The organism is Martinezella multihospitum, from assembly GCF_900094585.1.
Taxonomy (GTDB): Bacteria; Pseudomonadota; Alphaproteobacteria; order Rhizobiales; family Rhizobiaceae; genus Rhizobium; species Rhizobium multihospitium.
This window is the reverse complement of sequence record NZ_FMAG01000001.1, coordinates 804546-1035231: the sequence shown is the minus strand read 5'-3', so window position 1 is coordinate 1035231 and position 230686 is coordinate 804546. Positions and strand designations below refer to the sequence as shown.

Here is a 230686-nt window from a genome sequence, read left to right as displayed (position 1 = left end):
GCCGTTACCATTACCGCCGCCATTGCCGTTACCCCCTTTGGCCTCCACTATTTGCTGTGCAAATATCGCGGAAGCACCGTGAATTTTGATGGTGTAAGGGAGCGCTGTGCTGACCATGGTCAACAACAGGCATGGCAAAGCAGCAATGAGCTTTCGACGCAACGACACCTACGGCCTCCTGAGGCTCCGATTGGCTTCGGCGACGAGTGGTCGTCGCTCCGTGGCCCGAAAGCGCCTCCATCTATCGCCGACTGGCAAGGATCCCTGATCCATATCAAATCGCCGCAACACCGCCAGGGGTCAAGTCTTATCAAACGGGGAGACCTCTACTTGGACTTCAGCAATCATAGCCAAGACCTTTCGTCGAGATGTCGTCAGACTAACGTCCAAGAGGGAGCTGGACCGAAGCCCGATTGCATGATTGCGTTATTGAAAACGACTTCGTCTGGTCGATATGACTGCGGACACGCCGACGCCTTGCCAATGCAAATGCCATGGTTGGGAACCCAATAGTGCCTCCGCAAAAATTGGCACTCAATATATCGATGCCCGCGCAATCGATCCAAAAGAGGGGTACTGCGATGACCCAACACTGGAGGATATTTCTAGCCCGTTCCGCGCCGCCGGGCGCGATATTGGACTTCTCGGCAGCCGAATTCGCTCTCGAGGTCGCGATTAATTTGCGATATTGCCTGAACCTTGTCCGACCAACGCCGGAATGTATCGATTTGGCCGATCTCGTTTTGCAGCGAGCAAGAAACTACGGCGAAGCCAGAATGGGGCATAAGCCACAGTTATTCGCTGAGGCCGAAGATGCCCTTGCCAAGGCAACAAGGCTGCTCGAGATCGAACTCGAATATTGTGCAAAACAGGACATGAAAGGCAGTTGCGAACAAGCCGCCTGAAATCTTCGCCATAGTATCCGCGACGACAAAAGCGAAAAACCTTGGCCATCAGTTGAGTTTCGGGCCGCCCGCGAACTTGGCCGCCGGTATGATTTCCCAATGGCATGTCAAGAGGAAGTGCCAGCCCGTCGCAAGCCGGGCGATCGTCTTCTATGCTACCAGGCATCACCGTACGATATGCGGCTTCTACTGACTATTGCTTGTCAAAGAGAGGCGATGATGCTGCTCGCGCAGAGGCCCTCTTGCGGCGGCGCATACCTCAGGGGTATGCGCTCGAAAAGAAAGCTTAGTTGCCGCGGGCGCCGCTGACGGCGTAGGGGATGTGCGAGCGGGCAATGCCGAGATCACGAAGAACATGATCGTCAAGGGCGGAAAGCTCGCGTATGGCTCTGCGCTGTTCGCTAAAGCGCTTAATCTTCTCAAATACTCTCATTTTTACGGTCTCCTTTGCTGATGCGCAGGAGATAGGCAATTATCCGCCTAAATAAAATGCACATGCCTGCACGATAGCCATGCCGCTTTTGCAAGGCTCATGGCCGTAAGATTGGCGGGATGAACACGTGCCGGTTCTTGCCGTCATATTCGAGGGTGCGATCGACCCTGGATTCATTACCGCTGACGGATTGCTTGCTTCCGCGACCGTTACGGCCTCGATGAAGCGCGCCTAGCTGCTGAACCGTCCGTCTCTATCCTAAGGCCTATGCATCCTGCCATTTGGAAAACGTTGCAGCCTGCCCGCGCAAATTGCCGTCTCGGTCCAAGAGTTGCCAGACGATGCCGGCCTCGATCCAGAAACGCCGTCCGGATTTCGCAATCCTCAGACCGCGATAGTCGGAGATGAAACCGTTGCGCGTCACCGCGTCCAGCAGCTGCTGACGTTCTGCCCGGTTGGGAAGCTCGGCCGAAAGCCGCGAGGGCAGCGTTATGAACTCGTCCCATGGATATTCGAAGCAATTCTGCGCGGCCTTGTTGGCGTAGACGAAACGCGGATCGTCATCCGTATTGTGAGCGAGGACCACAAACGGCGCGTCGCGATAGAGCCAATCCGGCCCCGTGCCCTCACCGATCAAGGAAGAGCCGACAATGCGTTGAAAACTGCCGGTCAGAAGTTCGAAAAAGGCTTCGTCAACCGATAAATCGACAGCGTTGCTTTCAGGCCTATCAGTCATCTCTTCCCTTCCTACCATTCTGGGCATCGACGGGAGCGATACCTATCAAATTGCGCAGGAGATCAAAAGCAGGGCAAGCGGGAAGACGCGAGTATCCATCATCAACCACACCGCGAAGCCACGGTCTCCAGGTTAAGTGCGAACAAGTTAACGACGGCCTGCCCAAGGACGAGATTGCCTCGGCGGGGCACCGGCAGCCCTAAATACCAACCAAATTACGGCCGCTCACCGACCGACAGCCGACGTTCGATATCGTCGATGACCGGTATCAGATCGGCAACCGTGTCGATGATATAATGTGCGCCCTGCGCCTTCAGCACGCCGGCTGCACGCTCGCGGACCTTGGCGAGCGCATCCGGCGCCATCGCCGCGATCTCCTGCAAAGTGAGCCCCGCCTCATTGCCGCTGAGCGCAACACCGACCGTCCAGCAGCCGGCCGCAACGCCTTCGTCGATCCCGACGCCGGTATCGTCGACCTTGACCACCGCATGCGCCGGCCAGACATCGAGATCGAGGAAGCATTTGTACATGTTCATCGGCGTCGGCCGGCCATGCGGCAAGTCGCCGGCGCAGACGAGATTGTCGACCTCGTAGCCCTGCGCTTTCGCAAGCGGCAGGACACGCTCCATGATCGAGCGGGTGTAACCAGTCGTGGAGCCGATCTTCATTCCGCGCTGGCGGAGCGTTCCGACGACTTCGATTGTGCCGGGCACCAGATCGGCGAACTGGTGCACCACCTCCTCATTCATCGGCACGAAGACTTCGTAGACCGCGTCGACATCGGCTGAAGTCGGGGCCTTGCCGTGACGGGCAGTCCAAAGTTCGCGGATGCGAGGCTGCTTCAGCATGGCGTCGATATGGTCCCATTTCGGTCGACCCATCGGCTCGCGCGCTTCCGCGATAGTGACCTCGATGCCGAAACGGCTGAAGGCTTCGACGAAGACGCCCATGGGGGCGAAGGATCCGAAATCGATGACCGTCCCGGCCCAATCGAATACAACGGCTTTCAATTGGCTCACTGGTTTCACTCCCAAGACCGAGATGTTGAAGAATAGAGATCGCCGATCACCTGTTCGCCGAGAGCGAAGCCGGTCGAGGCGCCGGTTCCGCCCGTCACCATGACGAGGCGGATATGGTCGGCGGGCCGCTCGACCAGCACTGTCCGCTCCTTGGATGAGGCATAGGTACCGATCCAGCGGTTGACGACGGTACGGCCTGGAAGATCGAAGACGCGATCGAACTCATCAAGGATCAATTGATCGAAGCGTTCGCTGGCGAATGGCTGCTGTGCATTGCCGTAGACGTGGCTGTCGCCGACGACGAGAGAACCATCGGCGGACTGGACGGCGATCAGATGGATGCCGGCGGCGCGGCTTTCGGCCTCTTCAATATCAAGCCGCTTTCCAAGCGTCTGCCCTTCCGGCAAGTCTGCGAAACCTTCGTAACGCGCCAGGCTCATATCCGACATGACGGCGGCACCGAACCGGCTCGGCTGAGCAGGTGTCACCCGCAGCATCTGCAACGTGCAGATCGTCAGGGGATGCCTGGCGATGACATCCGGGAAGAGCGTCGAGAAGTCGTCGCCGGGGCAGACAACGACCGCGTCCGCTTCGATCGTGCCGTGGCTGGTCTCGATCCGCGTTCCCTCTATGGCGCGAACGGCCGTGTTCCAGCGAAAATCGACCTTGTGCCGGGCCTCAAGCCAGGCTGCGAGCTTCGGCAGCGCCTCGGAGGATTCGACCCGCAACTCGTGCGGGCTGTAAAGAATGGTCTCAACGCCATCCAGACGCAGGCTCGGCACGAGGTCGCCAGCCTCGGCCTTCGTCATCAAACGGCACTTCTCGCCCATCGGCGTTTTTAGAAAGGCGTCGACAACGGCTGCGGCTTCGGGACGCCGTGCCGGCATGACCAGCCCGCGATGGATGACTGCGATGCCGGCCTCGTCGACAATCTCGGACCAGATGTCTCGAGCGCGCATGGCGCGCTCCCAATGAGCGCCCGCCTTCTGCCCGCTGATAGTGACGAAACCGAAATTGCGAATGGAAGCGCCGACGGCCTTGGCATTGCGCTCGATGACGACGACCTTCTTGCCCTGGCGCACCGCCGCCAATGCCACGCCGATGCCGACGATACCCGCACCGACAACCGCAAGATCATACCCATTCGCCATCTCATTACCCTTTCCTCGGCCGGCCTTGAGCCTTGGCCGTCAGTCCATAGGGTAAACACTAGCAAAACGATATGACAGAATTATAAATTCTCATAAATTATATGATTTACCTATAATTTTGAAATCAAGTTGGAGGCAGCCCGCCGTCAACTTCGCGCGCATGCTCCTTGGCAACATCGAAAAAGGCCTGGATCGCCGCGTGATCGCGGCATTCGGGCAGGGTGACGAGGTAATGGCCGATCGCCAGCTCCGGCTCGACCAGCGGCACCACCTCGATATGGTCATCGGGCGGAACCTCGCCTTCGATGGAGATCGCCAACCCTATGCCGGCAGCCGCAGCGGCGTAGGCAACGTCGAGTGTTGCAACTTCGAGCACCGGCTTCAGGCGTACACCCTGTTTGTTCGCCGCATCCTCCAGCAGCGTGCGGGTGCCGGACGACTTGTTCCAGAGCACCATATCGCGGCCATCGAGATCGCCGAGCGTCAGCCGGCCTTTGGCGAGCATCGGATCACCCTTGCGGCCATAGATCGCCACGCGGGATTCATGCAGCTTGAGCGATGAAAAGCGACTGTCGGGTGCGACCTGCGAGATGGCGGCGACATCGAGCTCGCCGCGCAGCACAGCCTCTGCAAGATCGAGAGAAGGCCCGCCTCGTGTCGTCAGGCGCAAGGAAGGGTATTCTCGAACAAACGCGGTCAGGACCGGCATGATGAGGCGGTGCGCGCTAAAGCCGATGGAAATCGTGCCCGCGTTCAGCGACGTCGTATCGGTGATCGCGCGATCGACTTCGCTCAGGCACTTCAGCGTCACCCTGATCTTGGCGATCAGATCGACCGCCGACGGCGCGACGCTGACATTGTGGCCATCGCGGATGAAGACGCGGGTGCGGCACAATTCCTCGAACGACTGGATCTGCGTCGAAACCGAGGGCTGGCTGATGCCCAGATCCTCCGCTGCACGGGAAAACTTCCCCGTGCGCGCCAATGCTTCGACGGCCTTCATTTGCGCAAGCGTGACAGACGGCATTCTACAAAGCCCCACCTTCAGAAATCGCACAGCTGTCCGTTTCAATAGGTTGCGGATCCCGACGAGGCAACTGGCTTTCGGTTGGATGCTTCATGCGAAATGACTTCAGCGCAGCACCGACCTGTTGGAAAGTCGAGACAGACCCCACAGCACGATTAACGTGGCTGCCCCGAGGATCATCGTCAATGTTGCCGCATCGAAGATGGCGCCGCGGTCGGACAGCGCAAAAATATTGACCGGCAAGGTGACCCACCCCGGCGGATAGACCATGACGGTCGCACCAAGCTCCCCCATCGACAGCGCGAAGCTGAGGCTGAAAGCGGCGACGAGATAGGGCATCAACAGCGGCAGCGTGACGCGGCGCAACCGATAGAACGGGCGGGCACCAAGGCTTTCGGCGATCTGCTCGCATTCGACGGGCAGACGCGCAAGTCCGGCGGAGACGTTACCGTAGGTGAAGGCGGAGATCAGCACGAAATGCGCTATCAGCACGATCATCCGCGTCCCGTTCAAGAGCAATGGCGGTTGGCTGAAGGCGACGAGCAGCCCCAGGCCGATGGAGACAGAAGGGACTGCGCTCGGAACGAAGAAGATCAGATCGAGGATACGCTTGCGGACAGGCTTCAGCTTGCGCAGGGCCAGGGCGGCCCAGGTGCCGCTGATAAGTGCAGCGACACTGGCGATCGCGCCGGTCATGATGCTGACCTTCAAACTATCAAAGGAGTCCGTGCGGAAGGCATTGGCATAATGAACCAATGTCAGCTTGCTCGGCAGGATGTCGTTCCACTGGCCACTGATGCTGGCGAGCGCGATGACCGCGATCGGCAGGCCGTAGATGATCGCAAACAGCGGCACGACAAAGCCCCAGACGAGGAGGCGGCCGGACTTAGACCATATCAGCACGGTTGCCTCCGAAATGAGCGATGACGGCGCGATAGATGCTGTAAAGAGTAAGCGACAGCACGACGTTGACCACAGCAATGACGCAGGCCGTCGTGTAGTCGAACTCCTGGATCGCCTTGGCATAAATCAGCACCGGCAGCGTGATGACGCCCTTGGCGCCGATGAAGAGCACGATGCCGAATTCGTTGACCGTCAGAAGCAGGCAGAGGCTGCCGCCGGCGATCAGGGCGGGCATGGCAGCCCGCAGGATGACCTGCCGCACGATGCGCCAGGGCCTGGCGCCAAGACTGCTGGCGACCTCGATCTGGGCCTGGTCGATCTGCGAGAAGGTGGCCAGCAGCGGCCGCATGACGAAGGGCGTATAGACGGTCGTTTCCGCCAGGATGACGCCCCATTGCGAATAGAGAAAATCGACCGGCGGCAGATCCACCTGCATCAGCCGCATCAGGCCCTCATTGAGGAGACCGGCCGAGCCGTAGATGAAGGTGAAAGCGAGCGTGACCAGGAAGGTCGGCAGCGCGATGAAAGTGTCGATCAACCGCCCGCAGAACTTCGCGCCAGGAAAGGGCACGAAGGCGATGACGAGCGAGAAGATGAAGCCGAACACGAGGCATCCGGCTGTCGAGCCAAGCGCGATGACGATGGTATGCTGCAGCCCGTCATGGAATTCTCTGGACGATAGCACCTCGGCAAATGCGGCGAGTGACAGGGTACCGGGATTGCCAAGCGATTGCCTGACAATGAGACCGAGCGGGTAAAAGAACAGGATCGCCAGGACGAGCAGCGGCGGCACGCTCCAGAGGCGGTCCCAGATCGGCTTTCGCTCGATCGTGGCGGCAGCGGCAACGTCAGCCATGGGCGCCGTCCTCCGGCACCAGAGTGACGTCGGCGGGATTGAAGTGAAGCGTCAGCATCGCGCCAGGCACGGGCGGTGCGCTCATCGGCGCCGAAGACATGCGCACTTCCTGCCCGGCAATGTCGATGGTGACATTGTGGCTGTCGCCTTGCCATTGGACGCTGCGCACGATGCCGGTCAACCGGTTGCCCTCGCCCTGTGGTGCGTCGAGGCGGAAATCATGCGGCCTAGCACAGAGCAGGCAATCGCTGCCTGCCGTCAGACGATGATGGTTGCGCGCCACCAGCACCTGATCGCCGAACCGCACTTGCGCCCGTTGATCGTCGAGCGGTTGGACGCCCTTGACTTCAAGGAGGTTGGCGCGGCCGAGAAACTCCGCGGAGAAGCGGTTCGGCGGGTAGCGGAACAGCGACTGGGCATCGCCGAAGGCCCTGAGCTTTCCGTCGCGCATGATGCCGATATGGTTAGCAAGCGTCAGCGCTTCCGATTGGTCGTGGGTGACATAGAGCACGGTAAGCGATGGCAGCTCGCGATGCAGTCTTGCGAGCTCATCGACCATCGAGCGGCGGATCTGCGCATCGAGCGCCGATAGCGGCTCGTCGAGCAGCAGAACCTGTGGCCGGATGGCGATGGCACGGGCGATTGCGACGCGCTGCTGCTGGCCGCCGGAAAGCTGACGCGGATAGCGCTTGGCATAGGCCGCCATACCGACCATCGCCAAGGCTTCCGGTACGCGCACGCGGATAATTTCTTCCGGCGTGCGGCGAGCCCTGAGCCCAAAGGCGACATTCTCTTCCACCCGCATATGCGGGAAGAGCGCGTAATTCTGCACCACCATGCCGATATCGCGGTCATAGGGTGCAAGGTTGGTGACGTCGCGGTCGCCGATCATGATGCGGCCCTTCGACGGACGCACGAAGCCAGCCACGGCGCGCAGCGCCGTCGTCTTTCCCGATCCGGACGGACCAATCAGGGCAACGATCTCGCCCGGATTGACGGTCAGGTTCAACGAGTCGAGAACGGTCAGACCATTATAGGCAACGGACACATTCTCGAAGGCGATCCGCTTGGCCGACGCGGCCGACGTTTCCGTCGACCGGCCGCTCTCGGATGGCTTTGTGTTCGCCATCGCCATCAGTTGCTCGCGATCGCCTTGCCGTAGGCGTCGACGTCCTGCTTCAGGTCGGCGAGCACCTTGTTCCAGTCCGGCGTCCAGATTTCGATGCCGTCCATGATGGCGTGCAGTTTATTGAAGTTTTCATCGGTCGGATGCACGTCGGTACGAACAGGCAGGCCCTGGGCGACGGCGCTGACATCCTTCTGGGCGTCTTCGCTGAGCAGGAAGTCGATGAGCTTCTTGCCGTTTTCCGAGTGCGGCGCGCTGGAAACGAGAGCGATGTAGTAGGGCAGCGAGAAGGCGGTCTTCTTGCCGTCCGGGCCTGCGGGGAAGAAGATCTTGATGTTCGGATTGTCGGCCTGCTGCGCGAGGTTCATCTGCAGGTCGCCATTGGCGACGTAGAGCTCGCCCTTGTTGACGAGCGCCGTCAGCTTGCCGGTCGAAGCCGACGGGCCGAGATTGTTGACCTGCAGCTTCTTCAGGTAGTCAAGGCCGGCATCCTTGCCGCCGAAGGCGTGGAATGCCTGCAGCATCAGGGCGGTGCCGTCACCGGCCTGTCCGGGCGTGGAATACTGGATCTTCTGCTTGAACTTGGCATCGAGCAGGTCCTGGTAGGTCGCCGGCGGCGTCTTCAAGACCGAGCTGTTGTAAATGAAGTTCGGATAGTTGTTGATCATGGCGACATAGAAGCCCTTCGGGTCCTTGTCGCGTGCTTCGATCTTGTCGGCACCCTTGGGCGCGTAGGCTTCGAGCAGGCCTTCGCTTGCAGCCTTCTGCACGAAGGGTGGCAGGGTGACGAGAACGTCGGCCTGGGTGTTGGACTTTTCCTTCGACAGCCGGTCGACGACGCCGCTCGAACCCGCCTCGACATACTGAACCTTGATGCCGGTTGCCTTGGTGAAGGCGTCGAACTCGTTGCCGTACCAGCTCGGCGTGCCGTCATGGAGACCGTCGGCGCTATAGATGGTGACGACGTCATCGGCTGCCATGGCCGGCAGGGCGACGGAGGCCAGCAGGCCCGCGGCTACAAAAATGGATTTCGTTTTCATGATCTTTCCTTTGCTCAATGACCTGACCCCAGCCAGCATTGGAGGCGGGCTAACGTTGGACGGCGCAAGGAAATTCATAGCTAAAAACTATTTCATTTATGTGACAATAGTTATTACCTATAATTTTGATAAGGGAACAGAACTATATTGATCGACACGATCGGCATCGGCCTTCGGATGATCTTTGGATGTGAGCCGGCCGATACCCGCTGCGCGGCAGTAGAAGAAAAGCCGGGAATTGTCGTAGGCGGCAGCAACGGCCTAGCCGTTGACGGACCTTCGACAGAAGTCGGTAACGGCTGCGACAAGCTTCTGCCGGTCAACCTCAGCTCCATCGGCTAGACAGTCATCGACTGCGCTATGCATGGAATTGAACAGCATGACGGCGGTGAGCCGGGCGTCGACGAAGGCGAACGCACCGGCGGTATGACCTTCGACAAGGAAGGACATGAGGCGACTGACAAGAGGATTGGCACGCTTCATGTCCCGCTTCGTCGGCTGAAACTGATGAAATACCAGATCGTGAAGCGCGACCTCGTCGAGATAGCCGAGAACGCAGGCCTCCATCAAAACGTCGAGCCGCCGCACCCAACTGTCAGAGACGGACGCGTTGGCGACGGCATCGATCCTTTCGCAGAAGAGCTCGACGAAACGTGTCTGCAGGGCTTTAAGGACATCGTCCTTCGTCTGAAAATAAAGGTAGAAAGTACCCTTGGCGACGTCTGCAGCATCGACGATCTCCGCAACACTGGTCGCAGCAAACCCCTTCTCCAGAAACAGTCGCTGCGCGGCATTCATCAATTCCTCACGGCGAATTTCCGGCGGCTTGGTGCGCGGACGCGGACGATCTGTAACGGTCACGGGTTCTCCTCGCTGTTCATAGGCTGTCGATGATGATACCCGCTGGAGAGAGCGTAGATGCGCACAACCACCTCACCGCAAGCGAGCCCTTTTCGAAGACTTCTAACGGCATATCGAGCGGAAGACGAGCAAGACTTCGCCGAGCGTCATCGACCGTCGATGCGGGGGCGACGACTGCGACCCCAAGAAGAGACCGGCAAAGCATCTCGCGAACAAGATCCAGCCGCTGTGCCAGCATGGGCAGCACAGCTGCATCTCCTTGAAACGCTAATCCGCAAGCCGCGACCAGGAGGAGAGCAAAAGGCTGTTCGCGTCTCAGCCAGCACTCGATCATATCGAGGCCCGCGCGCACGCCGTCCGCGTCAAGCGGCGTTTCCGCGACCAGTATCGCGAGCGGCCAATGCGTCTCATCACCCTCGGGCAACATCGACATATGCTCGCTCATGACAGCCCGCGCAAAGCGGCCAAACCTAGCAGCGCCCCTCCGACGTCCAGCGGTCTTCCTTGCGTCGCCGAAAGGGAAGCAAGCCACATCGCGGCTTCATTGACATCATCGAACATCTGCGCGGGAACTCCGAACAGCTTTTCGGCATTCATGCGGCTCATCTCCTCAAGAGCCTCCGACGGTACGACGGTCGCCATGCCAATGACGAACTGCCTGATACGCACGCCATTGGCCTGAAGCCAAACCTTTGCATCCTTTGCGCCACCCTCAGGCCGCTTCAGCGCCTCGGCATCAGTGAAGACACGCAATGTCGAAAAGGATTCGCCGCGATCGAGCCAGGCGTTCCAGTCCGAAAAGAAGGCGAGCTGCTCGTCGAGCGACATCGTGCCACGAGCGGCGGAAAGTACGAGCGGCCAATGGCTGAGATCGTGACGGATCATGGCTGGATACTCCCCGATGCGACAAGTCGGAAGCAGGTGTCGCTCTGCGTTGAGCCTCGCACATTCTCAATACGGACGACCATTCGCATGCTCCTAAAACCTGACAGTGATAGCCCACATATATGACTGACCGTCGGTCATTTGTAAAGGAAGTGCGTTCGTTGAGCCTGATATTATGGCTTGCCCCCTGCCCGGCCTTAAAGCCGGCATGATCGCGCGCCCATGTGGATTCGTCAGACGTGGTGAAGGTTTCGATTGCTCGGCCGGATCACTCATCTATTTGGATGCGGATTTCACAGCGACATGCCAGCGTCGGCATGGTCTCGAAGGAAGCAGCGAGCGCGTAGCGGAACGCTATATGGCGCGTATGGACACATGGCGAGGGGCCTTGGGCGCGTATCTTCCGCGTGTATCCAAAGATGCGTCAACACAACCCTCATATGATTGGCAGCGGCTATGTTTTCGACAATTTTAAGAGCCCAATCATGCCCTCGAAAAATTGGCTTCTGAATAGCTGAGAGTGCGGTCGGAGCGCCAGGATGGTCTTCAAACTTTGAAAGACATCCCAGAGGCGCTGCTCATGGCCCAAGCACCGCTTTCACTTCGGCTTCAATGGTGAGACTATGTTGACAGGATCACGCCAATCTCATTGCTTGTCTGAGATAGCTCAGGCAAATGACATCGATGAATTGCGCCAGTTCTTATTCAAGTTCTGCTCTTTATACGGTCTGGCAAACGCAGCCTTTCATGTGACGCAAATCGCTGCCCTGTCTCAGCAAAACCCGCTTCTCCTGCTGACCTACCCGCCGGAATGGGTAGAGACATACATCGCGCACGATTACTTCTCGATCGACCCCGTTGTTCAAGCTGGGCGCAACGGATTTCTGCCCTTCGACTGGTCGACCCTCGATCTGAAGTCGCCGCAAAGCATTTCCTTTTTCCGCGAAGCCGAAGCTTTTGATGTCGGACGCTACGGTTTGACGCTGGTCGTTCGTGGGCCTCACGGCGAGCGATCGCTTTTTACAGTTACCTCAAATCTGAAGAGCGGCGACTGGGAGCAATTGCGAAACAGCATAATAGGCGATCTGCAGGTGATCGCCTATTATCTGCATGAGCAGTCATTGATCGTGTCCGGCCTGCGAGAGCAGAGCATCGGACGCAGGCTTTCGAAGCGGGAGACCGAGTGCCTCGAACTGCTGGCGCACGGCCTGCTTCCGAAGCAGATCACATCCATTCTTGGAATTTCCGAAAGCGCCGTGCGCCTGTATCTCAGCTCCGGCCGCCGCAAACTTCATGTCAGCACCACAAATCAGGCCATTGCGAAAGCAATCTCGCTCGAGCTCATCAAAAGCTGAACTGAATATTGCCCGGTGACGAAGATGCGAATTGCAAGGTGGGGGTCCTGTCATCCTTGCCGCGCATGGTCCTCAGCCGCTGCTCAAGCCGCTGATCGGACTCCTCGTTCACCTCCCAGAGGCCGACATAGAGGTTGCCGATCTCCGGCCGCGAGCGGGCTAGCGGCGTCGGCGACCATCCGATCTTCCGGTAAACCCCGATCATCGATGCATCATAGACGCCCATGATGTGCTCGATGCCCGATTTCAAGCTCAGGCGGCAAAGACCGGAAAGCAGCTCGACGGCGGCTGTCTGCGACGACGGATGCCCGGCCTGGAGCGGAGGATGCACGCAAAACCGGGTGCACTCCCAGATCGAAGGGCTGCAGATATCGAGATCCTCGTTGAAAAAATGCTGGAACTCGCTCGAAAGCATCGTCTCGCTCGTTGTCGGCAACAGCCGCAGCGAGCCTGTAAGCTCGTCATCCTCTTCCTTCACGGCCAAGTAGATGGGATCGTGTTCGTCGTCGAAGCGGTCGATCTCCAAACCACCCTCAACATTGACATCCCACCCCATTCGATCACGGAAGACGAGCGCGCGGGCGCGGAACATCTGTGTGAAATACGAGGACGCCGTATTGCGGTCTCGTCGTGTCAGTATCTGTAGCATCGGCCTCTCCAAATTTTGCCTTAACAAAACACCTTGGAGCCAGGCTTCAATATATCGATTCCGCCAGATTGCACGGCCGCGAGCACCCCTTAGAATCGAAGGGCACTGAGCAAGGCAGAGATTCAACCGCTCCCGCGGCCTCCCTTGTCGGCATGCAGGAGTTTGCGGACATTCGGTGCGCTAACGCCTTTCACGCGACTGGAAGCTGCCATCTTCCGCCGCCCGACGCAGGGCATCACATGGCGGTTCTGCAAGACCCGAGATGGAAAGCCGATCCAGCACGGCAACGATTTCGGCAAGGCCGCGGGTTTGCGCATAATGCATCGGGCCACCGCGCCAGCGTGGGAAGCCATAACCATGGATCTTGACGAGATCGATATCGGCGGCGCGGGTCGCAATGCCCTCGTCGAGGATCAGCGCCGCCTCGTTCACCATCGGCAGGACGATGGCGTCGGCTATCGCCGCCTCGCCCCAGATCTTTTGCGACCATCCCGAGGCTTCTTCCGCAATGATGGCGGTCACGATATCTGACGGCTTTGCTGTGCGCTCGCCGGGCTGATAATCGTACCAGCCGCCACCTGTTTTCTGACCGAGACGCCCCATGGCGCAGAGCCGGTCGGCGACGGGAGCAAAGGGCGTTTCGCCGCGTGCGTGCGCGGCCTTGCGCTGGAAGGCTGCAATATCGAGCCCACCAAGATCCTGCGCCTCGAAAGGCCCCATCGGCAAGCCGAAGGCGCGCATGGCGGCATCAACCGCCTCTGGCATGCCGCCGGAAAGCAGCAACCGTTCCGCCTGCATCCGCGTCACCTTCAGGATGCGGTTGCCGATGAATCCGTCGCAAATGCCGGTACGGACCGGAATTTTCCCGAGCAGGCGAGCAAGTGCAAAGCCAGTCGCCAGGATTTCCGTGGCCGTCTTCCTAGTCGGCACAATCTCCAGAAGCTTCATGACATGGGCGGGACTGAAGAAATGCAGCCCCAGGAAGCGCTCCGGCTGCGTAAGTCCTTCGCCGATCTCTTCCGGATCTAGATAGGACGTGTTGGTGGCAAGCACCGTATCGGCTCGACAAACCTCAGCCAATCGGCCGAAGACAGCTCGCTTCACAGCGAGATCCTCGAAAACCACCTCGATGACGAGATCGGTGTCGGCGAGTTGATCATAATCGTTCGTACCGACGACACCCGCCATTCGCTCGGTCGCGACGGCGGGCGACATGCGGCCCCGTTTTACGGAACCCTCGAATATCTGCCTGATATTGGCAAGGCCCCGCTCGACCGCGGCTTGATCGCGTTCGATCAGAACGACCGGCAGGCCGGCATCCCTGAGGGCGGCCGCTATGCCCGCTCCCATTGTGCCGCCTCCAACGACGGCGGCGGAGCGAATGTTCCGTGGCATCACGCCGGCAATATCCGATGGGCGGTATGCGGCCCGCTCGGCGAAGAAGACATGACGCAAGGCCGCCGCTTGTGTAGAACCGCGAAGCTCCAGAAACATCTCTCGCTCGAAGGCCGTCGCTGTCGCAAAATCTGCCTCGCTTGCCTCGCGGATACAAGCAAGTGCACGAAGCGGGGCAATTTCCCGCTTCGCTTTGGCCATAACGGCCTTCCCCGCGCGCTCCCAGAAGCCATTTTCAACTGGCGGAACGGTGCGCTCCGATATCCGCTGCGGTCTCGGCTTGTCGGCAATCTCGCGAGCAAACGCGATAGCAGCCAATAACAGTTCACCCTCGACAACAGCGTCGACGAGACCGAGTGCCAGCGCCTTTCGCGCATCGACTGGATCGCCGCTTGTCACCAGATCGACGGCGGCGGCCGCACCGATCAACCTTGGCAGGCGAACCGTGCCGCCGGCACCCGGAATGATACCGAGTTTCACCTCCGGCAGGCCGAGGTTTGCGGAGGCGACGGCAACGCGATAGGCGCAGCCGAGCGCCACTTCGAGGCCGCTGCCAAGCGCACTGCCATGGATCGCCGCCACCCAGGGCTTTCTCGACCCCTCGATCGCCGCGACGATATCGGGAAGATGCGGTGGAGCCGGCAGCTTGCCGAATTCGCTGACGTCAGCCCCGGCAATGAAGGTGCGACCGGCGCAGATGAGAACGGCGGCGCTTGTGGTCGCATCCGCATCGATTGCCGAAACCGCCTCCATCAGCGCCTGGCGCAATCCTTGCGACAACGCATTGACAGGCGGATTATCGATGGTGACGACGGCGATTGCGCCTTCATGCGTGATGGTGACGGTCATGATCTTCCTCCCAGTCATCGCTTTTATAATTGACTGACCGGTCGGTTTATGCAAGAGTTTTGTGGTCGCCATCGGAAGGGCGACGGGGAGGAATCATGTCCGAATCCGACACCATTCTGTCGGCGCTTGCCGATGGCGTCTTAAGCCTCACGCTCAATCGACCCGACAAACTCAATTCCTTCAACGAGGAAATGCACCTTGCGCTGCGTGCCGGCTTCGAGCGTGCGCATCAGGACGCAGACGTGCGCGCGGTCCTCCTGACGGGAGCGGGGCGTGGCTTCTCGGCCGGCCAGGATCTCGGCGACCGCGATCCGCGCAAGGGCACGCCCGATCTCGGCCATACGATCGAGACTTTCTACAATCCCCTGCTGCGCCTCATTCGCAGCCTGGAAAAGCCAGTGATCTGCGCGGTCAATGGCGTGGCCGCCGGCGCTGGCGCCAATATCGCCTTTGCCTGCGATATTACGCTTGCCGCCCGCTCCGCCCGCTTCATCCAGGCCTTCGCGAAAATCGGCCTCGTGCCGGATTCCGGCGGCACCTGGAACCTGCCGCGGCTTATCGGCGAAGCCCGCGCCAAGGCGCTGGCGCTGACCGCCGAACCGCTGGATGCCGAAACGGCAGCCGGCTGGGGCCTGATCTGGCGCGTAGTGGACGACGACAAGCTGATGGAAGAGGCAGCGGAGCTTGCCGCCCGGCTCGCGGCCGGTCCGACCAAGGGCCTCGGCCTGACGAAGCGCGCCATTCAGGCGGCAGCGACAAACTCGCTCGACGAGCAGCTCGATCTCGAGCGCGACCTTCAGCGCGAGGCCGGCCGCAGCGCCGATTATGCCGAGGGTGTCACGGCCTTCCTCGAAAAGCGCAAGCCGGAGTTCAAGGGCCGATGAGCACAGTTCAAAGCCTTTCCCCGCAGGCGCTTGCGGAAGCCTGTGCGAGAGCCATGTGGGACGAAGACAATGCCAGCCGCCATCTCGGCATGGAGTTGCTTGCCGTAGCACCGGGGGAGGCTACGCTCTCGATGGTAATCACCGAGGCAATGACGAACGGTCACGGCACCTGCCATGGCGGCTACATCTTCACGCTTGCCGACTCGGCGTTCGCATTCGCCTGCAACAGCTACAACCAGCGCACCGTCGCCCAGCACTGTTCGGTGACCTACATCGCGCCGATTTTCAAGGGCGACCGGCTGAAGGCGACGGCGCGGGAGGTGTCGCGCCGAGGGCGTGGCGGCATCTACGATATCGCAATCACCAATCAGGAAGGCGAGCAGATCGCGGAATTCCGCGGCCACTCGCGAACGGTCAAGGGTACGCTGTTGTCGGAATAAGGTTCACACCGGCAGCGCCCAAGGCATTCCCAGGAAAAGCGAGCGGCTTTTCGTCGAGAATGCGCGAGGAAACAAGAGGATAGAGTTTTCTGCCTTTCGAGGAGAAGCGGAAACGCTCTGGCATTTCTGGAGGAGACATTCATGGAAAACCTTTTCCCGCGCGCCGGCGAACTCGACGCAATCGAGACGGCATCGCGCGACGAGATTTCCGCATTGCAGCTCAAACGCATGAAATGGTCGCTGACCCATGCTTACGAGAATTCTCCCTTTTACCGGCAGCGCTTCGACGAAGCTGGCGTGCATCCCTCCGATCTTAAGAGGTTATCAGACCTCGCCAAATTTCCCTTCACGACGAAAAAGGACCTTCGCGACACCTATCCTTTCGGCATGTTCGCCGTGCCGCGCGAGAAGCTAGCCCGCATCCATGCCTCCTCCGGCACGACCGGCAAGCCGACCGTCGTCGGCTATACGGCCAAGGACATCGATACCTGGGCGACGCTCGTCGCCCGCTGTATCCGCGCATCCGGTGGACGGGCCGGCGATCTAGTGCACATTGCTTACGGCTACGGCCTGTTCACCGGCGGCCTCGGCGCCCATTATGGCGCCGAAAAACTCGGCTGCACGGTCGTGCCGATCTCCGGCGGCATGACGGAACGGCAGGTGACGCTGATCCAGGATTTCAAGCCGCGCATCATCATGGTGACACCCTCCTACATGCTGTCGATCCTCGATGAATTCCGCCGCCAGGGCCTCGACCCCTGTGAAAGCTCGCTCGCCGTCGGCATCTTTGGCGCCGAACCATGGACCAACGCCATGCGCGAGGAAATCGAGCAGGCCTTCGACATGCATGCCGTCGACATTTACGGCCTCTCGGAGGTCATGGGGCCGGGCGTCGCCAATGAATGCGTCGAGAGCAAGGATGGCCTGCATATCTGGGAAGACCATTTCTATCCGGAAATCATCGATCCGGTCAGCGGCGAGGTGCTGCCTGACGGCGAGATCGGCGAACTGGTCTTCACCACGCTCACCAAGGAGGGCCTGCCGATCATCCGCTACCGAACCCGCGACCTGACGCGGCTGCTGCCCGGCACGGCTCGCTCCATGCGCCGTATGGAAAAGGTCACGGGTCGTTCGGACGACATGATGATCCTGCGCGGCGTCAACGTCTTCCCGACGCAGATCGAGGAGCAGATCCTGAAATGTCGCGGGCTTGCGCCGCACTTCCAGATCGAGCTGACGCGCTCCGGCCGCATGGACAACATGACCGTTCATGTCGAATGCACCCTGGAAGCGGCCGACGAAACTGCGCGCGACGTTTCCGCAAAGGAACTCACCCACCACATCAAGAGCGTGGTCGGTGTCTCGACGAAGATCACCGTGCATCCGCCGGGCAGCGTCGCGCGTTCCGAGGGCAAGGCAAAGCGCGTCGTCGACAACCGCCCGAAAGAATGATTGGTGTCGTACAGGATAGCTTGGCAAGGATTTGATCGTGTATAGGAAGGATCGGCCGCCAGGCACAGTTAATATCGATCGGAAATGAGCAGAGCAGGACCACATGGCACGCACGCGCGCAGTTGATTTCGAGGAAAAACAGCGTGGCATCTTGGCAAGCGCCGCGGCGGTCTTTGCCGAGGTCGGCATGGAGAAAGCCTCCATGTCGATGATCGCCTCACACAGCAATGTCTCGAAGGCCCTGCTCTATCATTACTATCCCGGCAGAGATGCACTGATCTTCGATATCGTGCAGACGCATCTGACTGAGCTGGAAAGTGCGATCGAAGCAGCCGATCGCACCGATGTAACGCCACAGGAACGGCTGCGCCTGCTCGTGAAAGCCGTGTTGAAAAACTATGAGGGCGCAGACAACGAACATCAGGTTCAGCTCAACGGCACGCATGCTCTCTCGCAGGAGCAGCTTTCGGAGATCAGGACGATCGAGCGGCGCATCGTCAAGCGCTTCTCCAGTGTGATCCAAGACCTCAACCCGGATCTCAACAAGAACAGGCCATTGCTGATGCCCGTCACCATGTCGCTCTTCGGCATGATGAACTGGGTCTACATGTGGTTCCGTCCCAATGGCCCGATCACCCGCGACGAATATGCCGACATCGCCACCACCCTCATCCTTGAAGGGGTCAAGGCCGTCCGCTGATATCGCGCCTCAGTCGCCGAGCTTCATCCGTTCGAGGATAAGCGGGTCATATTCCGGCGCGCGGATGCGCCGGCGATCCGGTTCGGGCGCAGCCAGCGGCTCGACGGCCACCAGCTTTTCCTTCGCCTCCAGCGCCAGACGCTGATAGATGGCGGTGCCCTGGCGCTTCCATGCGATCTCGTCCGCCGTGAGTTCGCGCACGACACGCGCCGGCGAGCCGACGGCCAGGCTGTTTGCCGGGATTTCGGCACCGGCCTTGACGAAAGCCATGGCGGCGACGATGGCATTCTCGCCGATAACGGCCTCGTCCATGATGACGGCATTCATGCCGACCATGGCATTGGCGCCGATCTTGCAGCCATGCAGCACCGCGCCGTGGCCGATATGCCCCGCCTCGCCGATGGTGACCTCAAGATTCGGGAAGCTATGTACGACGCAGGTCTCCTGCACGTTCGAGCCGCGCTCGAGCACGATGCGCCCGAAATCGCCGCGCAGCACGGCGCCCGGCCCGACATAGCAGGCGGGACCGATGATGACGTCGCCGATGACGGTTGCAGCCGGATGCACGAAGGCTGCGGGATCGATGACCGGGATCACGCCGTCATAGGAATAGATCTGCGCCATTCAGCCGGCTCCCAATCCTTCGACGTCGCGGCCGGTCTCCGCCACCGCTTCGAGCCGCTGCGCGAATTCGCGGCGCAAGGTGCGGCGAAGCTGGGCGGCCTTGTGGCGGCGGATATCGACCAGCGTTGCCGGTACCAGTTCCGGCACGCGGACCGGACGGCCCGCTTCATCGACGGCCACCATGGTGAAATAGCAGGAATTGGTGTGGCGGCGCTCGCCGGAACGGATATTTTCCGCCTCGACCCGGATGCCGACTTCCATTGACGTGCGACCCGTATCGTTGATCGAGGCGCGGAAGGTGACGAGTTCGCCGACATTGATCGGCTCCTTGAACAACACCTGATCGACCGAGAGCGTCACCGCATATTGCTTGGAATAGCGCGATGCACAGGAGAAGGCGACGCGATCGAGCAGGTTCAGAAGGGCGCCGCCATGCACCTTGCCGCTGAAATTCGCCATGTCAGGCGTCATCAGAACGGTCATTTCCAGGCGATGCGGGTCTTGCTCGATTGTCGTCATGCGCTCACTCTCTCGTTTTCGCCACCATCGTCAGAACGTCATATTGCGCGACGACGGCATCCAGCTGGTTCGTTACCTTGCAATCCCAGCGCACCTCGCCATGCTCGGCATTGGCACGGGGATTGATTTCCTTGCAGGTCAACTGCACCTGGAGCGTATCACCCGGATTGACCGGTGTCAGGAAGCGCAAGTTGTCGACACCATAATTTGCCAGCACCGGGCCGGGAGCGGGATCGACGAAAAGGCCAGCGGCGAAGGAGACGATCAGATAGCCATGCGCCACGCGGCCTTCGAAGAACGGATTTGCCTTGGCGGCCTCCTCATCCATATGGGCGTAAAAAGTGTCGCCAGTGAAGTTGGCAAAGTGCTCGATATCGTCGAGCGTGACCGTGCGCGTGGCGGTGATGAGCTGGTCGCCGATCTTCAACTCGGCCAGCGATTTGCGGAAAGGATGTTCGCTGCCGCTGTGGGCATCCGCACCATTCATCCAGCGTCCCGTCACAGCGGAGAGCAGACGTGGAGTGCCCTGAACTGCTGTGCGCTGCATATAATGCTTCACGCCACGGATACCGCCCAGTTCCTCGCCGCCGCCGGCGCGGCCGGGACCACCGTGGACGAGGCCCGGCAAGGGTGAACCATGGCCCGTGGAGCTCTTGGCGCTCAAGCGGTTGCCGATCATCACGCGGCCATGGAACGGTGCCAGACCTAGAACCACCTCCTCGGCGAAATGCGGGTCATTGGTGAAAACGGAGGCAACGAGGCTGCCCTTGCCGCGCCGCGCCAGATCGACCGCCTCTTCCGCGGTGTCATAGGGCATGACAGTGCTGACGGGGCCGAAGGCCTCGACATCGTGGATGGCACGCGCCGCGCCCGGCTTGTCGCAATAAAGCAGAACGGGATTGAGAAAGGCGCCTGCGCTGGCATCGCCGGACAGGATGCGCGGGTTGTCGGGATCGCCGCCGACGATCTCCGCTTCGGTGGCAAGATCCCGAATGCGGGCGCGCACTTCCTCGCGTTGGTCGAGGCTTGCAAGCGGTCCCATGCGAACAGTCTCATCGGCCGGATTACCGATGGCCGTCTTGCCGAGACGATCGTTCAGGGCCGATATCAGCGCCTCGCTATAGGCACGGGGCGCAATGACACGGCGGATGGCCGTGCATTTTTGACCGGCCTTCACGGTCATCTCGCGGGCGACTTCCTTGACGAAGAGATCGAACTCCTCCGTGCCGGGGCCGGCATCAAGGCCAAGAACGGCCGCATTGAGGCTATCTGCCTCCATGGTGAAGCGAACGGAGTTTTCGATGATAGCCTTATGCGTCTTGAGACGCTGGCCGGTCGCTGCGGAACCGGTGAAGGTAACGACATCCTGGCCTTCGACATGATCAAGGAGATCGCCGACCGAACCGCAGACAAGCTGCAGCGCACCTTCCGGCAGCAGGCCGGTCTCGATGATGCGGCGAACCATGAGTTCGGTGAGGTAAGCGGTCTGGCTCGCCGGCTTGACAATGGCGGGAACGCCGGCAAGCAAGGTCGGCGCCATCTTTTCCAGCATGCCCCAGCAGGGGAAGTTGAAGGCGTTGATGTGAACGGCAACACCCTGCAGCGGGCTTAGAATATGCTGCGCGGAAAAGCTCTGATCCTTGGAGAGCTGCTCCACGTCGCCATCGAGCAGCACGCGCGCATTCGGCAGCTCGCGCCGGCCCTTGGAAGCGTAGGACAGCAGCGTTCCGATGCCACCTTCGATATCGACCCAGCTATCGGCCCGCGTGGCGCCCGTTGCCGTCGAGAGCGCATAGAACTCTTCCTTCCTCTCGAGCAGAGCCTGTCCGAGCGCCTTCAGCATTGCGGCGCGCTCATGGAAGGACATGCGTCTGAGCGCCGGACCGCCCTTGTCGCGACCATGCGCCAGTGTCTGCTTGAAATCGATGCCGGAGGAATCGATTGACGCAACGGGCACACCGGTCGACGCATCAAGCAGCGGCACGCCTTCCTTGGCGCCGGCGACCCAGGTACCTCCGACATAGCTTTCAAGCCGGCGCGGCTGGTTTGCCATGATGTTCATCCGTGTTTCCTTCCTTCATTTTTCCAGCAACCCCGAACGAAAGCCGCCATGCGGCTTTCCCGGGATCGCTCACGTCAATCCGAGCGCAGAAAGCTGCGCATCGACATCGGCTCGCCATTCGGCGAGCAGGGTTTCGTTAGGGGTATGGCGCAGACCGAAGCGCGACAATGTCTCGAAGCGGGCCGAGCCGGCATGGCCAAAGCTTTCGGCAACGCGGGGATACCAATAGGCAACCGAAGCGCGCGCCTTCGCTCGTCCCTCGTCATCGGCGACGATGCGGGCAAGACCGGCAGCGCCGAGCTCCGCGTGCCGTGTCTCGCGCGGCAGGATGGCTCGAAAGACTTCGGCAAGCGGCTGGTAGGAAACGCGCGCGAGTTCTTTCAGCTGCACGACGCTTGCGGCACCCATCAAAACGTTCATGACGACCGCATCGACCCAGCCTTCAAGCGGGTAATGGAAGACGGAAAGCCGCATGTCGCCGCCCTGCCTGATCGCGCCGATATCGGCATTGCGGGAAAGGCGCGCCGCCCAGGGATGGTGGACGGCGTAACGGCCACCATCGACGCCGAAAGTCTCCATGACCGTCAGGACCAGTCCGGCATGATCGGTCTTTTCCAGCACGATGCGCGCCGCGGAAATGCGCTCCTGAATACCGGGCGCATCGTTGATAACATCGGCAAAGCCGGCGGAACCGGCAAGTTCGCTATCGACGAAGCTCGCCATCAGGCGCAGCAATTCGCCGCGATAGCGCGGAGGCACATTGTCGGGCGAGGACAGCACGCCGCCCTCCTGCAGATAGTGCTCGATCGGCATCGTCTCGGACATGTCGTTCCTCCCTTCGATGCGGACGCGCTTATTGGTCGTAGCTGACGACGATGCGGTCGGTGAGCGGGTAGCACTGACAGGTCAGCACATAGCCCTGGCGTACCTCGTAATCCTCGAGCGCGTGGTTGACCTCCATCTCGACCTCGCCTTCGAGAACCTTGGCGCGGCAGGTGGAGCAAACACCGGCTTTGCAGGCGTAGGGCACATCCATCGCGTTTTCGAGCGCGGCATCGAGCAGGCATTGGCCATGCTTTGGAAACTTGAAGACGCGCGTCGCGCCGTCGAGCGTCACGGTTGCCTCGCAGTTCGTTCCATGATCGGCCGCGGCGGCGCTCTCCACTTTACGGCGTGCACGGCCGGGCTGCGAGGAGGCGAACAGCTCGAACTTGATCTGGTCGTCCCGCATGCCGTGCTCGCGCAGCGCCGCAGCGATTGCGAGCATCATCGGCTCGGGGCCGCAGATGAAGGCTGTCGCGACCGACGTCAGATCGATCCAGTGCTTGAAGAGCGCCTTGCATTTCTCAGTGTCGATCCGGCCGGTGAACAAATCGATTTCCTGCGCCTCGCTTTCAAGGACGTGCAGGACCGAAAGGCGACCGAGATAGAGGTTCTTCAGATCCTCCAGTTCCTCGCGGAACATGATCGAGCTGATCTGCCTGTTGGCATAGACCAGCGTGAAAACCGAGCGGGGCTCGCGCGCCAACACCGTCTTGATGATCGAGAGAACCGGCGTGATACCGCTGCCACCGGCAAAGCCGAGATAGTGCCTTGCGACGTCAGGCTCGATCGCAGTGAAGAATGCCCCCATCGGCGGCATGGCTTCCAGCGTGTCGCCCGCTTTCAGGTTTTCATTGATCCAGGTCGAGAAACAGCCGCCATCGACGCGCTTGATGCCGACCTTCAAGACGCCTTCGTCCTTGCCGGCACAGATCGAATAGGAGCGGCGCAGCTCCTCGTCGTCAAACTTGCGGCGGAAGGTGAGATACTGACCCTGCGTGAAGTCGAAGACGGCCCGATCCTCTTCGGATGGCGCAAGCGTGACGACGACTGCATCGCGCGTCTCGCGGCGTACATCGGTAACAGTCAGGGGATGGAAACGTGCCATGGATGCGGGCCTCGTCCTGTTGGGATCAAATACACTTGAAGTAATCGAAGGGTTCCAGACAGTCGGTGCAGCGATAGCTTGCCTTACAGGGCGTCGAGCCGAACTGGCTGATCTTTTCCGTAGCTGCCGATCCGCAGCGCGGACAGGCAATCATGAGGTTCGAGCGGCCGGCAAGCCGGTCGATACGCTTCATCAGGGCGCCGTCGGCAGCTGTGCCATCGATCGGCGGGGCGATGCCATAGGCACGCAGCTTCTCGCGGCCCTCGGCGCTGATCCAATCCGTCGTCCAGGCCGGCGACAGCCGGCGCTCGAGGCGCACCCGGTCGAGACCTTTTTCCGCCAATGCCCGCTCGATATCGAGGTTGATCACCGTCGTGGCGGGACAGCCCGAATAGGTCGGCGTCACCGTCACCACAAGCGTATCCTCCTGCCAGCCGACATCGCGGATGATGCCGAGATCGGTCAGCGAAATCACCGGTATCTCGGGGTCAGGCACTTCCGACAGCCAGTGCCAGACCTCTTCGACGGAAGGATGCAGCGCGGTCGCCATACCGGCCTCCTACCAGGTCGCGCCCGGATAGGCGCGCTGCAGGAACTGCAGCTCAGTGAGGATATAGCCGAGATGCTCGGTGTGAACGCCACGCCGGCCGCCCTTGTGCATATAGCCGTCGGCGGGACGCTTCAGCGTCGCTTCGGCAAGCGCATCGGAGACGATCTCGTCCCAGCCGGCTTTGAGGCTTTGCGGCTCTGGGATCACGCCAGCCTGCGCCAGCGCTGCATCGGCAGCATCGCCAATGAACATTTCGCCAGTGAAGGGCCAGAGTTCGTCCAGGGCTTCCTGCATGCGACGATGGCTTTCGGCCGTGCCGTCGCCAAGGCGGATAATCAGGTCGCGGCTGCGATCAAGGTGATAGGAGACTTCCTTGAAGGCCTTTTCGGCAATCTCGGCGATGCGCGGCTCAGTCGAGCCTTTCAGCGCTTTCAGCAACAGATAGTGCCAGGCGTCGAAGAGAAATTGCCGCATCAGCGTCCTGCCGAAATCGCCGTTCGGGCGTTCGACCATCAGGATATTGCGGAACTCGAATCCGTCTCGCAGATAGGCGAGATCATCGGCCGAGCGGCCCTTGCCTTCCACCTCGCCAACCAGAGCGAGCCAGAGTTGCGTCTGGCCGATGAGGTCGAGCGCCGTGTTGGCGAGCGCGATATCCTCCTCCAGCGCCGGCCCGCGGCCGCACCATTCGGAAACGCGGTGGCCGAGGATCAGCGTATTGTCGCCGATGCGCAGGAGAAACTCGACGAGAGCGGCCTGATCGGCCACCGGCTCAAGGGTAGCGGTCGCCATCACATATGCCCCACTTCATCCGGAATGTCGAAGAAGGTCGGGTGACGATAGACCTTGGAATTGGATGGATCGAAGAGCGGGCCTTTTTCCGATGGCGCGCTGGCGGTGATCTCGGACGAGCGCACCACCCAGATGCTGACGCCTTCGTTGCGGCGGGTATAGACATCGCGCGCATTGTTGATCGCCATCTCGGCATCGGGCGCATGCAGGCTGCCGACATGGCGATGATTGAGGCCATGCTGACCACGGATGAAGACTTCCCAAAGCGGCCATTCGCTGGACATGTTTCTCACTCCCTGAATTTTCTAGCCGCCTTATTCGGCGGCGACCCTTGTGGCGGCGCGGCGCTCGGCCACCTTCTCGGCATGCGCCGTCAGGCCGTCGCGGAACCAGGCGCCATCGTCCCATGCCTGCTTGCGGGCATTCAGCCGCTCGGCATTGCAGGGGCCGTTGCCGGCGATCACGTTGAAGAATTCTTCCCAGTCCGGCTCGCCGAAATCGTAGCCGCCCTTTTCCTCGTTCCACTTCAGGTCGGGATCGGGAACAGTCAGGCCGAGATATTCAGCCTGCGGTACGGTCTGGTCGACGAATTTTTGCCGCAGCTCGTCATTGGAATTCTGCTTGATCTTCCAGGCCATCGACTGCGCCGAATGTACCGACGCGTCGTCCGAAGGGCCGAACATCATCAAGGACGGCCACCACCAGCGGTTCAGCGCATCCTGCACCATGGCCTTCTGAGCCGGCGTACCCTGCCTCGCCATCTTCATCAGGACATCGAAGCCCTGGCGCTGATGGAAGCTCTCTTCCTTACAGATCCGGATCATGGCCCGCGAATAAGGGCCGTAGGAACAGCGCTGCAGCGGAACTTGGTTCATGATGGCAGCGCCATCGACCAGCCAGCCGATCGCACCGATATCGGCCCAGGTCAGCGTTGGGTAATTGAAGATCGAGGAATATTTGGCCTTGCCGGAATGCAGCTGTTCATACATCTCGTCGCGGCTGATGCCGAGCGTTTCGGCGGCGCAGTAGAGATAAAGGCCGTGGCCGGCTTCGTCCTGCACCTTGGCAAGCAGGATCGCCTTGCGCTCCAGCGTCGGAGCCCGGCTGATCCAGTTGCCTTCCGGAAGCTGGCCGACGATCTCGGAATGGGCATGTTGGCTGATCTGGCGGATCAGCGTCTTGCGATAGCCTTCCGGCATCCATTCCTTCGGCTCGATCTTCTGACCGGCATCGACGCGCTCCTGAAAGGCGCGCTCCTGGGGATCCATCTCGTCGAGGGAACGGATGCGAGTGCCGTCGGTTTTCACCATCTGTGCATACATTGATCTTTCCTCCGTCTTTGCGCGTCAGACGCGCTCGAGAATGATCGCAGGCCTGTGGATTGTCTCGAAGCGCATCAGCAAGGCCGCCGCTTCACGGCATCACCATTATAGGCCTGTTTCTCGCTCTCCTCCACGAAACAGCGATCCGGCGGCGAAAGCATTAACCGACCGATCGGTCACTGTATTAGCATGCGATATGTCACAATACAAATGAATTTTTTGAGATTTCTGTGACATTTGAGGATACACAGAAACGCTTCGCGTCCGGCATCTCGCTATATCATTGAGCGGATTGCGTTTTCAGCGGGACTTGAGGTGTTCGAGTCGGTTTCGGCTTGCCGGAGTCGCCTCCTGAAGCCTGCCGGCCTCGTTGACGAAATGGCGGCCGACATAATCATCGGCCCTTTTCGACAACAGCAGATAGAGGTCGGCAAACAGGCGACGCGCCTCCTCGCCCGGCCAATTATCCGGAAGGGCAGATTTGGGAAGATGCGGCTCGCGCAGCATGATGAGGCGATATTGATGGACGAGCAGCAGCCGTGCAATCAGGCAATCGAAGGCCGACAGCGCGGCACAATCTCCAACCTTTTGGGAAAATGCGCCGAAGCGGGCGGTGAATTCGCCATAGGCCTCCGCGAAACGCGGCAGGTTCCATGCCTCTTCGGCGAATTCCCGCAAGGCACCATTCTCGGTCGCCAATTGCGCATCGAAGACGACGACACGCCCCGGCAAGGGCGGTGCGGGATGCGTTCCCACCGCCAGGCGCGGGTTCAGCCTGGCAAAACCCTCCCGCTCGAGGCCCTGCATGATCTCTTCCGGCGCAGGTCCGTTGATGAGGACGAATTGCCAGCGGATAGCGGGCTGCGGCCCGTAGAACAGGCTGGCGGCCTCGACGAATTCGGCCTGAGCAGCGTCGGTCAGCCGATAGAAGCTGCGGCGCCCTTCGCGCTCGCCCGCGAGCTGTCCTGCCGCGACCAGCCGCGACACCGCAGTGCGCACCAGCGTCTCTGTGATCCCGACGCTTTTACATGTCTCGATAAGGTTGCCAATCCAGACGATGCCGCCGCGCGGCTCGATGACGTCGCCGTAGATCGTCACGATAAAACTCGCGGCCTTGATGGGCAGATCGACAAGCAGCGCTGTGACCGCCTCGTTCAAATCATCTCCGAGTTTGACGTTATCAGCCGACAATCGAACCCTGCTCCGCATCTGCAATCGTAAGGCTGTATTAGCGTGAGATGCCGTCCGTATTCAAGCGAACGCCCGCAAAGGGCACGGATGGCTCCCTATCGCGACGCATTCGTCGGCAACGCCGTGGTGTATTTGACGCATTTCAGCGAGAAATGCGACGACGAGCTCAGCACGGCTTCGTGGGTCAGGATACCGCGCATCAAAAGCCCTTCATACTCCCTGACATCCGCAACGACGGCACGGATCAGATAATCCCATTCCCCCGACATGGAGTAGCATTCGAGCACCTCGCGATAACTGGCGATGAACTGTTCGAAATCGCGGCGCGTCGCTGGATCATGGGTCTTCATCTTGACCTGGCAAAAGACATTCAGCCCCTTGCCGATCTTGTCGGGATCGACGAGACGAACCGTCCGGCCCAGCACGCCGGCGCTCTCCAGCGCCTTGATCCTTCGCCAGCAGGACGCCGGCGATGCGCCAACCTTTTCAGCGAGCGCCGCCTGGCTGATATCGCCCTCTTCCTGCAGCACGCGCAGAATCGCTCTGTCGACGTGATCAAGATCGAAATCTTCCATTCAAAAACTCGCGGTTTATGAAACATTGCTTTCAAATACTACGGCAAAGCCTGCAAAATTGAAAGGAATAGAGCTGACGCTTGAATTAAAATAGTTGGGCCATCTGCAGGAGGATCACATGGCCCAGCTAGCCTTTAAAAGCCACGAGCGGAACTCGCCCGACGATCGCATCAACTGGCGCCAGGTTGCCTATCTCGTCCATCTCTCCCGGGCTCTCGACGAGATGGAGGAGAAGCGTCTCGTTCCGGAAAAGAAGGTTCTCTATCAGTTTTCGGCACGCGGCCACGACATGGCGCAGATCCTGCTTGGAATGCAGCTGACGGGCCTGCACGACGCCACCTGCGGCTATTATCGCTCGCGGCCGCTTCTGCTCTCGCTCGGCGTCAACCCCGCCGATGCGCTCGGCTCGGCCATGGGCCGCGCTGGCGGCTATTCAGACGGACGCGACATCGGCGTCGTCTTCAACTATCCGAACCGTTCCGGCGCCTCGGCCTTGCCCATGTGCGGCGGCGTCGGCGCGCAATATACACCGACAGCCGGCTGGGCCCAGGCGATGAAATATTATGCCACCACGCTTGGCCGCGCTGAATATGCGAGGGATATCGGCGTCGTGCTTGGCGGCGACGGCTCCGTTGCCTCGAATGGCTTCTGGGCGGCTCTAACAGCGGCAACGACGCAAGCGCTGCCGATGCTGTTTTATATCGAGGACAATGGTTTTGGCATTTCGGTGCCTTCGACGGTGCAGACGCCCGGTGGAAATATCGCCGCCAATCTCGCAAGCTGGAAAAACCTCGCAATCTTCGATGGCGACGGCTGCGACCCGGCCGAGGCGGCGCAGCTCGTGCAGGATGCGGTCTCCTTCGTTCGCGACGAACGTAAGCCCGCTCTCTTGCGGCTGACGGTACCGCGCCTCGAGGGCCACAGTTTTCAGGACACGCAGACCTACAAGAGCGAGGAAACCGTGAGGCGCGAATGGGAGCGCGACCCGCTGCCGCGCCTCAAAGGTTTCCTCGTCCCCGCCGTCATGACGACACAGGAATGGGATGCCTGCGAAGGCGAAGCGCACGAGACGGCGGAAAGCGCCCTTGCCGCCGCCGAAGACAGACCGGTCGCCGACCCCTCCTCCGTGACCCGCCATGTATTCTTCGATGGCGACATGCAGACGATGGGTGGGCAGTACCCCACAGGTTATGCGCCACCGGCAACGACGAGCGAACCGGAGATGTCCGGACCGCGCATCAACATGGTCACCGCCATCCGCCGGACACTCGAACACGAGATGTCGATCAACGAGCGCGTCGTGATCTTTGGCGAGGACGTCGGTCCGAAAGGCGGCGTCCACGCCGTCACCCTCGGCATGCAGGAGAAATTCGGCAATGACCGGGTTTTCGACACCTCATTGTCCGAAGAGGGCATCATCGGCCGCGCGGTCGGCATGGCGCTCGCCGGGCTGGTCCCTGTTCCAGAAATCCAGTTCCGGAAATATGCGGAGCCGGCGACCGAACAGCTGAACGACTGCGGCACCATTCGCTGGCGCACCAACAATCGCTTTGCCGCGCCCGTCGTGGTGCGCATGCCCGGCGGATTCTTCAAATGCGGCGATCCCTGGCACAGCCAGACGAATGAAGTGGCCTTCGTCCACCAGCCGGGTTGGAAAGTCGCCGTTCCCTCGAATGCGGAAGATGCGGTCGGCCTGCTGCGCACCTCGATCCGCGGCAACGATCCTGTCATCTTCTTCGAGCATAGGGCGATGCTCGATCACGCTTGGGCACGCCGCCCCTATCCCGGCGACGATTTCGCCCTGCCCTTCGGCAAGGCGAAGCTGACGCGGACGGGCAACGACATCACCATCGTCACCTGGGGCGCCATGGTGCAGCGCTGCGAGGAGGCGGTCGAAGGCCTGTCCGCCGATATCATCGACCTCCGTACGCTGATGCCCTGGGACCAGCAGGTGGTGCTTATATCCGTCGCCAAGACGCACCGCTGCCTCATCGTCCACGAGGATCTCGAAACCGCAGGCTTCGGCGCGGAAATTGCCGCTGTCATCGCCGACAGGGCCTTCACGGACCTCGATGCGCCCGTCTCGCGCCTCACCATGCCGGATATTCCAAGCCCGCATAATCCCGTGCTTCTCGACTGGGCCGTACCGTCCACCGAACGGATCACCAAGCGCATTGCCGAAATCCTGGAGTTCTGAGGATGACTGACATCATCGAGATTACCGCTCCGATCGAACAGGAAGGCACGAAGGCGGTCGTCCGCAACTGGCTGAAGCGGATCGGCGATTATGTGAAGGAAGGCGATGCGCTTGTCGAACTGGAAACCGACAAGGTCACCCAGGAAATACCGGCACCGTGCGACGGTATCCTGAGCGAAATCGCGATGGAAGACGGCGATGACGCCGCGCCCGGGGCGATCCTCGGGCGCATGAGTGTCGAGAGTGCGAACGGCGTTGCGGCGCAAGCAGCTGCGGTCCCATTGCAGATACAGCCGGCCCAACCTGCCACAGCCTCCGCCACTGCTTATTATTCTCCGGCTGTTCGCAAGGCCGCCGAGGAATACGGGATCGATCCCGCCAGCCTGAAGGGGAGTGGCAGGGACGGGCGGGTCACCCGCGCCGATATGGATCATGCAGCGGAAACCGACACGTCGCATCCATCTGCGCCGATATCGCAGCAGGCCGAGACCGGACAAACCTTGCCGACAGCCGCGACTGACGGCAAATCGCGGATCGTTCCCCATTCGGCCATGCGGCTTTCGATCGCGAAGCATATGGCCCAATCCCTGGCGACGGCGCCGCAGGTCACGGCAATCTTCGAAGCGGATTTCACGGCAATCATGCGCCATCGCGAAAACCACAAGGAGCGGATGAAGGCCCAAGGCGTGAACCTCTCCTACACCGCTTATTTCGTGGCGGCATCCGTTGCGGCCATGAAGCTCGTACCCGAGGTGAACAGTCAGTGGCACGATGACGGCCTGGAGATCTTTGCTGATGTCAACATCGGCGTCGGCATCGCCTTGGGCGACAAGGGCCTGGTCGCGCCGATCATCCGGCAGGCGCAGGACCTTTCGCTTGAGGTGATTGCAGCGCGCCTCCAGGATCTGACGAACAGGGCTCGTTCCAACGCACTGAAGGGCGAGGAGCTGAAGGGCGGGACCTTCACCATCTCCAACCATGGCGTCTCCGGGTCGCTGGTGGCATCCCCCATCATCATCAATCAGCCGCAATCCGCCATCCTCGGCATCGGCAAGCTGGAAAAGCGTGTCGTGGTGCGGGAGGTCGATGGGGTCGATACGATCCAGATCCGCCCGATGGCCTATGTGTCCCTGACGATTGACCATCGCTCCCTGGACGGGCATCAAACAAATGCCTGGCTGACCGAATTCGTGCGGGTTCTGCAGAACTGGCCGCAATGAACGCGAGGGAGGAACAAATGAACAAGACAGCGTTTTTCGATAGCCTGACGGAACAGAAGCCAGATCCGCTGCTTGAACTGATTGCCAAGTTCGCGGCCGATCCGCGATCCGCAAAGATCGACCTCGGCGTTGGCGTCTATCGCGATGAGACCGGGCGCACCCCTGTTATGAGAGCCGTCAAGGCGGCCGAGCACCATCTTTGGGAAACCCAAGAGTCCAAATCCTATATCGGCCCCGAGGGCGATCACGCCTTTCTGCGGGCGCTGGCCCGCGAGGTCTTCGGTGAACGCCATGGCGGCAAGCCGGTCGCGGGAATTCAGACCCCCGGCGGCACCGGCGCTCTGCGTCTGGCGGCGGAGCTGCTTGCGCTCGACAACAGGCGGAAGATCTGGATCGGCACGCCAACGTGGGTCAACCACCAGGCGATCTTTGCCGCGGTTGATCTTCAGGTCGGGACCTATCGTTTCTTCGATATCAGCAAGCAGACCGTTCTCATTGATGAGATGCTGATGACCTTGCGGAATGCAGCGCCCGGTGATGCTGTGCTGCTGCAAACAAGCTGCCATAATCCGACAGGCGCGGGATTGTCATCACAGAACTGGCGAGACATCGCCGACATCATCGCTGCCAAGGGATTGCTGCCGCTCTTCGACAATGCCTATCAGGGCCTCGGCCACGGCCGGGTCGAAGACGCAGCCGGCATGATTGATGTCATCGGAGCGGTCGGCGAGGCGATGGTTGCCGTCTCCTGCTCCAAATCCTTCTCGCTCTATCGGGAGCGCACCGGCGCGGTCTATCTCTTCGGAGATCAGCAGGCGCCGTTGAACAAGGGCATCGGCAATCTGGCGAACTATGCTCGCACCAGCTATTCCATGCCGCCAGCGCATGGGGCTGCTATCGTTGCCGCGATCCTGCAGGACCAGTCGCGGCGCCAGGCCTGGGTCGATGAACTCAGCGAAATGCGCAACCGCATAGCCGAAATCCGCCGGGCCGCCGCCGAAGCCTTTGCTCAATTCCGTCCTGATCTCGCTAATATCGCTTCGCAGGAAGGCATGTTCTCCCTTCTGCCGGTCTCTCCGGAAAATGTCCGGCAGCTTCGGGCCGAACACGGCATCTACATGCCGGATTCCGGCAGGATCAACGTGGCCGGAATGCGGGTTGCGGATGTCGCATCCGTCACGGAGCGCATCGGTCCCTATCTTGCCTGAATATGCGCCCAAATAGCCTGGCGTTTCACGTAGGGACTTGATCGGGACGCGCTAATCGGCTCGCCGGCCGAAGTTTTTGCTGTGCGCCCAATTCGGCAAAACCACCCTCATCCACAGCCGCTTGAACGCTCGCTCGATCCGCAGGCGGATCGAGTGCCCGCGATTTTGCGCCTATTGACCTTTTCATACATAAATATATTCTGCGTATATGCATATAGATGGCCGCTGTTTTGGTGGCCTTCACGACAATGGCCGGATCAAGATCCGGTTCGAGCATGAAGGCAGCCCTGCCCGCGATGGTCTCGCTGTGAGGGCATTCTGCCTTTGGGAGGAGCAACTATGACTAACGACAATCCGGCGCTGCAAAGCGCCGTGCGCAAGGCGACGATTCGCCTCCTGCCTTTTCTGGGCCTGATGCTGATCCTGAATTTTCTAGATCGCTCCAATGTCGGCTTCGCCAAGGTTGCCTATCAGGCCGATACCGGCATTTCGGATGCGGCCTATGCTTTTGGCGCCGGCATTCTCTATCTCGGCTACGCCACCTTCGAAGTGCCGAGCAATCTCATCATGCAGCGCGTCGGCGCCCGTCTGTGGCTGAGCCGGATCATGATCACCTGGGGTATCGTTTCCGCGTGCATGGTCTTCGCCCATACCCCGACAAGCTATTATATCGTCCGCTTCCTGCTCGGCGTCTGCGAAGCCGGCTTCTATCCGGGCGTTCTCCTCTATCTGACCTATTGGTTCCCGGCCAAACAGCGTGCCCGCGCCACAGGCCTCTTCTATCTCGGCATTCCCCTGTCGCTCGTGATCGGCGCACCACTGTCCGGCTGGCTGCTGACCCATCACGATGTCCTCGGCCTTACCAACTGGCAATGGATGTTCGCGGTCGAGGGCTTGGCGGCGACCGTCGTCGGCATCATGGCTCTCTTCTTCCTGACAAGCCGCCCGAACGAGGCAAAATGGCTGACAGCGGAAGAGAAAAGCGCGCTCAACGCCGTCATCGAGGCAGAAGAGCGCAGCAAGCTTTCCGAAGTGAAGCATTCCGTCTTCAGCGTGCTGAAAGACTGGCGCGTGCTTGCCTTCATCGGCATCTATCTCTTCATCCAGATCGGCGTCGGCCCGATCACCTTCTATCTGCCGGCGCGGCTGGCGCAGGCGCTCGGCGGCGGCGTCAATACCTGGGTCGGCGTGCTCCTCGGCCTGCCCTGGCTCTGCGCGCTCTTCGCCACCCGCTTCTTCACCGTCTATGCCGACAAGCATGACAACCACCGCATCGTCTGCATCGCCATGCTGACGGCCGGCACCATCGCGCTCGGAATGATCGGCCTGACCATGAACCCCTGGGTGATGGTGATTGCAGCCTGCATCGCAGTTCCGGGGCTTGCCTCTTCGCAGCCGGTTTTCTGGAGCCTGCCAACCCGCTATCTTGGTGGCGTCGGCGCGGCAAGCGGCATCGCCTTCATCGTCTCACTCGGCAACCTCGGCAGCTTCGCCTCACCACAGATCAAGGCCTATGTCGATGCCGCCACAGGCAACGGTGATATCGGCTTCTATATCCTGGCCGGCTGCTGCTTCCTGTCGGTGGTGTTGCTCATTGCACTGGGCTCGCACCGCCACTGGATCGTCGATGCTGAACCGACCGCCGGCGGCGGCCGCACGCATTGAACAGACAAAAACATTCGGTCCCCACCCGCCTCGACGCAGGTGGGGATCAACGCAATAAGGCAAATCCGCGATAAGATTTCCCCGAAATTGCTCTAACCGGCGATGATCTCTTCAAGCGCCAGCGCTGCACCCAGCAACCGCTCGTCATGGTTCTTCGGCGCCGACAGCAGGAAGCCGACTGGCATGCCTGCTTCACCCGTGCCGCAAGGCAGCGAGACCCCGCACCAATCGAGGAAATTGCCGATTGCCGTATTGCGCAGCGTCCTGCCATTGACCTTCGCGAACAATTCGTCATCGGCCTCCAGCGGCGCGAGCGCCGGAGCAACATGGGCAACCGTCGGATAGGCGATGAACTCGTCCGGCCCAAGCGCGCCGGCAACATCCCTGACCAATTGCTCGCGCACCTTGAGCGTTTCCAGATAGCCGACCAGCGTCGTCTTCTCTCCAAGCCGCGTCCGCGCGACAACACGCCGATCCATGGAATCAGCTTCCGGTCCCGCCAACCGACGATGATGCAGTACGAAGGCCTCGGCAGTAACCAACGGCCCATACTCAGCCATCAGCTCAAAGAGCCTTTCGAAAGCCGGAAATGCAGCTCGCCGGATCTTGACGCCAGCAGCACTTAACCGGGTGAGGGTGGCCTCGAAAGCTGCAAGAACACCATCCTGCGCGTTATCCATGACGATATTCGTCGGCACCACGATGGAGAGCCCGGCGGGTTCAGCACGCTGCACCTCAGGGACAAAGCGCCCACGCATCGCAGCATCGACCCAGATCGCATCTTGGACGCTGCGGCACAAAGGCCCAAGCGAGTCGAGACTGACCGACAGCGGAAAGACACCGCCCATGCTGTAGCGGCCATGGCTTGCCTTATAGCCGACAAGGCCATTGAAAGCAGAGGGTATGCGCACGGAGCCGCCCGTATCCGTGCCGATCGAGACCGGCACAAGGCCTGCCGCAACCGCGACGGCAGACCCCGAGGACGAACCGCCCGGAATGCGCGCGACATCCGTTGCCAGCGGGTTGAGCGGCGTGCCATAATGCGGATTGAGGCCGAGGCCGGAAAAGGCGAATTCGCTCATATTGACCCGACCGACGGCGATCATGCCGGCAGCCTTCAACGCCTTGACGACATCGGCGTCATCCTGCGCAGGCTCGGCATTCGCAAGCACAATCGACCCGGCCGTCGTCGGCAGGCCGGCAATGGCGAAGAGGTCCTTCCAGGCGACGGGAATGCCGTCCAGCAGCCCGCGTGAACGCCCCTCACGCAACCGCTTGGACGAAGCAACCGCCTCCTCCTTCGCCCGCAGTTCCAACAGCCGCGTGAAGATCGCCTGATCCTTGTAAGTCCGGATCGCATCAAGGCTCTCCTCGGCCAGCGCGATCGGATCGAGACTGCCGGACTGGATGAGGACCGAGAGCTGCGCGATCGATTTGCCGAGATGTGTCTGTGTCATAGGCCCTGCTCTCCTCTTCAGCCGACCAGCTGCATCCAGCGGCGCACGAGATAATTGTGCTCATCCATTGTCGTATTCCAGACGGCAATGCAATTGGCGCGCTGCCAATATGATCCGCCGCTACGCACCGATCCTTTCCTGATCCGCATCTGCCCATCCGGGCCGGGCAGATCCTCGGTTGCGGCGGCACCTTCGTACCAGTAATCCCATTCGGCCTGTGTCATGAACTGGCGCGAGCGCTGCGGCGTCGAAATGTAATAGCCCTGCCTCGCAACGACAGCACCGGGCCAGCCCGATATCCACCAGTTCAGATAGTCATAGGCGACATCGAGCAGGCGGCCGCTCAAGTGCTTCGAAAGGCATAGGCCACCATGCCAGGCGCGATAACCTTCCGCCGGCACGGCCTGCTCGACGGGGGAGCCCCTGGAATTCAGAATGCCGATGCCGGGCGACCACATGCTCTGGACGCTGGTTTCGCCTGCCATCATCAGTTGCGCCGCATCTTCGGCGGTCTTCCAGAAATCCCGGAAAAAGCCGGCCTTCTTGCGCTCCTCAAGGAGATCGATCAGCTGGTCGATCTCCTGAATGGACATGTTGCCGATATCGTTGAAGGACATGAGACCGGCGGCCTGTGCCGCGAGCGCCGCATCGAAAATGCCGATGGCGGGCTCGTCCACCAACGCCACTCTTCCCGCCCAGCGCTCGTCGAAAAGCGCACCCCAGGAATGCATGCCGACGCCATTCGGGGCCAGATCCGTCCGATAGGCGAAACTGTCGAAATTATGCGTCGTCGGCAGCATCGAGATGAAGCGCGACGGCGTATCGCCCAAGGCGAGGTTCGGCTGCACGAAGAGCTTCTTCGCCGGCACGTCGCCAAGCCCCATTCGCGGGTTGGGGCCGATATGGCCGGTCTTTGTGAGATCGTTGACCTCATCCCAGAGCACGATGCGCTGGGTGTCAACAGGCTGGATCGCACGCCAGTGCCAGACGATATCGAGATTATGGAAGCACTGGTCGTAGATATCGTAGGTTTCCGGCTCACGGGCCGCTTTATACTGCGTCGTCAGGAAGTCGTTGTTGTCGAAGGTGACATCGATACCGAGATCGTCCTGCGCGCGCAGGCGCAGTTCCTCCAGCAGCGAGATTGCCGTGCCGAGAATGCGCAGGCGCGGCCGGCCCTTCAGATGCAAGGCGGGAGCGGACATGCTTTTGGCGACGGATTCATGCTTGTTCATGGAGATACCGGTTGTCTCATCGCGCAGCAGCGATCGGGTAAGACGCTGCAGGCACATGCGCCAGTGTGAAGGCTTCGAAGGACCGTTTCAATAGCGCGCCGTCGAGCCCATCCAGAATGAAGACCAGCCGCGAGCTGCGATCTTCCGAAGGCCAGCTATCCATATGCACTGGCGTGTGTACGAGATGCTGGACGCCATGGACGGCTACCGGCCGCTCTTCGCCGCTGAGATTGAGGATGCCTTTCACGCGCAGCACGCGCTCCCCATGCCGGTTGAGCAGCATGGTCAGCCAGAGCCCGAAAGCCGTCCAGTCGACAGGCCTGTCGATGCTGAGCGAAATCGACGAAATGGCTGCCTTATGCGGTGCACCATCCGATGAGACGAGCTGCACCGGCTCCTCGCAATAGAAGCCGCTCTGCGATAGGCCGCTGCTCGGTGACGCAGCGCTCTGAATGGCGACCAGCGAGGAGAGATCAAGATCCGGGTCAGCGGCCATCAGGATCGGGGCATCGGGATTGAGTGCACGAAGGCGAACCTGAAGATCCCCTCCATCAAAGTCCCCCTGAAGATCGGTCTTGGTGACGATCAACCGGTCCGCGACCGCTGCCTGCCTGTTGGATTCGATATAGGTGTCGAGCTGGCAAAGCCCGTTCACGGCATCGACGGTCGTGATCACGTTGCCGGCGCAGAAGTGATGGCGAAGGACCGGATCGGCCTTGATGGTCGAGAGCACAGGGAAAGGATCGGCAAGCCCGGTGCTTTCGATGATGACCCGCCGGAATGGCGGCAGCAGCCCGCGCTCGCGGCGGGAGTAGAGTTCCTTGAGTGCTGCGGCAAGTTCGCCGCGCACCGTGCAGCAAACGCAGCCGGAGCGCAGCAACACCATCTCGCCATCGACGCTTTCAACGAGATCGTGATCCAGCCCGATCTCGCCGAATTCGTTGATGAGCACGGCGGTATCGGCAAAGGCCGTATCGGCCAGGATGCGCTTGAGCAGCGTCGTCTTGCCGGAGCCGAGAAAGCCCGTCAGCAGGTTGATCGGCAGAAAGCCGCTTTCCTCAATCGCCATGCCGCGCCTCCATTTTCGCGATGAAGGTGATATCGAAGGGATCACAGGGCCGGCCGACGAGCCTTTCGGCCGCCGGCCAAAGATGACCGAGATCCTCGATGATCTCGCTCCTGCCCGTTTTCGTCGACAGCACGAAGGATGCGCCCTGCCAGTCGGAAAGGACAAGGCCGAAACCCGAGAGCATCTCGTTGGCGGCACGCACGCGCTCGGCCCGCTCACGCCGCCGATCAAAGCTGGCGTGATTGCGCGTGAACACGCCTGGACGTGCCGCGGCATCCGTCCAGTGCTCGTTGCCGCCGAGCACGCCGCACAGTGAACACATGACGATCCACCTCCTTCAGAATTGATGCTCTCGGTCTTTCAGCCTAGCCGGCTATTTCTTGCGCGGAAAGCGGGCGGCGAAATCGTCGGCAATCTCATTCATCGTCACGAACTTGACGCCGGGATGCTTGATCATATGTGCGTAGAGCCGCTCGAGCATCATCAGCACCTGCGGCCGGCCGGCGACATCGGGATGGATGGTGATCGGGAAGACCGCATAATCCATCTCGCGATAGACCCAATCGAACTGATCGCGCCACATCTGCTCGATATCATGCGGATTGACGAAGCCGTGGCTGTTCGGGGCTTTCTTGATGAACATCATCGGCGGGAGGTCATCGAGATACCACGAGGCCGGGATTTCGATCAGATCGGTTTCCTGGCCGCGCTTCAACGGCACCATCCAATCTGACGGCTTGCGGGAATAGTCGATCTTCGTCCAGCTGTCGCCGACACGCACATAATAGGGCGTGAAGTCCTTGTGCATCAGCGAGTGGTCGTACTTGATGCCGCGCTCCAGGAGCAGCTCGTTCGTCACATTGGAGAATTCCCACCACGGCGCGACATAGCCGGTCGGGCGTTTGCCGGAAAGCTTGGTCACGAGCTCGATGCACTTATCGAGAATCTCGGTTTCCTGCTCGCGCGTCATGGCGATCGGGTTTTCATGGCTATAGCCATGGATGCCGATTTCATGGCCGGCGTCGGCCACGGCCTGCATCTGCTCCGGGAAGGTCTCGATCGAGTGGCCGGGAATGAACCATGTCGTCTTGATGCCGAAGCGCTCGAACAACTTCACCAGGCGCGGACTGCCGACTTCGCCGGCAAAGAGGCCGCGCGAGATATCGTCAGGCGAGTCCTCCCCGCCGTAAGAGCCGAGCCAGCCGGCGACGGCATCGACGTCGACACCAAAACTGCACAGGATTTCTTTTGCCATGGGATGACCTCCTTTAATTGCGTTTTCTATGATCAGTGAGTTGGGATGACGGTCGCGTCGGCCGGATCCCAGGTAAGCATGACTTCGGCGCCCACGGGAAAGGCGCCGGGCCGGTATTTGTCGACATGCGCTTCCAGCGCCAGACCGCGGCCGTCGGGCAGGCTGATGCCGATCTGCGAGATATGGCCGACGACGTCGAAACGCTCGACGCGAGCGCCGACCACGTTACCGCCGAAAGCTCCGGCAAGGCTTTCACGTGCCGAGGTTTCCGCCGTGTGAACCTCGATCGCCTCCGAGGGAATGACGATGTTGACCTTGCTGGAAAGACCGCCATTGGCGCAGCCCGATAGCAAACCGAACGCGGTCGAGACGAGCGTGCTGTCGGCTTGTGCACCGGCGACTTCGCCTTCGAAGATGGTATTGCGGCCGATGAACTGCGCCACGAATGGGGTGTTCGGGCGTGTGTAGAGTTGATGCGGCGGGCTGATCTGCTCCACCCTGCCCTGGTTCATCACGACGATACGGTCGGACAGTGCCAGCGCTTCGGACTGGGCGTGGGTGACGAAGACGAAGGTGACGCCGAGCCGCTTCTGCAACAGCTTCAATTCGTTCTGGATCGCCTTGCGCAGATTGGCGTCGAGCGCGCCCAACGGCTCGTCGAGAAGCAACACATCCGGCTCGACTACGAGGCCGCGGGCAAGCGCGATGCGCTGGCGCTGGCCGCCGGAGAGCTTGTCCGGCTTGCGCTCGGCAATATCCTCCAGACCAAGAGTCGCGAGGATACGATCGACCCGTGCATCCCGCTCGGCCTTTGCCATGCCCTTGACCTCAAGACCGTAACCGACGTTCCGCCGGACGGTCATATGCGGGAAAAGCGCATAGTTCTGGAAGATCATCGATGTCGGCCGCTTCTGCGGCCTGACATCGTTCATGCGCGCACCCTTGATCATCATGTCGCCGGAGGAGATGCTTTCGAAGCCGGCGATCATGCGAAGCGTCGTTGTCTTGCCGCAGCCCGACGGGCCGAGAAAGGCGATGAACTCACCCTTCTTGATCGAAAGATTGAAGTCGATGACGGCGGGCGTGCCATTGTCATAGACCTTGCCGACATTGATGAGTTCCAAATCATACGTCACGAGAGTTCTCCGGGCGTGGAGGAGGAGGCGGATATCGCCTCCCCGCATTGCCGAGCATGGGTGGCTGACGCCGCATCACGCATTGAGGAATTCATCCCACTTCTGGACGAGATGGTCGTATTCGTCCGGCCACTGGTGCCAGTAGGCGACGTTCTTGGCGCGCTCCGCCAGCGAGCCGCCATCGCGCAGATCGCCTTCCTTGATGCCACGCTCGGAGGCGCCGACCCACGGCTTGCCCTCGTACCAGAAGGCATATTTATCCGGCGCCATGACCTTCTGGATATTGGTCGATGGCGAGTAATAGCCCTGTTCGGAAACGGTGATGCCGGGCTCGCCCGAAAGCCAATAGTCGGCATAGGCGATGACGGCTTCCTTGTTGGAGGTGCCAGCGATCATCGAAGGCCCGATCGCCCAGCCGCGATAGCCTTCCTTCGGCACGGCGTATTTGCAGGCCTTGCCCTGCGCCTTGACGGCCATCACGGCCGGCTGCCAGGCATCGCAGACGACCATCTCGCCTGATGCCATCAGGTTGACCAGCTCGCCGAAATCGCCCCATAGAGCGCGGAACTGCCCATCCTTCTTTTTCGACACGAGGAATTTTGCCGCCTCGTCGATTTCGGCCGTCGTCGGGTTGGCCGGGTTCTTGACGTTCGAAAGTCCCAGCGAGTTCATCGCCATGATCGCCTGGCCGAAAGCGATCAACGGATCGGTATTGAGACCAGACTTGCCCTTGAACTTCGGATCGAAGATGGCCGCCCAAGTATTGGCTTCCTCAGCCGACAGGACATCGGGATTATAGCCGATGGAATCGTAGTTATAGACGGCAGGCACCATGTTCAGTGTCGTCTTGGCCTCATCGGCCCAGATCTGCCCGACGATCTGCTGCTTCGGATCCCACTTGTCGGAAGGCTTGGTGAAGGTGTCGCGGATGTTGGCCCAGTTCTTCAGGGAGGCGGCCGGGATCGGCTCGACATTGTTGGTCATGACGATCGAGGGCAGCCGCTCGGCGATGATCTCCCAGCAATCATAATCCTTGGAACCGGAGAGGATTTTGGTCTGCGCATCCGGAAAGGTCGCTGCAGTTCCCGAGGTCTGTCCAACGCCGCTTGCCTTGCGGAAGTCGTCTAGGATGCGCTCCTGAACGGTGACCGAAAGGCCGATGGTGCGCAGCTGCTCCTTGGCGAGACCGGCGGCTTGCGCGTAAGCCGCACGCGAGGAGAGGAACGGCGTGCCGCCACCAATCGCGAGCGCCATGACGCCGGCGGAATGCTTCAACAGAGAGCGTCTGTTCATTTCCATTTTGGACATTTTTGTTCTCCAGTGCTGATTGCTGTTCCCTTGGCCCTTGGTGGGCCTGTTTCATTGCCTTATCGCTTCGCCCAGCGGTTGCCGGGACGATGGCGATCAGTACCGCCCCACAAGGAGGCCGCCATCCACGACCAGAACCTGGCCGGTCATGTATCTCGCGCCCTTCGACGCGAGGAATGAGATCACGTCGGCGATGTCTTCCGGCTCGCCGAGTCGGCCCATCGGAATGAACTCGGCTGCCTTCTCCGCGCCTGCGGGGCCGAGCGAATTCTCTTCCGAAAGAAGCTGCGCGGTGCGGATATAGCCCGGCGCAATGCCATTAACCCTGATGCCGTCCTTCGCCAGTTCGACGGCAAGCCCGCGCACCAGTCCGACGACCCCGGATTTCGCTGCCGAATAATGGACATGCTCATCCCACCCGTAGGCGACGCCCATGATCGAGGAGAGCGCGACGATGCTTCCGGATTTGCGGGCACGCATGCCCGGTACGGCGGCACGCACCAGCTTGAAGATGCCCTTCAGGTCGACATCCATGGTCAGATCCCATTTGTCGTCGGTAAGTTCGCCGAGCGGCGTTCGATGAGCTATGCCGGCGTTGGCGACGATGACGTCGATCTTGCCGAAACGCGCCTCGATACTGGCGACGAGCTTGTTCGCGGCATCCGTCGAGCGGACGTCGTAGAGATGGAATTCGGCCGAACCGCCGGCGGTAAGGATGTCGCGGACGGTCTGCTCGCCTTCCTTTTCGAGGATGTCAGTGACGACAACATGGTCGCCGAGCGCGGCAAATGCTTTCGCGGTCGCCTGACCGATGCCGATACCCGCGCCCGTGACGATGACCACTCGCTTCTCTAAACTGTCCATCTGCTTTTCTCCTTCAGAGCATCACGTCGCCGGAATTAGGACCGAGCGTCTGGCCGACGAAAAGGCTCGCTGCCGGTGACGCCAGAAACGCCACGGTCGCGGCGACCTCCTCGGGCTCGCCGAAGCGGCCGAGCGGCAATTCACGTTTCTTGCGTTCGCGCCATTCTTCGGAAAGACCCAGCACCAGCGGCGTATTGATCGGCCCTGGCGCCACGGCATTGACCCGCACCCCGCGGTTCGAAACTTCGCGGGCCAGCGCCTTGGTCATGCCGATGATCGCCGCCTTGGCGCCGGAGTAATGGACGAGCTCAATGCCGCCGATCTGCCCGAGCTGGGAGGCGACATTGACGATCACGCCCTCGCCACGCGCCAGCATCGACGGGATGACGGCCTTGGTCATGAGAAAGGTGCCACGCACATGCACCGCAAACATCCGGTCGAAATCCGCAAGTTCAAGATCTTCGAAAGCTGCCTGATGCGCGATGCCGGCATTGTTGACGAGAAGGGCGACGTCGCCGTGCGAGGTCTTGGCGGCGGCATAAATAGCCGCCACGTCCTCGGGCCGCGCGACGTCGCCGGCGATCGCGGTCGCCGCACCGCCCGCCTTGATGATATCGGAAGCAACTAACTGAGCGCGCTCCCCGGAGAGATCGTTGACCAGAACCGCATAGCCGTCTGCGGCAAGGCGTAGCGCAATGGCGCGGCCGATGCCGGAGCCGGAGCCGGTGACAATGGCGGAAAGCTTACTCACCATCATGCGTCCTCCTGAATGCGGACGCGCTTGGCACGGCGGACCGACAGACCCATCAGGATGGCGTAGGTGCCGAGGAGTGCGAAGGAGAAGAGCGTCGTCAGCACGCCGAAGGCGAAGACGTTCGGATGCACCTCGACCGAGAAAGTGCCGTAGATGGCGAGCGGCAAGGTCAGTTCGCGGCCGGAGGCAAACAGCGTGCGCGAAAACTCGTCATAGGAGAGCGTGAAGGCAAACAACATGGCCGAAAGCACGCCCGGGAAGATCAGAGGGAACGTGACCTTGCGGAAGGTGCGCGCCGGCGTGACGCCGAGCGACCACGATGCCTCCTCCATGCTCGGATCGAAGCGGTTGAAGATCGCAAGCATGACGAGGAAGGCGAAGGGGAAGGTGTAGACGACGTGCAGCACGAAGGCCGTGCTCCACCAGTGCCGGTCGATGCCGAAGGCATTGGCTACGAGCGCCATGCCGAGGCCGACCAGCACGCCCGGCACCATCATGCCGAGAACGATCAGATAGAAGGCGAGGCCCGAGCCGCGAAACTTGCGGCGAAAGGCCTGGGCGGACATGACGCCGAGCACGGTCGAAACGACCATCGTCATCAACGCCAGAAAAAGCGAGCGGATCAGCGCCTGATCGATCGGCAGCGGCGCGATGCGCGAGGGCGGCGTCAAGCCGAAGAGATGCCGATACCAATAGGTCGACCATTCGATGATCGGGAATTGCGGACCGCCCTCCGGTCCGGTCTGGAACGACAGGATCGCCAGGACGACGAGCGGTCCGTAGAGGAAGATCAGGAAAAGGGTCGTATAGACGCCCAGGCCGAGCTTGATGCCGCCAGCATTCATGATTAGAGCTCCTTTCTAAGGTCGACGACCTTAAGCAAGGCTGCGACGACAGCACCCATGACGATGGTCAGGATGACGCCGGCGACGGCGGCAAAGGCCCATTTCAGCGAACCGACCTGGGTGACGATGATATTGCCGAGCAGATTGACCTTGCGGCCGGACAGGGCAGCGGACGTTGCGAATTCGCCGAGAACCATGACGGAGACGAAGATCGCGCCGACCACCACACCCGGCATGGAAAGCGGCAGGATGATCGTGCGGAAGATGCGCCAGAAACCCGCACCAAGATCCTGGGCAGCCTCGATCACCGAGGCGTCGATGCGGCCCATCATGAAGGCGATCGGCCCGACCATGAAGACGCAGTAGATCTGCGTCATGCCGATGATCACCGACAACTCCGAGAAGAGAAGCACTTCTATGGGGTGCTGCACAATGCCGAGCTTCATCAGGATCATGTTGATGGCGCCCTCGGTGCCGAGCATCGGCCGCCAGGCGAGAACGCGGATCAGGAACGAGGTCCAGAAGGGGATGACGCAGAGAACGAGCAGCACGGTCTGCAGCGTCTTGTTCTTGATGAGGAGCCCGACAAAGAGCGCAGCGGGATAACCGACGACGAGCGTCGAGATCAGCACGAGCAGCCAGATGCGGATCGTCGTCCAGAGCGCCCCGAGATAGGTGGAGCTTGTCAGGAAGGTGATCCAGCTCTGCAAGGTCAGTGTCGGTTCGATCTTGAAGGTCGTCTGCGTCCAGAAGGACACATAGACCATCATCAGGATCGGCAGGACGAGGAAGGCGACCATCCAGATCATGCCCGGCGCCAGGAGCCAGAGCGTCTTGTTCGATTTCCGGCGCACGGTTGCGCCTTCCTGCACGGCTTCCTCTGTTGTCGCGACCATGGTCATATCTCGCTCTCCTTGGAGGGTCCGGTGGAAGGGTTCGAAGGGCTCACATCAACCGAAAACAAGGGCATCCTCCTTCTTCCAGACGAGCGCATAACGATCCTTTTCGACAAAGGCCGGCGGGCTGGCGTGACTGAGATGGGATTCGACTTCGAAAACGTGGCCGCCATCGAGCGCGAAGAAGGAATTGACCGCCGCGCCGGAATATTCGCTGGCGATGAAATCCGCCTCGATGCGCACTTCGTCATCTAAGAGCGCCGCATCGCGAGGGCGGATCGAAACACGATCGTAGCGGATCGCATAGGCCGGCTGCGGCGCCTTCCTCGGTGATCCGTTCAGCGGAAAGCGACCAGCCGGCCCGACGAAAGCATCCTCGACGACATCACCGGCAAAGAGGTTGTAGCAATTAAGAAAGCGGGCGACCGAGGCCGTTGCGGGACTATTGTAGACGACATCCGAAGCGGCGGCCTGGGCAATGCGGCCACGATCAAGCACAAGCACCAGATCTCCCATCGCCAGGGCCTCGCTCTCACTGCCGGTGACATGCAGGAAGGTGACGCCGCAGCGCTCGCGGATGATCTTCAGCTCGCTGCGCATACGGCCACGCAGATTGGCGTCGAGCGCGCCAAGCGGTTCGTCCAGCAGCACCATCTTCGGCTCGGTCACCAATGTGCGTGCCAAGGCGACGCGCTGGCGCTGGCCGCCGGAAATCTGCGTGACGGCGCGATCGTCAAATCCCTTGAGGCCGACCAGCGACAGCATGTCCTGAACCCTCCTTGCCAGGATGCGCGCATCCGTTACGGGGTCGACCTTGCGATTGCGCAGGCCGAAGGCGACGTTTTCGGCGACGGAAAGATGCGGAAACAGAGCGAAGTTCTGAAAAACGAAGCCGATGCCGCGATCATGTGGCTCCACGCCATCGAGCCGTTTGCCGTGGAAGAAGATCGAACCGGCATCCGGCTCCTCGAAGCCGGCAATGACGCGCAAAAGCGTCGTCTTGCCGGAACCGCTAGGGCCAAGCAGCGAGATATAGGCATTGTCGGGCAGAGAGAAGTCTATCCTGTCGAGCGCGGCGGCCGCGCCATAGGACTTGGTGACTTGGCTGAGCTGAAGAACGGTCGACACCGAATTCCTACCAGTTTCAAGGCAAGGACCATCCTTCGGGCAAGGCTCCGCCAGCGTCGAGATCGCAGCGATCCGGACATTCAGACGTCAGCCTGCATTCGCGCATGATCACATGCGCGTCAAAGAGATGTTCCTTGGCGTTTCAAAGAGTTCCACCTGCGACGCTTCTCACGAGCGCCTTGATGATGGGAGCATTACATAAATGATTTTTGTATTCAATAGACTTTTTCTGAAAAATCCGAGCCCAATGTCACAAATGATTGAGGAGCAACTGACGAGAAAGACGACGACCTGCCGGATACTTCCGATCGCGCCCAAAATTGGCGGCAAAGCGGCCGCTGCAACTGTCATGGCGTGACGTTGCACCCAAGGTCATTCAGAAAAACAACACGCCTTACGGCGCTACAGATCGGCACCTACCGAAGTGCAGCTTGCCAAATTTGCGCGCTAAAAACATATTTTGTATTCAATAGTCATTTATTTTTGCGCTATGTTAGGACTACAAAACGCGTAAGAGTGAGGCATCGGAACGACGTGAGTCCATTGCATCAGATGACCGAAAACCATGCGCGCCCGAATGCGCAGAAGCGCTATGAGATCGCCGAGGATGTTCTGCGCGGTAATATCGAAGACAATACCCTGCCGCAGGGCGTGGTACTGCTCGAAGGGCCGATCGCCGATATCCTGCAGATCTCGCGCGCGCCCGTGCAAAGAGCGCTGCAGGCACTGGAGAGCGAAGGGCTGGTGCATCGCTTCAACGGGCGCGGCTATCTCGTCGGCCCAGCCGGCCAGGGCATCGAGCCTAGGCGCACCGATATCAAGACCCTCGGTCTCACCATCCCGCGCCACGCGGACGAGGCCCTGCAAAGCCGCGCCTCCTGGGAGCGCATCTACAATACCGTCGAGGCCGATGTCGCCGGCTGCGTCGTCTTCGGCCAATATCGCATCATCGAGATCGAGCTTGCCGACCATTTCAACGTCAGCCGCACCGTGGTGCGCGATGTACTCACGCGCCTGCGCGAGCGTGGTCTCGTGCGCAAGAACCAATCTTCCCACTGGATCGCCGGCCCGCTGACCGCACAGATGATCAAGGATCATTACGGCCTGCGCGGCATGCTCGAACCGCAGGCGCTGGTCGCCGGAGCCAGCCGTGTCGACCGGGAGCGATTGGGCGACCTGTTCGAGCGCCTCTCCGATCTCGAGCGGCGCGAACCGGCCGATCATCTTGCGGCGCTGGAAACCATCCATGCCGACTTTATCGACATCTGCATTCTCGCAACGCCGAATGAGCGGCTGAAGGAATCCATCCGCAACAACCTGCTGCCAGTCACGGCGACGGAGCGATTGTTGCGGCGGCTCGGCCTGCCCGGCGATCCCGCCATCATCACGGAACTGCGCCTTGTTACGGAACTGCTGCTGCGGGGCGCGGTGAAGGCGGCGGCGGCGATGATGGAGAACCATCTCGAAGCCTCCGTCGACCGCACGATCGCGCAGATGAAGATCGTCGCGATCATCCCCGGACCCGGCGTGACGGCCGCCTATCTGACCCGCGTTCTCGAGTGAGGCACAGGCAATCCTTGACCTGTGCTGGAAACGGGGGATCGAAGAGGCGATCATCCATTTAACTCCCTATGCGAGAGCGGCACGAAGGCGCGCAAGCAACGCCTGACGGTCCGCACGCGCCGCCAGTGCCTGATCCATGGTGACCTCCACGAACTGCGTCGGCGTATGCGGCTGCAGCTGCGCGATCAGATCCATGTCGGCCGAGATCACCGTTCCCAGCATGAAATAACCGCCGCCGGAGACAGCATCGCGATGCAGGATGATCGGCTCCGTTCCGCCCGGCACCTGGATCGAACCATAGGGATAGCAGCTGTCGACGATGTTGGAGGGATCCGAGCCTGCGCCAAAGGGCTGCTTGCGCTCGACGAATTCGAGCTTGCGGCCGCCGCGGAAGCGATAGCCCATGCGATCGGCCTCCGGTGCCACCTTCCACTGGTCGGCAAAGAAGTTGCTCTTCGTCTCCTCGGTCAGCCGATCCCAGTAGAGCCCCGGCAGAACCCGGAGTTCCGCCGGCATGCCAGGCTTGCGGCGCAGTTCTTCGGCAACGGATCGACCCGCACTCGCCATGGCGCCTGAGCCGACGGGAAGCTCATCGCCGGCGGCGATGGCCTTGCCGTTCAGGCCGCCAAGCGCGCCGATCACATAGGTCGACCGGCTGCCCAACGCTTCGGGAACATCGATGCCGCCGGACACCGCAATGCTGATCCGCGCACCGGACTTCAGAAAATCGAAGCTTACCGTCTGTCCCGCTTTCACCTTGAGCGCCGTCCATCCCGGCTGAAGCTCGCCATCGATCCTGACGGGCATGTCGGCGCCGGTAACGGCAATCAGCGCATCGTCGAGGAATTCGAGCTTCGGCCCCATGAAGACTGCTTCCAGCCCGGCAGCCCCCTCGTCATTGCCGACCAGAAGATTTGCCGCCCGCATCGCATAACGATCCATGGCGCCGCCGAGGGGAATACCGAGATGGAAATAGCCGGGCCGTCCGAGATCCTGAATGGTGGTGGAAAGGCCGTGATGAAGAACCTTAATGGCCATGCAGCGCACCCTCCAGCTTGGCGTTGTAGCCGCCGATATCGGCCTGGTACTGGCGAAGATCGAAGCTGACCTCGCGGATCGGCGGCGCGAAGCGGCCCTTGTCGACATCCTCGACCGCCTGATCGTAACCATCGCGATCGATCGGCCGGAATTTCACGATGTCGCCCGGACGGAAGAACACCATGAAATCGCGGAGATAACTGGTGGATTGCGTAGGGTCGAAGATCGGCATCGGCGTGATGCCGAACATCTGGTAGCCGCCCGCGCCGCGCACCGAATAGATGCAGCCGAAGCAGCCGCCATGTCCCACAGTCAGCCGCGGCGTATCGGTGCGTGGGCGCAGATATTTCGGCACCTCGATCTGCCGCTGCCGCTCGACCATCTGATACATGAAAGGCAGGCCGGCAACGAAGCCGACCATGGAGACGAACCAGGGCGAGCCGGCATGAACCGAGATGAAATCCTCGACCGCGCCATAGCCGTTGATCCTGGCGGCGTAGTCGAGATCGGTGCCGGTCGGCTCCTGATGCCGCTCGCGGAAGCGCATCAGCGTCTCATGCGTCCAGGGATCATTGTAGAAGACCGGGATCTCGACGATACGGGTTGTGATGACCGGCTCCGCCTTCTCGGCCGCGCCCTCGATTGCCTTGACCTCCCGCAAGAGATCGTCCGGCTTGATTACGTCGGGATCGAACTTGATCTGGAAGGAAGCGTTGGCAGGGCAGATTTCGGTGACGCCCTTGATCGCGCTCTCGCGCACTCCCTTAGCCATCGACAGGCTCTTGAAGAAGGCCTCAAGGGACATCTCATCGCTGCATTCGACGAAGAGATGCTCGTCACCTCCGAACGTAAAGCGAGCAGGCATCAGGCAACCTCCGTCGATACGCCGTCAACCGCGGCAAAATCGGTCTCCAGCCAGGATTCGAGAAAACGCGTATGGAATGCACCCTTGCGCACCGACGGATCGCGGGCGAGCGCAAGGTGCAAGGGGATCGTCGTCGGCAAGCCTTCGATCGTCAGATTGGAAAGAGCGCTGGCCAGTCTGTCGAGGCAGGCATTGCGGTCTTCGGCCCAGACGATGAGCTTGCCGAGGAGAGAGTCGTAGAAGGGCGGTACGGTATAGCCGGCATAGAGCATCGTATCGAAGCGGATGCCCTCGCCTTCCGGAATGGAAAGCCGCGTCACGGTGCCCGGCGCCGGCAGAAAGCCCTTGGCCGGGTCTTCGGCATTGATCCTGCACTCGATGGCGTGACCACGCGTCCGGATATCGGACTGCGACAACGACAAAGGAGCGCCGCCGGCAACCTTGAACATCTCCTGCACCAGATCGATGCCGGTGATCATTTCGGTCACCGGATGTTCGACCTGGATGCGGGTATTCACCTCGATGAAGTAGAATTGCCTGCTATCCTCGTCGTAGAGATATTCGACGGTGCCCGCGCCGCGATAGCCGACTTCGGCGGCAAGCGCCACGGCGCTGGCGCAGAGGCGCTGCCTGATATCATCGGGAAGCAGAAAGGCCTGCGCTTCCTCCCACACCTTCTGGCGGCGCCGCTGCAGCGAGCATTCGCGCTCGAAGCAATGGACGAAATTTCGCCCGTCGCCAAAGATCTGCACCTCAATGTGCCGGGCGCGGGTGATGACCTTCTCCATGTAAAGGCCGCCATCACCGAAAGCCGCGGCCGCCTCCGCCGATGCCAACGGAAACTGCTCTCGAAGCTCGGCCAGCGACTGCACGATGCGGATGCCACGCCCACCGCCGCCGGCTGCAGCCTTGATCATCATGGGAAAACCGACGTGTTCGGCAATCGCTTCGGCGGCGTCGATATCCGCCACACGACCGTCGCTTCCGGGTACTGTCGGAACGCCGGCCCGTTTCGCTATCTCGCGAGCTGCCACCTTGTCACCGAGCAGCCGGATGGCCTCGCCGCTTGGCCCGATGAAGATCATGCCCGCCGCCGCGACGGCATCGGCGAAATCTCCATTTTCCGAAAGGAACCCATAGCCCGGATGGACGGCATCCACACCGGCTGTCCGCGCGGCCGCGATGATGGCTTCGATGTTGAGGTAGGATTTTTTCGGCGCCGGCGAGCCAATATTGATCGCCTCGTCGGCGAGCTTCACCGCAAGCATGTCGGCATCTGCGGCGCTATGGACCTGCACCGTGCGAATGCCGAGCGCCTTGGCAGCCTTGATGATCCTAACGGCGATTTCGCCGCGATTGGCAATGAGGACCGAGCGGATCGTCATGGGTCCACCTCCGCGATGACTTGCCCGGCCATGACGGGCTCTTCGTTGTCGACGAGGAAGGTTATGTTCTTGCCATCAAGCCCGGCAGGGATCTGCTGGAAGGTTTTCATGACCTCGATAAGTCCGATCGTATCGCTGGCAGCAACGGCATCGCCATCAGCCTTGAAGGGCGGAACGTCCGGAGACGAAGCCCGGTAGAAGGTTCCCGGAAGGGGTGATCTGATCTCAAGCTTGCTCATGGGACCTCCGCGCGGCGTCGCTGTTCAAAATCTGTGAAACGGGTGCAATCCTGATACCCTCGGCAATGAGGGCCTCGCGCATGTGGCGCACGATGTCGAGCGCACCCAAAGTATCGGAATGAAAACAAATGGAATCGAAGGCGATCGGAATATCCGCACCGTTGACGGTGCGAACGACGCCTTCGGTACAGGCCCTGACAACCTTGCGGGCAATTGCCTTGGGATCGGGGCGACCGGCGTCCCTGGTAAAGACGATCCAGCCCGTATCGCCATAGTCGCGATCGGCATAGAACTCGCGCACTATAGGCTGGCCCGCTTCCTCAGCGGCAAGGCAGGTGGCCGAACCATCCATGCAGAAGACGAACATGTTCGGCGCGACCGTGCGCATATATTGTATGAAGATCTGCGAGAGATCGGCGTTCGCCGCCAGTTCCATATAGAGAGCGCCATGCGGCTTCACATGCTGCACAGGCACGCCATAGCGCCTGGCGAACTCACGCAGCGCGCCAACCTGGTAGATCAGATCGTTGACGATTTCGCGGCTGGTGCCGTTGATCTTCCGCCGCCCGAAACCCTGGAGGTCGTTGTAACCGGGATGTGCGCCGACGCCGACGCCGTGGGCGGCGGCCATCCGCACGGTCTCATCCATGAGATTGGGATCGCCGGCGTGAAAACCGGTGGCAATGTTGGCCGAGCTGATAAGGGAGATAAGCTCCTCGTCATGTGCGTCGCCGATCCGCCATCGGCCGAAGGCCTCCCCCATGTCGCAATTGATGTCGACAGCTTCCTTCAAATGCATTCCCTCGCGCCTGCGCCCCAAATGGGGATCGATACAAGAACGCTAGAAGGAAAGGATGCACTTGAAAAATACAATTTTCTAAGAACTATTATCTGATAAATTGATATCGACGCTCAAAATAGCGCCATATAATACCGTTAAATATCAATATAATACCGAAAATGCGCAACGATAAATCGAAAATCTGCTCGTTTTAGATCCATCAAATCTGATTCGGTGCAGCGATTTTCAGATAAAAAGATGGGAATGGTGTCATGAGCCTGAGTTTGCGGCAGCTTCGTTATTTCGTTGCCACAGCAGAATATGGACAGATCTCGCACGCGGCCGTCAACCTGTCGATCTCGCAATCTGCCGTCACCGCAGCGATCAAGGATCTCGAACTCACGGTCGGCGTGTCGCTGTTCAACCGCACGCCACAGGGCATGGACCTGACCACGGCCGGCCGGCAATTCCTGTCCCATGCCTATGAGATTCTGGCAAAGGTCGACGAGGCGACCCATCTCAATCTCGTCAGCAGCGATATAGAGGGAGAGCTGGTCGTCGCGGCAACCTATACCGTCATCGGCTATTTCCTGCCGCTTCACATCGAGCGTATCCGCCGTCTCTATCCGAAACTGAAAATCCAGCTCTACGAAGTCAATCGCGAGTCGATCGAGGAAGGCCTGCTGACCAATCGCTACGACATTTCGGTTTTGCTGACCTCCAACATCCTCAATCCGATGCTGACGACGGAAACGCTCCTGAGCTCCGTCAGGCGCCTCTGGCTGCCAGCCGGCCACGACCTGCAACGTCGCGACGGGATAGGTCTGCGTGAAATCGCCGAGGAGCCCTACATCATGCTGACAGTCGACGAGGCGGCTCACTCCTCGTTGCGATACTGGAGCCGAAGCCCCTATCAACCGAAGGTGCTCCTGAGGACCAGTTCGATCGAAGCCGTCAGATCAATGGTGGCGAACGGCCTCGGCGTCGCCATTTTGTCGGATATGGTGCATCGCCCCTGGTCGCTGGAGGGAAGGCGGATCGAGACCGTGAACATTCAAGACCCGGTTCCACCCATGGATGTGGGGCTCGCCTGGCGAACCAATGTCGAGTTCAGCCAGCCAATGCTTGCCTTCAGGCGTTATTTCCAGCAGGCCTACAGCCTGCCGGGCACGAATTCCTGATACCGCGCGTCGTTCCGAGCAGCCGTTACTGCACCAGCACAGGCTGTGTGCATCTTGCGTCGGTAACGCTCACGTCGGCTTGACCGATACCAAGCCCGAGAAGGCCGAGAAGGCCGTACAGAACCTGATCGAGCGGCGCGGTCACGACCGACAGCGTATCGGCAACGGCTGAAAGCACCCCCGACGGCGTACCAATGGTCAAGATGAGCAATTGGATGGTGATGGTCGCGTTTTTCAGGAGCGACGAGACCGTAGACGTCAGGACGGTGCTGGTTGAAACCGTCTTGATCGTACCTGCCGAGATCTCCGAAGGCTGAAAGTTCAATCGTGTCGGGCTCATATTGGCGATATCGACCTGCGCACTCGCAATCACTTTGAGAAGAAGGGAATCGATGATCGCAGCCGGCGTTACCCGCGGCTCGGAGCCGAAGTTTACGAAAGCAGACGTATTGACGTCGCCAAGATCTACCTCGGCAACACCTGGCACGGCGTCTATCCCGACGACCGCGTTCGGCATGGAGCCGCCGACACAGGTGATCGAGGCAAGCTTGGCTTCCGCGGGGGCAAGCTCGATATAGAGCGGAACCCTGAGCTTCAGCCCGGCGATCAGGGACAGGCCGGTGACAGCGACCTCGAGCGCGGCACGGACTTGCGGTGTGCGAACGATTGTGCCCGGAGCGCCCACGGCAAGGGCCGGCGTCTGCTGGGACATTTCTCCGATCGCCAGCGTCAGCTTCGCGGTCGCGACGCCCGGCAGAGCTGCCCCGAGATCGAGCGCGATCTGCTTTTGCTGGTTGGCAGCCATTGCGGTTGCCGAGATCAGATCCAGCACATTCATGGTGGCCGTCAGATTGGGCGAAGTGCCGACGATATTGCTCCCCAATGGACCGAGATTCACGATATCCTGCAGCTTGACGGTCAGTTTCGTCGTGCCGAGCGTCTTGCCGAGATTGTTAATGAGGGTGACGACTCCGGCCGAAAGATTGGTCGACTTGCCAAGAGCGCCGAGAAGCTTGTCATAGGTGACATCTGTCGCCAGAAGCTGGTTATAACTCACGCCGGTAAGCTTCAGATCCGTCGCCAGGAGATTGAGAAAGCTCAGAAGATTGACATTCGCGCTGACGAGCGACTGATAATCGGCGACTTTCAGAGAGATTTGCGTTCCCAGCAACGTGCCAAGAAGCTGGTTCAGAATACCACCATTGAGGCTCGCAAGCCGCGATCCCACCGAGAAGGCAGCCAGACGCTCGCTGGATGCGGTGCCTGTCGCGCTCAGGGTCGGCGCCGTGGCAAAGGCGGAAGCGAAAGGCATCACTGCCTTTTGGGTCAATGTCACCTTGACGGAATCATACGGCGAGGTTCCCGTCGAGGAGAAGCGGTTTGCAAGCGGGATCGACGTATCTGCCGTGTAGGTGCCGAGGACCAGATTGGCCACGGTCTCGTATTGACCGGAGTTGGCCGTAGCGGCGTTGACGAGCCCGTTGCTCGTCATATAGCTGCTGCCGGAGGCAACTGCTGCGGTCGTGCCATTGCTCTGGAGATTGTTCAGAAGCGCGGTCTGCGCATTTGCGATATCGGAGGCAGCCGATATCGCTCCGATGTCGCTCAACTGCTGCAGGCGCCGTTGCTGCAGCGTCATCATGCCGTAATCGATGCCGAGGCCAAGGCAATACAGGATGAGGGGCGAGACGAGCGCAGTCGTGACGGCGACGTTCCCTCGCCTGTCCCGCAGAGAGGCGAGACGACCGAGAAGCCGCTGCATCAGAGACCTCCGAGGCGAATGGTCGAATAGCGGCGGATGGTTTGATCCGGCATCGCAAAGGTATAGAGGTTCCAGATCGGAAGATCCGACGCGTCATAGCTGGCGCTGACCGTGAATTGATTGGCATTGGTCGGGTCGGTGGCGACGCTTATCGTCAACTTGCTCTTGTCGATGAAAGCGTCGTTGATCGTCGAATTGGTGACGAAGCTTTGGACCAGCTGGCTTCGCTCGTCCGCCGACAACCCGGCGATTGCCGTGCGGGCAGCATCGGCCGTCAATTGCTGCAGCGAATGAGCGGCGGTAAGATAGATGGCAAAGGCAACCAGCGTGAGAAGCAGAAGGAAAAAAAGCGGCGCGATGAGAGCGAATTCGACTGCTGCGGCGCCCTCTTTCTCCCTGTTGAAATGAGAAACACGATACATGGTCCTGTCTCCTTCAATCGACCTTCATCTGCGCGATGACGGTCGAGGAGACCTTAGGCTTCGGACGTTAATTTTATATTTCTAAATAAGATATTTTCTAATATTATTTAGATCTTAAAGATATCGAATACTTAACGAAATCATTATTTCACTAGGAAATATCTGTCTTGGCAAAATCCCGAGCATGAAAAGCTTGCCAAACAGAATATTGGCGCCATGACCTTCTATTTGCAGTCGATGAAAATCTTTCCTTTCCAGCCGCTGCTTCTCGCCCGCGCCGCACATTCGACAGCGCCAGCCTGTTCGATGTCCAGATCAACAGCAGACATCTACTTTTTCTTCGGCACCAGATCCCAGCCGCCCTGGATGTTTCTCACGAAACGGCGATTTCCTTTGTAATAGGTGACGGCGCCTGTCCGATCCACCTTGATGGACGTCGGCAGAGACTGCGTCACCGCCTTCAGCCGCTCGACCATGTCAAGCGCCTCCTGCCTCTTTCCCGCGCGGATCAGCGCCATCAGTTTCGACTCTTGTTTCATCCTCTGTGCTCCCGTTGATGGAGGTCTAAGGGCGGGCGGAACTTGCGACTTGTCAGTCCAATTTGCATATCGATCACCCCACCCGGCGTTGCATAAGCAGCGAACGCAGTGCCACGACCACCACGCAGACGCTGGAAACAAGAAAGATCGCGCCCGACATCGCATAGATCGTCGGCGAGGCGCCGGAATTCATCTTGCCGAACAGCACAACCGGCAAGGTGTTCTGGCGGCCCGCCAGATAAAAGGCGCGCGTGAATTCGTTGAGCGACAGCAGGAACGAAAAGATGAAGGCGCTGACGAGGCCCGGCCGGATCAATGGCAGGGTAATATCCCAGAACTGCCGGAAGCGTCCGGCACCGAGATCGTCCGCCGCCATGAGATAGGTCCGCTTGACGGCGGCAAAGCTTGTCAGGATGACGATGAAGGCAAAAGGTATCGCCCACAGCAGATGGCCGGCAATGACAGTCAAAGCCGATGCCTTCACACCGGCGCGGCTGATGATGGTCGATAGCGCCAGCCCCTGGATGACGCCGGGTACGAACATCGGCAGCAGCACAGTCAAAAACCACAGGCTGCGTCCACGATGAAGCTCGCGATGGGCCAGTGCCGCGCCGAGCGACAGCAGCGTCGCAATGACAGCCGTCGCAAGCGCAATGACGATCGACTGGCCGAGCGCGGCGACGAGCGCGCTTTCCGAGCCGAGTGCGAGGTACCATTTCAGGGTTATGTCGGAGAAATGCGGCAGCCCCGGCTGCAGCGCCGGGTTGAAAGAGACGCCAAGCAGATAAAGCGGCGGCGCATAGATCACGATGAGGCCGAAGACGGTCAGCGCCCAGATGACGATGCGCGGCGTCGTTCCTTCCCTGACGATCATTGGCCTCGCTCCTCGAATAGCGAGGAGAGGCCGAATAGGGCATCCCCGATCAGCACCAGCCCAAAGACGATGACGAGCATCAGCGTCGAAATCGCAAAGGCGAGCGGAAAATTGGCAACGCGCATGACGTCGTTGATCATCACCGAGACGATTGAAGCGCCGGCACCGCCTAGCATCTGCACCTCTGTCGATGAGCCGGCAACCATGACGAAGACGAAGAGGAAACCGGCGAAGACGCCGGAATAGGTCAGCGGCAGCAGCACGGTGCGGACCATCGTCCAGAAGCCGGCGCCGAGATCGCGCGATGCCGCCAGCGCGATCGGATCGACTCGGCGCATGGAGAGCAGGATGGGGAAGGTTGCGAACGGCAGGTAGGAGGCGACTAGTCCGACGATAACGGCGAAATCGCTGAACAGCAGCCAGTCGAGCGGCGCATCGGTGATGCCGACCTGCTGGAGAAGCGTGTTTATGACGCCTGTGCGACCGAGCAGTAGCCGCCAGGAGAAGGAGCGAATGAGATAGGACGTGAAAAACGGGATGGTAAGCAGGGCCGCAAGCACGACAGACAGGGTGCGCCCAGCCAGGAAATACATCGCATAGGCGGTGGGATAGGCGATGACGAGGCAGATGGCTGACGCCAGGAACGCCTTGCCAAGGGTGGACAGGAACACGCTCCAGCGCCCGGCCTCCAGAATGGCGCCGTAGGCGGCGAGGCTGAATTCCGGCTTGATCCAGTAGGTGGCGGAATCCCAGGCACAGAAACTCCAGACCACGACAAGAACGAGCGGCGCGAGGCCGAGCACGAGGATCGCCGCGAGCGGAGCGGTCAGCAATAGAACTGGTGTCTTCATGGTCTAATCCTCCTTCTCTCGGCGTTGATCCCATCGGCTCGGGGCCGGCTTGTCCTTCGACAGATACGCCAGCCCCGATCCATCGTGTTAAATCAGGCGTTGCGCAGCTTCTGCCACCACTCCTCGTAGAGTTGGAAATTGTCCGGGCGGCAATTCTGCCAGTAGACCTTTCCGGAGAACTTGGCCTTCACATGGTCGGCAAGCTTGGCAACGTCATCGGGCTTATATTCATCCGGATGGGCCTTGGCGTAGGCGAGGTTGTTGTCGGTCGGCACGAGATAGCCGCGCGCCTTGCCGAGCTCGCAACCGTAGAGGCCAGCAAGCAGGCCATCGACGAACTTGTGGGCAATGTCGGCCTTGCCACGCTCCGTGGCACCCTTGAGCAGCACCGTATTGTTGCCCCAGCCTTCGTAGCCTTCGACGGGAGCTGCATACTCCACCTGAAGCCCGCGCTTGCGGCCTTCATAGACGATCGGCTCCCAGCCGGTCATGGCATCGACTTCTTCGTTCGCCACCAGCTGCACGCCCTGTTCCCATCCGTTCCAGAAGGTGCGGAACTGACCGTCCTTCTTGTGCTTGATCAGGAACTCCATGACGAGGCCGAGCTCGGATTCCGTCAGGTTGCCCGGCTCCTTGATCGGCTTGTTCTCGGCTTCCTTGAGATAGATGGCGGTGAAGATGGCGCTGTTGATCCACGCATCTTCCATCGCGACCCGGCCCTTGAGCTTGGGATCGAAGATGACGCCGTAGCTGTCGACCTTGCCGAGCTTGTCGGGGCGGTAGATGATGGAGTCGGCGTTGACGACCGTGGGAATGCCGTACTGCTTGCCCTCATAGGTCAAGGTCGGGATATCCTTGGCCCATTGCCAGATGCCGGCGAAATTCGGGATCTTGGAAACGTCCCAGGGGGCAATCAGGCCTTGCTTGGCGAGCTCGCGCTCGGCGCCGCCCTGAAAGCCGCCGACATCGAAGAGATCGTTGGCATTGCCGGCAGCCAGGCGCGCGACCACCGGGCCCACATCGTTGCCGTTATCGGTGAACTCAGGCGAAACGCCACTCTGGCGGGTAAATTCCTGCCATTTATCGCCGATATCGAGCGTGGCGGTGCCCCAGAATGCAACCGTAGCATCATCAGCCATGGCACGCGTGGCGGAAAGCCCGCCGACGGTAAGTGCGGCCGCACCCGCACCCATCAGCTTGAGCATGTCACGGCGCTGCATATTACTCCTCAAGGCGGAGGAGACGAGATTATTGCTCTTGTTCATCGTGTCATTCCCTTCCCTCATTTTTCGCTTGTGTCAGCTATTCGGGTTCTACTCATCGCCTCCAGCCAGAGCCGGTATTCCGGAACGATCGATCAGGAGCGCAGCGCCCGGCTTCAGACGCACGCGCACGCTATCGCCCGGCAAGGGCGGAGTTGCGTCCGCGCTAGTCGTTAACACCACGCGCTGGCTGTCGGCGAAAGCGAGCGTAACGTCATGGCTGAGTCCGCGATAGATGCTTTCGACAACCTTAAGTTCAATTATTTCGACCGCGTCTTCCGCAGCCGGGATCAGCTCAATTCGATCTGGGCGGATTGCGACAAGCGCATCGGACGGCGGCGCCGCTCCGGAGAAGCCCGCACTGATACGCTGTCCGGCAATCGTAACGAGAGCCCTGCCGCCTGAAACCGAAATGCTTTCGGGCCTCAGGAGCGTATCGATGCCAACAAAACGGGCAACGAAGGCATTGGCCGGTGCCTCGAAGAAGCGCGACGGCACGTCGGTCTGTTCGATCCGCCCCTTGTGCATGACGGCCATACGGTCGGAAAGGCTGAGCGCCTCGTCCTGATTGTGGGTAACGAGAATGAAGGTCGCTCCGGTACGCTTGTGAAGGCGGCCGAATTCGTCGCGCACCTGCTGACGCAGCCGTTCGTCAAGCCCGGTCAGAGGTTCGTCGAGCAGAAGAATGCCCGGTTCCATAACGAGCGCGCGAGCCAGCGCAACGCGCTGGCGCTGGCCGCCTGAGAGAAGATTGACGTCGCGATCCGCAAAACCCGAAAGTTCGACGAGGTCTAGTGCACCATCGACCTTGCTTTTCAAGGTGGCACCGGACAACCCACGCAACTTCAGCCCATAGCCGACATTCTGGGCGACATTCATATGCGGGAAGAGCCCGAGCGACTGAAAAACGGTATTCACCGGCCGGCGGTTGGCCGGAACATCAGCCATGTCCCTTCCATCGAAAAGCACACGGCCCGAGGTGGGCTTGTCGAAGCCACCGATCAGCTTCAGCAGAGAACTCTTGCCACAACCGGACGAGCCGAGCAGCGTAAAGAACTCCCCTGCCCTGATGTCGAGCGTCACGCCGTCGACGGCGCGCGTCGGCCCGTAATTTCTGACGATATGGTCGAGACCGATCGCTATCGCCATACTAGACGCTTCCCCCATCACATTCGCGGATGAGCAGCAAGCCCTCCTCGCTCACTTCCAGGTCCTGTCCGGCAATGACCAGCGACGTTGCCGTCGCCTCTTCGATGATCAGAGGGCCGGCAATCCTCTCGGAAGACGGCAGTCGCGTGCGCTCGTAGACGGGGCAGGACACCCAACCGATCGTCCCGCCGAAATAGACGTCGCGACGCCCCTTGGAGGCCGCATCCAGCGATCGGCCGGCACCATCGAGTTTCGGGATGGCGATGACCGGGCCGTGGAGTACGGCCTCCAGATGGATCATCGTGATCTCCACCGGCGAACCTGGCAGGCAGAAGGTATAGGCGCGCTCATGGGCGGCATGGAAGCGTTCCGCAAAGCTTCCGGCATCATCCTCCATTTCGAAGGGGGCGAAGACGCCGTGCTCCTGTCCGCGATACCGAGCTTCGACGCGGCAGGCGTAGCGTATCTCCGCCGCATCACCTTTGGAGAAATATTTGACCGCATCACGCTTCAGCTCGTCGAAACGACGCTTCAGATTGCTGACGGCTTCCGAACCAAGGGGAGAGAACCACGTGCCGCGAAAATCGGCCCGCGGCTCCGCCGCCAGCATTCCCCAAGCCGAAAAGATGCCGGGATGCGGTGGCACCACAGTCATCTTGACGCCGAGATCGCGCCCCAGGCGCGCAGCAAGCGCGGGTCCTGCTCCTCCGGAAATGACGAAAGCGGCATCGCGCGGATCGTGCCCGCGCTGGACGGTTACCAGCTTCAGCGCATTGATCATCGACGCATGCGCAATCTCGACGATCGCGAGTGCCGCATCCTCGACCGATAGTCCCATTGGCTTGGCAACTGTTGCGATTGCCGCGGCCGCCTTGGATTTGTCGAGCTGCATCTGACCGCCGGCAAAGCTTGCCGGGTCGAAGATGCCGAGTGTCAGCAGGGCATCGGAAAGGGTGGGCTTTTCACCACCACGGCCATAGCAGGCCGGTCCCGGTGTCGAGCCAGCACTTTCCGGGCCGACGCGGAGCGCGCCGCGCTCATCGATGCGGGCAATCGAGCCGCCGCCAGCACCGATTTCAACGATATCGACCACCGGCACCTGCACCGGATAGCCGGGTGCGATGCGGGTGTGCTCGAGCTTGTATTCGCTATCGAGCGTCGGGCGGCTGTCGTGGATCAGCGAGCATTTCGCCGTCGTGCCGCCGACATCGAGCGACAGCACTTCGGATTCGCCAAGCACTGTGCCGATACGCGCGGCACCCGCCACGCCGCCGGCCGGGCCGGATTCGACCAATGTCAGCGGGCTCATCTGCGCCTGATCGAAGGTGGAGATGCCGCCGTTCGACTGCATGGCGTAATAGGGGCATGTGAGATCGCGCTCGGTCAGCGCGCTTTCAAGCCGCGCAAAGTAGCGTTTGATAATCGGCTGAACATAGGCGTTGAGCACGGCCGTATTGGAGCGCTCATATTCCCGCCATTGACGGGAAACCTCATGGCTGGCGCAAACCGTGACATCCGGCAGCGCTTCGGCGATCGCCTTGGCGCAGGCGATCTCATGCTCGGGATTGGCGTAGCTGTGGAGGAAGATGACGGCGACCGCCTCGACCTTGCGAGCGCGGCATTCGCGGATGATCGGCTCGATATCACCAAGCTCGATGGGCGTCAGCACCCGGCCCTTGGCGTCCAGGCGTTCGCGCACCTCGAAGCGCAGGCCGCGCGGCACGAAAGCTTCCGGGCTCTTGAACTGGAGATTGTAGAGATCGGGCCGATTGCCGCGGCCGATTTCCAAGACGTCGCGAAAGCCCGCCGTGGTCACCAGCGCCGTCTTGACGCCCTTGCGCTCGGTGATCGCATTGATGACGGTCGTTCCGCCATGGGCGAAGAAAATCACATCGCGCGCCGAAAGTCCGTCTTTCTTCTCGGCAAGCTCGATTGCCGCAAGCACACCTTCGGATTGGTCGTGAACGGTCGTCAGGCTCTTGGCGGTAAAGATCTCGCCCGTGCGCTCATCATAACCGACGAGGTCGGTAAAGGTACCGCCTACATCCGTCGCCAGTCTGATCATGACGCCATACCCTCTTCATATCCATAGAGGCTGCGCGCCACTTCGTTGGTGATGTAGCCGTCTTCGACGTCGCGGCGGACCTGTTCCCGTTCGCGAGCGAGAGGGTCGCCCCAGCCGCCGCCGCCGCCGGTGATGATCCGTACGAGATCGCCGCGGCTCAGCCCGATATGCGGTTCGCGTCCGAAATTACGGACCTTTCCGCCGTTCTCTTCCACCTGCAGAAGATTGATGCTGCCGGATTTGCCACCTTCTATTCCCCAGGGAGGCGTGTCGGTTCGCCCGAAGCTGCAATAGGCCGAAGCACCGTCTCCAAGGATTTCATAATCGCGAATGACACCGAAACCTCCGCGACGGCGGCCGGCACCCGATCCCCCTTCGACGTTCAGCCCATAGCGGCGCACGAGCAAAGGAAAGCGCGCTTCGATGACCTCGACGGAGTAATTATAAGTATCGCCATCGGTCAGTGCGATCAGCGCATTGGCGCCATCGCCGTCGCTGCTCGCGCCCCAGCCGCCGTGCTGCGGCTCGATGTGGATGAATGGTTGCCCCGCCTCATCCTTGCCGGCGACATAGACAACGCAGAGGCTCGTATAGGAGCCAGCGGAAAAACGCTCTGGCATAAGCTTGGCAAGTGCCTTCCACACAAGTTCTGAAGCATGCACAGAACCCTCATAGTACCATCCCGTCGGCGACGGCTTCTCGGCGGTGAAAACCGAGCCCTTCGGTGCGATGACGGAGAGCGGGCGGAACCAGCCCTCATTGGAGGGCGCCTGCGGTGCGACCAGTGCCTTGAAGATGGTGCGCACTGCCGACTGCAGCGCGCCCGCCGCACAGTTGATCGGGCCTGCGACGGCCGGCGGGCAGCCGGTGAAATCCGCAGTCAGGCGGTCTCCGGCGATCGTGACAGCCACTTTGACGGAAATGGCGGCGGTGGTAACGCCATCCCCGTCGATAATATCTTCCGCCTCATAGATGCCGTCGGGCAGTGCGGCGATGGCGGCGCGAGCCTGCTTCTCGCTGACCGACAGGAGGTGATCGAATGCAGTTTCGACGACATCGGTACCGTATTTGCGCGCAAGCTCGCCCATGCGGCGCGCAGCAACACGGACGGTCGCCACCTGGGCCGTGAGGTCGCCGATCGCGACTTCGGGCAGACGGACATTCTCGCGGATGATGCGCAGGACTTCGCCCGAAAAGCGATCGCTGCGCACGACCTTCACGCCCGGCAGCCTCAGCCCCTCCTGAAAGACAGAGGTGGCATTGGGGGCAAGCGAGCCCGGAACCGAACCGCCGACATCGAGATAATGGGCGACATTGATGGCGTAGGCCAGAATCCGTCCGTCGAAGAAGATCGGCTTGACGATGGCGAAATCGCAGGCATGCGTGCCGCCGGAATAGGGATCGTTCGTGAGCAGGATGTCGCCATCTTCCAAGTCATCGCCATAAAGCGCGATCAGCGACTTGACCTGGGTGCCGAAGGTGCCGGTGAACAGGGTGATGCCGTTCATCTGCGCCACGAGCTCACCGTCACGGGTGAGGAGACCACAGGCGAAATCAAGCACCTCATAGATCACAGGGCTCATCGAGGTCCTGGCCATGACCACGCCCATCTCGTCGACGGTGGCTGCCAGCTTGCCCTCGATAATCTCCTGCGTCACCGGATCGACGACGATCACGAATCTACCCCTCATTATTATATTCGTACGAGTGCAGATTAGGTGTTTTTTCGTCCGTCGATAGCCTTCCCGATGGGTGGGCGTGCGCGGCAAAACCCACCCGAACGGGTAGGTTAGCGATCGAGCATGCCCTTTTGGCGTGCTGCCGTCACGGCCGCGGTCCGCGTCGAGACGTTGAGCTTCGCAAAGATATTCCGCAGGTGAAACTTGATCGTATTGTCGGACAAGGCCAGAATCCGGCCGATTTCCTTGTTGGAGAGCCCCGAACTCAGCAGCTCCAGCACCATGCGCTCGCGGCCGGTAAAGGCATAACTGCCATCATCGACGCCGGGTTCGTGCACCGTCTCACCACTCAGGAGCAGAGACTGGAGACGCTTTCGAGGAACGTTTGCGACGGTTGGATGATTGGCGAGTGCGCGAAGCTCGCCGAGTCCCGCGGAGAGATCGAGATGAAGCAGCGCCCGGTAGTCGTCGAGTGGCATCGTCAGTACGAGATCGGAGAGGCTGGCGGCAGCAAGATCGGCGCGGTCTTCCGCCAGAAGAATTCCTATTTCGATGAGAGCAAGCTCGATCGCGCGCGGGACATGCGGACGTTGCGACTGACGCATCCTGAACTGATCAAATACCTCGCGCGCCTTGGCCTTCTCGCCAAGAGCCAGGTAGGCGCGTGTCCAGAAGATCGCCGGCGTGGCACCGCGCAGATGGATGGCCAGCGTATTGGCGCGATCTGAAACGATTGCCTGCATACCGAAGCCATTGGCCTCGGCATGCCGGATTGCCTGATCGAGATCGCCCGATGCCATGAGCAGCATGGCGCGCTCGCCGTCGATCAGACGCGTGAGCCGATCGAAGCCGCGCCGCCGCGCCACGGCGCGAATGCGATCCATCGCCGCATGGGCGGCAAGCAAATCCTCGCGCATCCGCAGGACCCGTTGCTCGGCCATGAAGCCCGCAGCCAGAAGATCGAACCAGGTGTCGTGAAGCTCGAGGTGAGGCAGCGCCCATCCGAGCATCTCCGCCGCTGGCTCCGCCTCGCCGCGCATCGACAGAACCTCGGCCTTCAACACCTGGCCGACGGCATCGAGATCGCTGCCCGGACCGATATTGGTCTGGGCTTCGCAGATCAGCTCGTCATAGGCCGACAACGCGCTCGCACAATCACCGGAGAGAAAGAAGGCCTGGCCGATATGGGTATAAAGGTGCATGGCGCCAAAATCGGCGCCACCGTCGCGAAAGGCGCGAATGGCCAGATGTCCGTAGTGCAGTGCCCGGTCAAGCTCGCTGCGGATCAGGAAATTGTAGGAAAGCATATTGAGCGCCAGCGCCCGATGAATGAGCTCCATTCCATCCGGCTGCCGCAAATCATCTTCGAGCGCGGAAAGATCGGCCGCCGTCGCCCAATGATCCGTATAAAGCGCCAGAAGGATGCGCACGACGCGCAGGTCCTTTGCCAAGGTCGGGTCTACAGCCGCGGCTCGCTCGGCGATGACGAGATAGTGATTGGCCGCAGCAAGCTGCGCCGCCTTGGCGTTGAAGATCGAGAGCCCAAGTGTCGCAAGCGGAAAGCGGACGAGATCGATTTCCGAGGCACGTCCGCTCAGGGCCTGAAATAGCGTCGCGCCGCCACGGGTGGTGGCATAGACACGCCGCCAGCCGCCGGCCGTTTCGACGATGCGCGCGGCAAGATTGGCGTCGCCCGCCGTAAGCGCATGATGTACGGCCCGATCGATGTCGCCGTGCGCTTCAAACCAGTGGGCCGCACGATTGAGTGCAAGATTGGCATCGATACCCCTACGACTGGCAGTCCTCTTGAGGAACTCGTTGAAAACCGGATGAAACCGCATCCAGTTGCCGGGGCCGGCCAGCAATGTGACCGGGAGTGCGTAGTCAGCCAGCCTCTCGCTGAGATCCGCCTGCTCTCTGCTTTCCAGCACGGCTTCGAGCAACGAATGATTGAAGGCCGGAAGAGCGGCCGTGCCGATGAGAAACTGACGTATGTCTTCAGGCAGATGTTCGAACACCTGCTCCGACAGATAGGAGCCCATGTCAGCACCGCCGCCGTCGAAAGAGGCCAGAATGCTGTCGCTCTCCTCCGATTCCGATACGAGCAGGCTCACCATCTGCAGCGCGACCGCCCAGCCTTCGGTCCGGCGATTGAAGGAACCGACCTGCTCTTCCGTCAGATGAGTGCCCTTACCGGCGAAAAGCTCTCCCGCTTCGGCATCGGTAAAGCCAAGCTCGGCGACACCGAACTGTTTGAACTCGCCACGCAACCGCAATGCGGAGAGCGGAAAGCGCGGCGGGCTGCGGCTTACCAGCACCAGCTTGACGTGTTCGAGCGAGAGGTCAGCAAGGATCTTCGCCATCAGCGCCTCGGTCGCATCCGTCTGGGCGAAATGATAGTCGTCGAGAAAAGCGACGAGCGGCCCCTCGATCTTGCGCAGGCGCGTCGCCAGCACGGAAAGCAGTGCCGCCGCAGGCAGGTTGCCGGCGTCCGCACCATCCTCATGAAGCAGCGTCTGCAAGGCATCGATCAGCGCAAGCAGAAAGGCTTCCTGGTTGGTGTGTTCGGCATCGAGCGAGACCCAGCAGAGCTTGACACCATCCTCCTTCAACAGCTCGTACCATTGAACGGCAAGCGAAGTCTTGCCGTAACCGGCAGGTGCGACAATGGTCGTCAAACGGCGCAGTCCGGCCCGCCGGAGCTGCCGCAACAGGTCGCTACGTCTGATTGTTTGCTGCCCGCTTGATGGGGGAGCAAATCGATTCTGTCCACTCATGGGGCGGGATGATGCTGTCTTGGCCGGCAGTTTGCAACCCACGCGAAAACGTTTGCAAAGCCGGTTTTTCCCCATCTTTCGGAAGACGGCACCCTACAGGCACTGGTTGACGCCTCACAAAATTGCAACGGCGCCGCTGAAGCTTTCCGGAATAACGCTCGTCAGGGCGAGGAGTTGACTTCAGCCGCCCATAAATGCGCTCGAACGGACAAAATTTTGCCGTTTCCGCCTATAAACGGTCCGTTAGGGATTTGTTGACCATAATTGGAGGGTATAGCGATGCCGCAGACGCGGCGCCTCTGATTTCTGTTTCTCTTAGCAAGGCGAAAGTCGTATCCGTGCATCACGTGATCTTTTCCATTCCAGCGACAGTTTTCGCCACGACTTTCTCATTCGTCGCTTGCCGGGTGGCGCTGATCGCAATGCTGGTGCTCGGTGCTTTTGCCGGCACCGCCGCCGCCGAGGATCGGGCGCTCAAGCTCTTCTTCACGCATACGGGTGAAAGGGCGACCATCGTCTTCAAGCGCGGCGGCCAATATGACCCGCGGGGCCTTGCTCAGATCAATCGTTTCTTACGCGACTGGCGAAAGAACGAGCCGACCAGGATCGATCCGGAATTGCTCGATCTCGTCTGGGAGGTCTATCGCCGCAGCGGCGCCAACGAAGCCATTCACGTCGTCTCGGCCTACCGCTCTCCTTCGACCAACAGCATGTTGCGCAACCGCTCGCGTAGTTCCGGCGTTGCCAAGCACAGCCAGCATACGCTCGGCAAGGCGATGGATTTTTTCATTCCCGGCGTGAAGCTAGCGAGCCTGCGCGCGATCGCCATGCAGATGCAGATCGGCGGCGTGGGCTTTTATCCCAATTCCGGCTCACCCTTCGTGCATCTCGATGTCGGCAACGTCCGCGCATGGCCGAGAATGTCTCGCCAGGAGCTTTCGCGACTTTTCCCGAACGGGCGGACGCTCCATGTGCCAGCGGATGGCAGACCGCTACCAGGCTATGACGTGGCGGTCGCGCAATCCAAAAGGCGGCCATTCCAGGTAACCAGCAAGATCGCCGCCGTCTCGGATGATGACGATGATGCCGGCTCGTCGACACGCAGTGTCGCGCCCGACAGCAGCCTTCTGACGAGCATGCTACCGACGCCAAGAAGCCGCGCTGTGAACGGGTTGGAGGCTCAACTCGGCAAACGCGTGGCCGAAGAAAACAAGGTTCAACCCTTCGCCGACCTGGCTGCTTATGCCGTTCCGCTACCGGCATGGCGACCGACCAGCAGTATCGTCGTCGTCCCGACAACTGCGCCTGAAAGACCTGTCCCCCTTGCAGTGCTTGCAAGCCTGGTGGTTGGGCGCAACGGCTCAGGGAAGCTTGTGGTTTCGGATAACGCAAGGAATACGGCCGATAGCGCCATGGCAAAGATGCAGCCAATCGCACAACTGCCGAGCTCCACCTCGCAGGACGTATCCGGCGGCGTTGGCGCCATGTCGACGAGGGCGATCGTCGCCTGGGCCTTGCAACCGCCGGGCATGGCAGTCGACATGACTCTCCCAAGCCTCGTCAGCGCACCCATTCCGATGCACGACGACATGGCAGAGGCTCAGGCCGGCGCCATCGGATATGTTGATGACGACTTCGATGTCGAGCGGTTCGGTTTCGAAGGCTGAGGCGATCTCCTATTGCATAGTCTGCATAGGGTCAGTGCGATTGATCCGGTGGTCCCGCCGCCTGCAGCGATAGCGAAAGCTGGGCCAGACCGCCAAGCGTGAAGCGAAACAGCCGGTCCGCCAGTTCTTCATCCGTTGTCGTTTCCCGCCCAAGCGCCGGAATGATTTCGGATACGCGTTTTTCGGCCACCAGCAGCATGAAGCACGGCGCCATCGTCGAAAGCGCGGCCTGAGCAACGAACGGATGGTCCGGCGTCACGCCAATGATCTGGGCGATAACGCCAAACAGCAACGCTTTCTTGGGCTCGATCTCTTCGCGGCGAAGCTTGTCGATATGCGGTGTCGGCGCGATCAGTTCGCGGACAATCACCTTGGCCGGCCATGAATGCTCATTGCCGGTTCGCACGACTTTGACCAGCAACCCTATAAATCGGCGCAGCTTCTCCTTCGGCTCGATGTCCGCCGTGACGGTGCTGGCAAGCACATCGTAACTCATCAGGCGGTGATGCGCCTCGGCAAGGACATCTTCATACAAAGCCTCGATGCCACCGAAATGATAATTGACCGCCGCCGCGTTCGTTTCCGCGCGCAGAGCGATTTCCTTTGCGGTCGCACGGTCGAAGCCGAATTCGGCGAAGACGGCGCCACCTGCTTCGAGCAGGCTCATCCGCGTGGCAGCACCGTCCTGCCGATCCCGCGATCGCGCCGCTCGTCTATTGCCTCTGGCCATGGTCTCTGCCTTTCACTAACTCAAATATTAATTTGAAATTTGAATTTGACAAGTGCTATAATCACGCCCGGATCGATCTCGGTCACCATTCGTTTCACTAGAGCCGACCCCTTGCTTGGAGTTCGAATACAGCATGCAACGCATCATCGTCATTCTGGTCCTGTTGATTGCCGTAGTGGGCGGTGCCTGGTGGTATTTCCATCGGAACGACGGCTCGAGCGAGCTCGTCCTTTATGGAAATATCGACTTCCGGCAGCTTACCCTCGCCTTTAACGGCAGCGAACGTGTCGCCGAAGTCCTTGTCGAAGAGGGCGCGCAAGTCAAGAAAGGCCAGGTCGTCGCCAGGCTCGATACGAGCCGTCTTATGCCTCAGGTGGCGCAGGCCGAGGCCCAGGCTGCGAGCCAACGCGCCAATCTCGAGCGCCTGAAGAATGGCAACCGTCCCGAGGAAATCGCCCAGTCCCGCGCCAATCTCGAATCCGCCAAGGCGGAAGCAGTCAACGCCCGCGCCCAGTTCGAACGCCAGAACGCCCTTGCTCCCAAGGCCGCAGTCAGTCAGCAGGCTTTGGACGAAGCACGCTCCGCCGCCGCCGTTGCCGATGCCAAGGTCGTCGCCAACCAGAAGGCGTTCGATCTGCTTGTCGTCGGCTCCCGGATCGAGGACATTCAGGAGGCGGAAGCGCAGCTTCACGCAGCCGAAGCCAATGTCGCGCTCCTGCACCAGCAGCTTGCCGACGCCGAACTGAAGGTGCCCGTCGACGCGATCGTGCAATCGAGGCTGATCGAACCCGGCGAGATGGCTTCGCCCACGCGGGCGGCCTTCTCGCTTGCGACCATCAGCCCGAAATGGGTGCGCGCCTATGTCTCGGAAACCCAGCTTGCAATGCTTCGTCCCGGCATGAAGGCTAACGTCAGCGTAGATTCGCTGCCCGGACGGACGATCCCCGGGTGGATCGGCTTCATTTCCTCGGTTGCCGAGTTCACGCCGAAGTCGGTTCAGACCGAAGAGCTGCGCACCAGCCTTGTTTACGAAGTCCGCGTCTTCGTCGACGACCCCGACAACACGCTTCGGCTGGGCATGCCGGCAACCGTCCGGCCACTTTCGGGCGAGCAGGCGAATGTCGCAACCGCGCAGCAGCAATAGAGCGAGGATGCCATGAGCACCGGCAATCTCTCGGTCATAGCAAGGAATGTGCGCAAGACGTTTCGCCGCGATACCGGGGAAATGGTGGAGGCACTTGCCGATGTCTCGCTCGACGTCCGCAAGGGAGCACTGACCGCCCTCGTCGGCCCGGATGGCGCCGGCAAAACGACACTGCTGCGTCTGGCATGCGGCCTCATCGCGCCGGATGGTGGCCGTCTGCAGGTGATCGGCGTCGATATCGCCAAGGAGCCGCAGCATGTTCAGGACCGGATCGGCTATATGCCGCAGAAATTCGGTCTCTATGAAGATCTGAGCGTTCAGGAAAACCTAGATCTTTACGCCGATCTGCATGGCGTCACGCAATCCCAGCGTGACGAGACCTATCCGCGCCTCTTCGAGATGACGCAGCTTGGCCGTTTCAAGGAGCGACCAGCGGGAAAATTGTCCGGTGGCATGAAACAGAAGCTCGGCCTTGCCTGCACGCTGGTGCGGGCGCCAGAACTGCTGCTTCTCGACGAACCCACGGTCGGCGTCGACCCGCTGTCGCGGCGCGAGCTCTGGGAGATCGTCTTCAAGCTCGTCAAGGAGGACGAGCTCTCGGTAATCGTGGCAACCTCCTATCTCGATGAGGCCGAACGCTGCGAACATGCCGTGCTCATGCATGCGGGGAAGATCCTCGATCAGGGGCCGCCGGCCGAAATCACGGCGAAGGCAAACGGCTGCTGCTTCATGGTACGAGGTCCGGAGGGCATGTCGGCAAGGTCGCTGCAGGCACGTCTCTTTGCCCTGCCCGGCATCGTCGATGCCGTGCCGGAAGCCGGCCGCGTCCGGATCGTACGCAAGCCGGAGCAGAAGGACGAGCCACTACGGCTGGATGAGACCAAGCTCGATACCGAAAGCGTCGAGCCTCGGTTCGAAGATGCCTTCATGATGCTGTTCTCCGCCGTCGTCGGCGACGCCGAGCGCCAGACGCACACCGGCCAGCCATCCGACCATCGCAACGGCGATGAAACGGTCGTGCAGGTTCGCGACCTCGTCCGCAAATTCGGGGACTTTACAGCGGTCGATCACGTCAGCTTCAGCGTCCGAAAAGGCGAGGTCTACGGTCTCCTCGGTCCGAACGGCGCAGGAAAAAGCACGACATTCCGCATGCTTTGCGGCCTGCTTGCGGCCACCAGCGGCACCTTGATGGTCGCCGGCTCCGACCTGCTGACGGCAGGTGCGAAGGCGCGAGAACGGCTAGGTTATGTGGCGCAAAAATTCTCACTCTATGGCCAGCTCAGCGTGGATGAGAATCTGGAGTTTTTCGCAAGCTCGTATGGGCTGCGTGGCACGCGCAAAAAGGACAGGATCGCCGCTCTCAAAAGCCAGTTCGAACTCGATCAGTTCTCAAAACTGCCGAGTGGTCAACTGCCGGGCGGCTTCAAGCAGCGGCTGGCGCTCGCCGCCGCTCTCCTGCACGAGCCGGATATTCTTTTCCTCGACGAAGCTACAAGCGGCGCCGATCCGCTGGCACGGCGGCAGTTCTGGGGACGGATTACCGCGCTTTCGGAACAGGGCGTCACCATCATCGTGACGACGCATTTCATGGAAGAGGCCGAATATTGCGACCGGATCATTATCCTCGATGCCGGCCGCAACCTGGCGGAGGGAACGCCGGTCGAAATCCGCGCTCACGCGGGAGCTCACGGCGAGGCGGCAGCGACGATGGAGGAGGCTTTCATTTCGATCGTCGAGAAGGAACGTCACAAGAAACTGGAGAGGGCAGCATGAACCAGTCCGTCGACAGGCCCAGCCAAGGATTGCGCGCAGCCTTGCGCCGCATCCGCGCCCTCATCCGCAAGGAGACCTGGCAGCTGCTGCGTGATCCAAGCAGCATCGCGATCGGCATCGTCATGCCGGTGGCGCTGCTGATCCTGTTCGGATACGGCATCAATCTCGACGTCAAGAACGTCCCCGTCGCGATCGTCATGGAAGAAAACTCGGCGGAGGCGCGCGGACTTGCCTCCGCCTTCGAGCTCTCCAGCTATTTTTCTCCGAAGCCCGTCAAGACGATGGCCGAGGCGGAAAAGATGCTTCTATCGTCCGAAGTTCGGGCGATCCTGCGCATTCCTTCGGATTTCTCGCGCAAAGTCGCTCAAGGCAATGGCGAGGTTCAGGCCGTCGTCAACGGCAGCGATGCCAATACGGCTCGTATATCACTGAGCTATGCTCAGGCGGCAGCCGGCGTCTGGGCCGCCAAGGAAGCCTCGCGCAAAGGGACCGCCACCGGCAGCGGCGTTACGATCGAATCCCGCCTGTGGTTCAACGAAGCCAATGACAGCAGCTACTTCCTTGTCCCGGGTCTCGTCGTTCTGGTCATGACGCTGATCGGCGCGTTGCTGACCGCCCTCGTCATGGCGCGGGAGTGGGAGCGCGGCACCTTCGAGGCGCTGTTCGTGACGCCGGTGCGCTCGACCGAGATCCTGCTGGGCAAGACCGTTCCCTATTTTCTTCTGGGGCTTGCCGGTCTTGCGCTTTGCGTCGTCGGCAGCCGGCTGCTCTTCGGCGTCCCGCTTCGCGGATCGCTGCTGGTCCTGACCTTCGTCTCCATGCTCTATCTTCTGGTCGCGCTGGGACTTGGGCTTGCAATATCCTCGATCACCAAGAGCCAGTTCATCGCCAGCCAGATTACGGTGCTCGCCACATTCCTCCCGGCCATGATGCTCTCGGGCTTCATGTTTGACCCGCGCAGCATGCCCCTGGCCGTGCAGATCATCACCTACATCTTCCCCGGCCGCTATTTCGTCACGCTGCTGCAAACCCTGTTTCTCGCCGGCAATATCTGGAGCGTCATCCTGCCCAATGCCGCCGTGCTTGCCGGCATGGCGACAGCCCTTATGGCGCTTGCCGTGCGCATGACCCGCAAGAGGATCGCATAGCCATGTTGATCGCCTCACTTCTGCGCATCATAACGCTGATCCGCAAGGAACTTCTCGTCATCCTGAAAGACCCGAGAAGCCGGGCAAGCCTTGTCGTGCCGCCGATCCTGCAATGCCTGATCTTCGGCTATGCCGCGACCTATGACCTCAACAATGTGCCCTACGCGCTCGTCGACCAGGACAGGACGACGACCTCGAGAAACCTCGTCGCAAAACTCGAGGGCTCGGGCATCTTCGAAAGGGTGGCGACGCTGACGCAGACGGGTCAGGCCATCCGGTTGCTCGACACCAAGCAGGCCGTTCTCATCATCGTCATCGAGCGCGATTTCGAGCGGCAGCTGGAAGCAGGCACCCCAGGTACGGTGCAGATCGTCGCGGATGGCAGGAATTCCAATACCAGCGGCATCGCGCAGGGCTATGCCAACACGATCATCGGCGATTTCACCTCAGACTGGCTGGCGCAAAAGGGAAGCCCCAACGGCAACGTGCAGGTGACGACGCGAGCCTGGTACAATCCGCAGCTGGAAACGCGGTGGAGCATGGTCCCCTCGCTCATCGGCACGATCACCATGCTGATGACGATGATGCTGACGGCGATGTCCGTTGCGCGCGAACGCGAGGAAGGCACCTTCGACCAACTGCTCGTGGCGCCCTTCACCCCGACAGAAATCATGATCGGCAAGGCCGTCCCCTCGATGATCGTCGGCATCACTCAGGCATCGACGATCCTGCTGGTGGCCCTGTTCTGGTTCCGCATCCCCTTTGCCGGCTCGTTGCTGACGCTCTATCTCGGGCTCAGCCTCTTCCTCGCCGCAGCCATCGGCTTCGGATTGTTCCTGTCGTCCATCGCCGCCAACATGCAGCAGGCAATGATCCTCTGCTTCGTCTTCCTGATGCCGTTCATGCTGCTGTCCGGCCTGATGTCGCCGACCGACAACATGCCGGAGATTTTGCAATATGCGACGATGATCAATCCGCTGAAATACGCGATCAGCATCACGCGCGGCGTCTATCTCGAAGGTGCGGGCCTCGATACGCTGTTTCCGGATATGCTGGCACTCGTCACCATTGCCGCCGCGACGATGCCGGTTGCCGCCTGGATGTTCCGCCACCGCTTGAACTAAGCCACATCGCGTTTTTCCCGCAATTGCTCCGAGGGGATCGAGAGCGGTGAACTCATGCATCGTCTGCCGGGATGCTTCCTGCCCCAGATCCTCGTGCATGCGAGATGCCGGGCGCCATCCATGACATCAGCCCGTCATATATTGTATATTGCAGCGGCCATGAACCGAGGACTTCTGGACATGCGCGCGCACCCCGAAAACCCGCTCGATCAGTTCCTGCGTCAGCACCTCTTCCGGCACGCCGGCCGCGACAACCTCGCCGTTCTGTAAAACCGCAAGGCTATCGCAGAACATGGCCGCGAGATTGAGATCATGCAGCGCTACGATCGAGGTGACCTCGAGCTTGGAGACCAGACCGAGAATATCGAGCTGATGCTGGATATCGAGATGGTTCGTCGGCTCGTCGAGCAGCAGTTCGCTCGGCGTCTGGGCGAGCGCTCTCGCAATGTGGACACGCTGTCGCTCGCCGCCGGACAAAGTCTGCCACAATTGCCCGGCGCGGCCCTGCATGCCGACGCGGGTAAGCGCATCGGAAACGGCTGCGTCGTCATGAGCACTCCAGACCGACAGGGGGCCGCGATGCGGCGTTCGGCCGAGGCGCACGACGTCCATCACGGTGACCTGTGTGTCGGTCGTCGCCTGCTGCTCGACAAGCGCGATACGGCGGGCAATGTCGCCGCGCGAAATCGAGGCGATATCGCTGCCGCCGAGCCGGATGACGCCGCTCCTGACCTTCCTTAAGCGGCAGATCAGCCGCAAGAGGCTCGATTTTCCCGAGCCATTCGGCCCGAGAAGACCTAGAACCTTGCCCTTTTCCACCGACAGGCTGATGCCGTTGACGATCAGGGTGTTGCCAGCCGCGAAGGTCACGGTGTCGACCGCAATGCTCATGCCGTCCTCCGGGCGCGATAGAGAATGATGGCGAAGGCCGGTGCTCCGAACAAGGCAGTGACCACGCCGATCGGCAGGATCTGCTGGGGAATGATAACCCTCGAAATGATATCGGCGCCAACCATGAAGATGGCGCCGGCTAGCGCCGCTGCCGGCAACAGCCGATCATGGCTTGGTCCCACCACGAAACGCGCTGCATGCGGGATGACAAGACCGACGAAGCCGATCGAGCCGACGATGCTGACGACAGCTGCCGTCATGAAGGCCGTCACGCCGAGCAGGATGATCTGAGCCCGCCGTACTGCAATCCCAAGCGAGGCGGCCGCATCCGTCCCGAAGATGAAGGCGTCGAGCACGCGGACATGCGCCATGCAGACGGCAAAGCCGATGATGGCGACCGGCCCGGAGAGATAGACATCCGGCCAGCGCACGCCGCTTAAGGAACCGAGCAGCCAGAACATGACGCCCCTCGCCTGCTCGGCATTGGCCGAGGTGGTGACGATATAGGAGGTGAGCGCGTTGAAAAGCTGCGAGCCGGCGACGCCGCAGAGAATGATGCGCTCGCTCGTGCCGCCAACGCCGGCCGCCAGCAGGCCGACGAAGAGGAAGGCGACGACCGCACCGATGAAGGCGCCGCCTGAAAGTCCGAGAATACCGTAGCCGAGCCCGAGGATCATGATGCAGACCGCGCCGGTGGAGGCGCCCGCCGAGATGCCGAGCACATAGGGCTCGGCAAGCGGATTGCGCAGCAGGGCCTGTAGGATCACGCCGCTCAGCGCCAGCGCCGCGCCAGTACTGGCGGCGACCAGCGCCCGGCTCAGGCGATAATCCCAGACGATACCTTGATGGATCCGGCTGAGCTCGAAATTCGTACCGAACATCCGGTTCGAAACAGCCTTGGCGGTGGTCGACAGCGGGATGGAGATCTCGCCGATCGACACCGCAAGGCTGATCATGAATGCCAGGAGCACGATGGCAGCCACGGCAAGCGTCGGCAGCATCCACCATGGCCGTCGTTCTGCGATCAGGCCCATATTATTACTGCGCCAGGCCAAAGGACTTGATGCCCTTGGCGAGGATTTCGATGCCGTCGATGGTGCGGATGGTCGGGTTCATCGACTGCGCGTCCATCATGACGAAATGCTTGTTCTTGACGGCATCGAGCTGGCTGGTGACCGGATCCTTTTTGAGGAAATCGACCTTGACCTTCGGATCGTCGGCGGCATAGCGGCGGCGATCCATGGTGGCGATGACGATCACGGCCGGATTTGCCTCTGAAATAGTCTCCCATCCGACAAGCGGCCATTCCTCTTCCGTCGTCACGACGTTCCTGGCGCCAATCGTCTTCAGAATATAGGCCGGCGCGCTGTTCTTGCCGGCGATGAAGGCATCACCGCTTACCTCCTTGCTGGAGAACCAGAAGACGATGGGCAGATCCTTGGATTTTGCTCCCGCAATCGAGGCGACCGCATCCGCTTCGCGCTTCTTCAGATCCGCGATCAATGCATCGCCGCGATCCCTGACGTCGAAGATCTCGGCGAGTTCACCGATCTCCTGGTAGACCTGGTCCATCGTGAACAGTTCCTTGCGCACGCCGTCGCCGCCATCGGTATTGACCTTGGCGACACAATCGGTCGGCGCGATATAGGTGTTGATGCCGAGTTCGGAAAACTGTTCGCGCTTGCCGACGGAGCCCTGCGCGCCGACATGCCATTCGAATTCGGCGGCTACCAGATCCGGCTCCTTGCCGACAACGGATTCGAAGCTTGGATCATTGTCGGCAAGCCGTGGGATCTTGGCGTTGACTTCGGCATATTGCGGCAGCACCGGTCCGACCCAGACGGCGGTACCGGCGATCTTGTCGGCCAGCCCGAGCGAGAGCAGAATCTCGGACATGCCCTGCCCGATCGAAACGATCTTGGCCGGAGCCTTCTCAAAAGTGACCTTCTGACCGCAATTATTGATGGTGAGCGGATATTGGGTGGCGGCGAAGCCGGAGGCGGCAAATCCGGTCAGCCCGAGTGCAAATGTAATGGTCGTCAAAAAATGGCGCATGAAAGATCTCGATCGGATAGGAAACTGGGCGGGGTCAGCGCGATCGCGCTGATAAAGACCGCCGCCGGTTGCGAAGATCCCAATCAAGGCGGATAGACGTCGGATAATATCGAAGGCTCAGGTCAATCATTCTCTGTCCCTTCCGGGCATCCCCGCCCGGCTGATTGGATCGTGATCGACGGCAGGTCTCCTGGCTTGCGGATCTCTGACGATCATCTGCCTTCCCGCAAGCACGCTTGCAGTGGCATGGCCTAAAGCCTCAGGAGCGAACCGGCAAAAGGTCACCTCCTGGATGATCGGCAATCCGCTTACAGTTGCGGGGGCAGCCACGGTCTAGGTCCCTCTTGGGTCGTCCTCACCGTGTTCCCTATTAATCCCCGCGGAGTCTTCCTTGGGGAACCGTCCCGTCCAGTTATTCCGGACAGACCCTCTCCGTCAAGAACGCTTGAAGGCAAATAAGAAAGAGCACATCATGCTCATCATTGAAGGAATGCGGCCAGCCTATGCGGCCTCTGCCAGTTCCACGCGATTTCTCCCGCCCGCCTTTGCGCGGTAGAGCGCCTTATCGGCAGCCTCGAGCACATGCTTGAAATCCGTCGTCGGCTCAAGGGAGCAGGCAATACCGATGCTAACGGTGACGTGGACGGCTTCCTGCTCGAACATCAGGGTTGTTCCCTCGATATCCTTGCGAATTTTCTCCGCGACGGCAGCCGCAGCCCTCATATCCGTATTCGGCAGCAGCACGACGATCTCCTCGCCGCCATAGCGGGCCGCAATATCGGTCTTGCGCACGGTTTGCCGGATGACATCGGCCACCCGCGCCAGAACGGTGTCGCCGAAGGAATGACCCCAGCTGTCGTTGATCTTCTTGAAGTGATCGATATCGAGCATGATGATCGAAAAAGGGATGCGCCGCATGCCCGCTTCCTTGCTGCATCGATCGCCTTCGCGCTGCAGCACGCGGCGGTTGGGCAGCCTTGTGAGTGGGTCAAGGCTCGCTTCGTTCTCCAGCGCCCGCTGGATGCCGATGCGATATTGTTCCCGCTGCAGCAGGTCCGACAGCAGCATGACGCCGAGGATATTGACGATCGTCACCGGAAGCGTCGCCGAGAGGAGAAGAGCGTGCGCAACTGCCCACGGCAGAAAGAAGAGAACCACAAGGGATGAGCAGGTCGCCAGACCGAACAGGGCCGATCGCCTCCAGCCCGTGCCGGTCCATTGCCGCGGCAGGAGGCTGAGCGCATAGCCGGCGATCGCAACGATCACGATGCCGGCAACGCCGCCCACCGCGCCCATGCCGCCGACCATAAACCGAAAGAGCGCCATCATCGCCGCAGCCACTATGGTTCCCAGAAGGCCACCATAGATCGGCGTAAGGACAAGGAGGATCGAACGGCCATCCTGAATGACGCCCGGCATCCATTGTATCGGATCGCCCATGGACAAGATGCCGACCAGCCCGAACAACAACCCGACGGCCACGGATTTCAAAGCACCGCGTTCGACGATCCGGATGACCCAGGAATAGGCATAGACGATGATCGCCACCTGGCCGAGGACGCGTATCAGCGAAACCAAATGTGTTTCAATTTCCATTGCTGTTCCCAGTCCTCGCAACGAACCGCAACGAATGACCTGTACCGGCATAGTCGAAGTCGGTGTGGGATACCATGCGATCTCCACAAAATGGTTTACCAAGCCTCTCACTGATCGGCAGTGTGGCAATAATGTTCGGGCGGGAACTGGAAGTGAGGGTCATCGTCGCAATCGAATTTCTGAAGCAATATATCTCAATATCGCTGCGTCCGGGATCTGTAGTCCAGGCCAGATGCAGTCATGCGTCCTTTAGAGATCTTAGACCATCGAGGGAAACGAACTATGAAAGCCGACGGATCGAGGCATCGACGGCTCCGGGCAGGCGACGAGTTATCAAATCTGGTCATAATCGCCTTTCTGCCGAGCGCCACCCACGGATCCGAATGATCAGCCCTATCTGGCGCCCCGCATGGAACGATCAAGAGCTCTCCGCCAATTTGGCGCTCCCGAGACCCGTCGACGGCGAGTCCTTCGCCGATAGCGGCTTCGGCAAACTTCGGCGCGGCACGAATTGACGCATTGCGCTTGCAATAGGCCTGTCCTATGACTGCAGCCTTATCCGCGAATGCGGTGGTGGGGACAAGAATGCGGAAGGCAGTTTCGCGTACAGGACAGTGGAGCACGCGCATTCTTTGCGCCGTTGCATTGTTGCTTGTCGGCTTCGCCCATCAGCCGATCGTGGCGACCGCGGACGAGATATCCCCGATCGAGCTTGCGCAATACAGGCTCCCGGACGGTTCCCTGCCCATCCTCTGCATCACCTACAAGGATGCCGACGGCAAGGTGCATGGGAAAGCCTATGCACCCGGATGCGAGGCATGCCGGATCGCGTCCGCCGCAATGCTGCCCACGCCTCCGACCGAAATTTGCGAGCGCCTTGCCTCCCTGCGCGGAGAGACTGTCGTCGCAAGATCGGAGGCTTTCCACCGCCAGCTTTATCCGCCAAACACAGGCCCGAGAGCGCCTCCCCTCCTCGACATCGTTGGCTGAACCGGCGCCGCGGCCTTGCCGTGACGCCTGCCGTCAACGCTGCCGCATCGCGACCCTTTGGTCGTAAAATCTGAGGATTGGTGTTCCTGGCTGTACTTTACCGAACAAGGCGGAGCCGATTGGTCCGGTTGCTCATGTAAAGCAAGCTCACCTCAAATGGCGAACCATCGCCGCCTCTCCCCAGATCGATCGTGGCAGCCTGCCGATCTTCGGAGGATTTCATGTCTGCCTTTACCGCTGCGGAGCCTGCAGTCGCAGCAACCCATAATGTCTCGCTCTATCGTGCGATCTGGCGCTGGCATTTTTTCGCCGGCCTTCTCGTCATTCCCTTTATGCTCAATCTGGCGATCACCGGCTCGCTCTATCTGTTCAAGGATCAGATTGCCGACACTTTCTATTCGCACCGCTACCTCGTTGCCGAGACCGGCACGATGCTGCAGCCACAGCAGATCGCCGATGCGGCGCTCGCAGCCTTTCCCGGCACCCGCGCAACCTCCTATCACGAAGCGTCGGCGCCGAACCGCTCGGCCTGGATAACCGTATCCAAAGACGGCCAATCGACCATCGTCTACGTCAACCCCTATGACGGCAGCATCTTGGGGTCGGTCGGCTCGAAGCAGGAATTCGGCTGGGTGGTCAAGCGCATCCACAGCCTCGAATATTTCGGAAAATGGACCAATCGCCTCGTCGAGATCGTCGCGGGCTTTGCCCTCGTCCTCGTGGTGACCGGCATCTATCTGTGGTGGCCGCGCCAGCAGACAGGCGGCGTGCTCACCGTTCGGGGCAATCCGTCCCGGCACGTCTTCTGGCGCGACCTGCATGCCGTGACGGGCGCCCTTGCCGGCATCCTCATCTTCTTCCTGGCCTTCAGCGGCATGCCATGGTCCGGCTACTGGGGCGCCAACGTCAATGCCTGGCTGACGGCAAATAATCTCGGAACACCGGCTGCGGTCTGGGACGAGGTGCCGAAATCGACGAAGGTCACGCAGGATATTGTCAGCCGCGCCGGCTGGGTGGTCGAGAATGCGCCTGTTCCGCTTTCCGATATCGCGGCAGCGCAATCGGCAAGGCCGATCGGCCTGAACAAGGCGGTCGATGTCATGCACGGTCTAGGCATGGTCGCCGGTTCCGATCTTGCCGTCCCAACGGATGAAACCGGCGTCTATACCGCAAGCCATTACTTCGGCGATCTCGGCAAGGAACGCACCGTTCATATCGACCAATATTCCGGCAAGCCGCTCGTCGATATTTCCTACGACCAGTATCCGGCGCTCGGCAGGGCAATCGAATGGGGCATCAATGTCCATCAGGGACAGGAATGGGGCCTTTTCAACCAGCTTCTGATGCTGGCCGCATGCCTTGCCATCATTCTCTGCTGCCTGACGGCCGCAACCATGTGGTGGAAGCGAAGGCCATCGGGCCGTCTCGGCGTGCCGCCGATGCCGCCGCAGAAGTCCGTCTATGTCGGCCTCTGGCTCATCGCCATCGTTTTCGGTGCGGCCTTCCCGCTGACGGGAGCCGCCATCGTCGCGATGCTGCTGCTGGACCAGTTCGTGGTTCGTTTCGTGCCGCCGCTCCGGCGTTTCTTTTCCTGACGAGATCGGGCGGAGCCCAAAGGCTTCGCCTGCCCGCTCCTTTCCGGATCAAGGATATAGATCATGCTGAAACAGATTTTTGCCCTTGCCGCTTTCGGGTTGGCATTCCTGTCTTCCTCTCTCGTTTTTGCCGAGGATGTCAAAATCGGCAACCTCACCATTTCTGCGCCCTATGTTCGCGCCATGGTGCCGGGAGCTCCCGTCGGTGGCGGTTATATGACCATCACGAATATGGGCGGCACCGACGACCGGCTGGTGGCTGCGAGTTCACCGCGCGCCGCGGCAGTCCAGATTCACGAGATGAAGATGGACAACGACGTCATGATCATGCGTGAGCTTGCCGGCGGCCTGCCGATACCGGCCGGCCAGACCGTCGAGCTCAAACCCGGCGACTATCACGTCATGTTCATGAAGGTTGCCGAGCCCTTCCTTCAGGGCCAGACGGTGAAAGCAACGCTCAAATTCGAAAAAGCCGGCTCGGTCGACGTCGATTTCCTTGTCGGATCGATAGTGGCGAACAAGGAGACGTCCCATGTCAAATAGGCGACGTTTCGTTGCAACCGCCATCGCCCTGACACTTGTCGTCGGCGCTGGCGCCATCGGCTACGCAACATTCCTCATGACGCCGCAGGTCCGGGCAGCCGACAGTTTTGGCACAGCCTTCACGCTCACGGACGATCGCGGTGAGCCCATCACCGAAAAGGCCCTGTCGGGCCATCCCTCGCTCGTCTATTTCGGCTACACGCATTGCCCCGACGTTTGCCCGACAACGCTTTACGACATGGCGGGCTGGTTCAAGACGCTCGGACCGCAGGCCGATGGGCTGAAAGCCTATTTCTTTACCGTCGACCCGGAGCGCGACACGCCGGAGATCATGCACGACTACACGGGCAATTTTACCGACCGCATCACCGGAATCACGGGTGATCCCACCGAAATGCAGAAGGCCATCAAGGGCTGGCGCATCTATGCCAAGAAAGTGCCGGGCGCGGACGGTGGATACACCATGGATCATACCGCCTCCGTGCTGCTCGTCGATGCCGGCGGCAATCTCAGAGGCACCATCGCCTATCAGGAAAACAACGATGTCGCGCTGCAGAAAATCCGAAATCTTCCGCAGCAGAACTAGTTCCGCGGCGCGAGAGCGCCGTTGAAAAACAGAAATTCCGTCCGGCTCTGCCGACAACGGATATCGGCGATCGAGCGATCGCCATCACACGATCCGCAGACTTTCCGCGGGTCACCACCAAGATGAGGAAACCAAATGCCCCCGATCAAGAAATTGCTCCTTGCTGCCGGCGTCATCAGCATCGCCTTTGCCGGCCAGGCCATGGCACACGCCCATCTCAAATCCGCCGCTCCGGCAGTCGACGGCACGGTCAAGGCCGCGCCATCGGAGCTCGACCTGATTTTCTCGGAAGGTCTCAACTTGAAATTCAGCGGCGTCAAGGTAACCGGCCCCGACAAGGCGAGCGTCAAGACCGGAGAAGGCATGCTGATGAACAGCGGCACCGCGCTGATGGTACCCGTGACTGACAAATTGTCGGCCGGCAAGTACACGGTTGAATGGCATGCGCTCTCCACGGACGGCCACAAGACCAACGGGAGCTACAGTTTCACCATCGCGCCTTGACCGGTCCTAAGGCCGCCCGCAATTGCGCGGACAGCTTCGCCCTTCCATTTCCGGCTCAAGCCGAGCCGGAAATGCAGCCTTGCAGGAAGATCGCCGCACATTCGGTCGCGCGGGTTCTGATTTCCTCGTCGTCAGGCGCCTGGCGCTGGCCCAGCATGACAGCACGCTGCGGCTCCATAGTCATCATGCCCCTGAGGAAGCCGGCCGCGAGGGAGATATTGGCTATTCTAATCGCGCCCTTATCATGCTGGCTGCGCAGCCAGACCTCGAAAACCACGGTCGAGGCCTTGATCGCCCGCTCATAGAAGGAGGCCGCGATTTCGGGAAAGCGATCGACCTCGGCCACAGCCAGACGATTGATCGCGATGGTTTCCGGGTCCAATGCCAGACGGCCGTAGGCAATCAGGATCTGTTCCAGCCCATGATGCAGATCCGTGTGCCTGAGCAAGCCCTGATCCACCTCGACGTTGAAGCGCGCGATACGATCCGTAATCACGGCATTGAAGATCTCGCCCTTGCTTTCAAACAGCCGATAGACCGTTTTGGTCGATACTCCCGCATCCTGCGCGATGTCGTTGACGCATGCAGCGGCATAGCCCGCCTCCAGAAAATGCTTGCGCGCGGACGAAAGCACGATCGCCCTGGTGTCGTCATCACACCGGACCTGCGGCCGTCCTCGTGGTCGTTTCGTGGCTTTTTGATTTAGGACCATAGATATTTTCCAAAATCTAGTTGACTTGGATTTTATAGCGCTTATTTTGGAAAACATCAAGTTTCTAAAATGAACTTGGCCGCTACCCCTGCCCGGCAGCGACCCGTTGTCAGGAGCAAGTACATGGCTAACAATCTGCATATCGTAACGTCCGAAGGCGCTTCCAGCGAAGCGCAAGGGAGTGTTGAGGCGAAAGCCAAGGAAGGGATAACAGCCGAGCCCCGTCCGGAGGCACCACAGGGACAGGCAGGCGGCAATGCCGCTGCCAAGCGCAGCAAGACGCCGCGCCGGCTGATATATGGCGTGGGCGCGATCGCCATTATCGCCGCCGCTGGCTATTACGGGCATGACTATTGGCAGAACGGCCGTTTCGAGGTGTCGACCGATGACGCCTATGTCCAGGCCGACAACAGCTCGATCGCCCCGAAGATTTCGGGCTATCTGGCGGAGGTGCTGGTCAAGGACAACGAGACCGTAAAGGCCGGCCAGCCGCTCGCGCGCATCGACGACCGTGACTTCCGTGCCGCACTCGACCAGGCAAAGGCCGATGTCGCTGCGGCACAGGCAACCATACAGGCCGAGCAAGCCTCGCTCGATATCCAGCAATCGACGATCGCAGCCGCCCGCGCGACGCTGGATGTGGACAGGGCGAACGAAACTTTCGCCGAACAGAACAACAAGCGCTACGCCAGCCTCGCCTCCAACGGCTATGCGGCCGTGCAGACGGCGCAGCAGGCGGCATCGCAGATCGCTGCGGCCCAGGCCTCCATCGTCCGGGATACCGCAACGCTGGAAGGTGCCGTCAAACAGGTCGCACTTCTGAAGGCCCAGATCGCACAGGCAACCGCCGCCCTGCAGAAAAGCCAGGCCGTCCAGCATCAAGCCGAGCTGAACCTCTCCTATGCGACCATCATGGCCCCCGTCGACGGCACCGTCGGCAACCGTACGCTGCGCATCGGCCAATATGTCCAGGTGGGAACGCAGCTGATGTCACTCGTGCCGACCGACCAGGCCTATGTCGTCGCCAACTATAAGGAAACGCAGCTGACGAACGTCCATGCCGGCCAACCTGTCGATATCGAAGTCGACATGTTCCCCGGCAAGATCTTCCATGGCCATGTCGACAGCCTTGCGCCGGCGAGCGGACAGGAATTCGCGTTGCTGCCGCCGGACAATGCCACCGGCAACTTCACCAAGGTCGTGCAACGAATTCCGGTCAGGATCGCGCTAGACCCGCAGACGATGAACGACGGTGAACTGCGCCCGGGAATGTCCGTCGAGCCGAGCATCAACACCAAAGCAGACGCCGCACAACGGAACTGACGGCGGGAGCCCCCACAATGTCCACGATTACAATGGATGGCCGTGCGATGCCGGCCGCAGCGGCAGAGCCGCGCGCATCGACAAGAGAGTGGATCGCAGTCTTGGCCGGCATGATCGGCGCGTTCATGGCGATCCTGAATATCCAGATCACCAATGCCTCCCTCCTCGATATCGAAGGGGGCATCGGCACCGGAGTTGATAATGGCGCCTGGATCTCGACCTCCTATCTGATCGGCGAGATCGTCGTCATTCCCCTTACCGCCTATCTCAGCAGTGTCTTCTCGTTTCGCCGCTATATCCTGGTGAACTCGGTGCTATTTCCGCTGTTGTCTCTCTCCTGCGCCTTCGCCCATGATCTCGGCACGATGATCGTGCTACGCGGCCTGCAGGGGTTTGCCGGCGGCGTACTGATCCCGATGGCCTTCACCATGGTGCTGACGAAGCTTCCGAAGCCGCAACAGCCTTTGGGGCTGGCGATCTTTGCATTGTCGGTCACCTTTGCTCCGGCCATCGGCCCGACCATCGGCGGCTACCTGACCGAGAATTATGGCTGGCAGACCATCTTCTTCATCAATGCCGCCCCGAGCGCCATCATGGTGGTGGCACTTGCCCTGACGCTGGAGAAGCAGCCCATGCAGCTGAAACTCCTGCGCGAAGGCGACTGGGCCGGCATCGTGACGATGGCGATCGGCCTGTCTGCCCTGCAAACCGTGCTTGAGGAAGGCAACAAGGACGACTGGTTCTCCTCGCCCTTCATCGTCAAGCTCAGCATCGTCGCGGCCGTGTTCCTGACGCTCTTCATTATCATCGAGCTGAAGGTTTCCAAGCCGCTGGTGAAATTGCGGCTGCTGAAGCAAAGGAACTTCGGGCTTGGCGTGCTTGCGAATATCCTCGTCGGCGTCGCACTCTTCGGCACGGTCTATATCCTGCCGCAATATCTAGGCCAGGTGCAGAAGTACAATGCCGAGCAGATCGGCAACGTCCTTGCCTGGACGGGCTTGCCGCAGCTGTTGCTGATCCCCCTCGTTCCTATGATGATGAAGCGGGTTGATGTCCGCTGGCTCGCCTTCTTCGGCATCGCGGTCTTTGCGCTCAGCTGCTTCATGAACGTCACGCTTTCGGCCGACAATGCCGGAGACCAGTTCTTCATTCCGAACATCGTTCGCGCCATCGGCCAGGCCTTCGTCATCACGCCCGTCACCGCGATCACGACAGCCGGCATTGCTCCGGCGGACGCTGCCGCGGCCTCGGGCTTGACGAACATGCTGCGCAACCTCGGCGGCGCGGTGGGCACTGCCTCGCTTGGGACCATTCTGACCAAACGCGAGCAGTTCCACTCCAACATCATCGGCCAATCCGTAACCCTTGCCCGTGACGAGGTTCGTCAGCGGATCGACCAGATGACCGGCTACTTCCTGTCGCACGGGGTTTCTGACCATCAGGCAGCCCAGCAGAAGGCGATCATCGCCCTCGGCCAGATCATCAAGAGACAGGCGCTGATCATGGGCTTCAGCGACACCTTCGCCGTCATCGGCGTAGTGCTTGCCGTCGCAGCGATCACCATGCTGTTCACCAAGCGCCCTCAAGCCGGCGGCGGCGCAGGTGCCCACTAAACCATGCGGGTTCATGCACGCGATACCGCATGGCCTGAAGCTGGTAAGAGCGATCTGCGCCTGTACCATGACAATCATACGATGCGCCTCAATGGCGTCCGGAAACCCCCGGGCGCCATTGTTCAATTCCCGTCAGCCTGCCGAACAGAGACGCAGATCGTTACGATCAGCTTGCGCCCTGCACGAGCCGAAGCCACGCGCGGTTTTGGCGGGACGATGGGGAAACGATGAACAGAGGCGCAAATCGTGCGGTGCTGGGTTCTTCAGGCGCCTAAAGCGGCTACCTGTTCATGTCCTCGACGACCCAACGGAAAAATAACAATATAACGGCCGCAAATAGTAATAGCTGCATCAATTTAGGTAATTCAAGCATATCATAGCTCTCTAATTTAACTGCTGCATCATGCAGACGAGCCACAATATCCTAACATGTATTAATTATTCTCTATTTTCACGCAGAATAATTATGATTAATACACAGTTAATCTAATTTATACATCGCATATCTATAAAGATATGGAGAAAATTACACTCAATACACGTCACGACGCCAAGTTGAGCAAGTAAAACTATACTCGTCCTGTTCCTTTCACTCTCGACATAGGCCCCGTCTCACTTACGGTAGGACGATGGATTGATGCCGTGACGTTGCAGACGGGCATAGAGACTTCGGCGCGGCAGTTTGAGCGCCTGCGCGACCTCAGAAATATCCCCTTCATATCGCTCCAGCGTGGCCCGCAGAATGTTCGCCTCGAAGTGATCCATCTGATCGGAGAGGCCGAGCTCCATGGAAGGCTGGCTGCGAGCGGAGGCGAGGCCAAGCGCCGCTTGGGTCGCGTAGTTGCGCAGCTCCCGGACATTGCCCAGCCAATCGTCGGTTAGAAATCGCTCCTCCATTGCGGCATCGATGGGTGGACGCGGCACACCGTGCAAGCGAGCGGCCTCGTCGAGGAAGGCGCTGAACAGCAGGCCGATATCGGCGCGGCGCTCCCGCAGGGGTGGAATGCGGATCCGCACGGTTTCCAACCGATAGAGCAGATCCGCACGAACGCTGTGATCGGCCACCGAACCATGCGGATCTTTTTTCGTCGCAGCGACGATGCGGAGATCGACAGGGGCCGGCTCGCCGCTCGCCGAAGGCAGCTCGCGCTCCTCGACGACCCGCAGAAGCCGGCCCTGCAGCAGGGGTGACATGCTGTCAATCTCGTCGAGAAACAGCGTGCCGCGATCGGCCTCGGCAATGCGCCCGCGCCGGACGCGGTTTCCGAACAGGGTTTCGTCGGCGATCGCATCCGGCAGAGCGGCACAATCGACCGCGACGAAACTGCGGGCGCGCCGCCTGCTCCAGCGGTGGATGAGGCGGGCCACGAGCTCCTTGCCGGTGCCGGTTTCGCCTTCGACCAGAACATCCACGTCTGCATTTGCGACCTGACGGATCGTTTCACGTAATCGTGCCATGACCGTCGTCTGGCCGAGGAGCGGCGACGCATCCTCCGCCTCGGCGGCTGCCTGCCGCAAGCGCCGGTTTTCCAGCACCAGGCGGCGCGTCTCCAGCGCCCGCCGCACGGATGCGATCAGGTGATCGGTGGCAAAGGGCTTGGCAATAAAATCGTAGGCGCCCTGTTTCAATGCACCGACCGCCATGGCGATATCGCCGTGGCCTGTCATCAGGATAACAGGCAAGTCCGGATCGCGCGCCAGCACTGCCTCCAGCAGATCGTGCCCATCGATGCGCGGCAGGCGGATGTCACTGACGATCACACCGGGCAATGCGGTTGCAAGACTTGCCAGCGCCGATTGCCCATCACCATGCGTCTCCACATCGAAGCCCGCTATGACGAAGGAATCGGTGAGCGCTGCACTGAAGGGACCATCGTCCTCGACCAGAAGGATTTTCTGCGACGCTTCCAGGGTCATGCTCGCCTCATCGTCATTATGAAAGCCGCGCCACCAAGCGGTGAAGGGCCGATGGTCAATGATCCGCCGAGATCGTTCATGATATCCTGCGCAATCCCGAGCCCAAGGCCGAGCCCATCGGGCTTGCCGGTCATGAATGGGCGGAATATTTCCTTGGCCAGTAGAGGATCGATGCCGGGGCCATTGTCGGCGACGGTGAGCCTCACCACATCCTTGCCGTCGGCGTCGACGAGCAGGGCGACATGAGGGTCAGCAATCTCGGCAACGGCGTCGATGGCGTTCTGCATGAGATTGACGATGACCTGCTCCAGCCGCACACGTTCGGCAAGCACATGCGGCTGCCCTTCCGCCGGCAGATCCAGCCGCACACCCGCTTTGCGAAACCGGTTTCCGACCAGCAGCAAGGCGCCGGCTATGACGGCGTCAAGCGGCTCCGCTCCCGCCGCGTGCCGACCCCGCCGTGAAAACCGTCGCATCTCCTGGGTAATCGTCCCGATACGTGCCGTCACCTCGACCGCAGCATCGAGATTGGCGCCAACGCGATCGAGACGATTGGCCGCGAGATGATGGCGGGCATTCTCGGCGAGGGTGCGGATGGTGGCGACCGGCTGGTTGATTTCATGCATCAATCCCGCCGTGATCGAACCGACGGAAGCGAGCCGATTGGCTTGCGCAAGTTCCTCGCGGGCATCGCGATAACGATCCTCGGCCCGCGTCCGTTCGGCCATCTCACCGCGCAGCTCGGCCGTGCGCGCGGTGACAGCCTCCTCAAGCGCCCGCCGATCGGCAGCCGCTCTTGCTGCACGCGTCATGCGCCACCAGATCGCGGCCGCGATGACGGCCAGCCCCAGGATGGCGGGCAGCGCCAGAAGCCAGGCCTCCGCCTGCGCTTCCTGCAACGCGGTACGGGTGTCAAGAAGATGCAGGAGGCGCAGACGCGTGCCGGCGACCGGCTGCTCCGCCGCAATCAAGATCTGATGCCGTGGACCGCGTATACGACCAGCATCCTCGGCGCGATACTTGCCCGGCCCCAGCGCGGCGTCGCGATATTGCCCGCTGGCGACGATGCCGGCCCGGTCTTCCGGCGACAGCGGTGCAAGCGCAGTCAGCACTTGCGACGGATCGGACGCGGCAAGGATGATCTGGTGTTCGTCAACGACAAGTGTCACGCCCGGATCATTAGCCCAGATCCGCGACACTGCATCGAACTCGAATTTGACGACCACGACCCCCGTCGGAGCGGCCGCATCGCCAACCCTGCGGGCCAGAAACAGGCCTGGCCGTCCGCTGATTGCTCCGGCGCCATAATATTCCGCCGTGCCATCTTTGAGCGCCTCGGAAAAATACGGACGGAAGCTGAAGTTCTTGCCAACGAAACTGTCTTCGGTCCCCGCATTCGATGCGGAAATCACAAGTCCCTTGTGATCGACAAGATAGATGATGTAGGCGCCGGTTTCGCGAGCCAGGAAGCCGAGCTTTTCATCAAGCCGACGGGCCGCATCCGCCGTAGGGCTTGCAAGCGCCTCGCCGAGATCGCGATATTCGCCGAGCACGATCGGAAGAAGCCGGAAACGTGCCAGCTCGCTGTCGAGCAGGCGACTATGCTGTGCCGCAAGCCCGCCTGCCTCCGCAGCCAGCCGCCCAAGCGCACCCTGGCGCGAAAGCGAGAGCGCCGCGCACCAGATGCCTATGGCGATGGCCAAGGCGGTCGCCGCCAGAAACACAATTCGCTTGAGGCTTGATCCACTCATCTGTGCAGATTATTGCACAAATTCCAAAATGGCTATGCAGAATCTTGCGCACAGCGCCGTGAAGGCCAGCCCAAAACCCAGAGAAAATCAGGATATATCAATGGGATATCCCTATGCAATCCTTAAATCTCGTCTCCCATGCCTTCCACACGTATCAATGTGGACACTGGGAGAGTGGTCCTCAATAGGTAGAAAAGCCGGCTGTCAGCCGGGCAATTGGCGTTGTCGATGCCGTCTCGAAGAGACTGGCCGGCAGCTATCTGCAGGCATACGGCCCCTCCCGGCGAACGTGTCGTTCGCAGCGGTTCATCGCGCGCTTACGACGATCCGAAGCAAGAACGGGAGGAGAGGCATAATGCTGAAGACATTCGAAGATCCCATCGTAACGACAGCAAAGGCGGAAGCAGCCGAACGGCGCAAACGTCTGAAATCGATTATCGGCGGTTCCACCGGCAATCTGGTCGAATGGTTCGACTGGTATGTCTATGCTGCATTCGCGCTCTATTTCGCACCGCATTTCTTCCCCGCCGGCGACCAGACGGCGCAGCTGTTGAATTCGGCGGCGGTCTTTGCCGTCGGTTTCGTCATGCGGCCGATCGGCGCCTGGATCATGGGGCTCTATGCCGACCGCAAGGGCCGCAAAGCCGGTCTCGCGCTCTCGGTGACGCTGATGTGTGCCGGCTCGCTGATCATCGCGCTGACGCCGGGATATGAAACCATCGGCGTGGTGGCACCAGCACTTCTGGTTCTCGCCCGCCTGATGCAGGGCCTGTCGGTCGGTGGCGAATATGGTGCCTCGGCAACCTATCTCTCCGAGATGGCCGGCCGCCAGCGCCGCGGATTCTTCTCGTCCTTTCAGTATGTCACACTGATCTCGGGCCAGCTTCTCGCAATCGCGCTGCTGATCGTGCTGCAGGCGGTGATGACGCCGGAAGAGCTGAATTCCTGGGGATGGCGCATTCCCTTCTTCATGGGAGCGGCACTTGCAGTCGTGGTCTTCTGGCTGCGGCGCGGCCTGGCCGAAACCGAAAGCTTCAAAAATGTACGCGCAAGCGATACGCAGAAATCCGGCTTCTGGATGCTCATCACCCGGCACCCCAAGGAAACCGCGCTCGTCATGCTGCTGACTGCCGGCGGCACGCTCGCCTTCTACGCCTATTCGATCTACATGCAGAAATTCCTGGTCAACACCTCCGGGTTCAGCCGGGAAACGTCGAGCGAGATAAACGCAATCACGCTGTTCATCTTCATGCTACTGCAGCCGATTGCGGGCGGGCTCTCCGACAAGATCGGCCGCAAGCCGCTGATGATCGGTTTCGGTCTCTGCGGTGTGCTGTTTACCTATCCGATCTTCTCGGCGCTCGAAACCACGAGGGATCCATTCATCGCCGGGCTACTCGTCATGGGCGCATTGGTCATCGTCACCGGCTACACATCGATCAATGCTGTCGTGAAGGCGGAGCTGTTTCCTGCACATATCCGAGCTCTCGGTGTCGCGTTGCCTTATGCTCTCGCCAACACACTATTCGGCGGCACAGCCGAATTCGTGGCGCTGAAATTCAAGAGCAGCGGCTGGGAACAGGGCTTCTATTGGTACGTGACCGCGATGATCGGCATTTCGCTGATCGTTTATCTCTTCATGCGGGATACGGCGAGAAACAGCGCCATCCAGGAAGATTGAGATAGCCGGCGCGGCGGAACGATTTCTGCTGACACAAGCTCAACCGAACAGGAAAGGCGGGACATCCATGATGTTCCGCCTGAGGCTTTTAGCAGTCTGCGGCATTTTGCGCTGAAATGCTTCGCTACCTGGGCCGTTTTCGACCTGATAAGCGATTGGAGGCTCGACCTTCGTCGGTCGCAACCGTCAATGCACCAGCGTACGGCTTTTCTTGCGCCCGTTCAGCAGGTGAATGAAAGTAATCCCCTGCTCCAGCAGCAGTTCGGCCGCTTTCAGATCGTTCGGGCCAAGATCGGACGAACAGCCGCGCAGATTGCATGCCAGGAACAGCGAATTGGTGACGGCGAGCGCATCGCCATCCTCCTCGGCCTCTTCGGCGGTGGCTTGCAGTACATCCGCGACGGCCGCCATAAGATCGGCACGCTCCTGCAAGTTCATTTCGCCAAGACTTTTCGTGATCTCACTCATGACTTCTCCTTGGCGCGCCCGATCATTCACGACATCCGTCGGGATCGGCGCAGCTCGCAACTTGGAAATGATTGAAATGCGGTTGGTAAGTGAAATATGGCAATGAAAGCCGGGACCGGCAAGGCATGGCTTCCATGTCTGAAACGCATGGCATTGCGGTTGGTTCAAAATGTGCGAGATGGCGATCGCAGGATCTAGCCCGAAGCCCCGTCTATGACTCGGCAAGTTTCAAGGTCGCGCTATCCAGTTGTGATCCGGATGCAATCTTTCAAGCCGGAGACGTAAGTCAACTCTTTCCAAACCCAGGCGCCCGGGGATCGATCGACCGATTCCAGGCGCAGGACGTCTCCGTTGCCGCCACTCAGCGCGGACGGCGAATTGCCCGCAGCTTGCCGCTACCGCCACCACCGGCGAAGAAGCGGTCCTTGCCATCGGATTCCAGGCCCGAAACGCCGGTACCTTCCGGCATTTCGAGCCGCTCCAAAACTTCGCCGGTCACCGGATCGACCCGGCGGACGTCGCTTTCGTCGCCCTCCCAGGTGCCGTGCCACAGTTCGCCATCGACCCATGTCACGCCGGTGACGATACGGTTGGATTCGATGGTGCGGCGGATGGCGCCGGTCTCCGGGTCTATCTCGTAGATCTTGCGGCCGCGATGCTGACCGACCCACAGGCTACCGTCGCTCCAGGCGAGGCCTGAATCACCGCCATTGCCTGGTGCAGGAATGGTCGCGAGGATCTTGCCCGTTCCGGGGTCGATCTTGTGAATCTGGTCCTCGGCGATCTGATAGAGATGGTGGCCGTCGAAAGCCGTGCCGGCATGGGAGGCGACGTCGATCGTGCGTACCTGCTCGCCGCTCTCCGGGTTCAGGGCATGCAGCTTCTCGCCGGAGGCGAACCAGACGTGCTGCCCGTCGAAGGTGACGCCGTTTACGCGCGGCGCATTGTCGAAGGGGCCGTATTCGCGAATGATTTCCGCTTGGGACTTTTTCATGGATGCATCCTCCAGTCGGGATTGAGTGAGTTTCGATGATGCAAAAGCTTAATCGCTGGGCAGTGGTCCCGGGAGTAACAATGTTGACGGGAAGCCGACCACCGGCGGCATCATCCAGCGGCGCGCCCGGCCGTTGCCGATGCCCTGCACCATCCCATCCGCGGCAAGTGCGTCGAGCGCGCGCTGCACCGTGCGCGGGCTTATCGCGAGCGCGATCGATAGCGCCGAACTCGACCAGGATTCTCCATCCGACAACAGGGCAAGCAGCGAGGCATTCTCGACTTCGACAGGCGGCGCCAGCACCACGACATCCCGCGTTCCTCGCGGTGTCAGCGCGAAGCCGTGCTGTGTCGCGTTGATATCGGCAAGGGGCTCCAGGGTGGCGCGAAGCCTGCCAATCTCAACCCTCAGTCTGGCCCTATGGGATTCGTCGGCATGACGGGCGCGGAACGCGCGGGAAAGCAGCAGCGCCCGCGTCGCATCGGCGGGTGCTGCCTCGGCCAACGTACGTGCCAGGGCAAAGAGCACCGGCCTGCTCGCAAGCGAGATGATGTCTCCGCCGCTGCGCACGACATTGCGGCAGGCATCGACGACCAGAGTATCGGACGTCAGAAGCGTCTCGACCTCATCGAGCGACAACAGCTTTTCCCTCCCCTGCGCAAGCAGGCGCGCCGCCGGCTCATCGAGCGCGCGCGCGGCATCGCGGACCTCGACGATAAGCGCCGGGATCCCGGCTTTGCCGGCCGCCTCCACGGCGCGCACCAGAGCGGCGCGTGCCGGCTGGATGCGCAGGCGGCGGATGGCGATGCCGGCAACCGCCAGTTCATGGCTTGCCCTTGCAGCAGGTGGCAGGGGCGACGGATCGAGTTTTGCGAGCAGCCGTTCGGCCTCGTCCAGATGACCGACCAGCAGCAGACGCCGTAGCTGCAGATTGCGGGCATGGGCAGCATTGATTTGGTCGCCATGTTTTTCGAGAGCGGCCCGTGCCGTCTCCAGCGCCTTCTCGGGCCAGCCGAGGTCGCGCGAGACAAGGGCGATTTCTGCTTCGGCCACGATGCAGCGGGCACGGGCAACCGCTTCGCGCGGGCCGAAGGCGCGCGCAGCACTCTTCAGCAACGCCTTCGCGCGGGTAAGGTCGCCCAGCTGCGCCATTGCAATGCCGCGCAATGCCAGCGCCGGGGCATCGTCGCGCAGCGCCACGCGCTTCAGCGCACCCAGCACGTCGCCTGATGCAAGCGCCTGGGCGGCCGCGACGATCAGCGAGTCCATCGAAATCCCGTCACACTTGTAACTCCCACCCTTTACGCCTCCAGCGGTAAGTTATCGCATATCGGCTGGCAAGATGCAGCGCCGACAAGGATAGACCTGACAGACAAGAGGAGATGAACCATGACGACGCATAGGACAGGAACGCGCAAGGAATGGCTTTCGGCACGGCTTTCCCTGCTGGAGCAGGAAAAAGAGCTGACCCGCCGCAGCGACGAGATTGCTGCACACCGCCAGGAATTGCCCTGGGTGAAGGTGGAAAAGGACTATCGGCTTGAGACCGAGCAGGGTGTCGTTCCGCTCTCGGGCCTCTTCAAGGGGCGCTCGCAGCTTCTCGTCTATCATTTCATGTTCGGAACGGACTATACGGCCGGTTGTCCATCCTGCTCGTCGATCGCGGACGGCTTCAACGGCATCGCTGTGCACCTTGAAAACCATGATGTCGCCTTTTCGGCGGTCTCCCGCGCACCTCTCATGAAATTGCAGGAATTCAAGCGGCGTATGGGCTGGACTTTCGATTGGGCCTCCTCCGCCAACAGCGATTTCAACCATGATTTCAATGTCTGGTTCACGCCGGAGGAACAGCGCGACGGCGGCATCGAATATAATTACCGTCGCGAGCCGCCAATACCCGACGCTCAGGCGGGCAAGACGATGCAGCAGTGGGAGCTGCGCGGCAGCGAAGGCCCGGTCGAACTGATGGCGTCAATGACGGGAACGGATGTCGCGACCTATACGCGCGACCGGCCTGGCGTCAGCGCCTTCGCGATGCAGGATGGCGATATTTATCACACCTATTCCTCCTATGCCCGCGGCCTTGATGGCCTCTGGGGCATGTACCAGTGGCTCGACCGCGCGCCGCTCGGCCGCAACGAGGCCGGCGTGTGGTGGCGGCACCACGACCGCTATGGAGCAAACTGATGTCACGCTCATCCGAAATCGATGAAAGGGTCGGCGGACATTCCGCCGTCCCTGCCCTGCCCACGGTTGCCGGCCGCTGGCTGGCAATGGCCGCCGCGCCAAGCTTCGCTCTCATGACGGTGCTATCGGCCTATGGTACAGCCGGCGACATGATCTGCTCCGCGCATGATGGCTCGATGCTCGGCGGGATGGTACCGATGTATCTGCTCATGAGCCTCTTCCATTGCGGGCCATGGCTGAAACTTCTCGCGAGAGAAGGAAATGGCGCCCGCGTGCCAGGCTAGTCCCGGCAGCATTAGCCGGCTTTACAATACGACCACACGGCGGCCGGCGGATGAGGGATCGTTTTGCCGGCCGCCATAATCGACCATTGAGCATGATCCTGCGGCTTCTGTCAGAAGCGTTGCGGCGAGAATGGCGTCAGATCGATCGCCGGCTCCTGCCATGTCAGGAGGTCGGCGACGATGCGCGCGGTGCCGGCCGATTGGGTCAGACCAAGATGGCCATGACCAAAGGCGTAAATTACGTCCGGCGTCGCCCTGGCGCTACCGATCGCAGGCAGGCTGTCGGGCAGCGATGGCCGGAAGCCCATCCACTGCACACCGCCCCCCGGCCTGAGACCAGTCAGGAAGCTACGGGCCTTCTGCAGCATGGCTTCGGAACGGCGAAAATTCGGCGGCAAGGCCAATCCGCCCAGCTCCACCGCACCGCCGACACGAATGCCGGTCGAAAGCTTGCTGACGACGAAGCCATGGCCGCCGAAGGTGATCTGTGTGCGCAGGTCGAAGGCATCGGCCGGAAGCGTCGTGTTGTAGCCGCGTTCAGTTTCGAGCGGTATGTGCTCGCCGAGCGTTTTGGCGATCCGATGCGAGAAGGCGCCGGCAGCCAGGACGACCTTGCCGGCCTGGCGCAACTTTCCATCCGCAGCCACCGCCTCGACCCCAACCGGAAGTGCCCGAAGCGACGAAATCTGCGATGTCTCGATGATGCCGCCGCGGCTGCGAAAATGCGCAGCCAGCGCCAGCGTGTAAAGCTTGGGATCGGCGATGGAATACCAGCCGGGCGTGAAGGTGCCGAGGATGAAGCGCGATGCCAACCCGGGCTGGATCGCTGCCATCTCGTCAGCTTTCAGATGCTGGAATTCGATGCCGTGATTGCGGCGAACCTCCCAACCTGGCAGAGAGCCGCGAAATTCCGCCTCGCTTTCATAGACCTGAAGATTGCCTTCCTTGCGCAGCATGGAGAGCGTGTCCGTCGCGGCAAGGAAAGGTTCCAACTCGGACTTGGAAAGATCCATCAGGCTTGTCTGCGCCGCCGTGGAGTGGGCAACGCGCGAGGGCTGGCAGGCACGCCAGAACCGAAACATCCAGGGCGCGATCTTGAGCGCATAGGACGGCGGCACCGAGAGCGGACCAAGGGGATCGAGGAGCCATTTCGGCGCCTTTTTCAAAATGCCGGGAGACGCCAGCGGCAGGATATCCGTGAAGGCAAAGGCACCGGCATTGCCGGCGGAAGCGCCAGCGGCGGGTCCCTCGCGGTCGACCACCACGACACTCAAGCCGCGTGACTGCGCTGCGATCGCGGTGGAAAGACCGACGACACCGGCGCCAATGACGATAACGTCCGGTCTTGCCATCAACGTACGCTCAAGAAAGATTTCTGCTGATGCTGCGGCGCGACGAAAATCTGTTCGGGCTTGCCGATCTCGGCCATGACGCTCTGATGGAAATAGGCGACGCGATCCGAGACATCGCGGATAAACGCTGTTCTAAGCGTTAGGCAGATCATGGTCATCCCTCCTCCCGGTGCGGGATCAAGCGCGGATATTACGTCATCAAACAACATATGTTCCGGCGACATGGCAAGCCTTCTTGTCGGAAGGATCGAGAACATCTCGGCAACGCCGGTATGGGTTTGCTTTACCGTCATTTCTTCAGCTGCAGCGGCCTGATATTTGCGGGTGACGGCAATTTCACTGAAATTCCTCAGCCGAAGTCGAAATGTGCAACGGCATCGCATGTCGATTTTTTGTATTCTTTTTGTATTTATGATTTTCAAGTCTATGATGCAAGCGAGCATAGTATGGGAGAACCAAAATTGACTGACGTGACCACCCTGACACCGGATGCGCTGCGAGGCCGCGTCGAAGCGATCCTCTCAAAAGCCGGCATCAATGCGCAGCAGGCCGGTGCAATCGCGCGGGTGATCGTCGCCGGCGAACGTGACGCCTGCAAGTCCCACGGCATCTACCGCATCGAAGGTGTGTTGCGCGCGGTCAAGGCCGGCAAGGCACGGCCGGATGCAGTGCCGGTGCTCGAACAAAATGATGGCTCCGCCATCGTTCGCGTCGATGCCAGGAGCGGCTTTTCCAATGCTGCCTTCGAGCTCGGCATGCCGGTGCTTGCCGAACGGGCTCGCCGCTTCGGCATTGCCGCACTCGCCATCAACGACTGCACGCATTTCGCCGCGCTCTGGCCAGAGGTGGAAGCGCTGACGGATCGAGGCCTTGCCGCCTTTGCCATGTGCCCGAGCTATTCCACCGTGGCGCCGGCTGGCGGCACGGCGCCGCTGCTGGGAACGAACCCCTTCGCCTTCGGCTGGCCGCGCCTTGACAGTCCGCCCTATGTTTTCGATTTCGCGACTTCGGTTGCCGCCCGCGGCGAGATCGAGCTGCATCGACGCGCCGGCAAGCCTCTCCCGGAAGGCTGGGCGATCGATGCCGGCGGCCAACCGACCACGGATCCGGAAGCCGCTTTGGCCGGCGCAATGCTGCCGTTCGGGGGGCACAAGGGTTCAGCCATCGGCACGATGATCGAACTTCTGGCCGGTGTCATGATCGGCGATTTCACCAGCCGCGAGGCACTTGATTATCTCGGCTCGACGGCTTTCGCACCGCGGCACGGCGAACTCATCGTCGCCTTCTCGCCGGAGGCCTTCGCAGCTGGTCGACCTGGAAGTCCGCTCGCCCACGCCGAAGTGCTGTTCGAAGCGATTGTCGGCCAAGGCGCACGCCTGCCCTCGCAACGTCGCTTCGCCGCTCGCGCTCGTGCGGAAAAAGACGGCATCCCGCTGACCGCAGAGGAAATCCGCCAACTCGATCGCCTAGAGGAACTTGGCCTCGACGCCGTGGTCTGAGCAATGTCGAAATGTAATTGAAAGCTAACGTAAGATAACAAAAAGAGGCCCATTCGGGCCTCTCACATTTGGACTTAAGCTATTGCGGCCGCCTCAGGCCTTGTAGTTTTCCACCGCGCCGGGAAGCTTGCTCCACTCGGCATACCAGCTGTTGAACAGCTTGAACTGCGCCTCGACATAGCCGCGCTGGCTGTCGTTCGGGACGTCGCTTTCGTTGAAGTGCAGCTCATATTCCTTGTCTCCCTTCAGCACCATCATGTGCTTGAAGAAGAGAACCAGATCCGGACCTTCGTCGAAGGACGACAGGACGGCGAGCGCCTGCTCGAGTTCAAGCGCGCGCTGGCGTGCATCGACATCGCCCTTGGCCGCAGCCTGCGCGAGGTTGCAGAGATGAATGACTTCCTTGGGCAGGACGTTGCCGATGCCGGTGATGGCACCCGTCGCGCCGCAATTGACGAAACCGTGGAACACGGCCGTATCGACACCGATCATCAGCGTGACGTCATCGTCGCGGCTGGTGATGTTTTCGGCGGCATAGCGCATGTCGGCCGGACCGCCGAACTCCTTGAAGCCGACAAGGTTGGAATGTTCGGCGCGCAGTGCGAAGAACAGGTCGGCGCGGGTGGCAAAGCCATAATAGGGGCTGTTGTAGATGACGGCCGGCAGATCGGGTGCCGCCGACAGGATCGCCTTGAAATGCGCCTTCTGGGCCGCGATCACCGAGCCGCGCGACAGCACGCGCGGGATGACCATCAGACCCTTCGCACCGACCTTCTGCGCGTGTGCCGCATGGGCGACGGCCGATGCCGTATTGACGGCGCCGGTGCCGACGATGACGGGCACGCCCGCCTTGGCCAGCCGCTCGACGCCCTCCATGCGCTGCGCATCGGTCAGCAGCGGCCAATCGCCCATCGAGCCGCAATAGACGACGGCCGACATGCCCTCGGCGATCAGCTGCTTGCCCTTGCGCACCAGCGCATCGAAGTCAGGACTGCGATCCGGTTTGCACGGGGTCATGAGCGCCGGGATCACCCCGGAGAAAATGCTGGACTTCATCTTTCTATCCTCTTGGGCCGGGGGGTGGATCGGCTACCAGCCCAGCAGCATCCGCCGCCGCGCCTCACCGTCTTTGCAGCATTGATATACCTTTGTATTTATTTTGTCGACAAGAAATATGCAGCTCAAAGGCTGACGTCGAGACGATCCCCGCGCATCAGCAATTTCTGTATCTGAGCGACGATCTGTTCGGCATGTTCGCGCGCGAGGCGCTCGGCAAGTTCCGTATCCCGCGCCTCGACGGCGGCAATGATTTCATCATGCTCCTCGACGAAGCGACGCGGCAGACGATCGTTGTAGGATTGGTAATAGAGGCGCAGGAGACGCCGGCCCTCATTCAGCAATCGCGAGAAGAGGCTGGTGAAATAGGGGTTGCGGCCAGCCTCGGCGATCGCAAGATGCAGCGCGACGTTGGTGGAGATCATGGCGAGCGCATCCTGTGCTTCGACGGCATCGGCGAATTCAGCCTGAAGCACGCGCACGCCCTCGAGATCTTCCGGACGGTGATATTTTGCAGCAAGCTGCGTTGTCACCCGATACATCAGCACCAGCGCATCGAAATAGCTGTGCATGTTGAGGAAGTCGATCTGCGAGACCATGGTCGAGCGGTTGGGCAGCGTATCGATCAGCCCCTCGCCTGCCAGCCGCACCAACGCTTCACGGATCGGCGTACGCGACATGCCGAAGCGTTCGGAAAGCTGCACCTCGTCGATGGGACTGCCCGGCGGCAGTTCCAGATCCAGAATCTCGTCCCGCAAGATATCATAGACCACCTTTACGCCGGAGCCGCGCTTGCGCTCGTTTCGGAGGCTTGTTTCATTGTCCATGGCTAACTGACCTCTTCTTTCAGCGTGAGAAATAAAGGGGCATGCCAGCTAAATCAACGTCGCTTCCCGGCATTCCAGGCCTTTGCCAAAAATCGAGATTTGTCCCTCTTCTATCCAGCAACCTCGATGCCGACCACTGGGCTCTGTGGCGGTCTGCTAGCAACATGGTACGCCGGTCGCTCTCGGGCACCCCCCTATCCCGTTTCCGGGTATTCTTTCGAACCCGCCTTCAGGCTACAATGATCCGGTGAGTTGATCGGGGATTATGCCGAGCGAACGTAACCTTCAGCGACGAAGTCGCTGTTTGCGTCACAAACCCGGTTTCGTCCGCCTGCCTTCGCCAGATACAGGGCGCGATCCGCTTCGCGACAAAGCTCGGAAAGCGACTTGCATTCCCGGCTCACCTTCGAAATGCCAATGCTTGTCGTCACCACCGCATCGGCACCGAGATCCGGAAATCGGGTTCGCTGAACAGCTTCCCGAATGCGCTCGGCCTGAACAAGCGGGTCTCCTGCCTTCAAGGGAAGAAAGATTATGAACTCCTCTCCTCCCTGCCGCGCGAAAATGGCGGACGCAGGCAGGATCGCCTCTATCGTTCGCGAGACGGCGACAAGAACTTCATCTCCCGCCGCATGGCCCCAACGGTCGTTAACATGCTTGAAGTGATCGATATCGAGATAGAGAATGGCATCTCCATCCCGAAGCCGTCCGGAAGCGTTCTCGTTGAAGAAGCGGCGATTATAAAGACCGGTCAGGCCATCTCGCTCGGCTGTTTGTCTGAGTTTTACCTGTTGGCGCTCGCTTATGAAAATGACGATCGACAGCGCCAGCACGAACTTGGAAAGGATCATCAGCAGAAAGCCGCTCGCCACATCGAGAAGGACGAAAGAATGGAACGAAAACTCGAAGGCCATTATCAGCGATAGCAGGCTGCAGGCCAATAATATTGCAGCAACGAATTTTCTGATCGGCAACGGTTCGCGAAAGGAGTCCCTGAAGATGACGATCGCCGCGCCGGCAAGCATCACGCAGGCGAGGAAATTGAATGTCGCCGCCCGATATGTATTGTTCAAATGAAATGCCGTGAGGGCTCCGACGAACAAGGTCAACAGTCCAGGCAGCAATGCGAGAGTCGGTATCACCTTTCTGTCGGGGTCGCTGATCACCACGAAAGACGAGCCGAGCAACGAATATCCAAGCACGGCGCAAACGAGATTGATGAGGCTGAGAGGCGCATAGAATGCCGGGTAGGTTTCGGCATATCCGGCCAATGTTGATGCCGCAGCGAGAATTACGAAGCTTGAGGCGAGCAGACCAACGCCGCGGCTTTCATTCGAACTGTATTTCAAATAACCCAAAGTCACCGCACCAGCGATATAGGATGTCTTTTGGAGAAAGAGCACCGTCGGCATGTCTAATTCATTGATCATCGAAAACTACCAAAATAGCCGGAAAGCATCGCGGCTCCGATACTCCGAACGATCTAAAGATTTTGCCAATGGGGCCGCCAAAGATCTTGCCAATGAAGCATCTGCGATAAGTCTTTGCCGAAAGCAGATCACCGCCATGGGCGGAACTAGCATCAAGGTCGCGACGGTGACGGCCGGCACCGTCTGAGTCGAGATCACGCAAGCTCCGGACCTCATGTCGGCCTCCGGAAAGGTAAAACCGTCGACGGCAGCGCCGGGCGGCTGACGCTTCTCTCCATTGCGCCGGATCGAAAACTGCCTAGGGTGAGCGCCTCGCCTCCGTTGCGGAGGGTCTGCTGAATTCAACCTGGGAAACGCTATGAATTTTACGTCGAACAGAGATTTTCTCGAGTTTCACTCGTTGCCCCCGAGCATTACCCTTGGGATTATTGACCGAGCGGACCAACTTGCAAGGCATTGGCATGAGCGCACCATGCCGCAAGCCCTGTTCGGCAAGCGCGTCGGCATCATTGTCGACGACACGGGATGGAGAAACACGACCGCTTTCGATCTCGGCGTGAAAGCGATGGGCGGCATATCCGCTCAACCTCCCATCAACTTCAGCACTCGCGAACCCACAGCCGATCTAGCGGGCTACCTCGATAATTGGTTTGATCTTCTTGTCGTCAGGACAAAAGAGCTTGCAACCCTGCATGAACTTGCCGCCGCCGCGGAAGCACCCGTCATCAATGCCCGAACAAGAACCAATCACCCTTGCGAAACGCTTGGCGATCTTGCCTATATCAAGAGCGTAAGAGGAACGCTTGATGGCCTCAAGGTTGTCGGAATTGCGCCAGACGCCAATATATTGAGATCATGGGTCGAGGCATCGCGATCGATGCCGATGCACATGGTTCAGGTCTATCCGGAGCGCTGGCACGTCACCGACCCGGACCTTCTGAACCCGAATTTTGAAAGCAGCACGGACATTCGCCATCTGCTCGATGCGGACGTCATCATTACCGATTCATGGCCAACGGATGCAGAGGAAGAGACGCTGGCCGAGTATCGGGTGTCGGCTTCGATTCTCAACGAAGGAAAGCAAGGCACTATCTTTTTGCCGTGTCCACCAGTCACGAGAGGTCGGGAAGTGACGGTGGATGCAATGCTGTATCCAGCCTGCCAAAGCCAAGTGGCCAAGGCATTTTTGCTTCACGCCCAGAATGCTTTGATGGAGTGGATGACTGCGTAATCGTCCATGGCCGCATGTCCTGCGAAGCGATGCAAATGGCGACCACGAAGCTGATTGGTTTTCGAACTTTGAAGCGACGGAAGAGCTTTGACTATTGAGGCTGCTGCATGACACAAATCCTGAAAATCGGAATCGTGGGCAATGATCTGGTTTGATGCCTCTCTTGAAAAGCGTGCTGACGACGATCTTCTGCGGCGTTCCATTGCTGCCGTGCTCTGCGTCGATGCAGACAGCGTGGACGTAATCCATGACATAGCGCAAATCGCGGATATGCCGGCAACATGCCTGGTGTCGTCGGAATCTTTCGATGACTATTCGCAGATCATCAGCATCTACCACTCCAGTGACCTGCACCCTCCGCCCATTCTTGAAGCTGCCAGCCAACTGGCACGACTGCTCCAGAGATCGCTCCTAGTGGCCAACGACGAGACAACGAACCCCTATTCTTTCATTCTGATATCCGGTACCGGAGAGCCTTCTGTCGTCCTGGTGGATCCCGTCGAACTGGACGAGAACGATCGCTATGTCATCACGAGCCATATTCTTGGCGCGGGCGGACAATCGCGGGAGTCTTGAAAGACGCCGCATCGTTCGAATTGACGCACAACGCTGCAATAACCCCATCCGCTATCACACAGGTGCCTCATGCTTCCCGGGATCAGCGCCGGCAAATAATTTCCGTCCACCTTGTCGGAATCACCTTCGGTTGGCCGTCCTTGGAATATCAGCCACATCAACCCGGAGGGATATCGTGGAAAACGCTCAATCAATTTGGCAGACAGCCGCCATTCTCATCGCTCGCCTCATCTTCACCGCCGTCTTCGTGATGGCCGTCTCGTTCAAGTTTATGGATATGAGCGCGACCGCCAGCTATATTGCCGCCGCCGGCTTCCCGTTTCCATTATTCCTGGCTTGGTGTGCCGCGATCCTTGAAGTGCTGCTTGCCGTTGCTTTCTTGACCGGTGCTTTGTTCGTCCCCGCAGCGCTCGCTGCAGCCGTTTATGTCATCTTCCTTGGATTCTCATTCCATGGTCCGGCTCGTTGGGCCGGCAACCAAGCTGAATTCGGCTTCTTCGTCGATCACTTTGTTTTCGTAGCCGGACTACTCTTCGCCGCCGTACACGGGCCGGGCAGCGTGCTTGCCATAAGGCGGGCGCCCTGGTCGGACAATAATGCCGCTTCGGCATGATCTGAAGCTTGCCGTACCATTCCCTTTTGACGGCAGACGGGTAAGTGCGCTAGCGCGTCGGCAGGCTTGCCGAAAGCTAGCGTACTTAAGCCCCAACTTGCAGCACGTCCGTCGCATCATGAGGCGCTAGCAGCTTGGAACTCTGCTCCCTGTGAAGCGCAGAGTTATTTATCGTTCGATTGACAGGCGGCGCTCGCCGCTCGTTCCACCGAGTTTGAACATGCCATCCAATCTGCTCCACGTACCGTAGCATCGGTACGTGGAGCAGATTGGATGGCATTGCTGGAGCAACTTCACAACCTGAGCTGATGCGCTAAATTGAAAGCCGATACGCCGCCGAGCAACAAGGTAGAAGCTCAGAATGAACGACCGGCAACCATTTGATCTCAAAGCCTATGTGCACGACAGCGAAACAAAACCATGCTTCATCTGCGGCTTGGTCAGGAATGATCCCTCCTGCTTTCACCATCGCATTTTTGAGAACGACGAGACGATTATTTTCCTGAGCAAGTATCCAACATTGCCTGGTTACTGCCTTGTCTGCCCGAGAGAGCACCGAGAGGATTTGGCTCAAGATCTGTCGACGGAAGAATATCTCCGATTACAGGAAAAGGTGCACCTGTTGTCTCGCGCCCTCAAAAAGGTGTTTCACGCCGAGCGAATTTATGTGCTTTCACTCGGTAGTCAACAAGCCAACAGCCACTTACATTTTCATGTCGTCCCCTTGCCTGCAGGTGTACCGCTCAAGGAACAGCAATACCATGCTTTGATGGCGGAGCACGGGGTTCTGCGTATAGCTGATGACCAAATGGCACAAATGGCGCGGCGGATCACTGAAGCCTATCATTCTGAGCTGACCGCATCATAGTTCGGCTTTAGGCCTCCGTTGGAACTTGCGGTTCAAAGAGATGATAGCAGGTATCCTGTGATACACCGGCGATGCAGGGCAGGAGATCTTGGCCTAAAGGATGATCGTCAGATTGGTGCGGCCGCCAATTCAGCCAGCGGTGGTATTTTGCGTTCGTCGGCTTCCAAGCCGAAACGATCCCCCTTTCTGCCCCACTTACGATGCTGCGGCCCGGAAACGCCAAACGACGGGTTTCACAATAGCTTGAGATTATGGTTAATACTTCGCCTAGCCGAAGCTATTTAAGATTTTGCTTCCGCCACACGCGACCACCCCTACAATCAAATTCAGGCGATGCCGAGAAACCGGATACGGAGATATCGAACCAAGAGCCGCTTCGGAGCAGCAGATTGCGCCCCAGGGCTCCTCTTCCGCGGAAGACCATATGCCGTTGCCTTCCAGCCGCAGGAAAAAGCAGCGGCGTCACACCCCGGTGCACACTACTTCGGTAGTGATTGCATACTCTTCATGGCTTCGAGATCTTCATGCGAGACGAACTCGCAAGCCAGCAGCGTCTTGCCGGGGAAGGCCGCGGATTCGCGGGCGACCACGGACACCACTCCCATCTCGGTCGCGGGTTGCTCAGCCTTGCGCAAAGCCCGCCCATATGACTTCGTTGCGGTGCCGAGAAGATTGCCAAGCCCATCCGATGTCAGGTGATAGGTCTTGGCCAGATCGTCCGCCCGCAAGCCCTCGACCAGAATGCCGAAGCTCGTTCCGGCGAAGACGACTTCATTCGCCTTGAAGCCTTGGCGGCCAAAGTCCGCGGACATTTTATAGACAGCAGCCGTCATGAGCGACGTATCCGCCTTCGCGAGCTTTTCAGCCTCGTCATACATCTTTGTCGCGCTGGCCGTCGAATAAGGCGGCTTGCAAAGGGCGGCATCGAAGAAGGAAGATTTGTCGAAAGCCAACGCACTCGAACCGAACATGAGTGAAACGACGATACCCAGTGAAAGGGATGCTGCTATGTTCAAGAATACTTCCCCCGATGACTGACGAGCCATTCGAACTTGGATCGTGTCGGCCGTGCTGCTGTATCTACCGCTACGACCGCCGTCAGCCAAGCCGCCCATAACAACTATCTCCAGATTTTTCATCGGCTCACAGATTACGTCGCAATACCCGCGGAATATGCTTCAACCTATGAAAGCCGCACCCTGATATAGAGCCGCCTCTTCAATGCGCCGAAGGTCGTCAGCTTGGCTTGACGACGCTAGAGGAGTATCGCGCGTTCCCGCTCGATAGCTGCCCCTGCCCTCCATGGCTTTATTCTCGGAACCCCGCTTCGTCTGCGGCACCACTCAAATGCGAATGCTCTTTCCCTGCCTTGCCGATGAAAGATGCTACGGGGCGCCGGAGGATAGCAATGGCGAGCGTCGGACAACCGAAGCCAGCAGCTGGTGTGGGAAGCGAAGTTCAAATCTGAACAATACTCTGCTGCGCCACCCGGCGCGCAGACCACTCGAAAGATGCGGCCAGTCTGAACAACCGCAAACCTGACGAGCACCATCGACCGCCGCCAATCGGCCGCAACTTGCTCCGCCGGCATGTGGTTTGCGACCGCCCGGATAAAGAGCCCTCCCTCTTTGAGACACGACGGTCCGCACAAACCCGAGCCCTGCGACATTTTCGCAGGCAGCTTGTTACAAATTCGGGATTGAGGGAAGATGCGCCGCGTACGCGCTACCTATCGCGGCTTTGCGAAAGCTAGCCGTCCAACCATAAAAATCTCGTTAACCAAAAACTTGCTGCAGGCTGCACCACCTCATATATGAACGTCGGCTTGGCGTGAGGGCGAACAAGCGGGGACAGATTTCTTTGCCATCCCGTCAAAATCACTTCACAATCAGTCCGTAATGGAATTGCACGCAGAGGAACGATTTGATGGAAGAACCCTGGACAACCAATCGCGAGCCGATCGTGGCGACCGAGCTCGATGTCAAGAAGGCAGCCGCGATCAACACGCTCTTGCTCCACCCCATCGGTATCCTGCCCGTCAAAGCCGGCGATCCTATCCGTCCTTTTGCACTTGGCCTCTGGAATGAAATCCGTCCGCTTTTGAAAGCTGACGTGCCGGTCATGTCTCTGCGTCGCTCCACCAGCGCGTTTCTGCATTCCAAGCGATATTATCATGCCTGCGCCCAGCCGGATTCCATGCGGCACGATCTCGCCGGCAATCCCGTCGAGCCGCTTTCGGCCGAAGACAGGCTTGCCGCACAGCAGCGCCTGATCACGCTGCGTCAAACGCAGGCCAAGGCTGCGGTCCAACGCGAAGAGCCGCCACCACCGCCAGCCTTGAGCAAAGCCGAACTTATTCGAGCCTCCCTGCTCGGCCGACGTTCCGATCGCGCCGCCCGCTGATGCGCCCTGGGCGCATCGCTTCATAGCCTCTTCATCATTATTGCAATGACTGTAACGGAAGCGCTTCGCCTCTGGCGCATTGACGCGGTGGGCGGCAATTCCGGCTGCGTCCCGGTAGTCCGCGGACTACCGGTGAGTTGATCTCCATCCACGAAGTATCGCCCTTAGATGCGATCATTCCAGAAGCCTGCCGGGTCTCCAGCGAGAGTGGTCCGCGGACTACTCACCACTCATCCAGGAATACCGGGCGAAGCGAATCACTTTCCGGATCGGCCTGGCTCAAATCGTCGGGATAGTAAAGCGGCCGCAGATCGAACGTCGCAACACGCTGTTGACGCGCAAAAATGCATCAAAAACTGCCTTTTATCTAAGCATTTGTAAAACGGACACGAATCGGAGCATATTGTAACTGCGTAGTTCAGTAGCATTCTGTCACAATTGCGCAGTTAATTGGGAAAACAACCATGCAGCCGAGTCTTGTGCTACAAGAAGATCAAGAGCACCTTCCAACGCTTCTGGCGACAGATGCGCAGGAATTGTCTTATCAGCTCCAGCAACATCAGGCAAAGATCTTCCCGCCTCAGTCACAGAAAACTATGCGGATGTTTTCGCCGGCCGAAGCCGCTTCCTTCATCGGTATCGGCGAGGGTTATCTTCGCCAGATCGCAGCCGAAGGTCATGGACCCGACCCGCTTTCCAATGGGCGCCGGCTTTATGCCGCCGAAGACATGGACCGCATCCGCAAGGTACTGGATGAGCGCAACGGGACACCCAAATATGTCCCCTGGCGCAGAGGATCGGAAAAGCTTCAGATCATCTCGGTCATGAATTTCAAGGGTGGTTCGGGCAAAACCACCACTGCCGCCCACCTCGCCCAGTATCTGGCGCTGAGGGGCTATCGCGTGCTGGCCATCGATCTCGATCCGCAGGCCTCCTTGTCTGCCCTCTTCGGTCATCAGCCGGAACTCGATGTTGGTGAAAATGAAACGCTCTACGGCGCCATCCGCTATGAAGAGCCGCGTCCGATCGCCGATATCGTCCGCTCGACCTACACACCGAACCTGCATCTGATCCCCGGCAATCTCGAGCTCATGGAGTTCGAGCACGAAACGCCGCGCGCAATGGCGGCAGGACGTGCGGAGACGATGTTCTTTGCTCGCATTGGTGAGGTTCTGACCGAGATCGAGAGTTTCTACGATGTCGTTGTCATCGATTGCCCACCGCAGCTGGGTTTCCTGACGATGTCTGCGCTCTGCGCCGCGACATCGATCCTCATCACCGTTCATCCGCAGATGCTCGACGTCATGTCCATGTCGCAGTTTCTCACCATGACGAGCGAACTCATGTCCGTAGTCGAGAATGCGGGTGGGCGCACCAGCTACGATTGGATGCGCTATCTCGTCACTCGTTTCGAACCGAACGACGGGCCACAAAGCCAGATGACCGGCTTCATGCGAGCAATCTTCGGCAATCGCATGCTGCAGAATGCCATGGTCAAGTCGACGGCCGTCGCCGATGCCGGCGTCACCAAACAAACGCTTTATGAGGTCGATCGTGCCCAATTCACCAGGGGTACCTACGACCGGGCTCTGGATTCGCTCAATCTCGTCAACAGCGAGATCGAGACGCATCTCCGCCTGACTTGGGGAAGGAAATAAATAGATGGCGCGCAAAAATCTCCTTGAAATCTCGGCGCCGAATACGGCGCGCTCGGATGCGCCAGCAGCAAAGGACAATCGTCCGATTGCCGGCTTCCTGCCGCAGGCGAGGGGTGCCGGTCCGGTGGGCGGCATTACGAGGACGCTCGGAAACATCACGGAGAAGATGGAGCGCGCCAGCGACCTTGAACGGCAGCTGGCGGAAGGACAGACGGTCGTCGACATCGATCCCGATGTCATCGACGGATCCTTCGTTACCGATCGCCTCGAAATAGATCCGATTGAGCTCGGCCAGCTCGTCGAGCAGATACGCGAGCACGGCCAGCAGGTTCCGATCCTCGTGCGACCGCATCCGGAGTCCAAGGGGCGCTTTCAGGTGGCCTACGGCCATCGCCGTCTGGCCGCTGCGAAGGAGCTCGGCATCAAGGTGCGCGCGGTCGTGCGTCAGCTCACGGATGACCAGCTGGTGGTCAGTCAGGGCCAGGAAAACAGCGCACGCACCAATCTCTCCTATGTCGAGCGAGCGTTGTTTGCATTGCGCCTCGAGCAGCGCGGTTTCGGCCGCGATACCATCATGGCAGCACTCGGCGTGGATAAGGCAGCGCTTTCCAAGATGCTGATCGTCACGAGACAGGTGCCTCTGCCGCTTATCAGCGCAATTGGACCCGCCCCCGAGATCGGCCGCAGACGATGGCTGGAGCTGGGAGAGCGTCTTGAGAGCATTGCATCCGAGCCGATCGTTGCCGAGTTGTCCGCGGACAACTATCGGAAGATGTCTAGCGACGAGCGCTTCCAGCGTGCACTCATTCTGGCAACGGGAAAGCCCGCTTCTGCCAAGAGCGCCGCAGTTCCCTCATCCATAACCGGAGTTCCGGTAACCTTTAAGCGAACGCCAGCGCGCGCCACCTTTGTTTTCGACAGCAAGGCTGCGCCTGGTTTCGACGAGTTCGTGCAGGAGAGACTGCAATCTCTCTTCAACGAGTTTCAGCAAGGAAAGGAAACGTAACCCGCAAAAGAAAAAGGCCCCCAAACGACGTCGTCGTGGAAGCCCTTCTCTGATCTTAAGCAAATCGAGAATCGCATTTCCCCGAATCACAGTCAAGAGTCTTTGACGCCGTTTTGGTGAGCTGTCTTCTTTTGCCACAACGTAGGTGAAAGAAAATGGAAGCCGAATATGTGACGACGCCTTTTGGGCGGCGGCCGATGACGCTTGCCATGTTGATGGCTCAAAGACGAGCCGAGCATGGGAAGCCCATCAGATCCGTCGACAAATGGAAGATTTATCGTGCGCTCTGTGAAGCCAAGCCTCTTCTCGGGGTGACGGATCGTGCGCTTGCAGTTCTCAATGCCCTCTTGAGCTTCTATCCGAAGAACGAACTATCGGATGACGCCAACCTGATCGTGTTTCCCTCGAACGCGCAGCTCTCCTTGCGCGCCCATGGGATGGCCGAGCAAACCATTCGCCGCCACTTGGCTGCGTTGATCGCTGCCGGGCTTCTCGTGCGCAGAGATAGCCCCAACGGCAAGCGTTATGCTCGCCGGAGCAGGGCAGGGGACCTCAATGAGGCCTTTGGCTTCTCATTGGCGCCCCTTCTCGCACGCGCTGAAGAGATCGAACATCTCGCCGCCCAGGTTGCGGCCGAGCGGTTCCATATCCAGAGCCTGCGCGAGCGCATTAGCCTCCACAGACGCGATATCGCCAAGCTGATCGAAACCGCCCTTACCGAGGCTGTAGAAGGCCCCTGGGAAGCCGTCTATGTGGCTTTCCGTGCCTTGATCGACGGGGTTTCGCGATCTCCGACCGCAATGGAGCTGGACGTTCTCCTGGATAAGCTCAGCCGTCTGCACGACCAAATCATCAACCAATTGGAAACACACGTAAAAGCCACGAAACTAGGCGGCAATCCCTATCAAAATGAGCGGCACATACAGAATTCAGACTCCGAATCCTTTATTGAATCTGAAATCGAGGCCAAACAGCGAGAAGTGCTGCTAGACGAGACTACAGTCCCGCGGACAATTCCCGCGACACCGGAAGCCCTAACATCTCCAGGAGCTATCGAACCAGCATCTTCAACATCACACAGCTCTCGCATTGAAGCTCGCAAGAAGACTCCGGCGGAACTGAAGTCTTTCCCACTAGACCTCATTCTCCGCGCCTGCCCGGACATCATGGCTTATGGACCGGCAGGAACCATCAGCAACTGGCGTGATCTGCTTACAGCCTCGATCATCGTCAAATCAACACTCGATATCAGCCCTGGAGCCCATCAGGAGGCTTGCAGGATCATGGGGACAGAAAATGCTGCCACCGTGATCGCCTGCATCCTCCAACGTGCCCCACACATCAATTCAGCCGGCGGCTATCTTCGCGATCTGACACGGCGAACGGAGAAAGGAGAGTTTGCGGTCGGTCCCATGCTTATGAGCCTTCTGCGGGCAAATACCACCACGATCGCGCGAAAGGTGGCCTAGCTGGTTCCAATTTCAATGTGAAAAGATTGATATCCGGTACCGCCTAGGCTCTAATTTCGCAGCGCTGTTCTAATGCAGACCTGATCGCGTCTGCTGAGACGCATCGACACCAGTTTTCGTTGATGCGAAAGATGGCGTGCGACCTTCGTGCAGGGCTAGCGGCAGCAAAAGGAAAGATAGCTTCTGATTGCGGCGTTATTTCAATGAAATCAATCGGCTAGAGACTATGTAAAATTCAGTCAATTTGGCTGAATAAGTCATGGGAGGCGCTCTTATCGCCCGCCGATGCCCAGCTTTTATGCCGTTTTTACCAGCAAATGTCCATATATTTTCGCGTCCTTGATCCAGTACAGCGGTATCCACAGGCGAGGATACTGGGCGGCATGCTGACGGCGACAGGAGAAATTGCATCCCGGCGCGCTTAAACGGGCGCAGCAATGATCCCGGCCGTCACCTGCCAAATTTCTTGATTTAGCCCTCGGGATCGGTCACGGCTGGTCGCAAATCGGGATCGGCTTGGCAGGCGGTGCCGGATGGTCCTTCTTGTACTGGACGATGATTGGCTCGAGGCTTTCCTTGGGCCAGAACTTGGGCGTGCCGATCTCCTTCAGGCAGGAGTCGTTCCAATACAGTCCGGATTGGGCCGGAGAGCGCCCCGCCGCAACGGTCTTGGCGATCGCCTTGATGTCCGAGGACTCCGGATAGATGTAAAGTGTGGTCGGATTGTCCTTCACCATGGAGATAATCTGATTGGCATCCGATGCTGCCCAGCTTGTGCAGCCGTCGCTGCGGCCGCCGGCATATTCCACCAGCTTTCCGAGCGGAACATAGCCGTCGCGGTTGGCATAGGGGCTCTGCGGATCCTTCTTCATGCAGATGCCCGCAACCTTGGCGGCGGCATGTCCGCCGATCGCCCGCTGCCGTGCATTAGCGGTATCGCCTTCACCATCGAATTGGAGGAACGTTCGGAGGTAGGCGGCTTCCTTCGTCTGTGAGAGACGATAGTAGCCCTTGAAGGTCGTCTTCGTCTCCTCCGTCACATAGGAACCGCCCGTCGTCAGGTTCGAGTCCATCGCATTGCCGAAGTTCTTGGCGCACATGCGTCCATTGCCGAAATCTGCGACGCCCTTGAGATCGCGGCCGCTGCCGTGGCCGGATGAAACGACACGGAAGGTCTGTGTCGCCTCGCAGACGATATAGAAGCGGCCAGCGGACTTGCCATCATTTGGAGTGTTTGGACGGGTTGCGTCCATGGCGAAATAGCAGGGATTTTTGACCGTGCCTTCGCTCACTTTTCGCATGTAGAGCGCGCGTGCTCTTTGCAGGACTGGTTGGGCTATCTGTCCGTCGCCAGTACCGACATAGGCTCCGAGCCAAGCCGGAATATCCGGCTGCCGGGCGGCTGCCAGGGATTGCGATATTGCGGGAATGACGAGAGCGAGGGAGCAAAGGCTGAGCATCTGGGGGACGCTTCGAAGGGCATATCTCAACCGCACGGAATTAGTTCTCCTATCAAATATCCTGGGTCCGCATGCGCCGCTGCCGTCAAAAGCAATGTTGACAGCCTGCCTGCCCCACAAGCTCGCCTGCCACACGCTTAGACCCAGAATTCATATTTGTGCGCTGCTTTGCTGAACGAGACCCTAACAGATGCGGGAAATCCTGGCTGACAAGGAAAATCGCTCGCCTGCCATTGATTGGCTCCATCCGTTTTGCGCCAGCATTCTTCAGCGATCACGGCGCAAATATGGCAGACTTCAGGCGACGAGGGCGCCAAGAATGCCTTATATGCGCTTACGTCGCGTCATCAGGCCGACAAGGTGGGTGGCCACTTATTGCGACGGTAGACGTGGAGCAGGGAAGTCCAGCACTTGGCTGGTATAGCTTTCGATCAATGCGCTGAACGGTGTTCCATCCGGCAGTTTCAGCACGGCATGATGTTCGAGAAGAAAGGAAGGCAGGGCGAGAGATCCGCTCCCGGATGGCGGCAGATCGGCGCCGGCGTCCCATCCTTGCGGGAGAGGCGACCAGAGCAGCTTTGCCGACAGGTTCGTGCGGGTGAAATTGAGGGCCTGAACCGCACGGCCGAACGCGATGTCGCTCGTATCAAGCGACTTGTTCATCTCGGCCGTGAGTTTTGCCGGCACGTACCAATTGTCCGCCTCAGACAGGATACGGTCTCCGCAAGCCAGGCGAACGCGACGATAGGCGACAGGCTCGTCAGGTCCGACCGCCAGCAGCTTCCGGATTGAATCATCGGCCGGCTTGTCCTGACCGCGCACGCGCTGCGCAACGATTTTCGAGCCTTCCGGCGCAAGCTTATGCGCAGCACACCAGCGGTCGAGCGTCAGCGTAGCGCTGGCATTGCTGAGGAGATCGGCATTCAGTGTCTGGAGGATCGCCAGTGCTTCCAGACGCGAGGTCGGCGTGTCGGGCCATTGAGAGGCAGCCGACATTTCCTGCGCCGTCGCCGTCTGCGCGCCAAGCGCGATGGCGACCGAGCTGCTGAGGGCAATCATGCGGACGAAGGACAGGGGCTTTGATGGCATGCGATGAAATCCTCTGCACAGATGATCTTACAGGCCGGAACCTAATGGCTGAGAAATGCGCCGCTGGCATAGATGGCAGGCTTGCCGCTATTGGCAAGACCTGAAAAGGCTGTTGCGGACAAGCGCGGCAACTGGCCGCAAAATCATCCGCTGTCTTCCTCACCGTGCAAGGTGCCTACGATCCGATTGCATTCAGGCCAATGAAGGCCAATTGGATGAGACCGGCCGTGGCGACGAAGGCTAGCGCGGAGACGAACAGCGCCCCTAGGATCAGCAATCCGTCCCGTGCCATCAGGGCGACCGAGATCGCCACGAGGGCAACGACCGGCATATAGTTGCCAAGCGGGATCGGAAGGACAATGGCAATCGCCAGCAGCAGGATCGGAAAGGACAGCAGCCATTGCATGGTGCCGCCCGTGAAAGCGCCCAGACGGCCCGGGCGAACGACGGTTTCTACCCTGGCGAGGATCGGCGCGCTATAGCGCACGACGAGCTCCACGACTGCCGGCGAAAGCCGGCGCCGGTTGAGAAAGGCGGGGAGCCATATCGTCCGCCGGCCCATCGCGATCTGTGCAGCCACCAGAGCGAGAGCGCTTCCGAAAACGACGCCGAACGGTCCGGGTATCGGGATCAGCGCGGGCAGCGACAGAAAGAGGATGGTAAAGGCCATGCTGGTATGCCCGAGGCCGCAGAGCACCTCGCCGATGGAGATGCCACCCTGCTCATGGGCGAGCCTGGCGAGATGGTGCAGGCGAGTGGACGCCCTGTCATCATGCTCAGCCGTGCCGGCAGCCTGTTCTGTCATCGGACATCACCGGATGAGGTCACCGGAATTTCGTGCTTGCACAAAGTGTCAGGCTTCATCGGTACCTTCGCTCTTTCCTTGGATAAGCTTGATGACAGGCGCGCAGTCCGGATTGCTTTTGTCGAGCAGATCGGCAGGGCTGCTCCAGCCGGTCGACAGGCCGATGACGGTGGAAATCGTCCAGAAAGTGTCTTCGGAGGCGCGTTGTGCCAGCGCCGGGACCTCGGACGAGAGACATGCCTGCGATTGCCTGATGATCTCGACGGGCTGGCCGGCGGCAACGGCGTGCCGCTCGATTTCGGCTTGAAGCGGACCAAGGGCGAAAGTTGCAAAAAGAGCTGCGAGGAGATTGGAGATCATGTCTGTACCTTATCGGAAATCCGTTTGAAGCGGGGAGGGAAGTGCCCCGGAGTGGGACACCTCGCGGTATCAGGCGCTTTCGGTCTTGTTGCGTGTCTTCAGCAGGCTCCAGCCGACGCCGCTTGCGATGATGGCGAAGGTGATGCCGAGCGAGAGGGCCGCCGGGAATTTTTCCAGGCCCAGCATATCGGCGACGAAGATCTTCGAACCGATGAAGACGAGCACGATGGCAAGCGCCGGCTTCAGATACTGGAAGCGGTGGATCATGGCGGCGAGTGCGAAGTAGAGGGCGCGCAGGCCGAGGATCGCGAAGATGTTCGACGTATAGACGATGAAGGGGTCAGTCGTGATGGCGAAGATCGCAGGGACCGAATCCACGGCAAAGATCACGTCGGCGACTTCGATCAGCACGAGTGCCATGAAAAGCGGCGTGATGAACCAGACCATTTTTCCGTTCTGCGGATGCGGCTGCTTGACGAAGAAGTGCTCGCCGTGATGATGGTCGGTGACGTTGAAGCGGCTGCGCATGAAGCGCACCAGCGGGTTCTTCGACACATCGGGCTCGGAATCCTTCACGACCAGCATCTTGATGCCGGTGATGATGAGGAAGGCGGCGAAAACATAGAGCAGCCAGGAGAACTCGGCGACCAGCGTCGCGCCGACACCGATCATGATCGCGCGCAGCACGATAACGCCGAGAATGCCCCAGAAGAGCACGCGGTGCTGATAGAGACGAGGCACGGCGAAGAAGGCGAAGATGAGAGCGATGACGAAGACGTTGTCGAGAGCCAGCGTCTTTTCGACGACGAAGCCCGTCATATAGGCCAGGCCGGAATCGGCACCGAGATACCACCATACCCAGCCGCCGAAGGCGAGGCCGAGCGTGATGTAAAGGACGGAGAGCTTGATGCTCTCGCCGACGCCGATCTCCTTGTTTTCCTTATGCAGGACACCGAGATCGAAGGAGAGAATGGCGATGACGAGCGCAAGGAAGCTCGCCCACATCCAGAGCGGCTTTCCCAGCCACTCCACGAAGAGCAAAGACGTTTCCATGACGGAAAACCCCTGTCGGCGCGGTGTCGGAAAGGTCCGACATCGCGAGAGCGCCGACGGCTCTCACCAGAGGGGCCCGGACCAGCGGGTTGGCCAATAGCTGGGAAGCCGGCGTTTGCCTTTCAAGGGCTCGTGTGCATTTTGCAAAGACGGCAACGTCTCGTATCCGTCTAGATGTTGGTCCGACCGATATGGATGCCGTAAACGCTTGCCCTTTCCTGCGCAACGAAATCAGCCAGCGCGGGAGGAATTTCGACCTGGGCGCTATGCCGCGCGAGGACATGGAAGCTTTTCGGAAGACAGGTTGCGATACGGTCGATGATCGTTTCATAATCGACGATCAATATCTCCCGTCCGGCCATAAGGTCGAACAGCAGCGGATCGTCGATGACGTGCTTATTTTCACAAAACCAGTAAGAGGAGATCGTCAGGTCGGGAAGATAGTCTATCTGCGCCGGCAGGTTTCGTTGCTCGAACTGAAAACGTCCAGATAGCCCAGCCGCTGACATCAATTCCCTGGCGAGAGAGAGCTGATGTTCGGATATATCCAGCCCGTGAAGCTCCAGCTCGGGATTGTCGGCGAGATAGGCAAAGGCAAGGCTGAAGGCGCCGGAGCCGCAGCCGAGATCGCATACCCTTCTATATTTGTGGATCGTTGCTTCGAGGCTGGTGAGTGCCTGCAGGCACTTCAGTGAATTTCGCATGCCGAATGCACGGGTGAAGGCATCGGCGGAACGACTATAGTCGAATATCTCGATCTGACGCCTGCTTTCGACAGCATTGCGCAAGGCAATGGAATCGTTGCTGGGATGGTATAGATGATTACATCTGAGCAGGACTTCAGCAAATTCTTCGAAATACCGCGTTTGTACGTCCGTGCCGGTCATGCAACCTGTCCTCGCCAAGGATATTGTCTTTGGCGTGATTGGAAAGGCTGCATGCGCCGAAAGCAAGCCCTCAAAACTTGCGCTTGATGCCCGATAGGGCAGGGTCGCGTGGCTACGATCATCGAACGCCGGCGCCATGTCAGCCTTGCGGCGGGGAGATCGGAAATCCTTCGAAGGTCTTGAGGGTATCGAGGACGATCGCCGTCTTCACGTGCTGAACGGATTCATGCGGCAGCAGCACATCGTTGACGAAACGGGAGAGATCGGTAAGCCCGCGGGTGGCGACCTTCAGGTGATAGTCCATTTCGCCTGTCAGTGCATAGGCTTCCAGCACCTCCGGCAGACCGTTGATAAGCTGCGAAAACCGGCGGGCATTATCCCTGTTGTGGGTGGCAAGCGTTACCGAAATGACGACGAGCATGTCCAGCCCCAGCTTCTGCCGGTCGAGATTGGCCTGGTAGCTACGAATATAGCCTTCCGCCTCCAGCCTTGTGCGTCGCCTCGAGCACTGCGACGGCGAAAGCGCAATGCGCTCGCCGAGCTCGTTGTTCGTCAATCTGCCGTCCTTCTGAAGCTCCTCCAGCAGGCGCAGATCCAATTTGTCGAGCTGTTCATCCATTGCGCAAAACTCTCAGAATCCTCACGAAGCGTGCGTAGTATTCGCTTATCTTATGAGGATGGCAAGTTTTGACATCATGAATTTCGGTCTAGCTTGCATGGCGAGGGTCGCGCGGATTGTGTCGAATTGAAAGGAAGGTCCGTACGTTCGACCGGCATTTTAGATGCGGAACATACAATCAACCTTACTTACTGATCATCGTTTTGGAATTAGCGGTTGAGAAAGTTGACCTCATTTTACATGATTGTCATCTGGCTTTTATAAGTGGGAGGCGGGAAGCAACCAAACGCAGGGGGTATAAATGCGTAAACTTCTTCTCGCCATGATGTCTGCGACCGTAATGTCCGGCGCAGCCCATGCAGCGACAGTCTATCCGTTGGACCGGGCAACGGTACTCGCCGGCTCACCGTTCGATTTCAAGGTGGAATTCAGCAAGGTCGTCAAGCCGGAAGACGTGAAGGTCACGGTCAACGGCGAAAGCTACGATGCCGTTTTCGGCAAGGCGGCTGATTTCGTCGCCGAAGAAAAGGGTGCCGAAGACAAGGTTCTCGGATCGGCCCTGATCCTGCGCGGCGTCAAGCTCGCAAAGCCTGGCCAGTACAAGGTCGAGGTTTCGGCCGGCGACGAGAAGAAGTCCGTCAACTGGGATGTCTACGGCACGTCGGCCACGCCGAAGGCCAAGAACATCATCTTCCTGCTCGGCGACGGTCTCTCGGTTGCGCATCGCACCGGCGCCCGCATCATGTCCAAGGGCATGACCGAAGGCAAGGCCAATGGCCGTCTCGCAATGGACGATATCCCGCCGGTCGCCTTCATCGGCACATCCTCGACCTCGGCCATCGCCACCGACAGCGCCAACACCATGTCGGCCTACATGACCGGCCACAAGTCTGCGGTCAACGCGCTCGGCGTCTATGCTGACCGCACGCCGGCAAGCCTGGACGACCCGAAGGTCGAAACGATCGGCGAGGCCCTGCGCCGCACCGGCAAGAAGTCGCTCGGCATCGTGACCACGGCCGAAGTCGAAGACGCGACGCCGGCAGCGCTCGTTTCTCACACCCGCAAGCGCGGCGACAAGGCCGAGATCGTCGGCATGATGTACGATGTCAAGCCGGATGTGCTGCTCGGCGGCGGCTCGGCCTATTTCCTGTCGAAGAGCGTTCCGGGCTCCAAGCGCAAGGACGACAAGGACTATATCGCGCTCTTCAAGGACGCCGGCTATGCCGTTGCCACCGACAAGAACGAACTGGCGGCCGCTGCCGGCTCGAACCAGGACAAGCTGCTCGGTCTTTTCCATACCGGCAACCTCGACGTCACGCTCGACCGCGAGTTCCTGAAGAAGGGCACCGTCGACAAGTTCCCGAACCAGCCGGGCCTGGTCGACATGACCAAGGTCGCGCTCGACAAGCTTGCCAAGAACCCGGAAGGCTTCTTCCTCGTGGTCGAGGGCGCCTCCATCGACAAGATGAGCCACCCGCTCGACTGGGACCGCGCTCTGGTCGAAACCATCGAGTTCGACAAGGCCGTTGCCGTCGCCCGTGAATTCCAGGCCAAGAACCCGGATACGCTTGTTGTCGTCACCGGTGACCACACGCATGGCGTCTCGATCATCGGCACCGTCGATGACGAAAAGAAGGGCACCGAGATGCGTGAAAAGGTCGGTACCTACGCGGCCGCCGGCTTCCCGAACTATGAAGACAAGGACGGCGACGGCTATCCGGACCGTGTCGACGTTTCGCGTCGTCTGTTCATCGCCGCCAACAACGGTCCCGACCATTACGAGACCTTCCGTCCGAAGCTCGACGGTCCTTTCGTTCCGGCGATCCAGAACGAGAAGAAGGAATATGTTGCCAACGAAGCCTACAAGGACGTGCCCGGTGCCGTCTTCGTGCAGGGCAACATTCCGCGGGACGAGGACAGCGGTGTCCACGCAGTCGATGATGTCGTGCTGCAGGCCGCTGGCCCCGGTGCCGAAGGCTTCCGTGGCTACATGGAACAGAGCGACGTCTATCGTGTGCTGGCCGATACTTTCGCGTTCGGCACAGAGAAGATGTAAGTCGTTAGAGACGGTGTGACCAAGGACAGGCGGTGTCAAAGCCGCCTGTCTTCTCATCTTTCATAGGGGTATGCGATGTCCGGGGACAGGATCGCCACCATCAATCGTCGAGGCTTTCTGGCCGCTGCCGCGGCTTTGCCTGTCATGGGCATTGCGGCACGTGCGAATGCCTCCGAGACGCTGGGCTTCGGCGAGCTCTACAAGAGTTTCGGCCCGCTCGGGCTCGAATTTTCCGACAAGGTGAAACAGCTGAGCGGCAAGGAAGTGGCCATCAACGGCTTCATGGCGCCGCCCTTGAAGGCGGAGGCGGCCTTCTTCGTGCTCACGGAAATCCCGATGTCGCTCTGCCCGTTCTGCTCGTCCGATGCCGACTGGCCCGACAATATCATGGTCGTCTATCTCTCCTCCAAGCAGACATTCGTGCAGTACAATGCGCCGATCAAGGCGCGCGGCGTGCTGGAATTCGGCTCCTGGACCGATCCGGAAACCGGCTTCATCAGCCAGTTGCGTCTCCGCGACGCCTCGTTCAGGACTGTCTGAGCACATGCTTGCACTTGATATCTCCGGTCTTGAAATGCAGTTTCCCGGCTTGGCCGCGCCGGTGCTCGCCATCGACCGGTTCCATCTGCCGGCGGGCGGCAGGCTTGCGATCACCGGTGCCTCCGGTTCCGGCAAGAGCACCTTCGTCAATGCCATTACCGGGTTGGAAGATGTGGGGAATGGCAGCGTCTCCTGGAGCGGCACGGAGATCACCCGCCTGTCATCCGGCCGCCGCGATGCTTTCCGCGCCCGCAATATCGGCCTCGTCATGCAGGATTTTCACCTCTTTCCCGGCCTGTCCGCCTTCGAGAATGTCGTGCTGCCGATCAAGCTGGCGCGGCGTCTTTCAGCCAAGGAACGGGAGCGCGCGCTTTATCTATTGTCCGTGACCGGCATTGCCCGCCCGCAGCAGAAGATCGAGACCTTGTCGCGCGGCGAGATGCAGCGCGTTGCCGTTGCCCGCGCATTGCTGTCGCGTCCCGGCGTCATCGTCGCAGACGAGCCGACGGCGAGCCTCGATCGTCGGGCAGGCAATGAGGTTGCGGAGCTTCTGCTGCAGCTTTCGGCCGAAGAGGGGACGACGCTTGTCGTCGTCACGCATGATGCCGCACTCGCCGAGCGCCTTGGCCGCCGCATCAGTCTGGCAAACGGGCGGATCGAGGAAGACAGCCAAGAGGTTGCTGCGCAATGATCACCTTCATCCTTGCCGACCTCAGACGCTTCTGGAGCGGTGCGCTGGCCGTCGTGGTGCTGATTGCCCTGTCGGTCGCGCTGAGCGTCACCGTTACCTTGCAGGAGCGGGCCGTCCGGCTCGGTAGCGCCCGCGCCGCCGAGAAATTCGATCTGCTCGTCGGAGCCGCCGGCAGCGAGACGCAGCTGGCGCTTTCAGCCGTCTTCCTGCAGCCGGCGCCGTTGCCGCTGATGGAGGGTGCCGTTCTTTCCCATCTCGCCAATGATCCCCGCGTGGAACTGGCGGCACCGGTCGGCTTCGGCGATTCTGCCTACGGGTACCCTATCGTCGGCACGACCACGAGCCTCATTTCGTCCCTCTCGCCATCGCTGTCGCAGGGGGCGATGTTCTCGCGCTTCGGCGAAGCGGTGGTCGGTTCCGATGTCGCCTTGTCGGCCGGTGCCGAGATCAAGCCGATGCATGGCACGGCCGAGACCGGCGGCGAAACCCATACGGCCATTGCCTATAAGGTCACCGGCCGCATGGTGCCGACGGGAACAGCCTGGGATCGCGCGATCCTGGTGCCGATCCGTGCCGTCTGGCAGTTGCACGGCATGCATGGCGCGGACCATCACGACCACGATGGCGACGAAGCCAATGTGCGTGGCGCAGCGGAGACACATCAGCATGCCGACGGCCGCGAAGAGGGCCATGAGCACGGCCACGTCGATGCCGATGCGCCGATCGATGAGCATTTCGATGCGCAGACGCCCGGTGTTCCGGCTGTTCTCGTCAAGCCGAAGACGATTGCCGATGCCTACCGTCTCAGGCAGGAATATCGAACCGGAACGACGCTCGGCATTTTCCCGGCCGAGGTGCTGACCAGGCTTTATGCGACACTCGGCGATGCCCGCAGCCTGCTGCTGGCGATCGCGCTCGGCACGCAGGCGATCGTGATTGCCGCGATCGTGCTGGTAACCATCATGCATGTCGGTTCGCGCCGCCGGCAGATCGGCGCCCTGCGGGCGCTTGGAACACCGGTCCGCTCGATCGTCGCGCTCGTCTGGGGCGAGCTCTTCGTCCTGTTCGCCGCCGGCATCCTGCTCGGCATTACGCTCGGCTATGCCGCAGCGCTGGTTATCTCTGCCAGACTGGCGGCAGCGACCGCCGTGCGCCTGCCCGTCGGCTTTTCTTTCGATGATCTCTGGCTTGTCGGAGGCTTTGCCGGGGTTGCCGCGATCATCTCCATCGTGCCGGCGTTCAGTGCGCTACGCTCCAGCCCGGCGGCCGCGCTACGGGCCTGATGTGGTGCTCGCAAAAGTCGATCTAAAACTGGATTGCAAAACTCCGCTTTATTGATTAAAGCCATCTCGCGCATCTGATGGAGGATCCCGCGATGGCGAACAGCGCCCGTAAAATCGCTTCTGTTTTTGGTTTGCTCGCCGTGCTGGCAACAAGTTCCGCCCTGGCGGAAGACGCGAAAACCGTTTCCGTGACGGATGACCGCGGCGTCAAGGTCGAGGTACCCACGCAGCCGAAGCGCATTGCCGCGATCTCCTATTTTGCCGATGACGTCGCGCTCGCCCTTGGCATCAAGCCTGTCGCCAGCACCTACATGACGCAGGGCCGGCAGCCGGACTTTCTTCTCGGCCTGACCGCGCAGATGGCGCAGATCGGCCAGCGCGCCAAGCCCAATCTGGAGCTGCTGTCGCAGGCCAAGCCCGATCTCATCGTCGCGATCCGCCGTTACACGGTCGGCAATGCGCCGCAGCTGGAAAAGATCGCGCCCTACCTCGCCTACAACATGGAACTGCTGACCGAGAGCGATCAGGAAATCGCCGAATTCTCGAAGATCCTCGGCAAGCCCGAACGTGGTCTGCAGCTCAATGCAGATTTCCACAAGCACCTCGATGAGATCGCCGCCAAGGCGCCGAAGAACGTCCATCCGCGCTTTGCGATCATGTGGGGCGGCGCGACACCTTTCGCCTTCCACACGGAAAACACGGCCGCCTCGATCGTTGCGGCCATCGGCGGTGACAATATCGCCGGACCCAAGACGCCGGGTGGCCCCTTCGGCATCGATCTGAGCCTGGAAACCATGCTCGAGAAGGATCCCGAAGTCCTCTTTATCTACGACTCTGGCCCGGATCGGCCGCAGGAAAACAACCCGATCTGGCAGGAACTGACCGCCGTCAAGAACAAGCGGGTATTCTACGTTGGCGACCAGTGGGTGGAGACCAATGGTCCGATCGCGCGCGAGATCGTGCTGCGCGAAGCCGCGCACTACCTCTATCCGGATGCTTTCCCGGCCGTCGATGTGAGGGCGGAAGCCGCCAAGATCATTCCCGCAGATATTCAGAAGTAAAATGCTTCGGGCCGTGGCCACGATGGATGCGCGCAGATCACTGGCGGTGATCGCACTCCTCGTTGCCGCGACCCTGCTGGTCGTCTTCATCGGCCTGTTGCCCGGTGCGAAGGTCTTGACGATTGCGGACGCCAGCCGCGCCCTCTTTGCGCCGGACGGCAAGATCGATTCCATCCTGGTCTGGACGCTGCGTTTGCCGCGAAGTCTTGCGGCGGCGCTTGCCGGTGCCGGGCTCGCGGTCTCCGGCTATCTCCTGCAGACACTGACGCGAAACCCGCTCGCCGATCCCGGAATTACCGGCGTCACCGCCGGCGCGATCACGCCGATCGTTTGCTGTTTCGTTTTCTTCCCCTGGCTCTCGTCCGCCTTCTATCCCTTCGTCGGCCTTGCGGGTGGTTTGGCGGCAGCGGCCGTCACCTTCTGGGTCTCGAAAGGCGGGCAGGGGCGGCCGCTGCATCTGGCACTCGGCGGCGTCAGCGTCTCGCTGTTTCTTGGTGCGATCACGATCTACGTGCTGCTTCTGACCGGGCCGCAATCGACGTCGCTTCTGTTCTGGCTCTCCGGCGGTTTTCAGGGACGCTCCTGGTCTCATCTGACCTATATGCTCCCCTGGGTCGTTGTCGGCGTTGCAGGCGCATTGGCGCTCCATCGCGTGATCGGCATGTTCGCACTCAGCGATCATGCGGCCGCGGGCATGGGCGTGCAGCTCAATCTCTGGAAGCCCGTGCTGCTGGTACTCGGCGTCTGTCCCGTCGCCGGCGTCGCCCCGATTGCGGGGCCGGTCGCCTTCGTCGGGCTTGCAGCGCCGCATATCGCGCGGTTGCTGAGGCCGCGCGGCGCGGCTTGGGAAATCATGCTTTGTGCCGCCATCGGTGCCCTGATCGTGACGGTTTCCGATCTCATTGCCCGCACGGTCGCCATTCCGAAGGAACTTCCCGTCGGTATCATCACGGCATTGATCGGCGGACCGGTCTTTATTTATCTCATCCAGCGTGGCCGCCTGCAATTTCGAGGGCATAGCCTATGATTGTGGACACGCCCGTCACCCATCTGCCGCGAAGAGGCATGCTGCCGATTGTCATCTTCATCGCGCTTCTGTCGCTGGTTGCCGCGACATTCCTCGGTGTGGTCGATCTGCCGGCGGCGGATGTGTTTGCTGTATTGAGCGGCAAGGGTTCGCCCGAGGCACAGTCGATCATTCTCGATATCCGGCTGCCGCGCATCGTCACCGGTATCCTTGCCGGCATTCAGTTCGGCGTCGCCGGCCTGCTCCTGCAGACGATCACGCGAAATCCGCTCGCAGATCCCTCCCTGATGGGGGTGTCGCAGGGCGCGACGCTGACCGTCACGCTGTTCCTGCTCTTCACGGTCTATATCTTCAATCCGGGCGACAATACGGTGGCGGAGCTGCCGATCGCCTGGCTTCCGGTCGCAGGTCTTGCGGGCGGAATGCTCGCCGGCGGCATCATCTACCTGCTCGCCTTCCGGCTTGAGCTCAGTCCGCTGCGGATCACGCTCTGCGGTGTCGCCATAGGCGCTGTCCTGCATGCGCTCGCGGTCGGCCTGATTGCCGGCTGGGGATCGGCGCGCATCGAGATCATTCTCGAATGGCTTTCGGGCAGCCTCTATGCGCGCACCTGGGACCATGCGCTGTTTCTTCTGCCGTTCACGATCGCAGGCCTCCTCATCCTGCCGGTGATCTACCGGCCCGTGGTCATGCTGCAATTCGATGCGCAGGTCGCCCGCTCGTTCGGGCTTGCCTATCGCAGGCAATTTTCCGTTGTCCTTTTAGTTTCCTGCGCTCTTGCGGCAAGCGCGGTTGGCGCCGTCGGTCCGATCGTTTTCGTCGGACTGGTCGTTCCGCATCTCGCCCGCTTCCTCGCCGGCCGGCACTTCCCCCTGGTTCTGCCTCTGACAGTCGTTCTCGGCGCGGTCTTCGTCACCCTGGGCGACCTTATCGGCCGTCTGGTCGGGCGCGCCGAGGAGGTGCCGATCGGGGTAGTCACCGCGATTGTCGGCGTGCCGGTGCTGCTTATCCTTTTGAGAAAAATTCCCTGAGATCGCCCATGCCGCTGTCCTGTTCGCAACTCTCTGTCTTCTATGGTCGACGCAAGGCGCTGGACGGCTTCGGGCTTGCCATGCGGAAGGGCGAGATCCGGGCGCTGATCGGCCCGAATGGATCAGGCAAGAGCACGGCCTTGCAGGCGCTTGCCGGCCTGATTGCCCCGGCGGAGGGCCAGGTGACGATCGAGGATATCCCGGTCGCGACCATGTCGCGGCGTACGATCGCCAAGAAGCTTGCCTTCCTGCCGCAGCAGCCGTCGGCACCGGATGAGATGACGATCGCGCAGCTGGTACGGCAGGGGCGTTTCGCCCATGTCGGGCTTTTCCGCAGCTACGATCGCAGGGACGAGGAGGCGATCGAATGGGCGCTGGAAAGCACCGGGCTTTCGAGCCTTGCCGACCGCACCCTGAAGGAACTCTCCGGCGGCGAGCGGCAGCGGGCCTGGATATCGGCAGCACTTGCGCAGGAGGCCGGCATATTGCTGCTGGATGAGCCGACCTCGTTCCTCGATATCGGCTATCAGGTCGAGGTGCTGGATCTTGTCCATCGCCTCAGCCGCGAGAGGGGCGTCACCATCATCATGGCGATCCACGACATCAATCAGGCGATTGCCGTCAGCGACCGTATCTCACTGCTGGAAAAAGGCGAACTGCGCTTCGACGGCGAACCGAGGGCGCTCGCCGAAAGCGGGCTGATCGAGAAGACCTTCCGGGTGAAAGGGCGGTTCGTCCAGGTGAGCCCCGACGCGCCGCCGCATTTCGATGTCGAGCTGGCGCGGCTTAGCCATTGAGGGGCTTGACGAGCCGGAAGACGATTTTCGTCTGCGTGTAATAGTCGAGCGCATCGGCGAAGTCAGGTGTCCAGCCATCCTCGACGAAGGGGATGAAGCCGTCATATTCCAGCTTGCGGCCGGAGACTGTGAAGCCTGTCTTGGCAAAAGCGCGTCCGTAATCCGAAATCGAACGATCCTGAACGACGGTGTTGGTACGCTTGGCGACGAGATCGCGCCACTTCGGCCAGAGCGGATTGTCCGTATGGCAGCCGGTGACGGCATAATAGACGCCGCCGGGCTTCAATGCCTTCCAGATATCCGCAGCATGGGCATGGATATCCTCGATGAGATAGATGACCTCGTGGCTGATCGCGAGATCGAACTCTTCGACCCAGCCTTCGAGCGTGCCGCTCACCGCATGCTGGACCGGCAGGTTGCCCTTGAAGGCTTCGGCCTTGGCGATCGACTGTTCGGCGATGTCGATGCCCAGCGCCTTGCGGAACGGCCTGATGGCATAGAGATGACGCAGCAGGCCGCCTTGATTGCAGCCGAAGTCGACCACGCTCTTGGCGGACAGATCGCGTTCGACGATCAGGTCGATCAGATGTCTCCAGATCGGCGCATGCCCATCCGCCATCCTGTCTTCCGCATCCGGATCGACATACCAGGTGGCGATCGTCTTCTGACCTTCTTGGTTCATCGGTTTTCTCTCCAGGCTATTCAAACGTGCCTGTCTTTAGGCCGGACTTCGGCCCATGGCTAGGTTTTGAAATCCAAAAGCCGTGCGGACAGAAGTTTTTATCTGCGGCGCTTACGCGGAGAGCAAAGATTCTGCAGTCAATGCAGGCGCTGGCCGTTCGTTGGATCGAACAGATGCGCCTTTGCCGGATCGATCCTGAGCTGGATCGGCTGGCCGGGAGACACCGAGGGACGGTCCCTGATGGCAGCCACGATCGATTGGGCGCCGGCCTGCAATTGCAGATGTGTGTCCGAGCCGGTCGGTTCGATGATGATGACCTTGGCCCGCACGCCATCCGTATCGACAGCGATATGTTCCGGGCGGATGCCGAGCTGGACGGACCGGCCGAGATGGCGGCGGGCGCTTTCCGGCAGCGGCCAATGCAGATCTTCCGCATCCTGCAATTCCAAGGTCCCATTCCGGTCGGCAACGATGCCATCGATGAAATTCATCGACGGTGATCCGATGAAGCCGGCGACGAAGCTGTTGGCCGGCGCGTCGTAGATTTCGAGGGGAGAGCCGATTTGCTCTATATGGCCGCCGCGCATGACGACGATGCGGTCGGCCATGGTCATGGCTTCCATCTGGTCGTGCGTCACATAGACCATGGTGGTGCCGAGGCGCTGGTGGAGTGTCTTGATCTCGGTGCGCATCTGCACCCGCAGTTTTGCATCGAGATTGGAGAGCGGTTCGTCAAACAGGAAGACCGCGGGATTGCGGACGATGGCGCGCCCCATGGCGACGCGCTGGCGCTGGCCGCCCGACAATTGCCGGGGATAGCGATCGAGGAGAGCGGCGAGATCCAGGATCGCCGCGGCATCGTTGACCTTCTGCTCGATCTCCTGGCGGCTGCGGCGCGCAAGCTTCAGCGAAAAGGCCATGTTGTCGCGCACGGTCATGTGCGGATAAAGCGCGTAGGATTGGAACACCATGGCGATGTCGCGCTCGTTCGGTTCGAGATCGTTGACGATGCGGTCGCCGATTTCGATCTCGCCGTCGCTGATGCCTTCCAGCCCGGCGATCATGCGCAGCAGGGTGGATTTGCCACAGCCCGAAGGTCCGACAAGCACCACGAATTCTCCATCCTGTGCGGCGACGGATACGCCGTGCAGCACTTCGAGGGCACCGTAGCGTTTGATGGCGTTGCGAATGGTCAGTTTCGCCATGAATATCTCTCCCGAAATCGCGGCTGGCGCTTCAGCGACCGCCCATGCCCGCATTGAGGGCGATGCTGTTGTAGATGAGCTTCTGCAGGATGATCGCGAGGAAGATGCCTGGAAGCATGGAAAGGGTGGCGCCGGCCATCAGATAGTTCCACTGCGTGCCCTGTTGCGTCTGGAACAGGGTGAGGCCGACGGGCAGTGTGGCATTGTCGGCACCGGTCATGACGATCAGCGGCCAGAGGAAGTTGTTCCACTGCCCGATGAAGGTGAATAGCGACAGAAGCCCGATCGCCGGCATGGACAGCGGCACGATGATGCTGACGAGGATGCGCAGGCGCGATGCGCCGTCGATCCTTGCCGCCTCCTCGAGTTCCATGGGAATGGAGAGGAAGAACTGCCGCATCAGGAAGGCGCCGAAGGTGCCAAAGGAGATCGGCAGGATCACGCCGGGGAAGGTGTTGACGAGGCCGAGCTTGTTGACGATCAGAAACAGCGGAATGATGAGCATCAGCGGAGGCACCATCAGCGTGCCGATATAACCGAGCAGCAGCGTTTCGCGCGCCCTAAATTTCAGTCGGGCGAAGGCATAGCCGGAGAGGCAGGAGACGACGACGGTGATGGCCGTGACGCAAACGGCGATGACGGCGCTGTTGAGGAAGAAGCGGCCGAAGGGCAGCTGCGTCCAGGCGGCGGTAAAATTTCCCCATTCGAAGACTTGCGGAAGGATGCGCGCCGGTATTGCCGTCACTTCGGCATTCGATCGCACCGCATTCGATACCATCCAGAAGAAGGGAAAGAGAAAGGCGATTGCGACGAGCGTGATTGCTAGATGATTGATGATGTCGAGCACCAGCTTCCGGCGCGCTCTGCTTTCGGATCTAGGCGTCATAATGCACCCATTTGCGCTGGAACCAGAATTGCAGGGCCGTCAGCGCCATGATCAGCGCGAACATCACCCAGGCGATGGCAGAGGCGTAGCCCATCTGGAAGTTCTGAAAGCCGCGTTGATAGATGGCGTAGCCGAGCGTCGCGGTCGACGATCCCGGCCCGCCTTTCGTCATGACGTAGATCTGGTCGAAGACCTGTAGCGAGGTGATCGCGGTCATGACGGTGCCGAAGAACAGTGTCGGCGAAATCAGCGGCAGCCGGATTTTCCAGAAGCGGTCCCAGGCAGTCGCGCCATCGATGCGAGCGGCCTCCAGATAGGTGGCCGGTACCATGTCGAGAGCGGCATTGAAGAGAACCGTATTATAGCCGACGCCGGCCCAGATCGACGTTAGCACGACGGCCTGCATGGCGAGCGTGCGATCATTGAGTACACCCGAAAATGGCAGTGATAGCGAGGCCATCAGGCTGTCGAAAAGCCCGCCGCTCGTAAAGATCAGCATCCAGACCATGGCGACCGCAATCAACGGGGTGAATGTCGGCAGAAAGAAGATCACCCGGAACCAGCGCTGCCCGATCTTCAGGCTAGAAATCCACGTCGCCAACCCCAGCGAGATGATGATGTTCAGCACGAGATATTCGACGGTGAAGAAAAGGGTGTTGCGCAAGACCGTCCAGAATTGCGGATCGGTCGTAAACAGACGTGTGTAATTGGCAAAGCCGACGAAACGCGGCGTGCCGAGCAACTGCCAATTGGTGAAGCTGAGCGCGATCGACGCCAGGATCGGCAAGACGAGAAACAGGACGATGCCGATCAGCCCCGGCAGCAGGAAGAACAGGGCCGTCCATCCCTCGCCTCTGAACCATTTGCGCGATCGTGGCCTTGGTCTTGCGATCATGTCGGTGTGCTTGCCCAGCATCATGGGCCTCTCCTTTCCGGCAATGGCGCTGCGGTCGAGCGGGTGGGCTCGGCCGCAGGCCGACGAGGTGCCCCGGTCTATGGTAGCTGGCTCTGAATGTCGCTCAATACGCCTTCGGGTTTGGAGTCTCCCGTCAGCGCGAGCGGCACATATTGCATCACCAGATTTTCGAACTGGTTCCATTTCTCGTTGATGCGGAACGGCGTGGTGTGGGCGAACATATATTGCAGCGTGTCGCGGGTGCCGCTGACATTCTTGGCTGCGCCGTCATACCAGGCGGTCTGCTGCGCGAGCCGGGCCGGCAGCGCGCGTCCGGCCGCGCCGAGGATTTCGGCGGCCTTGGGGCCGGTCAGCACCTGCAGCGCCTTGAAGGCTGCATCCTTATGCTGGCTCGTGGCGGAAATGCCCCAGCCCGAGCCGGCCGTGATGAAGCGCGACGCGCCGTTGCCGCGCGGTAGTGGCGCAATGCCGATCTTGAAGTTGACATTGGCCTGCCCGGTAATCAGCGACCAGGGTCCGTCGATATACATGGCGACATTGCCCGAGGCGAAGCGGCCGCTTGCTGCCGAGGCATCGGCCGCGGAGGCAAAGACCGGCGAGAGCTTGTCCTTGGCGGTGAGATCGGCATATTTACTGAACGCATCGACAAAGCCGGCATTGGTGAGGTCGAACTCATTGTCGGCATTGAAATAATCAGCGCCGAGCGCGACGGGGCCGGCGATGAAATCGAAAGCCTGGGTGCCGTAGCCGTAGGTTCCGTCCTTGGTCAGCGCCTTGGCGTCGGCTTTGAAATCATCGAACGTCCAGTCCTTCGCGGGCTCCTTCAAGCCGGCGGCGGCGAACTTGTCGCGATTGTAGAAGACCATCCACGGGCCGACGTCGTAGGGCAATGCATAGAGTTTGCCGTCCTGCGAAAGGCCGGACATGATCGATGTCTCGAAGTCCGCCACCTTCACGTCGCTGCCTTTCACATAATCGTCGAGCGGTGTCAGGATAGAAGAGAAGTTCGGCAGGCGCATCGACTGCATCGAGACGATATCGGCGACCTGTCCCGATGCTGCCAGAACCGGCAGTCGTGTCCAATAATCCGTCCAGCCCGAAAGCTGCAGCTTGACCTTGATATCGGGATATTGCTTGTTGACGAGATCGGCCAACCGCTGCCACAGCTCGGCATCGTTCGGCTGACCCCACATCTGCCAGGTAAGGGTCACGGCGGCATCCTGCGCCTGCGCGCCGATGCCGGGTAGTGAAATCGCCGCAAGGGCGGCGGCAAATATCAATGAACGCTTCATGACGGTTCCTCCTCCTTAATGACTTTCGTTGCAGTGACGTTCATCACTATCCGGACGCTCCCCTCCGGCTTGGTCTTGCGGCTTGTTCACGCCGCGATCATCGCCTCCAGGTCGGCGATCAGGCCGATCAGTTCGGTTCGCTGACGCTGCCATGTGTCCGGCCCCTGTTCCGGCTCCAGAATGGCGGTCATCCGCTGGAGGAAGTCAGGCGGCAGCCGTTCGAGTTCGGCTGCCATCGGTAAATTCCAGCCGTCGCCCGGAAAATAGACCCGGTTGAAGGCGAAGACGGTTTGCAGGATGGCGTTGGCAAGCTTGCCTGTGAGACCGACGAGAAAGACGAGATCGCGGCGAACGACCTTGCTCTCATAGTGATAATCCCTGGCCCAATAGCGCAGGATTTCCATGTACTGGCTGAGCACGGAGGCCCTGAGTGCTTCCGGATATTGTGCCAGCTGCTGCCTCCAGCCGGTCAGCAAACCCCTGGGATCGGCGATGATCTGCTGGCTGGCAAGATCGGTCGGCAGGTGATAGCCCCAGATCGTCCATTCGAAGCTCTTTGGCACGACGACGCCGGCAAGCCAGGAATCCAGGTCGCGCTGGACGCCGGCATACCGCCGCATCCAGACGCCATCCATGCGGATGCCTTCGGCCTGCCAGCCTCGCAGCGCAGTATCGAAACGCCGCCACGCCGCAGTCTGCCGGACCTCCGGTCCCCGATAGGCGTCGGCATAGACCCTGAAGTCGAAATCCGATTGCGCATCCGACCACCCTTTGCCGCGCGATCCGGCAAGGGCAACGGCACCATTGCCGTCTTCTGCCAGATCGGCGATCAGGGGAGTCATTGCGGCAATGAGTTCGGCTTCGCGGCTCATGACGGCACAGGGCGGCTGGGCTTCGCTATCTCCCCTTAATCCTTGAGGATCAGTTCGACGACCGGAGTCACGACGTCAGGCTTGAGCACCGGCAGCTCCAGGGTCAAAATGCCTTCTCCGACGGCGACGCCGACATTGGAGTCGACTTCGGCATCCGGGTCGAGCCAATGAAGCTCGCTGGCATCGTGCAGGAACTGTGCATATTTGATCTTGCGACCCAGTCCTTCGATATGGATGTGACGGAAGGGCCAGGTCTGTATATGCAGGTAGAGCCGATTGCCCTTCTGTGTGAAGCGGCATCCGTTTGGCGCCTTGTAGGTCGAAGGTCCTGCACCATAGATCGCACGGCCGTTCAGCCGCAGCCATTCGCCATAGGTGTCGAGTGCCTTGATGGCGCGGGCGTCGAAGGTGCCGCGGCCGGTCGGGCCTACATTCATCAGCAAATTGCCGCCGAGCGAGACCGTGTCGACCAGGATATTGATGAGCTGGCCGGCATCCTTCCAGCTGGTCTCGTCGCGATAATAGCCCCAGGAGCCGCTGAAGGTGTGGCATGCTTCCCATCGTACCGGCAGGCCCGCAACGGTTGGTGCGACGCGCGGCGTATATTGCTCCGGCGTGACGAGCTCCGGCATGTGATCCGCATCGCGCGGCAGGTCGAGGCGGTCGCCGACGATGATGTCGGGCTGCAGCTGGCGTACCAGCTTCATCAGGTCATCGCTTTCCCAATCGGCACGGCCCTTGCCGGGCAGGCCCTTGTAGACGCGCCGGGGATAGCTGAAATCGAACCAGATCACGTCGATCTTGCCGAAGTTCGTCAGAAGCTCGGTCACCTGGTCGCGCATGTACTTCGCATAGCGGCTGACGTCGCGGCCCTCGTTGAGCTTGGCGGCGTCGGGATGGTTTCGCTGCGGATGATGCCCGTCGATCGGGAAGTCGGGATGATGCCAGTCGAGCAGCGAATAATAGAAGCCGACCTTGAGTCCTTCGGCGCGAAGCGCTTCGACATAGGGGCCGATCAGATCCTTGCCATAGGGTGTGTTGGTGACCTTGTAGTCGGTGACCTTGCTGTCCCACAGGCAGAAGCCTTCATGGTGCTTCGCGGTCAGAACCACATATTTCATGCCGGCCTCGCGAGCGCGGCGTGCCCATTCGCGGGCGTCGTAAAGGTCAGGGTCGAAATTGTCGAAATACTTCTGATAGGCCTCGGTGGTGAACTCCTCGCGGTTCTTCAGCCATTCGTGACGTGCGCCGAGGGCGTAAAGTCCGAAGTGGATGAACATGCCGAAACGGTCGTGTCCAAACCATGCCTTGCCGTCGGCCACATTCTGGCCGCCACTGATTGCTGCGTCGCTCACACTATCCTCCCAAGTGTTAAGGCTCAATCGAACCGGTTCGATTTGATAATTGATCCTCATGCCCGGTATGTCAAGCGCGCTGTTGAAATCTCTTTCCGCATATTGCTTCATGGCCCGCAAATGTTAGATTTGTGACAGAGATTCATTGAAGGGAGTTCCTTCGATCGGAAGGCTTGAGGCGATAGAAACGGTTCGAAAAATTCATGGCCACCATTCGTGACGTCGCCAAACTCGCTGACGTATCCGTTTCGACGGTGTCGCTGGCCTTGAGCAATCCGGCGCGCGTTAGCCAGAAAACGCTGGAGAGAATTCATCAGGCGATCGCCGCGGTCGGCTTCGTTGCCGACCCACTTGCCCAGAGCCTGGCGCGCGGGCGCAGCCGCATGATTGGCTTCATCGTCGGCAATGTCGGCAACCCGTTTTTCGGGGATATCCGGCGCGAGTTGGAAAATTATGCGCTGGACCATCAGCACTTCGTCGTCGTCACCGATTCCTCAGGCAAAACGGAGCGCGAGAGGGCGATGGTCGAGCATCTGATCGGCCTCAAGGCCGCCGGCCTGGCGCTCGCGCCGTCAGGTCATGACCAGGATTATATCGACTTCATTGCCGGCCTGAACCTGCCGATCATCTGTTTCGACCAGAAGGTTGCCGGCATCGAGCGCGATTTCGTCGGCTCCGACAACTATCTGGCCGGGGCGATGTTGACGGAACATCTCCTGCAGCTCGGCCACAGGCGCATCGCCGTCATCACCGGCCCGAGCCATATGCATACCGCGACGGAGAGATACCGCGGCTTTGCCGATACGATGGCCAATGCCGGCGTGGACATCAATCCGAATTTCGTCGTCGACGGCCAGTTCACGCGCACAGCCGGCTACGAGGCGGCCATGCGTTTGCTGATCCAGCCCGAACGCCCCACTGCGATCCTCGGCACCAATAACGCAGTTGCGCTCTCGGCGCTGCAAGCCATGCAGGAGCTGGGCTTCCGCTGTCCCGAAGACATCTCGCTCGCCATGATCGACAATGTGCAGTGGAGTTCGGTCATCACGCCGCGCATCACCATGGTGGTCCAGGATACGCTGGCGCTCGGCGGCATCATCGCAAGACGCCTGATGCACCGTATCACCAATCCGCAAGGTGCGGTCGAGCCGCCGCAGGATTTCGTGCTGACGCCGAAATTCGTTCCGGGCAATTCCTGCCGGAGAATTTAGAGCTCTGTACACCATGCATTGGGGCGCCGCAGGCGCTCTTGCGCTTTGGCGGCGGACGCTTTCGGGATTGTCTCAGAACTGGTTGCCGAAGCCGAACCGGAAGTTTTCCACCTTGTCGTAGTCCTGCTTGAGGAACGGCACGGCGTAGCTGAGATTGATCACCCCGAATGGCGACGCCCATGTCAGCCCGATGCCGGCAGATGCGCGGAGCGCTGATCCGTCGTGCAGGACATCTCCGTCGAGATTGGCATCGTTGCCATAGAGCGTTCCGGCATCCACGAAGACGGAACTGCGGAAGCCGAGATCCTGCGGCATGCCCGGCGTCGGCATGCTCGTCTCCACCGAGGCGGTGAAGTATTTCGTTCCGCCGAGCGGATCGCCATCGGATGTTCTCGGACCGATGCCCGCATCTTCAAAACCCCGGATCTCGCTGCCGCCGATCATGAACTGATCGAAGATGTTCAAATCCTGACCATTTGTCGACGTCATGTAGCCGGCCCCGACGGTTACTGAGCCGATGATATCCTGTGAGTCCGAAAGCGTGTGGTAGTAGCGCGCCTTGCCGCTGAGTTTGTAATAGTTCGAGTCGCCGCCGAGACCTGCGACTTCCTGCGTGACCTTGGCGATGAAGCCGTCACGCGGCAGGTTCTGATCGTCAAGGGTGTTGTAGGTGAAGGTCTGGGAAACGCTTGATTGCGTCCACGGACCGTTGTTGATCAGGTTCTGGTAAGGTGCGGAGAGATTGTCCTGCCAGTCGTTTTCACCAGTGTAGGTGATTTGTTTGTAGGTATAGCGAAGCGTCGTCGAAAAGTCTTCGGTGATCGGCGCTGTGATCCGCAGCGAGATACCTTCCTCGCCGTAGTCGTAGTAATCGTTGCTGGCGGTGATGCTCTTGAAAAGATCGAAGCCGGCGGCGAGGCGATCGCCGAGGAAATATGGCTCGGTGAAGGAAAGGGTGTAGGTTTGGCTCCCGTTGGTGCTCGCGCCTGCAGCGACCTTGATATACTGGCCGCGTCCGAGAAAATTCTTCTCCTCCACGGAAGCTTCCAGCAAAGGACCACCATTGACGCCGACAGCGTAGCCCCCGCCGATGCCGAAGGAGCCGGTTGGCTGGTCTTCGACATCGACGACGATGATGACCCGATCCGGAGCGCTGCCAGGACGTGTCGAGATCTTCACCGACGTGAAATAGCCGAGCGCGTCCAGGCGACGCTTGGCGCGCGTAATCATCTGCTCGTTAAAGGCGTCCCCTTCGTTGAGATCGAATTCACGCCGAATGACATAGTCCCTCGTTCGCGTGTTGCCGCGAATTTCGATGCGCTCCACATAGGCGCGTTCCCCCTGATCGACGATATATTCTATCGAGACGGAACGGTCTTCAGGGTTGCGATTGCCGCGTGGTGTCACCTTGGCAAATGGATAGCCGGCCGCCTCGATGCGTTTCGAAATCGCATCGATCGATTTCTGGATATCCTCGGCGTTATAGGTATCGCCTTTGTGCGTAATGACGAGGCTCTTCAGGTCGTCGGCATTGATACCCTGCACGGTTGATGTCACCGAAATATCGCCATAGCGATATTTCTCACCTTCATCGACAACGAAGCTGACGTCGTAGCTGTTCGTCGTGCTGTCGAAGGTTGCGCTATCGGACACCAGCCTGAAGTCGACAAATCCGTGATCGTAATAGAATTTACGAAGTGCATCCTCGTCGGCGTCTTTCTTCGTTTCGCTATAAATATCCTTGCGCGTCAGAAACGACAGGAAAGTGGACTTCTTTGTACTGATCACCGCGGCCAGACGGCCGCCACTGAAGGCATGATTTCCGGAGAAAGTCAGCTTGCTGATTGTCGTTCGGTCGCCTTCGTTGATGACGAAAGCGAGATTGACCCTGTTCTTCGCGATGTTGACGACCTGCGGCGTCACCTGGACATTATTGCGTCCGATCGCAGCATAAGCGTCCTTGATTGTTTTTATGTCGTCCTGAACCTGGCTTTCACTGTACGGGCCAGCCGCTTTGGATTTAACCATCTCTACAAGCTTGTCATCTTTTATCTTCTTGTTACCATTGAATATAACCGCGTTGATCAAGTTGTTTTCGTGTACAGAGACGACGAGACTATGGTCTTCTATCGAGATATGTACATCGGAAAAATAGCCGGTTGCGTAGAGTTGTTTGATCGATTGATCGATATCTGCATCCGAAAAGCTCTTGCCGGGAGCTATTGTTATATTGTCCTTTACTGCAGTCGATCCAACGCGTTCGGCACCAACCACCCGTATATCGCTCACCATGGCTGCCTGCGCTGACAGTGGTGCGGCTGTGGCTGTGCTTATGAATGCTAAAATGGCAATTGTCGAATTTGAACGTTTTAACTTTGACCGCGGTAAATCAGAGTTCATCTACGCTTTTACCTTGCATTTCCAAATGGAGCTGTTCCACGGGTTTTCAAAGAAATGAATATCCATGCGGTCGAAGAATCTGCCTGTGACGTAGAAAGAGCACTATCACTTCCCAGTGCTCTTCGGTGTTAAGTAATGTTAAGTAATATTTCGATTGGCCTCTGCGTCACCGGTCATGCGCGAAGCCCCGGAACACATCGGGTCCTTTGCGCATCGACCGAAACGGCTTCACCGCAAGGCGGTTTGCCATGTTGTCTGAAGCGACCCGAAAACGATGGATCAAACGCGAAATGATCTAATTGCCGCCGAGCTTGACTTCACCCAGCGTGCGGAACGTCAGGTGCAACATTATGGACCAGTCGACGCCCGTCGTGCTGGAAGTATCCTTCTTCCAGTCATAAACCAGGCTGGCAGTCGTGCATTCATCGGAATAGGTTACGCCGAAGTCGTGTTCGCTGAGATCCTTGGCGCGCAGATCATATCCGAGGGTCGTGTTGACCGACCATTGATCCGAAAGCTTCAATTTGACCTGCGGCTGGAGCTCATCCTCATTTGTGGGTATGTCGTAATCGGGCTGAGCCTCGATATGCGTATAGGTCAACTGCGTATCGAGAATCGGCGTGACATAACCAATCGTCGTATCGCCACGCTTTAATGCAAAGTTGTCGTGGTCGAGCCGATAGGACGTCGAAACTGAAATGCCGTGCGGCATGGTTACGCCGAACATCGTTACATAGTCGGATCGTGCCGTTTCGAGCCCCGATTCGAGGCCGGCGCCGACCAGGTCTGGCGTTGCAAATGAATTCATTCCCATGAGCTGGTAGGATTGGCCAATGACACTGTCCAGCTTGTAGCCGCTGTCGAAGCTGCCAGTATAGCGCATGCCGACATTGGCACGTGTGCCCCCCTCCACGCGATCAAAGCCGGAAAACTTGTCTCGATCAAAGAGGTTCGTCGCGTCGAACACGAAGCTTTGCGCATCCTCATTCGGCAATTGCCCGGCAAGCTGCTCATTGGGTCGGAGATAGATCTGCGCAATGGGCTCGAAAACCTGCGTGGAATGGGCGGTGGTCGCCAATATCGGATATTTTGCCTCGAGACCGGCTGTCAGCATGTCGCGCGTCGCAACGCCGTTGCCATCGTATGTGCCGGCATAGGCATAGGATGTGCCGATCGAATTTGGTCCGGTCATCCCCAGAGCCATCGTGTCTCCGCGGGCGGCAAGCAACGGCGTCAATTCCAGCCCCTGCGGCGTCACGAAGGAGCGCTGCCACTGCATTTCCGTCGTCAGACGCGCATAATCGCCGGTAAGCCCGAGAAAGCGGTCGGAATTGTCGGGATTGACGACGACGTCCGCGGTGCTGCGCGAGACATTCGTGAAATTGCTGGTCAGCGACAATTCTCCACCGAGGACGGGCTGTGGCGCGATTGCGTGGTAATCAATGACCGGATAGACGACGGCCTGCTGCTTTTGCTCGGTGCTGCCGCTGGTAGCGTCCTGTTCGTTGTAATAGTTGAACCGCATGTCGAAGTAGTTCTGCTTGCCGACGCCGGTCAGATAGGCCTGGTTGGTATGGGTGCTCTGATTGAGCCCTTCGATATTGTAGGTTCGGGCAAAATCGTTGTCGCTTTGCGCCATGACATCCCACCCGAAGGTCCAGCGTGGGTTGATCTTGAAATCACCCTTGGACGCTATGAGCGTTCTGAGCTTGGCATTCGTATCGGTGGTACCGGCGTCAAACGCACCCGGATCGGCCTGATCGATCATGGCCGCCCTCAGGCTGTAGGTGCCGTTGTCGAGTCGCTGGCGAAACTCCCCCTGTAGCAGCAGGCCCTGATTGCTGTATCCCGTTGCGGTCACTGTCGCATCCATGCTTGGCGAGATGACGTAATAGTAGGGAATTGCGACGCCAAAGCCGAGATTCTGGGAGACGCTGAAGGTTGGAAACAGAAAGCCCGATTTTCTCTTGACGGTATTGTCGGGTACGGTCATCCAGGGAATATAGGCGATCGGTTGGCCGAAAAGTTCGAGCCTTGCGTGCTCCAGCCTTATCGTATGGGTGATGCCGTTCTGGATGATCCTCTCGGCCTTCACTTGCCATAGCGGAGCGCGGCCCCGTTCCGAGCATGGAGCGCAGGCGGTATAGACGCCCTTGGTCAGGATAACCTTGGAGCCGCCGACACGGTCGCCCTTAATTGCCACCATTCTCGTATTGTCGGGCATTTCAACGCGGAGGGCCTCTATAAACCCGTTGGAGAAATCATTGGTCACGTCCATTCTGTCACCGTAAGTACGGTTGCCATCAGGGGTGATCAATTCTACGTTTCCTGTCGCGGTCATCCTTTTGGTGATCTGGTTGTAATCAACCTGATTGGCTACCAGTTTATAGCCGCTATAGTGGATTTGAACGGCGCCGCGTGCGGTTATTATCTGCGTGTCTTTGTTGTAAATAGCTTCATTCGCCTGCAGCAGAAGCTTTGTTCCATCAGGAATTTTTATATTGGCACCGGTGGGTAGTGTCGATTTTTGTCCTGTCGACTGCTGTTGCGGTTGATTCTGAGCGAATGTGCGATTGCTGGCAGAAGATGCTGCAAATACGATAATTGATATAGCTATGGTGGCAAGAGTCGAATTTCCTTGGAATATTTGCTTCAAATGCCACGCTCCGCAGATTGGATATGAAGCATTGGCATTCCTCGTTCAAGCATCGGTACATCTGAAACAAGTGCCATTATATCTGATAGAATTGCCTCTTCGAATATTCTGCTGCAGCCACATTTATCGAAGGATGATAATGGGTTCTGTCTGCCTGTCCTCTTATCTCGCCCTATCGTAAGCCATAGATTTGCTCGCGCTTCATGGCGGGATCTCGCGCGATTATTCTGGTTTATAAATATCAGCCATTCCCGATCGGATATTGCAGCAGTATGCGCAACTGAACGCACGATTTCGGACTCCATTGCCATTTGGCAAGGAATAGACGAAGATAGCTACGCTTTGGATTAAGTTGCGTTAATTTATGTTTCTGTATATTTCCACTTCTTTATTTTATGTTTCTCCCTGTAGATTTGCGTAATTTCCGAAACAAAGTGACAGTATTGCCAACTGTGTGGCCGGCACCTGCCACAAGCTCGACAAAATTGGGTGCAGGCTGCCCTATGCACGATACACCTGGTGCGGGAACAGCCGAGCCGGCTCGAAAGAACATTAAACGCATGCCTTGAGAGCATCGAAATGTTCCCGAATTGATCTGAGCTGCAGTAAAGGTGCCCATGAATACCATTAGAACTGCAAACAAGGAGCAGAGGCAGTCGATCCTTCTGGTGGAGGATGACAGCGAGATCGCGAAGATATTGTCGGAAGTTCTGGCCGAAAACGGCTTTAACAGTATGTGGGCCGCCTCCGCCGAGAAGATGGATGCGTATCTGGAGGACAATACGGCCGATCTTGTCATTCTCGACGTGATGCTGCCCGGCGAGAGCGGATTGAGCATATGCCGCCGGTTGAGAGCGACGTCATTGGTCCCGATCATCATGCTGACGGCACGTTCGGAGGATGTGGACAGGATCATAGGGCTGGAAATCGGCGCCGATGATTATGTGACCAAGCCTTTCAACCATCGGGAGCTTCTTGCGAGAATCCACGCGCTCCTGAGACGTTCTCATATCAGCAGACCGCCCAACGATCCGTTCCATTCCGCCTTCCGTTTCGAGGGATGGCGCGTCGAGCCGGGGCAGCGGCAGCTGTTCAGCCCGGAGGGCGCCCGCGTGACGCTGACAAGCACGGAGTTCGACCTTCTTCTGGCTTTCTGTCAGAATTCAAGGCGTATTCTGACGAGGGAGCAGCTTCTGGAGCTCACACATAGCGGCATCGCCGGCCCGATCGGCCGCAGCGTTGATGTCCATATCAGTCGAATACGCCAGAAGATCGAACCCGACCTGCGCGCTCCGACCTTCATCAAAACCGTTCGCTTGGGAGGCTACGTCTTTACGCCCAGCATAGAGATATTATGACGGCGTATCTTCGTTTCATCAATCACAGGTCCATCGTCACGCAGATGATCGCGGTTGTGCTTGCCGCCGTTGTTCTGGGGACGGTATGCACATCGGTTGCGTTTCTCTTCCTCTCTTATGGAGGGCATAATGAGGGCAATCTCAAGCTTGCGGCGGCTTCGGCGGCCGCGCGCATAGCCACGATCGCCGACGATGCTCGCCAGAGCGCGTCACTTGACGAGCTGAAGAGGAGCATCAAGGCTTCGAGATGGCTCGAGATGCATATAGAAATCGTTCCGAGCGCCGTATTTTTTTCCAGCCCCGAATTTACCTCGGCGGAGAAGCGCACCGAGCAGGAAAGCGGCTTTGCCGACGAGCTGCGAAGCGAGCTTCTCTCCCATTGGAACTTGTCGCCATCGGATATTTCGATCTCCACGGGCAATTCCGTCGTCGTCAGGATCAACAATCAATACGCCTTGATTTTTCAATCGACGCATCGACCGCCGATGCAGCGGTTCATCTTCGTACAGCTTGGCTTCGTCGTCGCAACGGTCATGATCGTGGTGCTTTTCCTGGCCGTCTACATCATCAAGCGGCTTATGGCACCGCTCTCGTCGATAGCGGCGGCGGCTGACGCTCTTGGCCATGTGTCGACCCAGGTCCAGCCGATCAGCGATGCGGGGCCGCAGGAAGTCACCCAAGTGGCGAGGGCTCTCAATCATCTCCACGGGCGTCTGCAGTCCCTGATAGAAGAGCGGACCCGCATGCTGGCTGCAATCAGCCACGATCTTCGCACTCCGCTCACGCGCCTGCGCCTGAAGCTCGAGCGAGGGGTCCGGTCCGGGGAGCTGGGCAGCATGATCGATGAAATCGAAATCATAGACAACATGATCTCGGAAACGTTGCATTATCTGCGCGAGCAAAACGACCGGCGCGCCGGATATGTCATAGACATGCCGAGCCTCATTCAGACCATCTGCAACGAGTTTGCGGATTTGGGCTTCGATATACGCTATCAGGGGCCTGCCAGAATGGCTTATTTCTGCGAGGAATTGGGAATGAGACGCGCGCTCTCCAATGTCATCGACAATGCGATCAAACATGGGACGGAGGTCGTTGTATCGCTTGAAAGCCGAAGCGAAAGCGGCTTTGAAATCCGGATCTCGGACAACGGCCCCGGCATTCCGAAGGAGCACCGCGCCAAGGTGTTGGAGCCTTTCTATGTTGCAGACGATGCGCGTTCCCTGATCGGGAGAAGCGGATTTGGATTGGGCCTTTCCATCGTGCGCGATGTCGTATCCCGTCACCGCGGAACCATTTCCTTTGCGGACAACTCGCCTTCGGGATTAGTCGTGCGGTTGTCCTTCAGCCAGTCGCGCTCGGCCGAATTTGCAAGCTGAATCTTCGAGGAATCCGGCGGGTCAGTCTGCAGCATGTATTTCGCACGATGTCATCAATCCCACGCGGGCTACGTAGAGGAGGGCCGCGGATGCGATATTTCCGACAGAAACGTCCTGCCTTGCCGACATAGATGCGGTTTCGTGAAATTAGGCCCATAGATTGCCGATTTAGTCTCGCGCAAGGTCTGGTTGCGATAGTCCATGCGGGGCGAATATCGATGAACTGCGCTGTGGGGGCGATCTATGATTTCGACGTATCTCGGCTACGTGTCCGCGACAAAGGACATGGCATCGACGCTTGCGCGCATCGCCAAACAGGCGACGGTCAAAAGCGACCAGCAATATTACGATGCGCATATCGGCAAGATCAAGAATGTCGATGAGTTTCTGAGCGACTACAAGCTGTATAGCTATGCGATGAAGGCCTACGGCCTCGAGGATATGACCTACGCCAAGGCCTTCATGAAAAAGGTCCTGACCAGCGATCTTAGCGACACGAGCAGCTTTGCAAACAAACTGACGGATAGCCGTTACCGGCAATTCGCTGCCGCTTTCAATTTCGGCGGCACGTCAAAAAATCAATCGGCTCAGAACGATTCACAGAAGAGCGATACGATCGGGCTCTATGAGCAATCCTTCGCCAATGAAACGACCTTGGCCAAGAAGGAAAGCAAGTTCTACGATAGTTGGATCGATAAGGTGTCGAACGTCGACGATATCGTCAACAGCAGCAGGATGACGGACTATATCCTGCGGGCGCACGGTTTAAACCCGGACAATATCTCGAAGGCGTTCCTGAAGTCGGTTCTGACCAGCGATATCAACGACCCGAACAGCTTCGTCAACACGGCGAGCAATTTCTCGACGGCATCGCTGCAGCCGACCTACAAGCTGATCGCGTCGCAGTTCAGCTTCAATGCCGACGGCACGCTTTCCGGTGCGACTGTGCAGACGGCGGAGCAGAAGGAGGCCATGATCTCGCGGTATGACAGCATGGTCCCGAGCCTGTTGAGTCCGGCTGCGGCCATCAGTAATGACGATTACTATCGTCAGGCGATCACGAAAGTTCAGTCGCTCAGCGACATAACCGGCGATAACAGGCTGTTTTCCTATATAAAGACCGCATTCAACCTGAATCCCAAGCTCACTCCGGTCCAGTTCAACCTCGCTTTCACAAACTCCGATTATGCCGCCGTGACTGGAATGGCGGATATGGTTTCGCAATTTCAGTTCGCGTCCGATGGTACGCTACCGGCCGGTCAGCCGGCGCAGACGCAGCAAGCCATCGACGACATCTCGACCAAATATTTGAACCAGGCGAAAGATGCAAAACAGAACCTGTTCGGCGATGCGGAGAAACACTACAAGACCGCGGTCGGCGAGATAAAGACGATCGCGGACTTTTTTGCCGTCAACGACACCAAGAACAAGAATCTTCCAACCATAGAGGACATGGCGCTTCGTGCCTTTGGGATCGGCAAGAACGAGGTCTCCAGGGATCAGCTGCGCAAGATACTGGAGAGCGATCCCTATGACAGCAAGAGCTATGTCAATTCGCTGAAAGACGACAGATTCGTCGGGCTTGCCAAGGCCTTCAATTTCGACAGCAAGGGCAATCTGCGGGCGCCGGTCGCGCCCTTGTCCCAAACCTCGATCAACAGCCTGATTTCCGCCTATTCGAAGTCGAAGACTTTCGGATTGACTGGCGAGATGCGCGACAAGGCGGTCAAGGATGCGAAGGACGCAGCGACCGAATTCAGCAAGTCGATCGCCAAGATCAAGACGGTCGACGAACTCCTGGCTGACAAGAAGCTGACTGAGTTTATCCTTGTTGCGAACAATATCGATCCCAAGTCGGTCGACAAGAATACCTTGAAGAAGGCCTTCTCTGCGGATCCCGAGGATGCCAAGGGCTTTTTGAACACGCAGGCCGGCCAGCAGTTCAAGGCGATGGTGAACGTCTTCAATTTCGACGCCAAGGGAAATCTGACCACAGCCAAGATCGAGCCGGGACAGAACAAGGGTGCGCGTCTCGCCACCAACGATCTCTATCTTCATCAGACCCTGGAGACGCAGCAGGGGAGCTCCAACGAAGGCGTCCGCCTCGCCCTCTATTTCCAGCGCAAGGCGCCGCAGGTCAATTCCGTCTACGATATCATGTCGGATCCGGCGCTCTACAATGTGATCAAGACGACCTATTCGCTACCCGCATCCATGTCGAACATGGATGTGACCCGTCAGGCGGCGATGCTTGAAAAGCTATTCCCGATCAAGGACTTGCATGATGCCGGCAAGGTGAGCAACCTGCTCAAGCGCTTCTCGGCCGTCTATGATGCGGCAAATGGCGGGAATACGACCTCTGCCGCATCCGCCATTTTGACGCGCGGGTCGGGGATTGGCATGAGCGCGGACCTGATGCTCTCGATTGCCCAGCTCAGATCGCGATAGCGTGGTTTGCGATACTATTGATGCTGCAACACGCTCAGGCCTCCGTCCACGGTCAGGCAGGCGGCATTCATGAAGGGACACTCGTCCGAGACCATGAAGACCGCGGCCATGGCGATCTCGTGAGGCGTGGCGATGCGGCCGCCCGGATGCAGTTTCATCGTCTCCGCCTTCGCCTTTTCCGGATCGGGAAAACTGTTCCAGTAATCGATGGCCTTCTGCGTTGCGACGTAGCCGGGCGCGAGCGCGTTCACGCGCACGTTCTTCGAGGCATATTCGATCCCCAGCGATTTGGTCATGCCGAGAAGCGCATGCTTGGCAAGCGGGTAGGGGAAAGTGTGCGGAATGATCGTGAAGGCGTGGGTCGAGGCGATGTTGAGTATGACGCCGCCGCCCTGCGTGATCATCTCGGGCAGCACGGACCGGCAGCAATTCCAGGCGCCCTTGAGATTGATGTCAAAGCAGCGTTCCCAGTCCTCATCTGTCGTCTGCAACGGCTCGGCAAAGACGTTGACGCCGGCGTTATTGACGAGCGCATTGATGCTGCCGATTTCGCCGGATGCTCTGGCCACGGCTGCGCGCACGGCTTCGGCATCGGTGATGTCGGCGGCCTGATAGCCAAGATTGGCGCCATCTTCCTTCAGCCTATCCGCAGCCTGTTTCAGCAGAGCTTCGTCGCGATCGATCAGGAAGATGCTTGCATCTTCAGCCACGCATGCCTCGGCTATGGCCAGCCCGATCCCCTGCGCGGCTCCGGTGATGAAGATCCGTTTTCCCGAAAGGCGATTTGACATCCAGTGTTCCTCTTTGTGCTGGGGCGGAAATCTCGCGGTGGCCGGTCGCGGGCTACCGCGAATATTCCTGTAGCTGCAAGCGGATCGATCCTGCAAATGTCTCTCCCGGCTGCAGGATTTTCAAATCTCCGAGGTCGGGAAGATTGTGACCGTTGGCAATGTGGGACATCGGCTCGAAGCAGAAATAGTCATGGCGAAAGGCCGAGTTGAAGCTCGTGTCGGGAATGAAGATGAATGCGTGCCTGACCGATGTGTCGGCAGTCAGGCGCAGGCCTGCACGTCTCTCCGGCCAGACGATCTCTGCCTCGCCGCTCCATCCCTCGAAGCCGTTGTTGACCCAGCGGCGGGGCAGGGGTGAGGGCACGGAGAAGTCGAGATCGGCCGGAACCTCGGTACGTTCTCCCGGAAGCCAGCCTTCCGTTTCCGTCCAAAATCGCCGCGCCGGCGCAAAAAGCGTCGTCTCGGGGGTCATCGGGAAGTATGGATGCCAGCCAAGCCCGAAGGGCAGCGCCTCCTTGCCGGTGTTCTCAACGCTCATGTGAAGCATCAGCCCTTCGGATGACAGAGCGATGATCTGCCTCGCTTCATAACTGTAGGGCGTATCGCCCACCCGATGATGAAAGCCGATCTGCAATTCGTTGCTGCTGCGGGAGAGGATGGCCCATTCGGCCTGCCAACCGTCGCCATGGACGTAGTGAGGATCTGAAGCCGTGTTCGGCCTGAGCTGGTAGTCGCGCCCCTCGAACGCGAAACGATTGTTTCGTACGCGGTTGCCGAAGGGAACGAGGGGATAGCAGGCAGAGGCGGATGCGTGCGCATCGTCCGGAGCGGGTCTCAATAGCGCAATCCTGCGGCCGTCTACCGTCCAGGCATAATCAAGCAACGTGCCGCCGAAGGTTGAAACGCGAGCAGAAAGCGAACCGTCCCGCAAATCGATAATGGTCATTAAGTGGTTACCTTCCCCTTACAACCAAGGCCGGTGCCGAACGGATGACACCCTATATTTGCCTCGTTTCATGTCAATATATATATGATTTATTTTTGGATTATCTCTGAAGTTTCTGCGTTAAATATCGCGATTTCTTCATATTTCCTATTTCGGGCACGCTTCTGGTTATCATTCGATGCTGCAATGGCATAAATAATCATACATAAATATTGACTGGTATGATGTTTTTTCATATTCAAGGTCTCGGGTCCTTTGGGCTGCAAACGCAGTTTAATTGTTATACAAATAGTTGACTCGTATTACAATATAACTTACGGAAATCGAGCAGTTCCCGGGAGATGGATGGGGACGCGCAAACAAAGGGAGAGAGATCATGCGCTTTTTCAAAGCGGCAATCCTTGCAGGTGCCTTTGCCGTTCTTGCGGCCGGCTCTGCTTTCGCGGAAGACGTCAAGATCGGCTTCATCGTGAAGCAGCCCGAAGAACCCTGGTTCCAGGACGAATGGAAATTCGCCGACCAGGCCGCCAAGGAGAAGGGCTTCACGCTCGTCAAGATCGGTGCCGAGGACGGCGAGAAGGTTCAGTCGGCGATCGACAATCTCGGCGCGCAGGGTGCGCAGGGCTTCATCATCTGCACGCCGGACGTGAAGCTTGGCCCCGGCATCGTCGCCAAGGCCGCGGCCAATCAGCTGAAGCTGATGACCGTCGACGACCGCCTGGTCAATGCCGAGGGCAAGCCGCTCGAAGACGTGCCGCATATGGGCATTTCCGCCACCAAGATCGGCGAGACTGTGGGCCAGGCGATTGTCGACGAAATCAAGAAGCGCGGCTGGGACATGAAGAATGTCGGCGCGATCCGCGTTTCCTACGATCAGCTGCCGACGGCCGTCGACCGCGTCGAAGGTGCGATCTCGGTTCTGAAGGCGGCAGGCTTCCCGGCCGCGAACATCTATGACGCGCCGCAGGCAAAGACCGATACGGAAGCCGCGCTCAACGCCGCGACCACGGTTCTCAACAAGCATGCCGACATCAAATATTGGGTCGCCTTCGGCCTCAATGACGAAGCCGTGCTCGGTGCCGTCCGCGCCTCGGAATCGGTCGGCATTCCCGCAACGAATATGATCGGCGTCGGCATCGGCGGTGCGGATTCGGCCATCAACGAGTTCAAGAAGCCCGCCGCGACCGGCTTCTTCGGCACGGTCATCATCTCGCCGAAGCGCCATGGCTACGAGACGGCGCTCAACATGTATGACTGGATCGCCAACAGCAAGGAGCCACCGAAGCTGACGTTGACCTCCGGCTCCCTCGCGCTGCGCGGCGACTACGAGAAGGTTCGCAAGGATCTCGGCATCGAATGATCATCCCTCAGGGATGATGTCCGTCCGGTGGCTTTGTTGCCGCCGGACTTTCTCTCGATGGAGCAAGCATGGCTTTCCTTGAATTCAAGGGCATTTCCAAGGGCTACCCGGGTGTCCAGGCATTGTCGGACGTCTCATTCGATGTCGAGAGAGGCGCAGTCCATGGGCTGATGGGGGAGAACGGCGCCGGCAAATCGACGCTGATCCGGGTGCTCTCGGGCGATCAGGCGGCAGATAGCGGCAGCATTGTCATCGATGGCGTTGAGCAGCACTACAGCTCCGTGCGCGATGCCTTTCATGCCGGCGTCATCGTCATTCACCAGGAACTGCAGCTGGTGCCGGAACTGACCGTTGCCGAAAACCTCTGGCTCGGCCGTTTTCCCGGCAAAGTCGGCGTAATCGATGGCAAGACGCTGATCGAGACCGTTCGCACCAAGCTCAGGGAAATCGGCATCGATGTCGATCCTGCGGCCAAGGTTTCCTCGCTGTCGATCGGCGCGCGCCAGATGGTGGAAATCGCCAAGGCCGTCATGGTCGATGCGCGGGTGATTGCACTCGACGAGCCGACCTCCTCGCTTTCCTCCCGCGAGAGCGAAATCCTGTTTTCCCTCATCGACCGGTTGAGGTCCAACGGCACCGTCATCCTCTATGTCTCCCATCGCCTGGATGAGATCTTCCGGCTCTGCGATAGCCTCACCGTGCTGCGCGACGGCAAGCTTGCGGCCCATCATCCGAAGATTGCGGATACGACGCGCGAGCAGATCATCTCGCAGATGGTCGGCCGTGAAATCAGCAATATCTGGGGTTGGCGCGAACGCCCGCTTGGTGAGGTACGTCTGGACGTCAAGGCGCTCTCCGGTTCGAAGCTGCGCAATCCCGTCAGCTTCTCGGTTCGCAGAGGCGAAATCCTTGGCTTTTTCGGCCTGATCGGCGCCGGCCGAAGCGAGATGGCCCGGCTTCTCTACGGCGCCGATCATCGCCATCAGGGCAGTGTTGCAATAGATGGCGTCGCCGTCGCGCCCAACAACCCAAAGGCCGCCATCAGTGCCGGCATGGTTCTTTGCCCTGAGGATCGAAAGTTCGACGGCATCATTCAGGGGCGATCGATCGAGGAGAATATCGCCATCTCCTCGCGGCGGCATTTCTCGCCTTTCGGCATCCTCAATCCGAAGAAGGAAGCTTCGGTCGCCGAGCAGTTCATCGCCAAGCTCAGAGTCCGCACACCCTCGCGCAGGCAGGATATCGTCAATCTCTCGGGCGGCAATCAGCAGAAGGTCATCCTCGGCCGCTGGCTTTCCGAGCAGGGCGTCAAAGTTCTCGTCATCGACGAGCCGACGCGGGGCATCGATGTCGGCGCCAAGTCGGAAATCTATGAAATTCTCTATGAGCTGGCGGCTGGCGGCATGGCGATCGTCGTCATCTCCAGCGAGCTTCCGGAGGTCATGGGTATTTCAGATCGCATCATGGTCATGTGCCAGGGGCGCGTCGCCGCCGATGTCGGCCGTGCCGATTTCGACGAGCGGTCAATTCTGACCGCAGCGCTGCCCGACAAGAACGCCGCCGGCACACTCTAATTCAGGAATGGTAACGATGAATTCGTTGAAAAAAATCCTCCTCGGCGAACAGGGCCTCGTGGTGATCTTCGCGATCGCCTTCGTGATCGTGTCGCTCTTCGTGCCGAGCTTCCTGACGGAGCGCAACATGCTCGGTCTGCTGCAATCGGTGGTGACCATCGGCATCGTTGCCTGCACGATGATGTTCTGCCTGGCCTCGCGCGACTTCGATCTCTCGGTCGGCTCGACTGTTGCCTTCTCGGGCATGATCGCCGTCATGGTGTCGAACTCCACCGGTTCCATTCCGCTCGGGCTCGTGGCCGCGCTGATCTGCGGCAGCGTCGTCGGTGTCGTCAATGGCGTTGTTATCGCCAAGTTCCGCATCAACGCGCTGATCACGACGCTTGCCACCATGCAGATCGTGCGCGGCCTCGCCCTGATCGCGTCTGATGGCCGCGCCGTCGGCATCAACGATCCGGCCTTCTACCAGCTGGCGTTGTCACGCTTCCTGACGGTGCCGACGCCGATCTGGATCATGGTTGCGCTCTTTATCATCTTCGGCTTCACGCTGAACCGCACTGTTTTCGGCAAGAACACGCTTGCGATCGGCGGCAATCCAGAGGCGTCGCGCCTCGCCGGCGTCAATGTCGTCAACATGCGGATCTGGATCTTCGCCTTGCAGGGCCTCGTCTGCGCCATTGCCGGCATCCTGCTTGCCTCGCGCATCACCTCGGGCCAGCCGAATGCGGCAACCGGGCTCGAACTCTCCGTCATTTCGGCCTGCGTGCTTGGCGGCGTCTCTCTTGCTGGTGGCCGTGCGGCGATGACCGGCGTGATCGTCGGCGTCCTCATCATGGGCATCGCCGAGAATGTGATGAACCTGCTCAATATCCAGGCCTTCTATCAATATCTTGTCCGTGGCTGCATTCTGCTGATCGCCGTTCTGCTTGACAATCTGCGCTCGTCGGCGGCAGGGCGTGGCAGTCGCGTGTAACGGTCAGATTTCCTTGGAGAAGTTTGGGGAGAAGTTTATCGGGCTTGCAGTTGCACATTGATGCCGGGGCGGAGTGCCGCTCATGATCGCTGCCGGGCCAGCGGAAGGGAGTGCTAGGGATGAGTACGCGTTTGGGGTCTTTACGGACGACGCAGGCCGGGGCCGCGCCTGAACAGGGAAGGCGTACCGTGCGCGAGGAGCTGTTGAAGAAGCTCATCGGCCAGATCGTATCGGGTGCTCTTGCCGAGGGCTCGATCCTTCCCAATGAAGCCGAACTTTCCGAGGTCTATGGCGTCAGCCGCACCAGCCTGCGCGAAGCCATGCAATATTTGTCGGCGCTAGGGATGGTCCGTTCGCGCACCCGCGCCGGCACCACGGTCCTTCCGCGGGAAAACTGGAACTATCTGGACCCGCTGGTTCTCGATGCCACGCTGGCACTCAGCAACGACCGCAGCTTCTACGATTCCCTGCTCGACGCGCGGCAAGTGCTGGAACCCGCCGCCGCCGCACAGGCCGCCGCCAATGCCACCGCAAAGCAGCTCGCACAGATTGCCGAGGCCTTCGAGGATATGGTCGCTGCCAATGCCCGCGACAACGAGGCATGGAGCCAGGCGGATCTGGAGTTTCATACCGCGATCATCAATGCCAGCGGCAACTGGGTTTTCCGGCAGTTCGCCACTGCGATCCGCGCCGCTTTGCTCGCGAGTTTTCGCCTGACCAATCGGGCCAGCCAGTCGCATGATTACGCGATCGCGCGCCATCAGGATGTCCTGGATGCGATCCGCATGCGCCGGCCCGATGCAGCACGTTTTGCCATGGAGCAGCTGATCGGAACCGCCAGAATGGAACTCAGCGACGCGCTGCGCGCCGCTAAGCTGAAGGACGGGTCGGAATAGGCTGCTTTTTCGACAGGCTGGAAGCAGCTCCGACCCGCTTACTTTGTCGTATAGCCGCCATTGACGAGAATAGTCTGTCCGCTCATCCACCAGCCGTCAGAGACCAGGAAGCGGATATAGGGCACGATATCCTCGATATCGGTAAGGCCGGTCTTCGAAAACTTCGAGAGAGCAGCAGCACCCTTATGATAGGTCTGCGCATCGGTGCTTTCCGCCGGATAGAAGAAGGGCGTATCCATCGGGCCAGGGCCGATCGCGGTTACCGAGATGCCGCGATCGCCGAATTCCTTGGCCGCAGCGCGGGTAAAGTGCTCCACCGGCGCCTTGGTCCCGGCATAGCTTGAATAGAACGGTGTGAAGGCGCCGAGCAACGACGTGACAAGCGTGCAGATTTTGCCGTTGTCGTTGAGCGATTTGCCGGCCTCCTTTAAGAAGAAGAAGGCCGATTTCGAGTTGACGGCACTCATCTCGTCGTACTCTGCCTCGGAGATATCGACGATCGGCTTCTTCAGCACCTTGCCGACCGTGTTGATCGCAATATCGGGACGGCCGAAGGCGGCGACTGCCTCGGCGAAGAGTTTCTCCACCGCGCCTGCTGTCGTGAGATTGGCCTGGAATGCGGCAGCTTCGGCACCGGCTGCCTTGATGGCGGCAACCGTCGCATCGGCATCGGCCTTGGTGGCGGCGCTGTTGTAGTGGATGGCAATCGCCTTTGCGCCGTGCGCTGCGAAGTCGCGGGCGATCAGGCCACCGAGATTCTTGGCGCCGCCGGCGATGATGACGGTTTTTCCCTTGATCGAATGATCGGTCATGAAAGAGCCTCCTTGGGAAGTGGGACGGCACCGTGCCGCCCTTCCTGAGGTAAATCTATCGTCTGGAATTTGCCGATAAAGCAGTCTATTTTGACATCATCTGTCAGAATTCACGGACAATGGCGGTATAGCTTTGGATCGCATCGACCTTTTCAGGATTTTTACCCGCGTCGTGGAATGCAGCAGCTTCACCCGCGCAGCGGATACGCTGGGCTTGCCGCGTTCCTCGGTCTCTGCTGCCGTCATCGAGCTGGAAGGCCGCGTCGGCGCGCGACTGCTCCACCGCAGTACGCGCAAGGTGTCGCCAACGCAGGATGGCGCGGCCTTCTACGACCGCTGCTTGAGGGTGATTGCCGATGTCGAGGAGACGGAGAGCCTGTTTCGCCAGAGTGACGCCAAACCATCCGGTAAATTGCGGACGGATGTGCCGGGCCGCATCGGCCGCCTGATCATAGCGCCGGCGCTGCCGTCGTTTCTCGATCAGTTCCCCGATATCGAAGTGGATCTCGGCGTTACCGACCGTGCCGTCAATCTCGTGGAGGACAGCGTCGATTGCGTGTTGCGCGTCGGTCCGCTTGTTGATTCAGGACTGATTGCCCGGCCGATCGGAAAATTGCCGCTCATCAATGTCGCCAGCCCCGATTATCTGTCGAAGCACGGCATGCCACAGACGCCCGAAGATCTCGACCGCCATTGGGCCGTGAATTATGCCTCGCCCTCGACAGGGCGAACCGAACCCTGGGAATGGCTGGAAGACGGGGTATTGCGCAGCCTGCCGATGCGAAGCCGCGTGACCGTCAACAGCGCCGAGGCCTATATCGCCTGCTGCGTTGCGGGCCTGGGGCTGATCCAGAATCCGGCCTACGACCTACGCCAACATCTAGAGGCGGGCGAGCTTGTCGAGGTCATGCCAAATCATCGAGCGGAACCGCTGCAGATGACGTTGCTCTATCCGCATCGCAGGCATCTCTCCCGCCGCGTTCATGTTTTCGCCGACTGGCTGCAGGCGCTCCTGGAGGAGACGGTGGTCCCTCAATACAGGCCGCATCTGACCGGTCAGATCGCAGCCACCGGGTAGCGGCGGCGCCTATAGAGGAGAATTCGGAATGACTGACGACGAAAAGGCAATCCGGAAAGTCGTGGAAACCTGGACTGCCGCGAGCAAGGCGGGCGATACGGCCACGGTGCTTAGGCTGATGACGGACGATGTCATCTTCATGGTTCCCGGCCAGCAGCCCTTCGGCAAGGAGGCATTTGCCGCGGCTTCCAAAGGCATGGAAGGCATGAAGATGGAGGGTACGAGCGAGATCATCGAGCTGCAGGTGCTCGGCGACTGGGCCTATATCCGCAATCATATCGACATGACAGTGACACCGCCGGGTGGCGACGCCGTTCATCGATCGGGCTATACGCTCACGCTTCTGCGCAAGGAGGCTGACGGTGAGTGGCGCCTCGCACGCGATGCCAACCTCCTGGCCGTGCAGCCCTGATCTATCTCGCTCCTAGCCTTTTTGCCCGCGTGGGCTTTATCAGGCGGCGTCGAGGGCGGCGGCGAGATCGGCGATCAGATCGTCAGGATGCTCGATGCCGATCGACAGGCGGATCGTCGATTCCAGCACGCCGATGCGATGGCGCACGTCGACGGGTACGCCGGAATGCGTCGTGGTTGCGGGATGGGAAGCGAGCGATTCCGTGCCGCCGAGGCTGACGGCAAGTTTGAAGATCTGCAGTGCGTTCAGGAATTTGAACGATGCCGGCTGGCCGCCCTTGATATCGAAGGAGAAGGTGGAACCCGCACCGCTGCACTGGGCGGCGAAGGTGCGGCCCGTTGCCGAGGACGGATCGGTATAGGGCAGATAGTGGATCTGCTCGACCTTCGGATGATCCCGCAGGAAATCGGCGACCGCCCGGGCATTGCTGTTTGCCCGTTCCATGCGGATCTGCAGCGTTTCCAGCGATCGTCCGAGCATCCAGCAGGAATGCGGATCGAGCTGGGTACCGATCGCTCCGCGCAGTGCCTTCACCTGTTTGATGACGGCTTTTGAGCCGAGGGCGGCACCCGCGATCAGATCGGAATGGCCGCCGACATATTTGGTCAGCGAATAGAGGGAGATATCGGCCCCGTGCTCGATCGGCCGCTGGAAGACAGGCCCCAGCAGCGTGTTGTCGCAGGCGATGATCGGCGTGTGTCCCTGCTTCCTGCCGATGGCATCGGCCACACGGCGGATCATGGCGATATCGACGAGGCTGTTGGTGGGGTTGGCCGGCGTTTCCACAAGAATGACCGAGACGCGGCCTTTGGCCATGGCCTCCTTGGCAGCTGCCGTCACCGAGCTTTCGTTGACGCCATCGGCGAAACCGACTGCGGCCACTCCGAGATTGAGGAATGTCTTGGCGACCAGCGTTTCGGTGCCGCCATAGAGTGGCTGCGAATGCAGGATCGCGTCGCCCGGTCGTGCAAAGGTGAGAAGGGTTGTCGCGATGGCCGACATGCCGGAGGAAAACAGCGCGCCGCTTTCTGCCTTTTCATAGACGGCGAGACGATCCTCGACGATTTCGCTATTCGGGTGGTTGAAGCGCGAATAGACGAGCCCGACGCCAGTGCCTGCTGGCGGTTCGGTGCGGCCGGAGATGTAATTGAAGAAATCGCGACCGTCTTCGGCCGATTTGAAGACGAAGGTGGAAGTCAGGAAGACAGGCGGCTTGACTGCGCCCTCGGAGAGCTCGGGGTCGTAGCCGTAATTCAGCATCTGGGTTTCGGGATGGAGGGGGTGGTTGCCGATATGCGTTTTGGACGGATGCGGCGCAGTCATGACGGTCTCCTCAGCCGACGACACGAATTTTAGATTCGCATCATATCATCAGTTGCGGTGCCGCTTGCTATAGTCTTTGATGGATGGCGGGCTCGCTGAAGCGAGCCCGTCCAGTTGATGTCGTCAGTAGATTTCCGGCACGTACATTTCCGGCGGCACCGGCGTGCGATGGTAATCGGCGTTGCGCATGCGCTCCGGCAGGATGATTTCCGGCTTCGGAACCGCCTCGTAAGGGATCTGCGTCAGCAGATGCGCGATGCAGTTGAGGCGTGCCCTCTTCTTGTCGACGGCATGGACGACCCACCACGGCGCTTCCGGAATATGGGTGCGCTCAAGCATCTCTTCCTTGGCCTTGGTGTATTCTTCCCAATGCACGCGGCTCTGCAGATCCATCGGCGAAAGCTTCCACTGCTTCAGCGGGTCCTGAATGCGCATGTTGAAACGGAATTCCTGTTCCTCGTCGGTGATCGAGAACCAGTATTTGAGGAGAATGATGCCGGAGCGAACCAGCATCCGCTCGAAATCCGGCACCGAGCGGAAGAACTCTTCCAGCTCTTCCGACGAGCAGAAACCCATGACGCGCTCGACACCAGCGCGGTTATACCAGCTGCGGTCGAACAGCACCATTTCGCCTGCCGTCGGCAGATGGGCGGCATAGCGCTGAAAATACCACTGGTGCTTCTCGCGCTCGGTCGGTGCCGGCAGCGCGACGACGCGGCAGATGCGCGGATTGAGACGCTGGGTGACGCGCTTGATGGCGCCGCCCTTGCCGGCGGAATCGCGGCCTTCGAACAGCACGACGACCTTGAGCTTCTTGTACTGCACCCAGTCCTGCAGGCGCACCAGCTCATGCTGCAGGCGGAAGAGTTCGCGGAAATAGACCCTGCGGTCAAGCGTCGCCTCGCCTTCGCTGATCAGGCCTTCGGCAACCAGCTCGTCGAGACGATCCTCTTCGAGCTGCATCTCCAGCTCTTCGTCGAAGCTGTCGACGATCTCATCCTTGATGCGGCTGAGAGGGTCCTGGTTTTCTTCGGTCATTGCGGGCCTCCTGCTCTCTTTTCATGTTGATGCTGCAGCCCTTGGGGCCGCAGAGAGCCGGCACGCTGCTCAGGCATGTGCCGGCTGTGTTTCGGCATTACTCGGCGGTCCAGCCGCCGTCGACGGAAAGCGTCGTGCCGGTAATCTGCTTGGCGGCGTCGCCGCAGAGGAAGACGGCAATCGCGGCCACTTCATCGACGGTCACGAATTCCTTCGTCGGCTGCGCGGCCAAAAGCACGTCATGCTTGACCTGCTCTTCCGTCATGTTGCGTGCCTTCATGGTCTCGGGGATCTGCTTCTCGACGAGCGGCGTCCAGACATAGCCGGGGGCGATGGAGTTGACCGTCACACCGTTCTGAGCAGCTTCGAGAGCGATCGTCTTGGTGAGGCCGGTAATGCCGTGCTTGGCCGAAACATAGGCCGACTTGAAGGGCGAGGCGACCAGTGCGTGTGCCGAAGACGTATTGATGATGCGCCCCCATTTGCGCGCCTTCATGCCGGGGATGGCAGCCTTGATGGCGTAGAAGGCGGCCAGCAGGTTGATGCGGATGATCGCTTCCCACTTGTCGTCGGGGAACTCCTCGATCGGGGCGACGAACTGGATGCCGGCATTGTTGACGAGAATATCGAGACTGCCGAAGGCTTCTTCGGCCTCGTGTACCATGGCGGTGACTTCTTCGCCATTCATCATGTTGGCGCCGGAATAGCGGCACTTCACGCCGAAATCGGCCTCGATGGCCGCGCGTTCCTTTTCGATCGCATCGGCGTCGCCGAGGCCATTGATCGTGACGTTCGCGCCTTCGGCGGCAAAGGCGCGCGCAATCGCAAGCCCGATACCGCTCGTCGAACCGGTGACCAGCGCATTCTTCGAAGTCAACGAACCCATGATGCAACTCCTGCAATGTCTATGACATGGTTGAGCAAATGGAAAATGCCAAGATGAGCGCACACTGCCAGCCTCGTATGTCGCTTTGATAACAGTGCAATTTTGCCCGGTGCCGCAAGCCTTCGACACCTGACACTTCTCTGTCATGCAACCGTGCAAGTTTTCGCGCCGGTGCCCGGCGATTTCCTCCAACGACGGAAAATACAATGAAGGTCGAAGACATTCTCAAGCATGCCTATGCGATGCCGCTGACCAACCCCTCCTATCCTCCGGGACCCTATCGGTTCTTCGATCGCGAATATATCATCATCACCTACCGCACCTCGCGTGAGGCTCTTGAGGCCGTCGTGCCCGCGCCGCTCGAAATCGACGAGCCGCTGGTGAAATACGAATTCATCCGCATGCCCGATTCCACCGGCTTTGGCGATTATACGGAGACCGGGCAAGTCATCCCCGTCACGTATCGCGGACAGAAAGGTGGTTATGTCCACTCCATGTATCTCGACGACGATGCGCCGATTACCGGCGGCCGCGAGATCTGGGGCTTTCCGAAGAAGCTTGCCAGTCCGAAGATCGTCAATGAGGGCGAGGTCATCGTCGGCACGCTGCATTACGGCAGCGTCCTTTGCGCAACTGGGACGATGGGCTACAAGCACAAGCCGGTCGACCAGGGACCGCTTCTGTCCGCTCTCTCGGAGCCGAATTTCCTGATCAAGATCGTGCCGCATGTCGACGCCACCCCGCGTATCTGCGAGCTGGTGCGCTACTATTTGACCGATATCACCATCAAGGAAGCCTGGACTTCGCCGGCTGCCCTCGATCTTCGGCCGCATGTCATGGCCGACGTCGCGCGGCTCCCCGTGCTGGAAGTGGTTTCCGCGGTTCATTTTACCGCCGATCTGACGCTCGGCCTCGGCGAAGTCGTTCACGACTATCTCGCAGAGCGCAGATAACCAAACCTCATTGCCATTTCATGCTGGAGACGGATCGTGCTTGAACGAAACACCAAGGCCGCAGCCCCGACTATCCCGGAAATTGCCACGCAATATGATCGCGTCGCCCTGGTATTCCAGGGTGGCGGCGCGCTCGGCGCCTATCAGGCCGGCGTCTACCAGGCGCTTGCCGAAGCGGGATGCGAGCCGACCTGGCTTTCGGGCGTCTCGATCGGTGCGGTCAATGCCGCGATCATCGCCGGCAACGAGCCAAGCCGGCGTCTGCAGCGTCTGGAGCAGTTCTGGCAGATCATTTCCGGCCGCAAGATCTGGGCCTATACGCCGGAAGGCGATTTCTTTCGCGATATCCGCAACCGCACCAGCTCGTGGATGACGATGACCATGGGCCAGCCCGGCTTCTTCAAGCCGCGCTTCCCCAACCCCTGGTTCGAACTACCGGGCGCAGAGGGTGCCACCAGCTTCTACGACTCGGCAGAGCTCAAGAAGACGCTGGAAATGCTGATCGATTTCGACGTGCTGAACGACGGCAAGAAGCGTTTCAGCGTTGGTGCCGTCAATGTGCGTACCGGCAACTTCGTCTATTTCGACACCGACAATATCCGCATTGGCCCCGAGCACATCATGGCGAGCGGCGCCCTGCCGCCGGCCTTGCCGTCCATCCGCATCGAGGGCGAATATTACTGGGACGGCGGCATCGTTTCCAACACGCCGCTGCAATATCTGCTCGATCAGGAAGAGGATCGCAGCTCGCTCGTCTTCCAGGTTGATCTCTTCAGCGCCCGCGGCGTCCTGCCGCGCAGCATGCCGGATGTCCTTTCGCGCCACAAGGACATCATGTATTCGAGCCGCACGCGGCAGAACACCGACAATTTCAAGCGCATTCACGGGCTGAAAATGAAGCTCCTGAGTGCGCTGAAGCGTGTTCCGAGGGATCAGCTGACGCCGGAAGAGGAAGAGCTGATTGCCGATTATTCCGATGCCGGCGTCGTCAACATCGTGCATCTGATCTATCAGCACAAGAACTACGAAGGTCACGCCAAGGACTATGAATTCTCCGGCACCTCGATGCGCGAGCATTGGGACATGGGCCTCGAGGATACCAAGCGCACGCTGCGCCACACCGACTGGTTGCTGCCACCCTTCAGCGACGATGCCGTCGCCATTCACGATCTTCACAGAGAGGATCCGGCCTGAGCCGATAGGTGCCTTTCGGCCCGACTTTAACGACGATCGGGCCGGAGCGTGCTGCGCTTAGCTCCGGCTAAACCTTCACTTTTGTGTGACGGGCGTCAGCTCTGCTTGAGCCGGTGCCGATGCGCCGCCTGCTTGGCACGATTGCCGCACATCGCCATGCTGCACCAGCGTCTGCGGTGGCCGCGCGTGTGGTCGACGAAAAGCAAGGTGCATGTGTGGCCTTCGCAGGCTTTCACGTCGGAGAAATCCTCGGTGCAAACAAAACGGCCCAGCGCTTCGCCGATCGGCAATAGCAGCGATTCCGGCGACCGCCATTTCCGCATCGGCTGAAAACCGAGCCCTTCTTCGCCGGATTGCCTTGCGACGATCCGACCAAAACCTTCGTCGCGTTCCAGCAGGCGATTCAGTGGCTCCAGATCGTTCAAGGCATCCGATGTCAGCGGTTTTCCTTTGCGAGAATTTACGAAGGCCCTGAACCATTCGCGCAGGCTTCTTGCCTGATCGGCAACCTTGTCGAGTTCGCCGGGCAGCGCCCGTTCGCGCATGGCAGCGAGCGTCTCACGAGGCACCAGGCCGGCCTGTTCCAGCCAGCGCAGCAAGCCCTCCCCATCATCAATCCAGTCGATCGGCACATCCACAGGCGTTGCGACCGAATTGAGGAAATCCAGTCCCAGCGTGTCGCCGACGAAGATGGCGGGCGAGTGGTTGTCCATGGACTACTCCCTTTGCGGCCGTCGACAACGATGTTGGATGGCCATTCGAAAACATGGTCGACATATAACCTATCAGAGGCCTCTTGACAAGTTACGCATATCGAGCGTAACCCTATTGTTGTCATTTGAACGGTTACGAATTTCGAGCCACAGGGAGAAAGCTGATGTCGTCGCAAAATGCAGATATTGTTCTTGTCCATGGCGCCTGGGCGGATGGGTCGGGTTGGGCAAAAGTGATCGCGCCGTTGGCGGCCGCCGGCTTTCCGGTAACTGCCGCTCCATTGCCGTTGACTTCCTTTGCCGAGGATGTCGCCGCGCTCGAACGCACGCTGGAGCGGACGGAAGGACCGGTGATCCTGGTCGGTCATGCCTATGCCGGCGCGGTTATCGCCGCTGTTCGCAGCGAAAAAGTAAGGGCGCTGATCTATGTCGCCGCGCTTGCGCCGGATGAGGGAGAGACGGTCGCCGATGTTTTCTATCGCGGCGAACCTCACTCGCAGGCGCCGAAACTGGCGCCCGACAGCCACGAGCTGATCTACCTTCCGCATGGCGCATTCGCGACCGCCTTTGCACAGAACGCCAAGGCCGACGAACTGGCGATATTGGCTGCATCGCAACGGCCGATCTCGCCAGCATGCATCACCGTCCCCGTCGCCCGTCCGCTCTGGAAGGATCGTCCTACCTGGTTCCTGATCGCCGAGGAGGACCGGATGATCCGCGTCGACAATCAGCGCTTCATGGCGGCGCGTATGAAGGCGAAGCAGCGCTCCATCTCGGCTGATCATATGCCGATGGTCACGGCACCGGCCGCCATTGTCGACATTATCCGAGATGCGGCCGCCACTATCTGAATTCTCGATTTATAACTCTACAAGTGCAATCAGAAAGGTTATGAAAGGACCTTATCATGACTGATATCAGCTATCGCACCGTCAATGTCGAAGGCGTCAAGGTCTTCTACCGCGAGGCGGGCTCGCCAGGGGCAGACAAGCTGCTGCTCCTGCACGGCTTCCCGACTTCCAGCCATATGTTCCGCGATCTCATCCCGCTGCTGGCCGATCGTTATCACATCATCGCACCGGATCTTCCGGGCTTCGGGCAATCCGATGCGCCGAAGGGCAGCAACACGTTCGACAGCATCGCCGAGACGATCGATCGCTTCACGGAGGTCATCGGTTTCGACCGCTATGCCATCTATGTTTTCGACTATGGTGCGCCGACCGGTTTCCGGCTGGCGGTAAAGCATCCGGAGCGGATCACGGCGATCATCTCCCAGAACGGCAACGCCTATGAAGAGGGTTTGAGCGAAGGTTGGAATCCGATCCAAGCCTATTGGCGCGAAGCCTCTGAGGAAAATCGTAATGCACTGAAGGCATTCCTGCAGCCGGACGCGACGGCGTGGCAATACACGCACGGTGTCCCCGACGCCTCGAAGGTCTCCCCGGACGGCTACTCGCTCGATAGTCTCTATCTGGCCCGCCCCGGTGCAGAAAAGGTGCAGCTCGATCTCTTCGGCGACTATAAGAGCAACGTCGCGCTCTATCCGACCTTCCAGAACTATTTCCGCACCCATAAGCCGCGTCTCTTGGCGGTCTGGGGCAAGCACGATCCCTTCTTCCTGCCGCCCGGCGCCGAGGCTTATCGCCGAGACACTCCCGGGGCGGTCGTCAAGTTCCTTGATACTGGTCATTTTGCCCTTGAGACGCATGCCGCCGAGATCGCGGCCGAAATCCGCGCCTTCCTTGGCTGACATCAAGCCCTATCGCGCCGACACGGATCGGTGCGATAGGGCGTCAGCTTGCTTTCAAAATCAGGAGGAACGTCATGTCCGACACTGTCGCCATCATTACCGGTGCAAGCCAGGGAATTGGGCGGGCAACCGCCATCCGTCTTGCACGAGATTTCGGTGCCTTGGCTCTTGTTGCCCGCAGCAAGGACAAGCTGGAGGATACGGCCAGGGCCGCCGAGGCGGCCGGCAGCAGAGTGCTTGTCATCGACGCCGATCTTGCCGAACCGGCGGCCGCCCAAAGCGTTGTTGATGCAACGCTGTCTGCCTTCGGCCGGATCGATGCGCTTCTGAACATTGCCGGTGCCGTCCCTCAGATCGACCTTTTCGACATGACGGATCAGCAATGGGACGACGGCTTGGCCTTAAAGCTGCACGGCGCGCGCCGGTTGACCATCGCCGCCTGGTCGGCGCTGAAGAAGACGCGCGGTTCGGTCGTGCTGATGTCGGGCAATTCGGCTGTATTTCCCAAGGCACCTTATGCGGCAGTCGGCACGATCAATGCTGCAATCATCGCCCTGGCAAAGGCCTTCTCCGACCGCGGCATTTCCGATGGCGTTCAGGTCAACAGCGTCCTGCCCGGCCCGGTCATGACCGGGAGGCGGCGGTCCTATCTCGAACATTGGGCGCCGCTGCACGATATGACCGTGGAAGAGGCGACAGCCAAGTTCTCGCAGGAAGCCGGGATCGCCCGCTATGGCGAACCGGAGGAGATCGCCGAACTGATGGCTTTCCTGGTCTCGCCGGGAGCGCACTGGATGACCGGCTCGGCCCTGCGCATGGATGGCGGCGAGGTGAAGTCGGTTTGATTCATACCGGGATTGACGTCAACGCGCCTTGTAGCTGACGGAGATCTTCGCGCTCGCCAGGGCCGTTTGCGCGAGTTGGGCGGCGTCGAGACCGAGGGTGCCGATCGGCAGTGGCTTGTCAAAGGCAAGGTCGAGTGTGAAGAAGCCCGTTGGATGAGGCAAATCCTGCACGAAACGCAGCAGTGCCTTTTTCGATTCCGCATCGATCCGGCTGTCAGGTAGTGCCTGCAGTGCTGCGACCGTCGTGTCACGCAACTGGTTGATGCCTTGGGCGGGATCGTCCGAACCGGTCATCTGCTGCAGAAATGCAGCCAGCGACGGCACCGCCATACCCTCGAACAATCCCATATTATCGAGCCGGAAGCGCAGATGGCTGAGGCCGACTGATCCATTTTGCATCAGAGCCGGTATGCCTGCATTTTGGGGCAGGCTCAGCTCGGCCGAGAGCGAGGCTTTACCGAGGCGCAGATTGGTGAGCTCCAGCTCCTGAATATCCAGGTAGCCATCCTTGGGATCGAAACGGAAGGCACCGGACATCTCGATCGGCCATTGTTGGACCGTCGTAATGTAATTCGCCATGGCGTTGTCGAGCATCGGCGTAAAACGCACGCCTTCGACCGAGAACCGCCCCCAGGTCGGCAGATGGTCGGGCTTGCTTGCGATGGACTTGAGGAAGTCGGCTAATCCGTCTCCCTTGAATTCGGCGCGTTCGAAAGTCCATCCCACTCTGCTGCCGGATTTGAAAAGGCCATTCGTAACTGCGCAGCCATCATGCAGGTCGGAAATGGCAAAGCCGTCGGCATGCTGGATCATTGCACTCCCCTCAATGAGATCGGTGCATGGCGTTCCGGCCGCGGCGGCGGTGAGGGGAACGAAGGAGACGAGCAACGAAAGCAAGAGGGAAGAGCGCATCTTTCAGAACTACCTGTTTGAGTCGATCGGCAAATAGCCGCCGCGCCATGTTTGCGGCTATGCCGCGTATGTCAAGGCGTGAGATTTCCGGAATTGGCGCGCCGGCAATGCGGGTCGGTGAAGCGACTGCGCCTCCTAGGTGGGGATGCGACTGGCATAACTCGCACGGATCAGGTCGGCGGCTTTCTCGGCAAGGCAATAAGTGGCCGCGACCGTATTGCCTGAAACGATGCTCGGCATGATTGAGGCGTCGACGACGCGCAGGCCCTCCACGCCATGTACCCGCATGGTGGCGGGGTCGACGACCGATCGTTCTCCGTGTCCCATGGCGCAGGTGCCGACGGGATGAAACAGCGTGCCGACACGCTCGCGAATGAAGGCGTCGAGTGCGCCGTCGCTTTCGATCTCCGGTCCTGGGTCGATTTCGGCATCGAGATGCGGCGCAAACGGAGCTTGCGCCGCAATCCGACGTGCCAGCCGAACACCCTTGCGCAACACGTTCATCGTGCTGTCGCCGCGGAAGAAATTATAGAGGATCGAGGGTTTCTCGTCGGGATCGGCACTCTTCAGGGCGACACGCCCGATGCTCCCGGGCCGCAGCTGGCAGACATGCATGAGGAAGCCGTGGCCGGTGAAGCCCGATGCCGCCTGCGTATTGGCTCGGCCTGTGCAGAAGAAGAGCTGGATATCGGGCCTGTCGCTTTCGGGATCGGTCGAGATGAACCCGCCTCCTTCGCCTGTGGTCGAGGAGAACAGGCCGCGCTTGTTGAAAACCCAGTTGAGGACATGGCCGACATTGCGCGGCAGGGCACGCCAGGAGACGCCATAGGGCGCAATGGATTTCGCCCGATATTCGATGGTGACGTCGAGATGATCCTGCAGGTTCTCACCGACCCCGGGCAGATCCGCGACGACCGGAATGCCAAGGCGCATAAGATCTTTTGCGTTGCCGATGCCCGACAGCATCAGCAGATGCGGCGACACGAAGGTGCCGGCCGAGAGGATGATTTCGCGGCCGTCGAGCGTTCCGCTCTCTCCATTTCGCCGGAAGGCAATGCCGGTAGCCTTTCGGCCATCGAACACGATACGTGTAACCTCGGCCTCGCTCATTACGGTCAAGTTCGGCCGATGTCGCACCGGGTCGAGATAGGCGCCCTCGGCGGTAACGCGTTCGCCATTCCTCTGCGTGAAAGTATAGAGGCCGACGCCATTCTGTCGCGCGCCGTTGAAATCGGCGTTTAGGGGGTGGCCGGCCTGTTGCGCCGCTTCCAGAAACACCTCCGCCATCGGATTGACGCTGCGCAGCGGCGCGATGTTCAATGGCCCGTTCGCGCCGTGATAGGCCGGGTCGATCTGCTTCTCGAGCGGCTTGTTGCCGAAGTGAATGTGCTTGGCGGAAGCCGGTTCGGCCAGGATCTCGAAGCGCTCCAGCTTACGGAAATGGGGCAGCAGGTCGTCATAGCCCCAGCCCGGATTGCCGAGGTCGCGCCAATGGTCGAAATCCTCGCGCTGGCCGCGGATGAAGATCTGGCCGTTGACGTTCGTGGAGCCTCCCGTGCCCTTGCCGCGCGGCAGGGCGATCGAGCGGCCCTGCAGGCCGGGTTCGGGTTCGGTTTCGAACCAGGACATGAATTTCGGCCCGCCGAGAAAAGCGAGCGTCGGCGCCATGAAGGTGACCATCGCGAGCGGAATGCGCACAATGGCCTTGCGTGCATTGCGGTCCATGCCCGCCTCGACCAGGCAGACGCTCGTGGCCGGATCTTCGCTTAGGCGGTTGGCAAGCACGCAACCCGCGGCACCGCCACCGACGATGATATAGTCGAATTCGGGCAAGGCTCAGATATCCTGGATCTGCGGCAGGATCACCAGATCGCGGATGGTGACGTTGGCCGGCCGCGTCAGCATGAAGAGCACCGCATCGGCCACATCTTCCGACCTCAAACCCTCCCGCGCCGCAACCTTGGCATCGATAGCGGCAGGATCGGTATAGCCCCAGAGTTCGTTGAGCACGACGCCGGGTGCGACGGAGCCGACGCGGATATTGTGCTTCATCGTCTGTCGCCGCAGCCCATGTACGAAAGCCTGGATCGCGTGCTTGGATGCCGAATAGATCGGTTCCCAATGGATGGCCTGATGCCCAGCCACTGAGGAGGTGACGACGATCTGTCCGCCGCCCTTGGCAATCATGCCTGGCAGCACCGCGCGGGCCAGCCGGAAGACCGAATTGACGTTGATGGCAATGAGCTCGTCCCAGGCGTCGGGATCGCCTTCGGCGACGTCGCCGGGAATATAGAGGCCGGCATTAGGCAGAAGAATGTCGATCCGGCCGAAGCGCTCGATCGTTGCGTCGACGACCTTCTTGATCGCATCCGGTTCGGTGAGATCCGCCGGCAGCACCAGCGCGTCACCATCGGCCTTGGCGGCCACCGCTTGCAGCCGTTCGGCAGAACGGCCGACAAGTGCGAGCTTCGCTCCCTCTTCGCCGAGCGCCAATGCGGTTGCGCGCCCGATACCGGAGCTTGCGCCGGTGACCAGCGCGACCTTGCCTTCAAGCTTCTGTCCCAAGATGTCCTCCCCATTGGCGGAGTCTTGGAAGTTCTCCACCAATGAGGAGCCTAGGTAGGCTCGCTCTACCCGTCAACGAAAAATCTTTTCTCACGTAAATTTTGCAACCAATGCAGCAGTCGTGCAGGCGGCGCCAGCGGACAGGATTTGTCAGGCCGATAGCTTGAGTCCGTCTGTTTTCGTCTGTGCGGTTGCGTGGCCGCTATAGGGCAGGATGCGACGCAGAACTTCCTGGGCAAGCGTCTGGGCGTTCTGCTGCGCCTTGTCGAGATTGCTCACCGTTTCGGGATCGATCGAATAAAGGGTCTGGCCATAGCCGAAGACTTCGCGATAGGCGGCGCGTTCGATGATGGGCGTGGACATCACATGGACGCGGCGGCTGGAGAGTAGCTCCTTCACCGATTGCAGCGCGCGCGTAGTGACCATTGGGTTGACGCGCGTCAAAACCACCGAATGCGGGATGCGGATATCAGCCCGATCCTCCAGATACTGCAGCAGCTCGATGACATTGGTGGCGCCTTCGGCATCCATGGCCGAGCCTTGCACGGGAATGAGCACGTAGTTCGAATAGCCGAGCGCCTGTGCAAGCAGCGGGCTGCGGGCGCCGGGCAGGTCTATGAGCAGGAAATCGACCTCGGCGCGAAGCTTGCGCGCATGCTGGCCGAGATTGGCCGCCGTCACGTAGGGCACGACGGAAAGCGAAGGAGGTGCCCTTTCGCTTAGCCGCTCATGCCATTTGGAGATCCACAATTGCGGGTCCGCATCGAGAATGGCCACTGAAAAGCCCATTCGGGCGAGTTCGCAGGCAACGATGACGACGGCAGTGGTCTTGCCGGCGCCGCCCTTGGTGTTGGCAAAGGTCAGGACGGCCACGGGAACTCCCTGGACTGATGGATTGAGCAACTCAATGGGGCGGGCTAGGAGCTGTCATGGCTTGGGGAAATCGTTACTCATTTATGGTTAACAAACCCTTTTGGATGAGGCCCAATCCGTCAACTCCCTCTACCGGATCAAGCGGCTGTAAGCGCTTCGAGGTGTCGCTTCGGCCGTATTTTTCCAGTTAGGCGATTTGCTATATTCTGTCGTCGATCACTGGGAGCTGCCGCGCCATATAGCTTGGCTATGGAAGAAGGCTCGCAAAAAGCGAGCCCTCCATGTCGGAATGAACGAAGGATCAGTTATTCAAGAAATCCGGCGTAATGCGATCAAGTTGCTGCAGTTGCATGATGCCGCGATTGCGATCGACTGCTGACTCCGGCACCCTTCTCGGCCCGACAGGAGTCGACTTACCGGCATCGTTCTTTGATGGCAGATTTAGAATATTCGGCGATTTAAGAATATAAGGAGAAGTGCCCTGAAGCTCTTTTCCCGGCGGCAGGGTGTGGCTTTCCGGAATGGGGGCGACCACGATGACCCTTGTTGGCTTCGGCGTTTTCGGCAGCTCTGAAAAGGTGAAATCAATCGTCTCTATGGTCGTTCTGGCATGAGATATGCCGCCCGTCGCGATCCATTTCCCGTCGGCAAAGTCAGCGCCCACACCCGCGCCCGTGGTGACGGTCACTCTCACGGAATAGCTGAAACTATTCATTTGGCGCTCGGTGTGATGCGAAACTTGAGACACCCAATCACGCAGTCTGAAGTCTTTTACGTCGACGTGTATATCTTTGTAGGTGTCTTTTCTCGCGCATGCCTTTGAACGTTTCTCGAGCACGAAGACGCTATATTCGACCTTACCGTTTCGATAGGCTTCACGCGAAGCGCTGGCATTTGCAGAGTACAGAAGCTTGTCGACGCCTGCCGGTGCTATCCATTTCAATGGATCGACGTTGGCGTCGTCGTTTGCTGTCACATTTTGAGTAATCGCATAAGTCGATGTCCAATTGGAGAAGTCAAAGCCGCCCTGGCTCTTGTTCTCTTTAAATACGGTCAGGATCTCGCACTCAACGATGTCAGCCAGCTTGTTTATACTTTCGGGTTGAGCGTCGGGCATGCGGGGTAATGTATTGCATCCGGCTAGGCCGGCTAAGGTGGAAAGAATTATTACTTTGGTCTTCATTGGATTCCCCTCTGTTTGTTACAAACAGAGCGTCGTCGCACAAAGATATTCTGTCCAGTAAATAATAAACCTTATCGTGTTTTTCACTGAGTGCAAATAAACGCATGCGTTGCTAAAGAGAGGATATTCTGAAAGAACCCTTCAGCCGATCATCTTAGTTCCGGATAGGAACAGCCGAAGAGATAGCTGGCAACATCATCAATGCCGCTTATCCGCTGCCAGGATTTCGCGAGCGATCTGATCCAGCCCGACGGTTCTGTCGACACCGCCATGGGCGATCGCTTCCTTGGGCATGCCGAAGACGACGGAGGTTTCCTCGTCCTGTGCCACGGTGAAGGCGCCGGCATCGTGCATTTCCTTCATGCCGCGCGCACCGTCGTCACCCATGCCGGTCATGATGACGCCCATGGCGTTTCCCGCTGCCGAGCGTGCTGCGGAGCGGAAGAGCACGTCGACGGAGGGGCGATGCCTGGAGACGAGAGGGCCGTCCTTGATCGCGACGACATAGCGAGCGCCCTGGCGCTCCAAGAGCATGTGCTTGCCGCCGGGGGCGATCAGCACGTGGCCGCGCAACACCGCATCGCCGTGTTCGGCTTCCTTGACTTCCACCTCGCAAAGACTGTTCAGGCGCTTGGCGAAGGCGGCGGTGAATTTCTCCGGCATATGCTGCACGATGACCATGCCCGGCGTGTTGGCCGGCAGTGCCTTGAGCATTTCGCGAAGCGCCTCGGTGCCGCCCGTCGAGGCTCCCACGCAAACGATCATCTCCGTCGTCTTGGCCATCGCCCGACCGCTCGGCGGCGGCAGAACGGCATCGGCCGTCAGCTTGGCCATCGGCTCGGCTGCGGTCACGATCCGGCGGCGAGCGCTGCCGAGCCGCGCTGCGGCGGCGCCCTTGACCGCTTCCCGGATCATGTCAGCGGTTTCCGCCAGATGGTCGGCGGCGGCGATCTTTGGTTTGAGGATGATATCGACGGCGCCTGCCTCCAGCGCCTGCATCAGGGTTTCCGAACCTGCCTCGGTGAGCGACGAGCACATGACGACCGGGATCGGCCGTTGAGCCATCAACTTGCGCAGGAAGGTGATGCCATCCATGCGCGGCATTTCGACATCGAGGGTGATGACATCGGGAATTTCCTCCTGGATCTTCTTTGCCGCCATGAAGGGGTCGGAGGCGGCGCCCATGACCTCGATATCCGGATCGGCCGACAGCACCTGCGTCATAACCTGCCGGACGCTGGCGGAATCGTCGACGATGAGCACACGGATCTTCCTGGCCATGGGCGTCAGACCTTTCTGAAGACCGTGTTGGCGACCTGCTTGACCGGCAGATTGAGCCCACTGATCGTCTCGGAATGGCCGACATAGAGGAAGCCGCCCGTTACCAGCTTCTCGCAAAGCCTGGAAAGAACCTTCTCCTGCGTCGGCTTGTCGAAATAGATCAGCACGTTGCGGCAGAAGACGATATGAACCTTGTCGCCGATCTCATAGACGCGATCCATGAGATTGAGACGGCCGAAGCCGATCCTTGAGCGCAGTTTGGGGTGAATGCGAACTTCGCCGCGCTCCGGGTCGCGCGCTTCCATGACATAGCGCAAACGCCGCGGCCGATCGACGGGATCGATCATCCCGGCGGGATAGACGCCCCTGCGCGCCGCTCGGAGAACATCGGTCGACAGATCGGTCGCAAGGATGCTGTACTCGGGCGCGCCGTGGACTTCGCGATAGTCCTCCATGACCATGGCGATCGTGTAGGGCTCTGCGCCGACGGAACAGGCTGCACTCCAGATCCTGAGGCGGCTGTGTCCCGCTGCAAGCAGCTCGGGAACGGCGGCACTTTCGAGATGCTCGAAATGCTTCGGTTCCCGGAAAAAGTCCGTCTTGTTGGTCGTGACCGCGTCGATCAGGTGGATCGCTTCGCGATCGATGCCGCCGCGCTTGAACAGATAGTCGCAGTAATCATCGAGGTCGCCGATTCCGGTTGCCCGCAACCGGCGCCGCAATCGTCCTTCCAGCATCGTGCGCTTGCCCGGAGGCATCTTGATGCCGCTATAGTCGTAGATATAGCGGGCAAGCTGGTCGAAGTTCCGCCGGCTCAGCCCCTGGTCTCCGTAGTCTCTTACATCCTGCAACGCCACTTTACGCCCTACTCAAACAGCGGCCAATTCGGAGGCTCTCTGGCCCATCCCCACACCCATCAGCGACACCTTGTCGGTCGATGAGAAGAGTTTTGCGAGATCGATGATGACAACGAACCCGCCGTCGCGGCGCACGACGCCGGCTATATATTCGGATGGCCAGCGCACCCCGATATCGGGGGCGCTTTCGATCGATTCATGCTTGAAGGACGTGACTTCGAAGACGCGATCGGCGACGAGACCGAGCGTCAGGATCTTGTCGGCGATCGGGATGTCGATCACGAGGATGCGCGTATGCGGCGTCTTCGTCGTGGGCGACATGCCCAGGCGCAGACGCAGATCGATGACCGGTACGCCCTGGCCGCGGACGTCACGCAGGCCGAGCAGATAGTCCGGCCCATGCGGAATGCGAAAGGCATCCTGGTGGTCCAGGATTTCCCGGACCACCGTGACGGGCACGGCGAAGCACTCGTCGCCGAGACCGAACGTCACATATTGCGCTTCGGTGCTGGTCGCAGCCATTTATGCGCTCTCCCTGAAGTCGTTATCATCCGCATCGGGTCCACCCATGGACATGTCGAGGGTAAAGCCCTTGAGACGAGCTTGCTGCGCGGCGACGCTGTTGTCTGACCGTGCGGCTGGGGCTCTGGCAGCAGGTGCCTTGGCGGCAGGTTTGGCCTTGGCCGGACTGGCGGTGTGATGGACAGGAGCATGGGCGGCCTGGGCCTTGCGGGCATTGGCCTGATCGACGCGGAAGAAGGCGATGGAGGCCTGCAGCTCCTCCGCCTGGGCGGCCAGTTCTTCCGATGTTGCCGACATTTCTTCGGAGGCGCCGGCATTCTGCTGCGTCACCTTGTCGAGTTGCTGGATCGCCTCGTTGATCTGCGAGGCACCGATATCCTGCTCGCGGCAGGCAGCCGAGATTTCGGCCACCAGTTCGGCCGTCTTGCGGATATCGGGAACGAGGCGCGACAGCATGTCGCCGGCCTCGGTCGCGACCGTGACGGTCTCGCCGGAGAGGCTGGAGATTTCGGCAGCTGCCGCCTGGCTGCGCTCGGCCAGCTTGCGCACTTCCGAGGCGACGACGGCAAAGCCGCGGCCATGCTCGCCGGCACGCGCGGCTTCGACGGCAGCGTTAAGCGCCAGCAGGTCGGTCTGGCGGGCGATCTCCTGCACGATGGAGATCTTCTCGGCGATGGTGCGCATGGCGTTGACGGCACGATCGACGGCCTGGCCGCTGATCTCGGCGTCCTTGGCGGACTGGCGGGCGATCTTTTCGGTCTGAGCCGCATTGTCGGCGTTCTGTTTGATATTGGCGGCCATCTCTTCCATCGAGGCGGAGGCTTCTTCAGCGGATGAAGCCTGTTCGGTCGCACCTTGAGACAGTTGTTCGGAACCGGCCGACAGTTGCTGGCTGCCCGACGAGACGTTGTCGGAGGCCGACAGCGCATCGGCAACGACACCGCGCAGCCGCTCGACCATCGACTGCAGCGACATGCCGAGCGTATCCTTCTCCGACATCGGCTTCGGCTTCACCGTCAGGTCGCCATTGGCGATCTGGTCGGCGATCGTTGCGGTGTTGCGCAGATTTCCGGTCATGACGTTGATGGTGTTGACGAGGTCCTTGATCTCGTCATTGGTCTTGATCTCGATGTTCTGATTGAGATCACCGATAGCGACACCTTCGGCAACGGCCTGGATCTTCTTCAGCCCGCGATTGATGCCGAGTGCGATCCAGATGGCAACGGCCGTAGAAATCACGAACATGATGCCAAGCGACGTCAGCAGCAGATTTCGCGCAGACGCATATTGGTCGTTGGTCGACAGATCGGTTTGATGCAAATCATTAAGAATTGCCTTGTTGACGGTCTCAAGCGCATCCTGGAGCAGGTCGCTTGCCTTGCGTCCCTCGCCCATGGAGAGAGCGCCAGCCTTGCGGTTGCTTTCGTCGGTATTCTCGGCCGCAAGCTTCAGGATCTGATCGTCGATCTGCTTCCAGGCCGGATACTGCTTGGAAAACTCGGCAACCTTGTCGGAAATCGCCGGATCTTGCGCAAGCTTCTGTACGAGCTGTTCGATCGTGACTTCTTTCTCGTGAACGGCGTCGATGTAGCCGCCGATCGCCTGCGGATCGGTGTTGAGGATGGCGTTCTTTTCATTGCGGATCGCATCCAGCACGGCGCTGGAAAGATCGCCGGAGTTGCGGAGATTGTTGGCCGGCCCCTGGACAATATCGGTGATGGCGGAGTTGAGGGAAGACAGGCTCATGATTGCGAGGACCGACATGCCGGTCGACAAGAGGATCAGGAAGCCGAAGGCGATTGCCAGTTTGAGTTTGATAGTAAAGCGCATCTCTGAAAAGCTCCTGGAGATGGAGGGTTTGATGATTGAAAAGTCAGACGGGGAGCCGTCTTGATGCGCGAAGACCGATACATTCACCCTTCCGCGAACCGGAACCGGTTCTTGAGGCCTGCAATAGCATTTGCCGGCCTTTGATCCGGCGCCTCCCGGCGCCGATGTTTGTTGATGTCAGGCCAGGCGCTCAGGCGCTCTGGCGAAAATCATTGTCATCAGCGTCCGGCCCGCCCATGGACATGTCGAGGGTAAAACCCTTGAGACGAGCCTGCTGCGCGGCGACGCTGTTGTCTGACCGTGCGGCCGGAGTTCTGGCTGCCGGTGCCTTGGCGGCAGGTTTGGCCTTGGCTGGGCTGGCGGTGTGGTGGACCGGAGCATGCGCGGCCTGTGCCTTGCGGGCATTGGCCTGATCGACCCGGAAGAAGGCGATGGAGGCCTGCAGTTCCTCGGCCTGGGCTGCGAGCTCCTCTGACGTTGCCGACATTTCTTCGGAGGCGCCGGCATTCTGCTGCGTCACCTTGTCGAGCTGCTGGATCGCCTCGTTGATCTGCGATGCACCGATATCCTGTTCACGGCAGGCGGCCGAGATTTCAGCCACCAGTTCAGCCGTCTTGCGGATATCGGGAACGAGGCGCGACAGCATGTCGCCGGCCTCGGTTGCGACCGTCACGGTCTCGCCCGACAGGCTGGAGATTTCGGCGGCCGCCGCCTGGCTGCGTTCTGCCAGCTTGCGCACTTCCGAGGCGACGACGGCAAAGCCGCGGCCATGCTCGCCGGCACGCGCGGCTTCGACGGCAGCGTTAAGCGCCAGCAGGTCGGTCTGGCGGGCGATCTCCTGGACGATCGAGATCTTCTCGGCGATGGTGCGCATGGCGTTGACAGCACGGTCGACGGCCTGGCCGCTGATCTCGGCGTCCTTGGCGGACTGGCGGGCGATCTTTTCGGTCTGAGCCGCGTTGTCGGCATTCTGCTTGATGTTGGCGGCCATCTCTTCCATCGAGGCGGAGGCTTCCTCGGCGGATGAGGCCTGTTCGGTCGCGCCCTGCGACAGCTGTTCGGAACCGGCCGACAGTTGCTGGCTGCCCGACGAGACGTTGTCGGAGGCCGACAGCGCATCGGCGACGACACCGCGAAGTCGTTCGATCATCGAGTTGACGTGGCCCAGAAGCTCGCCGATCTCGTCCTTGGTGGTGATCACGGCGAATTCAGTCAGATCGCCGTCGGCGACGGTCTGGACGGTCTTGACTGCGCGGCTGATGCCCTTGTTGATCGAGATGATGATCCAGATCGCCGAAAGAAATGCGAGGATCGATGCCGTTGAGGCGATGATGATGAGGATCAGGCGGGCATTCGCATAGTCGCTGGCGGCATCCTGATCCGCCTGTTTCAGTCTCGCCCGTTCGGAATCGAAGACCTGTGCAAGCACATTGTCGATCTTGGTGCTTATGTCGCGCGCGTCCGTCGTTGAAATATGCAGCGCGCCGCCAGCGTCTCCGGCAAGCATCATTGTACGGATACGGTCGTCCGCATTGCGCCAATTGGCGGATAGATCCTTGATCTGTGTCCAGAATGCCATGTCCTGAGCAGTGGTATTGGCCAGGATCTTCGCAAGGTCGGTATCGAACTCCGCACGCGCAGCGTCGCTCTTGGCAATATAGTCCTTGGTTTCATTGACCGATGCGGATGACAGCATGTTCTTTTGCTGCCGCAGCTGCTGCAGGACGGCAATATCGAGATTCTGGGCAAGCCGCAGCCGTTCGGCAGGCCCCGTCAATGTATCGGACCAGTTGTCGTTGACCTGGCCGAGGGTTGCGATGCTGTAGATGGCCGTGCCAAGAAGCATGGCGATCACGACAGCAAACGTTAGAAGCAGTTTGAGCTTGATCGTAAAGCGCATCTGATGGCCTCCTTTTCCGGGTAATTCATGCTGTTGCTCTGACCGCAACCGCCCGCTGCGACGAGAAGATCGCCTGCAGGTTCGGCAGGATGATAAATTCGCCGCCGCGTTTGACGAGGGCATGGATGTAGTCGGGGCGCCAGCGCATGCCGATGACGGGCGGCGGTTCGCTTGCCGCCTGTGAAAGCTGGGTGACTTCATGCACCTTGTCGGTGCGAATGCCGATCAGGGTCGTCTCGCCATCCAGTTCGAGTTCGGTGACGACGATACGGCTGTCGATGGTGACATTGGCCGCCTCCATGCCGAAGGCGATGCGGATGTCGGCAAGCGGAATGACCTTGCCGCGGAAGTTGATGACGCTGCCGACGAAGGGCAGGCTGCCGGGAACGCTGGTTTCAGGCAGCAGATCGAGGATTTCCTGAACGATGACCGCGTCGATGGCGAAAGTCTCGCCATTGAGGCTGAAGGTGAGGACCGAAAGTTCGTCGGCGCCTTTCCAGACGGCGCGATGGTCCGATTTTGCGTCTGCGTCGATCATCCTGCTGCCCGCAATTGCGCCTCCTGGTGCTGTCCGGCCGTGATGAGATGGACGACGTCGAGGATCAGGGCCACGTTGCCGTCGCCGAGAATGGTCGCGCCGGAGAAGGTGGAGACGTGGTCGTGAAGCTTCGACATCGACTTGATGACAGTCTGGTGGTCGCCGATGATCTGATCGACGACAAGACCGACGCGCTCGCTGCCGGTCGAGATCACCACCACCTTCTGATAGGGATCGGGCTCCGTGCCGGTGCGGAAGAGCTCGCGCAGGCGCAGGAACGGCACGAGGTTGTCACGCAGCGAGATGAAGCTGCGGCCGCGCGAGCGCAGGTCCTGTTCGACCGAAAGTTCAAGGCACTCCTCGACGGCGGCGAGCGGGATCACGTAGCGCCCGCTGCCGACACGAACGAGGAGGCCGTCGATGATGGCAAGCGTCAGCGGAATGCGTAGCGCGATCTCAGAACCCTTGCCGAATTCGCTGGTGATATCGATCGCCCCGCGCAGCGTCTCGATCGTCTTCTTGACCACGTCCATGCCGACGCCGCGGCCGGAGAGATTGGTGACCTTTTCCGCCGTCGAGAAGCCGGGCTGGAAGATCAGCTGCAGCAGTTCCTTGTCCGAAAGCTGGGCGCCGGGCTGGATCAGGCCGTTGGCCTCCGCCTTGGCGCGCACCCTCTGCCGGTCTATGCCGCGGCCATCGTCCTTGATGGAGATGACGACTTCACTGCCGGTCTGGTGCGCCGAAAGGAAGACCCGGCCAGTCACCGGCTTACCGGCTGCGACGCGATCATCCGGGTTTTCCAGGCCATGGTCTATCGAGTTGCGGACGAGGTGAACGAGTGGATCGGCCAGGCGGTCGATGACCGTCTTGTCGACCTCGGTGCTCTCGCCCTCGGTGACGAGTTCGATATCCTTGCCGGTTTCACGGGCGAGATCGTGGACCAGCCGGCGGAAGCGGCTGAAGAGGCTCGCCACCGGCATCATGCGCAGGACCATCATCGTGTCCCGCAATTCGCCGGCGAGCCGCTCGATTTCTTCCGAGACCGAGCGCAGGCCGAGATCGGCGGCGGAATTCGCCATCTGGCTCAGCCGCGATTGGGCGATCACCAGTTCTCCGACCCTGTCCATCATCTCGTCGAGACGGAGGGCAGGCACGCGAACATTGTCGGCCTGCTTCTGCGATTTGGCATCGACAGGCTGAGCCTTGCCCGCATCGATCGGCTGGGCGGCGGCCTTTGATGGTTCGTCCTCGATCGGCTGTTCTGGCTTTGTGGCGACCGGTGCCGGGACCGGTTCGGTCTGCGTCTGAAGTCCCTCCAGCTCCATCACCATGTCGTCCATGACGAAGATGAAGACGTCTTCGATATCCGAGCGTGGCTTTTCCGTCGTCAGGTGAACCGTCCAGCCGATGTGAAGATCGCGCGGTTCGAGGTCCGCAAGCAGCGGGATCGCGTCGGTATCGGCTTCGATCCGGCATTCGCCGAGCTCGCGCAACTCGTCCAGCAGCCCGAGCGGATTGGTGCCGTTGACCATCGAATTGGCAGGCAGACTGAATTTCAGATGCCATGCCTTGGAGCCACCGGTTTTCGCGGCAGGCGTCGCAGCTGCCGGCACGCTGACGGGCGCGGCCGTTAGAGCATGCGATCCGGCTGCACCGACGGCCTGACGCAATTTTTCGAGGAGCACGGAGCTCATGGCCTCGTGATCGCCGTTCGGGCTTTCCAGAAGCGCCTGCATGTGGCCCTGCGCATCGAGAACGGCGCTCACCAGTTCCTTCGTGGCCGGCGCCTCGCCCTTGCGCACCCGGTCGAAAGCGGTTTCGCAATGATGGGTGAAGGCGGCCAGCTGATCGAAGCCGAACATCGAGCCCGATCCCTTCAGGGTATGGAGGCCCCGGAAGACCGCATCGATCTGAGCGCGGTCGCTCAGATCGCGCATCAGATCGAGGAGGCCGGCTTCGATCAGCTCGAGCTGTTCGGCGGCCTCCGTCCTGAAAACGGCGATCGGATCGAGTTCGTTCATTTGCCGAGAACCTTGCGCGCGATCTTGATGAGGGTTTCAGGGTCGAAGGGCTTCGTCAGCCATCCCGTCGCGCCGGCGGCCTTCGCCTGTTGCTTGAGATCGCCGTCCGACTCCGTGGTCAGGAAGATGACCGGCGTTCCCATGTAGGCCGGCAGCTGCCGCAGGCTGCGGATCATCGTCAGGCCATCCATGTTCGGCATGTTGAGGTCGGTGACGATGAGATCGAAGTTGCCCGACTTCAACTTGGTGAGGCCGTCTGCGCCGTCGACCGCCTCGGTGACGGAATATCCGGCGTTGGTCAGCGCAATGCGCGTGGTCAGTCGAATGCTGGCGGAGTCATCGACGGTGAGAATATTGGCGCTCATGCTGCTTTTCCTTCTAGCCAGAAGCTGTCTTTTTGCCGGTCGCCGCAAAGGAGACCTGCACGTTGCAGGACGGTCAGAAAATTGCCGTCTGCTGGTTTGCTCAATGTGACTGCCACGCCGGCACGAGCGGCTGTTTGCCGTGCGGAGAGAAGCAGTTGCGGTAGGGTGAGGTCGATCTCCTCACCGCTGTCGATATCGATGATCAGGGCATGGTTGCGCAAAGCTGCTTCCTGCAGATAGACCTGAACGATGTCTCTGACATTGGTGATCGTCTTGATCGTCAGCGGCCCATGCAGGTGGAGAATTTCTGACTGTTGGCTCATGCCGAACCTCGGGATAACTGAAGTGTGGAAATCGGCGTTGCGTGGTCGTCGCTGTTCTGGGGCTCGAAGAGAGCCTTGATATCCGTCCAGCGGCGGCAGAAGGCTGCGACGCAGGCCGGATCGAAATGCGTGCCGCTGCTGTTGACGATCTCGCGGAATGCGTCGGCGATCGGCCAAGCGGCCTTGTATGCCCGCTTCGAGCAGAGGGCGTCGAAGACATCGGCTATGGCGACGATGCGAGCCTCGATCGGGATTGCGGTACCTGAAAGACCTTTCGGATAGCCCGCACCATCCCATCTCTCGTGATGGCTTTCGGCGATCTTGCGTGCGATCTGGATCAGCTCGCTCGAGCTGTCACTGAGGATCTCGGCGCCGAAATCCGCATGCTGCTGCATTTGCCGGCGCTCGTCCGGGCTCAGGGGGCCTGGCTTGGAGAGAATGGTGTCCGGCAGACCGATCTTGCCAACATCGTGCAGCGCGCTCGCCAGAAAGATCATGCGGCACTGGCCGGCATCCAGGCCCACCTCTTCGGCGATCATGCGCGCAACAATCGCGACGCGGTCCAGATGGTCGGCCGTTTCGCCGTGGCGGCAAGCGATAGCCTTGGAGAGACGCCAGATGATCTCTTCCTCGTGTCGTTCGATCCTTTGCATCGCAGCGTCGAAATCGCGCTGCAGCGTCGCGGCCTTGGCGGCTAGCGCCAGCCGCTGTTCTCCGATGTCGAGAATGTTGCGGACGCGCAGCGTCAGCTCCATCTCGTCGATCGGCTTGTTCAGGAATTCGGTGGCACCCGCTTTCATGGCTGCCAATCGGATGTCGGCCTCCTTGCGGGAGGTGATCATGATGGTCGGCACATGGGCGGTAAGCGCGTTCTTACGCACATGGCTGATCACTTCGATGCCGTTCATGTCGGGCATCATATAGTCGACGAGAATGAGATCCGGCGTCCGGTCGTCGAGCCGCTTGAGGGCATCACTCGGATGAAGGAACGACAATACCTCGCTGCCCTTGATGGCTTCGACCACGCGGCGAAGCGTGGCCACGACGGAAGGACTGTCATCGATTACGAAGACGCGCATAACTACCCCGCAGAGCGTCCGCGGTACACCCACGGATCGACTCAGGATTTTTGGCTGAAAGATTGTTGGAGGCCTTTCTCATGAAAGGGCCGCGTCACAATGATTGTGAATCTTGGCTGAGGTAACGAAATCGTTAAATGGCTAACGGTGTGTTAAACTTATGCTCAACCTGTAGCTGATTTTATAATTAACTGCGATTAAGTGATAGGATTGCGTTTTTCTGATATCAAATCTTATCACCCGCATCGAAGTCGTGACGGCTGGTGCGCGTCGATGACGGGGATACACCATACATGGCACGATAACGTGCTGCGAAATATCCCATGTGAGTAAATCCCCAGCGCGTGGCGATCTCGGATATGTTTTCGCCGGCATCGCCGTGAAGCAGATCGTAATGGATTTGCTGCAGCCGGAGGCGCTGTACGTAATTCAGGGGATTCATGCCCATGTTCTGCTGGAAGGAAATCTGCAGGCTGCGCACGCTCTGGCCGGCATTTTTTGCAATATCGAGTACCGTGAACTCGTCGCCCAGATGGGTCTGAATCCAATCCAGTGCCCGCTTCAGATTGCGTGGTCGCGCGCTCTGGATCACGGTCTTTTGTATAGATTGCGGCCATGATTGCATGAAGGCCGCAATCAACGCCTCTTTGAAAAGGGAGGCACCTAATGGCGAGCCGGCGAAGGGATGCTCATCCGCCTCGAGCAGCAAGGCCGCCATGCGGTGAACCGTTCTTATTCCCGTCTCGTCAATATCGGCCATTAAAGCGAAGCGTCGAAAAAACAACCCAGGATCGTCTTTTCCGATATCGATCAGTGGCAGGCAATGAATGCGGGGTATGGCAAGCGCAACCTTGCGGGCATTCGCGGACGCCTTGATTTTCGTCGAGCCAGGAGACAGCAGCATGAAAGCGGTTCCTGCGGCCGCCGTGAACTCCTGGTCCTCCGTTTCAACTTGAAACACGCCGTTTTCGACGAAGTGCAGCTCTATCCGGTCGGCGGGATCAAACAGATAGAGGATTTCATAACCCGTTCTTGAAAAAATCTTCCAAGCCGCCATCCTTCGGATTGTGGCCAGCGTGACATCGATGTGGAAGTTCGGATTGCCCAGCCTTCGTTCTAGAACGACCGATATATCCGCGCCCTTCAATCTTTCCTGTAACTCGGCAGGCTCGCAGGATGACCAGGCGTATTTCTCGGTAGCTATCTTCATTTTATCTTCAATCAGCATGAGCGGGCTTGCTTGCGGGTGGAATTAAAAGCAGAGCCGCCGGTGGCCTGCACAAAGGCGAGGCGTGCTGATTGGCAGTTATAAGACGTGGGTCTTGCCCAGGGCTTTCCCGGCAGCGCAAGGGGGCGGTTGCAAGCAGGCGCCCTGTTTCGTTCCCCGCGTTAACTCCATGTTTTTTTGTTCGCTTTAGTTTGCCGGGGATAATCTTGGGCGGGGTCCGAACAGTATGGCGTATGCAGCGACAAGCCGGCAATTTATCCCATCGACGGATAGTTTCGTCGATCGCTTGGAGAGCGCCCGATTGCAAATCGAACAGCGCTTCCTGGATGGCGGCGCGGTCCTCATCACGGTCACGGAAGCGCTCGCCAAGCTCGTCAGCCTGCTGGAGCATATCGGCAATTCGTTGAAGGAGGAGAATGCGACCGAAGCCACGGCGCGGCTGCTTCAGACGGTGGACCTTTTGAATGAACTGCCGCCTGCCGAAGCGCGGCGCCAGGAGAGCGTCGCCGCTATTGGGCAGACCGGACAGCGGCTTGCCGAGCACGTCCTCTCGATGGAGGAGACCCTGCGCTATCTCAGGACCTTTGCCGCGACGGCAAAGATAGCAGGTGCGCGCATCCCCGACTTTTCGAGTTTCGCCAGCGAGATCGTCGAACGCATCGAATTCGCCACCAAGGAAGTCAAGGCGCTGTCCTTGCAGATCCGCTCGCTGGAAGGGCAGATCGAATCCGCCACGGCAAATGAGGACGGTTCGCTGGGGCAGCATCTGAACGGCATCCCGTCCATCGCCCAGCGCCTCATATCGAACGCCGAGGAAATCCAGCTTCAGCGCCGCAATCTTTCCGAGTTGGCGGATAGCGTCGCCGGCTTGGCGCGCAAGATCCAGAACAAGGTTGCCCATACGCTGTCGGCCATGCAGATCGGCGATATTACCAGGCAGAGGGTCGAGCATTGCCAGACGGCATATGCAATCGTTGAGGCCTATCTCGCCTCGGAAGCTCCGGCCGACCTTTCCGCCAGTGACCGCCAGCGCCTGTCGCAGCTGGCAATGACATTGATTTTCGAATTGCTTGGCGAGACGGCCAAGGGGTTCGACCGCGAGACCGCCAAGATCATCGATAATATCCGCAGCTTCAGCGGCGATATCGGCACGTTGCTTGATCTCTACCGGACAATGATGTCGCAGAGCGGGCAGGATGGCAAAAGCCCGATCAACTCGCTGCGCGGCGATCTTTCCGCCGCGCGGATCGTTGTCGATCGCATCGATGTCGCTGCAGCCGGCGCCAAACAGCTCAGCGAGAAGACATCCGAGATGGTCAAGGAGCTGACCACGAGCATCCTGACCATTCAGCTCGTGCGGCGCGACATTCAATACATGGCCCTCAATACCAATCTGCGCTGCGGCAAGCTCGGCGAGGAAGGGCGAGCGATCAATGTGGTTGCCGGCGAGCTGCGCTCGTTCGCATCGCTGCTCGATGAAGATGCCGAGAAGATCCTTGTCGGCCTCGGCACGCTCGAAACACAGGCGACCGGCCTCAAGGACTGGCGACAGGCCGGCGAAGAGGAAAATTCTTCCGGGCTCGGCACGCATATAGACGCGGCGCTTGCCCACATCGGGGAAGCCGGTGCGGCGATGGATCTCAATGCGCAGGAGCTGCGCCGGTGCGGCGAGACCATGACCTCGCAAGTGGCCGATGTGATCAAGGGTTTGGACTTCCGCGCCGGGATCGGCGAGACCTTGGCATCCTGCACGAAGGAGGCCGGACGTATGCGGAGCGCATTTGTCGATACGACCGGGCTCGAGGCTCCGGTGGCGGCGATTTCCGAGCGCATCTTCAAGATCTACACCATGGCGGCCGAACGCGAGATTCATGGTGCCATTTTCGGTGCGATGAGCTCTCTGGCCGAAAGCGCTCCGGCGCCAGCCAGTGACGAGGATCTTTTTGCAGATGCTCTCTTCTAATCTTCCAGTAGCTTCGTGCGGCGGGCAAATATCCCATCGCCTTGTAGGCGAGCTTCAGCCTTTGATGACACGGCCCACGAAAGGCTGATCCTGCCTTGACGCGGCCTTGACAATTCCAATGCAGATGGTTCGGCGAAACCATATTCGCCGGGCCTTTGCATGAATCGAAAGACATCGATCGCCGTGACGCCAGAGGGCGTCATATCCAGTATTTCTCCTTCCGCGATGGTCGTGCCGGCAGCTGCCAGGTCGCACACATCCCGATACGCCCCGCTCTGGAGAATATTGACCTTCAGCCTGCGGGTGCGCTGGAAGCGTGCTCTTCTGTTCTGGTGCCGCTTTGCCGCAGATCCGCTTCTGACCATCCGGTGGTGGCGCTTTACTGCTGCATTTGCCGCCGCGCGCGAATTGCCGCCGCCCCATGACGAGCTGCTGCAGAAGCCGCTGTCAAAATTTCTGGTCCACGGAATGTGCAACGCCCGGCGGCTCTCCCTTCTCATCGAGCATTTTTCCATTGCGGAAACTATTTTCTCCAGGGACAGCATGACGCGGCTCTGGCGCGGCGAATGGCTGGAAATGGGCCTTGTTCAAGGCAAATGCGAAGCATATGCATGCTGGATCGCGCTCGCCGACTGCAGCGGCGGCCGGCATGAGGGCGCTTTCGCGATCAAACTCCTGCGCGTGAGCGATCAGGCACTTCTCTGCACGGCAAGATTCACCTTCGTCAATCAGGGGGTGGAGGGGAGCTATACATTCGTCGTCGGGAGCATGCAGGGGCCACGCAATGCGAAGCAGCGTATCATCGAGGTGACCCGCGATCTTGCGGGCCTGCGTCCGAAGGAGGCGATCCTCATCGTGCTGCAGGGCCTTGCGGCGGAAGGCGGCATGCAGCACTTCCTGGCCGTTTCGCAGGCAAGACATCCGATCCAGTATCGCCGGCGCGCCCGGCAATCGATGTTGCTGTCGAACATCGATGCTTTCTGGCTCGAACGTTCCGCCGAACCGGAGGGCGTCTACGGCTTCAGGGTTCCCTATTCGAAGATCCTGGGAGCGGACAGGCGCAGCCAGAGCAAATCATGGTTCTACAATATCGGTGAACTCTTCCACTAATCGCCTGCCGGCACCTTCCGGCGGCGGTGGCTTTGGTCAACAAAACCGACATTGCCCCTGCTGTCCAGAACCGTGTGCTTCTTCCGGCATGCTGTCCGTCAAATGGATTGCGACCACGGCACCGCCCTTGGGCCGATTTGCGAATTCAAGATGTCCGCCGTGGGCAACCGCGATTGCTTGCACCACGGATAGCCCCAGTCCGGTACCGCCGGTCGCCCGCGAACGCGAGGGGTCGCCGCGCCAGAAAGGGTTGACGGCGACGGCATCCATATCCTGTGGAAATCCCGGACCGCGATCGAGAACGCGGATGACGATGCTATCGTCCGCCAGCTGCTCGGTTTCGCATCGCAGCCATCCGCCCTCGGCGGCGTAACGGCACGCATTTTCGAGCAACGCCAGCACGGCTTGGCGAATGCGGGGGGAGTCGGCCGAGATCCAGACGGGTTTCAGTCCCGTTTCGACCTGCAGCTTGCTGGCTTCCAGCATGGGTTTTGCCGAGGCGATGACAGTCTCAACCAGCAGGGATGCGTCGATGCGCTGACGTTCCATCACGAGTTTCTGGCCGATGGCGAGCGACAAGGTACGCAAATCCTCGACAACCCGCCCCAGGCCTTCGACCTGCAGGAGGAGGTCGGAAATGATTTTCCGATCCATCGGAAACACGCCGTCGAGCATGCTCTGCAGCGATCCCTGCAGGATGGTCAACGGCGTGCGCAGCTCATGTGCAACCGCCATGTTGTTGAAGCGCAATCTTTCCTCCATTGTCTCCAGACTGGTCGCAAGGGCGTTGAAGGTTTCAACGAGGCTCGCGACTTCGCGCGTGCTGCGATAGGAGGCTGTGACGCGGACGGAGAAGTCGCCGGACTTCAGGCCCTCGGCGGCGGAAGTGAGATCTTCGAGCGGGCGCGTAAGCCGTCGCGCCAGGAAGACGCCGATTACGGCGCAGAGCAGGGCCGACAAGAGGCCGAAGACGAGGACGGAGAGCTGCACCTTGAGATCCGTTGGTTCCGTCAGCGAAATGAGGTGTTCGACCAGGAGCTTGAGGGAATCTCCATCGGGAACCTTGTTTTCGCTCAGCATCTTGTAGGTCGCCGCGGCCTTGGGCGGCAGGGCGTCGCTGATGCCTTGCTCCAGATAGGTCGCATACCAGTTGACCCCCAGATAGGTCAGGCCGACGCTGAGCAGCAGCATGATCGTGGTGACGACGGCCGTGAGCGTTGCAAGCGGCGCGCTGGGAAATCTCTGTTTTTTCATCTCGGATCCGAAAAGCGATAGCCGATGCCGCGCACGGCAGGAAAGAAGCCGATCTGCCCCATTTCCTCCAGTTTGCGCCTGAGGTTGGAGATGTGCGTATCGACGGTCCGCACCAGGGCATCGCTTTCCGGCAGGCAGGCATCGAGGATATCGGCGCGCGCGAAAGCCTGGGTCGGATGGCGGATCATGTAGGCGAGGATTCGGAATTCGCTAAGCGTCAGCGGCACTGTAACGCGGCCCTCGTCCTTGTTGATGAAGACGGTGTAGCTGCTGAAATCGACCTCCAGCGCGCCGAAGCGCTTGATGGCTTCCGCGCGCTCGCCCTGTGTCCGGCGCAGGACCGCTCTGACGCGGGCGACGACTTCCTGCGGGTTGAATGGTTTGACGACGTAGTCGTCGGCGCCAAGGCGCAACCCGCTGAGGCGGTCGATGTCGTCAGCGACGGCCGTGACCATGATGACCGGCGTCGAGCCGGCCTGGCGCAGGCGGCCGAGCACGCCGAAGCCGTCCAGTTTCGGCAGGCGCACATCCAGGAGCACGAGATCGGGCTTCAAAAGCGCATGGTGCTGCAGCGCGGTTTCACCGTCGCCGGCGCGAACCGTGCGAAAGCCGTCCCGCGTCAGATAGCCCTCGAGTATCTGTGCGATTGCCGGTTCATCCTCCACGATGAGAACGAGACTGTTATCCACCCCTAGTGCCCTGTGTTTCTTCTGTTTTTCCGTTCGGCTTTGCCGCCTGGATTCTACTATTGCGGACAAAACCGGCTTCCGCAATTTCCAAACAGCTTTCCGATCGCCTGATGGCCGATTCTGAACAGGCCCTTGATGCGATCTTCGCCATTTCTTGACAATCGCGGTTCAGCTTGGCGCCGTTCCGCCTCTGGAGATATGGCATGTGGAAATTTGCATCGAATTCCTGGAGCTCCGATTCCGGTCAAGCGCGGCTGCGCCGGCAGCAGGCGCACGCAACGGCAGATGGCGAATTGGCAGCCATCGGTATGCTGATCGTCTGGACCAGCTTCGTCTTCGTGGTCTTTCCGAAACTCGATCTGGCCGTTGCGCGCTTGTTTGCCCACGGGCATGTCTTCTGGCTGGCAGAAAACCCCTGGCTGAAGGCGGTGAGGGATGTTGCCCGTCAAAGCCAGCCTTATATTCTCGGCACCATGGCCGTCATCATCGCCCTGCATGTTTTCCTGCCGCGGCGATTGCGGTTCTGCCATCCTCATAAGCCGCTTTTCGTGCTCCTGAGCTTTGCGGCTGGGCCGCTACTGGTGGTGCAGACGCTCAAGGTCGCGATTGGACGCGTGCGCCCTCGTCAGCTGATCGAGTTCGGCGGCACAGCGGATTTTACCCCGGTATGGCAGTTTTCGGGGGCGTGCAGCCGCAATTGTTCCTTCCCTTCCGGCGAAGCGGCTGCGGCTGCTGCGGCGCTGTCCCTATTGATATTCGTGCCTGCGGGGCGCAGATGGATTGCTGCGGCGATCCTGGTGCCATGCTCGCTGTTCGTGGCATTCAACCGCGTGATCTTTGGTGCTCATTTCCTGTCGGATGTCATGCTCGGGTGGCTTTTGACCATGTTTGCCATGGCCATGATCTGGCGCTGGATCGAAGCGAATTCGCGGGTGATCGATCGCCATCTCACGCGCCTGATGTTCAGATGATCCCATCGCTATGGAAGCCGGCGCCGACATCCTCATTCAGTCCTGTTTCCGATCTTCGCGGAGCGGGGTTGGCTGCCGGGTGTCGCCGCAATGCGACAGCCCCAGGCAAACCCATGTTACAAACCTTAATACAACGTTTCTTCACCTTTCCTTCGATCAGGGGTTACCTATTTAGCGTTGGCCAAGCCGTTGGACGCGATTGAGGCCGGTAAGGCGGATGGTGACGGGACCTCGGTAGGGTGAGAGTGACGGGATGGGGTTGGTAGATTGGGCGTTGCGCGGAATGCTCGACATGGATGGCCGACGCAGGATGCGCTCCCGCAGAGACCATTACGAGCCATGGGTTGTGCTTGCCGTTGAGAGTTTCGAGCGGGAAATGCTGGCCTTCTACAGGCGTTCGCAGTTTACGGTGGTCAAAAAGGCCGCATGATGAGTGATCCGATAGTACGAGTGTGAACTGTTCGCCAGTCGGCGCAGCTTGCCTGACGAGCGTATAACGTCGATCTTGCCGGATTGGCCGGTTATGCTACGCTAAGATGGTCCTGCCTTTGCGGAGAACTTTCAAATGGTTACGCTGCGCGAACCGATCCTGCATCCAGTTCCCATCGACGAATTGAAACCCACACAGATCACTGTCGGCATGCGCGAGGTCAAGGCCAAGCGCAAGGCGTGGCGCCTCAAGGCGGAAGAAGCGGGCGACAAGGCCGGTGAGTTCCTTGGAAATCACATGGTGCCGACCATTCGCGGACCACGCGGAAAATACTATGTCATCGATCATCACCATCTTTCTCTCGCACTTTATGAGGAAGGGGTGAAGGATGTTCTGGTCACGACGGTCGCCGATCTTTCCCGACTTGACCGGGACTCCTTTTGGTTCGTCATGGACTGCCATGACTGGATGCACCCCTTCGACGAAGAGGGGAAGCGCCGCGGCTATGAGGATATCCCGAAGAATATCAAGGATCTGATCGACGATCCCTATCGCTCCTTGGCTGGCGAGCTGCGTCACGTCGGCGGCTACGCCAAGGACACGACGCCGTTCAGCGAATTTCTCTGGGCGGATTTCCTGCGCCGGCGCATCAAGCGCAAGGATCTCGATAAGGATTTCAATGCCGCGCTGGAAAGGGCGCACGAGCTTGCCAAGGGCAAGGAAGCCGATTACCTGCCCGGCTGGTGCGGCCCGGTCCCCGAGTGATCTCTGAGCTTCGCGAGCACCGTGTTGACAGCCATTCGGCAAGCGCCTATTGCAATGGCAGCCGGCGCTGCTGGCCGTAAGCGTTTGACGTCAAGCAACGCACTCAACGATCCTCGTCGGTCGGAGTGCGTTTTTTTATGCCTTCGCCCATTGAGGAAAGCCTGGAGATTATCATGGCTTTTCAATCGACATCCGATCCGGCGCGCGGCCGGCTGCTGCTGCTGAGTGCCATTCTTTTCATTTCCTATCTTTGCATCGGCATCTCGTTTCCGATCGTGCCGCTTTATGTGAGCGGTCAGTTGCGGCTCGGCAATGTCTTGGCTGGGCTCGGCGTCGGCATTGCCTTTCTGGCAACCATCCTCACGCGCGGTTATGCCGGCGGGCTCTCGGACCATCGCGGCGCCAAGGTCGCTGTGACGCGGGGGCTTGCATTCTATGTCGTCGGCGCTTTGACGGCTTTGGGTGCCGGCGTTCTCGCCGACATGCCGTTACTGTCCTTTCTGCTCCTCCTTCTGGGACGCTTGGCTTTGGGGCTGGGCGAAAGTCTGGTTGCCGTCGGCATCATCGCCTGGGGTATCGGCGTCGTTGGCCCGGCGCGTTCGGGCAGGGTCCTGGCGCTGGTCGGTGCCGCCATCTATGGAGCGCTCGCCGTGGGCGGGCCGATCGGTCTGGCATTGTTCAGCCGGTTCGGCTTTGCCGGGACAATGGCGATCAGCGCGGTCCTGCCATTCCTAGGGCTGGTGGCGATCTGGCGGGTTCCTGGGGTTGCGCCTCATCCCGGTGCGCAGCGCCCGCCCTTCTGGACCGTCGTCGGCAAGGTCTGGCTGCATGGGGCGGTCGTGTGTTTTCAGGGCATAGGCTTCGCTGCGATCGGTGCCTTCTTCACGCTGTATTTCCTTGATCGGGGCTGGAGCTATGCCGGGCTGGGCCTGACGGCCTTCGGCGTCGGCTTCGTTCTGGTACGCGTGCTCTTCGGCCATCTGCCTGATCGTATCGGTGGCTTGCCGGTCGCGCTCGGGTCACTGGCCGTCGAAGCGGTAGGCCAATTGCTGATCTGGAGTGCCGCCGATCCCATGCTCGCCCTGGCGGGTGCCTTTCTGACCGGTCTCGGATGCTCACTGATCTATCCTTCCATGGGTCGCGAGGTCGTCCGACGGGTGGAACCTCATCTGCGTGGCACCGCGCTTGGAGGCTTCTCGGCCTTTCAGGACCTCGCCTACGGGCTGACCGGGCCATTTGCCGGCCTTCTGGCCGACCGGGCTGGCTATGGCAGCGTCTTTCTGGCGGGCACCGTCGCCGCGATCGCCGGCCTGTTGATCGCGCTCTCGCTCCGCAGGATACGCACTGTTGCGTTCAGCTGATTGATATGGCGGTCTCGGCGTTCGGCCGGGGCCGCCGGAAGCGCTCGGCAATATGCCCAGCGACATCTTTGGCACAGCTACAGGGCAGCGAAAACCACGCCGTAGTGATAGGGCGGCAGCTTGATCACGGCTTGAGACTTGAAACCGAAGGTCTCGACAATCGCCACGACCTTGGTCGGCGCCATGCGCATCTCGGTCTTGGGGCCGCGCGGCAGCCCGAGTACCGTGGTCTCCTCGCGCGATCGTGTCTCCCAGTTGACGATGCCGAAAAGTCCGTTGGGAGCGAGCACCGAATGGACGGCACGGACGAGGCCAGGCTGATCGGGAACACCGTGAAACGTGTTCGCCATCAGGACATAATCGACATTTTCAGGAAGATGTCTTGCGATGACGCGCGCATCGGCATGGATCCATTTCCGCACGGAGACGCCTTGCCGGTCGGCTTCCGCCCTCGCCATCTTGATCATGCTTTCATCGAGATCAAGCGCATAGACCTTTCCGGCAACGAGTTTCGCCAGCGGTGCGGTAAAATAGCCGTCGCCGCAGCAAAGATCGAGGACGATCATGCCGGGCTTGATGCCAAGTGCTTGGAGCGTCGCCAGCGGATCGGGCCAAAGTGCCGCCCACCAATCGCGGTCCGGCATCGATGTCGCTGGAAATGCTTCGCCCATTGGGATCTCCGCAGATGGAGGATTTCCGGCACCATAGGATATCATTGACGCCGCAGCATCAGAATATCACGGCGAATGCGGCGTCATCGCGACAGGAGGTTGCGGCCCGCGCCGATAGCGGATTGAGAGCAATTCGCGTGTGTTTGCGAACTTAGAGGGCTTGCGGCGCGCCCTTCGGCAGGTTTTTGAGGACCCAGGACGCGATGGCCTTGTCCGCCAGCCTCTCCGTGACCTCGAATTCGCTGATCATCAGGCTGGGCAGAAGCGAAGCGCTGCGTGCCTGTGCGGCAAAATTCCTTTCGTAGTGCGCCGGCTCCAGCACATATGTGGCGAAGGCGGCAACCTTCCGCCCTCCGAAATCCGTCCGTTCGAGGAAGCTCATGACAGGCGGCGTGATGGTATTCCACCACACCGGGCCGCCGACGAGGATCAGGTCGTATTTCGAAAGATTGGGAAGGCCATCGAACAAAGGGGGAAGCTCGCCCGTTTCCAGCTCGTATTTAGACTGCTCGGCAGCACGCTGCATGTCGAGAGGATACGGGGTGCGCATCTGGATTTCGAAGAGCTCGGCCCCCAGAAGCGCGCGAAGCTTTTCGGCAACCGCTCCGGTGTGGCCGGTATAGGAATAATAGACGACCAGAACCCGTCGCTCGTCTGCGGCGAAGCTCCATCTGGGTGCGGCGGCCACAGCCACCATCGATGTCAACACGGTGCGGCGGGAAAGGTGCATGGGTTTGCCTTCCGATTTCAATGAGGCCTTTGGATGCGGAAGATGACGGGACAATTTCGACGGCGGACAATCATTGCTGCCGCGCCGACGAGGCGCCCATTGATGCCACGGCCCTCTGGGCGGGCAGCATAGGTTCTCCGGAAGTCTGCATTGCCTCGTCGAGGCGCTGCTCGAGAACGAGGGGATCGGTTTCGCCCTCGTCGGCGAATTTCATGAGCTCGCGGGCGGCGATGATCGCCGTTCGATCGGCAAACTCCAGGTCGTGCCGGGCGCAGAAGATTTCGAGAACACGGCGAAGCGTTGCGATCTGTGATAATTCTATGGCCAATTCCATATCCTCCTGTCAGCGTCGATAGTCTCGACCGGGCAAGTGATTTTCGAGCAGGAGGTTAGGACGGTCATGTCGCAGCTTTGTGCCGGAGATGTAAAAGCCTGTCTCCGGCGATGGCAGCGTCAGCCATCGGCTCTGGAGCGGACCGACGCGGCAATGATGGTTGGACGGCTGGCGCGAGCGGCCTATTTTGCAGAGGGTATAGCAGGATTTGACCTTGGTCGAAGCCCGGCGATGTCGCCACCGCATTCCGTCGAGACAGGGCACATAGGCCGTGCGAGATCTGCGACAGCTTGTTACAAATTTGCCGGCCCGCGGCACATCCATGTGACAACAATCTTATAGTTTGCCAGCTGCAGGGGGCCTTTTCACGCGGAATATCGATTGGATTTTAAGGACAGTTTCGATGAAATCCGTATCCTCTCGATACGGCTTGCACCGGCTGCCGCCAGGTTTTCAAGTGGGAGCGCCGCTTGCGGCGCAACCCTCCGGTCTATGTGAAACTTTGATACACTTTTTTCGATGCGGCTCGGAGCGGCCTTCTGTAGAATGACTTGAGATCGTGGAAACCGTCATGCAAAAAGCTGCGCACATCGCCGTCGTCGATGATCATTCGGACATAAGGGACCTTGTCGGCCAGTATCTCGAGCAGCAGGGCTACAAGGTCAGCGTCGCCGACAGTGGACTTGCCCTGAGACGGATTCTCGAGCGCGGTGCGGTGGATCTGATCGTCCTCGATGTCATGATGCCGGGCGAAGATGGCCTTTCCGTCTGCCGTCATCTCAGGGCGACGACCGATACCCCCATCATCTTCCTGACGGCCATGAGCGAGGATACCGACCGCATCATCGGCCTTGAACTGGGGGCTGACGATTATCTCGTGAAGCCGTTCAATCCGCGCGAATTGCTGGCACGCATCCGGGCTGTCCTGCGTCGGGTCAATGGCGTGCCGCAGCAGCAGCGGGAAACGTTGAAAAAGGCCAGGGTCGTTCGCGTCGGCCAGTGGCGCATCAATATGGGGCGGCAGGAGCTTTCCGGCGACGATGGCGTCGGCATCCCGCTCAGCACGGCTGAATTCCGGCTTCTGAAAGTCTTCCTCGAACGTCCGGGTATGGTGCTCAGCCGCGAGCAGCTTCTCGACCTGACGGTTGGCAGGACGGCCGACATCTTCGACAGAAGCATCGACAATCAGGTGAGCCGCTTGCGCAAGAAGATCGAGCCGGACCCGAAGAACCCTTCGGTCATCAAGACGCATTGGGGTGGCGGCTACAGTCTCTCGGCGGATGTGGGGTTCGAATGATATACTGGTGGAGGAGGAGCCTGGCCGCCCAGTTCATCGGCTTTACCCTGCTTGCCCTTGTCGTCTCGCAGTGCCTGACATTTTCGATTTCCTGGGACGAACGCACCAAGGCGCTGCATGCCGCCATGAAGAGCGAATTCTTCAGCCGCTGCGCTTCCGTCACCCGCTTGATGGAATCCATGCCCAAGCCGTTGCGCGAGCAGGCGCTGCTGGCAAGCGAGACCAGCTATTCCCGTTTCTGGCTTTCGCCGACGGAGCCGACCGATGCCGGTGCATGGCGCTCCCGCGCGGCAAATGAACTCGCCCGGCCGATCGAGAATTTCATCGATCTCGGCGCGAAGTACGGCATGCACTCGAACTCCGATGTCGATCATCTGATGTCGAAGGGAGTAATGACGGCGAACGCCGCCGAGGGCTGGGCTACCCCGCCGACCGTTCTCTGGAGTTTGCCGCAGACTGCAAAATTCGTCTATTTCGGGGATCGCAACGGATACGGCCTGGTCGTCAAGCTCAGTGACGGCATGTGGCTGAATACGGCGTTCTACAAGAATGTCGGCGACCGCTGGTGGGATATGAAATCGCTCACCTCTCTTGCGACTACGGCGCTCATCCTGTCGCTCATCGGAGTGTTCATCGCCAGCCGCATCGCGCGCCCGCTGAGACGGCTCGCCGTTTCGGCCGAAGCCTTGGGGCGCGGCGAAAATCTTCCGCCGCTGCCCGAAGAGGGGCCTGATGACATCAGGCGCACGGCCGAGGCGTTCAACAGGATGCAGGAACGCCTGCATCGCTTCGTCGACGATCGCACCCGGATGCTGGCCGCGATCGGCCATGATCTCAGGACACCGCTCACCTCGCTCCGGCTGCGGGCGGAATTCGTCAAGGATGCCGATATCCAGCAGAAAATGCTGTCGACCATCGACGAGCTTCAGAGCATGACGGAAGCCGCCATTTCCTTCGCACGCGGCGAATCCACGGCCGAGGAAACGCGGGCCATCGAACTGGAGGCACTGGTCGGCAGTATCTGCGACGACCTTGCCGATCTCGGCCTGCCGGTGGAATATATCGAAGGACCGAAGACGACCTATCGCTGCCGGCCCGATGGCTTGCGCCGCGCCGTTCGCAATCTTGCGGAAAATGCGGCGCGCTACGGCGGCCATGCCAAGGTTCAAATCTGCCACTCGGCCAGCACCATCGATATCGTCGTCGAAGACAATGGCCCGGGCATACCCGAGGATATGAAGGAAAAGGTATTCGCGCCCTTCTTCCGTCTGGAAGCCTCGAGAAACAGAGGCACGGGCGGCGTCGGACTGGGCCTGTCGATTGCCCGCGCCGTCGCGCGACAGCACGGTGGCGATATCCTGCTTCAGCCCAACAATCCCGGTCTGAAGGCGATCATTTCCTTGCCCCAGGAAGGGCAGGTGAAGACGCCCTCGTCGCGGGTGAGCAGGAGAAGAAAGCGGGCGCAAGCTCTCAAGCTTGCCGGGCAGGAACGCTAAGGCCTCTGTCCCGCCTGCGGAAAGGCCATGCCGGGCAAAGTCATTCAGAGCGGTTCGATGATTGCGTCGAACCGCTCGCTGTCCGAAATCCTGTATGTCGCGCCTTTGCCTTTCATCGTTGCAACAAAAGGCCGGGCGCGGCGGAAGCTACCGCATCTGCAATATGATCGGGCTGCTGCTTGCCGGGTCCGTATGCTCGCGCAGGGCCTTCACATCGTTTGCGGCAACCGCTCCGCCGTGATTTCCCCAGGACGAGCGCACGAATGTCAGAACATCGGCAATCTGCTGGTCCGAAAGCTGCTGACGGAACGGCGGCATGCGATAGGCATCCGGGATTCCGTTCGCCACGACGCGGCTGGAGCCGTTCAGTGTTACATTGATCTGGGACGCGTTTTCCTTCGCGAGCGAAGCGGCAGAGCCTGCGAGCGGCGGAATCCATTGCTGCTTTCCGCGGCCGTCGATGCCGTGACAGAAGCTGCATTTTGCAACGAAGGTCTGGGCGCCCGGTATCTGCTCGCGGTTGGAAAGCGACACGTTCTGGGCTGTGGCCTCGTCATATTGCCAGGGGGTACCGTCGCGGGCGGGATCGCCGGGCAGGGATTTCAGGTAATGACTGATCGCCTTCAGGTCGTCATCCGTCATGAACTGGGTCGAGTTGTTGAAGGCATCCGCCATCGAGCCGAAGACGACGGCATGGCCGTTCCTGCCGCTCTTGAGGAAGGCGTATATGTCCTCCTCGCTCCAGCGGCCAAGACCGGTATTCGGGTCGCCGCGCAAGCTCGGCGCATACCAGCCGTCGAGAAGCGCGCCGGAAAGATAGAGCGGGCTGCTTTCATCGAGCGCTTTTTCCGCCATGGTGATGGCGCGCGGCGTATGACAGCTGCCGCAATGACCCGGCCCTTGAACGAGATAGGCGCCACGGTTCCACTGGTCGTCGCCGGTGGTTTTCGGCTGATAGGTGCCGCCTTCGGTGAAGACGGCGTTCCAGAGCGCCAGCGGCCAGCGCATGTTCATCGGCCATTGGATGTCCGAGGGCCTGTTTTCCTGCTGAACGGGTGCGACCCTGCTGGTGAAATAGGCGTAGAGCGCGCGGATGTCGTCGTCGCTCATCTTCACATAAGAGGGGTAAGGCATTGCCGGATAGAGGCGGTGACCGTCGGGTGCCACGCCTTGACGGACGGCGCGGTCGAAATCGGCGAGCGTATAGTTGCCGATGCCGGTCTGCTTGTCCGGGGTGATGTTGGTCGTGAAGATGGCGCCGAGCGGCGTTCCCATCTGCAGCCCGCCGGCAAAGGGTGCGCTTTTCGGTGTGCTGTGACAGGCAACGCAGTCGCCCAGGCGGGCGACATATTCACCGCGCTGCATCAGTTCTTCCGAGGGGGGCTGCGCTGCAGCGACGTTATCGAAGGGGGATGCCGGCTTGCGCGTTACGAACCACGCGACGCCGCCGGCCACAAGCACGACAATCAAAAGAAGAACCAGAAGAAATCTCTTCAAGGGGGTGCCCTCATGTCTTTGCTTCGGGATTTCGCATTCGGCTTTTGAAGGAGCCAACTACGCCGGCTCTCGGGTCCATTTGGGCCGAGAGCCGGAGATATGCCTGGCGCAGATTTGGCTGCGCGTCAGCTTTCGAAGGTGTAGTTGGAGAGAGGCATACTGCGGATCCGCTTGCCCGTCAGTGTGGAGACCGCATTGGCGACCGCCGGCGGAATGGCTGGCAGCCCTGGCTCGCCGATGCCGCCCATCTCCGCCCCGCTTTCGACGATGCGGACATGGACGCGCGCCATACGGTCCGGCGGCAGAATCGGATAGAGGTCGTAGTTGCGCGCCACCGGCTCGCCGTTCTTGTAGACGGCCTCCTCCATCAGCACCTGCGACATTCCAAGCGCCGTTGCCGAATTGATCTGGGCTTCGATGATCGCCGGATTGACGATGCTGCCGGGGTCGATCGCTTCCCAGACATCATGGACGACGACCTGGCCGTTGTGGATGGAAACCTCGGCGATCGCAGCCGTATGGCTGCCGAAGGGCGAGGCCATGGCGACGCCACGCGCCCGCTTCGAACCATCGTCGGCCGTGAAGGGGCCGCGCTTCCAGCCGCCGGAGAGATCGCCGACCGCTTTCAACAGATTGCTCAGCCGCTCGTTCTTCTGCAGCAGCTTCAAACGCAGCTCATAAGGGTCCTGCCCACCCTTGTCCGCCAGCTCGTCGAGGAACGTCTCGTAGAAGAAGTCGTTCATGGAATTGCCGACCGAACGCCAATAGGCGAGCATGGTCGGGTTCTTCACATAGATCTGGGCGATGCGATAATTCGGGATGGCGTAGGATTTTCCGGTCAGGCCTTCCAGGGCCGTCGGGTCCAGTGAATCCTCCTTATGGCCGAAAACCCCCTCCGTTGGCCCCTCGCAAGCGCTGATCGCCTCGAGTGCGACGGGCATACCGCTGGCATCGAGCGCGCCGCGAAAACGTACCGCCGCCATCGGCCGCATCGGATCGCGGAGAAACTCCTCCTCGCGGCTCCAGATCAGTTTGACCGGCCGCCCGACCTCTTTTGCAAGCTGGATGGCCTGGGGATAGGGATTGGCGGATGGATACAGGAAGTGCCGTCCGAAGAAGCCGCCCAGGATAGGGCTATGGACCATCACTTTCGATGGGTCGAGTCCTGTCAGCTTGGCGATGTCGGCCTGGAATTGCTCGGGCGCCTGGTTGGGCATCCAAACTTCCAGGCTGCCGTCCGGATTGAACCGGGCTAGCGTCGATGGTGGTTCGAGCTGCGCATGATGCAGATATTGGCTCTTGTAGGTTGCCGAAACGACAGTCTTGGCGCCAGCCAGGGCGTCTGCAACGTTGCCGACATTCTCCGCATCCTGGCCGTTGCCAGGCTGGTTGGCGAGTTTGTCGTTGAAGGCTGTGGTCGAAAAATCCGCCGGCATGTAGCGGAAGGCGGGGTTTGCGTCGGCACCCGGCTCGTGCCAATCGACCTGCGCTGCTTCGGCCGCGCGTTTGGCATTCCACCAGCGTTCGGCAACGACGCCGACGGCACCTGTGAGATTATGGAGGGAATGGACGCCCGGCATCGCTTTCAGCTGATCTTCGTTGCGGATCTTGCCGACGGTCAGGCCGAGGCGGGGCGCGTGCTGGACGGCGGCATGCAACATGCCGTCAACCTTGCAATCGATCGCGTAGATTGCCTTGCCCGTCGATTTGTCATGGATGTCAAGCCGTTCGACCGGTTTGCCGATCCAGCGGAACTGGCTCGGGTCACGAAGCGCCACGCTTTCAGGGGCAGGAACCGGCAGATCCAGTGCCTCGCTCGCAACGTCGCCATAGGCAAGGCTGCGCCCCGAGGCGGCATGGATGACCCGGCCGGGTTCCGTCGTCAGTTCGCTCATCGGCGCATCCAGGCGCTTGGCGGCGGCTTGCAGGATCATGTTGCGGGCGAGCGCGCCGAGCCGGCGCATGGTCTCATAGCTCGTGCGTACCGACATGCTGCCGCCGGTGATGCGCATCTTGCCGTGCACGACCAGATAGTCGCTGCCCGTCGGCGCATTTTCAACCACGAAGGTTTTGGGATCAGCGTCGAGCTCCTCGCCGACGATCTGCGCCATCGCGGTGAAGACGCCCTGACCGCCCTCGACGAAGGGGCTCACGAAACGGATTGTGCTATCGGGACGGATTTCGAGAAAGGCGGGAACGCGTGTGCCCGGAGGCATGGCGCTTGCTGCCTGCTGTGCCCGTGCCCGGCCAACCGGAACGCCGAAGCCAAGCACGAATGCCCCGGCTGCCGCACCGGCAGAGGTCAGGAGAAAGTGGCGGCGTGAGATATTGACCGGAGATCCGGTGGGAAACTCATCTTCAGGAACGAGATTGCGGCTGGTTTCGGTCATAGCGTTTCTCCTTCCTTGGAAGAAAGGTCTTTGACCGCCGCCTTGATCGCGTTGTAAGTCCCGCATCGACAGAGATTGATCATCGCCGCGGCGATTTCGTCATCGGAGGGATTGGGCGTTTGTTTAAGGAGCGCGGTCGCCGCCACGACCTGCCCCGATTGACAGTAGCCGCATTGCGGAACCTGATGCTTGACCCAGGCGGCGACCACCCGTTTGCCGATCGGGTCCGCCTCGATCGCCTCGATCGTCGTGATCTGGCGGCCGACGACACTATCGAGCGGCGTCACGCATGAGCGCACTACCTCGCCGTCGACGAGGACCGAACAGGCGCCGCATTGCGCCAGCCCGCAGCCATATTTCGTGCCGGTCATGCCCAGCTCATCGCGGATGATCCAGAGGAGCGGCGTATCTCCCTCCGAATCGACTTGATAGGATTGGCTATTGATTTGAAGATTCATGAGGCGCCTCCTGAGGCTTTCGATCGCGAACCTTCAATGCCAGCGTTGTTCGATGATCCGGATGCTCAACGAACGGATGATGCATAGCTCAGGCTCACAACCCGGACTATAACACTGAACCGACCGCATCAAAAAGATTAGTATGTGAAACGCGATAGAAGTTAGAAACCAGATTCATAAATCGGCGTCCAAGCCCATTTCGTGCGCACAAAGGGAGGTCGCCGTATCGAAGAGGTGATCGATGCGGCCCTCGCGCCAAGCCCTAATATGCTGATTCTAATGCGTAATCGCGCAGCTATGGTCCTGCACGTCCTCGCCGCCCATACCGGGTGCCGCGACATCCGTCAGGACGATGAAACCGGGACCATCGGCGAAGTTGGCGCCGACCACCACAAGATTGTGATCGCCCATTTCCTTCGCCGGGTCCTTCAATGTCTTGGCAAGCGCGAGGAATGGATTGAAGTCGCCCAATGTCTCGCCCTTGACCCGGACCGCCGTGAACTTGTGGCCGGCGATGGTATCGGGCAGCGGTGCCCAGTCGGCACCGACCTTGTCGGCATCGGCCTTGAGGGCAGCCTGTGCATCCGCGCTCAGGCAATCGACGTGGATATGCAGCTGATTCTGCGAACGGGCCTGCTGTGCGTTGACGGCAAGGCTGAGGCCGTCGCGCGGGAGCGCATGCGGCAATCGGGCGTCGACATCGCCCTGCTCGGCCCAGGCATCGGCAAAGAAGTTATGCGTTGCAGGATCGAGGAGTGCTGCGCTCTCCATGCCCGTGATCTTGTCGGTCGGAATCAGCAGAACTTGCGCGACGCCCCGCAGATCCTTCAGCATCGCGTAGTGCTCGGTCGTATTCACCGAGAGGCAAGGTGCAGTTTGCGCGACGCACTTGTCATGAACGATCTTCCAGAGCACATCGGAGTCGGCAAAGGCCGGCGCGAAAAGGAGAGGGAGGAAGGATGCGGCAAGAGCAGCAACGCGACGCGAGAATGTCATGGCAGGAAATTTCCCAGGTTCAAACGGTTTGGCTTTGTCCGAAATTCCGGAGGGCTTATCACAGGCCTATTAGGCTGATGTGACGGCTTGACGGCGACAAGTGTCACATCCGGGCAGGCGCGCGCCGTGGAGATTGCGCAATATCAGCTTCGCTTCATCTTGGGTTAAGGCCGCTTTCAGTTTGGTTGCCTAAATGGCAGGAGCCGGGGAAAACCATGCCTCGCCCTGGGGAGGAAAAGGTCGTTAGCAGTGACCTTCTAAACATCCGCTGCGAGGCGTTCGCAACGCTCGATCGCCGCAATTTTGCGGCAGACAAAAAACGATCAGGAGCTTGAAATGGGTATCGGAAAGCTGATTGAAGAAGTTGCAGGTGCCGTGGCTGCCGACGAGGCCGTCGAGGCTGTCGACCCGAATGCCGGTTTCCTGACGAAGGCCGCTGCCGCCGTCGCCGGCTTTGAAGGCGTCAACAAGCTGACAGACGTGCTGAAGGAAAAAGAACAGGAGCCGGCTGCCGACAATAGCGGCGACCAGAACGGCTGACTTAAACGCGGCAGCGGCGTACGCCGAACAGATTTTGACTATGAAACTGAAAGCCGGGCTTGTCCCGGCTTTCTGATTTCTATGCGATGGCCGCCACATCCTCTCCGCAGCGAGCGATAGCACCATTTGCCGCGGATCTTGACCTGAGTCTCATCGATCCGGACCGAACCACAATGGGGTCGGCGCAACCGGCGCACCACCTCTCGATCATCGGTGTATAGGCGATAGCCTAGCGGTTGATCGTCGATTGGCGCTTCAGCTTCTCGGCAATGGCGTTCAAAATCATTGGTACGCCCTACAATATCGGAGCGCGGTTTGCTCGTGATATCGTCAGTAGACAGCGAAGGATCCGAATTTGCGACAGGCCCATCAATCTTCTATTCGCCTTCAGCCATCGGCCTCGACGGAGATAAAGGGGCGAAAGAATCCAGTCGGCTGTAGGATCGAACTGGCGATATTGGCAAGAATCTGGCCCGGCGCCTCGCTTTTTGCCAGAGCTTCCTTCCAGGCCGGATCAGCCAGGAATTCCGCCCATTTCCGCTCGCGTTCCTCTAGCGATTGCCATTCGAGGAAATAGATGAGGTCGAAGCTGGAAGGTCCGATCATCGTCGTCCAGAAACCGAGGGGGCGGATGCCGAGCCGGTCCCAGATCGCCAGCGTCGCCGTTTCGAAACGCTCCTTGAGCGCTGGCAGCTTGCCCGGCAAGCAAGTATAGATGCGCATTTCATGGATCATCGAAAATCCTCCTTGAGTGAATTCAGAACAGGCAGAGCCTGTCCCTGAGAGCCAGATTTAAAAATAGTTGAACGATAACAGCAGGTTGTGATTCCTTTTGGTGCTGAATCAAAATGGGTTTCCGATGGCCTGGACTACTATTGCTCGATTTGAGCATAACTGAAGCTCGCTTCATTTTTCAAGTGATTTGACGGACCGGAAATGAACGTTGATCGATCCCCTGATCCCGCCGGTACGAAAGGGGGTGCCGAGGGCAAATAGCAGAGGCTCTTTCGGTCCCACCTCTTGCCCATCCTCTATCTCGATCGGTTCAAAGCGAGATTCGCCCGAATGTCGGGGCTTGACGAAAACAAGCCAGGCATTAATTTAAACGGAGGCGCCTCCGTTTATTTATGGCGTCCTTTGCTTCCTAATTCAGATGAGAGCCGACCATGACGCCAGAATTCCATCGGCCCCGTCTTCCTGAAAGAAACCCATAGCAACCGGTAGACCGACGGATAGATTCCATTAGATTCCGCAGGTCTCATCTTCGTGACGATGGCAGGAGCTTATCATGACACGAACCATCCATATCGCGCTCGACATCAATGGGCAGCGCCACGAACTCGATATCGAGCCGCGTGTGACGCTGCTCGATGCGCTGCGCGAACATCTTTCCCTTACCGGCACCAAGAAGGGCTGCGATCAGGGACAGTGCGGTGCCTGCACCTGCCATGTCGACGGTCAGCGCGTGCTATCCTGTCTGACGCTCGCTGCGCAGGCCGAAGGCCGCGAGATCACGACGATCGAGGGGCTGACCGGCGAGGCCGGCGATCTGCATCCGGTGCAGGCCGCGTTCATCGAGCATGACGCCTTCCAGTGCGGTTATTGCACGCCGGGCCAGATCATGTCGGCGGTCGCCTGTATTCGCGAAGGACATGCCGGTTCGGATGCGGAAATCCGCGAATATATGTCCGGCAATCTCTGTCGGTGCGGGGCCTATAACAGCATCGTCGCGGCGGTGCGCCAGGCCGCGGAGGTGGCATGATGCGAAACTTCTCCTATCTGCGCGCCACATCGACAGCGGAAGCCGCCCAGGCGGCGCAGCAGGTCGGCGCCATGCTGCTTGCCGGTGGAACGACGCTGCTCGATCTTGCCAAATGCGGTGTCGGCGAGCCCGACATTGTCATCGATATCACTCATCTCTCCGGCATGAGCAGCATCTTGGTTGATACCGCAGGCGCAACCATCGGCGCGCTTGCCAGGATGAGCGAAGTCGCCGACCACAAGGATATCCGTGCAGCTTTCCCGGCTGTTTCCGAATCCCTGTCTCTGGCCGCCTCCGCCCAGCTTCGCAACATGGCGACAGTCGGCGGTAACCTCCTGCAGCGGACGCGCTGTTCGTATTTCCGCGATCCCGGCGCGTTTCCCGCCTGCAACAAGCGCAACCCCAGTTCCGGCTGTTCGGCGATCGGCGGCGTCACGCGCAATCACGCCGTGCTCGGAACGAGCGAAGCCTGCATCGCCTCCTATCCTGGCGATCTGGCGGTTGCTCTGGTCGCATTTGACGCCGTGGTCGAGACGGATAGCCGCAAGGTTGCCGTCAACGATTTCTTCCTCGTTCCCGACAACACGCCGGACAAGGAAACCGTCCTGCAGCGCGGCGAGATCATTACCGCCGTCACTATTCCTGCTTCCACCGCTGCCCGGAATTCCACCTATATCAAGGTCCGTGATCGGCAGTCCTACGAATTTGCTGCCGCGAGCGCCGCGGTCGGCCTGGAGCTTGAAGCCGACGGCAGGACGGTCCGCGATGTTCGCGTGGCAATTGGTGGGGTCGCCACCAAGCCCTGGCGGGCAAGGGCAGTCGAGCAGGCACTCATCGGCAAGGCTCTCACTCCGGAGGCTTTGGAGAAGGCCAGCCGGTTCGCCATGGAGGGTGCCGTCGATCACGGCGGCAACCATTATAAGATCGAACTTGCGCCGCGCGTCATCGTCCGCGCCATTCAGAAGATCGGAGGTCTTGCATGACCATGATGGAACCCCGCAAGCACGGCGATGCGTCCGACGGCACCGTCGGCGGTCGTCAGTCGCGCTTCGAAGGCAATACGAAGGTGACGGGTGCCGCGACGTATGCGCTGGAATACCCGGTTGAAAACCTGGCCTATGCCGTGCTCATCCAGAGTACGATTCCGGCTGGCCGTGTCGTCAAGGTCGATGCCTCGGCCGCGCTCGCACTGCCCGGCGTGCTTCTGGTTCTTACGCCGGAAGACGATCTTGGTCTTAAACTTTCTGCCGACTGGGGCGGCAACAAGCCCGCCGATGGACCCTATTATCCGCTACCGCGTGAGGTGAGCTTCAACGGGCAGTCGATTGCCGCCGTCGTGGCGGAAAGCCGCGAGCTGGCGACGGAAGCCGCCAGGCTGGTCCGCGTCACCTATGAGGAGAGCAGCCACGTCGCCGATCTCAACGACCCGAATGCCGGCGAGGGCAAGCTCATGGAGCCGCTCTCTTCCAGTTGGGGCGATGCCGAGGCCGCACTTGCTGCTTCCCCGGTGCGGATCGAGGCCGAATATTCGACGCCACGTGAATATCACGTCGCGATGGAGCCGCACGGGCTGACGGCGAAGTGGGATGGCGACCAGTTGACCATCTGGGAACCGAGCCAGTGGTCGCATGGCATGGCGCGCATGTATTCCGAATGGTTCGACATGCCCTATGAGAATGTCCGGATCATCTCGCCTTTCATCGGTGGCGGTTTCGGATCGAAGGGGGTGCCGCTTGCTTATGGCGCGGTCGCTGTCGCGGCCGCCAGAAAACTCGGACGCCCGGTGAAGCTTGCGGTTACCCGCCCGCAGAATTTTACCAGCTATGGCGGGCGCGCCGCGACCAGACAGAAGATCGCGCTTGGCGCGACGGAGGACGGTATCCTGCAGGCGATCGTCCATCGCGGCGCCAGCGAAACCTCCGTCGATGCCGACTGGCCGGAGCAGACGGGGGCGGCAACGTCGATCCTCTACAAGGTCGAGAATTTCTCCTCGCAGCATCGCGTCGTGCCGGTCAATAGCGTGACGCCCGGCGCCTTGCGGGGGCCGGGCAAGAATCCGAGTGCCTATGGCATCGAATGCGCGATCGAGGAACTGGCCTACAAGCTCGGCATGGACCCCCTCGAGTTGCGATTGAGAAACTATGCCGATCATGACTATCAATCCGGCAAACCGTGGTCGACGCGCCGGCTGCGCGAGGCGCTAACGGAAGGCGCGGAAGCCTTCGGCTGGTCGCGGCGCAGCCACGAGCCGCGCTCGATGCGCGACGGCAAGACCCTGATTGGCTGGGGCATCGGCTGCGGCACTTTCCCGGTCATCCGCGCACCGAGCGAAGCCATGATCCGCATCCTTGCCAATGGCCGCGTCGAGGTCGTCAGCGGCGCCATCGACATGGGTCAAGGCACCTACACGATCCTTGCCCAGAGTGCCGCGGAAGTCTTCGGCATTCCCGTCGATCAGGTCGAGGTCTATCTCGGCGATTCACGTCTGCCGGGCGCGGCAATCGCCGGCGGCTCGATGCTCGCCGGCTCGATCATGGGGGCTGTCCACAAGGCGGCGGTCGCGGCCCGCGATGAGCTGATCGGCCTTGCGCTCAGCGATGCCAACTCGCCCTTCCGCGATACGGGTGCGAACACGCTGAATTTTGCCGAGGGGCGCATCGTAGCGCCGCGCGGCGAGACACCATCGCTGACACTGGCGGAACTGATGTCCGCTCTGAAACGTGAGGAGATCGAAGTCCGGCGCAATACCTTGGCCGATGGTGCGACAGCGCAGGAGCAGCTTCAGGCCTGGACCACCATGGCAAAGGTGCAGGGGCCGACCATGGGCGATTTTTCCATGCACAGCTGGTGCGCCCATTTCGCCGAAGTGCGGGTCGACGAAGACTTCGGCACGGTGCGGGTCTCGCGCATGGTTTCCGCCTTCGATTGCGGCCGGCTCTACAATCCGCGCCTGGTGGAAAGCCAGTGGCGTGGCGGCATCATCATGGGTATCGGCCAAGCGCTTCTGGAGGAGGGGCTGGTCGATCGGCGCAACGGACGAACCGTCAACAACAATGTCGGTGACTACCTCGTGCCGACGAACTCCGACATTCCGGATATCCAGGTGATCTCCGTCGGTGTGCCGGACCATAATGCCTCGGCACTTGGCGGCAAGGGTGTCGGTGAAGTCGGCATTGTCGGCGTCGCGCCCGCCATCGCCAATGCCGTGTTCCATGCGACCGGCAAGCGCGTACGCGACCTGCCGATCACGCTGGAAAAGCTGCTCTAACGCTAGCTCGGCTTGAGCCGCATTGCGTAAATGCATGCGGCTCAATTGCCTCAAGGCTATCACAACTCCGGTGCGTGAGTGTCTTTCAACAGATTTTCTCCGACCGGAGTGTTGCCGTCTCGGCAATCGAAAGGCCGAAAATCGGCGCTTCTTCAGAACGCTCCCTTTTGCCATAGTTCATCGAAAGCGCTCCAGAAAGCGCTTAGAGGCGAACGTCATGGCTTACGTAATCACCGAGCCCTGCATCGATACGAAGGATGGCGCCTGTACCGTCGCCTGTCCGGTCGATTGCATTTATGAGGGCGGGCGGATGTTTTACATCCATCCGGACGAGTGCATCAATTGCGGCCTCTGTCTGTCTGTCTGTCCCGTCGATGCCATCCTCTGGGATGAGGAAATGCCGGCGGAGCGGCTGTTCCTGCGTGACGTCAACCGCGATTTCTTCGCCGATGGCGTGACCGGCTGGGGCGCGCCCGGCGGCTGGGACAAGAGCCGGACGACCGGTCTCGATCATCCCTTCGTTGCGGCCTATAATGGTGCGCCCGAAAATCTTTCGTGATGCAAAGGATGTCTTGATTGGGTGTCTCCGCTGCCGTTTGTACAGCGGTTGCTGCCTCTCGCGATATCAGGACATGCCGGGACAGCCTGCATAATAGGCGCGTGTCGCTTCCGACAATGCGTTGACGAGAGGCCGTTGCTTTACAAGTCTCGGCAGATCGGCTCTTGCCTGAGCCAGGAGCTCGGCAAGGGCAGCGTCGAAATCGACGCCTGTCAATTCGCCCTTGCGCATCACCTCGCGGCCAGCCACGACAAGTCCGCAGGCATATCGTGCGCTCATGCGCGTCAACAGGACCTCCGCCTCGTCGAGATCATCGAACAGCGCATCGGCGATTAGGGCTTTATAGTCGATGATCGCGAAGTCTTCTGCATCTCTGGCGTTAACGACCTGACACCCAACCTGAATTGCTCCGTCGAATATATTCTCGGCCGTCAACTGCCGCGTCAGGCTACGCCCGCCGTGCAGGAGATAGAGGAGACGCATTTCTCGCCACAAATCCTGATCGTCATCCAGCCCGGTGCCGTCGAGGCCGATGGCGAAAGCGGGGCCGCCGTGCTCGATCATGGATAAGATCGGAGCGACACCCGAGCGGAGGCGGAGATTGGCTGTCGGATTGCTGACGAGCTGTACGCCGCGTTCGGCAAGCAGTTCAAGTTCATCGGGACGCAGCTGGACGCCATGGGCGACGGCGAGCCGTGGCGACAGGAAGCCTATTTTATCGAGATAGGTGACGATGCCCTCGGGAAAGCGGCGGTCCAACCATAGGCGCTGGCGTGGGCTTTCGAGCAGATGCATATGGATGCGCCTGTTGTGGAATGCGGAAGCCTCCGCAATCGCCTCCAGAAGCGCGTTCGAGCACCATTGTGGCCCGATCGGCCCATACTGCACATCGATCAGCGGGTTGGTGTTGGCGGCGGCGACGGCCTCGACGGCCGCAAGCAGGCTGGAGATTGGAGCGTAGGCCGGAATAGTCGACTCCAGGGCCTGCCAATCACCTGCCTGCAGAAAGGGCTTGAGCCGCTGCGGCCCGCCATCATAGGCCCAGGCATCGTGGTCGAGCAGCGGACAGGAAAGTGCAAGCCGAATGCCGATATCGCTGGCGGCCCGCATGACGGCGCTTGCCTCATCGACGAGGCGATCGACATTGAGCGAGTTATGGCAGTGCATCGTCGCACCGACGCCGGTTTTGGCCAGCCGGCCGAAGGCGACGAGTGCTTCGAGATAGGGATCGGTGCGCGGCCGCAGCCTCAGGCCTGGTATCCACACCTCAAGCGCGTCGTCGACCGCGCCAAAATCGAGAGTGCGAATGCCGTAGCCATGGTCATGGGCGTTGACGGGCGAGGGGAGGATGAGATCGCCGGGTTGCGGGGCTATGGCGCCGAATTGCGGTGGCAGGTCTGCCAATCTGTCGAAGCGCATGGACGGGGCATGGCCAGGACGTTCCAGAAGGCGGATCTTTGTCATGCTTTTTTCATCTGTTGACGATGGCTTTCAAATTCTCGCCGAACCTGCGCAACTCGGCATTAAGAAGCTCGATGACTGCTTGGCTGGCATGGGTCAGATGCCGGTCGCGCGGCACGAAAATGCCGATATCCACCGTGCTGAGCTTGAAGTCCCGGATCGGGATGGCAACGATCTCACCCGCCTGGATTTCCGGCCAAAGTCCCACCGGTGTAAAAAAACCAATGCCGTCACCCGACATGATCAGCGGTTTGAGGAGGATCGGATTGTTGGATGCAACCAGTGTTCGCCCCACGCGATTGAGCGCCGCAAGTTCGATTGCTATCGCCGAACTGACAACTTCGCTGTCGAGCGCCAGAAGCAGCTTGTATTGGGCACATTCCGGCAGGGTTACCGATTTCGCCCGCGCCAATGGATGCGATGAGGCTACCATAGCCATGAAGGCCGTGCGGATCGAGCCGACAAGCTTTAGATCATGCGGGGTCGCAAGATCGAAGCTGATACCGATATCGATGTCGCCAGCCGCCATGAAATGGAAAATATTGTTATAGGCGCCTGCTCGGACGCGAAAGTCCACTGCAGGATGCAGCTTGTGAAACTTCTTGATGAAATCAGGAAGAAACGTGACGAGCAAGCTGTCGAGGGCGGCGATATGGACGCGACCGGTATTCTTTCCCTGAAGGTCGCCGAGATTGGACTTCATGACCTCGAAGTCCTGCAGCGTTTCCATCGCATGCCGCAGCACGATCTCCCCGGCCGACGTCAATCGCAAACCGTCGGAGAAGCGCTCGAACAGCGGTGTTCCAAGTTCATCCTCCAGTTTCTTGATCTGGCGGCTGACGGCGGAGGTCGCGACATGCAGCTCGTCGGATGCCTTGCGGATCGATCCGGAGCGTGCGACCTCGGCGAAATACTTCAGGATGCTGGCATGCATGAAAAGCCCTCGGCAATCTCGAAGCTATAGCATGCCTATCTGCCGCGCCAAACGGGCGCCCGCTTCTCGCGGAAAGCCGCCACACCCTCCATGGCATCCTCGCTTTTCAGAGCCTTGATGAGGGCCGGTGTCCGCAATGCCTGCGCCTCGGCCGGGCTCAGATGCGCCGTGCGATTGACCGTCTGCTTGATCGCCCGCAGCGACAGCGGCGCGCAGGCGACGATATCGGCGACCCAGCGATCGACGGCCGCATCCAGTCCTCCGGCCGAGACGACTTCGTTGACGACGCCGTAGCTTGCCATTTCCTGCGCACTGAACTGCCGTCCGGTCAGCATCACGGCCATGGCGCGGTTGAACGGGATCTTGCGCTGGAGGAGCACCATGCCGCCATCGAGCGGCATGCGACCGACGCGCGCTTCCGGCAGGCCGAAGCGAGCCGTCTCGACTGAGACGACGATGTCGCAACCAAGCACCATTTCGAAGCCGCCACCCAGCGCATAACCGTTGACGCGGGCGACGACAGGTACGTCGAGCGAGCGGCGGAAGGCGAGGCCGCCGAAGCCATTCTCTCGCCCGACAGCCCAATAATCGACCCCGGAACTGCCGCTGCCGCCCTTCATGTCTGCGCCTGCGCAAAAGGCTTTTTCGCCGGAGCCGGTCAGGACGACGCAGCTGATATCGTCGCGTCGCTCGATCTCCGTCCAGATCGCTTCAAGCTCCCCTTCCGTTTCGGCATCGATCGCGTTCATCCGGTCGGGCCGGTCTAGCGTAACGCGGGCGACGCGGCCGTCCACGGTGAAGGAAACGCTCATGCCGCGTCTCCCTGCACTTCAGCAAGCGACGCCAGAATTTCGTCATTGTGCTGGCCGAGCTGCGGCGGCGAAATCCGTACGGTCACCTGCGCTGCCGACATGTCGATCGGCGAGCCGATGAGGCGGATCGGGCCGGCTGCGGTTTCGCCGGCTTCGAGGATCATCTTGTTGATGATCGTCTGTTCGTCCTTCAGCGCCTCGGGGAGCGAACGCACCGGCGCGCAAAGGATGTCGACGCCTTCCAGACGGGCAATCCAATGCGCGGTGCTGTTTTTGGCGAAATTCTCGCGGAAGATCGCCTGCAGCTCTGGCCGCCGCGCCATCTGCGCGTCGAAATCCTTGTAGTGCGGATATTGCGAGAGGTCCTCGATCTCCAGTGCTTCGCAGATGTCGCGCAACGGGTTCGGCTTGAAGGCGCCGACCATGACGATCGCACTATCGGTCGTCTCGAAAACGCCCGTCAGCGGGAAGGCGCCCCAGTTCAGGTCCTTCTGCCGCATCAGATGCGTCGTGCCTTCCTGCATCTGCATGGCGATCATCGAGTTGTAGAGGCTGACGGCGACCTGCTGCCCCTCACCCGTCTTGTCGCGTTGGAGAAGCGCAAGCAGGATACCCTGGACGAGGTGCATGCCGGCGGAATAATCGGCAAGCGGCGTCGCATAGATCGAGGTCGGGTGGCTGTTGTCCGACTTGCGGCGCATGACGCCGGAGACGGCCTGCGCCAGCACATCCTGGCCGCCCTTGTGCTGATAGGGGCCGGTCAAGCCGAAGCCGGTGCCGACGGCATAGATCAGGCGCGGATTGATCTTCTTCAGGTCTTCATAGCCAAAGCCCATGCGTTCCATGACACCGGGGCGGAAGTTGTTGACGACCACGTCGGCCGTCTCGAGTAGCGCCTGCACGGTCTTGCGGGCACCGGCATCCTTCAGATCGAGCGCCAAGCTCTTCTTGTTGCGGTTCAAGGAGCAAAAGACCGGGTTGTTGAGCCCGTCCGGATCGGAGCCGAGCGACCAGCGCGAGAGGTCGCCGATCTTGACCTTCTCGATCTTGATGACCTCTGCACCATAGTCGGCCAGGACTTGCGTGCAGGAAGGGCCGAGCATGACCTGCGTGAAATCGATCACGCGAATTCCGTCGAGTGGCAAGGTGGTCATTCTGCAGCCTCCAAATATGTCGCGTTCTCCGAGGGAATGTCGCCTGGATCGGCGCCCTGGGCCCGCATCTGTTTCTGAATTGCCCGGATATCGGCCTTGCGCACGGTCGTTCCGGCGTTGAGGGCAACCGTTGCTGCGACACCCGCCGCCTCGCCCATCGCCATGCAGGGCGGGATCTCGCGGCTGGATTTCTGCGCCTGCGGCGTCGAAGAATAATGCCGGCCGGCGACGATCAACTGGTCGACCTCTTTCGGCAGCATCGCGCGGTAGGGCGTGTAGTAGTCGCGGCCACGGCAGACCGTGTCGGCAAAATGCCGGCGGGTCATGACGTCGTCCTTCGTCACGACATAATCCCCCTGCAGCAGCCGCGTCTGGCGCACGCCGGTCTGCGGCGCGAAATCGACGACGTAGGCGTTTTCGAAGCCGGGCATCTTTTCGCGGGCGAAATCGAGCAGCTTGGCGATCCGCGAGCGGCCTTCCATCTCCGCCTTGGTCAGGTCGTCGACCTTCAGGCCGCTCAGCGTCGGCATATGCGGGCAGTTCAGCCAGACGACGCCGGGCAGCGGCGTCTTCAGCCACCAGAAGGACCAGCAACCGCCAATCAGCCGCTTGGCCTCGTGGTCGAGCGCCTTGAAGGTCTCCGGTTCCTGCTGCTCGAAACGTTCCGCCGCCTCGGTGTCGACCCCGCCCCAGCGCGAGACCGTCGTCAGGATGAAATTGGATTCGACATGGGAGGCGCCTGCGCTTGCAGCGACATCGAGATCGCCCGTGGTGTCGATGACGACATCGCCGAGGATCGCCTGCATGCCTTCCTTGGTCTGGCAGATCACGCCCTTGATCGTGCCGCCCTCGACAATTGCCGAGGAGAACCAGCTATGGGTCCTGAGCTTGATCTTCGCCTCGGCGATCATGTCATAGGCGGCGCGCTTGAAGGCATCGGGATCGAAGGCGGCCGAAAAGCAGATCGGATGCGGCATCGACTGCGTATGGAAGTCGAAGAGGCCCCAGCGTGCCCAGCGCTGCCAGGCCTCCGGCGTGTCGCGGAACTCGATCAGGCGATCGCGGTCGGTCGGCGTCACGCAGAGATCCCAGCGCTTCATGCGCTCGATCATCTCCATGCAGATGCCGCGCACGGTGATTTCGAGCTCGTTGATCATGTCGTCGAGCACCAGCACCATGCCGCCAGCAGCAAGCCCGCCGACATAGGGATAGCGTTCGACAAGCGTGACGCTGGCGCCATTGCGCGCGGCCGAGACGGCCGCGGCAATCCCTGCCGGGCCGCCGCCGACCACGACGACATCGGAGCGATCGACGACACGGATATCCCGTGCAGGCTGGCGAATAACCTGTTCCATTGGAGTTTCCTTTTTGTTTTCTGTCGCTTAGTGCTGTCCGGCCGGCTTCCAGCGGATCATCTTCGCCTCGGCGACCGAGACGATGAAGAAGAGGATGACGGCCAGCAGCGCAGCGATGACGACCGTTGCGTAGAGCAGCGGCGAACGGAAATTGTAGGTCGCCTCGATGATGAGGGCGCCGAGCCCGAAGCTGGAGCCGATCCATTCCGCGACGATTGCACCCATGACGCTGCTCGTCGCGGCGATCTTCAAGGCGGCAAAGAGGAATGGCAGCGAGCTTGGCAGGCGCACCTTCCAGAGGATCTCGGAATTGCTGGCCGAAAGCACCCGCATCAGGTCGAGCATGGCGGGGCTCGCGGAACGTAGCCCCTGTACCATGTTGACCAGCGTCGGGAAGAAGCAGATGAGGCCGGCAATGATGATCTTCGGGGCGACGCCGTTGCCAAAGATCAGCACGAGGATCGGCGCAAGCGCGATGATCGGGATTGCCTTGACGAAGACCGCGATCGGATAGAAGGCCTTCTCCGCCGTAGCGCTATGGACGAACCAGATTGCCAGGAGGATGGCGACGAGATTGCCGAAGATGAAGCCGAGAACCGCTTCGAGCACCGTCGGCAGGAAGTTTCGCGTCAGCGTCGCTGCATTGTCGCGAAAGGCGTAGAGGACATCGAGCGGGCTCGGCGCCATGAAGGTCGGGATCTTGAAGATCCAGATGACCGCCTGCCAGAGCACGATGCAGCCGAGCGCCGCAAGGATCGCCGGCATGCGCGAGGAGAGAACACCAACGGTTGCGTCGAGGATGGCGACCTTGCGCGGCGCCTTGGCGATGCCGCCGATGTCGGAGTGCACGGCGTTGCTCATATGCATTCCTCCAACAGCGCGCGCAGATGCGCTGTCACCTTGATGAAGTCGACCGTGTCGCGCATCGCAAGCGCACGGGGGTAGGGAAGGTCGACCTTCATGAACTCCTTCACCCGGCCGGGATGAGCCTGCAGCATGAGCACATGCTGACCAAGGAAGACCGCTTCCGGGATGGAATGGGTGACGAATACGATCGTCGTTCCCGTTTCCCGCCAGATGCGGAGAAGCTCTTCATTGAGCTTGTCGCGGGTGATTTCGTCGAGAGCGCCGAACGGCTCGTCCATCAGCAGGATGCGCGGCTTGGTCACCAGGGCGCGGGCGATCGCAACGCGTTGCCGCATGCCGCCGGACAATTCGTGCGGCAGGGCATTTTCGCGGCCCTTGAGGCCGACGAGGGCGAGCAGCTCCATGGGATCGGCATAGGAACTCTTGTCGTGCCTGCCGACTTCCAAAGGCAGGCGGACATTGTCGATGACGCTCCGCCACGGCAGCAGCGTCGCCTCCTGGAAGACGAAGGCGAAGTCTCGGCCCTCTCTCGCCTGCCGCGGCGGACGGCCGAACACCGAGACGGAGCCGTCACTGATATGGACGAGATCGGCGATACAGCGCAGCAAGGTCGACTTGCCGCAGCCGGACGGCCCGAGCATGGTGACGAACGACCCCTCGGGAATATCGACCGAGACCTTGGAGAGGGCGGTGAATTCATTGCCCTTGTCGCCGAAGCGAATGTCGAGATCGCGAATGGAAACGGCAAGCCTTGCCGTTTCGGTGACCGGTAGCGACTGCGGCTGTGGCTGCTTGATGGTGGCGGCGCTCATCATGACGTTCACCCGATCTGCTTGCGGATGTCGGTCGTCGCGTCGAGGATCGCCATGGTGGCGACATCGTCGACGGTCGGCGTGGCTCCTGCAAATTGCTTGAGATCGGCATAAGCCTTGATCTGTGCTGCCCAGTTGTCCTTGTTCATCGCGCCCCAGCCGGTCTGCTTGGTGCTGTCGCCGAAGGAGAAATCGATGACGGGGTGAACGGCCTCGAGTTCGCTCGCCTTGTCGAGATTGGGATAGGCCTCGACCAGCATGTCGACGGCTTCTTCCGGATGGTCGCGGACGTAGCCCCAGCCCTTGGCGGCGGCCGTGGTGAAACGCACCAGCACGTCGGAATGTTTGTCGAGCTGTTCGTCGGTCGTGTAGTAGACGTTGGCGTAAAGCTGCAGGCCGGCATCCCAGAGCATCATGTCGACGCGATCGTCGCCCAGCACCTTCAGTGCATTGGTGTTCGTCACCCAGCCGGTGACGGCATCGGCCTGACCGGTCAACAGCTGGTTCATGTCCGAACCCATGTTGACCATCTTCACCTTGTCTTCCGGAATGCCATTTTTGGCGAGCAGCGCGCGCAGCAGGATAAAGGCGGTCGGCTGCGTCGCGATCGTCTTGCCGATCATGTCTTTCGGCTCGCGGATCGGTGCCTTCTTCAGCGAGAAATATGTAAAGGGATGCTTACGGTAGCCCGCCAGAAACGCCTTGACCGGCATGCCGGCCGAGCGCGCGAGCATGACGGACGGACTGGAAGAAATCTGCCCGATCGTGGATTGGCCGGCCGCAACGCCAGCGACGCCATCGACATTCGGGCCGCCCGGGACGATGGTGAGATTGATGCCCTGCTCGGTGAAGAAGCCCTTCTTCTGGGCCGCGACTTCGCCAATCAGGCCGTTGGAAGCAAGCCAGCCAAGCTGCATGCGAACCTCGGCGACATCGGCCGCCTTGCCGGCGCGGATGCCGACAAAAGTCTGGGTCGCAGCGAGACCTCCGACCATGGCGGCATTGGACAGGAAGCGGCGACGATTCATCATGAATTGAGACATGCTGATAGTTCCCCTGTTGATTGGGCGATCGGACTTTTCGTCTCGTTATCCACCAATGCGGGGGATGATGGGGGAATTCAGCGTTCTAATAAAGAACAATTATGCGCACTATCAATTGCCGAAAAGGCAACGGCCAAGAGGGCGCAAGTCGTGTCTTAGCTGCCGTGTTCGTCGCTAAAGTGCAGCCATCGCCAACTGCTGAATTTTGTGAGATCGGCGGCGGATGATAGTGGATCAATGCTGTATGGGATATTCGAGCTGCAGCGCGACGATATCAGATGTTCGTGCACCATAACGCGCGGTAATCTCGAACAGCGTCTGATCCAGCGCCTTAGCGGATGGACGCGCGGGAACCGTCACGACCGAGGTATCGGTATGGGTCGAAAGATCTGGCACGAGCACGAGGCCGTTGCGCGAACGGATGGATTGGGCCGGCTCCGCAATAACAGCCTGCGAACGATAAGTTCTCGACCACGCATCGGCCGTCAGCGCCAAAGCGATTTCGTCGAAGCCGTCCTCCGTGGGCAGGCGGATGGTCTCGTGGTTCCAGAAGGCAAGGGTGTTGCCGGCAAAGCGCCAGAGGCGGCTCGTTGTCATGTGAAACGGTGTGGAGTCATGCGCGCTGCTCCAATCGTTGATACCGATGCGGTCGGCAACCGAGCGCGCCTTCTGTACGCCGCCAATGGCCTCCACCAGCGTCAGGGAAGCGGGGATCGATGCCGTGACGCCCGTGGTGCTCATGACGTTGCCGTCGACGATGTAACGCTGGTTATGAACCCACTCTGTCCGCGGAAAGGTGCGGCGGATCTTGTCGAAGGCGTACCAATGCGTGGTGGCGCGCTTGCTGTCGAATACGCCGGCCCTTGCCGCAAGCCAAGCGCCCTCGCAGATCGAAACGACCATTGCACCCTTCGATGATTGCTCGCGGATCCAGGCAATGACGCTGCGGCTGCTGTCATCATGCATGGCGGGAACGATGACGATGTCGGCGCCTTCCGGATGCTCACGGTCAAAGTCCGGCATTGTCGCGTCCGGCTTGATTTTCAGCGCCGGCATGAGGTTCACGATGCCGGCCTGGGTCGAGACGATCGTGACGTCGGCGACACCGGCGCCGCGCAGGACACCATAGGGGATGACGAGATCGGTCGTCTCCGTGCCCCGGTTGTCGGCGGCGATCGCGATAAGAGGCCGTGTCCGTCCGGCTTTGAACGGTGGGAGCCGGATTGCATTTTCTGCAGCTATTGCAGGTCTCTCGAAAGGGAAAGCCGCAATGCAAAATGCGAACAGGGCGAGAAGCAAGGTTTTGAGGGGATGGCAATCCATGGCATGTGTCCGGATTTTTGATGTCACGCCCTCGGAAATATTTGGTTCACAGGCTGGCGGAAATGACAAAGATATCGCATTTTCCGCCAATGCAGGATTCTGGACATTCCCCTCGGCGCATCGCCGTCATCGGTTATGACGGCGTTCAGGCGCTCGATATCGTCGGACCGATGGAGGTATTCGCGATAGCGAACTTCCATCTGCCGGAGGGGATGCTGCCTTATGAGGTTCTGCTCGCTTCCCCGGCAGGCGGGGCGGTGAAGAGCAGTTCTGCCGGCGGATTGGTCTTCGGCGAGACCGTAAGGCTTGAACGGCTGCCTGCCGATCTTGATACGATCATCCTCGCCGGCGGCAGCGAGGATGGGCTTCGGCAGGTCATATTTCAAACGGACCTGCTCGCCTGGCTGCATTCGCGGGCCGGGCCTACCCGGCGCATGGCCAGTGTCTGCACCGGAGCCTTTATCCTCGCAGCCGGCGGCTTCCTCGATGGCCGGCGGGCGACCACGCACTGGAATTCCTGTGCGCTTTTGAAAGAGTTGCGACCTCAGATCGAGGTCGAGCCCGACGCCATCTTTGTGGCGGAGCCGCCTGTCTTCACCTCGGCCGGAATTACGGCTGGCATCGATCTATGTATGGCACTAATCGAGGCCGATTGCGGTCCGAAGACCGCTCTCGCCGTTGCGCGACAGATGGTGTTGTTCATGCGTCGGCCGGGCGGTCAGTCGCAATTCAGCGCGGGCCTTGCCCTTCAGGCGAACGCGACGCCGCGCTTGCGCCAGCTCTTGAGCGAGATTATCGTCGATCCGACAGGGGATCTATCGGGACCTGCTCTGGCTAGCCGGGTCGGCATGACGGAGCGCACCTTTTCGCGCAGTTTCCGAAAGGAAACCGGAACAACGCCGGCGCAATTCGTCGAAGCCGCGCGGCTGGAGCGGGCAAAGGCGCTTCTCGAAAGTTCCGACTGGCCGCTGGCCCGCATCGCCGAGCGTGCAGGCTTTTCAAGCCTCGATACGCTGCATAGAGCCTTTCTCAAGCATCTTGCCATAACACCCGGCTTTTATCGGGCTCGCTTCGGTGCAAGGGTCGGTGCCTAGATCAGGTCTTGCTGCGGCCGATCCCATAGGTCAGCGCAAGTGCGCCGACGAGAACGGCACCCTTGATGAAATCCTGGGTATAGTAAGGCGCATTTAACATGGTCAGGCCGTTCAGCAGTACGCCGACGAAGACCGCGCCGATCGTCGTGCCGAGAACGTTCGGACGACGCAGGCCGAGGACGGCAAAGCCGATGAGCGAGGCTGCGACAGAGTCCATCAGCAGCGAGGCGCCGGAGGAGACGTCGCCGCGACCGACACGAGCCGCAACGATGATGCCGCCAAGTGAAGCGAGAACGCCCGAAAGCACATAGGCAAAAGTCTTGAGACGGGCGACATTGGCGCCGGCCAGCCGCGTCGCCGCTTCATTGCCACCGGTCGCGTAAAGAAGGCGACCGAGGCGCGTGCGCTCGGTGAGGACATAGAGCACGACGGCGACGACAAGCATCAGAATGACGGGAAAGGGAATGGTGCCGAACAGGCTTGAACGTCCTATCGTCAAAAAGGCGGGATCGACCTTGCCGATTGCCTTCGTTCCATCGGGAAGGATCAAACCCACCGAGATCGAGCGTCCGGCCGTCGGGATCAGCTGCAATCCGGTGAGCAGGAACATGGTGGAGAGGGTCGCGAGCAGATCCGGCACCTTCAGCCGAACGATCAGCAAAGCATTGACGAGCCCGATAATCGCGCCGAAGGCGAGCACCAGCGGCACGGTTTCATAGGCATCGAGATTCCATACGATCATGGCGTAGCTGGCGGCCATGACGCTTGAAGCGGCAACTGCTCCAACGGATAGATCGAAGCCGCCGATGGCAAGCGTCACGGTGACGCCAGCGCCGATAATGGCGACCACCGAAACCGCCTGCAGGATGCTCATCAGATTGTTGATGTTGATGAAGGCCGGCTGAGCGACGCTGAAGATGATGATGAGGGCAAAAAGGAGGAGGAACACCGCTCCCCGCCGCACGAATTCCTGCGGCGATATCGTATGGTTCGCCTGCCTGATCTGTTCCGGGATTTCTACGGTACCTTCACTCATCAGGCATATTCCTTGTTCTGCCGGCCGCCTGAGGTCACATCAATGGCTTCTTTGAGACCATGATGTTCCATCGGCAGCACCCGGTCGGCGACTTCGAGCGCCTCTTCCGGATCGGATGTGGCGATCAGCGTAGCGCGGTCGGTATGGGCGCGTATGGCTGCGATAATGTCCTGGCGGGCGCCGACATCGACCCCCTGGAACGGCTCGTCGAGAAGCAGCAGGCGGCTCGGCTCGGCCTCCCAGCGGGCGAGCACGACCTTTTGCTGATTGCCGCCGGAAAGAGACCAGACGGATGACTCGGGACCGGGGGCCTTTATGCCGAGACGCCGGATGGCCCTTTCTCCTTCGCGACTCTCTCGCCCGGAAAACAGGAAGCCCGACGGATACCAATGCTTCAGATGCGGCAGGCTGATCGTCGCCGCAATACTCTCTCCCGGCCAGTCCAACGGCATGAGTGAAGAACGATGCCGGTCGGCGGCGGCCATGACGACGCCCCGGGCGATTGCATCGGCAGGCGAGGCCGGTTGAAACACAGTGCCATCCAAACGTGCCGTACCTGCCGCAAAGCGCCCGATGCCGAAAAGACCCGACAACAGCCGGCTCTTGCCGGCGCCGAGAACGCCGGTAATAGCGACGACCTCGCCAGCATGAAGCCTGAGATCGATCGGCGGGCTGTCGGCAAACAGCTGTACGCCCTGAAGCTCCAGTATGGTTCGGTCGAACTGTTCCCGACGCTGTGGACGCGCTGCTTTCATGGAGCGGCCGATCATGGTTTCTATGGCTGCATCGAAATCGATCGGTTGCGAAAAAGCGCCGACATTGCGCCCACCCCGCAGGACGACCACGCGATCGGCCAGCGCATCGAGATCGGCCGTGCGATGCGAGATATAGAGAATGCCAAGGCCGCGCGCTTTCAGGCGGCGGACGATCTCATAGAGCCGGGCCGTCTCGCGCGCGGAGAGGCTCGCTGTAGGCTCGTCGAGGATCAGCAGCTGTGCCTTGTTGGAAAGGGCGCGGGCAATGGCGACCATCTGCCGGTCGGCTGTGCCGAGATCACCAAAATCGCGGTCGAGCGGCAGGTCGAAGCCAGCTTCCGACAGGATGGCTTCCGCCTTTCTCCGCACCGAACGCCTCGACAGAAAGAAGGGCTGGCGTCCGTCGACGAATTGATTGAGCAGCAATGCGTCCGCGACCGAAAGGCCGGCGACCCCGACGACATCGGTCGATTGATGTACGGTAACGATGCCTCGAGCCGTCGCCTCGGCCGGGCTTTCGGGGCGATAGTCATTGCCGTCCCATATAATTCTGCCTGAATCAGCCCGGTGAATGCCGGACAGGATTTTGACCAGTGTCGACTTGCCGGCGCCGTTGGCTCCCATCAGCGCGACGACTTCACCCCGATCGACCGTCAGGGACGCTCCCGCCAAGGCCTGCGTCGAGCCGAAAGCGAGCGAGAGATTTTGGGCGTCCAGCAAGGTCATGAGCAAGGGTTCGATAATCGTTTGCGATACTCGTAAGCCACTGACGGTCAATCACAAGGACACGCCTTACATTATTGACTTAATCTATAGAATAAATTTTTACGAGGCTCCTGTTCACCTCCGTCAGGAGCTGGATGGATTGGTGGCGAGATCAATCAAACACTGCCCGGATCAGATAACCGGGAGTTTAATTTGTCCGAAATTTCAAGAGAGCCGAAAAACCCTTCCTTTAATCTACTAATTTTATAGACAATATAAAATGCTTGAATATCAAGAATTTCCGCGGTCGCGATGGCGTGCGTCTCGCTTATTCGGAGACATTTGGCAGGAGTTTTTATGGATACAGTGCTCTATCTTGCTTCTCTCGCAACTCGGCCTAGCTTTGCCGCAACCAAGCGCGTCTGGTCGATCCTGCAGCATTTCCTGGCGGGCCTGATGGTCCTTTTTTCTCTTTTGGTGCTGTTGCACGCTCTCTGCGGAAGCTGAGGCCCGGGCTTCGATCGAGGATTTGCGAGACGAAACAAAGAAAGGCCCGGCGTGCCGCATCTGAACGCCGGGCCTTTATGCGGTTACTTGATGCTGTTCAGATCGACGCCCTTGGTTTCTCGAACGAAAATCAGGCCGATAACAAGGGTCATCGCAGCGATCGCGATCGGATACCAGAGGCCATAATAGATATCGCCCTTGGCGGCACTCATGGCGAAGACCGTTGCCGGCAGCAGGCCGCCGAACCAGCCGTTGCCGATGTGATAGGGCAGCGACATACCCGTATAGCGGATGCGGGTCGGGAACATTTCCACCAGGATTGCGGCGATCGGGCCGTAGACCATCGTCACGTAGATGACGAGGATCGTCAGGATGAGGATGGTCAGCGGCCAGTTGATGGCCGCAGGATCGGCAACCATCTTGAAGGCACCACCTTTGGGTATGGTGTAGACCGGCATATCGGTGGCGCCGCCAGCCTGATCCGCCGTCAACAGCTTCGCTTTGACGAGATCCGCGACCGGGGTGACCGTCTTGTCGCCGGCTCGCACCGTTGCCGCGTTGAGCCCAAGTTCGGGGTTGGCGGCGATGAAGGCATCCAGCTTGGCGTCCGGCACCTTGGCGGGATCACGTGCCAGCGGGAAGCCGGCCTTTTGCAGAGCAAGGTTCATGTCATGCGTGAATGCCGCGCTCTTGGTCGCTGCCCCGGCTCCTGCCGCCGTCGCATCGTAAGAGGTTATGGTCGCTTCGCCGACCTTGACCGTCGCCGGCTGCCCGGCTGGGCCTTCGACAATGGTATAGGGCACGGAAGACTTCGCCAGGAAGGACGTGGCGATATCGCACGAATTGTTGAACTTGGCGGTTCCCACAGGATTGAACTGGAAGGTGCAATCGCCAGGAGCAGCCGTCACCGTGGCCCGGATGGTTTGCTCCGCTTGGGCGAGCGCCGGATTTGCGGCGTGGGTCAGCGCCTTGAACAGCGGGAAGTAGGTCAGGATCGCCAGTGCGAGACCCGCCATGATGATCGGTTTGCGCCCGATCTTGTCGGACAGCCAGCCGAAGACCACAAAGAAGCCGCTACCAATCAGAAGTGCGATCGCGATCATGATGTTGACCGACTGGCCGTCAACTTTCAGCACGCTCTGTAGGAAGAACAGCGAATAGAACTGGCCGGCATACCAGACCACTGCCTGACCAGCGGTAAGGCCGAGCAGCGCGATTAAGGCGATCTTGGCATTCTTCCACTGGCCGAAGGCTTCGGAGAGCGGAGCCTTGGAGCCCTTGCCTTCTTCTTTCATCTTCTTGAAGGCCGGCGATTCACTGAGCGACAGCCGGATCCAGACAGAGATCGCAAGCAGAACGCAAGACAAAAGGAAGGGGACGCGCCAGCCCCAGGCGGCAAAGGCATCCTTGCCGACGGCATTCTGCACGACGAGGACAACGATCAGCGACAGGAACAGGCCGAGCGTCGCCGTTGTCTGTATCCAGGACGTATAGTATCCGCGCTTGTTGTCGGGTGCATGCTCGGCAACATAGGTCGCAGCACCACCATATTCGCCGCCAAGCGCCAGACCCTGCAGCAGGCGAAGGATGATGAGGATGACCGGAGCGATGATGCCCCAGCTTGCCGAGCCGGGCAGTACGCCGACCAGGAAGGTCGAAAGGCCCATGATCAGGATCGTGACGAGGAAGGTATATTTGCGTCCCACGAGGTCGCCGATGCGCCCGAAGACGAGAGCACCGAACGGTCGCACAAGGAAGCCTGCGGCGAAAGCGAGCAAGGCGAAAATGTTACGGGTTGCTTCCGGATAGTCACTGAAGAAGGCTGTGCCGATGAAGGCAACCAGCGCTCCATAAAGATAGAAGTCGTACCATTCGAACACGGTTCCAAGGGAGGAGGCGAAGATGACCTTCTTCTCCTCCCTGGTCATGCCTCGACTCGTCGTCTCGGCCACGGACGTGGATGCCATGAATCAATCCTCCCAATTGCACCAGGGACATGGTCAAAGACCCGTGTCATGTCCCCCATGATGACATTACGCAGGACTTTCCTGCCGATGGGCGCGGAAAGTCGCGCCAGTGGGTGCTCTCCTGATTTCCTCCCCCAGAAGATCACGCACCTGATGCATATTTGAGTGTTGGCCAAAAATTGAAAATTGCAATGGCTACAACCGCTGCCGCTTATGGAAATCTGTGTGTAAGTATCAAGAAATATGAATATGTCATTGCCCGGCGCAACGGCCGGGGCCTGTCGCCGGCAAAAGCCATGCCGGACGCGGCGAGATATGACGCACCGGCATGGTTCGCAGATGTGAGTCCGGGTCGTTTCGCGCAGATTTCAGGCCGGCTGCAGTTGCAGGCGCCGCATTGGCGGAAAGGCAAGCGCGATGGCGGCAGCCCCCAGCCCCACCATGGACGAACCGATGAAGAGCCAGGAATAATTGGCGAAGGTATCGAAGATCCAGCCGCCGATCAAAGGCCCGGCGGCCATGCCGATGCTCGAGAGCATCGATGCCGCACCGAAGACGGTGCCGATGACGCGCTGCCCGAAATATTCGCGCGCAAGCACGGCATAAAGCGGCATGACTCCGCCATAGGCACTTCCGAAGATGACCGCCAGTGCATAGAATTCGCCGAGTTGGCTCACCAGCAGATAGGTGGCAAGTGCCGCCGCCTGCACCAGCAGGCCGGCGACCAGCACCGGCTTGACGCCGAGGCGGTCGGCCAGCGCTCCGTAAAGGAGACGGCCGCCAAGACCCGCAAGGCCCTCGACGCTATAGATGCTGACGGCGGCCATCGGCCCCACGCCGCAGATGGTGGCGTAGCTGACCATGTGGAAGATCGGGCCGGAATGCGCCGCGCAGCAGGCAAAGAAGGTCGCGCCGAGCACCAGGAACTGCGGCGAGCGGAAGATCCGGCCAAGGGGCAGGCTCTGCTCTTCCCTCTGCCCGTCCGAACCGGTGCCTTTGGCAAGGACGGGTGCCCGCCGCACCAGCAGTGCCGCCGGTATCAGCAGAACCCAGGCCATGATGCCGATGATGAGCATGGCGAAACGCCAATCGTAAGCCGAAATCAGGTAGCGGGCGAAAGGCGATACCGTCATCGGTGCAACGCCCATGCCGGCTGAGACCAGCGACACCGCAAGACCTCTGCCCTCGTCGAACCAGGCGGTCGTTGCCGCGATCATCGGCGCAAAGAAGGCGCTGGCGGCAAGGCCGACGAGAATGCCGTAGGTCAGCTGGAATTGCAGAAGCGAGCCGGCCCGGCTTGCCAGGACAAGTGCCAACCCCAGCAGCAACGCGCCGATCACCACCACGATGCGGACGCCGAAACGATCGCTTGCCGCACCCCAGGCAAAGGCACCGAGGCCCATCGTCAGGAAATTCAGTGTCATGGCGGCGGCGATGCCGGCATGCGACCAGCCTGTATCGGCGGCGATCGGCACCTGAAAGATCGCCAAGGAAAACATCGCGCCGAGCGCAACACAGGTCATCAGCGCGCCGGCACCGACAATCACCCAACGATAGGACGAACTCATTTTGCAGCTCCCTTCATCCGGTTCAGCCCAAGGCGCGAAAGATCGGACAATCTCTTTTCGCGTCGTGTCTGGAATAAAGACGATTGCATCTCGACGATTTCGACATTGCCGCCCGAAAAATTTCGATCGGTATTGCGGGCGATGCTTCTGAAAGTCTGGCGGCTAGATCGCCCACAGATCGGGCGTGCCCCGGCGCGAGAAATTCTCGGCAGCCTGAGCGGTAGGTCAACACCTCCCCCTTGAGGGGGGAGGTCGCGGCATAACCGCGGGCGGAGTGACATACCGCAAACTTGAAGATCACCCCACCCCGGCCCCATGGGCCGACCCTCCCCCTCAAGGGGAGGGTGAAGATCGCACACCGGTGCGCCCAGCGAGAAGAACGTCCCGCGCGGGTTGGTGACCTGGACATCCAGCCGCAGCCGGCACCCGGAATTTAATATTGAGCTCATATAGGGCTGCTAAGACAGCCGCCTCGATGCTGGAAGACCCTGCTTCGCAGCCGCAAGGCAAGCGTATGCAGCTGCAAATGACTACAGGCTCAAAGCAATACCGAACCAGATCTTCACGTTATGGAGCGGACTATTCAATGGCTCATATCGTCATCATCAATCCGCGTTTCGAAACCTCCTATTGGGGTATGGAACACGCTCTCCCGCTGTTCGATGTCAAGGCCAACCTTCCGGTGGCCTGCCTGCCCCTGCTGGCGGCGCTGACACCGGCCGAACATACCGTCACCCTGGTGGATGAGAATATCGAGCCGATAGACTACGGCCTTTGCGAGCGGGCCGATATCGTTGCGCTGACGGGCATGATCGTCCAGCGCTTCCGAATGACGGAAATCCTGACCGAGCTAAAACGGCGCAACTGTTTTACCGTCGTCGGCGGACCTTGGGTCACGGTCAAAGAGGACTATTTCTGCAATCTCGTCGATGTCTCCTTCATCGGTGAGGCGGAGGAGACCTGGCCGAAATTTCTGCTCGAATGGCAGGAAGGTCATCATGCGCGGCGCTATGAACAGTCCGACAGGACGGATATGAGCAAGGTGCCCGTGCCGCGCTTCGATCTCCTGAAGATGGACGAATATGCGGTCGGCAGCATCCAGTTCTCGCGCGGCTGTCCCTTCACCTGCGATTTCTGCGATATCATCGTGGTGTTCGGCCGCAAGCCACGGATCAAGACCAGCGCCCAGGTCATCGCCGAGATGGAGGCGCTGCTCGCGTCCGGAATGGATACGGCCTTCATCGTCGACGACAATCTGATCGGCAACAAGAAGGCGATCAAGGAGGTCCTGCGCGATGTTGTCGCCTGGCAGGAGCGCCATCATTATCCGATGACGTTCCTGACGGAGGCATCGATCGATCTGGCTGACGATGCGGAACTGATGCAGATGATGGTCGACGCCAATATCCGCACCGTCTTCATCGGCATCGAAACGCCGAACGAGGAGGCGCTGCGCGAAACCAAGAAGCTGCAGAACCTGCGTAAAGGTGGAACGATGCTGGAGAAGATCCACTCGATCCAGCAGACCGGCATGGAAGTCTGGTGTGGCATGATCCTGGGTTTCGACAGCGACGATGCGACCATTTTCGATGCGCAGCGGGTTTTTATCAAGGATGCGCGCATCGTCAATGCGATGATCGGCATGCTGGCGGCGATCCCGAAGACGCCGCTCTATACGCGCCTCGCCAAGGAAGGCAGGCTCGATCATGACGATCCGCCTGCCTACGGCACCAATGTCATTCCGCTCAACCTCTCGCGGGAAACCCTGCGGGACGGATATCTTTCCGTCCTCAGCGATCTGCATCAGCCGGCCGCCTATTTCGATCGGCTGGATGCGCTTTACATCGATGCTCGCATCGAACCGGAAAGCACCCGCTTACGCCATCTGCGCCGTCATCCGCTGCGCCTGCTGGCACTCAACGCGACATGGGCGTTCGAGGCCGTCGGGATTTTCCTCCGGTTGATGCGCCGTGTGAAGGAGGCGGATTTGCGCGCCACCTATCGTGCGCGGCTTTTCAATCTGCTGCGGCATCGGCGTTCTCCCGTGGTCCTGCAAATCTACGCGATCAAGTGCGCCATGCATTATCACGCCCATATCATGGTGCAGCAGATGCGCAGCGGCGGCGGCATCGTCAATTCGTTTTGACGCAAGTTAGTGGCCTGGAGCGTCGGCATCGGAGTTGCAGCCTATTTCTCGGCTGGTTCTCTTTGCATCGAGAACGAAGGTATAGACTGTTGCCATGAGGCAACATAAAGAGCCGTAGATCTACAATTCGAAATTGTGGGCTTGCCGAATCTGAGATCTTGCGTATTATACGCTCATCCGCAATCAAACAGAGGAGGCGTGACAATGCAACATACATACATGTTTACTTACGCCTCTAGCGGAATGCTCGTTACTGGGTTGCTATGTGCCATGCCAGCTACACGACGAGCAGCTATTTAAAGCCAGAAATAGCTTTGAATGCCGCCACTTAGGCGTTTTTCCCATAAACACATTGTGACTTGCTGATGGAATGAATCGACGCATGTTCCATGCGTCAACTCCTGATGCCGGTCGAGCTTCAAGAGGACTTGGCTGCGTAATTGCGCCAGGAAAAACAATGACGAACTCACAATTTCTAGTTGCTGATAATTTAACGGCGACGGTCGATGAACTTTGCCTCAAATTCGGTACCTGGAGGACGGCGCGCGCCTTGCTCTTCGTCTTCTGGAGGCAACGTCAGACGCGCAAGCTGGTGTCCGAACTACCGAACTATCAACTGCGCGATATCGGTCTCCCCGAACGGGATGACCCCTTTGGGTATCCTGGCTACCTGCCACCGCACCTGCGCAGCTTCAGCTGAATGGGGACGGTGCAGGCGAATGTCTGGCAGCATGTCATTCTCGCTCCACTTTGGCTCGAGCATGGTCCTGCGGTTGGAGGCGAGATGAGAAAGGGAAGCTGGTCGCGAACCGGGCACGCCGAATTCGTGTACGTCGGCTTACCAATAGAATGTCCCGTGGAGGGTGCCGCAGGGGAGGAGGCAATGCTTTCTCCCCTACCGCTCCGTTGCCGTTGACGGCCATATGCTGCGGGCGCTTCGCGCTTTGTATCCCGATCTAAGTTCTTCCGTATTTAATTAGCATCGCCCGAAGAGGGTCGCAATCTTCCCGCAATCCGCCTATGCAATGCAATTGTTCCATTTGGGGGATGGTTCGTTGCGGATCTTATTACTGGAGGATGAGCCGGAAATGGCTGCGGTGCTGAGCGCTGCATTGCAGGCGCGCGATGCCGTCGTGGATCACGTGTCGCTGCTGGCCGATGCCGAAGAGGCTGCGATAAATCTCCCCTATGATGTCATTCTCCTCGACCGGCAGGTTCCGGATGGAGACGGCTTGTCGATCGTTCCGAAGCTGCGCGCCGCCGGAGTCAAGACGCCTGTTATCGTGCTGACGGCACGCGGCGATCTCGACGACCGTATTGGCGGTCTCGATACCGGCGCCGACGATTATCTCGTCAAGCCTTTTGCGATGGAGGAGCTTCTGGCGCGACTGCGTGCCATCCTGCGTCGTCCCGGCGAGGTGCGGGCAGAGGTGATGAATTTCGGCAGGCTGTCTTATGACTTCGGCTGTCATGACATCCTGATCGAAGGCGAACGGCTCGAACTGCCGCGCCGGGAAGTATTGGTCTTCGAGGCGCTTGCGCGCCGGCTTGGCCGCACGGTGCCGCGTCATGCGCTAGAAGAGGCCGTCTACGGGTTCAGTGAGGATATCCAGTCGAATACGCTGGATGCGCATATCTCCCGTCTTCGCCGCAAGCTCGTCTCCGTGGAGGCTGGTCTGGAAATTCATCCCGTTCGCGGCATCGGCTATCTGATGAGACTGAAATCATGAGCGGAGGCCAGCCTTCCTTGCGATGGCGCCTCGTATCGCGCCTGTCATTCCTGCAGGCGATTTTTCTGTCACTGCTTGCAGTACTCATCGTCGCCGCCCTCTGGGCGACCGGCAGTTTCATCACCCTTCAGCCGGAAGATGAGACCATCAATGCCATTTCCCAGTCCCTTGGTCGCAACCAGAATGGCGCCCTTGTGCTGAAGGAGACACCGGTGCTTGTGGCACGGCGTGGAGATTTGCCGGGCCTTTGGTTCGTCGTGCACGATCGCAGCGGTGCTGTGATCCAAGACGGAAGCGTGCCTCCGGCCTACGCGGCGATCGGCGCTGCGCTCGACGGCGTGGGACAGGCGCGCTTCGGCAGTAATCTCGGCGGCAGCATCGTGCCGGCCGCCAGGCTGCAATGGGTGTCATCTCCGACCGGCGAGGTGCAGGTTCTGACGGGCGTGGACGGCAGCGTATCGACGGTCCGCATCCTGGGTGCCGTGGGCATTGTCTTTTTCAGCGCCCTTTTGCCGCTGCTCATCGTAACGGCGATCGCAACGGTGATTGCCGCGCCGCTCGTTGTTCGCCGCGCTTTTTCCTCACTCGATTCTGCCGTTGCCCGTGCCGGGCAGATCGATATCAATCGCCAGGGTACGCGGCTTCCGGTCGAAGATGTTCCCCGCGAAATCCTGCCCCTTGTCGAAGCCGTCAACGATGCGCTGAGACGTTTGGACGAAGGCTATGAACGGCAGAAGCGTCTTTTCTCCCATCTTGCCCATGAGTGGCGGACCCCGGTCGCGATCCTGCAGGCACGTCTCGATGGTCTGCCGGCAGGCCCTTTGAAGGAGCGGCTCTTCGAAGATACCGTGCGCCTTGCGACCTTGGCCGAGCAGTTTCTCGATCTTCAGCGTCTTAATCATCGCTTCGAACCGGCTTCGATCAATCTCGTAGACGTCGCCGAGCACGTCGTTTCGGAGCTGGCACCGCTTGCGATCGCTGCCAACTACGAGCCCTGCTTCGTCAGGGACGAGGAGGTCGTGGAAGTTCTCGGTGATCGCGTGGCCATCGAGCGGGCAGTGGCCAATCTCGTGCAGAATGCGATCCAGCACGGCGGCCGCAGCGGCAGGATAATTGTCCATGTCGGTCGTGCCACCGGCATCACCGTAACCGATGAAGGAAGCGGCATTCCGCAGGACGAGCGGGACCGCATCTTCGAGCCGTTTCATCGTCTCCCCGGACACGGCAAAGGGTTCGGTCTTGGGCTCAATCTTGTTCAGGAAATCGCCAGGCTTCACGGTGGAAGGGTTTGCGTTATCGACGGACCGACCGGCGGTGCAACTTTCAGATTGAGCTTCCCAATGGCCGGATAAGTCGTCACGGGTTCCCGGATGCAATGTTCCCGCAATCGGCTCCCCTTAGGAAAAACCTGCCGCGCAGGCGAATCTTTCAAGCCCTACTGGCGGGAACATATGTCAAACACCTCTCTATTTCTGCGAACTCTGTTGACCAATCCGCGCATGGTCGGGGCCATAGCTCCCTCCGGTACAATGCTGGCCAATCTGATTACCAGCGAAGTCGATCCTTCGGCGGGTCCGGTTCTGGAGCTCGGCCCCGGAACGGGCGTGTTCACACAAGCCTTGCTTGCGCGCGGCATATGCGAGCGCGATATTACGCTGGTCGAGTCCGCTCATGGCTTTGCCAGCCTGCTTCGACAGCGGTTTCCCGATGCCCGTGTCGTCTGCGCCGATGCCGCGCGGCTTGGCACTCATGACCTACCGGAAGGCCTGCAGTTCGGCTGCGCGATCAGCGGCCTACCGTTGCTGAATATGTCGCCGAAGACGGTAATTGCCATTCTGACCGGGGTCTCGTCGCGGCTGCGTGAAGGTGGCGCCCTCTATCAATTCACCTATGGTGTCCGCTGTCCTGTGCCGCATCGGCTGCTCGATCGGTTCGGCTTCAAGGCAACGCTGCATGGCCGGGTGCTGCGTAACTTCCCGCCCGCCAGGGTCTATAAGATCGTCCGGCGCAGGCCGCTTCATTATCCGGCCATTGTCGCATGAATGGCTCTTCCCATCTGTTGGATATGCTGCCCGATCTGGCGGCATGGGGGCTGTTTGGCCTTGCGCTGTGTTCGGCGATCGAGAAGCTCGTCCCAGTCATACCATCCGCCGGCATGTTCCTGATGCTGGGTATGCTGGGTGTCGTCCATCCTGCAGATCTGCCCACCGTGATTGCCATTACCGCCGCTGGTTCAACGGCAGGCTCGTTGTTCTGGTATGGAATGGGCCGATGGCTGGGGCCTGAGCGCGGCGACATCTTCGTGCTGAAGGTGACGAGGTATCTGGATATTAAAGAAGAGCGGTATCTGCGTCTGAAGCGCAATTATCGTAACAATCAGATACGGGTCACGTTCTTCGGCCAGCTTGTACCGGTTGTCAGGGCCTATATGGCATTTCCGGCGGGCGTGCTTGCCATGCCGGCACCAGGCTTCGCCATCGCAACGTTCTGCGGGGCATTGACGTGGAATACGCCGTTTCTGGTGTCGGGCTACTTGCTGCGGAGGCAGATATTTGCACCAGATACAGCAGCACCTGCCGCTGTCGCAGCAATCACCTTGGTTAATTTTCTGGTGATTGCTCTGTTCCGACTTCGCCGGCCAAGCCGCAACGCGGCTTAGCCGGTCATGTCGCTTGCCGTCGGCTATACGGTCAGAACGGCATATATGACGCCGCCATTCTCGCCGCGCGTAACGGAAACATCGGCGATCGGGTGCTTGACCTTGTCAATGATCGACTGGACATCTTCGTCCGTTCGCCAGATCAGCGGCCAGTTCATGAAGGTTTCCATATAACCTTCGACACCGATATCCTTGGCGAAGTTCGCAAGCAGGAACTTGCCGCCAGGCTTCAGCATCTGCAGGCAGCGTTCCGTCAGTCGCACGGCTACGCTTTCGGCCAGATAGTCGTAGAGGCCTGCTGCATAGATGAAGTCGAACGTACCAAGCTTCTGCGCACGCCCCAGAATGGTGCGGACGGAGCCGTTGATCGCTTCGATGCAGCTGCCATGGAAGGCCGAGCTCACCGTCCCGACGCTGACCGGATCCTGGTCAAGTGAGACCCAGCGCTTGAGCCTGCCGCTCTGCAGAGCTTGGGAGCGCTCCGCTTCGCGAAGATGGCCAGCTGCGATCGCCAGGATCTCGGCGCCATCCGTCGTCTCCGCCACCGCGTCGACATGGGCTGCCAGGATCTCGCGCCTTTCGCGCACGGCAACGGCGGATGCTGCGCGCCGGGTGAAATCGTAAACTTCAGCGCCCAGCGCCGAAGCGTCCGCCACCTGTGCGGCAACGGCCGGATGTTCGTAAATGAAATCCAGCAGATAGGCATCGCCACTATAGCCGCGCGGCTTTTCGAAGGACCATCGCGTCAAAGGGTCCTGCAGCAGGAAGGACGACACGGGATGGCCCTGCGCAACCGAGGCCAAATGAGCCCAGGTCAGGGGTGTCGTCTTGCTTTTCAGCGCCTGCAGACGCTCGGTCAAGGCCTTCATCGTGCCTGGAACGGGTGCGTTTGCTTCGAATGCCTGCTGCGTAAGGGAAAGAATGAGGGCGAGTTCGGCCTCGCCCTCCTTGATTTGGTCGGTTGCAAGGTTGTTACCGGACGATCTCGTATGTTCCGAGATGGACTGGGAGGTAACGAGGCTGAAGCCATCAAGAGCGGTTTGAAATTGTTTCAATTTTAAATCATTCCGTGAACACTATGCAAACCATATCTCATATAAAAATTGAGCGCTATGGTTTTGTTAATGTCGCTGCGGCAACGCTGTCGTTATCAAACGGATCAAATTAGCCGCCGTGGTGAAGCGCGCGATTTGTTCATTCGAGCGACGCAAAGGTAACGCGGTGGACATGAAGTCTCGGCTAACTCGGGTGATGGTGAGCATGCGTCGATTGTCGGGAAGCAGCGATCTTGGTCAGAGCGACGCTCGCATGACTAACCGCCCCGATGAGCTGCGTGCGCTCTACAAAGCCTATAGCAACGACGCGCGGCGTGCCTTGGCTCGCAGCGGTCTGTGGCTTGCCGTGCCCGTTTATGTCCTCTTCCTGATCACGGATCTAGTCTTCATTCCCGACGTCTCGCACGTGACGATCCCTGCGCGGTTTCTGATCGGTGGCTTTTCGCTTCTGATCCTGGAAATGCAGTTTTCGCGGCAACGTCGTGCCGGCGAGCTTGAGGCGACATGTGCTGCAGCTGTCGTTCTTGGATATGTCGTGTGGCTGCTGCCGGCATTGCA

At 60.0% G+C, this 230686-nt stretch carries 213 protein-coding genes, 1 pseudogene and 1 riboswitch (2 of these 215 only partly in view); of the genes and pseudogenes, 80 read left to right on the top strand and 134 right to left on the bottom strand.

What is annotated here, in order from left to right; translation table 11 throughout:
• Nucleotides 1–168, bottom strand: partial view of a hypothetical protein gene (locus GA0061103_RS34960; protein ID WP_167376501.1) — the 5' portion only. It extends 363 nt beyond the left edge of the window; only the first 168 of its 531 coding nucleotides appear in the window; the start codon lies at nt 166–168; the stop codon falls past the left edge of the window.
• Between the two features lie 413 nt (nt 169–581).
• Between GA0061103_RS34960 and GA0061103_RS04675 the strand changes: the two genes are divergently transcribed.
• Nucleotides 582–905 carry a hypothetical protein gene (locus tag GA0061103_RS04675; RefSeq protein ID WP_092708655.1) on the top strand — a complete coding sequence of 108 codons (324 nt, stop codon included), beginning with the start codon at nt 582–584 and terminating at the stop codon, nt 903–905.
• Nucleotides 906–1191: 286 nt separating this feature from the next.
• Here the strand turns inward: GA0061103_RS04675 and GA0061103_RS04670 are convergent, their stop codons facing one another.
• From GA0061103_RS04670 to GA0061103_RS04615, 12 genes are all read right to left on the bottom strand, one after another.
• On the bottom strand, nt 1192–1338 hold the full coding sequence (locus GA0061103_RS04670; RefSeq protein ID WP_083258017.1) for a DUF1127 domain-containing protein: 147 nt from the start codon (nt 1336–1338) through the stop codon (nt 1192–1194).
• A 265-nt stretch (nt 1339–1603) separates the two neighbouring features.
• Nucleotides 1604–2074: an MEKHLA domain-containing protein gene (locus GA0061103_RS04665; RefSeq protein ID WP_092707516.1), complete on the bottom strand. Its 471-nt coding sequence runs from the start codon at nt 2072–2074 to the stop codon at nt 1604–1606.
• 215 nt (nt 2075–2289) lie between these two features.
• Nucleotides 2290–3093: a phosphonoacetaldehyde hydrolase gene (gene phnX / locus GA0061103_RS04660; protein ID WP_092707514.1), complete on the bottom strand. Its 804-nt coding sequence runs from the start codon at nt 3091–3093 to the stop codon at nt 2290–2292.
• Nucleotides 3094–3098: 5 nt separating this feature from the next.
• The gene (locus GA0061103_RS04655) at nt 3099–4244 is read right to left on the bottom strand and encodes a TIGR03364 family FAD-dependent oxidoreductase (protein WP_092707512.1); all 1146 of its coding nucleotides are present in this window, start codon (nt 4242–4244) and stop codon (nt 3099–3101) included.
• Nucleotides 4245–4368: 124 nt separating this feature from the next.
• Nucleotides 4369–5271 carry a LysR family transcriptional regulator gene (locus GA0061103_RS04650; protein WP_092707510.1) on the bottom strand — a complete coding sequence of 301 codons (903 nt, stop codon included), beginning with the start codon at nt 5269–5271 and terminating at the stop codon, nt 4369–4371.
• Nucleotides 5272–5376: 105 nt separating this feature from the next.
• Nucleotides 5377–6174, bottom strand: a complete 798-nt coding sequence (locus GA0061103_RS04645; RefSeq protein ID WP_092708652.1) for an ABC transporter permease subunit — start codon at nt 6172–6174, stop codon at nt 5377–5379.
• Nucleotides 6158–7030 (bottom strand): 2-aminoethylphosphonate ABC transporter permease subunit, encoded by an 873-nt coding sequence (locus tag GA0061103_RS04640; RefSeq protein WP_092707508.1) that lies wholly within the window; start codon nt 7028–7030, stop codon nt 6158–6160. Before GA0061103_RS04640 ends, GA0061103_RS04645 begins: the two co-directional genes overlap by 17 nt.
• Complete coding sequence (locus GA0061103_RS04635) at nt 7023–8159, bottom strand: ABC transporter ATP-binding protein (RefSeq protein WP_092708649.1); 1137 nt, start codon at nt 8157–8159, stop codon at nt 7023–7025. Before GA0061103_RS04635 ends, GA0061103_RS04640 begins: the two co-directional genes overlap by 8 nt.
• Before the next feature lie 5 nt (nt 8160–8164).
• Nucleotides 8165–9196 carry a 2-aminoethylphosphonate ABC transporter substrate-binding protein gene (locus GA0061103_RS04630; RefSeq protein ID WP_092707506.1) on the bottom strand — a complete coding sequence of 344 codons (1032 nt, stop codon included), beginning with the start codon at nt 9194–9196 and terminating at the stop codon, nt 8165–8167.
• Between the two features lie 261 nt (nt 9197–9457).
• Nucleotides 9458–10057 carry a TetR/AcrR family transcriptional regulator gene (locus GA0061103_RS04625; RefSeq protein WP_245304653.1) on the bottom strand — a complete coding sequence of 200 codons (600 nt, stop codon included), beginning with the start codon at nt 10055–10057 and terminating at the stop codon, nt 9458–9460.
• A gap of 16 nt (nt 10058–10073) precedes the next feature.
• Nucleotides 10074–10490 carry a hypothetical protein gene (locus tag GA0061103_RS04620; RefSeq protein ID WP_092707504.1) on the bottom strand — a complete coding sequence of 139 codons (417 nt, stop codon included), beginning with the start codon at nt 10488–10490 and terminating at the stop codon, nt 10074–10076.
• Between the two features lie 8 nt (nt 10491–10498).
• Nucleotides 10499–10942 (bottom strand): hypothetical protein, encoded by a 444-nt coding sequence (locus GA0061103_RS04615; protein WP_092707502.1) that lies wholly within the window; start codon nt 10940–10942, stop codon nt 10499–10501.
• A gap of 623 nt (nt 10943–11565) precedes the next feature.
• Between GA0061103_RS04615 and GA0061103_RS04610 the strand changes: the two genes are divergently transcribed.
• Entirely contained in the window at nt 11566–12297 is a 732-nt protein-coding gene (locus GA0061103_RS04610) for a helix-turn-helix transcriptional regulator (protein ID WP_092707500.1), read from the top strand.
• Here the strand turns inward: GA0061103_RS04610 and GA0061103_RS04605 are convergent.
• Nucleotides 12287–12946 carry an acyl-homoserine-lactone synthase gene (locus GA0061103_RS04605; RefSeq protein ID WP_092707498.1) on the bottom strand — a complete coding sequence of 220 codons (660 nt, stop codon included), beginning with the start codon at nt 12944–12946 and terminating at the stop codon, nt 12287–12289. The genes GA0061103_RS04610 and GA0061103_RS04605 overlap by 11 nt on opposite strands.
• Before the next feature lie 180 nt (nt 12947–13126).
• On the bottom strand, nt 13127–15190 hold the full coding sequence (locus GA0061103_RS04600; protein ID WP_092707496.1) for a 3-hydroxyacyl-CoA dehydrogenase NAD-binding domain-containing protein: 2064 nt from the start codon (nt 15188–15190) through the stop codon (nt 13127–13129).
• A gap of 95 nt (nt 15191–15285) precedes the next feature.
• On the opposite strand from GA0061103_RS04600, the gene paaG reads away from it, so the two are divergent.
• The 4 genes from paaG (at nt 15286) to GA0061103_RS04580 (ending at nt 18666) form a co-directional block, all read left to right on the top strand.
• Nucleotides 15286–16074, top strand: a complete 789-nt coding sequence (gene paaG, locus GA0061103_RS04595) for a 2-(1,2-epoxy-1,2-dihydrophenyl)acetyl-CoA isomerase PaaG (RefSeq protein WP_092707494.1) — start codon at nt 15286–15288, stop codon at nt 16072–16074.
• A complete protein-coding gene (paaI, locus tag GA0061103_RS04590; RefSeq protein WP_092707492.1) occupies nt 16071–16514 on the top strand; it encodes a hydroxyphenylacetyl-CoA thioesterase PaaI in 444 nt (147 codons plus the stop codon). Before paaG ends, paaI begins: the two co-directional genes overlap by 4 nt.
• A gap of 141 nt (nt 16515–16655) precedes the next feature.
• Nucleotides 16656–17966: a phenylacetate--CoA ligase PaaK gene (gene paaK / locus GA0061103_RS04585; protein ID WP_092707490.1), complete on the top strand. Its 1311-nt coding sequence runs from the start codon at nt 16656–16658 to the stop codon at nt 17964–17966.
• Nucleotides 17967–18069: 103 nt separating this feature from the next.
• Nucleotides 18070–18666, top strand: a complete 597-nt coding sequence (locus GA0061103_RS04580) for a TetR/AcrR family transcriptional regulator (protein ID WP_092707488.1) — start codon at nt 18070–18072, stop codon at nt 18664–18666.
• A gap of 9 nt (nt 18667–18675) precedes the next feature.
• Here the strand turns inward: GA0061103_RS04580 and GA0061103_RS04575 are convergent, their stop codons facing one another.
• From GA0061103_RS04575 to GA0061103_RS04525, 11 genes are all read right to left on the bottom strand, one after another.
• Nucleotides 18676–19290: a transferase hexapeptide repeat family protein gene (locus GA0061103_RS04575; RefSeq protein WP_092707486.1), complete on the bottom strand. Its 615-nt coding sequence runs from the start codon at nt 19288–19290 to the stop codon at nt 18676–18678.
• On the bottom strand, nt 19291–19809 hold the full coding sequence (locus GA0061103_RS04570; protein ID WP_092707484.1) for an acyl-CoA thioesterase: 519 nt from the start codon (nt 19807–19809) through the stop codon (nt 19291–19293). It abuts the gene before it with no gap.
• 4 nt (nt 19810–19813) lie between these two features.
• The gene (paaZ, locus tag GA0061103_RS04565) at nt 19814–21871 is read right to left on the bottom strand and encodes a phenylacetic acid degradation bifunctional protein PaaZ (protein WP_092707482.1); all 2058 of its coding nucleotides are present in this window, start codon (nt 21869–21871) and stop codon (nt 19814–19816) included.
• 69 nt (nt 21872–21940) lie between these two features.
• Complete coding sequence (locus GA0061103_RS04560) at nt 21941–22696, bottom strand: Phenylacetic acid catabolic protein (RefSeq protein ID WP_092707480.1); 756 nt, start codon at nt 22694–22696, stop codon at nt 21941–21943.
• 28 nt (nt 22697–22724) lie between these two features.
• On the bottom strand, nt 22725–23801 hold the full coding sequence (paaE, locus tag GA0061103_RS04555; protein ID WP_092707478.1) for a 1,2-phenylacetyl-CoA epoxidase subunit PaaE: 1077 nt from the start codon (nt 23799–23801) through the stop codon (nt 22725–22727).
• A gap of 25 nt (nt 23802–23826) precedes the next feature.
• Nucleotides 23827–24351, bottom strand: a complete 525-nt coding sequence (gene paaD, locus GA0061103_RS04550) for a 1,2-phenylacetyl-CoA epoxidase subunit PaaD (RefSeq protein ID WP_092707476.1) — start codon at nt 24349–24351, stop codon at nt 23827–23829.
• 9 nt (nt 24352–24360) lie between these two features.
• The gene (paaC, locus tag GA0061103_RS04545; protein ID WP_092707474.1) at nt 24361–25143 is read right to left on the bottom strand and encodes a 1,2-phenylacetyl-CoA epoxidase subunit PaaC; all 783 of its coding nucleotides are present in this window, start codon (nt 25141–25143) and stop codon (nt 24361–24363) included.
• Nucleotides 25143–25427: a 1,2-phenylacetyl-CoA epoxidase subunit PaaB gene (paaB, locus tag GA0061103_RS04540; protein WP_069061017.1), complete on the bottom strand. Its 285-nt coding sequence runs from the start codon at nt 25425–25427 to the stop codon at nt 25143–25145. The genes paaC and paaB overlap by 1 nt, the downstream gene beginning before the upstream one ends.
• Nucleotides 25428–25457: 30 nt before the next feature.
• The gene (gene paaA, locus GA0061103_RS04535) at nt 25458–26465 is read right to left on the bottom strand and encodes a 1,2-phenylacetyl-CoA epoxidase subunit PaaA (protein ID WP_092707472.1); all 1008 of its coding nucleotides are present in this window, start codon (nt 26463–26465) and stop codon (nt 25458–25460) included.
• A 300-nt stretch (nt 26466–26765) separates the two neighbouring features.
• A complete protein-coding gene (paaX, locus tag GA0061103_RS04530; RefSeq protein ID WP_092707470.1) occupies nt 26766–27656 on the bottom strand; it encodes a phenylacetic acid degradation operon negative regulatory protein PaaX in 891 nt (296 codons plus the stop codon).
• Nucleotides 27657–27751: 95 nt separating this feature from the next.
• Nucleotides 27752–28231, bottom strand: a complete 480-nt coding sequence (locus tag GA0061103_RS04525) for an Lrp/AsnC family transcriptional regulator (protein WP_092707469.1) — start codon at nt 28229–28231, stop codon at nt 27752–27754.
• A 118-nt stretch (nt 28232–28349) separates the two neighbouring features.
• Here GA0061103_RS04525 and GA0061103_RS04520 point away from each other — a divergent pair, with 118 nt between their 5' ends.
• From GA0061103_RS04520 to GA0061103_RS04505, 4 genes are all read left to right on the top strand, one after another.
• Nucleotides 28350–30428 carry a transketolase C-terminal domain-containing protein gene (locus tag GA0061103_RS04520; RefSeq protein ID WP_092708643.1) on the top strand — a complete coding sequence of 693 codons (2079 nt, stop codon included), beginning with the start codon at nt 28350–28352 and terminating at the stop codon, nt 30426–30428.
• Nucleotides 30429–30430: 2 nt separating this feature from the next.
• Entirely contained in the window at nt 30431–31648 is a 1218-nt protein-coding gene (locus GA0061103_RS04515; RefSeq protein WP_092707468.1) for a dihydrolipoamide acetyltransferase family protein, read from the top strand.
• Nucleotides 31649–31665: 17 nt separating this feature from the next.
• A complete protein-coding gene (locus GA0061103_RS04510; protein WP_092707466.1) occupies nt 31666–32856 on the top strand; it encodes an aromatic amino acid transaminase in 1191 nt (396 codons plus the stop codon).
• Between the two features lie 339 nt (nt 32857–33195).
• Nucleotides 33196–34521, top strand: a complete 1326-nt coding sequence (locus tag GA0061103_RS04505; protein ID WP_092707464.1) for an MFS transporter — start codon at nt 33196–33198, stop codon at nt 34519–34521.
• Nucleotides 34522–34613: 92 nt separating this feature from the next.
• Here the strand turns inward: GA0061103_RS04505 and GA0061103_RS04500 are convergent, their stop codons facing one another.
• The 12 genes from GA0061103_RS04500 to GA0061103_RS04445 form a co-directional block, all read right to left on the bottom strand.
• Nucleotides 34614–35978 (bottom strand): amidase, encoded by a 1365-nt coding sequence (locus GA0061103_RS04500; protein ID WP_092707462.1) that lies wholly within the window; start codon nt 35976–35978, stop codon nt 34614–34616.
• A gap of 17 nt (nt 35979–35995) precedes the next feature.
• Entirely contained in the window at nt 35996–37213 is a 1218-nt protein-coding gene (locus GA0061103_RS04495) for an ABC transporter substrate-binding protein (RefSeq protein WP_092708640.1), read from the bottom strand.
• A 16-nt stretch (nt 37214–37229) separates the two neighbouring features.
• A complete protein-coding gene (locus GA0061103_RS04490) occupies nt 37230–38282 on the bottom strand; it encodes a CobW family GTP-binding protein (RefSeq protein ID WP_092707461.1) in 1053 nt (350 codons plus the stop codon).
• Nucleotides 38272–38604: a hypothetical protein gene (locus GA0061103_RS04485; protein WP_092707459.1), complete on the bottom strand. Its 333-nt coding sequence runs from the start codon at nt 38602–38604 to the stop codon at nt 38272–38274. Before GA0061103_RS04485 ends, GA0061103_RS04490 begins: the two co-directional genes overlap by 11 nt.
• A 51-nt stretch (nt 38605–38655) precedes the next feature.
• Complete coding sequence (locus tag GA0061103_RS04480) at nt 38656–39537, bottom strand: polysaccharide deacetylase family protein (RefSeq protein ID WP_092707457.1); 882 nt, start codon at nt 39535–39537, stop codon at nt 38656–38658.
• 32 nt (nt 39538–39569) lie between these two features.
• Entirely contained in the window at nt 39570–40673 is a 1104-nt protein-coding gene (locus GA0061103_RS04475; protein WP_092707455.1) for an ABC transporter ATP-binding protein, read from the bottom strand.
• Between the two features lie 75 nt (nt 40674–40748).
• Nucleotides 40749–41981, bottom strand: coding sequence for an ABC transporter substrate-binding protein (locus GA0061103_RS04470; protein ID WP_092707453.1), 1233 nt, complete (start codon nt 41979–41981; stop codon nt 40749–40751).
• Between the two features lie 96 nt (nt 41982–42077).
• The gene (locus GA0061103_RS04465; protein ID WP_092707451.1) at nt 42078–42845 is read right to left on the bottom strand and encodes an SDR family NAD(P)-dependent oxidoreductase; all 768 of its coding nucleotides are present in this window, start codon (nt 42843–42845) and stop codon (nt 42078–42080) included.
• A 13-nt stretch (nt 42846–42858) separates the two neighbouring features.
• Nucleotides 42859–43599, bottom strand: coding sequence for an SDR family NAD(P)-dependent oxidoreductase (locus tag GA0061103_RS04460; protein ID WP_092707449.1), 741 nt, complete (start codon nt 43597–43599; stop codon nt 42859–42861).
• Nucleotides 43599–44444 carry an ABC transporter permease gene (locus GA0061103_RS04455; RefSeq protein WP_092707447.1) on the bottom strand — a complete coding sequence of 282 codons (846 nt, stop codon included), beginning with the start codon at nt 44442–44444 and terminating at the stop codon, nt 43599–43601. The genes GA0061103_RS04460 and GA0061103_RS04455 overlap by 1 nt, the downstream gene beginning before the upstream one ends.
• Nucleotides 44445–44446: 2 nt before the next feature.
• On the bottom strand, nt 44447–45346 hold the full coding sequence (locus tag GA0061103_RS04450; RefSeq protein WP_092707445.1) for an ABC transporter permease: 900 nt from the start codon (nt 45344–45346) through the stop codon (nt 44447–44449).
• 48 nt (nt 45347–45394) lie between these two features.
• Nucleotides 45395–46468, bottom strand: coding sequence for an ABC transporter ATP-binding protein (locus GA0061103_RS04445; protein WP_092707443.1), 1074 nt, complete (start codon nt 46466–46468; stop codon nt 45395–45397).
• Nucleotides 46469–47020: 552 nt separating this feature from the next.
• Between GA0061103_RS04445 and GA0061103_RS04440 the strand changes: the two genes are divergently transcribed.
• Nucleotides 47021–48031 carry a GntR family transcriptional regulator gene (locus tag GA0061103_RS04440; protein WP_092707437.1) on the top strand — a complete coding sequence of 337 codons (1011 nt, stop codon included), beginning with the start codon at nt 47021–47023 and terminating at the stop codon, nt 48029–48031.
• A gap of 66 nt (nt 48032–48097) precedes the next feature.
• Here the strand turns inward: GA0061103_RS04440 and GA0061103_RS04435 are convergent, their stop codons facing one another.
• The 5 genes from GA0061103_RS04435 to GA0061103_RS04415 are packed head-to-tail and all read right to left on the bottom strand — an operon-like array spanning nt 48098 to nt 52351.
• Nucleotides 48098–49069, bottom strand: a complete 972-nt coding sequence (locus GA0061103_RS04435) for a 5-oxoprolinase subunit C family protein (RefSeq protein ID WP_092707435.1) — start codon at nt 49067–49069, stop codon at nt 48098–48100.
• Nucleotides 49059–49934 (bottom strand): 5-oxoprolinase subunit B family protein, encoded by an 876-nt coding sequence (locus GA0061103_RS04430; protein ID WP_092707433.1) that lies wholly within the window; start codon nt 49932–49934, stop codon nt 49059–49061. The genes GA0061103_RS04435 and GA0061103_RS04430 overlap by 11 nt, the downstream gene beginning before the upstream one ends.
• Entirely contained in the window at nt 49934–51319 is a 1386-nt protein-coding gene (locus tag GA0061103_RS04425) for an acetyl-CoA carboxylase biotin carboxylase subunit (RefSeq protein WP_092707431.1), read from the bottom strand. Before GA0061103_RS04425 ends, GA0061103_RS04430 begins: the two co-directional genes overlap by 1 nt.
• Nucleotides 51316–51558, bottom strand: coding sequence for an acetyl-CoA carboxylase (locus GA0061103_RS04420; protein ID WP_092707429.1), 243 nt, complete (start codon nt 51556–51558; stop codon nt 51316–51318). Before GA0061103_RS04420 ends, GA0061103_RS04425 begins: the two co-directional genes overlap by 4 nt.
• The gene (locus tag GA0061103_RS04415) at nt 51545–52351 is read right to left on the bottom strand and encodes a 5-oxoprolinase subunit PxpA (protein ID WP_092708637.1); all 807 of its coding nucleotides are present in this window, start codon (nt 52349–52351) and stop codon (nt 51545–51547) included. Before GA0061103_RS04415 ends, GA0061103_RS04420 begins: the two co-directional genes overlap by 14 nt.
• Nucleotides 52352–52611: 260 nt before the next feature.
• Between GA0061103_RS04415 and GA0061103_RS04410 the strand changes: the two genes are divergently transcribed.
• Complete coding sequence (locus GA0061103_RS04410; protein WP_092707427.1) at nt 52612–53520, top strand: LysR family transcriptional regulator; 909 nt, start codon at nt 52612–52614, stop codon at nt 53518–53520.
• Nucleotides 53521–53545: 25 nt separating this feature from the next.
• On the opposite strand, the gene GA0061103_RS04405 is transcribed toward GA0061103_RS04410, so the two are convergent.
• From GA0061103_RS04405 to GA0061103_RS04360, 10 genes are all read right to left on the bottom strand, one after another.
• Nucleotides 53546–55282: a pilus assembly protein TadG-related protein gene (locus GA0061103_RS04405; RefSeq protein WP_092707425.1), complete on the bottom strand. Its 1737-nt coding sequence runs from the start codon at nt 55280–55282 to the stop codon at nt 53546–53548.
• Nucleotides 55282–55704 (bottom strand): TadE/TadG family type IV pilus assembly protein, encoded by a 423-nt coding sequence (locus GA0061103_RS04400; RefSeq protein ID WP_092707423.1) that lies wholly within the window; start codon nt 55702–55704, stop codon nt 55282–55284. Before GA0061103_RS04400 ends, GA0061103_RS04405 begins: the two co-directional genes overlap by 1 nt.
• Before the next feature lie 329 nt (nt 55705–56033).
• A complete protein-coding gene (locus GA0061103_RS04395) occupies nt 56034–56243 on the bottom strand; it encodes a hypothetical protein (protein ID WP_092707421.1) in 210 nt (69 codons plus the stop codon).
• Nucleotides 56244–56316: 73 nt separating this feature from the next.
• The gene (locus tag GA0061103_RS04390; RefSeq protein WP_092707419.1) at nt 56317–57117 is read right to left on the bottom strand and encodes an ABC transporter permease; all 801 of its coding nucleotides are present in this window, start codon (nt 57115–57117) and stop codon (nt 56317–56319) included.
• Complete coding sequence (locus GA0061103_RS04385) at nt 57114–57968, bottom strand: ABC transporter permease (RefSeq protein WP_092707417.1); 855 nt, start codon at nt 57966–57968, stop codon at nt 57114–57116. Before GA0061103_RS04385 ends, GA0061103_RS04390 begins: the two co-directional genes overlap by 4 nt.
• A gap of 92 nt (nt 57969–58060) precedes the next feature.
• Nucleotides 58061–59233: an ABC transporter substrate-binding protein gene (locus GA0061103_RS04380; protein ID WP_092707415.1), complete on the bottom strand. Its 1173-nt coding sequence runs from the start codon at nt 59231–59233 to the stop codon at nt 58061–58063.
• Between the two features lie 48 nt (nt 59234–59281).
• On the bottom strand, nt 59282–60379 hold the full coding sequence (locus GA0061103_RS04375) for an ABC transporter ATP-binding protein (RefSeq protein WP_092707413.1): 1098 nt from the start codon (nt 60377–60379) through the stop codon (nt 59282–59284).
• Between the two features lies 1 nt (nt 60380).
• Nucleotides 60381–62444: a hydantoinase/oxoprolinase family protein gene (locus tag GA0061103_RS04370; RefSeq protein WP_092707411.1), complete on the bottom strand. Its 2064-nt coding sequence runs from the start codon at nt 62442–62444 to the stop codon at nt 60381–60383.
• Nucleotides 62441–64135, bottom strand: a complete 1695-nt coding sequence (locus GA0061103_RS04365; RefSeq protein ID WP_092707409.1) for a hydantoinase B/oxoprolinase family protein — start codon at nt 64133–64135, stop codon at nt 62441–62443. The genes GA0061103_RS04370 and GA0061103_RS04365 overlap by 4 nt, the downstream gene beginning before the upstream one ends.
• A 98-nt stretch (nt 64136–64233) precedes the next feature.
• Nucleotides 64234–66801: a winged helix-turn-helix domain-containing protein gene (locus GA0061103_RS04360; RefSeq protein WP_245304652.1), complete on the bottom strand. Its 2568-nt coding sequence runs from the start codon at nt 66799–66801 to the stop codon at nt 64234–64236.
• A gap of 437 nt (nt 66802–67238) precedes the next feature.
• On the opposite strand from GA0061103_RS04360, the gene GA0061103_RS04355 reads away from it, so the two are divergent.
• Nucleotides 67239–68567 carry a peptidoglycan L,D-endopeptidase MepK gene (locus GA0061103_RS04355; protein ID WP_245304651.1) on the top strand — a complete coding sequence of 443 codons (1329 nt, stop codon included), beginning with the start codon at nt 67239–67241 and terminating at the stop codon, nt 68565–68567.
• Nucleotides 68568–68598: 31 nt separating this feature from the next.
• Here the strand turns inward: GA0061103_RS04355 and GA0061103_RS04350 are convergent, their stop codons facing one another.
• Nucleotides 68599–69297, bottom strand: coding sequence for a TetR/AcrR family transcriptional regulator (locus GA0061103_RS04350; protein WP_092707405.1), 699 nt, complete (start codon nt 69295–69297; stop codon nt 68599–68601).
• A 133-nt stretch (nt 69298–69430) separates the two neighbouring features.
• Between GA0061103_RS04350 and GA0061103_RS04345 the strand changes: the two genes are divergently transcribed.
• The 4 genes from GA0061103_RS04345 to GA0061103_RS04330 are packed head-to-tail and all read left to right on the top strand — an operon-like array spanning nt 69431 to nt 74486.
• Nucleotides 69431–70441, top strand: a complete 1011-nt coding sequence (locus tag GA0061103_RS04345) for an HlyD family secretion protein (RefSeq protein WP_092707403.1) — start codon at nt 69431–69433, stop codon at nt 70439–70441.
• Between the two features lie 12 nt (nt 70442–70453).
• Complete coding sequence (locus tag GA0061103_RS04340; RefSeq protein WP_092707401.1) at nt 70454–72214, top strand: ATP-binding cassette domain-containing protein; 1761 nt, start codon at nt 70454–70456, stop codon at nt 72212–72214.
• A complete protein-coding gene (locus tag GA0061103_RS04335) occupies nt 72211–73362 on the top strand; it encodes an ABC transporter permease (protein ID WP_092707399.1) in 1152 nt (383 codons plus the stop codon). Before GA0061103_RS04340 ends, GA0061103_RS04335 begins: the two co-directional genes overlap by 4 nt.
• 2 nt (nt 73363–73364) lie before the next feature.
• The gene (locus GA0061103_RS04330) at nt 73365–74486 is read left to right on the top strand and encodes an ABC transporter permease (protein ID WP_092707397.1); all 1122 of its coding nucleotides are present in this window, start codon (nt 73365–73367) and stop codon (nt 74484–74486) included.
• A 126-nt stretch (nt 74487–74612) separates the two neighbouring features.
• On the opposite strand, the gene GA0061103_RS04325 is transcribed toward GA0061103_RS04330, so the two are convergent.
• The 4 genes from GA0061103_RS04325 to GA0061103_RS04310 form a co-directional block, all read right to left on the bottom strand.
• A complete protein-coding gene (locus tag GA0061103_RS04325) occupies nt 74613–75377 on the bottom strand; it encodes an ABC transporter ATP-binding protein (protein ID WP_092707395.1) in 765 nt (254 codons plus the stop codon).
• The gene (locus tag GA0061103_RS04320) at nt 75374–76411 is read right to left on the bottom strand and encodes a FecCD family ABC transporter permease (RefSeq protein ID WP_092707393.1); all 1038 of its coding nucleotides are present in this window, start codon (nt 76409–76411) and stop codon (nt 75374–75376) included. The genes GA0061103_RS04325 and GA0061103_RS04320 overlap by 4 nt, the downstream gene beginning before the upstream one ends.
• A 4-nt stretch (nt 76412–76415) precedes the next feature.
• The gene (locus GA0061103_RS04315) at nt 76416–77432 is read right to left on the bottom strand and encodes an ABC transporter substrate-binding protein (RefSeq protein ID WP_092707391.1); all 1017 of its coding nucleotides are present in this window, start codon (nt 77430–77432) and stop codon (nt 76416–76418) included.
• Nucleotides 77433–77595: 163 nt separating this feature from the next.
• A riboswitch (cobalamin riboswitch) is annotated at nt 77596–77851 on the bottom strand.
• Between the two features lie 82 nt (nt 77852–77933).
• Entirely contained in the window at nt 77934–79028 is a 1095-nt protein-coding gene (locus tag GA0061103_RS04310) for a GGDEF domain-containing protein (RefSeq protein WP_092707389.1), read from the bottom strand.
• 585 nt (nt 79029–79613) lie between these two features.
• Between GA0061103_RS04310 and GA0061103_RS04305 the strand changes: the two genes are divergently transcribed.
• The 5 genes from GA0061103_RS04305 (at nt 79614) to copC (ending at nt 83246) form a co-directional block, all read left to right on the top strand.
• Nucleotides 79614–80018 (top strand): hypothetical protein, encoded by a 405-nt coding sequence (locus tag GA0061103_RS04305; protein ID WP_167376520.1) that lies wholly within the window; start codon nt 79614–79616, stop codon nt 80016–80018.
• A gap of 221 nt (nt 80019–80239) precedes the next feature.
• Nucleotides 80240–81613: a PepSY-associated TM helix domain-containing protein gene (locus GA0061103_RS04300; protein ID WP_092707385.1), complete on the top strand. Its 1374-nt coding sequence runs from the start codon at nt 80240–80242 to the stop codon at nt 81611–81613.
• Between the two features lie 63 nt (nt 81614–81676).
• A complete protein-coding gene (locus GA0061103_RS04295; RefSeq protein ID WP_092707383.1) occupies nt 81677–82156 on the top strand; it encodes a copper chaperone PCu(A)C in 480 nt (159 codons plus the stop codon).
• On the top strand, nt 82146–82742 hold the full coding sequence (locus GA0061103_RS04290; protein WP_092707381.1) for an SCO family protein: 597 nt from the start codon (nt 82146–82148) through the stop codon (nt 82740–82742). Before GA0061103_RS04295 ends, GA0061103_RS04290 begins: the two co-directional genes overlap by 11 nt.
• 135 nt (nt 82743–82877) lie before the next feature.
• Complete coding sequence (gene copC, locus GA0061103_RS04285) at nt 82878–83246, top strand: copper homeostasis periplasmic binding protein CopC (RefSeq protein ID WP_092707379.1); 369 nt, start codon at nt 82878–82880, stop codon at nt 83244–83246.
• Nucleotides 83247–83301: 55 nt separating this feature from the next.
• On the opposite strand, the gene GA0061103_RS04280 is transcribed toward copC, so the two are convergent.
• Nucleotides 83302–83958, bottom strand: coding sequence for a TetR/AcrR family transcriptional regulator (locus GA0061103_RS04280; RefSeq protein WP_092707377.1), 657 nt, complete (start codon nt 83956–83958; stop codon nt 83302–83304).
• A gap of 123 nt (nt 83959–84081) precedes the next feature.
• On the opposite strand from GA0061103_RS04280, the gene GA0061103_RS04275 reads away from it, so the two are divergent.
• Together GA0061103_RS04275 and GA0061103_RS04270 are read left to right on the top strand one after the other, a co-directional pair.
• Nucleotides 84082–85281, top strand: a complete 1200-nt coding sequence (locus GA0061103_RS04275) for an HlyD family secretion protein (protein ID WP_092707375.1) — start codon at nt 84082–84084, stop codon at nt 85279–85281.
• Nucleotides 85282–85298: 17 nt separating this feature from the next.
• Nucleotides 85299–86894 (top strand): DHA2 family efflux MFS transporter permease subunit, encoded by a 1596-nt coding sequence (locus GA0061103_RS04270; RefSeq protein WP_092707373.1) that lies wholly within the window; start codon nt 85299–85301, stop codon nt 86892–86894.
• Between the two features lie 612 nt (nt 86895–87506).
• Here the strand turns inward: GA0061103_RS04270 and GA0061103_RS04265 are convergent.
• Nucleotides 87507–88811 (bottom strand): sigma-54-dependent transcriptional regulator, encoded by a 1305-nt coding sequence (locus GA0061103_RS04265; protein ID WP_092707371.1) that lies wholly within the window; start codon nt 88809–88811, stop codon nt 87507–87509.
• Complete coding sequence (locus GA0061103_RS04260; RefSeq protein WP_245304650.1) at nt 88808–90514, bottom strand: ATP-binding protein; 1707 nt, start codon at nt 90512–90514, stop codon at nt 88808–88810. Before GA0061103_RS04260 ends, GA0061103_RS04265 begins: the two co-directional genes overlap by 4 nt.
• A gap of 403 nt (nt 90515–90917) precedes the next feature.
• Between GA0061103_RS04260 and GA0061103_RS04255 the strand changes: the two genes are divergently transcribed.
• On the top strand, nt 90918–92243 hold the full coding sequence (locus GA0061103_RS04255; RefSeq protein ID WP_092707367.1) for an MFS transporter: 1326 nt from the start codon (nt 90918–90920) through the stop codon (nt 92241–92243).
• Between the two features lie 186 nt (nt 92244–92429).
• On the opposite strand, the gene GA0061103_RS04250 is transcribed toward GA0061103_RS04255, so the two are convergent.
• From GA0061103_RS04250 to GA0061103_RS04240, 3 genes are all read right to left on the bottom strand, one after another.
• The gene (locus tag GA0061103_RS04250; protein ID WP_092707365.1) at nt 92430–92711 is read right to left on the bottom strand and encodes a hypothetical protein; all 282 of its coding nucleotides are present in this window, start codon (nt 92709–92711) and stop codon (nt 92430–92432) included.
• 361 nt (nt 92712–93072) lie between these two features.
• Nucleotides 93073–93705, bottom strand: coding sequence for a Vgb family protein (locus tag GA0061103_RS04245; protein ID WP_092707363.1), 633 nt, complete (start codon nt 93703–93705; stop codon nt 93073–93075).
• Nucleotides 93706–93753: 48 nt separating this feature from the next.
• On the bottom strand, nt 93754–94974 hold the full coding sequence (locus GA0061103_RS04240; RefSeq protein ID WP_092707361.1) for a helix-turn-helix domain-containing protein: 1221 nt from the start codon (nt 94972–94974) through the stop codon (nt 93754–93756).
• Between the two features lie 120 nt (nt 94975–95094).
• Between GA0061103_RS04240 and GA0061103_RS04235 the strand changes: the two genes are divergently transcribed.
• Both GA0061103_RS04235 and GA0061103_RS04230 read left to right on the top strand, forming a co-directional pair.
• Entirely contained in the window at nt 95095–95892 is a 798-nt protein-coding gene (locus GA0061103_RS04235; protein WP_092707359.1) for a DUF899 domain-containing protein, read from the top strand.
• Nucleotides 95892–96176 (top strand): hypothetical protein, encoded by a 285-nt coding sequence (locus tag GA0061103_RS04230; RefSeq protein ID WP_092707357.1) that lies wholly within the window; start codon nt 95892–95894, stop codon nt 96174–96176. The genes GA0061103_RS04235 and GA0061103_RS04230 overlap by 1 nt, the downstream gene beginning before the upstream one ends.
• 110 nt (nt 96177–96286) lie before the next feature.
• On the opposite strand, the gene GA0061103_RS04225 is transcribed toward GA0061103_RS04230, so the two are convergent.
• A complete protein-coding gene (locus GA0061103_RS04225) occupies nt 96287–97528 on the bottom strand; it encodes an NAD(P)/FAD-dependent oxidoreductase (protein ID WP_092707355.1) in 1242 nt (413 codons plus the stop codon).
• On the bottom strand, nt 97528–97950 hold the full coding sequence (locus GA0061103_RS34680; protein WP_141694417.1) for a hypothetical protein: 423 nt from the start codon (nt 97948–97950) through the stop codon (nt 97528–97530). Before GA0061103_RS34680 ends, GA0061103_RS04225 begins: the two co-directional genes overlap by 1 nt.
• 39 nt (nt 97951–97989) lie before the next feature.
• Here GA0061103_RS34680 and GA0061103_RS04215 point away from each other — a divergent pair, with 39 nt between their 5' ends.
• On the top strand, nt 97990–99027 hold the full coding sequence (locus GA0061103_RS04215; protein ID WP_092708631.1) for an Ldh family oxidoreductase: 1038 nt from the start codon (nt 97990–97992) through the stop codon (nt 99025–99027).
• Between the two features lie 93 nt (nt 99028–99120).
• On the opposite strand, the gene GA0061103_RS04210 is transcribed toward GA0061103_RS04215, so the two are convergent.
• The 3 genes from GA0061103_RS04210 to GA0061103_RS04200 all read right to left on the bottom strand — a co-directional run bounded on the left by GA0061103_RS04210 (nt 99121) and on the right by GA0061103_RS04200 (nt 102340).
• Entirely contained in the window at nt 99121–100083 is a 963-nt protein-coding gene (locus GA0061103_RS04210; protein WP_092707351.1) for a dihydrodipicolinate synthase family protein, read from the bottom strand.
• Between the two features lie 125 nt (nt 100084–100208).
• Complete coding sequence (locus tag GA0061103_RS04205) at nt 100209–100910, bottom strand: GntR family transcriptional regulator (protein WP_092707349.1); 702 nt, start codon at nt 100908–100910, stop codon at nt 100209–100211.
• A 263-nt stretch (nt 100911–101173) separates the two neighbouring features.
• Nucleotides 101174–102340 carry a GGDEF domain-containing protein gene (locus tag GA0061103_RS04200; protein WP_092707347.1) on the bottom strand — a complete coding sequence of 389 codons (1167 nt, stop codon included), beginning with the start codon at nt 102338–102340 and terminating at the stop codon, nt 101174–101176.
• Between the two features lie 358 nt (nt 102341–102698).
• On the opposite strand from GA0061103_RS04200, the gene GA0061103_RS04195 reads away from it, so the two are divergent.
• The 4 genes from GA0061103_RS04195 to GA0061103_RS04180 all read left to right on the top strand — a co-directional run bounded on the left by GA0061103_RS04195 (nt 102699) and on the right by GA0061103_RS04180 (nt 105628).
• A complete protein-coding gene (locus tag GA0061103_RS04195; protein ID WP_092707345.1) occupies nt 102699–103571 on the top strand; it encodes an ornithine carbamoyltransferase in 873 nt (290 codons plus the stop codon).
• A 141-nt stretch (nt 103572–103712) separates the two neighbouring features.
• A complete protein-coding gene (locus GA0061103_RS04190; RefSeq protein ID WP_208603478.1) occupies nt 103713–104147 on the top strand; it encodes a hypothetical protein in 435 nt (144 codons plus the stop codon).
• A 175-nt stretch (nt 104148–104322) separates the two neighbouring features.
• On the top strand, nt 104323–104760 hold the full coding sequence (locus GA0061103_RS04185) for a DoxX family protein (protein WP_208603477.1): 438 nt from the start codon (nt 104323–104325) through the stop codon (nt 104758–104760).
• 361 nt (nt 104761–105121) lie between these two features.
• Nucleotides 105122–105628, top strand: a complete 507-nt coding sequence (locus GA0061103_RS04180) for an HIT family protein (RefSeq protein WP_092707343.1) — start codon at nt 105122–105124, stop codon at nt 105626–105628.
• 479 nt (nt 105629–106107) lie between these two features.
• On the opposite strand, the gene GA0061103_RS04175 is transcribed toward GA0061103_RS04180, so the two are convergent.
• Nucleotides 106108–106644, bottom strand: a complete 537-nt coding sequence (locus GA0061103_RS04175) for a hypothetical protein (RefSeq protein ID WP_245304649.1) — start codon at nt 106642–106644, stop codon at nt 106108–106110.
• Between the two features lie 910 nt (nt 106645–107554).
• Between GA0061103_RS04175 and GA0061103_RS04170 the strand changes: the two genes are divergently transcribed.
• From GA0061103_RS04170 to repC, 4 genes are all read left to right on the top strand, one after another.
• Entirely contained in the window at nt 107555–108031 is a 477-nt protein-coding gene (locus GA0061103_RS04170) for a ProQ/FINO family protein (protein ID WP_092707341.1), read from the top strand.
• A 464-nt stretch (nt 108032–108495) separates the two neighbouring features.
• The gene (gene repA, locus GA0061103_RS04165; RefSeq protein WP_092707339.1) at nt 108496–109689 is read left to right on the top strand and encodes a plasmid partitioning protein RepA; all 1194 of its coding nucleotides are present in this window, start codon (nt 108496–108498) and stop codon (nt 109687–109689) included.
• Nucleotides 109690–109693: 4 nt separating this feature from the next.
• On the top strand, nt 109694–110695 hold the full coding sequence (repB, locus tag GA0061103_RS04160) for a plasmid partitioning protein RepB (RefSeq protein WP_092707337.1): 1002 nt from the start codon (nt 109694–109696) through the stop codon (nt 110693–110695).
• Nucleotides 110696–110850: 155 nt separating this feature from the next.
• Nucleotides 110851–112164 (top strand): plasmid replication protein RepC, encoded by a 1314-nt coding sequence (gene repC, locus GA0061103_RS04155; RefSeq protein WP_092707336.1) that lies wholly within the window; start codon nt 110851–110853, stop codon nt 112162–112164.
• Nucleotides 112165–112652: 488 nt separating this feature from the next.
• On the opposite strand, the gene GA0061103_RS04150 is transcribed toward repC, so the two are convergent.
• From GA0061103_RS04150 to GA0061103_RS04120, 7 genes are all read right to left on the bottom strand, one after another.
• Nucleotides 112653–113660, bottom strand: coding sequence for a hypothetical protein (locus tag GA0061103_RS04150; protein WP_092707334.1), 1008 nt, complete (start codon nt 113658–113660; stop codon nt 112653–112655).
• Between the two features lie 336 nt (nt 113661–113996).
• Entirely contained in the window at nt 113997–114713 is a 717-nt protein-coding gene (locus tag GA0061103_RS04145; RefSeq protein ID WP_092707332.1) for a hypothetical protein, read from the bottom strand.
• Between the two features lie 175 nt (nt 114714–114888).
• Nucleotides 114889–115518, bottom strand: coding sequence for an exopolysaccharide biosynthesis protein (locus GA0061103_RS04140; RefSeq protein ID WP_092707330.1), 630 nt, complete (start codon nt 115516–115518; stop codon nt 114889–114891).
• A 48-nt stretch (nt 115519–115566) separates the two neighbouring features.
• Nucleotides 115567–115878 (bottom strand): hypothetical protein, encoded by a 312-nt coding sequence (locus GA0061103_RS04135; protein ID WP_092707328.1) that lies wholly within the window; start codon nt 115876–115878, stop codon nt 115567–115569.
• Nucleotides 115879–115947: 69 nt separating this feature from the next.
• Nucleotides 115948–116931, bottom strand: coding sequence for a TerC family protein (locus tag GA0061103_RS04130; protein ID WP_092707326.1), 984 nt, complete (start codon nt 116929–116931; stop codon nt 115948–115950).
• Nucleotides 116932–117101: 170 nt separating this feature from the next.
• Nucleotides 117102–117818, bottom strand: a complete 717-nt coding sequence (locus GA0061103_RS04125; protein WP_092708623.1) for an SAM-dependent methyltransferase — start codon at nt 117816–117818, stop codon at nt 117102–117104.
• Nucleotides 117819–117957: 139 nt separating this feature from the next.
• Nucleotides 117958–118437, bottom strand: coding sequence for an Lrp/AsnC family transcriptional regulator (locus GA0061103_RS04120; RefSeq protein WP_092707324.1), 480 nt, complete (start codon nt 118435–118437; stop codon nt 117958–117960).
• Nucleotides 118438–118738: 301 nt separating this feature from the next.
• Between GA0061103_RS04120 and GA0061103_RS04115 the strand changes: the two genes are divergently transcribed.
• The 8 genes from GA0061103_RS04115 (at nt 118739) to GA0061103_RS04080 (ending at nt 126923) form a co-directional block, all read left to right on the top strand.
• Nucleotides 118739–120493, top strand: coding sequence for an alkaline phosphatase (locus GA0061103_RS04115; RefSeq protein ID WP_092707322.1), 1755 nt, complete (start codon nt 118739–118741; stop codon nt 120491–120493).
• Between the two features lie 75 nt (nt 120494–120568).
• The gene (locus GA0061103_RS04110; RefSeq protein ID WP_092707320.1) at nt 120569–121033 is read left to right on the top strand and encodes a hypothetical protein; all 465 of its coding nucleotides are present in this window, start codon (nt 120569–120571) and stop codon (nt 121031–121033) included.
• A 4-nt stretch (nt 121034–121037) separates the two neighbouring features.
• Nucleotides 121038–121724: an ABC transporter ATP-binding protein gene (locus GA0061103_RS04105; protein ID WP_092707318.1), complete on the top strand. Its 687-nt coding sequence runs from the start codon at nt 121038–121040 to the stop codon at nt 121722–121724.
• Nucleotides 121721–123007 (top strand): ABC transporter permease, encoded by a 1287-nt coding sequence (locus GA0061103_RS04100; RefSeq protein WP_092707316.1) that lies wholly within the window; start codon nt 121721–121723, stop codon nt 123005–123007. Before GA0061103_RS04105 ends, GA0061103_RS04100 begins: the two co-directional genes overlap by 4 nt.
• Nucleotides 123008–123099: 92 nt before the next feature.
• Nucleotides 123100–124068, top strand: coding sequence for an ABC transporter substrate-binding protein (locus GA0061103_RS04095; protein WP_092707314.1), 969 nt, complete (start codon nt 123100–123102; stop codon nt 124066–124068).
• Between the two features lies 1 nt (nt 124069).
• Nucleotides 124070–125095 carry a FecCD family ABC transporter permease gene (locus GA0061103_RS04090; RefSeq protein ID WP_425349456.1) on the top strand — a complete coding sequence of 342 codons (1026 nt, stop codon included), beginning with the start codon at nt 124070–124072 and terminating at the stop codon, nt 125093–125095.
• Between the two features lie 38 nt (nt 125096–125133).
• Entirely contained in the window at nt 125134–126126 is a 993-nt protein-coding gene (locus GA0061103_RS04085; RefSeq protein WP_092708617.1) for a FecCD family ABC transporter permease, read from the top strand.
• 8 nt (nt 126127–126134) lie between these two features.
• Nucleotides 126135–126923: an ABC transporter ATP-binding protein gene (locus GA0061103_RS04080; protein WP_092707312.1), complete on the top strand. Its 789-nt coding sequence runs from the start codon at nt 126135–126137 to the stop codon at nt 126921–126923.
• On the opposite strand, the gene GA0061103_RS04075 is transcribed toward GA0061103_RS04080, so the two are convergent.
• The 7 genes from GA0061103_RS04075 to GA0061103_RS04045 all read right to left on the bottom strand — a co-directional run bounded on the left by GA0061103_RS04075 (nt 126913) and on the right by GA0061103_RS04045 (nt 134131).
• The gene (locus GA0061103_RS04075) at nt 126913–127605 is read right to left on the bottom strand and encodes a class I SAM-dependent methyltransferase (protein ID WP_092707310.1); all 693 of its coding nucleotides are present in this window, start codon (nt 127603–127605) and stop codon (nt 126913–126915) included. The two genes, GA0061103_RS04080 and GA0061103_RS04075, sit on opposite strands and share 11 nt — an antisense overlap.
• A gap of 137 nt (nt 127606–127742) precedes the next feature.
• The gene (locus tag GA0061103_RS04070) at nt 127743–128810 is read right to left on the bottom strand and encodes an ABC transporter ATP-binding protein (RefSeq protein ID WP_092708611.1); all 1068 of its coding nucleotides are present in this window, start codon (nt 128808–128810) and stop codon (nt 127743–127745) included.
• Nucleotides 128811–128841: 31 nt separating this feature from the next.
• Nucleotides 128842–129696, bottom strand: coding sequence for a carbohydrate ABC transporter permease (locus GA0061103_RS04065; RefSeq protein WP_092707308.1), 855 nt, complete (start codon nt 129694–129696; stop codon nt 128842–128844).
• Nucleotides 129686–130591: a carbohydrate ABC transporter permease gene (locus tag GA0061103_RS04060; RefSeq protein ID WP_425349469.1), complete on the bottom strand. Its 906-nt coding sequence runs from the start codon at nt 130589–130591 to the stop codon at nt 129686–129688. The genes GA0061103_RS04065 and GA0061103_RS04060 overlap by 11 nt, the downstream gene beginning before the upstream one ends.
• Before the next feature lie 98 nt (nt 130592–130689).
• Nucleotides 130690–131904: an ABC transporter substrate-binding protein gene (locus tag GA0061103_RS04055; RefSeq protein WP_092707306.1), complete on the bottom strand. Its 1215-nt coding sequence runs from the start codon at nt 131902–131904 to the stop codon at nt 130690–130692.
• A gap of 86 nt (nt 131905–131990) precedes the next feature.
• A complete protein-coding gene (locus GA0061103_RS04050; RefSeq protein ID WP_092707304.1) occupies nt 131991–132776 on the bottom strand; it encodes a DUF4037 domain-containing protein in 786 nt (261 codons plus the stop codon).
• Between the two features lie 35 nt (nt 132777–132811).
• Nucleotides 132812–134131 (bottom strand): alpha-L-fucosidase, encoded by a 1320-nt coding sequence (locus GA0061103_RS04045; protein WP_092708608.1) that lies wholly within the window; start codon nt 134129–134131, stop codon nt 132812–132814.
• Between the two features lie 203 nt (nt 134132–134334).
• Here GA0061103_RS04045 and GA0061103_RS04040 point away from each other — a divergent pair, with 203 nt between their 5' ends.
• Nucleotides 134335–135342: a LacI family DNA-binding transcriptional regulator gene (locus GA0061103_RS04040; protein WP_092707302.1), complete on the top strand. Its 1008-nt coding sequence runs from the start codon at nt 134335–134337 to the stop codon at nt 135340–135342.
• 72 nt (nt 135343–135414) lie between these two features.
• Here the strand turns inward: GA0061103_RS04040 and bamA are convergent, their stop codons facing one another.
• Nucleotides 135415–137676 (bottom strand): outer membrane protein assembly factor BamA, encoded by a 2262-nt coding sequence (gene bamA / locus GA0061103_RS04035; protein WP_425349468.1) that lies wholly within the window; start codon nt 137674–137676, stop codon nt 135415–135417.
• Here bamA and GA0061103_RS35320 point away from each other — a divergent pair.
• On the top strand, nt 137573–137800 hold the full coding sequence (locus tag GA0061103_RS35320) for a hypothetical protein (RefSeq protein WP_245304701.1): 228 nt from the start codon (nt 137573–137575) through the stop codon (nt 137798–137800). The two genes, bamA and GA0061103_RS35320, sit on opposite strands and share 104 nt — an antisense overlap.
• A 237-nt stretch (nt 137801–138037) precedes the next feature.
• Here GA0061103_RS35320 and GA0061103_RS04030 read toward each other — a convergent pair whose 3' ends face one another.
• Nucleotides 138038–140059, bottom strand: coding sequence for an LPS-assembly protein LptD (locus tag GA0061103_RS04030; RefSeq protein WP_245304647.1), 2022 nt, complete (start codon nt 140057–140059; stop codon nt 138038–138040).
• A gap of 956 nt (nt 140060–141015) precedes the next feature.
• Between GA0061103_RS04030 and GA0061103_RS04025 the strand changes: the two genes are divergently transcribed.
• From GA0061103_RS04025 to GA0061103_RS04015, 3 genes are all read left to right on the top strand, one after another.
• Nucleotides 141016–141756: a response regulator gene (locus GA0061103_RS04025; protein ID WP_092707298.1), complete on the top strand. Its 741-nt coding sequence runs from the start codon at nt 141016–141018 to the stop codon at nt 141754–141756.
• Nucleotides 141753–143135: a sensor histidine kinase gene (locus tag GA0061103_RS04020; protein ID WP_092707296.1), complete on the top strand. Its 1383-nt coding sequence runs from the start codon at nt 141753–141755 to the stop codon at nt 143133–143135. Before GA0061103_RS04025 ends, GA0061103_RS04020 begins: the two co-directional genes overlap by 4 nt.
• A gap of 243 nt (nt 143136–143378) precedes the next feature.
• Entirely contained in the window at nt 143379–145583 is a 2205-nt protein-coding gene (locus tag GA0061103_RS04015; RefSeq protein ID WP_092707294.1) for a DUF1217 domain-containing protein, read from the top strand.
• Nucleotides 145584–145597: 14 nt separating this feature from the next.
• Here the strand turns inward: GA0061103_RS04015 and GA0061103_RS04010 are convergent, their stop codons facing one another.
• Together GA0061103_RS04010 and GA0061103_RS04005 are read right to left on the bottom strand one after the other, a co-directional pair.
• Nucleotides 145598–146374 carry an SDR family oxidoreductase gene (locus tag GA0061103_RS04010; RefSeq protein ID WP_092707292.1) on the bottom strand — a complete coding sequence of 259 codons (777 nt, stop codon included), beginning with the start codon at nt 146372–146374 and terminating at the stop codon, nt 145598–145600.
• A 52-nt stretch (nt 146375–146426) separates the two neighbouring features.
• Nucleotides 146427–147320 (bottom strand): aldose 1-epimerase, encoded by an 894-nt coding sequence (locus GA0061103_RS04005; RefSeq protein ID WP_092707290.1) that lies wholly within the window; start codon nt 147318–147320, stop codon nt 146427–146429.
• A gap of 376 nt (nt 147321–147696) precedes the next feature.
• Here GA0061103_RS04005 and GA0061103_RS04000 point away from each other — a divergent pair, with 376 nt between their 5' ends.
• The 4 genes from GA0061103_RS04000 to GA0061103_RS03985 all read left to right on the top strand — a co-directional run bounded on the left by GA0061103_RS04000 (nt 147697) and on the right by GA0061103_RS03985 (nt 152123).
• A complete protein-coding gene (locus tag GA0061103_RS04000) occupies nt 147697–148680 on the top strand; it encodes an arabinose ABC transporter substrate-binding protein (protein WP_092707288.1) in 984 nt (327 codons plus the stop codon).
• Nucleotides 148681–148748: 68 nt separating this feature from the next.
• Nucleotides 148749–150254 (top strand): L-arabinose ABC transporter ATP-binding protein AraG, encoded by a 1506-nt coding sequence (gene araG, locus GA0061103_RS03995; RefSeq protein WP_092707287.1) that lies wholly within the window; start codon nt 148749–148751, stop codon nt 150252–150254.
• A gap of 16 nt (nt 150255–150270) precedes the next feature.
• Complete coding sequence (araH, locus tag GA0061103_RS03990) at nt 150271–151227, top strand: L-arabinose ABC transporter permease AraH (protein ID WP_092707285.1); 957 nt, start codon at nt 150271–150273, stop codon at nt 151225–151227.
• A 119-nt stretch (nt 151228–151346) separates the two neighbouring features.
• Nucleotides 151347–152123, top strand: a complete 777-nt coding sequence (locus tag GA0061103_RS03985) for a FadR/GntR family transcriptional regulator (protein ID WP_092707283.1) — start codon at nt 151347–151349, stop codon at nt 152121–152123.
• 38 nt (nt 152124–152161) lie between these two features.
• Here GA0061103_RS03985 and GA0061103_RS03980 read toward each other — a convergent pair whose 3' ends face one another.
• Entirely contained in the window at nt 152162–152935 is a 774-nt protein-coding gene (locus GA0061103_RS03980; RefSeq protein WP_092707281.1) for an SDR family oxidoreductase, read from the bottom strand.
• A 133-nt stretch (nt 152936–153068) separates the two neighbouring features.
• Between GA0061103_RS03980 and GA0061103_RS03975 the strand changes: the two genes are divergently transcribed.
• Both GA0061103_RS03975 and GA0061103_RS03970 read left to right on the top strand, forming a co-directional pair.
• Nucleotides 153069–154013 (top strand): LysR family transcriptional regulator, encoded by a 945-nt coding sequence (locus tag GA0061103_RS03975; RefSeq protein ID WP_092707279.1) that lies wholly within the window; start codon nt 153069–153071, stop codon nt 154011–154013.
• A gap of 28 nt (nt 154014–154041) precedes the next feature.
• Nucleotides 154042–154425 carry a YybH family protein gene (locus GA0061103_RS03970; RefSeq protein WP_092707277.1) on the top strand — a complete coding sequence of 128 codons (384 nt, stop codon included), beginning with the start codon at nt 154042–154044 and terminating at the stop codon, nt 154423–154425.
• 39 nt (nt 154426–154464) lie between these two features.
• Here GA0061103_RS03970 and GA0061103_RS03965 read toward each other — a convergent pair whose 3' ends face one another.
• The 3 genes from GA0061103_RS03965 to GA0061103_RS03955 form a co-directional block, all read right to left on the bottom strand.
• Nucleotides 154465–155748: a cystathionine gamma-synthase family protein gene (locus GA0061103_RS03965; RefSeq protein WP_092707275.1), complete on the bottom strand. Its 1284-nt coding sequence runs from the start codon at nt 155746–155748 to the stop codon at nt 154465–154467.
• 123 nt (nt 155749–155871) lie between these two features.
• A complete protein-coding gene (ppk2, locus tag GA0061103_RS03960; protein ID WP_092707273.1) occupies nt 155872–156786 on the bottom strand; it encodes a polyphosphate kinase 2 in 915 nt (304 codons plus the stop codon).
• A gap of 97 nt (nt 156787–156883) precedes the next feature.
• Nucleotides 156884–157672 carry a 3-hydroxybutyrate dehydrogenase gene (locus GA0061103_RS03955; protein ID WP_047635496.1) on the bottom strand — a complete coding sequence of 263 codons (789 nt, stop codon included), beginning with the start codon at nt 157670–157672 and terminating at the stop codon, nt 156884–156886.
• A gap of 206 nt (nt 157673–157878) precedes the next feature.
• Between GA0061103_RS03955 and GA0061103_RS03950 the strand changes: the two genes are divergently transcribed.
• Together GA0061103_RS03950 and GA0061103_RS03945 are read left to right on the top strand one after the other, a co-directional pair.
• Nucleotides 157879–158625, top strand: coding sequence for an acetoacetate decarboxylase (locus GA0061103_RS03950; RefSeq protein WP_075852790.1), 747 nt, complete (start codon nt 157879–157881; stop codon nt 158623–158625).
• A gap of 36 nt (nt 158626–158661) precedes the next feature.
• Nucleotides 158662–159819: a patatin-like phospholipase family protein gene (locus GA0061103_RS03945; RefSeq protein WP_092707271.1), complete on the top strand. Its 1158-nt coding sequence runs from the start codon at nt 158662–158664 to the stop codon at nt 159817–159819.
• A 95-nt stretch (nt 159820–159914) separates the two neighbouring features.
• Here GA0061103_RS03945 and GA0061103_RS03940 read toward each other — a convergent pair whose 3' ends face one another.
• Nucleotides 159915–160532 (bottom strand): CGNR zinc finger domain-containing protein, encoded by a 618-nt coding sequence (locus GA0061103_RS03940; protein ID WP_092707269.1) that lies wholly within the window; start codon nt 160530–160532, stop codon nt 159915–159917.
• Nucleotides 160533–160696: 164 nt separating this feature from the next.
• On the opposite strand from GA0061103_RS03940, the gene GA0061103_RS03935 reads away from it, so the two are divergent.
• The 3 genes from GA0061103_RS03935 (at nt 160697) to GA0061103_RS03925 (ending at nt 163127) form a co-directional block, all read left to right on the top strand.
• Nucleotides 160697–161383 (top strand): alpha/beta fold hydrolase, encoded by a 687-nt coding sequence (locus GA0061103_RS03935; protein WP_092707267.1) that lies wholly within the window; start codon nt 160697–160699, stop codon nt 161381–161383.
• A 56-nt stretch (nt 161384–161439) separates the two neighbouring features.
• Nucleotides 161440–162282, top strand: coding sequence for an alpha/beta fold hydrolase (locus GA0061103_RS03930; RefSeq protein WP_092707265.1), 843 nt, complete (start codon nt 161440–161442; stop codon nt 162280–162282).
• A gap of 74 nt (nt 162283–162356) precedes the next feature.
• Nucleotides 162357–163127 carry an SDR family oxidoreductase gene (locus tag GA0061103_RS03925; RefSeq protein WP_092707263.1) on the top strand — a complete coding sequence of 257 codons (771 nt, stop codon included), beginning with the start codon at nt 162357–162359 and terminating at the stop codon, nt 163125–163127.
• A gap of 18 nt (nt 163128–163145) precedes the next feature.
• Here the strand turns inward: GA0061103_RS03925 and GA0061103_RS03920 are convergent, their stop codons facing one another.
• The 16 genes from GA0061103_RS03920 to GA0061103_RS03845 all read right to left on the bottom strand — a co-directional run bounded on the left by GA0061103_RS03920 (nt 163146) and on the right by GA0061103_RS03845 (nt 180604).
• Nucleotides 163146–163940 (bottom strand): hypothetical protein, encoded by a 795-nt coding sequence (locus GA0061103_RS03920; RefSeq protein WP_092707262.1) that lies wholly within the window; start codon nt 163938–163940, stop codon nt 163146–163148.
• Between the two features lie 234 nt (nt 163941–164174).
• Entirely contained in the window at nt 164175–165872 is a 1698-nt protein-coding gene (locus tag GA0061103_RS03915) for a GMC family oxidoreductase (RefSeq protein ID WP_092707260.1), read from the bottom strand.
• 3 nt (nt 165873–165875) lie between these two features.
• Nucleotides 165876–166604: an SDR family oxidoreductase gene (locus GA0061103_RS03910; protein WP_167376519.1), complete on the bottom strand. Its 729-nt coding sequence runs from the start codon at nt 166602–166604 to the stop codon at nt 165876–165878.
• A 150-nt stretch (nt 166605–166754) separates the two neighbouring features.
• A complete protein-coding gene (locus GA0061103_RS03905; RefSeq protein WP_092707256.1) occupies nt 166755–167477 on the bottom strand; it encodes a ParA family protein in 723 nt (240 codons plus the stop codon).
• 301 nt (nt 167478–167778) lie between these two features.
• Nucleotides 167779–168660 (bottom strand): hypothetical protein, encoded by an 882-nt coding sequence (locus tag GA0061103_RS03900; RefSeq protein ID WP_092707254.1) that lies wholly within the window; start codon nt 168658–168660, stop codon nt 167779–167781.
• A gap of 198 nt (nt 168661–168858) precedes the next feature.
• Complete coding sequence (locus tag GA0061103_RS03895; protein ID WP_092707252.1) at nt 168859–169941, bottom strand: protein-glutamate methylesterase/protein-glutamine glutaminase; 1083 nt, start codon at nt 169939–169941, stop codon at nt 168859–168861.
• Between the two features lie 5 nt (nt 169942–169946).
• On the bottom strand, nt 169947–170798 hold the full coding sequence (locus GA0061103_RS03890) for a CheR family methyltransferase (protein WP_245304646.1): 852 nt from the start codon (nt 170796–170798) through the stop codon (nt 169947–169949).
• A 12-nt stretch (nt 170799–170810) separates the two neighbouring features.
• Nucleotides 170811–171320, bottom strand: coding sequence for a chemotaxis protein CheW (locus GA0061103_RS03885; RefSeq protein ID WP_092707250.1), 510 nt, complete (start codon nt 171318–171320; stop codon nt 170811–170813).
• Entirely contained in the window at nt 171321–173150 is a 1830-nt protein-coding gene (locus GA0061103_RS03880) for a methyl-accepting chemotaxis protein (RefSeq protein WP_092707248.1), read from the bottom strand.
• Between the two features lie 190 nt (nt 173151–173340).
• A complete protein-coding gene (locus tag GA0061103_RS03875; protein ID WP_092707246.1) occupies nt 173341–175050 on the bottom strand; it encodes a methyl-accepting chemotaxis protein in 1710 nt (569 codons plus the stop codon).
• Nucleotides 175051–175075: 25 nt separating this feature from the next.
• Nucleotides 175076–175588, bottom strand: a complete 513-nt coding sequence (locus GA0061103_RS03870) for a chemotaxis protein CheW (RefSeq protein WP_092707244.1) — start codon at nt 175586–175588, stop codon at nt 175076–175078.
• A complete protein-coding gene (locus GA0061103_RS03865; protein ID WP_092707242.1) occupies nt 175585–177609 on the bottom strand; it encodes a chemotaxis protein CheA in 2025 nt (674 codons plus the stop codon). The genes GA0061103_RS03870 and GA0061103_RS03865 overlap by 4 nt, the downstream gene beginning before the upstream one ends.
• Nucleotides 177606–177974 (bottom strand): response regulator, encoded by a 369-nt coding sequence (locus GA0061103_RS03860; protein ID WP_047631891.1) that lies wholly within the window; start codon nt 177972–177974, stop codon nt 177606–177608. The genes GA0061103_RS03865 and GA0061103_RS03860 overlap by 4 nt, the downstream gene beginning before the upstream one ends.
• The gene (locus GA0061103_RS03855) at nt 177971–178297 is read right to left on the bottom strand and encodes an STAS domain-containing protein (RefSeq protein ID WP_092707240.1); all 327 of its coding nucleotides are present in this window, start codon (nt 178295–178297) and stop codon (nt 177971–177973) included. The genes GA0061103_RS03860 and GA0061103_RS03855 overlap by 4 nt, the downstream gene beginning before the upstream one ends.
• Nucleotides 178294–179376, bottom strand: a complete 1083-nt coding sequence (locus GA0061103_RS03850; protein WP_092707238.1) for an HD-GYP domain-containing protein — start codon at nt 179374–179376, stop codon at nt 178294–178296. Before GA0061103_RS03850 ends, GA0061103_RS03855 begins: the two co-directional genes overlap by 4 nt.
• A gap of 226 nt (nt 179377–179602) precedes the next feature.
• Entirely contained in the window at nt 179603–180604 is a 1002-nt protein-coding gene (locus GA0061103_RS03845) for a helix-turn-helix transcriptional regulator (protein WP_092707236.1), read from the bottom strand.
• A gap of 301 nt (nt 180605–180905) precedes the next feature.
• On the opposite strand from GA0061103_RS03845, the gene GA0061103_RS03840 reads away from it, so the two are divergent.
• Together GA0061103_RS03840 and GA0061103_RS03835 are read left to right on the top strand one after the other, a co-directional pair.
• A complete protein-coding gene (locus tag GA0061103_RS03840) occupies nt 180906–182567 on the top strand; it encodes a hypothetical protein (protein ID WP_092707234.1) in 1662 nt (553 codons plus the stop codon).
• A gap of 159 nt (nt 182568–182726) precedes the next feature.
• The gene (locus GA0061103_RS03835) at nt 182727–183677 is read left to right on the top strand and encodes a DUF535 family protein (protein WP_092707232.1); all 951 of its coding nucleotides are present in this window, start codon (nt 182727–182729) and stop codon (nt 183675–183677) included.
• Between the two features lie 36 nt (nt 183678–183713).
• On the opposite strand, the gene GA0061103_RS03830 is transcribed toward GA0061103_RS03835, so the two are convergent.
• Nucleotides 183714–184931, bottom strand: coding sequence for an ATP-binding protein (locus GA0061103_RS03830; RefSeq protein ID WP_092707230.1), 1218 nt, complete (start codon nt 184929–184931; stop codon nt 183714–183716).
• Entirely contained in the window at nt 184928–185620 is a 693-nt protein-coding gene (locus GA0061103_RS03825) for a response regulator (protein ID WP_092707228.1), read from the bottom strand. The genes GA0061103_RS03830 and GA0061103_RS03825 overlap by 4 nt, the downstream gene beginning before the upstream one ends.
• A 203-nt stretch (nt 185621–185823) precedes the next feature.
• Here GA0061103_RS03825 and GA0061103_RS03820 point away from each other — a divergent pair, with 203 nt between their 5' ends.
• The 3 genes from GA0061103_RS03820 (at nt 185824) to GA0061103_RS03810 (ending at nt 189147) form a co-directional block, all read left to right on the top strand.
• The gene (locus GA0061103_RS03820) at nt 185824–186591 is read left to right on the top strand and encodes a phosphatase PAP2 family protein (RefSeq protein ID WP_092707226.1); all 768 of its coding nucleotides are present in this window, start codon (nt 185824–185826) and stop codon (nt 186589–186591) included.
• Between the two features lie 565 nt (nt 186592–187156).
• Nucleotides 187157–187786, top strand: a complete 630-nt coding sequence (locus tag GA0061103_RS03815; protein WP_092707224.1) for a ParB-like protein — start codon at nt 187157–187159, stop codon at nt 187784–187786.
• Between the two features lie 173 nt (nt 187787–187959).
• Nucleotides 187960–189147, top strand: coding sequence for an arabinose transporter (locus GA0061103_RS03810; protein WP_092708603.1), 1188 nt, complete (start codon nt 187960–187962; stop codon nt 189145–189147).
• A 77-nt stretch (nt 189148–189224) separates the two neighbouring features.
• Here GA0061103_RS03810 and GA0061103_RS03805 read toward each other — a convergent pair whose 3' ends face one another.
• From GA0061103_RS03805 to GA0061103_RS03795, 3 genes are all read right to left on the bottom strand, one after another.
• On the bottom strand, nt 189225–189818 hold the full coding sequence (locus GA0061103_RS03805) for a class I SAM-dependent methyltransferase (protein ID WP_092707222.1): 594 nt from the start codon (nt 189816–189818) through the stop codon (nt 189225–189227).
• A 151-nt stretch (nt 189819–189969) separates the two neighbouring features.
• Nucleotides 189970–190548 (bottom strand): flavodoxin, encoded by a 579-nt coding sequence (locus GA0061103_RS03800; RefSeq protein WP_092707220.1) that lies wholly within the window; start codon nt 190546–190548, stop codon nt 189970–189972.
• A 70-nt stretch (nt 190549–190618) separates the two neighbouring features.
• Entirely contained in the window at nt 190619–190876 is a 258-nt protein-coding gene (locus tag GA0061103_RS03795; protein ID WP_167376518.1) for a hypothetical protein, read from the bottom strand.
• 577 nt (nt 190877–191453) lie between these two features.
• Between GA0061103_RS03795 and GA0061103_RS03790 the strand changes: the two genes are divergently transcribed.
• Together GA0061103_RS03790 and GA0061103_RS03785 are read left to right on the top strand one after the other, a co-directional pair.
• Entirely contained in the window at nt 191454–192179 is a 726-nt protein-coding gene (locus GA0061103_RS03790; RefSeq protein WP_092707216.1) for a response regulator, read from the top strand.
• Nucleotides 192176–193675: a sensor histidine kinase gene (locus tag GA0061103_RS03785; protein WP_092707214.1), complete on the top strand. Its 1500-nt coding sequence runs from the start codon at nt 192176–192178 to the stop codon at nt 193673–193675. The genes GA0061103_RS03790 and GA0061103_RS03785 overlap by 4 nt, the downstream gene beginning before the upstream one ends.
• A gap of 147 nt (nt 193676–193822) precedes the next feature.
• Here the strand turns inward: GA0061103_RS03785 and GA0061103_RS03780 are convergent, their stop codons facing one another.
• The 4 genes from GA0061103_RS03780 to GA0061103_RS03765 all read right to left on the bottom strand — a co-directional run bounded on the left by GA0061103_RS03780 (nt 193823) and on the right by GA0061103_RS03765 (nt 199016).
• Nucleotides 193823–195172: a c-type cytochrome gene (locus GA0061103_RS03780; protein ID WP_092707212.1), complete on the bottom strand. Its 1350-nt coding sequence runs from the start codon at nt 195170–195172 to the stop codon at nt 193823–193825.
• A 125-nt stretch (nt 195173–195297) separates the two neighbouring features.
• Nucleotides 195298–197562, bottom strand: coding sequence for a xanthine dehydrogenase family protein molybdopterin-binding subunit (locus GA0061103_RS03775; protein WP_092707210.1), 2265 nt, complete (start codon nt 197560–197562; stop codon nt 195298–195300).
• Nucleotides 197559–198020 carry a (2Fe-2S)-binding protein gene (locus tag GA0061103_RS03770; protein ID WP_092707208.1) on the bottom strand — a complete coding sequence of 154 codons (462 nt, stop codon included), beginning with the start codon at nt 198018–198020 and terminating at the stop codon, nt 197559–197561. Before GA0061103_RS03770 ends, GA0061103_RS03775 begins: the two co-directional genes overlap by 4 nt.
• A gap of 276 nt (nt 198021–198296) precedes the next feature.
• Nucleotides 198297–199016 carry a CDP-diacylglycerol diphosphatase gene (locus GA0061103_RS03765; RefSeq protein WP_092707206.1) on the bottom strand — a complete coding sequence of 240 codons (720 nt, stop codon included), beginning with the start codon at nt 199014–199016 and terminating at the stop codon, nt 198297–198299.
• A 336-nt stretch (nt 199017–199352) separates the two neighbouring features.
• Between GA0061103_RS03765 and GA0061103_RS03760 the strand changes: the two genes are divergently transcribed.
• A complete protein-coding gene (locus tag GA0061103_RS03760) occupies nt 199353–199556 on the top strand; it encodes a hypothetical protein (RefSeq protein ID WP_092707204.1) in 204 nt (67 codons plus the stop codon).
• Nucleotides 199557–199672: 116 nt separating this feature from the next.
• Here the strand turns inward: GA0061103_RS03760 and GA0061103_RS35315 are convergent.
• Together GA0061103_RS35315 and GA0061103_RS03750 are read right to left on the bottom strand one after the other, a co-directional pair.
• A pseudogene (locus GA0061103_RS35315) lies at nt 199673–199782 on the bottom strand (IS6 family transposase); the annotation flags it as partial.
• Between the two features lie 161 nt (nt 199783–199943).
• Complete coding sequence (locus GA0061103_RS03750; protein ID WP_092707202.1) at nt 199944–200291, bottom strand: NIPSNAP family protein; 348 nt, start codon at nt 200289–200291, stop codon at nt 199944–199946.
• Nucleotides 200292–200844: 553 nt separating this feature from the next.
• Here GA0061103_RS03750 and GA0061103_RS03745 point away from each other — a divergent pair.
• The 4 genes from GA0061103_RS03745 to fdxA all read left to right on the top strand — a co-directional run bounded on the left by GA0061103_RS03745 (nt 200845) and on the right by fdxA (nt 205145).
• Nucleotides 200845–201318, top strand: a complete 474-nt coding sequence (locus GA0061103_RS03745; protein WP_092707200.1) for a (2Fe-2S)-binding protein — start codon at nt 200845–200847, stop codon at nt 201316–201318.
• Nucleotides 201318–202301 (top strand): FAD binding domain-containing protein, encoded by a 984-nt coding sequence (locus GA0061103_RS03740; RefSeq protein WP_092708600.1) that lies wholly within the window; start codon nt 201318–201320, stop codon nt 202299–202301. Before GA0061103_RS03745 ends, GA0061103_RS03740 begins: the two co-directional genes overlap by 1 nt.
• Complete coding sequence (locus tag GA0061103_RS03735; RefSeq protein WP_092707198.1) at nt 202298–204586, top strand: xanthine dehydrogenase family protein molybdopterin-binding subunit; 2289 nt, start codon at nt 202298–202300, stop codon at nt 204584–204586. The genes GA0061103_RS03740 and GA0061103_RS03735 overlap by 4 nt, the downstream gene beginning before the upstream one ends.
• 217 nt (nt 204587–204803) lie before the next feature.
• A complete protein-coding gene (gene fdxA / locus GA0061103_RS03730; RefSeq protein ID WP_092707196.1) occupies nt 204804–205145 on the top strand; it encodes a ferredoxin in 342 nt (113 codons plus the stop codon).
• A gap of 66 nt (nt 205146–205211) precedes the next feature.
• Here fdxA and GA0061103_RS03725 read toward each other — a convergent pair whose 3' ends face one another.
• The 9 genes from GA0061103_RS03725 to GA0061103_RS03685 form a co-directional block, all read right to left on the bottom strand.
• Nucleotides 205212–206609: an amidohydrolase family protein gene (locus tag GA0061103_RS03725; protein WP_092707194.1), complete on the bottom strand. Its 1398-nt coding sequence runs from the start codon at nt 206607–206609 to the stop codon at nt 205212–205214.
• Between the two features lie 7 nt (nt 206610–206616).
• The gene (locus GA0061103_RS03720) at nt 206617–207540 is read right to left on the bottom strand and encodes a LysR family transcriptional regulator (RefSeq protein WP_092707192.1); all 924 of its coding nucleotides are present in this window, start codon (nt 207538–207540) and stop codon (nt 206617–206619) included.
• Between the two features lie 35 nt (nt 207541–207575).
• Entirely contained in the window at nt 207576–208352 is a 777-nt protein-coding gene (locus GA0061103_RS03715; protein ID WP_092707190.1) for an enoyl-CoA hydratase-related protein, read from the bottom strand.
• Nucleotides 208349–209506, bottom strand: coding sequence for a CaiB/BaiF CoA transferase family protein (locus GA0061103_RS03710; protein ID WP_092707188.1), 1158 nt, complete (start codon nt 209504–209506; stop codon nt 208349–208351). Before GA0061103_RS03710 ends, GA0061103_RS03715 begins: the two co-directional genes overlap by 4 nt.
• Nucleotides 209503–210861, bottom strand: a complete 1359-nt coding sequence (locus GA0061103_RS03705) for an FAD-dependent oxidoreductase (RefSeq protein WP_092707186.1) — start codon at nt 210859–210861, stop codon at nt 209503–209505. The genes GA0061103_RS03710 and GA0061103_RS03705 overlap by 4 nt, the downstream gene beginning before the upstream one ends.
• A gap of 27 nt (nt 210862–210888) precedes the next feature.
• Nucleotides 210889–211722: an ABC transporter permease gene (locus GA0061103_RS03700; RefSeq protein ID WP_092707185.1), complete on the bottom strand. Its 834-nt coding sequence runs from the start codon at nt 211720–211722 to the stop codon at nt 210889–210891.
• Nucleotides 211719–212543: an ABC transporter ATP-binding protein gene (locus tag GA0061103_RS03695; protein WP_092708597.1), complete on the bottom strand. Its 825-nt coding sequence runs from the start codon at nt 212541–212543 to the stop codon at nt 211719–211721. Before GA0061103_RS03695 ends, GA0061103_RS03700 begins: the two co-directional genes overlap by 4 nt.
• 5 nt (nt 212544–212548) lie before the next feature.
• On the bottom strand, nt 212549–213583 hold the full coding sequence (locus tag GA0061103_RS03690) for an ABC transporter substrate-binding protein (RefSeq protein WP_092707184.1): 1035 nt from the start codon (nt 213581–213583) through the stop codon (nt 212549–212551).
• 234 nt (nt 213584–213817) lie between these two features.
• Entirely contained in the window at nt 213818–214906 is a 1089-nt protein-coding gene (locus tag GA0061103_RS03685; protein WP_092707183.1) for a DJ-1/PfpI family protein, read from the bottom strand.
• Between the two features lie 62 nt (nt 214907–214968).
• Here GA0061103_RS03685 and GA0061103_RS03680 point away from each other — a divergent pair, with 62 nt between their 5' ends.
• On the top strand, nt 214969–216000 hold the full coding sequence (locus tag GA0061103_RS03680) for a GlxA family transcriptional regulator (RefSeq protein ID WP_245304645.1): 1032 nt from the start codon (nt 214969–214971) through the stop codon (nt 215998–216000).
• Between the two features lies 1 nt (nt 216001).
• Here GA0061103_RS03680 and GA0061103_RS03675 read toward each other — a convergent pair whose 3' ends face one another.
• The 4 genes from GA0061103_RS03675 to GA0061103_RS03660 form a co-directional block, all read right to left on the bottom strand.
• Nucleotides 216002–217036, bottom strand: a complete 1035-nt coding sequence (locus GA0061103_RS03675) for an ABC transporter permease (RefSeq protein WP_092707181.1) — start codon at nt 217034–217036, stop codon at nt 216002–216004.
• Entirely contained in the window at nt 217036–218517 is a 1482-nt protein-coding gene (locus GA0061103_RS03670; RefSeq protein ID WP_092707179.1) for a sugar ABC transporter ATP-binding protein, read from the bottom strand. Before GA0061103_RS03670 ends, GA0061103_RS03675 begins: the two co-directional genes overlap by 1 nt.
• 569 nt (nt 218518–219086) lie before the next feature.
• A complete protein-coding gene (locus GA0061103_RS03665) occupies nt 219087–220970 on the bottom strand; it encodes an MFS transporter (RefSeq protein WP_092707177.1) in 1884 nt (627 codons plus the stop codon).
• A gap of 368 nt (nt 220971–221338) precedes the next feature.
• Nucleotides 221339–222538 (bottom strand): MFS transporter, encoded by a 1200-nt coding sequence (locus GA0061103_RS03660; protein ID WP_092707175.1) that lies wholly within the window; start codon nt 222536–222538, stop codon nt 221339–221341.
• 586 nt (nt 222539–223124) lie between these two features.
• Here GA0061103_RS03660 and GA0061103_RS03655 point away from each other — a divergent pair.
• From GA0061103_RS03655 to GA0061103_RS03630, 6 genes are all read left to right on the top strand, one after another.
• Nucleotides 223125–224684, top strand: a complete 1560-nt coding sequence (locus tag GA0061103_RS03655; protein WP_092707173.1) for a B12-binding domain-containing radical SAM protein — start codon at nt 223125–223127, stop codon at nt 224682–224684.
• A 457-nt stretch (nt 224685–225141) separates the two neighbouring features.
• The gene (locus tag GA0061103_RS03650; RefSeq protein ID WP_092707171.1) at nt 225142–225384 is read left to right on the top strand and encodes a DUF1127 domain-containing protein; all 243 of its coding nucleotides are present in this window, start codon (nt 225142–225144) and stop codon (nt 225382–225384) included.
• 355 nt (nt 225385–225739) lie between these two features.
• Nucleotides 225740–226414: a response regulator transcription factor gene (locus tag GA0061103_RS03645; RefSeq protein ID WP_092707169.1), complete on the top strand. Its 675-nt coding sequence runs from the start codon at nt 225740–225742 to the stop codon at nt 226412–226414.
• The gene (locus GA0061103_RS03640) at nt 226411–227766 is read left to right on the top strand and encodes a sensor histidine kinase (RefSeq protein ID WP_092707167.1); all 1356 of its coding nucleotides are present in this window, start codon (nt 226411–226413) and stop codon (nt 227764–227766) included. The genes GA0061103_RS03645 and GA0061103_RS03640 overlap by 4 nt, the downstream gene beginning before the upstream one ends.
• A gap of 99 nt (nt 227767–227865) precedes the next feature.
• On the top strand, nt 227866–228456 hold the full coding sequence (locus GA0061103_RS03635; RefSeq protein WP_167376517.1) for a class I SAM-dependent methyltransferase: 591 nt from the start codon (nt 227866–227868) through the stop codon (nt 228454–228456).
• A complete protein-coding gene (locus GA0061103_RS03630; protein ID WP_092707163.1) occupies nt 228453–229073 on the top strand; it encodes a DedA family protein in 621 nt (206 codons plus the stop codon). The genes GA0061103_RS03635 and GA0061103_RS03630 overlap by 4 nt, the downstream gene beginning before the upstream one ends.
• A gap of 23 nt (nt 229074–229096) precedes the next feature.
• On the opposite strand, the gene GA0061103_RS03625 is transcribed toward GA0061103_RS03630, so the two are convergent.
• Entirely contained in the window at nt 229097–230128 is a 1032-nt protein-coding gene (locus GA0061103_RS03625; RefSeq protein WP_092707161.1) for a class I SAM-dependent methyltransferase, read from the bottom strand.
• 253 nt (nt 230129–230381) lie between these two features.
• On the opposite strand from GA0061103_RS03625, the gene GA0061103_RS03620 reads away from it, so the two are divergent.
• A protein-coding gene (locus GA0061103_RS03620) for a putative bifunctional diguanylate cyclase/phosphodiesterase (protein WP_245304644.1) crosses the window boundary here: on the top strand, nt 230382–230686 show its 5' portion. The gene runs 1639 nt beyond the window's last position; the window shows 305 of its 1944 coding nt (coding positions 1–305); its start codon is at nt 230382–230384; its stop codon lies beyond the right edge, outside the window.

Coding starts and splice junctions, on each gene's coding strand:
- GA0061103_RS04675 (WP_092708655.1), top strand. CDS start 582: ATGACCCAACACTGGAGGATATTTCTAGCCCGTTCCGCGCCGCCGGGC.
- GA0061103_RS04670 (WP_083258017.1), bottom strand. CDS start 1,338: ATGAGAGTATTTGAGAAGATTAAGCGCTTTAGCGAACAGCGCAGAGCC.
- GA0061103_RS04665 (WP_092707516.1), bottom strand. CDS start 2,074: ATGACTGATAGGCCTGAAAGCAACGCTGTCGATTTATCGGTTGACGAA.
- GA0061103_RS04655 (WP_092707512.1), bottom strand. CDS start 4,244: ATGGCGAATGGGTATGATCTTGCGGTTGTCGGTGCGGGTATCGTCGGC.
- GA0061103_RS04650 (WP_092707510.1), bottom strand. CDS start 5,271: ATGCCGTCTGTCACGCTTGCGCAAATGAAGGCCGTCGAAGCATTGGCG.
- GA0061103_RS04640 (WP_092707508.1), bottom strand. CDS start 7,030: ATGGCTGACGTTGCCGCTGCCGCCACGATCGAGCGAAAGCCGATCTGG.
- GA0061103_RS04635 (WP_092708649.1), bottom strand. CDS start 8,159: ATGGCGAACACAAAGCCATCCGAGAGCGGCCGGTCGACGGAAACGTCG.
- GA0061103_RS04630 (WP_092707506.1), bottom strand. CDS start 9,196: ATGAAAACGAAATCCATTTTTGTAGCCGCGGGCCTGCTGGCCTCCGTC.
- GA0061103_RS04620 (WP_092707504.1), bottom strand. CDS start 10,490: ATGTCGATGTTGCCCGAGGGTGATGAGACGCATTGGCCGCTCGCGATA.
- GA0061103_RS04615 (WP_092707502.1), bottom strand. CDS start 10,942: ATGATCCGTCACGATCTCAGCCATTGGCCGCTCGTACTTTCCGCCGCT.
- GA0061103_RS04610 (WP_092707500.1), top strand. CDS start 11,566: ATGTTGACAGGATCACGCCAATCTCATTGCTTGTCTGAGATAGCTCAG.
- GA0061103_RS04605 (WP_092707498.1), bottom strand. CDS start 12,946: ATGCTACAGATACTGACACGACGAGACCGCAATACGGCGTCCTCGTAT.
- GA0061103_RS04600 (WP_092707496.1), bottom strand. CDS start 15,190: ATGACCGTCACCATCACGCATGAAGGCGCAATCGCCGTCGTCACCATC.
- paaG (WP_092707494.1), top strand. CDS start 15,286: ATGTCCGAATCCGACACCATTCTGTCGGCGCTTGCCGATGGCGTCTTA.
- paaI (WP_092707492.1), top strand. CDS start 16,071: ATGAGCACAGTTCAAAGCCTTTCCCCGCAGGCGCTTGCGGAAGCCTGT.
- paaK (WP_092707490.1), top strand. CDS start 16,656: ATGGAAAACCTTTTCCCGCGCGCCGGCGAACTCGACGCAATCGAGACG.
- GA0061103_RS04580 (WP_092707488.1), top strand. CDS start 18,070: ATGGCACGCACGCGCGCAGTTGATTTCGAGGAAAAACAGCGTGGCATC.
- GA0061103_RS04575 (WP_092707486.1), bottom strand. CDS start 19,290: ATGGCGCAGATCTATTCCTATGACGGCGTGATCCCGGTCATCGATCCC.
- GA0061103_RS04570 (WP_092707484.1), bottom strand. CDS start 19,809: ATGACGACAATCGAGCAAGACCCGCATCGCCTGGAAATGACCGTTCTG.
- paaZ (WP_092707482.1), bottom strand. CDS start 21,871: ATGAACATCATGGCAAACCAGCCGCGCCGGCTTGAAAGCTATGTCGGA.
- GA0061103_RS04560 (WP_092707480.1), bottom strand. CDS start 22,696: ATGTCCGAGACGATGCCGATCGAGCACTATCTGCAGGAGGGCGGCGTG.
- paaE (WP_092707478.1), bottom strand. CDS start 23,801: ATGGCACGTTTCCATCCCCTGACTGTTACCGATGTACGCCGCGAGACG.
- paaD (WP_092707476.1), bottom strand. CDS start 24,351: ATGGCGACCGCGCTGCATCCTTCCGTCGAAGAGGTCTGGCACTGGCTG.
- paaC (WP_092707474.1), bottom strand. CDS start 25,143: ATGGCGACCGCTACCCTTGAGCCGGTGGCCGATCAGGCCGCTCTCGTC.
- paaB (WP_069061017.1), bottom strand. CDS start 25,427: ATGTCCAGCGAATGGCCGCTTTGGGAAGTCTTCATCCGTGGTCAGCAT.
- paaA (WP_092707472.1), bottom strand. CDS start 26,465: ATGTATGCACAGATGGTGAAAACCGACGGCACTCGCATCCGTTCCCTC.
- GA0061103_RS04525 (WP_092707469.1), bottom strand. CDS start 28,231: ATGGAAGATTTCGATCTTGATCACGTCGACAGAGCGATTCTGCGCGTG.
- GA0061103_RS04520 (WP_092708643.1), top strand. CDS start 28,350: ATGGCCCAGCTAGCCTTTAAAAGCCACGAGCGGAACTCGCCCGACGAT.
- GA0061103_RS04515 (WP_092707468.1), top strand. CDS start 30,431: ATGACTGACATCATCGAGATTACCGCTCCGATCGAACAGGAAGGCACG.
- GA0061103_RS04510 (WP_092707466.1), top strand. CDS start 31,666: ATGAACAAGACAGCGTTTTTCGATAGCCTGACGGAACAGAAGCCAGAT.
- GA0061103_RS04505 (WP_092707464.1), top strand. CDS start 33,196: ATGACTAACGACAATCCGGCGCTGCAAAGCGCCGTGCGCAAGGCGACG.
- GA0061103_RS04500 (WP_092707462.1), bottom strand. CDS start 35,978: ATGACACAGACACATCTCGGCAAATCGATCGCGCAGCTCTCGGTCCTC.
- GA0061103_RS04495 (WP_092708640.1), bottom strand. CDS start 37,213: ATGAACAAGCATGAATCCGTCGCCAAAAGCATGTCCGCTCCCGCCTTG.
- GA0061103_RS04490 (WP_092707461.1), bottom strand. CDS start 38,282: ATGGCGATTGAGGAAAGCGGCTTTCTGCCGATCAACCTGCTGACGGGC.
- GA0061103_RS04485 (WP_092707459.1), bottom strand. CDS start 38,604: ATGTGTTCACTGTGCGGCGTGCTCGGCGGCAACGAGCACTGGACGGAT.
- GA0061103_RS04480 (WP_092707457.1), bottom strand. CDS start 39,537: ATGGCAAAAGAAATCCTGTGCAGTTTTGGTGTCGACGTCGATGCCGTC.
- GA0061103_RS04470 (WP_092707453.1), bottom strand. CDS start 41,981: ATGTCCAAAATGGAAATGAACAGACGCTCTCTGTTGAAGCATTCCGCC.
- GA0061103_RS04465 (WP_092707451.1), bottom strand. CDS start 42,845: ATGGACAGTTTAGAGAAGCGAGTGGTCATCGTCACGGGCGCGGGTATC.
- GA0061103_RS04460 (WP_092707449.1), bottom strand. CDS start 43,599: ATGGTGAGTAAGCTTTCCGCCATTGTCACCGGCTCCGGCTCCGGCATC.
- GA0061103_RS04455 (WP_092707447.1), bottom strand. CDS start 44,444: ATGAATGCTGGCGGCATCAAGCTCGGCCTGGGCGTCTATACGACCCTT.
- GA0061103_RS04450 (WP_092707445.1), bottom strand. CDS start 45,346: ATGACCATGGTCGCGACAACAGAGGAAGCCGTGCAGGAAGGCGCAACC.
- GA0061103_RS04440 (WP_092707437.1), top strand. CDS start 47,021: ATGACCGAAAACCATGCGCGCCCGAATGCGCAGAAGCGCTATGAGATC.
- GA0061103_RS04435 (WP_092707435.1), bottom strand. CDS start 49,069: ATGGCCATTAAGGTTCTTCATCACGGCCTTTCCACCACCATTCAGGAT.
- GA0061103_RS04430 (WP_092707433.1), bottom strand. CDS start 49,934: ATGCCTGCTCGCTTTACGTTCGGAGGTGACGAGCATCTCTTCGTCGAA.
- GA0061103_RS04425 (WP_092707431.1), bottom strand. CDS start 51,319: ATGACGATCCGCTCGGTCCTCATTGCCAATCGCGGCGAAATCGCCGTT.
- GA0061103_RS04420 (WP_092707429.1), bottom strand. CDS start 51,558: ATGAGCAAGCTTGAGATCAGATCACCCCTTCCGGGAACCTTCTACCGG.
- GA0061103_RS04410 (WP_092707427.1), top strand. CDS start 52,612: ATGAGCCTGAGTTTGCGGCAGCTTCGTTATTTCGTTGCCACAGCAGAA.
- GA0061103_RS04405 (WP_092707425.1), bottom strand. CDS start 55,282: ATGCAGCGGCTTCTCGGTCGTCTCGCCTCTCTGCGGGACAGGCGAGGG.
- GA0061103_RS04400 (WP_092707423.1), bottom strand. CDS start 55,704: ATGTATCGTGTTTCTCATTTCAACAGGGAGAAAGAGGGCGCCGCAGCA.
- GA0061103_RS04395 (WP_092707421.1), bottom strand. CDS start 56,243: ATGAAACAAGAGTCGAAACTGATGGCGCTGATCCGCGCGGGAAAGAGG.
- GA0061103_RS04390 (WP_092707419.1), bottom strand. CDS start 57,117: ATGATCGTCAGGGAAGGAACGACGCCGCGCATCGTCATCTGGGCGCTG.
- GA0061103_RS04385 (WP_092707417.1), bottom strand. CDS start 57,968: ATGAAGACACCAGTTCTATTGCTGACCGCTCCGCTCGCGGCGATCCTC.
- GA0061103_RS04380 (WP_092707415.1), bottom strand. CDS start 59,233: ATGAACAAGAGCAATAATCTCGTCTCCTCCGCCTTGAGGAGTAATATG.
- GA0061103_RS04375 (WP_092707413.1), bottom strand. CDS start 60,379: ATGGCGATAGCGATCGGTCTCGACCATATCGTCAGAAATTACGGGCCG.
- GA0061103_RS04370 (WP_092707411.1), bottom strand. CDS start 62,444: ATGATCAGACTGGCGACGGATGTAGGCGGTACCTTTACCGACCTCGTC.
- GA0061103_RS04365 (WP_092707409.1), bottom strand. CDS start 64,135: ATGAGGGGTAGATTCGTGATCGTCGTCGATCCGGTGACGCAGGAGATT.
- GA0061103_RS04350 (WP_092707405.1), bottom strand. CDS start 69,297: ATGGCCAGAGGCAATAGACGAGCGGCGCGATCGCGGGATCGGCAGGAC.
- GA0061103_RS04345 (WP_092707403.1), top strand. CDS start 69,431: ATGCAACGCATCATCGTCATTCTGGTCCTGTTGATTGCCGTAGTGGGC.
- GA0061103_RS04340 (WP_092707401.1), top strand. CDS start 70,454: ATGAGCACCGGCAATCTCTCGGTCATAGCAAGGAATGTGCGCAAGACG.
- GA0061103_RS04335 (WP_092707399.1), top strand. CDS start 72,211: ATGAACCAGTCCGTCGACAGGCCCAGCCAAGGATTGCGCGCAGCCTTG.
- GA0061103_RS04330 (WP_092707397.1), top strand. CDS start 73,365: ATGTTGATCGCCTCACTTCTGCGCATCATAACGCTGATCCGCAAGGAA.
- GA0061103_RS04325 (WP_092707395.1), bottom strand. CDS start 75,377: ATGAGCATTGCGGTCGACACCGTGACCTTCGCGGCTGGCAACACCCTG.
- GA0061103_RS04320 (WP_092707393.1), bottom strand. CDS start 76,411: ATGGGCCTGATCGCAGAACGACGGCCATGGTGGATGCTGCCGACGCTT.
- GA0061103_RS04315 (WP_092707391.1), bottom strand. CDS start 77,432: ATGCGCCATTTTTTGACGACCATTACATTTGCACTCGGGCTGACCGGA.
- GA0061103_RS04310 (WP_092707389.1), bottom strand. CDS start 79,028: ATGGAAATTGAAACACATTTGGTTTCGCTGATACGCGTCCTCGGCCAG.
- GA0061103_RS04305 (WP_167376520.1), top strand. CDS start 79,614: ATGCGGAAGGCAGTTTCGCGTACAGGACAGTGGAGCACGCGCATTCTT.
- GA0061103_RS04300 (WP_092707385.1), top strand. CDS start 80,240: ATGTCTGCCTTTACCGCTGCGGAGCCTGCAGTCGCAGCAACCCATAAT.
- GA0061103_RS04295 (WP_092707383.1), top strand. CDS start 81,677: ATGCTGAAACAGATTTTTGCCCTTGCCGCTTTCGGGTTGGCATTCCTG.
- GA0061103_RS04290 (WP_092707381.1), top strand. CDS start 82,146: ATGTCAAATAGGCGACGTTTCGTTGCAACCGCCATCGCCCTGACACTT.
- copC (WP_092707379.1), top strand. CDS start 82,878: ATGCCCCCGATCAAGAAATTGCTCCTTGCTGCCGGCGTCATCAGCATC.
- GA0061103_RS04280 (WP_092707377.1), bottom strand. CDS start 83,958: ATGGTCCTAAATCAAAAAGCCACGAAACGACCACGAGGACGGCCGCAG.
- GA0061103_RS04275 (WP_092707375.1), top strand. CDS start 84,082: ATGGCTAACAATCTGCATATCGTAACGTCCGAAGGCGCTTCCAGCGAA.
- GA0061103_RS04270 (WP_092707373.1), top strand. CDS start 85,299: ATGTCCACGATTACAATGGATGGCCGTGCGATGCCGGCCGCAGCGGCA.
- GA0061103_RS04265 (WP_092707371.1), bottom strand. CDS start 88,811: ATGACCCTGGAAGCGTCGCAGAAAATCCTTCTGGTCGAGGACGATGGT.
- GA0061103_RS04255 (WP_092707367.1), top strand. CDS start 90,918: ATGCTGAAGACATTCGAAGATCCCATCGTAACGACAGCAAAGGCGGAA.
- GA0061103_RS04250 (WP_092707365.1), bottom strand. CDS start 92,711: ATGAGTGAGATCACGAAAAGTCTTGGCGAAATGAACTTGCAGGAGCGT.
- GA0061103_RS04245 (WP_092707363.1), bottom strand. CDS start 93,705: ATGAAAAAGTCCCAAGCGGAAATCATTCGCGAATACGGCCCCTTCGAC.
- GA0061103_RS04240 (WP_092707361.1), bottom strand. CDS start 94,974: ATGGACTCGCTGATCGTCGCGGCCGCCCAGGCGCTTGCATCAGGCGAC.
- GA0061103_RS04235 (WP_092707359.1), top strand. CDS start 95,095: ATGACGACGCATAGGACAGGAACGCGCAAGGAATGGCTTTCGGCACGG.
- GA0061103_RS04230 (WP_092707357.1), top strand. CDS start 95,892: ATGTCACGCTCATCCGAAATCGATGAAAGGGTCGGCGGACATTCCGCC.
- GA0061103_RS04225 (WP_092707355.1), bottom strand. CDS start 97,528: ATGGCAAGACCGGACGTTATCGTCATTGGCGCCGGTGTCGTCGGTCTT.
- GA0061103_RS04210 (WP_092707351.1), bottom strand. CDS start 100,083: ATGAAGTCCAGCATTTTCTCCGGGGTGATCCCGGCGCTCATGACCCCG.
- GA0061103_RS04205 (WP_092707349.1), bottom strand. CDS start 100,910: ATGGACAATGAAACAAGCCTCCGAAACGAGCGCAAGCGCGGCTCCGGC.
- GA0061103_RS04200 (WP_092707347.1), bottom strand. CDS start 102,340: ATGATCAATGAATTAGACATGCCGACGGTGCTCTTTCTCCAAAAGACA.
- GA0061103_RS04195 (WP_092707345.1), top strand. CDS start 102,699: ATGAATTTTACGTCGAACAGAGATTTTCTCGAGTTTCACTCGTTGCCC.
- GA0061103_RS04190 (WP_208603478.1), top strand. CDS start 103,713: ATGATCTGGTTTGATGCCTCTCTTGAAAAGCGTGCTGACGACGATCTT.
- GA0061103_RS04180 (WP_092707343.1), top strand. CDS start 105,122: ATGAACGACCGGCAACCATTTGATCTCAAAGCCTATGTGCACGACAGC.
- GA0061103_RS04170 (WP_092707341.1), top strand. CDS start 107,555: ATGGAAGAACCCTGGACAACCAATCGCGAGCCGATCGTGGCGACCGAG.
- repA (WP_092707339.1), top strand. CDS start 108,496: ATGCAGCCGAGTCTTGTGCTACAAGAAGATCAAGAGCACCTTCCAACG.
- repB (WP_092707337.1), top strand. CDS start 109,694: ATGGCGCGCAAAAATCTCCTTGAAATCTCGGCGCCGAATACGGCGCGC.
- repC (WP_092707336.1), top strand. CDS start 110,851: ATGGAAGCCGAATATGTGACGACGCCTTTTGGGCGGCGGCCGATGACG.
- GA0061103_RS04145 (WP_092707332.1), bottom strand. CDS start 114,713: ATGCCATCAAAGCCCCTGTCCTTCGTCCGCATGATTGCCCTCAGCAGC.
- GA0061103_RS04140 (WP_092707330.1), bottom strand. CDS start 115,518: ATGACAGAACAGGCTGCCGGCACGGCTGAGCATGATGACAGGGCGTCC.
- GA0061103_RS04135 (WP_092707328.1), bottom strand. CDS start 115,878: ATGATCTCCAATCTCCTCGCAGCTCTTTTTGCAACTTTCGCCCTTGGT.
- GA0061103_RS04130 (WP_092707326.1), bottom strand. CDS start 116,931: ATGGAAACGTCTTTGCTCTTCGTGGAGTGGCTGGGAAAGCCGCTCTGG.
- GA0061103_RS04125 (WP_092708623.1), bottom strand. CDS start 117,818: ATGACCGGCACGGACGTACAAACGCGGTATTTCGAAGAATTTGCTGAA.
- GA0061103_RS04120 (WP_092707324.1), bottom strand. CDS start 118,437: ATGGATGAACAGCTCGACAAATTGGATCTGCGCCTGCTGGAGGAGCTT.
- GA0061103_RS04115 (WP_092707322.1), top strand. CDS start 118,739: ATGCGTAAACTTCTTCTCGCCATGATGTCTGCGACCGTAATGTCCGGC.
- GA0061103_RS04110 (WP_092707320.1), top strand. CDS start 120,569: ATGTCCGGGGACAGGATCGCCACCATCAATCGTCGAGGCTTTCTGGCC.
- GA0061103_RS04105 (WP_092707318.1), top strand. CDS start 121,038: ATGCTTGCACTTGATATCTCCGGTCTTGAAATGCAGTTTCCCGGCTTG.
- GA0061103_RS04100 (WP_092707316.1), top strand. CDS start 121,721: ATGATCACCTTCATCCTTGCCGACCTCAGACGCTTCTGGAGCGGTGCG.
- GA0061103_RS04095 (WP_092707314.1), top strand. CDS start 123,100: ATGGCGAACAGCGCCCGTAAAATCGCTTCTGTTTTTGGTTTGCTCGCC.
- GA0061103_RS04090 (WP_425349456.1), top strand. CDS start 124,070: ATGCTTCGGGCCGTGGCCACGATGGATGCGCGCAGATCACTGGCGGTG.
- GA0061103_RS04085 (WP_092708617.1), top strand. CDS start 125,134: ATGCTGCCGATTGTCATCTTCATCGCGCTTCTGTCGCTGGTTGCCGCG.
- GA0061103_RS04080 (WP_092707312.1), top strand. CDS start 126,135: ATGCCGCTGTCCTGTTCGCAACTCTCTGTCTTCTATGGTCGACGCAAG.
- GA0061103_RS04075 (WP_092707310.1), bottom strand. CDS start 127,605: ATGAACCAAGAAGGTCAGAAGACGATCGCCACCTGGTATGTCGATCCG.
- GA0061103_RS04070 (WP_092708611.1), bottom strand. CDS start 128,810: ATGGCGAAACTGACCATTCGCAACGCCATCAAACGCTACGGTGCCCTC.
- GA0061103_RS04065 (WP_092707308.1), bottom strand. CDS start 129,696: ATGACGCCTAGATCCGAAAGCAGAGCGCGCCGGAAGCTGGTGCTCGAC.
- GA0061103_RS04060 (WP_425349469.1), bottom strand. CDS start 130,591: ATGATCGCAAGACCAAGGCCACGATCGCGCAAATGGTTCAGAGGCGAG.
- GA0061103_RS04055 (WP_092707306.1), bottom strand. CDS start 131,904: ATGAAGCGTTCATTGATATTTGCCGCCGCCCTTGCGGCGATTTCACTA.
- GA0061103_RS04050 (WP_092707304.1), bottom strand. CDS start 132,776: ATGAGCCGCGAAGCCGAACTCATTGCCGCAATGACTCCCCTGATCGCC.
- GA0061103_RS04040 (WP_092707302.1), top strand. CDS start 134,335: ATGGCCACCATTCGTGACGTCGCCAAACTCGCTGACGTATCCGTTTCG.
- GA0061103_RS04025 (WP_092707298.1), top strand. CDS start 141,016: ATGAATACCATTAGAACTGCAAACAAGGAGCAGAGGCAGTCGATCCTT.
- GA0061103_RS04020 (WP_092707296.1), top strand. CDS start 141,753: ATGACGGCGTATCTTCGTTTCATCAATCACAGGTCCATCGTCACGCAG.
- GA0061103_RS04015 (WP_092707294.1), top strand. CDS start 143,379: ATGATTTCGACGTATCTCGGCTACGTGTCCGCGACAAAGGACATGGCA.
- GA0061103_RS04010 (WP_092707292.1), bottom strand. CDS start 146,374: ATGTCAAATCGCCTTTCGGGAAAACGGATCTTCATCACCGGAGCCGCG.
- GA0061103_RS04005 (WP_092707290.1), bottom strand. CDS start 147,320: ATGACCATTATCGATTTGCGGGACGGTTCGCTTTCTGCTCGCGTTTCA.
- GA0061103_RS04000 (WP_092707288.1), top strand. CDS start 147,697: ATGCGCTTTTTCAAAGCGGCAATCCTTGCAGGTGCCTTTGCCGTTCTT.
- araG (WP_092707287.1), top strand. CDS start 148,749: ATGGCTTTCCTTGAATTCAAGGGCATTTCCAAGGGCTACCCGGGTGTC.
- araH (WP_092707285.1), top strand. CDS start 150,271: ATGAATTCGTTGAAAAAAATCCTCCTCGGCGAACAGGGCCTCGTGGTG.
- GA0061103_RS03985 (WP_092707283.1), top strand. CDS start 151,347: ATGAGTACGCGTTTGGGGTCTTTACGGACGACGCAGGCCGGGGCCGCG.
- GA0061103_RS03980 (WP_092707281.1), bottom strand. CDS start 152,935: ATGACCGATCATTCGATCAAGGGAAAAACCGTCATCATCGCCGGCGGC.
- GA0061103_RS03970 (WP_092707277.1), top strand. CDS start 154,042: ATGACTGACGACGAAAAGGCAATCCGGAAAGTCGTGGAAACCTGGACT.
- GA0061103_RS03965 (WP_092707275.1), bottom strand. CDS start 155,748: ATGACTGCGCCGCATCCGTCCAAAACGCATATCGGCAACCACCCCCTC.
- ppk2 (WP_092707273.1), bottom strand. CDS start 156,786: ATGACCGAAGAAAACCAGGACCCTCTCAGCCGCATCAAGGATGAGATC.
- GA0061103_RS03955 (WP_047635496.1), bottom strand. CDS start 157,672: ATGGGTTCGTTGACTTCGAAGAATGCGCTGGTCACCGGTTCGACGAGC.
- GA0061103_RS03950 (WP_075852790.1), top strand. CDS start 157,879: ATGAAGGTCGAAGACATTCTCAAGCATGCCTATGCGATGCCGCTGACC.
- GA0061103_RS03940 (WP_092707269.1), bottom strand. CDS start 160,532: ATGGACAACCACTCGCCCGCCATCTTCGTCGGCGACACGCTGGGACTG.
- GA0061103_RS03935 (WP_092707267.1), top strand. CDS start 160,697: ATGTCGTCGCAAAATGCAGATATTGTTCTTGTCCATGGCGCCTGGGCG.
- GA0061103_RS03930 (WP_092707265.1), top strand. CDS start 161,440: ATGACTGATATCAGCTATCGCACCGTCAATGTCGAAGGCGTCAAGGTC.
- GA0061103_RS03925 (WP_092707263.1), top strand. CDS start 162,357: ATGTCCGACACTGTCGCCATCATTACCGGTGCAAGCCAGGGAATTGGG.
- GA0061103_RS03920 (WP_092707262.1), bottom strand. CDS start 163,940: ATGATCCAGCATGCCGACGGCTTTGCCATTTCCGACCTGCATGATGGC.
- GA0061103_RS03900 (WP_092707254.1), bottom strand. CDS start 168,660: ATGAAGACCAAAGTAATAATTCTTTCCACCTTAGCCGGCCTAGCCGGA.
- GA0061103_RS03895 (WP_092707252.1), bottom strand. CDS start 169,941: ATGGCCAGGAAGATCCGTGTGCTCATCGTCGACGATTCCGCCAGCGTC.
- GA0061103_RS03885 (WP_092707250.1), bottom strand. CDS start 171,320: ATGGCTGCGACCAGCACCGAAGCGCAATATGTGACGTTCGGTCTCGGC.
- GA0061103_RS03880 (WP_092707248.1), bottom strand. CDS start 173,150: ATGCGCTTTACTATCAAACTCAAACTGGCAATCGCCTTCGGCTTCCTG.
- GA0061103_RS03875 (WP_092707246.1), bottom strand. CDS start 175,050: ATGCGCTTTACGATCAAGCTCAAACTGCTTCTAACGTTTGCTGTCGTG.
- GA0061103_RS03870 (WP_092707244.1), bottom strand. CDS start 175,588: ATGATCGACGCAGACGCAAAATCGGACCATCGCGCCGTCTGGAAAGGC.
- GA0061103_RS03865 (WP_092707242.1), bottom strand. CDS start 177,609: ATGAACGAACTCGATCCGATCGCCGTTTTCAGGACGGAGGCCGCCGAA.
- GA0061103_RS03860 (WP_047631891.1), bottom strand. CDS start 177,974: ATGAGCGCCAATATTCTCACCGTCGATGACTCCGCCAGCATTCGACTG.
- GA0061103_RS03855 (WP_092707240.1), bottom strand. CDS start 178,297: ATGAGCCAACAGTCAGAAATTCTCCACCTGCATGGGCCGCTGACGATC.
- GA0061103_RS03850 (WP_092707238.1), bottom strand. CDS start 179,376: ATGCGCGTCTTCGTAATCGATGACAGTCCTTCCGTCGTGGCCACGCTT.
- GA0061103_RS03845 (WP_092707236.1), bottom strand. CDS start 180,604: ATGCTGATTGAAGATAAAATGAAGATAGCTACCGAGAAATACGCCTGG.
- GA0061103_RS03835 (WP_092707232.1), top strand. CDS start 182,727: ATGAATCGAAAGACATCGATCGCCGTGACGCCAGAGGGCGTCATATCC.
- GA0061103_RS03830 (WP_092707230.1), bottom strand. CDS start 184,931: ATGAAAAAACAGAGATTTCCCAGCGCGCCGCTTGCAACGCTCACGGCC.
- GA0061103_RS03820 (WP_092707226.1), top strand. CDS start 185,824: ATGTGGAAATTTGCATCGAATTCCTGGAGCTCCGATTCCGGTCAAGCG.
- GA0061103_RS03815 (WP_092707224.1), top strand. CDS start 187,157: ATGGTTACGCTGCGCGAACCGATCCTGCATCCAGTTCCCATCGACGAA.
- GA0061103_RS03810 (WP_092708603.1), top strand. CDS start 187,960: ATGGCTTTTCAATCGACATCCGATCCGGCGCGCGGCCGGCTGCTGCTG.
- GA0061103_RS03805 (WP_092707222.1), bottom strand. CDS start 189,818: ATGGGCGAAGCATTTCCAGCGACATCGATGCCGGACCGCGATTGGTGG.
- GA0061103_RS03800 (WP_092707220.1), bottom strand. CDS start 190,548: ATGCACCTTTCCCGCCGCACCGTGTTGACATCGATGGTGGCTGTGGCC.
- GA0061103_RS03790 (WP_092707216.1), top strand. CDS start 191,454: ATGCAAAAAGCTGCGCACATCGCCGTCGTCGATGATCATTCGGACATA.
- GA0061103_RS03785 (WP_092707214.1), top strand. CDS start 192,176: ATGATATACTGGTGGAGGAGGAGCCTGGCCGCCCAGTTCATCGGCTTT.
- GA0061103_RS03775 (WP_092707210.1), bottom strand. CDS start 197,562: ATGACCGAAACCAGCCGCAATCTCGTTCCTGAAGATGAGTTTCCCACC.
- GA0061103_RS03770 (WP_092707208.1), bottom strand. CDS start 198,020: ATGAATCTTCAAATCAATAGCCAATCCTATCAAGTCGATTCGGAGGGA.
- GA0061103_RS03765 (WP_092707206.1), bottom strand. CDS start 199,016: ATGACATTCTCGCGTCGCGTTGCTGCTCTTGCCGCATCCTTCCTCCCT.
- GA0061103_RS03760 (WP_092707204.1), top strand. CDS start 199,353: ATGGGTATCGGAAAGCTGATTGAAGAAGTTGCAGGTGCCGTGGCTGCC.
- GA0061103_RS03750 (WP_092707202.1), bottom strand. CDS start 200,291: ATGATCCATGAAATGCGCATCTATACTTGCTTGCCGGGCAAGCTGCCA.
- GA0061103_RS03745 (WP_092707200.1), top strand. CDS start 200,845: ATGACACGAACCATCCATATCGCGCTCGACATCAATGGGCAGCGCCAC.
- GA0061103_RS03740 (WP_092708600.1), top strand. CDS start 201,318: ATGCGAAACTTCTCCTATCTGCGCGCCACATCGACAGCGGAAGCCGCC.
- GA0061103_RS03735 (WP_092707198.1), top strand. CDS start 202,298: ATGACCATGATGGAACCCCGCAAGCACGGCGATGCGTCCGACGGCACC.
- fdxA (WP_092707196.1), top strand. CDS start 204,804: ATGGCTTACGTAATCACCGAGCCCTGCATCGATACGAAGGATGGCGCC.
- GA0061103_RS03725 (WP_092707194.1), bottom strand. CDS start 206,609: ATGACAAAGATCCGCCTTCTGGAACGTCCTGGCCATGCCCCGTCCATG.
- GA0061103_RS03720 (WP_092707192.1), bottom strand. CDS start 207,540: ATGCATGCCAGCATCCTGAAGTATTTCGCCGAGGTCGCACGCTCCGGA.
- GA0061103_RS03715 (WP_092707190.1), bottom strand. CDS start 208,352: ATGAGCGTTTCCTTCACCGTGGACGGCCGCGTCGCCCGCGTTACGCTA.
- GA0061103_RS03710 (WP_092707188.1), bottom strand. CDS start 209,506: ATGACCACCTTGCCACTCGACGGAATTCGCGTGATCGATTTCACGCAG.
- GA0061103_RS03705 (WP_092707186.1), bottom strand. CDS start 210,861: ATGGAACAGGTTATTCGCCAGCCTGCACGGGATATCCGTGTCGTCGAT.
- GA0061103_RS03700 (WP_092707185.1), bottom strand. CDS start 211,722: ATGAGCAACGCCGTGCACTCCGACATCGGCGGCATCGCCAAGGCGCCG.
- GA0061103_RS03695 (WP_092708597.1), bottom strand. CDS start 212,543: ATGATGAGCGCCGCCACCATCAAGCAGCCACAGCCGCAGTCGCTACCG.
- GA0061103_RS03690 (WP_092707184.1), bottom strand. CDS start 213,583: ATGTCTCAATTCATGATGAATCGTCGCCGCTTCCTGTCCAATGCCGCC.
- GA0061103_RS03685 (WP_092707183.1), bottom strand. CDS start 214,906: ATGGATTGCCATCCCCTCAAAACCTTGCTTCTCGCCCTGTTCGCATTT.
- GA0061103_RS03680 (WP_245304645.1), top strand. CDS start 214,969: ATGACAAAGATATCGCATTTTCCGCCAATGCAGGATTCTGGACATTCC.
- GA0061103_RS03675 (WP_092707181.1), bottom strand. CDS start 217,036: ATGAGTGAAGGTACCGTAGAAATCCCGGAACAGATCAGGCAGGCGAAC.
- GA0061103_RS03670 (WP_092707179.1), bottom strand. CDS start 218,517: ATGACCTTGCTGGACGCCCAAAATCTCTCGCTCGCTTTCGGCTCGACG.
- GA0061103_RS03665 (WP_092707177.1), bottom strand. CDS start 220,970: ATGGCATCCACGTCCGTGGCCGAGACGACGAGTCGAGGCATGACCAGG.
- GA0061103_RS03660 (WP_092707175.1), bottom strand. CDS start 222,538: ATGAGTTCGTCCTATCGTTGGGTGATTGTCGGTGCCGGCGCGCTGATG.
- GA0061103_RS03655 (WP_092707173.1), top strand. CDS start 223,125: ATGGCTCATATCGTCATCATCAATCCGCGTTTCGAAACCTCCTATTGG.
- GA0061103_RS03650 (WP_092707171.1), top strand. CDS start 225,142: ATGACGAACTCACAATTTCTAGTTGCTGATAATTTAACGGCGACGGTC.
- GA0061103_RS03640 (WP_092707167.1), top strand. CDS start 226,411: ATGAGCGGAGGCCAGCCTTCCTTGCGATGGCGCCTCGTATCGCGCCTG.
- GA0061103_RS03635 (WP_167376517.1), top strand. CDS start 227,866: ATGTCAAACACCTCTCTATTTCTGCGAACTCTGTTGACCAATCCGCGC.
- GA0061103_RS03630 (WP_092707163.1), top strand. CDS start 228,453: ATGAATGGCTCTTCCCATCTGTTGGATATGCTGCCCGATCTGGCGGCA.